This window comes from Streptomyces sp. BA2, assembly GCF_009769735.1.
Taxonomy (GTDB): Bacteria; Actinomycetota; Actinomycetes; order Streptomycetales; family Streptomycetaceae; genus Streptomyces.
In genome coordinates this window covers 1-230686 of record NZ_WSRO01000001.1, presented here as the reverse complement: position 1 = coordinate 230686, position 230686 = coordinate 1, and the positions used below count along the sequence as shown (strand labels likewise).

Below are 230686 nucleotides of genomic sequence, written 5' to 3'. Positions count from 1 at the left end.
TCAGACGACTTGGTGTCTACCCCGTTGTCCTGCTGCGTGTCGCTGGGCAGCTGCAGTCCGGGGACGGTCGACGGCGGGACGGGGGTCAGCGGCCCCCGGTACCAGCTGAGCGTGCGCTCACCCTCGGCTGTCACATAGGACAGGGGCACATACCCCCACGTTAGACGGTTCTTTACCTCAATTGCTTCCTGCGATTCATCGTTGATGGGCGGCGGCAGCCGCAACGACAGCGCGGCCTCGGGCGAAGGCTGGCCGGCGGCGTGCGCGTGGTCCGCATCGGTGCCCGGGGCCGCCAGATTCTTGACCACATCGGCGAAGTGCCCGCCCGGGTCCGGGTGGGAGGTAAACGACCAGGAACGCAGGGACACCAACCTCACCGTGTCCTTGCCCTTGGGCAGCCCATAGCTGGTCAGTTGTTCGAGGAAGCCTTCCAGCGAGACCAGATGAGCCGCGTAGTTCCCGGAGGTGCGGGGGAACCGGTTGGTCATCACAATGCTGTACGTGCCGGGGTCGGTCATGTCCAGGTTCGACGCCCTGAAGAATGACGGCTCATCACCCACATCACGCACATGCGCCAGGTGCGTCAGCTGCTCCCCGTAGGGGACCACAGCGGTGAACACGGCCGCGGGCACGTCGATCGTGCTGCAGACCCCCGCCAGAACTTGATCGACAACGGTGTCTGGTTCGATCTCCGGGCCGAGTACGTTGTAGTCCTTATCCCCCACATGCTTGTTCTGCAGATCGAGCAGCTCCTGGACCGTGAAACTCGTGTTGACGGTTCCTTCCGAGTGAGGGTCATTTGGCAGCTCACCTTCCGCGAAAAGGAGCAGCGCCATCCACGGCATGCGCTCACCGGTGAGGCCTTCTTCCAGCTCCTGTTCCCAGGGCAGGGTTGTCCGGGTCAGGCTCACATGGGCCAGACGGTTGTCGAAGTTGCCCACTGATCCGTTCGGCGGGTGCTCGGCATGAATGAAGCTGGGGTCTAAGGCGAACCGCGGGGCGTGGACCTCGAACTTCTGGGTGGCCGTGGGGAATTGATCCGTGTTGCTGAGAACTACCCCCGAGCTGTCGGCGACCTCCTGGTCGATGGTGATGGTGTACTTGCCCCCCGTGAGGGCCGGAACCTTGGAATCGGAGAACGTGAGGACGCGCGTGGAAGGAGGAGGGCTCTCTTTGGAGGGCATGGTGGGTTCTCCTGGGGTGTGTGGTGTGGGTTAGGTGGTGAGGAGGAGGGGGTTGGTGTTGTAGAGGCCGTTGTTGAGGCGGGTGGTGTAGTGGGTGAGGGGGTCGTTTGTGTGGGGGCTGTAGTCGTTGGTGGTTTGGGGGGTGGTGTTGGTGTGGGCGATTTGGCAGTTGGTGAGGGCGGTGTCGAGGTTGGTGCGGGCGGTTGTGGTTTGGGTGGTGGTGATGGTGGTGGTGATGGTGTTGATGGCTTGGTTGTTTTGGGTGGGTGGGGTGTTGGGTGGGGTGGTGTTGGTGGGGTTGAGGGGGAGGTCGCTGTCGGGTTCGACGTCTTCGAGTTGGAGGTCGGTGGCGTGGATGGTGGGCAGGGAGGGGCCGAGTTGGGCGTCGGGGATGCTGACGCGGATGCCGGTGTATTGGTCGTCGATGAGGCCGGTTCCGCTGGTGGGGGGTGTGGTGTCCAGGTTGTCGAGGGGTGTGCCCCACAGGGCCTGGGGGAGGCCTTCGGTGACCAGGTTGACTTTCCAGTCCTTGTCGTCGAGTGCGACGAGGACTCCGGTTTTTCCGTGGGCGATGGTCACGGTGTGGGTGGATTTCAGGTCTGCTCCGTTGGGTTTGCCCATGGGGCGGACGTTGAGTTTCCGGTTGGGGTCGGGTGCTTCGCCGTGGTGGGGGTCGTTGAGGGGCAGGGGGTAGTTGGTGGGGGGGTTGATGTGGAAGGTGGTGGTGGGGACCACGCAGCGGGTGGAGAAGACGAAGCCGTGGGTGGAGACGATCCAGGGGACGGGTGTTTTGCCGTTGGGGTCGGGTGGGGTGCCCGGGACGGCGAGGAGTCCGCTTTCGGCGGTGATCTGTATGCGGTGGGCGGCGTCGGGGAGTTTCTGCTCCGCGAACTCATCCCAGGTCAGCTGTTTCAGGCCGCTTTCGAGTTGCGAACCGAAGCCGACACCGATCCTGACACTAAACGGCAGCTTGATTTCGACCCGGCCGCCCACCGGCGGCAGCCACCCGTCCAGTGCCACGCCCAGCTCCACCGATACGGTGACCAGCAGCATCTTCACCCGCAGACCGACACTGAGACCCGCGGAGAAGAGAAGGAAGAAGGGACGCCACTGCACGGTCACGTCGAAGGCGAGGCTGAGCCACCCCTTGATGCTTCCGCCGGGGATGTCCTTGGAGACGTCGAACGAGTAGTCGCCGCCGATCATCATTCCGTGTGAAGAGACCATCCAGTAGAATTGCGCGTTCGCGCTCAGCCAGCTGGAAATCTTCCACTCGAGCCCGATCCTTTCATTGTCGCGAACCTGCGGCCAGTATTTGGGTGGCTGGAAGCCGACCCGGTAGCCGCCGGCGGTGAGGACGAATTCACCCCGGTGGTCCCCGCCGATGAACACATACAGATCGAGCGCGCCTCTGATCTTGGCCTTCTCGGTGATGAAGAATGAATCGTCGGTGAGTGAGGCGCCGATGGCCACCAGCTCCCCCGAGGCCTCTGCCTCAACGGCAGCCTGGAACTTCGCTATCTTCGCCACCGACATGTCCAGGGTGCCGATGAGGGCACCGCTCAGCCCGTTCTTGAAGGACAGGACAAGCAGCGCCGAGCAGGTGATGAAGTCGACGAGGACCGTCTGGACGCCGACGGCCAGCCAGTACGCGCTGTCCTGCGGCGTCACCCACTTCGTCGGCTCCTCGGTGAGCATTTCCAGCGCCCCCAGCGCGCCCTGCGGGACCTTGCCCTGGACCTGCGGGGTGAGACCGAGCAGCAGCGGGAACCGCGTCACCTCGGCCGGTCCCGGCACCCTCAGCTGGCTGTTGAAACCGAACCCCAGGCAGAAGCCGCTCAAGGTGATGACACCGGGGATCAGAGGAATCAGGCCCGCCGCCGGAGCCGGCGGCATCTGCTGTGCGCCCTGCGGCTTCTGCACCCGGACAAACACAAAGAACGAGCTGAACGACGGATTGCCGGAACTCTCTTTCGCGTGTGCATAGGCCCCCTCCGCCAGGATGCTGATCTGGGGAACGGTGACAAGAACTGCGCCTTCCACGAGCGGGTCATAGTCGGCGTTATTCTCGTAGATCAGCCCACCGCCGATCTCCATCGCACCCGACCTGAAATCAACACCCAGCCCCTGTGGCGGGTAGGCCCTGATCTGCTCCCACCCGTATTCCGCCGTCACGGTGGTGAAGCCGACACTCAGGCCCACGATCTCGATGGTGAGCCCGTTCCGCTCTTTCTGGTCGGCCGAGGCGGTACACGCCGTCCCCAACGAACCGTCCACCCACAAGAGAAGTTCGAAATCACCCTCCGTGCCCACATCGACCAACGTGATCCCCATGCGGCGGACATAGATGTGCCCAAGCGCTTCGTACACGTTCACCCATACCGGCTTCGACTTCTGCGACAAGGGCAGGAATACGCAACTGTCGAATCCGCTCCCGTGCTCACTGAAGGGAGGGGGGCTTCCCAGCTTGGGAGGGGTAAATCCCAGCTCGGCAAAGCCTGAGCTCTCCGCGAGATTGTCCTCAGGAAAGAGCGGCGGGCCACTCTTCGAAGAAGGCGGCGGATCCAGCGAGCCGTATGCAGCGAGAATATTGGAGTTGATGGTTCTCACCTGGCTCGCATCCAGTGAGCCTGTCGCCACCCCCGTCCCCGTATGCTGCACAGAGATATCCGAATCCGCGTCCACGCCGCCACCCACCAGCGGCAGGTGCGAGAGTTTGTAGCCGATATCGCGGGTCGACATCAACGCGTAAACAGGATTTTTTCCTACCTGCACTCCGCCGATCACCAGGCGGCACAGGCCGTCGCTCGACTCCCCATACACCGCATCCGGCTTCGCGGGGTCACCGACCACAGCGACGCGGGTCAACACCGGGGTCAGCGAGGCCGCAGGCATCTGGCCGTGGTCGATTTGATACTGCTCCAGCAGATCACCGACAGTGGGATCTGCTGCATCGCGGGATGCCGTGCCCTGTGGGCGGTATCCGGCCATGCCACACCTCCGGGATAACGTTGCTTTGGCCTCGACAGGCCGTAAACGAGCTAAGGGACAGCACCTGCAACCGCGGCAGCTCCTGCCGCCTTTGCCCCTTGTAGGTGGACCAGCCACGATCTGCCCTCGACCCAGTTCAAACCTCACCCTGAGGGCCTCTCGGCGGGGCAATTCCAAAGCCCCGCCGAGTAAGCCTCTGCGCTGGTGCACCTCAGGCGCTGTTCGACCGGAGGCGGCGCACTGTGCACAGCCCCACTCGCGGGCACGGGGGCAGGACCTCATCGAGGCGAAGGCAACATCGATTGCGGCGGGCCCTGGAGAGGCCGGAGCGTTGGCAGGGGCCGACGGATGAACGAGCGAGTCCCCGGTAAGAGAGGGGCGATGCCATCAGGCTGCACACAGAACTGACGATGCGTTCGAACCGGTGCCGCATGTTGTGGGCCAAGGAGCTGCCCGCGTTATTCGGAACGTTCCTCTTTCCGCGGACCCAATTGGGCGAGGGTGTGAACCAACACATGGGTCATGGCGGAAGGGGCACCGCCAGGCCCCGCCATCACAGCTCGCACCAGGAACCTGGTGGCTTCCTCCGGGGCGGGGTGTGTGGTGTGGGTTAGGTGGTGAGGAGGAGGGGGTTGGTGTTGTAGAGGCCGTTGTTGAGGCGGGTGGTGTAGTGGGTGAGGGGGTCGTTTGTGTGGGGGCTGTAGTCGTTGGTGGTTTGGGGGGTGGTGTTGGTGTGGGCGATTTGGCAGTTGGTGAGGGCGGTGTCGAGGTTGGTGCGGGCGGTTGTGGTTTGGGTGGTGGTGATGGTGGTGGTGATGGTGTTGATGGCTTGGTTGTTTTGGGTGGGTGGGGTGTTGGGTGGGGTGGTGTTGGTGGGGTTGAGGGGGAGGTCGCTGTCGGGTTCGACGTCTTCGAGTTGGAGGTCGGTGGCGTGGATGGTGGGCAGGGAGGGGCCGAGTTGGGCGTCGGGGATGCTGACGCGGATGCCGGTGTATTGGTCGTCGATGAGGCCGGTTCCGCTGGTGGGGGGTGTGGTGTCCAGGTTGTCGAGGGGTGTGCCCCACAGGGCCTGGGGGAGGCCTTCGGTGACCAGGTTGACTTTCCAGTCCTTGTCGTCGAGTGCGACGAGGACTCCGGTTTTTCCGTGGGCGATGGTCACGGTGTGGGTGGATTTCAGGTCTGCTCCGTTGGGTTTGCCCATGGGGCGGACGTTGAGTTTCCGGTTGGGGTCGGGTGCTTCGCCGTGGTGGGGGTCGTTGAGGGGCAGGGGGTAGTTGGTGGGGGGGTTGATGTGGAAGGTGGTGGTGGGGACCACGCAGCGGGTGGAGAAGACGAAGCCGTGGGTGGAGACGATCCAGGGGACGGGTGTTTTGCCGTTGGGGTCGGGTGGGGTGCCCGGGACGGCGAGGAGTCCGCTTTCGGCGGTGATCTGTATGCGGTGGGCGGCGTCGGGGAGTTTCTGCTCCGCGAACTCATCCCAGGTCAGCTGTTTCAGGCCGCTTTCGAGTTGCGAACCGAAGCCGACACCGATCGTGATGCCGAACGGCAGATCGATTTCGACCCGGCCGCCCACCGGCGGCAACCACCCCTCCAGCGACAGCCCCAGCTCCACGGAAGCCGACACCAACAACATCGTCACCCGCAGACCGACAGTCAAGCTCCCCTGGAAGTGCATGTAGAAGGGGCGCCACTGCACGGTCACATCGAAGGTGAGACTGAGCCACCCGTGGATGCTTCCGCCGGGGATGCTCTTGGCCACGTCGAACGACATGGCGCCGCCGACCATCATCCCGTGTGAAGAGACCATCCAGTAGTACTGCGCGCTCGCACTCAGCCAGCTGTTGATGCTCCAGTCGAGGCCGATCCTTTTGTGCACTTGCGGCCAGTAGTCGGGCGCATCGAAGCCCGACTGGTATCCGCCGGCGGTGAGGACGAATTCACCCCGGTGATCCCCGCCGATGAACACATACAGATCGATCGCGCCAGTGACGTTGGCGTCCTTGATGATGAAGTAGGACTGATCAGTGAGCGAGGCGCCGATGGCAATCCGCTCTCCGGTGATCTCGGCCTCCACGTCGGCCTGGATCCTCGCCACCTTCTCCGCCTGCATATCCACCAGACCGAGGAGCGCACCGGTCACCTCATCCTTGAAGGACAGCACGAGAAGAGCCCAGCAGGAAATGATGTCGCAGAGGACCGCCTGGAGACCGGCTGCTCCCCAATACGCGCCGTCCTGCGGCGTCACCCAGTTCGCCGGCCCGCTGGTGAGCGAATCCAGGGCCGCCAGCGGCCCCGTCGCCCCCTTGCCACCGGTCTGCGGGGTGAGGCCGACCAGCAGCGGGAAAGTCATCACCTCGTCCGGCCCAGGCACTCTCAGCTGGCTGTTGAAACCGAACCCGAAACAGAAACCGGTCAGGGCGATGACACCGGGAATGAGCGGGATCCCCGCCGCAGGCATGGTCTCCTCGCCCCCGCCGTCGGACGCGCTGGCCCGGACAAACACGAAGAACGAGGTGAACTCCGGCTCCTTCTTGGCCCGTGCGTAGGCCCCCATGGCCTGCAGGCTGAGCTGCGGGGCACGGACGATCACTCCGCCCTCCACCAGCGGGTCGTAGTCAGCATTGTCCTCGAATACCAGCCCTCCACCGATCTCAATCGGACCCGCGCTGAAATCGACCCCCAGCCCCTGGACCACGGTCTTCCATTTGAACTTGCCATCCAGTGGGATCCCGATGCCCAGCCCGGTGACGTCTATCTCGAGAGCGGTCGTCGCCAGGGAGGCATCCACCCATATCCACACTTCGCCCGGGCCGCCGTCGCCGGGGGCGTAGGCGAGCCCCAGACGCCGTAACGCCAGCAAGCCCACCGGATAGTTCAAATCCATCCAGGCGACCCCCGTCGCGCTGGCCGCGGCTTCGGCCGGTGGCCCAGCACTGGTCGGGTTTGTCGGGACAAACTCTGCACGCTCAGGCATCAGGGGCCCCTTTCCTTGGAAAGCTTCACTCGCGTTGCGTCATAGGTGCCCGAACAGCCCCGAGCCCCTCGCCAGGGGATCGTCAAAGTGAGAGCTACAAGTTGGATCCCTGGCGGCTGCCGTTTGGTGCGTCCGCTTGACCGCGTATCTCCGCGATGCGGATGCCAGATCAGGGTGTGCATCTGGTAGGCGGCGGCCGAGCCCCCGTCGTCGATCGGAGTACACCGGGAGAACGCCGCTAGTCATCTTCTCGGCGCTAAAGGCCCGGCTTGCAGCTGACTGTCCTGTGGGCGCTGGAGTTGGTGATGCGATGCGAGGGCGCGAGGGCTGATGGTGTCGCGTGGCACGGACAGGGAGGCAGAGACGAGCTGAGGGGGCCCGCGCGCTGTGCAGCGCACTTGTGCCCTGCCGTCCAGACCGTAGACCGGCCGTGCCACCGTCCACCCTTCACTACTGGTCGACGCCCTGACGGCCTGGACCGCTAGCACCCCCGCGGGGGGCAAAGCGGTGAAACGTAGTGCGCATGCGGAATGCGGCGGGCCTGCCAGCACGCCACCGAACCGGTTGATAAACCAGACGGCAGCCTCGCGATCACCCCGACTTCCCTATAGGCGAGGCCGAGGGAGCGTCCATGCGTGTACGGAAGGCAGCCACCGGAGTGACCGACGCGCTGCTGGTGCTTATCGAGCCGCACGCCCACCAGCATCGCGGGCCCCGCCAGCACACCCTGGCCGCGCTCGCCGCCGCCCGGCCGGGCAGCCTGGTCATTGCCCCCAACGGAGCCGCTGATCTCGCCACCTTACGCAAGGCGCAGGCCCGAGTGATCACTGGATCGGCGGGGCGTAGCGCCGCCCGGCTGCTGGCCAGCGCACGGGCAGCGTCGTATGTATCGGCTGTCGCCCAGCGGGCGTTATCCCAGCGCCGCTGGCCGAGCCGTCTGCGGCGCCTTCCCGATCAGATCACGCTCCTTGCCCGGTGTCTGACCGAGGCCGCGTGCCTGCGGACTGCTCGGCATCTCGTACGAGATCCGGGAGCCGTGGTGGTGCTCAGCGCGAGCGAAGCCCTGCACGGAGCGGCCGCGCTACTCGGCGGACAGGCCCACCTGCGTTTCGTCCACGGCAGGGTCGCTACCGAAGACGCGGCCCTTCGGATCCTTGGCCGGCTCACCCGACGAGGAGAACGTCACGTATTCGCGCTGTACCCGACCGCTGCCCTACGTGACCAGGTGGCTGCGGCCTTTCCCCGCCTGCCCGGCGCGGTGCGGACCTTCGCTGTGGACGACGGGAAGCGTCTCACTGACGCCGAGCGGGAGGCCGGCCGTGCCGCCTTCGGTATTCCTGATGCGGCCACCGCGCTGTGTCTGATTGACGGTTGGGGCCCGTACGGGGACATCGACACGGTCAGCGGCGCGCTCAAGGGCGTGCGGCAGCCGCTGCACCTGGTGGTGTGCGGTGCGCCGCCGCAGGAGGAGGTCCTTGCCCGGTGGCGGGGCCTGCCGGGATGGCGCGTCCACGCTGTTCCGGGCTCGGTCGGCGAATACGTCCTGCGGTTCGTCTACGCTGCCGCGGACGCGGCCCTCGTCGCCCAACTCCCCGGGGCGGACAAGGAGCCCCGGCCGATCATGGACGCCGTACGCCTCGGCGTCCCTCTCCTGGTATCCGAGCATGACCCGGACCTGAGTGCCCGCCTCGCGGGGCGTCCGTGGGCCTGGCTCTTTCCGGCCGGTGATCCGGACGCGCTCACCGCGGTCTTGGATCGGCTGGCCGAGGGGCCACCGGACAGGCCCGGGGAGCGGGCGCCCATCGACCTGGGCATGGTCACGGCCGACGAGCAGGCGGACTTCCTCATCCAGACCTACGTCCAACTACTGTCCCGGACACGCAGATGACCGATCCGTCCGCGGGAGGGCAGTTCCCGTCCGCGGGAGGGCAGTTCAGTGTGGCGCACCTCTTGTCCAGGAGACGCTGGCTTCTTTGGCTTCGTTGGCCAAATCTCTGTGTCGTTCTTCGGCGACGGGACGCTTCCATTTTAGGCGGTCGATCGCCCCTATGACGGATGGTCACCGCAGCAGTAATGTGCAGCCTTCGCTGTTGGACGGGTGGTGTCGCATTGGTGGGAGCAGCCGTCAGTGAATTGGGCGGTGACTGGGTACGCATGAGGGCGGGGGGAATGGGCCGGGCGCCGCGAGGCGCCCGGCCCATGAAGTCAGTCCGTGTTGGTACACGCTCGCCCGGCACCGGCGACAAGTACTTTGAAGGCTTTGGACTCCGGGTCATCAAAGGGCCCGCGAGGCATGCGTCTTTATCATGAAGCCTCTACCTGAGCGCTTCACCTCCCCCCGGGCCCCGCTGGCGAGCCCAGCGCGTACTGCGGCCACCACTGCCCCCGCCCGCGGCCCGCCCCCGCAGGTTCCGTCGGATTCGCCGGGCCGCTTGATCCACAGGTAGGCGTCGAGCGCGGGGTCGCCGGTGGCGGTGGCGGTGATGGGTGGGGTGCCCAGGGCGTGGCCCGGCGGGTTGCACCAGGACTGGTCGCCGATGGCGCAGCCGAGCGCCCTGATGACGCGATGGCCGTAGGCCAAACCCGCCGCGTTCGTCTGGTAGCTGGAGATGTTGACCGCGAATCCGTCGGAACCGGCGACCCCAGCTTGTCGCAGCGGTGCGACCAGTCGGTTCTCGTCGGGGATCCAGTCGCGGTTGCCCGTGTCGAGACAGACCCCGGTGCGAGGGCGTGCTGTGAGGCGGTCGACGGCGTAGGCGCGCAGCCCGTACCGCCGCTCCTCGGCGTCGGCCCTCGCGCAGCCCGCGATCTTCTGCGCCACGGTGTCCGGTCCGACGATGACGTACGCAGCGCGGTCACCGATGCCCGCGGCCAGCTCGTCGACCCACCGGCGCTACTGCGCCGCGCTGGCCGCCCCGCCTCCGGGTGGGAGACGCACGCGATGGATGGCCTCCCGCCGCCATACATGGCCCTCTCAACCTTTCGCCGCAACAGTCAGGGCGAACACCGCTCGATGCGGGGCCGCTGGAGTTGGACGGCGAGCGCGAACGTCGCGGGCGGGTTGGGATTGGGATTGGGATTGGTCAGCCATAGAACCGTCCCCGCGACGCAGAGATGTTCCGCAGACCGTGGGCCTGCCTGACAGAGTGGATCTGCCGAAACACCTGCGCCCTACGCCCAATCCTGCGATGCGAGGAGCGCTGCGCCGGCCCACACCGCGAGCCACACCAGCACGGGAACCGGAACCGCCACAGCCATAGCGGTCCCGCCCAACACCCCAAGCGCGACCCAAGCCGAGGCACACCACGGGCAAGAGACCAGGTCGGCGAGCCACTGCGGAGACCAGCGTGCTCGATACACTGGCACGTCCTGGTCGGGTCCTGCCCAGCCACCGGCCAGCTTGTGTCGTATCCAGAGCAGCGGCGGGAAATCGTCCTTGACCACGAGGCGGGTCAATCGGTAAGTAGCCAGAGTCATCACGAGCAGGAGCAGCGCCGTATGCATGCCTCAAGAACCCCTTCTTGCATCCGGTGAAATTCCGTCAGTAATTTCTGAGGGCCATTTAATCCCGCAGTCGCAGTCCTCAGCGCCGCCTTGAACCGGAAACGTTGAGTTGCTGTTACTCGGCCGGAGAATGGACATTATTTGGCGCCTTCGGTATCACGCCACTTGCCAGGCCCGGCTATGTGCTGATGCCCGGCCTCGGCGGAGGCGGCGGAGGCGGTGGACGTTTCCCTTTGCGGCAGCCACACATTGATCTCACCTCGTTCGAATCTGAGTCATAATCTGATCGCCAGCAGCGTCAGGTCAGCTGTTCCAGTCGCTGACGCCTACTTTTATGTCCGCCACCCGCTGCTTCCCCTCCCGCTGGATGTGCTGCAACTCGAGGCGGGGATCGCAGACCGCGGTGCGGCAACTGGCCACGTCGGCACATTCCCCCAGACGGCGTCCGCCGCCGGCACGGCCAGTGCAACGCGGACGTCATCAGCGGCCCAGGTAGGCCCACAGCGGACCGGCGCAGCGTTCGCTCACCGAGCGTCGCCCAGCGGACAGAGCCGAGCCTGCGGGATGCCTGGCCCGGACGGGACGGCCCGGACCAGGTGGTCGCGCAGGGACGGTTGGGGGGACCGCCGGCGGAGTGAGATGTGCACTAGCCAGCATCGCGCAAGGTGTCGTCCCGACCGAGGCGTGCTACCTGCCGTCCGCCGCGAGGGGTACGCCGTGCGTAGGGTCATATAACTCGTCACCGGAAAGCGCCACAACGCGCCGCGAGAACTTCAGAGGTGGTGCAGGAGATGACGTACAACGGACTTTTCAGCGCAGCGTTTTGCCTCATCGCGCAGGCGGGAGACGAAGAAGCGGCGTACTTCCTCTCAGGTGCCGAGTACACCAGGTTTGCCTGGGGTCCCGGTGGGACCCGCGAAGGGGGCCATGCGGAGGGAGGGGGCCGGACCAGTGCGCTCCTACCTTCCATCCCGCATCTTTGGCGCTGTGGCCTGGACGCTGTCTGCGTCTTCGGCCGGGATGCAACGTATTTCTTCCAGTGGAACAAGTACCTGGTCTACAGCCCTGAAGACGATGAGACGGCTGCCCCGGGGCGGGTTTCTGACATCACTCCCTTCACCCGCATTGATGCAGCCATCACCTGCACGTCGGGCGCCACCTCGCGGAAACTGGCCTACTTCTTCTCGGGTGACCGGGTCTATGCCTTTGATCCGGCCCGTCCTGGTGAAGGCGAGGACGCTTCTATTGCGGAGGCGCTCCCTTGGCTCCCGCGGTACTTCCGCCGCGGAATCGACTGTGCTGTCACCACAGCCGACGGCGCGACTGCCTACCTCTTCCGCGGTCGCTACTTCATCCAGCTCAGCTCGCGCAGCCTCACCGATCAGGAGGACATCGCCGGTGTCGGCGATGTCCTCCCCCTCAACCCCACAACCTGGCCAGGCCTGCACCACGTGGACCCCGCCCGGCGCTGGTCCACCGGGGACGAGGGCGCCCAGGTCGCCCCAGCCCCGACCCCGGCCAGCGAGCAAACGGCCGTGGTCCGGGGCGGCTTGGGATGAGACGACGCCGTAGGGCGGGGCGAGACAGTCAGTTGGAGGGGGCGTGAGGGGGCGCCTACCGGCGTGGGCTTCGCACATCAAGTCACTTTTCGGCCGTCACACTCGGACCGACTGGAGAGGGCGCGGCCCCTCCACTGGTGGGCGTCTCCGGCTGAGATGCGGCGGATTGCTGCGCCGGGGCGGCTGCGGTGTAGAAGACGGAGGATCCCTGCTTGGTGCGCTGGGCCCGGCCCTTGGCGACCAGGCCCTCGACCGTGGTGCGCACGACGGTGGTCTTGATGGTGCGGTCCGGGTGGTCCTGGGCGAGGGCGGTGGTGATCTCGGCGGCGGAGCGCGGTTCGTTCTGCCGGCCGAGGTGGTTGCCGATCAGCTGGACCAGAGTGGGCCCCGCCGCCGTCTCGGCGGGCTTCTTCGCGGCGGCCTTGCCGTTGTCCTTGTCCTTGAGCGTGTTCTTGGCTTTGGCGGCCGTGGCCTTCTTCGTTCGGGCCGTACGGGAACCGTTTGCACCTTCCCGTGGGGCAGGCACATCCTTCTTGAAGGCTGACGCCGTGTTGACGGCGACCGCCGGTGCGCCGGGGGAGCCAAGAGCTTGCTGCATGCTCAGCAAGAGGGCGTAGTCGTTCTCCAGGGCTTGCAACAGCTCCTGCAGCGCCGCTACTTCAGTCCCGATACGTTCATGTTCCTTGCGGTTGGTGTCCAGGTCTGCGGCTACCTGGGCGGCGTACCGGGCCCGCACTCCGGCAGTTTCCGGCCGAACATCTGACATAACCGTGACCTTTCGTCAGTGCACGCGGTGGTGAGGGTCGCGAGACATGATCACACTGAGTGTTTATGAGGGGCGTGCCTTGTTAGTGAACCTTGAGATCTGACTGGCCAGCCTGTGACAGTAGTAACTCATGTCCAGCGTGGTAGGGAAGAGTACGCGCTGATGACCCACAGGCGGGTGCACTGGGGGCGGGTTTGACCCGGCAACACGCATTAGCGAGATGACTCCGAAGCTGTTCGAGCGGCCTCTCTCGATCGACACCAAACATTTCTGTGTCTTGTTCAGCAGGGCGGTCATGCAGCCGTAGTTGGGTCGAACGCCCCCGGGAGGCACCGTGCCATTTCCGACGTACCCAAACGCAAGGTGTCGGCGTGAAAGAGCCCGTTGGGCTGCTGTGGTTGCAGCACAGAGGAAAACAAGCCCTGGCTTCGGCGCCTACACATCGAGGACTGCGCGCAATGCCTGGTCGACGCGTGCCATCGTTTCGGGGGCTACGGTGCCGATGTGCTGCGCGCCTTCGAACTGGGCCGTTCGCAGTTGCTGGAGGTTGACCGCTACCGCGGTACACGGCAGCGGCTCACCGATGACAACGGACATGGCGGTATCCGGGAACCGGCCGGGAGGGTGCAGCACGACCGTGAGGGCCGTACCGAACATGGCCTCCAGACCATCAAGGGCCACGAGCAGGACGTCGCGGCCATCCGCGAGCGTCCAGATGTCACCACGCCTCACAGGAGGTCGCCCTCGCCTGCCAGATCGTCACCGAGACCGAGCGCGGAGAGCTGCTGCGCGGCGTCGAGTACCGACTGGCGGCGTGCAGCGCGCACGATATAGGCGTTCAACGACATGCCGACCGCCGCGGCAGCGGCGCGGATTGAAGGATCAAGGTCATCGGGGATGCGTAATGTCATGACGGCCATGCCACCAAACTTAGCCACCGAAATGCAGTGGCGTGCATCAGTTGTGCCTCCTGTGAGGCCGGGGCGGGCGCTCAGCCTTCGGCGATCCGGCGGGGCAACGCGCCGCCAGACCACCGGATGCGCACCGCGCTTCGCAATGTGAGCCTGGACGCGGGGGCTACAGAGAAAGGCGTTGCAATGTCAGTCATTGACAAGCTCAAGCAAATGCTCAAAGGCCACGAGGGCCCGGCCGGGCAGGGAATCGACAAGGCGGGCGACTTCGTCGACGAAAAGACCCAGGGCAAGTACTCCCGCCAGGTCGACACCGTCCAGGACAAGCTCAAGGACCAGTTAGGCCAGGATCAGGACAAGCCCCCGCAGTCGTAGCGCCGGGGGCTGATTGCAGTAACTGGTGCTGCGGCCGCAGTGCTGCTGGCCGCTCTGCCCCATGCCCCGGCCCCGCAAGGGACGCCGGTGGTGAATCCACGGTCTGCGGATGGCGGCCTGTGCGACCCCCCCTGGAGTTGTACAGGCCGCCGTCGTATTCAGGGTGGGTTCGGTGTCGTTTCGTGGGGTGGGTTTTGGGCGAGGTCTCGAAGCGGATGCGCGGTCCGAGCGGGCGGGCCTTCCGGAGGGCTGTCTGCGTTGCGGAGGCAGGCCCCGCTGGGGGGGCGGCGTGATTCGGCACTCGGTGCTGCCTGGAGGCGACGAGTTACGGGGCGGGACTTCTGCCCGCTCAGCTGGCAGGAGCAGAACCCGCGGACAGGCCGGTTGGTCGCCGATCACGAAAGACTCGCCCGCCTCGATGGTGTGAATGACCTCTCGAGTCTTCCGATATTTTGACCCGCCTCCAAGTGCTCCAGGCCCGTTTGCGGAACCGAAAGAAGCAGGCGCCCCTCACCCCCTCAGCCGGGTCTCGGCCTCAAAAGGACGCGCGATGGATGAGCGCGAAGACCTGCCGATTTCCAGAGGGCGCGATGACCGTAGGCGCGTCGAGAATCAAGTGATGGATCACGCAGTCGTGCCCTGCCATCATGTGAACGCTTCACGGTCAAGCCGCCCGTGTAGGCGCTCTCCACGTCCGTCATCGCCACGCCGAGATGCTCACCGAGGTAGTAATACCGGTGAGAGCTGACGCCCACCGGCTTCTCAGGACACCTTCTCAGTAGGGACCGTCGAATCCACTCTTGCGGGCGACGATAAGCATGGTTGCCTACTCCACGAGGGTATGCAGCAGGACCAGTAAGTCACGCTGAGTCCGCATTGAGGCCCCGGGCCGCGAGTTGAGACGTCAGGAATCTCGCTCAACCGTCCCTGGGCCTCACCTGTTACGCATATCTCCTGTCGCCCGACCAGTTACCGCTCTGAAGATTGCTATTCAAGGAGCCACCATGAACGATCGCCCCAAGCCCTCCAGTTCCCCCCGAGCTGCCGACGGACGATGCAAAGGCCCATTAGGTGGCCGGGAGAGCGCGGATGACTGTCAGGACGCCGCTCGCTTCGAGATCGGCCGCCACTACCAACCCCCGCTGCCGGTCTGTCCGGTGCACCTCGGTCCAGCGCTCCTCATGGCGGCCGACGTGCTGTGGCCGCCGCGCATCATCCTGGTCCGCTGAACGCGCACCTCGACTCGGCGCCCGCCGTCTTCGCGGAGGTATTCACTTGCTGCGTTCCGCACAACCTGTGAACGATCAAAATCGCCATCGTTCACAAGTGTGCGGTCTCGCATGCCGTGGACGTGTGCGGTCGCACCTCGATGAGGGCGTGAATATCCGCAGGGAGTTGTTCGCGGGTGTCGGCGACGGGCATCGCGTGCGCGATCGCGTCGATGGTCCACGGCTGCTCGCTCATCGCTGCCCTCTCGGTGCTGGTGCTCGCTGAGTTCGCGGAACTGAATCCAGATGAGTTCACGGATTACGCTTGGAGGGTAGCGCCTGGGTGGGTGGGTGTCCCGGCAACAATGCAGGTCAGGGGCCGCGCCGGGCCTGTCTCCGTTCACCCCTGTCGACGTTTGCTCCGGTCACGGTGACACCGCAAGCGGGATGCCCTGGCCGTCGACGATGAGGTGGTGCTTGCTGCCCGGCCGGGCGCGGTCGACCGGGCTGGGCCCCCTTTTTGGGCCCCGTCGGGTGGCCCGCACCGCGACCAGTCCAGCTTGTCCATCGACCGCAGCTCTTTCAACAATGCGGTGTGCAGGCGGTCCCATACGCCGGCTTCGTTTCAGGCGGCCAGGCGTCTCCAGCAGGTCGTGCCCGATCTGAAGCCCAACTCCTGGTGCAGGTACTCCCATTGGATGCCGTTATGCAGGACGAAGAGGATCCGCACAACACTTGCCGGTCCGATACCCGAGGCCCGCCCTCGACCAGCTCCGGAGCAGGCTCACGCAGCAACGGGTCAATGAGCGAACGCAGTTCGTCCGACACGATCCACGGTCGCGGCTGACGGTTCCCCACTCAGACAGAGCCAGTTGGGCCCGCTGGTCGAGGTCACCTTGCCGATAGCTTCGCAATCGGCGCGAAGCTATCTGAGATTCGATGCGGCCCATCGCGCGACCCTCCGTACGGCGGGAACTGGAGCAGCACCTCAGGACGCGGTCCAGCGCGCCGCCCAGCGTGCACCCGCTTGCTGTCCTCCTCGCACCCGTTGGGCCATGTCGGGTTACCGAGATGCTGTGGGTGTTACCCACCGAACGTGCGCTCTGAGCTCGCACATCGGGCCACCGAGGAACGCCCGACCCGCCTCTGCGGGTGGTTCGTCGAAACCCTTGGGGCCGGCAGCCGTTGGGCACGGTACGGAACCGCGCGGACCGCAGAGGGCATCGACCTGCTCCCGCGTGGCACCACTGGGTCCGGCAGGCCCATCTCTCTTCCGCCTGGTGCGTGCGACGACCACGTACGCGTCGAGCCCGAGCACACCCCGGAGCAGTCGTGACGATTACCCGCCACCGTGAGCAGTCCATCGAGGCGGTCACCATTCAGTGGCTCGGCGGCAGCGCCGTCGACGTCATCGCATGGACCGGCTCCGGGAACAGCATGACCTTCGACGCGGAGCGGGGTACGGGTGCTCCCGACATGAGTGCCGCCGTGTACGACGAGCTGGACTCAGCTCGGGGGGCCGGCTGCAAGGGCCAGCACATCGTGGGTGGAGCGAAGGGCGAACTGTGCTCCGGCGCGGGGGATGGCCCCGCCGAGACGTACGAGGCGGTGAGTCCGCCGCAGAGCACACAGCCCTGCGCGCGCCGCCGACCCGTCTTACCCGACGACGTCAAAGTGATCGCCGGACTTGCCCGCGGTCATGCCCTCGGCCAGGTCTGCGACGACCTCAGCAAGTGCCCACGTGCCAGGCACTGCAGCCGTCGTCAACTCACCCATCGCCTCAGTCCCACCGGCCACCCGCAGCCCTCCCTCGTCGACTACCTCTACCGGTACGCACATCTCCGCGGTCCTGTCACCGAAACGCGGCCACAGATCGGCCGGCCTGCTCACTCTCTCGACGCCCGCACGCGTGGCCTCTTCGCCGGTGAGACAGGGGAAGGGATGCGGGTCAGTTCCGACATCGCCACGTCCCACTGGCGGCATGCCCTGCTGGAAGCACGCTCGCATACACATGCGGTTGACCTCGGCTGGGACATAGGGCTCCTCGGCCACGCTCAACCACCCAAGAGGGCCCAGGCCCTCGCATGATCCGCGACATTATCCACGCAGCCAGCCTCGTTGCCTTCCTTTCCACCGCCTGGGCCGCCGCGCTCAGTGCGGTCCTCGCCCTCGGTGTGGTCCTCACCATCGCTGGGACTCTCCACGCCTACCGCAGGAGTGGCAATTGACATCCTCCTTCGTCCTAGAGGGCGGGCATCCCCGCCCGCCTACCCGCCGGAGGTGACCGGCTCTGACCAGGTGCCTCAATCTGGACAGCTACGTTCTCACCGGGCAACGCGGTCTGTTGCACGTCACGGAGCCGGTTGATCATCCGCACCCGGTCAGCTTCCACGTCGGAACGGTGAGCGGTCAACAGCGCGAGGTCGGCCGCCAGCTGGACGGGCACGTCGATGGCAGCGAAGTCCCGGCGGCGGGTAGTTTCCGCAATGACGTAGGCATCACGGGCGTCGGTCTTGGCCTTGCCACGGTAGGCCCCGGCCATCCGGCGGACCGTGCGGCCGGAAACGTAACCGGCCCAGACCTGGGCGCGTTGCTCGCTCACTGCCCCTACTCGTTGCGCACGGCATGCCGTCGGCCCGAGGGACACCTTCGCTGTCATCCCCGTAATCAGCGACCGCACGAAGCGCGCGCATCTCAATCAACAGCCAGGGCGCCCCGGAGAGCCGGGGCGGCCGCTCCTTGGAAGCCACTGATGGCAAGACCACATCGGCCACGCCCGATCCTCCCGGACCGCACAACAATTTACGGAGACCAGAGATGAGCAGACTCGCCCGCACCTTGTGCAGCCTCCATGCTGCGCTCTTCGTGCTGCTCGCGTTCTGCGCTGTGCAGCAGTTCCGATACGGCGACGTATGGGCCGCGTTCGTGTTCGCCGCGGCCTCGATCGTCCCCGTGCTTGCCGTTGCGCGTGAGACTGAGCTCGCCGTCATGCGTGAGACCGAGCTCGCCAACGGGCAGCGGGCCGTGGTCAACCGCCTCGAGCGCGCAACCCGCCGCAGATGGAGCGTCGAGGATGCCGCAGCCCTCGCTCGCGTCGAACTCGCCGCCGCCTGCTGCGAGCGCTGGTGGACATCCGCCGGCCAGAGCCACGAGACCACCTGCCGCACCTACGATCACCGGAGTGCTGCCTAATGTGAATTGAATTCAAGCGGTAAGACGCAATTGTGGCCGGGCTTCGTAAGGTCTGCAGTCACGGAAGATTGCGTCCACGACGTCGCGCCAGGGAAAACAGGGTCGAGTGATTCCGATTTCCCCCGCTTCTCCTGTTCATACCGGCTGCTGAATTCCTCGTAACCTCATTGATCTCCTCCAGTCGGCTCTCATTGTGGATTTCCGACCGCTTGCGCATTACCGATCTCCTCGGCATGTGCATCCATATCAATGGAATGCGCCCGCTGACGGAGACGATGTACAAAAACTTTCAGACACTTCGGCCCCCACCGGCCTCCGCAAGGCACCTGGACCACGCTCCGCCGTCGCGTCAGAGGTATCCCGCCTGCCCGCGCGTACCTGGGGGAAACTGACACACGGTTCAGGGAACAACGTGCCGATATGGAAACCGTCCCACGTGACGTGGTACGCCATGCCCGTTGTCAGGGCATGGCCTGGACCCGGGCGGGTGAGCGTCAACTAGCACGGGGGAGGGGGAGCGGGGCGGCGCCTACTTCGTGTCAGCTGTGCCGTGTGCCGTGTGCCGTGTGCCGTGTGCCGTGTGCCGTACCGCAATCGTGCCAGCGCGGGGGCCCGGGGGGACGCGACACGGGGGCGTGCGCCACCTAGGGCTGCAACGGCGTGCCTACTCCAGTGCGTTGCAATGGGCGACCAGCTCGGTTTCCTGCCCTTCGGCACAGAGCGAACGGCGTCTTCGTGCCGTCGAGCCACCCGCCTTCGTTGAGCTGGCGCACCACTGCGCTCAGCAGTGCGGCAGTCGTCTCGTCGGGCCAGAGGGAGGGTGCTCGCCAGAACTGCTGCCAGCTTGGCCCATGGCCATGCGCCTCTTGATAGGCATCGATCCATTGAAGAGCTTGCTCACGCCATGCAGGGTCACTGGATAACCGCATGGCGTGCCCCTGTACCGCTTTGGTTGTCGTCCACCATCTGCGTCCACGGCCGGGACTCAGCGTCTTCGTCAGGATCTCTAGCCCTCGCTCAGCTGTGATGTCCGGGCAGAGCGGGCAGTCCACCGCGGCCGCGATGGAAGCCTGCACCCGGGCGGCACGATTCTGGCGGGCGGCCTGACGCGCTTTCGTCCCTGTCTTGCTCACAGAATGCAGCTTTGCGGACTCAGCTTTCGACCTCAAGGCGGCACACGGTCCGCACGCGACCGGGCTGGTGGCACGATCGTTGCTGCCTGTTGTGAAACGCGGGCAATGAGCCATGAGCCATGGAGCATTGGGGCATGAGCCATGAGCCATGAGCCATGAGCCATGAGCCATGAGCCAGGGGGCTCGGCAACGGCGGGGGCCGCCGTTCTTGCGGCTAAACCGGATTCCCGAGCACGGCTGATGAGGTCCGCACTCACGAACGCCCCGCCGTTCGTGAGTGCAGAACCCGGGCTACTCCGCGTTGCGCAAAGGGATCGGTCTTGGCGCCCCACGTCCCATAGTCCACGATCCGGCTTGACCATATTGCGCAGCCGCCGCAGAAACAGTCGGATGGCTGAGGGCGTTATTCCACCCCGGATGCCACGAATTCAACCGGACGCTCACACGAATGAATCCCAGAGCTTCTTCGAACTGAGGGAGGTGTAAATCCCAGGCGTGCCCTGGGAGGCGCATTCCTCTCCGCCTCTACTGACGATGCCGATCTGGATTGGCTCCTCCCGGCCCGGGACCTTCCGGAGAAGAGGTCCACCGCTATCCCCCGAACATGATGCCTTGCCCATGGATCCGGCGCATATGTCAGTTTTTGCATTGAACTGGTCAGAGCCGTAACTCGTTTTGCATTCAGCTTGCGAAAGGATAGGTATTGTAACCTGCCGCAATCGATCGGGAGAATGCTCTAGAATGTCATCGGTCATTCCCCAGCCGGCGGCGACGGCCTGGGCGCCGGGACGGATCAACGCATCAGTGCCTGGAGTTGGCAGTTGGACGGTGGTGATGCCCTTAACAGGCTTGTCAAGTTCGATGAGCGCCATGTCATATCCAGGCCGCGTGGAAATTTCTTCTTGGTCGTAACTGGGATGAACTTGAAAGCTGACCGCCTGGCGTACCTGCCCCTGCTTGGAGTCAGAGAGAACGGTACGCCCCACGGCCACCCTGACATCCTCGGGTTCGAGGTGCGCTACACAGTGCGCTGCGGTCAGGATCACGTCCGGCTGGTAGAGCGTTCCTGCGCAGAACTGCTTTTTGAGTGCGCCGCCCGGGGTCTGCTTGTTAAGCAGAGCAGCCATGAAGGGGTATGCGTCGTTTGGTACCTGAGAACCGCCAACGATAGGGGAGATTATCCGGGGGCGTTCCGGGGAGGGGTTACTCGATTTTCCAGCAGGCTGAGATGCTGAAGCGCTGTCAGTGCTGACAGCGCTGGAGGCAGGAGCAGTTAATCCGAGGGTCGCAGCAACCGCAGCGGCTGTCGCGCCGAGGCTTGCCCATTTGTTTTTCATGTACATCCTTTTCTGATGCTCTGGACGGCGAGATCGGTCCCGCGACACCAACTCATCATCCATGCGTCAGACGCGTGACAAGATCAGCCCCGAGGGTTATGTCGCCATACGCCTCAAGGCTTACCTGAAACCGCTAAGTACTACCTGAGAGTCTCAAGATTCCCGTCAGTCATTCCCCGCTTCGGCCCTAACCCGGCCTCCGGGCGGGGCACTTGAGTGCCTGCAGTGAATTGCCTCGCCTCTGAACTCAGTTGATCCAGAATGATGTTGCTTGCGGACCGCGGCTTCCTCTTGTCTCTTCGCTTGTCTCCCCGTCCTTGAGGGCGGGGAGCAGGTGGAGGGGAGGTCGAACTCGCCGCCCTTGGCACCGTCGAGCCAGCATTCCCATACGTGCTCGGTGACGATGAAGGGGGCGCTGCCCGGGCCCTCGTTGTCCCGGATGGCGACGTAGCCGTTGCCCAGCAGAGCGACTTCCAGGCAGCCGCCGCCGCTGTTGGAGGCGGATGCCTTCTTCCAGGGGGCGTCGTCCGTTAGGTCGACGGATGACAGATGCCTTGTGGCGCCCCAGGCCCTCGTCAGGATCCCGTTGAGGGGCCACGGTGCGGCGGCCGTCTTCGCCGGTGTAGCCCTGAGCAGTTCGGTGATCATCGAGGACCACCATCGGGTGTCAGGGCCGAGCGTGGTACCCAGGACACAGGATGCTGTGAGCCACGTCGGCTGGCATGTGCTTGTCGCCCGCGGCAGCGCGGGATTCGGCGGCAAGGGTGGGTAGGCCAGGAGGGGCACCCGACAGCCCTGAAGGCAGCGGTGCCCCCCGTGTCACCTGGCGATCCGGGGAAACGAATCGTCCCCTGCGGGCGGAACCTGTGTCGAATGGCCGCCGGAGGGGCTTCGATTACTTGTCGCGGATAGTCGTCATAGGGGCGTGCTGCTCCTGCGACGCCATCTATGGCGCCGCTACCACCAAGCGTCAACCTTCCGTGCACCGCTGCAAGTTGCCGCGTCTCCCGGGTTCAACGAGTGAGGGTTACTGGAAGGAGCAGCCCGGGTTGGGGACGTCTTCTGACAAGGGCTTTCCGATCGGGTTGATGTACGTAACGTCAAGAACGACCGGCGTGGTTCCGCGATTCTGCCCGATGTGTACGTACCCGGGGCCGCTGGATTCTGTGATGTGGTCACCGACATGGTATGTGCCATCCGACTTGCAGGTGGAGTCGAAGTGACTCAACGTCCCCTCCTTGACGGTTCCCGACACTTGGCCATCGTGGTAGTGCCAACCAGTGCTTCCCCCGGGCTGGATTGTGATCTCGGCCCGCACGATCTCATATGTGGGTGAGGTCTCCTTCGAGATGATCTTGGCCGCAACGCCGTTGGAGGGCGTGGCTTGTGCGGTGCCAACTGTCAGGGCGAGGCCTGCGATGGCGGCTGTTATGAGTCCAGCGAATCTCTTGGCGTGCATCAGTACTCCATCAGCGTCTTGAATTGGTCGGGCTTGAGATGCCAACGCTGCGGCTCTCCGCAGGCCACTGGCACGGGACTGACTGGATCACTCAGCGCCCACCGGATGGGACGTAGACGCAACGTGGGCATTCCGTCTCGGTCATCGAGCGCACGAACGCGCCTGCCTCCCGTGACTGGTCTCTATATCTGGCACGGCGTAAGAGCGCGCGCCTGGGTATGTGGTTGCGGACGAGTCGACCAAGAATGTGCAAAATGGGTCACAGTGCCTGAAGGCAGGTGAAAGCGGGATGTCTTTCCGTTGGTTAACAACAGCGGAGTCGGCCCACGCGCTGCGATATCACCCTGCCCGTGGCGCCCCGCCTGCCTGGCCATGACAGGCATCGGCACTGCCCCGGCACAAGCAACGCATTGAAGATTCTTGAAGGCGCACGCCACTTGATCGCTCACGTAGCGGCGGCCTTGGTCTCCACCTGCGTGCAGTCCAGAGCGCGCATTCACATTGTCGGGACCAAGGCCGCCCGGGTGAGTCTGCTGCATCACGATCTCCGGCAGGGCGCGTTCGCCGAAAGGTCACGCTTCCGAGGCCGGTTCTAACCGTGCTTGTCCGCCCGGCGCCACGGTTGTCGAACAGAAAGACGTCGGTCCTTCGACCTCACTGAGGACGCCCGGGCCGCCTGGCCCGGCGCCGCGCCGCCCGCCACCGCTGATGAACGGGATCGCGGGTTCCGGCCGCCACTGGGGTGCTCAGCGCCGCGTGCACCTCCGGCGCGAGCGCGCCGAACGCTCGTGGCCCGAAAAGCCCCCTCCACGCCGACCGTACGCACCCCTGTATCTTGGTCGCATTCCCCATGTAAAGGATATCTCTGTGCGAATCCGACATGCGACGTCTGCGTTAGTCGCCACATCCGCCGCGCTCCTGCTCTTCGGTGCCGCTGCCGTGCCCTCCGTCGCCCAGCCGCAGGCCCCGGCCGCCGTGCCTTCTGCCGTTCACGGACTTACCCCGCTGACCGACCTATTCGCCGAGCGGCTGCTGATCGCCGACAAGGTGGCCGCTGCCAAGTACGGATCCGGCCGGCCGATCGACGATCCCGCGCGAGAGCAGAAGATTCTCGATGACGTCGCCGCCCGAGCCCTCGCACTCGGGCTGGCTCCCGACGCAGCGGTCGCCGTCTTCCGGGACCAGATGGAAGCGAACAAGCTGGTGCAGCGCGGGCTGTACACGCGCTGGGACGAGCATCCCGACGAGCGCCCCGCCCAACGGCCGGACCTCGACAAGGAGGTCCGCCCGGCGCTCGATCGCATCACCACGCAGATACTCACCACTCTGGTGGCGACACAGGACGTGCGCAACTCGCCGTCGTGCGAGCTGCGGCTGTACGGTGCGGCCGCCAGGTCGGCCTACGACCATAAGCTGGATGTCCTGCATTTGAAGGGGCTGGAGCGGGCGTTGCCCTCGGCGTGCACAGGTCCCTAGCCCACACCTGACTGCTCATACAGCTCGCCGTCACGAGTTCGCCGCGAATACGAGCCGAACACCCTCGTGCTATCCGCGTGCGCGCCGGCAGCTACTTCCTGACAGGGGATGCAGCGAGCCGATCGCACCAGGTACGGTACGCGGTCACCTGGTGGACGCCGTAGAACGTCCAGGTGAGCCCCCGGGGCATGGCTGGCCTCGGGGGCTCGGGACATGAGGGAGGCCCGCCACGTCAGTGGCGCGGCCCCTGCTTCCGATCACGCCAGGCCTTGCCCATGCCGCCGTCGTCCGCCTTGGCATCGTCGAACTCGACCCGCTCTTTGCGGACGGTGTCGGAGACCTCTTCAGTTTCGGTGACCTTCTCGACCTCCAGGCGCACACGTTCGACCGCCACGGCTTCCTTGCGTACGACCGGCTTTTCAGCGTGCAAGGTCACTTCCGTCTGGGCGTCGCCGATATCGGCGTTGACGTCCTCCCCTTCCGCGATGGGCTCACGGACGACGCGGACTTCCTCATGGGAGACGGGCACGGATCTGGTCACGTCCTCGGTGACGACCACTTTGCGGAGTCGGGCGTGGCCCACTTCCTCCTCTCTGGTGCCCACGTGCAGACGCTCCTCGGAGCGCACCATCTCGTGAGCCTCGCTGTCGGCAGCGGGTCCCGAGCGGGTGGCGAACTCACGCGCCTCGTGTCCTTGCCCCGCGCCAGCCGCGCCGACGATGCCTTCAGTTTCCCTAGCTGTCTGCTCGTCAGCACTCCAGGTGCTCCTGACCGACGCCGTGTCGAGGTTTCCGGCCGTGCCACGAGTGGCTTCGGCAGTGCTGTCCAGGCCGTAGTGAGCGTAGAGCTGATGCTCCAGAGTGGGCTCGAGGCCTTGGCCGACGTCCGCGGTCGACGCACCCTTCACGGCCTCTTTGGTGGCCATCACGTGCAAAGCGTCCTGTTGAAGGCGTGCTCCGTCGAGTGGCACGAAGCTCTCCTTCGTTCCGAACAGGCCGGTCTTGACCGTCACCCATCCGGCATGACCGCTGTGGGCGTCGAGATACACCCGCTCGACGCTGCCGATCTTCTCGCCGTTTCGGTCATAGGCCGTCAGGCCCTTGAGCATTTCCGGGTTGGTTAAGCCTGCGTCATCCTGTGTCATGGGTCATCACTCCCTCAATCAGCGCGCGACGGGCGGGAGACGCCACGGGCGGCGCACGCTGGCTTCCATAGCGCTCCGCGCGGGTCTACGGCGCAAGGCGAGGAGCCGCACAATGAGTGACCGCCCATGGGGGAAAGCCCTTCGCCCTGGCGGCCGAGGGCCGATTCGACCGCTCTCCAGCCCCCCTCGCCCGTAGGGCCATTCGAGTGAATGACTGGAGTCTGCAATGGGTGGCGCCGGGTCAGCGTCTCTCGACGCCGGAGACAGTGAGCTGCGCCGGAGCCCGCGAAGCCCACCCCCGCCACTGACAGCGTCGGTGTCGGCCGCTCAGCACTGTCTGGCGCCGCCGACGGCATCTCACTCCGGCCTTGCACTCACCCGACACACGCTGACGCCCTGTCAGCTGGCACCAACTCGGAGATCGCGCCTATGAAGGAGCTCCGCCCCGGCGTGTGTCCGCCGCCGTGCGCAGCGCTGTTCCGCCGCTGCCGCGCGCAGCTCCGGATAGCCGGCCAGGAACGCTTGCCTCAGTCTTCAGGATCCGCGCTGGCCGGGTTGAAGACCAGCTCGAACAGACATGAGGCGGGCGGCGTTCTTCTCTCTGGCGAGCGGTGTCCGCACGGGGTGCAGGCGTACGTTCGTTCTGAGGGGGCAGGTGCGTGCTTGGCTCTCGCGCCGCCTTGCGCACAGTCCATCGCGGTGTAGCCGTCGCCCTCGCTACCGCCCGACAAGATCGCCAACAGAGTCACGGCATTAGGGCTCCTGCGTGTCTCAGTCGGTGGGGTGACCGGCGGCAAGGTCCGCTTAAGGTGTGTCGTCGGATAAGTCCGTGAAGACTGTCTTAGGGTGATTCCGTGAGGACAGAGACGCGACTCTGCAACGACTTACCACCCTCCCGCGTCCTGGGAAGCCGACAGGACATGTTCCAGTTTCCGCTTCCGCGCAGTACGGGTCCTGGGCCTCTCCGTCACTACTTCCAGCACCTGGAAGACGTGTTCAGCCGAGAGGAGCCCCGCCGCCACGCGTATAAGTACGTGTGCTGGCTGCTTTCCCAACCCATGCCGCTGGGTAGCGAGGACGGCCGCAATCGGTTGTTGACCACCGCTCGGTGGGACGAGGACAAGGTACGGGACCGGGTGCGCGACCTGGTGGTCGGGCACCTGGCCACCAGGGACACCTCATTGGTCATCGCCGAAGAGGGCTTCATCAAGAAGGGAAGCAGTTCGGCCGGCGTGAGCCGTCAGTACTGCACGACGTCTCGCCGTGTCGAGAACTGCCAGATCGGTGTGTTCTTACTGAGCAAGGATGCCCTGGGGAACACCATGGCGATCGACCGGGAACTGCTGATACCGCCCCCGTGGGCGGACAGCCTCGCAGCTCGCCGACAGGCTGGCATCCCCGACAAGCGCCAATGCCTCTCCCGCGAGGAAACCGCCCTCGTCATGATCAGCCGGGCGCTCGACAGCGGGGTGCCCGCACGCTGGGTGATGGCCGATACGCCCTACTACGGCGACAGCGTGGAGTTCCGCAGCGCTCTGGAACGCCGACGTATGCCCTATGCACTGGCCAGCAATCACAACGGGCCCTTGGTATGGCAGCAGACCGTCCCTGACGGCTACATCCGCTGGCAGTTCGCACGCCGCGAGGGAGGCTCGTACCTGTGCTATGCCCCGGCTCGCACCGCTCTCGGCGAGTGCGCCGAAGCTGCGGCCTCCGCCGGCTATGCCGTGCGGGCCCACTTCGCCTCCGCGCGGGAAGAGGCAGGACTTGACCGCTACTCCGCCCGCAAATGGCGGGCCTGGTACCGGCACATGACGCTTGCCATGTTCGCGCACGCCGTGCTGCGCATCACCGCCAACCCTCCTGCCCTCCCCCTGCCGAACTAAGGAGATCACGTGCGTTCCCGCCAACTGAATGTAGAAGGTGTCGTCGAGTTCATCCCGAAGATCCATGAGGATCAACGGGGATCCTTCGTTTCCCCCTTCACCGGGGAAGCGCTCGCTGCGCACGTCGGCCGGGAGTCCTTTCCCGCCGCGCAGCTCAGCTACAGCACCTCACAGCGCGGCACGGTGCGAGGAGTTCACTTCACGCAGTGCCCGCCTGGCATGGCCAAGTTCGTGTGCTGTCTGAGCGGTGAGTTACAAGACTTCGTCGTGGACTTGCGCACGGGATCTCCCACCTTCGGACGCTGCGACACCACTGTGCTGAGCGGCACGACGATGCGGGCGCTGTACATCCCGCCCGGTGTGGGCCACGGCTTCGCTGCGCTCTGCGATGGCACCGTCATGTCGTACATGATGTCCGGCACCTACGCACCCACCTATGAACTCGCGCTGTCCCCGCTCGACCCCGACCTGGCGCTGCCGCTCCCGGACGGGGTCGATCTGTTGTTGTCGGAGCGGGATCGCCTGGCCCCTACCCTGAAGGAGCTCGACGAGCGCGGCCTGCTCCCCGATTACGACGTAGCGCGCCGCATCGACGCTGCCCGATGAGAGGTGCCTTGGCACCGGGCACGGCCAGCCAGCGCAGATCCGACCGGCCCGATCCAGCGTCCCCCGCGCAGCGACCGTGTCGCTCGGCCACTTGAGGTGAGCCAGCACGCCCAGCAGGCTGCTGAAGATGTAGGGGTTCTGGCCCCGGCCCGGATGGGCCGGGACCAGACTCGTTGGCATGCAGGGGAACGACGCCCGCGGCCCGAGGAGCCCGATGCGTGCGAAGTCCGCCGGGAGTTGATCCCGCAGCGGACTGCAGCACTCGCATGACCCCCGCCGCGTATTCACCGCCGTGCGCCGGGGTGTCGTCGCGCTGCCAGCGCCGGAACAGGTCGTAAGTCGCCCGGACCCACACCGGAACCAGCGGCCAAACCCCAGCCAGCCGCGTCAACTCACGGTCGGGATGGCGTGTCGGACATGAGCTTGGCGAGCCGTTTCTGCGCGGGTCTTTGCTGCTTTGACTCGTGCGCCAGAACGGCGGAACCCTGTGCGGGCACCACTCATGTGTGTTCCCGAACAGGGTCCGATGTGCCGATCGGTATGCGCGCTCAGGTGAGCCATGCGTCCGGGGCCGCCCCGCCGTGGCCGACCGGCGGGAACAACTTCTCGAGTCGGGCGGTTTCCTCGTCCGACAGGGGCGAGTCCAGCGCCTGCAGCGCGTCCTTGATGTGGGCGCAGGTGCGCGGACCGATGACCGTGGAGGTCACCCCGGGCCGGGACATCACCCAGGCGAGGCCGACCTGCGCCGGATCACGTCCGAACTCCGCGCACATCTGCTCATACTCCTCGATCGTGCTGCGCATCGTGCCAAGCGCCGCCGCGGCCCGCCCCTGCCCCGACTTGACCGCGCAACCCTCGGCGCTCTTCCGCAGGACGCCGCTGAGCAGGCCGCCGTGCAGAGGGGACCAGGGCAGCACGGCCACCCCGTATGCGCGCGCCGCGGGCAGCAGTTCCAGCTCCGGGTAGCGCACCGCGAGGTTGTACAGGCACTGTTCGGACACCACACCCAGGAAGTGCCGTGCCCGCGCCGCCTCCTGGGCCGTGGCGAGGTCCCAGCCCGCGAAGTTGGACGAGCCGACGTAGCGCACCTTTCCCTGCTGAACCAGGAGTTCCATGGCCTGCCAGACCTCATCCCAGCCGACGTCCCGGTCCACGTGGTGCATCTGGTACAGGTCGATCCAGTCGGTGCCGAGTCGGCGCAGTGACGCCTCGCAGGCTGAGACGATATGCCGTGCTGACAGTCCCTGTTCGTTGAGGCCGTCGCTCATGGGGTTGCCCACCTTGGTGGCCAGCACCACCTCATCGCGCAGAGACGGGCGGGACGCCAGCCACCTGCCGATGACGTCTTCGGTGTAGCCCTTGTACTCGCGCCAGCCGTACATGTTCGCGGTGTCCACGAAGTTGATTCCGCTGTCGACCGCGTAGTCCAACAGCTCTCGCGCCTCGGGCTCCACCACTCGGCCACCGAAGTTCACCGTGCCGAGACAGATGCGGCTGACCCGCAGCCCGGTACGGCCCAGCCTGGTGTAGAGCTGATTTTCGCTGCTGGCAGCGCTCATCGAAGGCCTCCGGAGGACAGAGAACGCAGACAGGCCAGCATGCTGCGAGCCTGCATATTGAGGTAATGACTGTGCTGGGTCAGTTCTTCGAGCTGTCCCAGCGTCAACCATCGGAACCCCGGGGGCTCCGGTAGCCTCTCGGTCTCCACCACGAGATGCCTGTTTCCGGTGTGATAGAAGCGCCCGCCCTCGTCGGACAGTGCGGTGTCGAACCGGATGGAGTCAGCTGGGGCATTCTGCACCAGATCGAAGAAGGGCGGCCGTTCCTCGGGCGGCAGATGGGTGCATTCATCCGGAGTGCACTGCACCGTGGGCGCCAGCTCGGCGGCGTCCCTGAGCCCGGGCTCCGCCCGCAGCTGCATCAGAACATGCAGCACACCGCCTACCCGGGTGACGGCAAACGCCAGCAATCCCAGGGCTTTGTCCCGGAACATGGGCTGACACCACTGGGCGACCTCCCGGCCCACTGCTTCCACCCGAACGCCGATCACCTCGAACTGCCGGCCGGACTGATGGCTGAGGCGACCGCCGGAGAACTCCCACTCGGCGAGTTCGTCCAGACGGACAGTGCGTACGAGCATCTCCTCGTGCGTCCTCGCCTCGGTGATCCAGCTCAGGACGTCCACCAGCGGATGCAGCGCAGAGTTGTCCGACGCCATGGGGAGTGCCGACGGTGCCGCGAATTCGCCGTCGTCCCCGGGGAGGTGACCGCTCTCCAGGGGGAGGCAGGCGAGCACGGAACGGGTGTCCATGTTCACCAGATCCTCGACGGCCAGCAGCCGGTGCAACTGGCCGAGCGTGAGCCACATGAACCCGTCCTGGGCTTCGACGGGCTCTGCAGTTTCCACGATCATGTTCCGGTTCCGTTTGCGCAGGAACCTCGCGCCCTGCTCGGACTGGCGTACGTCGGCGATGACCCGCCGCCGCGCCGGATCCTGGAAGAACTCCAGGTACGGCACACGCCGACCGCCGTGGACACCCGTGTAATTGCTCCTGGTCGCCTGGACCGTGGGGGAGAGCTGAATGCCGTTGCGGTTACCCGGCTCTGCCTTGAGCTGTGCGAGGAAGTGCGGGATCCCGTCGATGTCCCTCATCAGGAAACCCAGAATTCCGGTTTCCGGCTGATTGATAATGGGCTGCCCCCACGGTTCGGCGGGACCAGGAGGCGTCACCTGGAGGCCCTCGACAGAGAAGAATCTGCCGCTTTCATGAACGATGGAACCCGAATTCCTGTCGTAATGCCAGCCGTTCAGGCGGTCGAGTGGCACCGCTTCGGTGACGGTGAAGACGCGTTCGCGTGTGTCCTTCAGCGCGTGATCGAATCCCGTCAGGTCCGGCACCGTGCGGGCCGACTCGACGAGTCTGCGTGCCAACGTCTGGCGGCATTGCGCCGTGGGAACAGGGGCGGACTGCGCGGCAGGCAGGGTGATCATCGGTACTCCAGTCTCGGCCGCTGAATGAGCCGGTCACACCAGGCATGGGGTCGTGCGGAAGTGCGTGAACCGTTGATGACGCTGTCAGCCGTCCCAACCACCGTCAATTCAGGGGAAGAAGAGACCATCGCAACTGCGGAAACTGCTCCCGGATTCGCAATGTGGCGCCTAGTTCCGCACCTACGGGCGGAAGTCAGGCACGGACACACGGCGATATCCACTGGCCCTGGCCGATCGTTTTGCCAAGGTCATCTGGGCGCCAGCCAATCGCGAGCTGTCGCGCCCCCCAGGTCCTGCTGCGACGTCCTGTGGGCGTGTAGTCCTCGTACCACTTGAGCGTTCCGCGCTTGCGGCGCCTCGGAATGTGGACCCTGGAAAGCCGAACCCCTCGCGCAGGCACACCAGTTGGTTCTAGGACTTTCGAATGCCACGAACCCATCAGTATGGGGAACCTGGGCGTCGCTCGAGCAGAGCGTGATGGAGACCATGCCGAGGCCAGCAATTTCGATGCATGAGTCCTTTCACCTCTGGAGATGCCGACCGTTTCCACCTTCGAATAAGTGTCGTCAACTTCATCCCGCTTCCTGTGCTCCTTCGGAGCTAGGATCCCTGAGGAGGGCGATCACGGGGTGATTGCCTGGCCTTGTTCTGCCCAGTCGGCATCGAAACAGCCAGCCGCCTGCGCCCATTACACAAGACGAGAAGGATTGAAACCTGTGAGAGGCATCATCCTTGCTGGAGGGACTGGTTCACGCCTATTACCGGCGACTCTCGGGGTCAGTAAACAGCTGATGCCGGTCTACGACAAGCCGATGATCTACTACCCCCTCTCGACACTGCTGCTGGCGGGCATGTCGGAGATCCTGGTGATTACCACACCGGACGACGAGGCGTCCTTCCAGAAGACGCTTGGGGACGGAAGCCGTTTCGGGATCAACCTCCAGTATGCCGTGCAGAAATCACCTGACGGTCTGGCGCAGGCTTTCAGCATCGCTGCCGACTTTATCGGTGACCAGCCGGTGGCGCTGATCCTTGGGGACAATCTCTTCTACGGCCCAGGCATGGGCTCGAAACTGCGTGCCCATGCCAATCCAGACGGCGCCGTAATTTTCGGCCAGTGGGTGGACGATCCCACGGCTTACGGCGTGGTCGAGTTCGACTCCGAGGGAAGAGTCCTGTCCTTGGAGGAGAAACCGCAACAGCCCAAGAGCCACTACGCGGTGCCGGGCCTGTACTTCTATGACGCCGACGTCGTCCACGAGGCTGCGCAGCTGAGTCCCTCGGCACGCGGAGAGCTGGAGATCACCGACCTGAACCGGCGCTACCTCGAGCAAGGGCGGCTCCGTGTAGAGATCATGCCGCGCGGAACGGCCTGGCTGGACACAGGAACCTTCGGCTCCCTGAGTGACGCCTCCAATTTCATCCGAACCATCGAGGCGCGGCAGGGGCTCTCCGTTGGCTGCCCTGAGGAGATTGCCTGGCGCGTGGGACTCCTCTCCGCTGACGAGTTGCGCAAGGTTGCCCAGCCTCTAGTGAAGAGCGGCTACGGAGAATATCTGGAAGGGCTACTGAGGACCTGATGAACTCGGGTTCGCGCGCCGTCAGCATGACGTACGGCACGGGCATTTCGCACAACACCTGCATGGGATGGAAATGAGATACCTGATCACCGGAGGCGCTGGGTTCATCGGCGCCAATTTCGTCCATTACCTCGTGGAACATACAGACGCCCATGTCACCGTGCTGGACAAGTTCACGTACGCAGCCAGTGCAGCTTCCCTCGCCGACCTGCCGGGGAACCGTCTCACGGTGGTGAGAGGGGACATCTGCGACGAGGGGCTTGTCGACTCGCTCACACGTAGCTGCCATGCCGTGGTGCACTTCGCGGCTGAATCCCACAACGACAACTCGCTGGAGGACCCTTCGCCGTTCGTGCGAAGCAACTTAGTGGGGACTTACACGCTGCTCGAGGCTGTACGCCGCCACGCTGTCCGTTTCCACCATGTCTCTACGGACGAGGTTTTCGGTGACCTCGACCTGGACGACTCCACACGTTTCACCGAACAGACCCCGTACAACCCCTCCAGCCCGTATTCGTCCACGAAAGCCGGATCCGACCTGCTCGTGCGGGCCTGGGTGAGATCGTTTGGCGTGACTGCCACACTGAGCAACTGCTCCAACAACTACGGGCCGTTCCAGCACGTGGAGAAGTTCATTCCGCGCCAGATCACCAATCTCATCGATGGCGTGCCGCCCCGGCTTTACGGCTCGGGCCGAAACGTCCGCGACTGGATCCACACGGGGGACCACTCCCGCGCCGTCATGGCGATCCTGGAAAAGGGTGTGTCCGGCGAGACTTACCTGATCGGTGCGGACGGAGAGCAGGACAACCTCTCGGTCGTGCGCGAGTTGCTACGGATCTTCGGGCGCTCGGAGGACTGGTTCGAGCACGTCGCGGACCGGCCCGGCCATGACCTGCGCTATGCCATCGACTCCTCGAAGCTGCGCAGGGAGCTCGGCTGGGAGCCCGGCCATCACGATTTCCGGGAAGGCCTGGAAGACACGGTGCGGTGGTACCGGGAGCACGAGGAGTGGTGGCGCCCCCAGAAGGCGGCGGCCGAGGCACGGTACCGGAGCCAGGAGGTCGCCCGATGAGCGGGGTATCGGTGACAGGAACCAGTATTGACGGGCTCATCCTCCTTGAGCTGCCGGTGTCCGGCGACATCCGTGGGGGGATCGAGGAGAAGTGGCAGCGGGAGAAGATGGTGGCTCTCGGGCTGCCGGATTTCCGACCGGTCCAACAGCACATGACCTTCAACGACAGCGTCGGCGTCACCCGTGGCGTGCACGCCGAGCCCTGGGACAAGCTCGTCTGCGTCTCCGGGGCGGGACGCGTCTTCGGCGCCTGGGTGGATCTGCGCCCCGGGCCTGGCTTCGGACAGGTCTTCACCACCGAGCTCACCTCCGAGCGCGCAATCTACGTTCCCCGCGGCGTCGGCAACGCCTTCCAGATCCTGGAGGCCGGCACCGCCTATTCGTGTCTGGTCAACGAGCACTGGTCGGCCGAGGCGAAGGAACAGGGCACGTTCGTGAACCTCGGTGACCCACAGTTGGGCATTTCCTGGCGCATTCCCCTCGAGCAGGCAGTCATCTCTGAGGCGGACCGCGAGCACCCAGCCCTGCGCGCCGTCGCGCCGATGGCGCCATGGCGCACGCTGGTATTGGGCGCTGGCGGGCTGCTCGGGCGTGCACTGCGCAAGGAGTTCGCCGGCCAGGACTCGGTGTGCTTCTTGGGGCGGGACGAGTGCGACATCGCGGATCGTGCCGCGGTGGGAGCGCTCGACCTCACCGGGGTCGGCGCGGTGATCAACGCGGCCGCGTACACGGATGTCGACGCCGCCGAGACCCCGGAGGGCAGGCAGGCGGCGTGGGCCGTCAACGTGACGGGCGTGGCCGCGCTGGCGGCGCGATGCGAGGAGGCAGGGGCGACCTTCGTTCATGTCTCCAGCGAGTACGTCTTCGACGGGACGGGCGTTGGCCCCTACGCGGAGGAGGCAGCGCTGTGCCCGCTGGGTGTGTACGGGCAGACCAAGGCCGCCGGTGAGGCCGCGGTCTCGGCGATCGAACGGCACTACATCGTGCGTACCAGCTGGGTGGTGGGCGACGGGCCCAACTTCGTGTCCTCGATGGCCGACCTGGCCCGTCGGGGCGTCTCTCCCAAGGTGGTTTCTGATCAGGTCGGGCGGCTCACCTCCTCGTCGACCCTCGCGGCCGCTATCCGGCACCTCCTCAAGTCCCGCCCCGCCTATGGGATCTACAACGTCACGGGCGCCGGTGAGCCGCTGAGCTGGGCGGCCATCGCCGAGCTGGTTTTCGCGCGGCTGGGGCGGGACTGTCGGGACGTGGCCCATATCAGTGCCGAGGAGTACGGGCGAGGGCAGCAGATGGCCCCGCGGCCGGAGAACTCGGTCCTGGACCTCACCAAGATCTCGGACTGCGGGTTCGAACCGCCTGCTCACACCCTCGCCATTACAGCGGTCCTCGACGGCCCCGTCACCGAGCACGCCCGGCTTGCCCTGCCCACTGGTGAGAGCCGTCCGCTCCCGGCACCGGAAGGCGCCTGGGTGCTGATCGTGGCCGACGGATGCACATCGGAGCGGGAGGTGACCCCGGTGCTCCAGCAGCTCGCTGCCGGCCGGGACCTGCCGATCGTGATGGCGGTCATTGGTGATCGCGACCGCTGGCTTCGGCTGGGGCAGGTGTATGGCGACGTGCTCAGCATCCGCGAGGGCTTCGCGGACCTCGCGGCGATGCACGCCTACCTTTCCTCGGTCCCGGCACCGGCCGCCGTCTTCGAGCTCACCGGCTCGAGCAAACTGTTCAAGCGACAGCTCGGCGAGAACCTCCCGTTCTACCTCACGCCCGGCGGCTACTACGACGTCAGGATCCCCGAGGAGGAGCCCGCCGGCTACCTCGACCAAGCCGGCCCCGATGTGTGCCAGGCATTGCTACGCGCCTTCACCGCCTCCGGGGCGGGCTCGCAGCGGGAGGCCGCGGACGTAGTGCGGCTGGGGAGGAACATCCTCGAGGTCTCGGCAGGCAAGAACCGGTTGGTGGCCAAGACGGCCATGGCCTGCTGGCGCAAGCTGCGGGACGCCGCCGCGACCCAGGTCCTCGACTCCAAATACGGCAGTAGCTGGGGCGAGGAAGTCTCGGTCCTACCGGCCTCCGAATTCAAGGTGAGGTCGGTGCTGACAACCAACCGGCACGCGGATCGCTTCGTCGACCGCTGTACGCTGCCCGCCATCCACACCCGGCGCTACTCGCAGGCCGAGTGCAGCTACGGGCAGATTCTGACGTACGGTGACAAATTCCTGCCGGACACATTCCGAAAGCCTAAGCGTCGCCAGGCCAACAACCGGCTCGACGATCTCTCCCCGGAATTCGCCCGCGCGATCGTGCCAACCACCGTCCAACGCGCACGGGGTGCCTACCTGTATGTGGATACGGAGTTCCCCGATCACTTCGGCCACCTCACCACGGATGTACTTGGCAGGCTCTCCGCCTACCCGGAGCTGCGCCAGGAGGTCCCCGGGCTGGGCATCGTCCTGAGCTCCGAGGGCCCCGCGTGGGTGCTGGAGATCCTGGACGCCCTCGACATCCCGGCCGAACGCAGGTTGCTGATCCAGCCCGGCGAGACCTGGCGGGTGGACGAGCTGTGGACCCGCACCCCGGCCATGAGCCACCCGCTCTGGATCCTCCCGTCGTTCGGCGACTTCTGGATGGAGCTGAAAGAGCGGCTGGTGGGTGACCACGTGCCGACGGGGCGTCCGGTGTTCTCCACGCGCGTGCCGGGGGGAAGACGTTCGTGCACGCGCATCGCCGAGGTGGAGCGCCTGTTCGAGAAGACTGGATTCGAGATCCTCCTCCCCGACAAGCTCTCCTTCACCCAGCAGGTGCGCCGGTTCGCCGCCGCGCCCGCCGTGGCCGGGTTCGGCGGCAGCAACACGTTCCAGATGATGTTCTCGCCGCCTGGCCAGCGGATCGTGGTGACCGGGGATTCCTACACGGCCCGGAATGAATACTTCATCGCCGCCGTGAGTGCCAGCCCGATCCACTACTCGTATCACGACTCGGAGATCCAGCATCCGAAGAACGGCTGGAGCGTGAGGGCGTTCCATTCCAACTTCGGCTTCGACCTGGATGCTGATCCTCAGTTGCTCCAGGTGCTGCGCGATAGTTGACCACCGATGCGGGTCCGGGACGCCTCGCGAAGCGCGCTGTGTCCGGGCACCCCTCTGGAGGGCACCGTCGGTCGGTGAGGGGCTCTCATCGTGTTGGTCACGGGGTCGGGCGCATGCGCCCGACCCCGTGACAGGCCCCGGCTACCGGTCGCTGCGCGGGTGAGCTCGCTCCGGCGTCCGAGGATCAGGGATGGATAGTTTCGCTGTCGTTGTCGCTCCAGATGGCGCGGGTGAGTACACCACCAGTTGGCGAAGTCAGCGTCGATGAACAGCTCGTTCAGCCGGTTTGGTGGACCGGCCGGTGTGGTGGACCGGCCGGTCTGGGGTGGGCTGCTTAGCTGTCGACGGTGAAGGTGATGGGGGTCGGTTCGGTGTAGCCGATGTCGTTGGCGCCCACGAACTGCACGACGTGCGTGCCCGGGTCCCAGGGCAGGCCGCGGTGGGAGACTGGTCCGGGCCGCACATTGACCCCTTCGGCGAGGGTTTCGATGCTCAGCCGGTTCTCGCCCAGGGCCCAGGCCCAGTAGGCGGCGACCACGGGGTTGGAGCCCAGGGCGTTGCGGTGCATGTCCTGCACGATCATGCCGGCGGCCCCGGGGGCATGGCCGTTGAACTTCACGGTCTTGGCCGTGTGCGCACCCTGCGGCGGAGCGTCAATCGTCGGCGCCGGCGCCGACGCTGCCACACCGTTAACCCGCCAGATGCGGGAGGCTGTCTGGTTATTGTCGGCTTCGGTGATGTAGGCGTTGCCTCGCGGGTCCAGCCTCACCGCAGTAAGGAATTTGACGTCAGGAAAGACGGCCGCCCGCTGCTGGGGCCCACCGTTCAACGGCACCCGCCACATCACGCCAGCCCAACCCACGACGTAGGCGTTCTGGCCGGCCCAGTCCAGCGTCAGGGCCATAGGGCCTCCGAGAACAGTGGTGCCCACCTGCACCGGAACCGCCAGTTCATCACTGTCCCAGGTGGGCAAGGGCACCCGCCACAGCACACCGGCCCGGTTGACGACGTAGGCGTTCTGGCTGTCCCCGTCCAGCACCACGCCGCAGGTATCGCCCAGGTTGGTGGCCACCTGCTTCTTCGTCCCATCACGCAAGGACACCCGCCACAGCACACCATCAAGATTGATGACATAGGCGTGATCGCCTGACCAGGACACCGTTAGGGCTTGCGGGCCTTGGCTCTGCGTAGTGGTCAGGCCGGTGGCCAGCAGCTCCGGGTCTTCCCCGTCCAGTGGCACTCGCCACAACTGCCCGGACTTCCCGTCCTGGGTGGCGTCATTGACGACGTAGGCGTTGCCCTTCCCGTCCAACGCCAGGCCGTTGGTGGAGCTTGGACTTTCGACATTCAGGCCGGAGGCGATCAGCTCGGGCGGCTCGGGCGGCTCGTTCTCCCCCCCGACCGACGGCTGGGACAGCTTGAACAGGTTTCCGTCCCAGGTGCTGACGTAGGCGTCATTTTTTGCGTCGAACGCGATGGACCCCGCCAAGGGCGGGTCGGTGATGGCCTGGTAGCAGTCCTGGGACGCGCAGATGATCGTGGGCGGGTACGCGTCAGCATTGTCCGCCTGCCGTACCTCGCGCCCTGCCGTCGCCTTCGTGTCGGAATTCGTCATCGTCCAGCCTCCAGTAGTAGGGCTCATTGCCCGTGAGTAGTGAGCGAGAACCACGCACCGCATGGCCCCCGTGTTGGCGAGGACCATGTGCCGTGCGTTCGCTGGGAAGTCGGCCGGTCGGCCGTTCCTCGATGAGCCGCGTGCGGTAATCGGACACGGCTGCCCGATCGACATCCCGCTCTCGTTCTAGTCACCCGCGCCACTTGCCCCCTCGGCCTCTCAGCCCCCGAAACTTAAGGGGGACGCTCCCATCACCCGGTCGGCTCCTCGCACCCCCCACCACCCGGCCTGTATGGCGGGCTGGGTCCAGGCCGATGCCGTATGTCCCGACCGCGATTGGCCCGAAAGCCGGCGAAAGGAGTGGGCCGGTCGTCATCGATTTCGCCGTCTGCCGGGCGCGCTTGGCCCGAGGCTGGAGCCCGGCACCAAGGCCCCCGGAAGCTTCCCACGAGGAAATGGGGGACACGCTCGGAGGCCGATGCGCGGGAGGCCTGGGGCACTCGCGGGGAGACGGATCCGTAAGGTCCACCTGCGCGACCATCTCCGTCGCAGGGTCATCAGCATGACCAGTGCCGAACCTCCTGACCCGCGGCCTTCCGGCCGCGGGTCGCCGTGCGGCGACTTCACCAGCCGCTGCGCCCTGGGCAGTGGCAGTTGCGATCAGGCCGACGGCGAGGCCGAGGAAAGCTTCGTGGATGTCGTCGCGTCGTTGTCAGCGGATGCGTAGGCGTCGTAATCCGTGCAGCCCAGGAAATGTGCGCTCGACGACATAGCGGAAGATACCCAGACGGGTGCCGTGCGGATGGCCCAGCTCCGTGATCACCGGCCGGATCCCGCGCTGCCGGCAGACGGCGGTACTTGTCGTGGTCGTAGCCGCGGTCGGCCACGAACCTGCCCGGTTTGTCTGCGAGCCCTTAGCCCTGCGGTCAAGGCAAGCAGGGCTGCGAAGGGTTGGAGATGCCCGCAGCAGCTCACCCTCACGATTCTGGCGGTGACCGGTGCCGCCGAGGGCCGCAGCGGGCGGGCTTGAGAGCGCATCTGGTGGTCGCCAGATTTCCCCGATTGGCGAATCTGTCGATTCAAGGTGACGCTGGGAGCTGAGTTTTCCGCTTCGAGGGGGTCGTTTCCCCGAGACCGCCCGAAGTAACTTCCCTGGAGAAGAATATGAACATACCGTTACGGCGCCTTGTCTTGGCGTTCGCCCTTTGTTTCTCTCTGATAGTCGGTGCGACCGCCTGCAGCGGCGGCACCGAAAGCCGCAGCACTGCGGCTGATGTCAACGGTGTCGCCGCCCCGCACCCCAGACCCACCACCGAGGAGCGAAAGCTCGCCAAGACCCGTTTCGTGGTGGATGCGGGTCTTGCCGCGGGTGCTACATATGAGTGGATCGTGAAGCCCTTCAAGGAAGGCAAGTTCAAGAAGCACCACCACGGTCGCACGATGGCCCTGGTCAAGGCCGGCCTCGGCGGGGCGTTCGCATATAACCGACTCAAGGCGGCGGAGCGCAATGCGCAAGCAGACCCCGCTCTTTCCAAGGCCCTTGCGCCGCTCACCGCAGGTATCGATGGTTTGAAAAATTTGCCGCATGATTTCCACAAGCGAGACTCCGCCGACAAGACGGTGAACAGCTACCAGGACGTCATCCGCAAGGTGAAGAACGCCGGATCGAGTGCCGGTGCCCATGTCGACGACAAGGTGCCGTCCTCCGAGGAATTGATGAGTTCCCGCTAGTCACATTGGCCCCGTTCCGCGGCCAGCGAAACGGGTTGATCCGTCCTTATCTCAATGCTCTGGGCATGTGTGCCCGGCCCGGACGGAACGCGCGATTCACCCGTTCGGCGCGCAACTGCGGCCCACAACCGCCCTCGTCTGGAAGGTGGTTGATGTACCAGATGCGCGCCGCACACGTGGCAACGGAGAACGGCCCACCACGGGCGGGCGTGGCATCCCAGGCCACCCTCATCCGCCCGACCGTGGTGGGCCCACTGCCTCCCGCTCGCCCACGGCCGCCTGTACGCCGCCTCCGCCTCGTGGGGCCGCTTCCTCGACGTGCACGAACTGTCTCCGTGCGCCGCGAGGTTGCCGCCCTCAAGGCGTGACCGGCGCCTGGACGCGAAAGAGCCCGAGGGAGCGATCGGCAAACGCCGGGTCTCCTTTGCATCCCGGCGCGGCGCGCCCACCCCGGTGGGGCCCCTACTGCATGCGCCCATACGCCCTGGCGCTGCCTGACGAGGACAACCCGCGCATCAATCCGGAGTGCCCGGATGGTTGGCCGCGCCATATCGCGCCCGTTTCCAGTATTGCCCCCACCTACGCGCCACCATCGATTGGCAGCCGCAGAAGTGCTCGGATTCCGTCGACCGGTAGATGGGCTCTGCCTGCGTCGAGCTTCTGTGCGTCTCGGTCAAGTGAACGGCGTCCAGGAATGATGAAGATCCTGGAATTCTGAAAAGAATTCTCTTTATGTGAACGACGGGGGAGTGGAAGATTACTGCCGTAGAGTGCGGTCTCCGTAGAACGGGGGAGTCCTGGTGCGTCTTTCCGGGGAATCCAGCTGAGCGTTACGCGGCTGAACATGGCTGACGCAACACCGCGCTCATAGAAGGCAGTTGACTGCCGAACGGTGACTTGCCCATCCGGGCCCCTCTCCCTGTTTCGCATTCTCCCCTTAGTCCTCTGTATGTCCGCGAGTGGCACATCGAGTCTTCTCCATGTGCGCTGGAGGTCCTACTGCTCTAGCGTTATCGCTATCCCGCGGAGAGCGCTGGCTCTCCTTTCCGAAAAGCGGAGTTCAATGCTCAAGGAGCTCGACCGGTGGCTTGGATCACGCCAAAATTACCCGACGAAATTCATCGCGGAAGCCGTCAAGGGAATTGCCCAAGTCGACTTCATGCCCAGCGTCCTGTGCGGCCTCTTCTTCACCGCCGCGCTCTTCGCCTCGGGCTGGGAGTACGGCCTGTATGGTCTGCTCGGCACCGCGGTCTCCACGGCCGCCGCCTACGCCCTCGGCGCCGACCGGAGCCGCATCGCGGCAGGCTTGGAGGGCTTCAACGGTTGCCTGGTGGCGACCGGTTACGCGGTCTTCCTCGGGGCCGATCACCTCTCCACGGTCCTGCTGGCCATCGGCGGCTGTGTGACGGTCGTCATGGTGACCGCCGCCCTGGCCGGCATCCTCGCCACCTGGAACATCCCGACCTTCACCCTCCCGTTCTGCATCATGGCCAGCGCGATGACGGTCGCCGCACCGAGCTTCGAGCGAGTCTGGCACCAGGGGCTCGGGCTTTCCCAACTGCCCGAGGCGAGCAGGGAAGCGACGAACCTGGCCTGGGACGACCTCTGGCACGCCTTCTTCGCGAACGTCGGCCAGGTCTTCTTCATGCCGCAGTGGTACGTCGGCCTGCTCTTCCTCCTCGGCATCTTCGCGGCCAGTTGGGTCGCGGGCGTAATGGCTTGCGTCGGCAGCCTCGTCGGGATTTTCACCGCGTGGGCGCTCGGGGCCCCGGCCGCCGGGGTGCACCAGGGGCTGATGGGCTACAACGCGGTCCTCGTGGCCATGGCCCTGTGCGGGGTGTTCATCCAGGTCAGCGGATGGAGCATCACATACGCGGTGATCGGTGCAGCGGCCGCCACCGGCCTTACGGCCGCCATGACCAACTTCTTCGACCCATTCGGCGGCCACACCTTCACCTGGCCGTTCGTGCTCACCGCGCTGGCATTCGTCGCCGCCGTCCCCGCTCTGGACCGGCTGCGCAGGACCTGACGGCTCAGCGCGGACGTCCAGGATCACGAAAGCGAGAGACCCCCATGAACGAAGAGAGACCCTCATGAACCTTGCCCCGCGCGAGATCGACAAGCTGTACGTGTACATCGTGGCCGACCTGGCAAAAAAGCGCCGCGAGCGCGGGCTGAAGCTGAACTTCAGCGAGGCCGTGGCACTGATCAGCGAGGCCATCCTCGAGGGTGCCCGCGACGGCAGGACCGTCGCGGAGTGTATGGAGCTCGGAAAGACCATCGTCAGCGGCAGTGAAGTCATGGCCGGCGTACGGGACATGGCCGCGCTGATACAGATCGAGGCCACCTTCCCCGACGGAACCAAGCTCGTCTCCTGTCACGACCCCGTGGGTGCCTGAGAGGTGGCCGCGACCACCCCGAAGGCACCCGCGACCACCCCGAAGGCACCCGAGGTGACGTCTACCCGTGTGCTCGTCACCGGGCACGAGTGCGGCCCCGGGGCTCCCGGCTTCCACGCGGTGGCCGGCGGACGCGCGGTGCGTGCGGCGGTCAGCGAGGCGCTGGCGACGGCCGAAGGCCCGGTGTGCGTCGTGCCGATGACCCTGGGGCGCGATCCGCACCTGGTCGCCGACACGGCACGGGCGCTGCGCTGGCTGGCCCGGGGCGAGGGCGCCGGTCGGATCGTCCTGGCCGAACCCTTCGGCACGAAAGGCCACTTGGTCGGATGGCTGCGCGCGGCCCTGCGCCCGTACGCGCAACCGGGCACAGCGGTGCTCCTGACCGCTCCGGCAGCCGACCCCTTCGATGATGCCGACCTGTTCCGGGTGGCCCGTCTGGTTCGCCAGTACGGCCAGCACCGCTGGGTGGAGGTTGCCTTCCACGGCGGCGACCCGGACGTGGCCGAGGGCATCGACCGCTGCCGGCGGCTCGGAGCGAGCCAAGTGGTGCTGATTCCGGCCGCGTTCGGAGCCCCGGAAGCCGAGTCCGCGGCGCCGGCCGATCAAGGAGGCCTGATGGACCACGGGGCTCTCCTCGCCCCTTCCGCCATCGCGGGAGTCCTCGAGGCCCGGATCGCCGCCGCGCTGCGCCGCCTCGCCCACGGGGACAACGGCATCGGCGCCGGTCTGGACGCCGAGCACGGCCACGGCTACGCGCACACCCACGAGCCGGGCGAGCACAGCCATAGCCACGCGTCAGCACACCACGCGCACAGCCAGCACAGTCAGCCCAGCCACACCCATCCCCGCCCCAACCCCTGAAGGGAACGCCTGCCATGACAGTTGGCGCCTACTACCTGTACGGCGACGAGCCGATCGAGATCAACGCGGGCCGCGCGAAGGCGTCCGTCACCGTCAGCAACACGGGTGATCGTGCGATCCAGGTCGGCTCGCACTATCACTTCTTCGAGGCCAACCGGGCCCTGGACTTCGACCGCAACGCCACCCTGGGGAAACACCTGGACATTCCCGCGGGCACCTCGGTGCGGTTCGAACCGGGCGCGACCCGCGAGGTGGAGCTGACCGCGTACGCGGGCCACCAGCGCCTGGTCGGCTTCAGCAACCTCACCGACGGCGGCATCACCGCCGAAGACACCCGCACCAGGGCACTGGCACGGGCCGTGGAGCGCGGCTTCAAGGGCGCCCGCAAGGAAGGCGAGAACTGATGGCCACGCTCACCCGCAAGCACTACGCCGACCTGTTCGGTCCCACCGTCGGTGACCGTTTCCATCTCGCCGACACGAACCTGGTCGTCGAGGTGTCAAAGGACTACAACGAGGGCCACTACGGCGATGAGGCGCTCTACGGCGGCGGCAAGACCGTCCGCGACGGCATGGCCCAGGACCCCTCGGCCACCGGTGCGATCGCCCTCGACACGGTGATCACCAACGTCGTGGTGATCGACCCACTCCTCGGCGTCGTCAAGGGCGACCTGGGCATCAAGAACGGCCGGATCGCGGGCATCGGCAAGTCCGGCAACCCGCACACCCAGGCCGGGGTCGACCCGCGCCTGGTCATCGGCCCGGGCACCGAGGTGATCGCGGGCGAGCATCAGATCGCCACGGCGGGCGGCATCGACACCCACATCCACTTCATATCCCCGCAGCAGGCGCTGTCCGCCCTGTCCAACGGCATCACCACCATGGTCGGCGGCGGCACCGGGCCCGCGGACGGCACCAATGGTGTCACCAGCACCCCCGGCGCCTGGAACCTCGCCCGGATGCTCCAGGCCGTGGAGGCACTCCCGGTCAACACCGGGCTGCTCGGCAAGGGCAACGGCTCTCTGCCCGGCGCGCTCGTCGAGCAGATAGAAGCCGGTGCCTGTGGTCTGAAGGTCCACGAGGACTGGGGAGCCACCCCGGCCGCTCTCGACTGCGCACTGACCGTCGCCGACGCGTACGACATCCAGGTCGCCGTGCACACCGACAGCCTCAACGAGGGCGGCTACTTCGAGGACACCCGCTCCGCGATCAACGGCCGCACCATCCACACCTTCCACAGCGAGGGCGCGGGCGGCGGTCACGCACCCGACATCCTGCGGGTCACGGGCGAGCCCAACGTCCTGCCCTCCTCGACCAACCCGACGCTGCCCTACACCATCAACTCGGTCGACGAACTGCTCGACATGGTGATGGTCTGCCACCACCTGTCCCGCGAGATCCCCGAGGACGTCTCCTTCGCCGACTCCCGGGTGCGCGCCGAGACGATCGCCGCCGAGACGGTCCTGCACGACGAGGGAATCATCTCGATCTTCTCCTCCGACTCGCAGGCCATGGGACGCATCGGCGAGTCCTTCACCCGGGCATTCCAGACCGCGCACCACTGCAAGGACCAGCGCGGGAAACTCGACAGTGACATCATGCGCAACGACAACTTCCGGGTCCTTCGCTACCTCGCCAAGATCACGATCAACCCGGCGATCGCGGCCGGCCTGGCCGACCACATCGGCTCGCTCGAGACCGGCAAGCTGGCCGACGTCGTACTGTGGCCGATCGGCTCCTTCGCCGCCAAACCCCGCCTCGTAATCAAGGGCGGCCTGATCAACTGGGCGCAGATGGGCGACCCCAACGCCTCACTGCCCACCCCTCAGCCGGTGTATTACCGCCCGATGTTCGGCGCCCACGGCAAGGCCACGCAGGCGACCCGGGTCACCTTCATGTCGCAGGCCGGCATCGACGCGGGCGTCCCCGAGAAGCTCGGCCTGGACTCGACAGTCCTGCCGGTGCGCAACTGCCGCTCGGTCGGCAAGCAGCACATGGTCCTCAACGACCGGGTCCCGAAGATCGAGGTCGACCCGGAGACGTACAAAGTCACGATCGACGGCGAGGTCGCCACCATCGAACCGGCCCAGTCGCTGCCGCTGACCCAGCTCTTCTACCTGGCATGAGCGCGACGGCACAGAACCTCGACGCCCTGCTGGTCAGCCTCCAGCTGACCGACTCGGCCTTCCCCAGCGGGTTCTACACCCTCTCGCACGGACTCGAAGGCTACGCCCAGGCCAAGGCGGTCACCCCGGACACCGTCCCGGCCCTCCTCGCCGACCTGCTGCGCCACTCGGTCGGCCCGGCTGATGCCACCGCCCTCGCGGTGGCGCACCGGGCCGCCCGTGCGGACGACTGGTGCCGGGTCGTGGAGACCGACCAGCGCCTGAACTGCGCCAAGCTCAACCGCGAGATGCGCCTCGCCTCCACCCGCACCGGCCGCCAACTGCTCGACATCGCACGCGAATCGGTGGGCGGCGGCGAACTGGAACGCTACGCGGAACTGGTGGCCGTCAAGAAGGCCCCCGGCACCCAGGCGGTGGCCGCGGGCATCACCTACGCCGCAGCCGGTGTCCCGGTCGAACAGGCCGTCGCCAGCGACCTGTTCGCGTTCGCGGCGAGCTTCGTGGGAGCGGCGCTCCGGCTGAGGCTGACCGACCACCGCAGGGCACAGGTCATCCTGCGCACAACGGCCTCGGTCATCGCCGAGGTCACCACGGCCGCGGTGCACCGGGACCTGGCCGACCTCGGCGGCTGCGTACCGGCGACGGACATCATGTCGGCCCGGCACGAGCGCGCCGAGGCACGGCTGTTCGCCTCCTGATCAGACACCTTTCCCCACCGGACCGACGAGAGAAGAGACGGACTAGCCCATGACGAACAACGTGCTGCGCGTAGGCATCGGCGGACCGGTCGGCTCCGGCAAGACCGCACTGATCGAGGCGCTGGTCCCGGTACTGATCGAACGCGGCCACCGGCCCGCGGTCATCACCAACGACATCTATACGCAGGAGGACGCCCACCATGTGCGCCGCACCCTGGCCGGGGTCCTGCAGCCAGAGCGCGTGGTGGGGGTGGAGACGGGGGCGTGCCCGCACACCGCGGTGCGCGACGACCCGACGATGAACCTGGCCGCCGGGGCCGAACTCCTGGAGGCCTTCCCCGACATCGACACCCTCCTCTTCGAGTCCGGCGGCGACAACCTCACCCTGACCTTCAGCCCGGTCCTCGTCGACCTCTTCCTCTTCGTCCTCGACACGGCCGAGGGCGAGAAGATGCCCCGCAAGCGCGGCCCCGGCATCACCGAGTCGGACCTGCTCGTCATCAACAAGATCGACATCGCGCAGTACGTGCGCTGCGACCTCGCCGTGATGGAGTCCGACGCCCACCGGGTGCGCGATGGCCGGCCGGTCGCCCTCACCAACTGCCTCACCGGCGAAGGCCTCGACGCGATCGCTGACCTGCTCACCACCTACCGCAGGCTTCCCGCGTGAGCGTCGTGAGCGCCGTGAGCGCCAAGCCGCAGTCCGGTGCAGGGCCAAAAGCCGGGGCCCGCACGGCCCCGCGGCTCTCCCCGGAGCACTACGAGCCCGCCCGTGTCCCTCCCGAAGTGCTGCGCCACGCCGGCCGCCCCGACACCCTCGGGGTTGGACGACCCGGCAAGATCGGCCTGCTCGAGCTGGGCTTCGAGAAGGTCGCCGGCCGCACCGAACTGGTCACCCACTACCAGAAGTCACCGCTGCAGATCATGCGGCCGCTGTACTTCGACCCGCACCGGCCCGACCTGGCCATCACGTTCCTGATGGCGACCGGCGGCGGCATCATCCAGGCCGACCGGCTGCGCATGGACGTGCACTGTGGCCCGGACACCGCGGTCCACCTCACCACTCAGGCGGCCACCAAGGTCTACCGGATGGAGCACGACTACGCCGTCCAGCAGGTCAACCTCACGGCGGGCCCCGGCGCGTACGTCGAGTACCTGCCCGAGATGACCATCCCGTACAAAGACTCACGCTTCTACCAGCGCACCGTTGTGACTGTCGAACCCACGGCGACCGTGCTCGCCTCGGAGACCCTGATGGCCGGACGCCTCGCCCGCGGCGAGCGCCACGCCTACGACATCTTCGCCAGCGACCTCGAAATCCGGCGCTCCGACGGCCAGTTGGTGGCACTGGACGCTGTACGCCTCGATCCCACGACGTCCGGTGTCACCGGCCCCGCGGTGCTCGCCGGCCACGACCTGATGGCCGGCTTCTTCACCGTCAGCCCGCTCGCCCCGGCCACCGAGATCGCCGACGCCCTGCACGCTGCGCTCGCTGACAGCCAACTGCTCTACGGCGTGAGCGTGCTGCCACAGGACAGCGGGGCCTGGCTGCGCGTCCTGGGCAACGACCCGATCGCCATCACCGCGGCGACCGCGCGTGCCTGGGACGCCGTACGACGGCTGCTGACCGACACCCCCGCACCCAAGCTGCGCAAGGCCTGAGATCGACCAGAGGAGGTCAACACCGTCATGTCGTCCGCGTTCGATACGGGCAACACGGCCTGGCTGATGGTCAGCACGGCCATGGTCCTGCTGATGACCCCCGGCCTCGCCTTCTTCTACGGCGGCATGGTCAAGACCAGTCACGTCCTGGTCATGCTCAAGATGAGCTTCGCCTGTCTGGCACTGGTCACCGTGCTGTGGATGGCCGTCGGCTACTCCCTGGCCTTCGGGCCCGACGCGGGCGCGGGCCTCATCGGCAACCTCGACCACGCCTTCATGCGCGGGGTGAGTCTGACCTCGTTGCACGGGTCGATCCCCACCACGATCTTCGCCTGCTTCCAGATGTCGTTCGCGATCATCACGGTCGCGCTGATCAGCGGCTCGATCGCGGGCCGCGCCACCATGCGCGGCTGGCTGGTCTTCGTCGTCGTATGGGCACTGTTCGTCTACATCCCGCTCGCCCACTGGGTGTTCGCGCCCGACGGCTGGATCGCCGAGCATCTTGGGGCGCTCGACTTCGCCGGCGGACTGCCCGTCGAGATCAACTCCGGTGCGGCCGGGCTCGCCTGCGCCATGGTGCTGCGCAAGCGCAAGGACTTCGAACGACAGCCGATCACCCCGCACAACCTGCCGCTCGTCGTCATCGGGCTCGCGCTGCTCTGGTTCGGGTGGTTCGGATTCAACGCCGGGTCGGCGCTGCAGGACGAAGGCGCGGCTCCGATGGCGTTCCTCAACACTCAACTCGCCGCCTGCGCCGCGATGATCAGCTGGCCGATCGTCGAGCGCCTCCAGCACGGCAAGGTCGAGATGCTCGGCGTCGCCTCGGCGTCGGTGGCCGGCATGGTTGCCATCACCCCGTCCTGCGGTGAGGTCTCACCGGTCGGGGCCGTGGTCATCGGCTTCGTCGCGGGCCTCGTCTGCGCCCTCGCGATCAACTTCAAGTACAAGATCCACGTCGATGACACCCTCGACGTGGTTGGAGTGCACGGCTTCGGCGGCATCGTCGGCGTCCTTGGCATCGGCTTCTTCGCCACAGCTGCCATGAGCGGCAAGAAGGGCCTCTTCTACGGCGGCGGCCCCGACCAGCTCTGGCGCCAAGCCGTCGCCGTCGTCGCCACCATCGCCTTCTCTTTCTGCGTGACCTGGCTGATCGCCACGGTGATCAACAAAACCATCGGCTTCCGGACGGCGGAGGAGTACGAGGCCGTGCCCGGCAAGGAAGAGGAGATCGCCTACGACCAGGCCACCATCGAGGAGATCCGCTCCCGGCTCACCCCGGCCGGTCCTTCGGCCACCGCGACCGACACCCCGCATGCCGCGGAACTGCTCTCGGAAGTCACCACCCTGCTGCAACGACGGGAGCGGGAGAAATGAGCGGCACCCACGTCGTGAGCCACGAAGCCGCGCCAGCCGTCTTCGACTCCGGCAACACCGCCTGGACGATGACGAGCGCCGCCATGGTGCTCCTGATGGCCCCCGGCATCGCCTTCTTCTACGGCGGCATGGTCAAGACCGGCCAGGTGGTCGCCATGCTCAAGATGTGCTTCGTCTGCGTCACCGTCGTCACCATCATCTGGTTCACCGTCGGCCACTCCCTCGCCTTCGGCGATGACGTCAATGGCCTCGGCATGATCGGCGACCTGGACCACACCTTTATGCGGGGCATCGGGGTGACGACAGCCACCGGCTCGGTGCCGACAGTAATCTTCTCCGTCTTCCACATGTCCTTCGCCATCGTCACCGTCGCGCTGGTCAGCGGATCGGTGGCGGGCCGGGCCAGCATGAAGGGCTGGATCACCTTCGTCATCGCCTGGATCCTGCTCGTCTACATCCCCATGGCGCACTGGGTGTTCTCACCCGACGGCTGGGTCACCAATCAGGTCCAGGCGGTCGACTTCTCCGGTGGCACCGTCGTCGAACTGAGCTCCGGCGCGGCCGGCCTCGGCCTTGCGGTCGCCGCGGGCCGGCGCAAGGACTTCGAACGGGAGACGATCAGGCCGCACAACGTGCCGCTCGCCGTCATCGGCGTCTCGCTGATGTGGTTCGGCTGGTTCGGCTTCAACACCGCCTCCTCACTGACCGTCCCGGGCGGTGCGGCGAACGGCTTCCTCAACTCCCAGCTCGCCGCCGGAGCCGCGATGCTCGGCTGGGCCATCACGGTCTGGTGGCGCAACCGTTCGGTCAGCCTGCTCGACATGTGCATGGGCGCGGTCACCGGTCTGGTCGCGATGACCCCGGCGGCCGGTGACGTCTCCGCCGTCTGGGCCACGGTCATCGGCTTCTTGGCCGGGCTCACCTGCGCCTTCGCGATCAGCTGGAAATACCGGCTCGGCGTTGACGACACCCTGGACGTGGTCGGCATCCACGGCTGGGGCGGCCTGTTCGGCATGGTGATGGTCGGGCTGGCCGGCACCGGCGTGCTGAGCGGCCAGAAGGGCCTCTTCTACGGCGGCTCCTGGACCCTGCTCGGCCGTCAGCTGGTGGCCGTGGTGGTCCTGGGGCTCTTCTCCTTCGTCATGACTGCCCTCATCGGCAAGGTCATCGACCTGACGATCGGACTGAGGCAGGAGGGCGGAGCGGTCGAGGAGGAGCGGGTCTACGCGTCCGGTGTGGCGGCCCAGCTCTCCGCGGTCGCGGCGTCCGGGCGTGACGGTCTCGGTGATCCGGAGCGGGACGACGAGGCGAGCGCGGTGCTCGACCAGCTCCGAGAGCTGCTTGCGCAGGGGGCTGGCGCTGCCTCTCGTGACGCATCTGCCGCAGACGAGACCTCGCGCAAGGGCCAAGCGCAGCGGACGTGACGGGGCTTCGTACGGCATGCTCCCAGCCCCGGACCACGCGCGAGCGCCCCACGCCCTCCCTCACCGCGCGTCGGCACGACGAAGCCCTCACCAGCAACCTGATCTGCGGCGGCTGCAAGCTCGCCGACTACGTCAACACCGACGCTGGATGTCCGGCCCACACTCACTGCGACCGCACGCCCTCTGACGTCTCACACGACTAACCGGATAATGCAGTGGAATCCTGGGGCGAGGGGAGTCGGAGAAGGGATCACATAGAAGCAGACGTAGATGAGTGTTGATCCCGATGCAGCTGGTGCCGGCGGGGCAGCTTCTGGTGCGGCTCTCTTCAGTGCACGACGGGCAATTACTTGATCACGTCGTCGAGCTGCGAGAGGGGCAGCCTCTTAGAGGCGCCGGCCAGCGAGATACCGCAACGTCGATGTGACACTCCAAGAATGAACGGAGCACTGAAATGCAACTGACCATTAGCGATTTACTGGCGGAACTTTTGGACGTGGACCCTAGCCAGCAATGCGCCACGACATACCCTGCCAGCACCGATACAAATTTGGAGTATGAACTATGGCTGAAGGAGATCGACGTTCGGCAAGGTTCCCTCGTGTTCGTGGGGCGACGCTTTGATGCTGGGTACTTTGATGTTCTAACGGTCGGTGATGTAGTAAACAAGTATTTAATACCATCCCGGAATATTGATCAGGGGGGTACGCCTTGCAGTTTAGATCTAAATTACAAGGGAAAGTATCCTGCTCTATTCCAAATGACCAGCGTCTCTTCCGTCTGGAAGGGGGCGGAGACATTCACTCTACTCAATACCGACGGCTCATTGAGTAGCTCGTGAACCCATCTCCGAGTTGTTGCTGAACCGGCGGCACTTCTGTCTCTATGGCAAGGCCGGGGGAAAATCGTGGCGGGGTGACATCCCGCGGGGCCGGGGCCTTGGAGTTTGCCCCGGCTCGGCCCGCCTTGGTCGGGCCGGAGGATGGCGGGACCTGAAATCAGCTGTCGGACCCTTCGATGTGCTGTGCGTACCGATGGGCCGCAAGTGGGTCCGGACCACCCAGCGGTACTGCAACCCTCGGCATCGACATCACCGTCACCGTAGCCATCGAGCCGCAGGGAACCGCCGCCGGAGAAGGTCAGCGCCGATTCGGCCCACCCGGACCGGGACACCCGTCTGCCCGTCTGGAATCCGGGACGCCGGCCCGGTCGGTGACGCGGCCCCCCGCGCAGTCCGCGGATGCGGGAGTGGCATCCGCAGGGGCGTCAGGCGAGTGATGTCAGATGGTTTCAGCTGGTCAGAGAGGCGACCAAGGGGGTGCGCGCCGGTCGAGTATTTGATGCTCGCCCCTTTCTGACCGTCCTGGTCACCGCCGCCGGTGTCTTCGACACCCAGGCCGGCGTGAGCCCGCTGTCTCGCATAGCCGCTGCCTACGGGCGGGTGCGCGGCGCGTGGTTGACGCCGGCTACCGCTGCCGTCGTCGCCCTCGATCACGGCGCCCGTCCCGGCACTGACGTCCACCACGCCCAACGCCCGCCGGCCGCCCGGGGATCACGATCATCCCGCGACGCTGGACTATCGAGTGCAGCATCGGCTGACTCATGCACCGTCGGGGACTCGCCCGTGACTACGGGACCCACCGGCACCGCTCCGAATCCATGATCAACCTCGCGGTGATCGACCTCATGGCCCGCCTCCTCACCGGCGAAACCAAATTTTGGGCTGGCTCGGAGAGACGAGGGGGGAGTGCACCCTGACAGACATAGAAGGTCTTCACAGAAGACCCTCACTGAAGAAGAGCTCTCGAAAATTGTTTTTGGGTCTGCTGAACCGCGTCGGGAGCTGCCATATGGCGACGTAACGGAGGTGGACGTCCATGATGAGAGATTCTCAGGCCTACGGCGCCGAAGGGGCTCAGAAAACCCGCACGGGCATGTTTCTCAGGCTCCCTGACTCAAAGAAGGTGGAATGCCCCTTTATTGACGACTCCAATCCACTCATAAGTAAAAGTCGGAATCCGGGGAACTTGAACGAAGTGCAGGTAACTCCTCCGAACGTCAACATGATGAGACATCATCAGTACCCGGACAGTAATCTGCGCGCATGTTGGAATAGGACGATTGAGGTGTGCTACCAGGATAATGAAATCCAGCCCGGTGATAATCTTAAAGAGTCCCTTCAGGCCATGATAGATTTCGTCGAGAAACATTCCGACCGGTGGGCCAAAGGATTAACGGATGGAGCCAAAGTAATCGAAGTATTGACGAAGATGAAGAACAAAGAGGTTTATCACGATGGAAATGCTGCGCGCGATTCCGACCTCATTGAAGCACTGTGGGAGATAGTTACCTGGCCCCCTGCCAACATCATCGTAGGCCCCAAAGCGTACGCCAAAGGGGATGCATCGAAAGTGGGGCGCACTGACGACCCGTCGGACGGTAACGAGGAGGGTCTTGTCAATAAGCTGGACAATGATGAAGCCAAGAGGGCAATCAGGGGAATTTATAATTCCGGTAAAGCTCTTTTGCAAGGTACGTTTGAGCGCACAGGATTAGATAAGGTGGAGGATTATTATAGGGATCTAAAAGTGCTGCTAGCGGAAGGGGTAAAGAACCCGAAATTTCAAGACGTGAAGAATAGCGATTGGATAATGGTTGTGAAGCCGGGGGAGCTTTACGTACCGGACGCTGAGGCGGCGAAGATAAAGTCGGGTGGTGACCCACCCTCGGATAAAAAATGGTTCAAGAACGAAACCCCGTGCCTTCTTTTCAGGGTGGAGGGGACGAGGAGTAGATGGGACCCGAAGCTGCCGTCCTTTTTGGGAGCTCAATCTGTGCCATCCCGAGACCGGAATCCTGCAGAGGCCGACGCTGATTCGATTACCATTGACGGGCAAGAGGTAAGCCTCTATATCACTTACACGGCAGATGACGGGAGTGCGGCAGTCTACCGGGAGGGCAGTGCCGACAATATTCACATGGGTGCGCTTCTCGCGTACATCGGCGAGCAATGGTCGGGTCTCGCTGTCCCTGACTTCCTGGGGAGCTTGAATCTGCAGCGTCTTACGGTTCAAACCGTAAACGCCCCTGGCATACTTGATTGGTGGCGGTTTTCTTTAGCGGTGGAAACGACACTGAACAGTGTTCCCGTAGAGATGGTTTTCTCTGTGGATCACGAAGCTGATTATGGCTACAGCTTCGAGGCGTTCCTCATCTTTTGGAATGGCGACGAACCTACCTACTTCAGGGGAGACTATTCCACGAGCGGTGGGGTGTGGGAAATCGATGCCTCGATGAACACGGGCACCCCGGTGTCCCTCACCCAGCTGGCCAAGTCCCTCGGTATCCCTGTCGGGGACATACCCGATGGCCTCGATTCCCTCGTGCCGGAGATCAGCGAAGCTTCTTTCCTCTACCGCTCCGGTACTGATGGGATAATTTCTGTGACCGCCCAAACGAAATGGCTTGAGGCTGTCCTTGCCAGAATCACGTCCGCCAACGTGGCAGGCTGGGTGGCAATGGGCGGGGTGCGGATCCAGGCCGCCTTGTCGCAATTGCCGCTGGTAGGCGGCGGAGTGTCCGACAGTGAAGACCTAGTAGTAGACACAATCGGCCTCGCATGGGCCAGCAGCGGACTTACTGCGAATCAAATCACTGAAGTCAACAGAGAAATATTCCGCATCAGTCCGACGCTACCTCAGTTCCCTGACCCTCCCAACGGGACCGAATTCAGCGGCTCGCTTCCCCTCGTCATCGCAGCCCTCAGGTTGCCTGGTCCGCAGCCACGAACACTCGCGCTCCCCCTCTGACATGGCAACCCTGCTGAACCTATTTCATCCTGCACCGCATCCGTGAAAGGACCCGGCATGGCAGAGCCCCTTGTCATTGGGGTGTTGATCTCACTCGGCACCCCAACGACAAGGGGCTCTGCTGATTCCGTATCCTTCCATGCTCGATGTCCCGTGCGAGTTCGTCGAACACGTCGCCGGGTGAGATGGTCGACGACTTCATCCAGCACTGAGCCTCGGTCATTCCGGTCAGTTCCGGTACGCGGGCGATCTCGATGGTTATGCGTCAGCCCTTCGGCATGGGCGGCGTCTTCTTGCCGTAGATCCATTCATTGATGTAAGCGGTAAAGTCTTTTCCGCTCACCTTGTTCACGACATTGATGTAGTCCTGGGTGCTCGCGTTCTTGTGCCGGAATTTTTCGAAGAATGCCTTCTCGACCTTCTGGAATGTCGCTTCACCCATGGCGTGATTCAGACCGTAAAGCATCACGACACCGGCAGAGTTGGTGGCACCGAGGACCTCGCCGGGATCTTTGAGCCGGCCGGGCGGCCCGGCCTCCGCACGCTTTTCCTGGTCGAACTCGTAGGCACGTTCCATGCTCTCCTTGAGGGGCTCGATCTTCTTCTCATCCTGGTAGCGGAACCCGTAGTAGGAGGCATGCCCTTCGCTGATCCACATGTCGTCCCAGCTCTTGGGCGAGACAGCGTTGCCGAAGTATTGGTGGACCATTTCGTGGACCATGACCGGGGTATCGCCTGGCTCGTGCAGTTGCCCGTAGGTCGACAGGGTCGCCGTCTCCAGGGCTGCCCCGTACGGCCCTTGCGGAACGAGCGCCCCGTAGGTCTCGTACGGGTAGGCGCTTCCGATCCTCTTTTGGAGCCACGCAAGCTGACTGCCAATCTGGGCCACTTGCGGTGTGATCTCTTTGGCTTCGTCCTTGGGTACGTAACTGCGCAGCGGAAGCCCGCCGGGTCCGGTCCCGGTGATCTCCGTGTACGGACCGACGGCCGCTTGAACGACATGGGTGGGGATTGGGTCGCGCGTGCCGTAGACGTACGTGGTGCGGTCGCCCTTGGACGTGGTCTGGCGCAGGGTGCCGTTGGCCACGGCTGTCAGGTGCTTCGGGACGGTGATGCGGAAGGTCACGCGCGCCTTGTCGCTTGGGTGATCGTTCATGGGGAAGAACAGGTGAGCCCGGTCGGGCTGGCCGAGCAGGGCGAAGCCTTCCTTTCCCTTCTTCTTGAAGTCATACCAGCCGGAGATGGAACGTTCCTGCCCCGGGATGGCCGGGGAGGGGGGCGCGGCCGAGCGGTCGGCGACGTAGGCGATATTGACGCGGAACGCTTTGCCACTGGACAGGGTGCGCTCGGGTTTGACGATGAGCTTCTCACCCTGAGTTCGGAAGGCAGCGGATCTGCCGTTGACCGTGACCGTCTTGATTTTCATGCCGGCCGCGTCGAGGCTGAACTCGGACAGAGCTTGTTCGGCCACGGCGTCCACGCGTGCGGAAGCCGTCATCTTGGGCGTGCCCGGCCGGTAGTCATATCCCACGTCGTAGGACTGGACGTCGTAGCCCCCGTTGCCAACGTAAGGGAACAGCCGGTCTCCTATGCTCTGGGCACCTGGCTTTGCCCCGCCGCTTTCCGCGGCCGCTCCCGCTCCAGAAGCTGCGACAGCCAGCACTGTCGCCATGGCGACAAGAGAGTAACGGCTGGCCTCTCCTGCTCCCGTCCGAAGCCCCGTAAGCATCCTCATATACGCTCTTCCTTTTCCGTTCTGCACGTTGCCCGCCACTGCCGGAGATGGGCGCGGCGAAGATGTAGGTGGCGCCAGCGGCCGTTCCCGGCCCCCGCCCGTGCAACGTCCCATGGGCGCCCATCCAACGGATTTCAACTGAGCATCAGGAACATCAGGGAAGGGGGGCGTAGGGCCTTCGCTAACCCCGCTACCGGACAACGTGCGATTCACAGCCCCGCACAGGGGGCGGCCGTCCTGGAGACGCGTCGATGCCGCAACCCTGTTGGGTCCGGCTTCCTCGTCTGCCCCTGGCCGCACATAGCGGCCAGGGACGACGCCGGCTAAGCCGCTGTCTCCATCGGCTCGGCGAGGAGTTCGCGGCGCAGGTCGGTGAGAATGCGACGGAACACGGCGGCAGGCAGGGATGTCGTGGGTGATTCGACGGTGCCGTCGACGTGGTGGGCCAGGGTGAGCCCGGCGGTGGACCTCAGGGCGTGCTGAAGGCCCGGGGACTGCATGATCCTGGCCCGGATGGCGTTATGCGATCAGCTGGTGGTGCGGCTGCGAGCCGTACTCGAGGGTCTGGCCGTTCCAGTACACGCCGCCGCGGCCGGCCTGGTCACCCAGGCGTTTGGCGTCTCAGCCGCTGCTGTTGAACGCACGCTCGCGGCGGGCACCGCCCGGCTCGAACTTGATGCCCTGGATGAATCCCTCGAGGGAGGCGTACACCGTCTGGTTCAGCACGAACGGTGAGAGCCCGAAGTTTGACAGGGCCAGGCCCCGCCAGTCGGCGGAGGAACTGGAGATGTTGAACGCTCGCTCCTGCCGGTCGGTCATGGCTGGCGCCCTTCCTTCAGGCCCGACGGGGCCCGTGTGGTGGGGAATTGCGGGTCTTGGCCCTACGCGCTCGTGGAGGCGGGCAGCCGGTGGCCTTGTGCCGTTGGTGCTGCGCGCGCCGAGTGCGTCCGTTCCGGCGCGGCGGTAGTGGATGGCCTCACACCGAGGCAGGCCAAGGCGGCCACGGTGAGCTGGCGCCAGCAGTAGGGCGGGCCCCCGTGCCCCAGCCCGTCGGCAGGGGCGAGCAAGAGGCCGACCGAAGATGAGCACCCGCGCTGTAGAGCCCCTCGTCGTTGGAGTGTTGACCCCACTCGACATCGGCGGCCAAGGCTGGCGGGCCCCGGATTTTATGGTGTTCGTGGACGCGGTGGCTTCCCCAGAGGCCGTCACCCCGCTGCACATCCGGGCCGCCGCCCCCAACCTCGGCCGACTGATCAACCCCGGATTCACGGCCACCAACTGGACGATCTCCCCTGTGCCCCCGTGACGACAGGGGCTCTCCCGCCCTGAGCCCGCGCCGATCAGACAACATCCTCGGCAGACTTCCAGGCCGCCCATTGCCACCGGGAAGTCGTGGGTGGTGGTGGCGAACACGGCGAGCACGAACCCGGCGCTGGCCACGACTCCCGCAAGGATGACGGTGGCGAGGTTGTAGTGGTCGGGGGAGTGGGCGCCGTAGCCGTTGGACGCGAAGCCGGCCTCGCTGACGGAGACGATGGTGGATGTGCCGTTCTGGTCCACGGCGGTGAAGCCGGCTCTGCCGTGACCGGTCAACCAGATCAGCGGCGCCCGCCCCGAACAGGCCTCCCACGCCCTGGCTGCCCAGGTAGGCAGGCAACAGCCCGACATCGGTCTTGCGGATGGCGACCATGGCTGCGGTGATGGCGGGGTTGATGTGGCAGCCGGGGACCGGGCCGCTCAGGTACGCCGCCGCCAGCAGGCTGAGGCCGAATGCGAGCGCGACGCCGAGTACGCCGGCGCGGTCGGCGTCGAGGACTGCGGTTCCCACGCCACCGGTGATCAGGATCGCGGTGCCGAGGGCTTCGGCGAGGAAGATGCGTAAGGGGGGCACTAATTTCTCCTGGTCAGGGTTGCAGGTCGTGATCACCTGATTACCCGACCGCGGGCACGAGCCTCACAGCGACACTCGTCGGCAGAGCCGTCCGGGGGGCCACCCATCACCGGGCTGGGGGAACGGCACAGCCCAGTCGGCCGGCAGGTTGGCGGCTCGAGGCTGAGCTGGTGGAGGGCGGTGCCTGCTGGGGCGAAGGCTCCCGGCCTGCGGGTTTGCAGGACGGGAGACCGTTGGTTCTGCTGGGGTACCACATGACGCGGGCTCCGCCGTTGCCGCCGGAACTTCCCTGGCTGCTGCCGAATCCTGCGGTGTTGTCAAAAATCCCGTAGGGGGTACGGGGGTCCACCGGAGGCGCCGCCGCTATTTCGCAGAAGGCCCGTCCTGGGACGACCCCATCCCACGTCCGCCAGTGAGGTGAGGGTGAAACCGCGGTATCCGTCCAGGGCGGCGGCGTCGCACTGCGCCCGGTAGCGGTCCAGGCCTCCGGCGTAGGCCAGGAACACCCGGGGCTTGCCCGGCACGTTCGCCCCTGTGTACCAGGAGGCGACGGCCGGGTAGAGCGTCAGACCGGCCAGGTCGGCGACGTGGGCGCACCACCGCTCCTCGGCGGCCGCGGTGGCGTCGATCTCGGTCAGGCCGCCCTCTCGCAGGTGCGCGATGCAGTCGGTGATCCACTCCACGTGCTGCTCGATGGCCACCACCGCGTTGCTGAGCACGGACGGACTCAGCGGGCCGATCACGGTGAAGAGGTTGGGGAAGCCGGACGACAGGAGGCCCAGATGGTTGCGAGGGCCATCGGCCCACTTCTCTTGGAGTGTTGTGCCGTTCTTGCCGACGATGTCGATGGCGATCTGCGATCCGGTCATGGCGTCGAAACCGGTGGCGAAGACGATCACGTCGACGGCGTGGTTCCGCTCCGAGGTTCTGATGCCGCTTCGCGTGATTTCCACGATCGGGGTCTTGGTGAGGTCCACGAGGGTGACGTGCGGTTTGTTGTACGTGGCGTAGTAGCCGCTGTCCAGGCAGGGACGTTTGGTGCCGTAGGGCAGGCCGCGCGGTGACAGGGTCTCGGCCGTCGCGGGGTCGGTGACGATGGTGCGGATCTTGGAGCGGACGAACTCGGCGACGGTCTCGTTGGCGGCCGGGTCGAGGAGGATGTCGTTGTACGTTCGCAGCAGGCCGCTGAGCAGGCCGGACTCCCAGGCCGCCGCGTAGGTGGCGGTGCGCTCGGCGTCGTCGGCCTCCAGGGCGGACCGGGTGGGCGGTTCGAAGACGGTGCCGCCCCTGGACTGCCGCTGGGCGATTCGGAACTGGGGGTAGTGTGCCTTCAGTTCGGCGTTCTCCTCGGCGGACAGCGGACGGTTGTGGGCGGGAAGCGCGTACACCGGGGTGCGCTGGAAGACGGTGACGGTGGCGGCCTGCTCGGCGAGGAGCGGAATGGCCTGCACGCCGGAGCAGCCGGTGCCGATCACCGCGACCCGCCTGCCGGTGAGGTCGACGCCCTCGCGAGGCCAGTCGGCGGTGTGCAGGGCCTGGCCCTCGAAGGCGGCGGCGCCGGGGATGTCAGGCTCCTTGACGGCCGACATGCAGCCGGTGGCCAGGATGACGAACCGGGCGGTGAGCATCTCCCCGGTATCGGTGGTGACCTGCCAGAGGTGGTCGTCCTCGTCGTACACCGTGCGGGTCACGCGGGTGCGCAGCGTGATGTCCGCGCGCAGCCCGAAGCGGTCTGCGACGTGGTGGAGGTAGCGCAGCAGCTCCGGCTGCGTCGCGTACCGCTCACTCCACTGCCACTCCTGGTCCAATTCAGGCGAGAAGGAGTAGGAGTACGACGTGCTCTCGATGTCGCAGCGCGCGCCGGGATAGCGGTTGCGGTGCCACGTCCCGCCGATGTCGTCGCACGCCTCGAAGACGCGGACCGACAGGCCCAGTTCGCGCAGGCGGTACAGCTGGTACAGGCCGGAGAAGCCCGCCCCGACCACGACGGCGTCGAGCTGCGGACCGGTGGCCGGGGCCGGGGACGGGGACGGCGACGGGGGGATGCTGGGCATGCCGTTCTCCTGACGGGTGCTGGGGTGCTGGGCTGGGGAGCCTGGGCCCCGCGGGTGCATGGCACGCCGCCGGGCGGGGGCGTCAACTCGCAGTCGGGCGTGGGACGGTGTGCCCGGGGCGGGCGGCGCGGGCCGCGAGGGGGATCACGGCGAGCGCGAGCACTCCGCCGCAGACGGCCAACAGGCGGTAGCCGCCGCCCGCCACGACAAGGCCGGACACCATGCCGCCCGTGGCTCCGGCGAGGGACATCCCCACGTCGACAAGACCTTGCGTGGATGCACGTGCCTCGGCGGGCGCCGCCTCCGTGACCATCGCGGTGCCGCTGACGAGTGCCATGTTCCAGCCGATGCCGAGCAGCACAAGCGCGGCGCCGAGCAGGGCGGTTCCTGCCGCTCCGGCGGGCGGTGCGAGGGCGGCCAGGAGACCGGCGGCGAGCAATACGCCTCCCGAGGACACGGCCACCGGCAGGCTTCCGACCCGGTCCACCGCAAGACCGGTCAGGGGAGAGGGCAGGAACATGGCGCCCACGTGCAGGCCGATCACGACCCCGGCCATCTGTGTGCTGTGTCCGTGGTGGACCAGGTGCACCGGGGTCATCGTCATGATGGCGATCATCACGAGCTGCCCGCTGATCATCACGGCCGCTCCGGTGACGACCCCCATTGCGATGCGGCGGACGCGCGGCTCGCCCGCCTGTGGCCCGGCGGCGTCCTGGTGTTGCCTGCGGGCGAGCAGCAGCGGGTCGGGGCGCAGCCCGAGGGCGACGACGAGGGCGGCGGCCGTGTAGGCGACGGCGGCCAGCAGGAAGGGGCCGGTGAGGCGGGGCAGTCCGAGGGAATCGGCCAGGGTTCCGGTGGGGCCGACCAGGGCGGGCCCGGCCACCGCGCCGAGCGTGGTGGCCAGGAGCACGGTGCCGGTGGCGCGACCGCGCTTCTCGGGCGGCGCGAGGTCGGTTCCGGCGTACCGGGCGAGCAGGCCGGTGACCGTGCCGGCGCCGTACACGAAGAGGGCGAACAGGAGCAGGGGTACGGTGCGGGACCAGGCGGCGGCGATCACGCTGATGCTGCCCAGGGCGGCGGCCGTGTGCCCGAGGGCGAGCCCGGGGCGGCGTCCCCACCGCTCGGAGATCCGGCCGATGAGCAGCGCGCCGAGAGCTCCTCCCGCGGTGAACAGGGCCACGGGCAGTCCGGCGAGGCCGGTGGAGCCGAGGAGGTCCTGTGCGAGCAGCGCGCCGACGGTGATGCCCGCCGCCATTCCGGCGCCGCCCAGGGCCTGCGAGGCGACGAGCACGGTCAGGATGCGGCGTTGCACCTGGGGCCCGGTGAACTGCGGGGTGCGGGCCGCCGAGGTCACGCGGTGGGCCCGTCGGAGGGTTCCAGGGAGGAGATCTCAGCCAGGCTCATGTCCATCTCCTGGTGGAGGAAGCGGACGATGGTCCAGTGCGGGAGGGCGTCCTCGTCGAACGGGCCGAACGCGGCGGTGTAGAGCGGAATCCAGCGCAGGGCCTCCTCCGCCGCGGTCCGGCGTCCCTCGTCGGCCCTGCCGCCGCCCTGGTAGTCGGTGTAGGCGATGCTGCGGTGGTGGATGAAGTGCCCGCCGGGCAGGCGCTGTTCGCACAGCTCCTGGTATTCGCGGGTCTGCAGGATGAGGAAGTGCCAGATCTCGTCGATGTCCTGCTCCACCGGCAGGAACAGTCCGCCGAGGCGGTCGGGGTGGCGGGAGACCAGGTACAGATAGCGCAGACACTCGCGCACCTGGTGCTCGACATGCGTGCGGTGGTGTTGCGTCTTCGCGGTGAAATACCCGACGACCTCCCCGTGCAGCGCGCTGCCCAGGAGGTCTTCGGCGGTGGGGGCGGGATCTGCTGGCGTGGTCAAGGGGTGGGGTCCTGTTCGGGCGTGAGGGGACGGCGGAGGCGGAGGCGGACAGGAGGGGGCCGGCCGGTCCGGTGGGGGCGGCGGGGATGTGGCCTGTACGGCACCGGTCAGGAGGCACGCGTCAGCCAGACGTACTTGCCGGAGCGGCCGATCGGCAGGTTGGTCCGGTGCTCCAGGGTGCAGGGGCGGCCGGTGAGTTCACTGACGAGGCCTTCGAGGCGCGCGGTCCGCGCCGCGTCGAGCGGGGTGCCGTCGAAGGTCGAGTAGCGCAGGGTGGTGTCGCCGGACGTCTCGGACAGGCGCAGTTGGGCGAGGAAGACGCGGTCGGACGCGTCGTGGACGCGGGCGTCGAGGTCGGCCTGGGCGACGGGTCCGCCCGGCGCGTCGAGCAGTTCCTTCTCCCGGCCGCAGAAGGCCGCGATGCGCTCGGGGTCGGCGGAGCCGTCGTCGGTGCGCACGCAGTCGCCGGAGCGATAGCGCACGAGCGGCATGAAGGGGTTGCGCAGGCTGGTGACGATGAGGCAGTGGATGCCGCTGCCGGGGGTGACGGGGATGAGCTCGACGCTCATGTCGTCCAGGTGCGGCCGGTAGCGGCCGGTGTGGGGGTCGCTGGAGTAGAGGTAGCCCAGTTCGGTGCTGCCGAAGAGGTCGACGATGGGGCAGTCGAAGTGCCGGTGCAGCAGGGCGCGTACGTTCAGCGGGGTGTACTCGTAGGCGTGGACGATGCTGGCCGGCTGCGGGAACTCGTCCCACAGCCCCCAGGCGTCGACCTTCTGGACGAGGTGGGCGAGGTGGTACCCCGAGCAGTCCAGATGGTAGGTGCCGGTGGGGTGGGCCTCGCTGATTCCATGGATCTCGGCGAGCATGCGGCGGACCTCTGCTCCGTCCCAGTCGGCCGGGTCGAGGGTGCGGTTGAGGTAGAGCGTACGGTCGTCGAGCCAGCGCTCTCCCGGGGTGGCGCCCGGCTTCTTGGCGTTGACGCGGGCGACGTGCTCGGTGGCGAGCACGGTGGTCAGGGAGATGCGCTTGGCGCCCGCCTCCCAGGTGGCGCGCAGGTCGGGGTGTTCGCTCCACAGCCGGTAGTAGGAGCGGAGCAGGAAGTAGGGCGGCCGGATCAGCTGCATCCTGGCGTGGTTGGTGCCGGTCGACAGGACGTACTCCGCGTCGCCCGATTCCAGCGCCGCGGCGAGGCCGGGCGTCATCCAGTTGTCCGGGAAGCCACGGGCGATCTCGGTTTTCTCCAGGATGGGGAAGTCTCCCTGGGCGATGGACGCGCGGTAGAGGGGGATGTCCCGGACCCGGTCGATGACGTGTGGGCTGGGCAGCGGGCTCATGAGTTCTCCGTGGAGGGTGGCGGGTGGGGGCCGCCGCCGAGAGGGGACGGCGGCGGCCCCGGCGTGGCTGGGCGTGGGTCAGGAGATACAGCCGCTCTTGCCGGCGACGCTGATGCATCCGGCCTTCGGGGTGGCGCTGATGCAGCCGTCCTTGGCGCCCTGCGCCGAGTTGGCGGCCACCCACTTCGACCAGTTGGTGTCCTGGGTCATCTGCTTGATGAGCTTGTCCATGACGGACCTCCTCGAGTGCCTGGGATATGCGGTACGGGCAACGAAATGGATCTTCGTCGGACCACCGACCGAAGGTAAATACAAGGTCAAGCGCATGTCAATGGATAGTCAAGGCGGGTGGCTCGAAATGGATGCTCGTACCACGCGACCGAATCGGGACACGGCGAAGCAGCCATCGCGAGTGCCTCCCACACGGCCCCTCTCCTGCAACTTCGAGTTCAGCAGTGCGGTACTCCTGCGATCAGTCACGTCCCCCGTCGGATCGTTCTGCCGGATCGACGTGGCCTGACCCCCCGCCCGCGTCGCCCGCCCGCGCCGACCGCGCCGGCCGGGTGGACGGCCCTTGGGCAACACCCACGGCGCCGGGCAGCCGCGCGCTGGCCTGCGCGGCGGCGTCCCGGGCCGAAGCCGCGGCACTCACGCTCCCGCCCGGACCGGAGGTCAGGCGGACGGGCTCGATCCCGGCGTCGTTGTGCCGGGCCGCCCAACTCCCCAGCGTGGACCGGCAGGCGTGGTCGAGGTGGTGCAGGCCGGTGAGGTCCAGCTCGATCGGACGGTCCTTCGGCAGAGCCTCCAGCGTCTCCAGGATGCGCGGCAGCCGCAGGAAGGTGGCGCACCCCGTCAGGGCCACCGCCAGTCGGCCGCCGGTCAGTTCGCGTACGTCGACCTGGATGCGCGAGGTGTCCCAGGCCAACTTGGCCATCGCCATCACCAGGCCCAGCAGGACACCTTCGAAGAGGTTGGCCACCACGATCGCGACGGCGGTGGCACCCAGGATCACCGCTTCGCCTCGGTCCAGGCGCACGAGCTGGCGGATCTCTTTGACCGGAATGAGCTTGCAGCCCGCGTGCACGAGGACGCCCGCCAGGGCCGCGAGGGGGATGAAGCCGAGCGCCACGGGCAGCAGCGCCGCGAACAGCAGCAGCCAGGCGCCGTGCAGGATGCGTGAGAGCGCCGTGCGCGCGCCCGCCTGTACGTTGGCGGAGCTGCGTACGATCACGGCCGTCATGGGCAGTGCGCCGAGCATCCCGCACACGCTGTTGCCGACCCCCTGGGCCACCAACTCCTTGTCGTAGTGGGTCCGGGGGCCGCTGTGCATCCGGTCCACGGCCGCCGCGCTGAAGAGGGACTCGGCGGAGGCGATGAGCGTGAGGGCGACGACGGTCCCGATGACGGTCAGCCCGCCCAGCGCGGCCACATCATCCAGGCCCGGAACCTGAATGGTGTCCAACAGCCCGCGTACCGTCACGTTCACCACGTCCAGCCGGAACGCGGCGACCGTGCCGGTGGCGAGCGCGACGGCGGCCAGCGGCGCGGGCACCAGCCGCGCCCGCGCGGGCAGCCTGGGCCACAGAACGAGCACGGCGACGGTGCCCAGGCCCACGGCGGCGGAGGTCAGCGCACCGCCGTCCCGCAACACGTGGACGAGTAGGCCGGGCGCGTTGAGGACCTTGTCGAGGCCGGAGCGTGGCTGCTGCATCCCGGCCATGGTGTACAGCTGGCCGAAGATCAGAACGAGCCCGATGCCGGCCAGCATGCCCTGGACGACGGAGACGGAGATCGCGCGGAACCAGCGTCCGCAGCGCAACAGACCGAGCACGATCTGGAGCACGCCCGTGAGCAGCACGATCGCGCCGAGCATCCCGAGGCCGAATGTCTGCACCGCCTCGAAGACGAGCACGGTCAGTCCGGCCGCAGGGCCACTGACCTGCAGGGTGCTGCCGGGCAAGAAGCCCACGACCAGCCCGCCGACGATGCCGGTGACCAGACCGAGTTCGGCCGGGACGCCGGACGCCACGGCCACCCCGATGCACAGGGGCAGGGCCACGAGGAAGACGACGAGCGAGGCGAGCGCATCCTGGCGCAGGATGCCCGGTCTGCGTAACTCGCCGAAGGTGGCGCGCAGGTAGGAGTGAGTCGAAGGCATGAGTGAAGGTTCCTTTGTCGGCGTGAAGGAACGGGGCCAGTACGGGCAGGTCCACTGATGCCCAGGGAGCCGTCAATGGGGCGCTCAGTCAGGTCCGGTACGCCCGGACGGTGTGCGTGGCCCGGGGTGCAGGACTGTGCGGCACGGGCCGGCACACAGTGAGGGCCGTACGCCGCCCGGAGTGCCGCGTGAATGGGGCCGGTTGGCTGATGCCGGGGTGATCGCGAGCGCGATGGAGACCCCGCGGTCTTCCGTCGTGCGCGAGGGCAAGGCCATGTACGGCCCTGGCCGTGTCTGCCGTCGTGTGGAGACGAGCGGTGACTTCATGATGGCCTCCTGCTCCGGAGCGGCGTCGGGCGTCGGGCCTCGGGCGTCGGCGCGGTGTGGCCGGGACGGGTCGGTGAAGCACAGCACTGCGAAACTTGGGGCAAGGGAAAATCCGGGACGCGGTGCGACACGTCTCGATGGCGCCTACTTTGCCATCGCATTACCTGTAAACGACAGATTGAATTCTGGCCAAGGTTTGGGTAATAACCGTCGCTGACCTGCGTTTTGGTGAGCACGCAACAGGTTAAGACAGGATGCGTGACATTCTCCAGAACGGCTGGTTCTGGATTCCTCGAACGGCGTACGTATACCGGCGCCGTAGTAAGCGCGTCGGCGGTGCCGGCCCCATATGCAGGGCCGGGCGCGGGCGTTGATCTGGGATTGCGCTCCCGCCAGGTGCGGGGTGGACAGGCTGTCCGTGACGACGCAGATGCCCCTCGCGGGCGCGGGGTTGGCTGCTTCGATCTCCTGAGGATCTTTAGTGAACCGCGGCGCCGCGGTGGGCCGGCGCTGAGCCCAAGGCCTCCTCGCCGCCCTGCTGAGCGGCCCTTCTCGGCATAGTGTGTCGGGCCATGACCATGCTCATCATTGGCGCCAGCGGATTCCTCGGCAAAGAACTGGTACGCCAGGCGACAGCTTCCGGGCACGCCGTTGCCGCGACCTTCGTGAGGAACCCCGGTCGCCTCTCCGGGGCCAAGTGGCTGCCGCTTGACCTCCGTAACCGCGAAGAGATCGTCTCGGTGCTCGACGAAGTGGATCCAGGAGTTGTGATCAACGCGGCTTACCGGAAGGCCGACTGGGCGACAACCGCTGAGGGCGCCATCCGAGTAGCGATGGCCGCGGCCGACCGGGGAGCACGGCTGGTTCACGTATCCAGCGACGTGGTCTTCTCCGGGGCCCAGATCTACTACGGCGAAGCCGCTACACCGGATCCGATCAGTCCATATGGCGCCGCAAAGGCGGCTGCCGAGACCGCGATCCGCCTGCTGGCCCCCGCAGCCGTCATCGCCCGCACGTCGCTGATCATCGGCGATGGGAATTCCGAGCACGAGACGTTGGTGCATGAGTTGTCCGAAGGGCGCCGTGACGGGGCCCTGTTCACCGACGATGTCCGTTGCCCTGTGCATGTGGCGGACCTCGCCGCGGCGATCTTGGAACTCGCGTCCTCCGATCACGCCGGAATCCGTCACGTCGCAGGTCCAGACGCGGTCAGTCGTCACGAACTCGGCCTCCTGATCGCTCACCGTGATGGCCTAGACCCGGCCACTCTGCCTGCGGGGCGACGGGCAGACACAGGCGTCCCTGGGCCACTGGACGTGCGTCTGGACAGCAGCGAAACCCAGCACAGTCTCCGCACCAGGGTGCGCGGGGCTCGCGAATTCCTGTCAGGTGATCGTCGCCACTGAATGTGTGACTGATCCTCCGAGAACTCAGCGTCTGCCGCCCTGAGGCGCCGGCTGGCGTCCAGCCCGATCGCGCCGCACCGCGTCACGCCGTCGATGAAGTCTTGCAGCCGCAGCAGAGAGCCCGGTAGGCGCCCTGGACGGCGAATCCACCGAGCGAAAAGCCGGGTAAGGCGTTCGGAACCTTGATGCTGAGGTCAGCTGATCACGTCGTGAGGGTTCCTCTTCGACAAACATCATAAATATGTACGACCTGTTGGAAACCGCGTGTCCGTCGCCCGCCCCCACGGGCTGTCCGTCTTGCATGGCAGAAACAGCAGGAAGGGCCCATGGGCGCGACGAATGGAGATGGAAAATGCGCGACATCAGTCGCAGGGGAATGCTCGGCCTCGGAGTCGGCACTGCCGCCGCTTTGGGACTCGCTGGCTGCGGTACAGGCGGTGGCAGTGAATTATCCCGTCCCGCAGGGCGGGAGGAGGACGGACAGGTCGGCGACAAACACTCGGTGAAGCCGATCGGTGACGGTTCGACCGCGTACACGGGGAGGCAGCCGCATCAGCCGGTCGAACCCGTCCCCTTACAGCCGGGTGAGACGCCCCCGCAGTTCGTGATCTTTTCCTGGGACGGTGCGGGCGAGGTCGGCAACGGTCTCTTCCCGCGTTTCCTGAAGCTGGCCGAGGAACACGACGCGAAGATGACGTTCTTCCTCTCGGGGCTCTATCTCCTTCCCGAGTACAAGAAGCCGCTCTACAAGCCGCCGAACAACGCGGTCGGCGCCTCCGACATCGGATATCTCACCGACGGTCACATCAAGGAGACGCTGAAGTATGTCCGGCAGGCCTGGCTCGAAGGCCACGAGATCGGCACGCACTTCAACGGTCACTTCTGCACCGGAACCGGAAGCGTCGCCAAATGGACGCCCGCACAATGGCGGAGCGAAATCGATCAGGCTACCTCCTTCGTCAAGGAATGGCGCACGAACACCGGCTGGACCGATCTGCCGTCGCTGCCTTTCGATTACGACAAGGAACTCGTCGGCGGCCGCACCCCCTGCCTCCTCGGCCGGAACAATCTGCTGCCCGTCGCCCGCGAGCGGGGCTGGCGCTACGACGCCTCGTCCCCCGGCGGCCGTCAGCGCTGGCCGGAGAAACACCTCGGAGTGTGGGATCTACCGCTCCAGCAGATCCCGTTCCCCGGGCACCGCTTCGAGATTCTGTCGATGGACTACAACGTCATGGTCAACCAGTCGAAGTACTCGACGCGGGCACCCTCGTACAACTACCCCGGCTGGCGCACTCAGGCGACCCAGTCGTATCTCGCCGGTTTCCGGCGCGCGTACGAGACGAACCGTGCCCCCTTCTTCATCGGCAACCACTTCGAGGAGTGGAACGGCGGTATCTACATGGACGCTGTCGAGGAAGCCCTCAAAGGAATGGCCGGGCAGAAGGACGTACGCCTCGTCTCCTTCCGGCAGTTCGTCGACTGGCTCGATGTCCAGGACCCGGCCGTTCTCGCCCGGCTGCGCCGACTTGAGGTGGGACAGCGGCCGGCCGATGGATGGTAGGCATTCGGAGAGGCTCGCAGCTGTCGGCGCCAGGCCCACGAGCGGCCACTGCGGCTCTCCGGTCGGCGGAGTTTCCTGCGAGGCGAACTCAAGCTGGAACTCTCTCAGGAGAAGACGCTGATCACTCACGCCCGTACCCGGGCAGCGAGGTTCCGTGGCTACGAGGGCACGGTCCAGCACAACGACACGAAGAAGACCGGCCGTTACCGACGGGGCAACGGTCAAAGCCAAACGCGCGCCCTACCTCGCTTCGCGGAAAGCCCGCGAAGCGAAAGGACCTAGGCTGCACCGCCTGCCCAACCTGCCCGCGATGCCTGCCACGAGCGCACCCATGAAGCACAAGCGGCCAGAACTTTCACGCCGTGACCACTGGAGAGCCGGATGATCGGGAAACCATCAAGTCCGGTTCGGCGGGAGGCCGCGAGGATAGGAACCTGCTTCCGCGGACACCTCGCCTTGCGGCCGACCCAACCGCCTGGCTCGGCGGGCGCCGACGCCTGCACCGCCGCTACGAACACAAGGCTGATGGCTTCCCGGCCTCACCGCGATCGCGGCCACACTTATCAGCTGTCGCTGACTCCCCAAATGAACTGACCTGTTAAGAGGGATGCGAGACAGAGCGGTTCCACGGCCGTGCTGCCCCGGCCGCCGGCCCTGCCGAAACTGAGGCGGACTTCTGATCCAGGTTGCGCAGATCGAGGTCGGCGGCAACCAGCACGGGTGCACTACCAGTGCCTCAAGCCCGGCCTCGTCACTTCGGCCTCCCTCCTGCCCGAGACGCGAGGCCACCGACCTCGTCCGCGACCGCGTGCAGGTGCTGCGCGGCCACGGACACGGCCTGGGCCTCACCATCGCCCTCGGCAAGGCTCGGGTCATCGGCGCCCGCCTCACCCTGACGGACGCCGCCCCCAACGGAGCCATCGCGACCCTCGAACTGCCCCGCCAGGAGCGCTGGGCTTCTTGGCCGTGGCCTGTGGCCGATGCGATGCCGTGTCAGCATTGGCGCTCTGAGACCGCTTCGTACGTGTGTGGGTCACCTGCGGGGCGCAGCGTGCCCACGGCGGACGTGCAGTCTGCGACCGTGTGGGCCGATCGTGACCAGAACTCCTGCTGGTTGGTGTCATTCCATCGGCGTTCCGCGTGGAACCTGTCCTCGTTGTAGCTGTAGACGCGGACACTCACGGAATAGGGGTCGTCTCCGCGGAAGCTGTTCCACACCCACTGGTAGCCGTAGTTCTCCTGGCACTTTGTGGAGTAGAACTGTTTGACGGACGCGATGGTCGTCCCGCCGCGCTTGATGTGTCCTGTCGCACCGACCTGGACCGCGTCGTTACAGACTCCGGCAGCCTGCGCTGCCTTGCTGGCCGGATTACCGTCGGGCGAGGGGGTGTCCGTCCGCCCCGCCCTGGCCTGCGTGGCACCGTTCGCACTGTCGGCGGAGGCGGCTCCTGCTGACAGCAGGACCAGTGCACACATCGCGGCGGCGAGTGGCGCTTTAGTGAACCGAGTGGGTCGCATAGTGTTTTCCCTTCATGCGTGCAATACGTTAGATCTGCCGCCTGCTAACAAGCTGCCTGATTCCCTGGCGTTTCAAGCACTCGCCAGCATGACGCCTCCTGGAAGTTGGAAGCCGGAATTCCAAACGGGCAAGTACTGCAGCCCGAACGTCACAAGGAAGCGGAAGCGTCGCCAGGCCGAGCCTGCACCGCTGTGCTCGTTCTAGATCTCATCGGAACACATTCCCCTCTGTCGTTTCGCGGGTGTCGTTTTGTGGGGGTGTGGTTGAGGCGGGGGAGTGGTAGGGGCTATCCGGGGTGGGTCGGGATGGTGTGAGGACAGGTTCGTGTGGGTGCAGGCCTGCTGGTCTGGGGGTGTGTCGTGCTCGTTGAGAGTGCCTCGGTGTTTCCGCGGGGAAGCGGAACGCCCGGTATGACGGCGACGTGGGCTCCACGAACAGACCCTCCCCTGACGATCAACAACAAGTTGGTGAGGGCCCCCGCTCAAGCTGACGATGTGCCCCGCACCGGGAACTGTCGCGACGCCATTCAAACGGCACGCGGACGTAACCTCACCATCAAGCGGGAGGGCATCAACCGTGCGCATGCCCGGCTCCGGTTCCCCGTCGAGCCTGCTTTTGCCTGCCTCAAGCAATGGCGGATCCTCCGCCGAGCTCGCTCGCCGATCGCGGCCGGGGACCGGTAGCCAACCAGGACCGCGCTCGCCGTGATCGCCAGCATCACCACGACATGACGCATGGGGCGTGACCCGCGGGGATCGGGTATCCGTGCTCACCACTCCCGCAGCCCCCCCTGAAACAGCCCGAGGGGAAGACGCATCCGCGCGATATCTAAGTAGGACGACGGCTCCTCAGCGAGGCCACGCGTCCCCTTCTGATGGGAAGAAGGCGCCCGCTTCTTGAAGGTGCATGACACCGAAGGGACCGCGAGGCACTGAACAGGAAGGAATCTTTCAATGGCACGTGACATCGTATTCGATGGGGTGACAACTTCAACATCCACCTCAGTCGGGCGGCGGTCCTGGAACTCCAAAAGGAAACCGAATCGAAACTCTCCGAATTCAATAGCTGGCTGGAGGCGGCCGCACAGCCATTCCCGGACATAAATAGCGTCCTCGGTAGCATTAAGTGGGGTGTGGTCGGAGCGGCTTCCGAAATCATTGGAACTTCGAATGCGGATGCGACAGGACGGGTCAAGGTTGAGGGAACCCTGCCCACGGGACGTATCACCGGATGGGCTCCCGACGACCACTACTCAGGCTGAATATGCCGTCGGAAAAGGACCTCATTCAGAGGAACCTCGTCGGCGGTCCGGATGGCGCACGCGTTCGCCCTTGCGGGTCCGGCCGGCGACAGGGCCGCCTAGATCGCGCCCGCCCCATGACGATGCCCCGCAACCTAATCCCCGACCGGCGGTTAGCCAGCTATTTGGCTAGCTGCGTGCTGGACTCCCAGACCATCAAAACCTCCGCCAACGTGCACCTCGCCGACCAGGGCACCGACGCCGGGAAACGGATCATCAGCCGCAAGCGTCGCCTCGGCTGCGACACCGTGGGGCTGCTGCTGACCGTGCGGGTCACCGCGGCCAGCGTGTCCGGCACCGCGGCGGGCGGTGACGCTGCTGTCCCGCATCGCCTCCGCCCACCCGCGGGTGGCCAAGGCATGGGTGGACGCCGGCTACCGCACCACCGCCATCGACAAGGGTGCAGGCGATGTTGGTGAAGGCCAGGCAGTGAGTGGCTTGCCGCTCGTGGCGTCGGTGGGGTCGGCGGCAGCCGGTGAGCTGTTGCCTTGGGCCAGCTTCAGGCGCCGGACCCCGACGCATCGGTGAATTGGGCGAGGCGGGCCAGGGCTTCCTCGATTCTGGGGCTGTCGCCCGTGATGAGGTAGTCCTGAGTGAGCCCGGAGAGGGCCGCGGAGATGAGGGTGGCATCGATGCGTGCTGCCTGGGCTTCCTGGCCGTATGCCGTGAGCTGGTCAGTGATGAAGCCGATCCAGTCTTCGATCATGCGCGGGTGATGGCCGCTGATACGTCGGCTCGATAGCAGCCCGAAGATCTCGTAGTTGAGGCGGAGGAGCGGCAGTGCTTCCGGCCTGGTCTGCCAGTGCCAGAAGGCGAGCATGGCCGCGCCCGGCGAGCTCGGCGGCGCCTGGGACGTCCATGTCTGCAACGCCCTCCGTTCCTGTTGGTCAAGGTGGTCGAGGACGGCGGCGAGCAGGCCGCTCTTGTCTTTGAAGTGGTAGGTGAGCACGTAGGTGCTCTGTCCCAGTGCCTTGGCCAGCGGGCGCAGGGAGAGGCTGGCGATGCCGTGCTCGGTCAGGTGGGCGACGGCGGCATCCAGGAGTTCCGTACGGCGGTGGTCGGGGGCCTGGGGCATCGGGGGCCTTCTCTCTTCGTTTGCTCGGGACACCAGTATAGATTACGGTCGTTATTCATAACGACCGTCATCCATGTCCCGGGAGATTCCATGACACCTTCTTCGTCCCTGCGCGTATTCCTCGGCCGACACCGGCGGGCCGTCATCGCCGTACCGACAGCTCTGACGGTTCTCATCGCCGGCTGCTGGGCAGCGACGACAGTCCTCAGCCTCCCCTCCCCCTTCTCCCTCATCCGCCTGGCGGACACCCCGCCCTCGCAACAAGGCGCTCTCTTCCCGGCCCGCAACGTAGACGCGTCCACCAAACCGGCACCCGCGCAGAAGGCACTGCAAGCCCTGCCTGCCACCGTGGCGTGGAAGGACGGGCGCAAGGACACCCGGCAATTCCTGACGGACACCCACACCAACGCCTTCTTAGTCCTTCGCGACGGCCAGCTGACCCACGAGTGGTACCGCGACGGTGTCGACGCCCAGACCCGCCACGCCTCCTGGTCCACCGCCAAGTCTGTGATCTCCCTGCTGATCGGACAGTCCATCGCTGAAGGACGCCTGCACGAGGACGACCTCCTGGTGGACTTGCTGCCCGAACTCAAGAAGGGCGACGCCTACGACCGCATCAGCGTGCGGCACCTGCTGGACATGAGCAGCGGCATCGACGTGAGCGAGGAATACAGCCGCATACCCCTGTCCGGCACCCCCAGGATGTACCTCACTACCGACCTGCCGAACTTCATCAAGGACAACCGCACCCTGCGCTTCACCCCGGGCAGCGCCAGCGACTACCGCAGCGTGGACACCCAGCTCCTGGGCCAGATCCTGCACCGGGTGGAGGGCAAATCTGTGGCGGCGCTGCTCCAGGAGCGCCTCTGGCAGCCGATGGGCGCCGAAGCCGATGCCACCTGGAACCTGGACAGCGAGGGCGGCGTGGAGAAGTCCTTCTGCTGCCTGAACGCCACCGCTCGTGACTTCGCCAAGATAGGACAGCTCGTCCTCGACAACGGCCGGGCCGGCGACCGCCAGGTCGTCTCCAAGGCCTGGATCGACCGCCTGAGCGCCCCCGCGGCGACCATGGCCGACGGGTGGGGCTACTCCGCCCAGTGGTGGCATCCCAGCGGCGCAACGGGCGACTTCAGCGCGGTGGGCATCCACGGCCAGTACATCTACGTCAATCCGGCCAAGCGCACCGTGATCGTGAAACTCAGCGACCACGGCACACAGCAAGACGAGCAGGAAACCATCGACGCCATGCGGGACCTCTCCCAAAACTTGCACCACTGAAGCCCGTCCCCACCGGTCGGCCTGGCGCCGGGCAAGGGTGGGCTGTGAGGCCGCCGCTTCCCCGCCCTTAGATCCTCCAGGAGCGCAGCGCCTCGGCGACTGCGTAGACGTTCACACCGGTGTCCCGGACCTTCCGGATGAGATCTGACAGGGCACCATAGGGCGGGTCGATGCCTGCACCGGACTGGTCCATGTACTGGGCGGTGACGAACGCCGCGTAAAGAGCGTTACGGCGGGGGAGCGGCTCCAGTCGCACGATCGTGTGCAGGAGCGCGGCCGCACGCCAGGCGGCGTCGGGGTCCGATGCCTCAAGCGTCGGCATGCGGGTCTTGTGCCGCGCGACAGCGGCCACCAGTGCGGAGTAGTCGGTCACCGTCACGTCTTCGCCCCCGAGGGCGGCCTCCTGAACGTCGAGAAGCCAGGAGACGTCGATGTTCAGTTCCATCAGGCGGCTGCGGCCCCATCGCCACGCCGGGTTGGCGGGACCTCCTCGGGGAACGCTTCGTCGAACTCACCGCGGAGCTTGTCCGCCCAGGCGATGGCGCCGGCGACGAAGAGCTTGCGTTGCATCTCGCGAACGCCCAGATCGTGAAGATACTGCTTGAGGCTCTTGCCCTCGGCGGCGGCGGACGCCCGGACGCCTTCCATCTCGTCCTCGGAGAAAGACACATTCAGTGATGGCATGCCCTGCATGGTACCTGTTAGGTGCCATGTGCGCCAGGCCACCTCGCAGGCACTGTTGAACGCCTGGTCAGGGATGCTGCGGACGGGCGGCGGCAGGGCAGGAGCTCTTGCGCAGCGGCGCGGCGCACTGGCTGGGCGCTACGTGAGGGCGGCGGACAGAACTGCGCAGCCGGTGTGGGCCGGGCGCAGCGTTTTCCCGGACTGCGGCTTTGAAGGTTCTCCAAGGCTGCGGCTCCCGCCCCGCTGTCCCACGAACCGACTCCGGCCCTCCCTGCCGCCGCAGCCCGCCACATGGCTGGCGGGCCCACCCGTATTCACCTCGGTTTCTTACGCGTCAGGGTGCAGCTCTTGCAGTCCAGCCGCAGTCCGCGGACGTCGTAGATCAGCTCACACCACCGCTCGGACTTCGTGTCGACGCGTTCGCCGGAGGCTTCTGGATAGGCCACAGCCACGCCGTAGGCGAAGGCTTCGTCCTGGCCGGCCGTGGACGCAGGAGCACGATCTCCGAACGCCTGCTCGTCGCCGACGGTGCGGATGTGGGTAAGGCCCTTTGGCGGTAGCAGGCGTGCAGCGCCGTCGTTCGGCCGGTGTTGTTGCGGGGCCGACGTCTCCTGCGCCTCGCAGCGCTGCCGGTGGCGTCCCGTCGACAGTGCCGGACTGCCCTTTACCTGGGTGACACAAATCCGCGCGCTGCTGGATGCGCGGTCAAGATCGGCTGGATGAGGTCCCCTCCAAGGCTGGGGGTGTACGCGGCTCTCGCGTACACGGGCTGGGCAGAGGTGGTTCTTAGTGAATGCTGATCGGGCACGCGCTGCCGTAGCGGGGAAGCGGCCGCGGGGCGGCTGGGTCCGGGGCAGGTCGGTGTGCGTTTCGGCTGCGGTGCTGGCCGTGGTCGGGCTGGGCGGCTGGCTGGGACTGCCCGACGGCGACAACGAAACCGGCCGGGCGTCCAGGGCGGCGGCCGTCGCGGATCGCCTCAACCTGCCGTGGCCGCAGGAGGGGCAGACGAGCATCGCGGTGGCGGGCGTCGGCAGCCTGGGCAGCCGAGGCGGGCATAAGCCGGTGCCGATCGCCAGCGTCACCAAGGTGATGACGGCGTACGTGATCCTCAAGGACCATCCGCTCAAGGACGGGGAGAGCGGGCCGGGGATCACCGTGGACGAGACCGCCGCGCAGGAGTCCGGCTCGCTCAGCGAGTCGACCGTCCGGCTCACCGAGGGGCAGCGCCTGAGCCAGCACGAGCTCCTGGAGTTGCTGCTGCTTCCGTCCGCCAACAACGTCGCCCGGCTGCTGGCGCGCTGGGACGCGGGAAGCGAGGAGGCGTTCGTCGGGAAGATGAACCGAGCCGCGGCGGAACTGTCGATGACCGACACGACGTACACCGGGGCCAGCGGCATCGAATCCACCACCCGGAGCACGGCCGACGACCAGCTCAAGCTCGCCCGCCAGGCCATGAAGCAGCCGGTGCTGCGCACGGTGGTGGCCAAGCGCAGTGCCAAGGTGCCCGGTGTGAGCGGTCCGGTCACCAACACCAACCGGCTGCTGGACAAGCCCGGAGTGATCGGGCTCAAGACCGGTTCGAGTACTCCCGCCGGCGGCAACCTCATGTGGGCCGCCGAAGCAGTTCATGGTGCCAAGCGTCATCTCGTGCTCGGTGTCGTCCTGGGCCAGCGCGCCAACACCACGCCCGCTGAGGGCCTGGCGGCGGCCCTGGACAACAGCGGTGAGCTGATCGACGCGATACAGAAGAGCCTTCCCGCCGCCCTTGGCTCCACCGCAGGGCAATCATGACCACGCTGCGCGCCCACCGGGGTACCGACGCCGCGCCTGGCCCCGCGCCTTCGGACGACGAGGAAACCGGAACGGACCGGAACAGCGGCCGGCGGAGGAGCCGGTGGCACAGCAGGATCCTGAACGGCGGCACGGGCCGGTGGCGGCGCGGGCGGCTGATCGCCGTGGCGGCCGTACTGTCGGCACTGCTCATGCTCGCGCATTCTCGGATCCCCAACGCCTTCGGCAACGTGGGGAGCCTGGTCGAGACCTTCCTGCCCTGGCTGTGGGTGAGCGTGCCCGCGCTGCTGGTCCTGGCGCTGGCGCGGCGGTCCGCGATCGCCACGGTTGCGGTACTGCTCCCGGCCCTCGCATGGTGCTCCCTGTTCGCCGGCACACTCACCGACAAACGCTCCGGCGGCGGCGATGTGACCGTGGTCAGCCACAACGTCCACGACGAGAACCCCGACCCGCAAGGCACCGCCCGCGCCCTCAGCTCCTCGGGCGCCGACCTGATCGCCCTTGAGGAACTGACCCCGAGCTCCACCTCGGTCTATGAGCGCGTACTGGCCGCCGCCTACCCCCATCACGTGGCGCAGGGCTCGATCGGACTGTGGAGCAAGTACCCGCTGCATGATGTGAAACCGCTCGCGATCATGCCGTGGACCCGCGCCCTGCGGGCCACCGTCGACACCCCCAAGGGGCCCCTCGCCGTGTACGCCGCCCACCTCGCCTCGGTACGGGCACATCCGAGCACAGGCTTCGCCACCACCTGGCGTGACAAGACCGCCGGCAAGCTCGCCGCTGCCGTACGGGCCGAGCCACTGCCCCGCGTCCTGGTGGTGGGCGACTTCAACGGCACGACCGACGACAGGGCACTGCGCCCCCTCACCGCACAGCTGAAGTCCGCCCAGGCGACGGCAGGCGACGGGTTCGGGTTCAGCTGGCCCGCCGCGTTCCCGGTGGCCCGGATCGACCAGATCCTCAGCCGGGGCGTCACCCCGACGGCGTCCTGGACCCTGCCGCGCACCGGAAGCGACCACCTGCCCGTCGCCGCCTCCTTGCGATGGTGAGCGCGGGCAACCCGATACCGTCTTGCATAACCCGACGACAACCCTCAGGTGACGACACCATGCCACAGCACGACAGCAACCCGACAGGAAGTCACAGCGGGGGCCACGACGCCCCCCTACACTTACTGCTGGTCGAGGACGACGAAGCGATCCGCAGATCCGTCGGCATGGCCCTGGAACGCTACGGATACCGGGTGTCGGCGGCGCCCGACGGACTGACCGGCCTGGAGATGTTCCGTGAGGGCAAGCCCGACCTGCTGCTGCTCGATGTCATGCTGCCGCAGCTCGACGGCATCGGAGTGTGCTACAAGGTCCGTGAAACGAGCCAGGCCCCCATCTTGATGATGTCCGCGCGTGGGGACGCACTGGACGTGGTGGCCGGTCTCGAGGCGGGCGCCGACGACTACGTCGTCAAACCCGTCGACACCCCCGTTCTGGTGGCGCGCATCCGTACCCTGATGCGCAGAGCCGCCTATACCGCGCCCACCGACCCAGCCACTCAGCAACCGGCCGCCGACGACAACGTGCTGACCTTCCGAGATCTCCGGATCGACACCCGTGGGCTGGAAGTGCGCGCGGACGGACAGCCCCTCGCGCTCACCCCCACCGAACTGCGGCTGCTCCTTGAGTTCGTGTCCGCGCCCGGCATCGTCCTGGAACGGCAGACGCTGCTGCGCAAGGTATGGGACTACGGCTGGGAGGGTGACAGCCGGGTCGTCGACTTGGCGGTGCAGCGGCTGCGCAGGAAGATCGGCGCCGATCACATCGAGACCGTTCGCGGTTTCGGCTACAAGTTCCGGCGCTGAGATGACAGACCCGAGTGGCCCCGCCCCCACGACCAGCTCCCCGCCCGATCTGCCCGCTCAGACCGGCGCAGCCGGCGGCATCCGGATCGGACGCGGGCTGCGGCGCCTGGCCGACCCGAGATCCCTGCACTGGAGGATCACCGCTACGGTCGCCGCCGTGGCCTGCGCGATGGCGCTGGGCATCGGCATCCTGGTGCACCGGAGTAGCGAAACCCGCATGATGAGCATCGGCCGCGACAAGGCACTGACTGCACTGGAATCGGCCGAAGTCCACACGCGCGACGACCCGTCCGTGCGCGACGACCTGTCGGAGTTAGGTATCTATGTCGGCGAAGAGCTGCCGGACCCACTGAGGGAATTGCTTGCCTCTCGGCCCGGCCCCGTGACCTGGTACGACAACCGCGAACCGGAAAGAGACCCCGACATGTGGGCGGCGACCCGTGTCGAGGGGACCGAGCTGGCCGTCTCGGTCCCAATGATCATGGATGTGCTCAGCCTCAAGGCACTGGACCGGCACATGACATACGCCGCCGTCGCCATGCTCACCCTGGTCGTCCCTCTGACTGTCCTGTCCGCCGAGCTGGTGCTGCGCCGCCTGCGCCGCGTGGCGGGCACCGCCCGTCGCATTCGCCACGGCGAGCTCGACGCGCGCACCGCGAGCCGCCGCCACGACGAGATCGGCGAGATCTCCTCGGCCGTCGACCTCATGGCCGACGCTCTCCAGGAACGCCTGCACGATGAGCAGCGCTTCACCGCCGACGTCGCCCATGAACTGCGCACCCCCCTGGCCGGCCTCGTCACTTCGGCCTCCCTGCTGCCCGAGAGCGAGGCCACCGACCTCGTCCGCGACCGCGTGCAGGTGCTGCGCGCGCTGGTCGAGGACCTCCTGGAGATCTCCCGCCTCGATGCGGGAGCCGAACAGGCCAACGCCCAACAGGTGCCCCTGGGCGAGCTGGTGACGGAGTGCGTACGGCGCACCGGCCTCGACACACGGATCACCGTCATCGGGCACCCCCTCGCTGAGACCGACCCGCGCCGACTCGACCGCATCGTCACCAACCTGGTCCTCAACGCTCACCGCCACGGCGGCCCCCCGGTGGAGATCACCGTGGACACGACGACCATCGTCGTACGCGACCACGGCCCCGGATTTCCCCCGGGTCTCCTCGCCCACGGCCCACAGCGCTTTCGCACCGGCGCCGCCGAACGCGGCCACGGACACGGCCTGGGCCTCACCATCGCCCTCGGCCAGGCTCGGGTCATCGGCGCCCGCCTCACCCTGACGAACGCCGCCCCCAACGGAGCCATCGCGACCCTCGAACTGCCCCACTAGGAGCGCTGGCCCGCGGCCCAGTCCCCAGCTGTGCTGTCAGCCGGAGGGTGCACTGTTCGGCGGATCGAGGGAGGGAGCTCACTCTGGAGAGTGACGCAGCTGGATCTTGCAGAACCGGTTCAGCGAGGGTGAGGCGCTGCGCTGCCTCTTGCGAAGGAACCACGACGTGCCGAGATCAAGCCTGTTCTTCTCTCTGCTGGTTGTCCCACTGCTGACCCTGGGCGGGACCCCTGCCGCACCGGCCGCCGCCGCAGCTGCACCAGGCCACCCGCCGGCCGGTTGTCCACGAGTCGAGGTGGATGCCGATGCCAATACTGGATGGGTACAGACCGCGCACGTGTCTCTGCGTATTCGGGAGCACCCCACGACCCGCAGCCGCGTACTGGGCTCCCTGCCGCCCTGTACCGTCATCGCCGTCGACCGCAGCCAAGCGGGCCAGAGAGTCGGCAACACCCGTACCTGGTACGGGTTGGAGGGGCAACGAGGCTGGGTCAGCGGCGCCTACACACACACCCTGCGCCCGGTACTCACCGGTTGAGACGGGGTGGGTCTGGTGGGTATGCGGGGTGAGTCGTCCGGGTGCCGGGCGGGCCTGATGTAGGGGACACCTGCAGGGAGTTGATCTGAGCGGAGTGTGTTCGCGATCCTGGCCGAGCACAGGGAGGCTCTGTTCCCGGCGGGGAGGTCTACGGACATGTATCCCTCATCCCACGGGCGCCTGAGCCATCCGCTACAGGTGCTGTCCACGGTGGTGATACCACAGATCCCACTTCCGCCGCCGGCTGTATGGATCCTGTGTGGCCGCCGCCGGCGGGGCCAGCGAAGTCCCGGGCGGCCACGAGACCGCCGGAACAGAATCCGGGGAACGAGCCGCGAACGCGGTCGGCACCCTGGCCCTGGTCGCAGGCCAAGACGTCGAGCCCGCCGACGAACCGACGGCAGCGACGGACCCTGGAGCACCGCCCCGGACGGCGCCCTGCCCACCGACGAGCCCAAGGCCCCGGCACATCCACAAGACCACTCACCAACGGGTGGATGTTTCGGCGGCCGCCGACCAGGCTTCGGCGGCGGCACGAGCGCCGCCAACACGGCCCATTCAGTGTCGGGCAGATCCGTCGGATACCCGAGCCACGGCACGGCCATCTCGGCCTTCACCCACGCGAGGACTACCAACTCACCTGCCTTGAACGGGGCTTCTCAGACGCACCAATCCCAACGTGAACCGGCCGGACTGGACCATGTCCTGTAGGTGTCCCTCCACGCTGGCGTCGGAGCGAAAGCCCAAGTAGGAGATGTACAGGCACGCGTACCTCTCACGTCGGCAGGCGGCTCGCCACTGTTCGGAGGCCAGATACTCCATACACTCGCCCCCCGGCATGGAGAGAGTGACCCAGCCGTCTTCGGACAGGCGGAAGTGGGTCTTGCCCCGGAGCCGACGGGTCAGGGAGCCGGGGGTGGGGTCCAGTCCGAGCGCGGTTGCCACGCGAGGCATGATGCTGCCGCTCTCCCGCGGGCCGCAGTGAGCCAGCAGGGCGTACGAGCGCACCCCCTGTCCTGGCACCATCGCGGTCCAGCCCGCCATGGCTATGTCTCCGAAGCCGCTGACCAGACTGGTGATCTTGACGGTGTCCATGGCGTCAGGCCTTCCTCTGGACAGCAGCCCTGAGAGCAGGCCAAAGGGCGAAGATGTGCCGGGTGAGGGGCCCGGTGGTCATGCCGATTTGGCGTACACCAGCCGCAGCGAGGCCTGGTGGCCTTCGGGCAGTGGGTCGGCGGCCATGCCATGCCCTCACAAGGTCGTGCCTGGAGGGAGGGGACCACTCAGCAGTCAGTTGGCCGGGCGTCTGCCTCCTCGCCCGTTCCTTCAGGGCGGGGTCCAGTTGACGACTGTGTGGTGCCGCCCCGGGGGCACCTCCTGGCGGGCAGCGCCGTAGCGGCGGAGTTTGTCGATCTGCGGGCGCTCTCAGTCGCAGTGGTCAGGCGGGAGGGCACTCGTTGGCACAGGTCAGCCACCTGCGGGTGGTTGCCCTCGCTTCGTCCGCCTGTTCCGGCGTGACAAGACCTTCCACGTCCGGGAGACGCCCCAGGAGGTCGTGTATCTGTTTGCGCTCGTCCGCGCTGACGACCCAGACCGACGACGTTGAGGAACCGTCATCATGCCAGTCCAGCACACTCAGCGTGTGGCGCCGATCGGTCATCATGTCTCTCCTCTTCTTCGCACTGGCTCTGTCGCCGGACCCGACATCAATGACGCGGAACGCAGGTCCGCGCGCATTCGACCCGCCAGAGAGTTTCAGAGCCTTGCGACGGTGGTGGCCTGTGGACCCCTCGGGCTGGAGACGGTCTCGAACTCAACCCTCTCTCCATCCTCCAGGGAGCGATAACCGTCTCCCTGGATGGCCGAGTAGTGAACGAACACATCGGGTTCTCCGGCGTCCGGCCGGATGAACCCGAACCCTTTCTGGGCGTTGAACCATTTGACGGTCCCTTTGGCCATGGCCCCTCCTGAGGCTGAGGCGGCGCCCCACTGGTTACCTGTGGGGTGTCGGTAGGCTGCACTGCGGTAAAGAGCGACTCATCGTCCGCAAGTACTGATGCCTCTCTATATGTTCTTGCCCGGCGATCTGCCCTCGCGGCAGGGGGACGATTCAATGTCTTGGTACTCATGCGGTGTCACTGGTCAGGTCAGGGACCGATCTGATTTCAGCGGGTCGGCGGAGGGGCGGGCAGGGGCCTTACGAAGACCGGTGGCGATGCTGGGACGTCTGGCAGAGCCAGGGTGCCGATCGCGACACTGCCGAGAGCGGCTCTGCTTTCCGGTGCGCGCCCGGTGCAGATCTTCGCCCCGCGCACTCCCCGCACAGTTCTACTGCGGTCCGTGTTGGGTGGCGTGCTGGGGTGCTCGGCCCCGCCTACCCCGTACCGCATGACCCAACGGTCAGGGGTTTACGACGGATTTGATCCAGGAATCCTTGGCAGACACGTTGGTGTACACGGTGGGGTCCACGCCCGTTGTGCCTCCGCTGCCGGAGGTAGCACCGACCAGCGTCCACCCGCCCTTGGTCTTCACCAGAGCAGGGCCGCCGGAGTCCATGTTGGCCGGCCCGCGGCCGTTGACAGAGGCGATGCAAAGCTCCTTGCCCGGCACGAGCCCGGAATCCGCACAGGTCCTGTCCGCCAGTCGCTTGGTGTCGAGTTCCCTCAGATCCTTCGGCCAGCAAGAGGCCGCATTCTTGCTGCAGGTCAGCCCCCACCCAAGGATGCGCATGCCGGTTCCCGGCTTGGGGGCATGGGAGGCGATCTGGACGGGCGTGGCGCGAGCGGGTTTCTTCAGCTGCAACAGAGCGATGTCGCCGCCGTAGGCCCCGTCGGGGTGCGCCACGGCGCGTTTCACCCCGATCAGTTCACCGCCCTTGTCCACCTGGGGAGAACCGATCCTCACCTTCCACGCACTGACCTTGCCACCGCGCACGCAGTGTCCGGCCGTGACCATCCACTGCTTGGCGATGAGAGCGGCACCGCATACATGCCCGTCCGGGCGTGGGGAATCGGGCCGCTGCAATGACCCCATGAAGGGGTACGCCTCCGAGGCCTTGTCGCCGTTGACGATGGCATGCGCCGCCGGGGCCGCAGGGAAGGCTATTGCCGCTGATGCCAGAAGAGCGAACAGAGTCCCGCGCTTGATCAACATGAGGTCAGCCTGCGCACCGTTTGCATCCGCCGTATGCACATAGGCGATCACCTGCGTATCAACCCAGCTTCGATCACCCGTGCAACCTGCTGGTCCCGCTGCCCGCCCAACCGCTCACTCAGCATCCGCGGCCAGGCGTCAGCGCCGCCTGATTGAGCAGAGCTGAGAACTCTCCGCGGCGGCGCCATTGCAGCAGGTCCGGTGCGTCCGCAGCTCTGCTGCAGTCCCAACTCGCCTACATCGCACCGGACTTTGGCGGATGTGTATTCGCTGCCGCGATCCGAGTGTGTGCAATGCGTCCGGACACGAGAGCGGCCCTTGTCCGGCCTCGTCAACGAGTGCCGACGACGACGGTAGACGGTCCGGAGGACGCGTTCGCGCATGAGGCGGGCGACGCGTTTGCGGTTCACGCGCCGTCCCAGGCACAAGCGCGCGATCGCACCCCGTTTGGACTCCGCGGCGTGCCGCAGAGCAGCTGCTCTCCGGGCTTACCCGATTGTAGGAGTTGGAGGCTGAACAGGACGGCTCGTACTCGCGAACACGCCCCCTCTTCGCGCTCCTCGCTGCCATGATCGCCAGCGTCGGCCTCGCTGGTCGAGGCGGATCGCGCTGAGGATGGTCTTGGTGACCTTTTCGCTGCCGTCGCAGAGGGCGGCTTATAGGTGTGTCCCGCGTTGTTTTCCCTCGCCCTACATCAGCCCGGCCCATCAGTCGGGTGCCCGAGTGTCACCTGTCTTCGCTGGCAGGAAGCGGCGGCCTGCCGGTGAGGGGGACCGGGCTCAGGCCGGCGAGGCTGACGCCTGCCTCAGCCCCACCGGCGTTCGGGCAGCCCAGCTTCGCGAGCTTGGCCAGGAGCTGCGCCTCGTGCCTGAACGGTGTGCCTGCCGCCGTATCCCACGGCAGCAGGCCGCGGACCCTGAAGCTCCGTACGATCGCATGGGTACGCAACTCGCCTGCCGAGGCGGCCAGTTCCAGCGCAACCAGCAGGCGCAGCGGCGCGTCCGCGTCCCCGAAACGGCTGGCTCGAGGGGCAGCGGCCTACCCGCCGAAACGGCGGTTCCCTACCGTGTCTTGGCCCTTCTCGGACAGGCCCTGCGGAAAGGACGGCCCGGTGGGGCCCTTGCTCATCGGTCCGGGGTGCCGAAGGCCGCCTATATGACCGCTGTGGGCGGCGGCTGGGGCGAGCTGTCTCATCCGGTCGTGGGGAAGGCCTGTTCGGTCCAGATGGTCTTGCCGGATGGGGTGTAGCGCGTTCCCCACCTCTGGACGAGCTGCGCGACGATGAACAGGCCGCGCCCGCCTTCGTCGTCCTCGCCGCTGTGGCGCAGGTGCGGTGAGGTGTGGCCCCTGTCCGCGACCTCGCACAGCAGGGTGCGGTCACGGATGAGGCGTACTTGGATCGGTCCTTCGGCGTAGCGGACCGCGTTGGTCACCAGCTCGCTGACGACGAGTTCGGTCGCGAACGTCAGCTCCTGCAGTTCCCATTGGTGAAGCTGCTGGGTGGCCAGGTCCCGGGCGCGGCGCACGGCGACGGGTTCCGCGGGCAGTTCCCATTCGGTGACCTGCGAGGCGTCGAGTTCGCGGGTACGGACGAGCAGCAGGGCGGTGTCGTCGGCCGTCGAGCCGCTCGGCAGGAGTTCGGCCACGGCCCGGTCGCAGAGTTCTTCGAGCGACGCGTGCCGGTCGCTGAGTACCCGTGCCAAGGTGTCGAGTCCGTGGTCGATGTCGCGGTCGCGCGCCTCGACCAGGCCGTCGGTGAAGAGAGCAAGGAGGCTGCCCACCGGCAGCTCGATCTCCATCGACTCGAACGGCAGGCCGCCCAGGCCCAGGGGCGGCCCGGCCGGCAGGTCGGGAAAGGTGGGCCGGCCGTCCGCGGCGACGACCGCCGGCGGCAGGTGACCGGCCCTGGCCATGACGCAGCGCCGGGAGACCGGGTCGTAGACCGCGTAGAGACAGGTCGCCCCGGTGGTCACATCGGCGTAGGTCCCATCCGGTGTTCCCAGCTCGCTGCGCTGCTCCTCGGCCGGCTGCGCCACCAGGTCGTCGAGCCGCGAAAGGAGCTCGACGGGATCCATGTCCATCTGGGCGAACGCGCGTACGGTCGTGCGCAGTCGCCCCATGGTGGCGGCCGCCTGCAGACCGTGGCCGACCACGTCGCCGACCACGAGCCCGACCCGGGTGCCGGACAGGGGGATGACGTCGAACCAGTCACCGCCGACCCCTGTCTCGTCGTCCGTGGGCAGGTAGCGGTGGGCCAGCTCGACCGCTGACTGCTCGGGCACGTGCTGCGGCAGCAACTGGCGCTGGAGGGCGAGCGAGGCGGTGCGCTCACGGGTGAAGCGGCGGGCGTTGTCGATGGATACAGCCGTACGGGCGACCAACTCGTCGGCAAGTGCCACTTCGCCGCCGTCGAAGGTGGCCGGACCGGCGCCGTCGCGGTGGAAGGTGACGAGTCCCAGGGTGCTGTTTTCGGCCCGCAGCGGCACGACCAGGACCGTGTCGTCGAGCACGAGCCCGCCCGAGGAGAGGCTGCGATACTGCGGCGAACCAGGCGGGTACTCCACGGGGGACGGGTACTCCGCGGGGGACGGGTACTCCGCGGGGGTAGAGGGAGCAGCGCGCTCGGGGTCGGCTGGGCTGTCGGACGCGTCGGGCCCGCAGCGAGGAGGCCGCTCTCCCGGCTTTACCCGCTCGGCTTCCTCGGCGGGGCAGCGGGCGACCCGCACCAGAGACGTCGCCGCCGCGCGGCTCGTGGCCGGAACCTCGCCTTTCAGCACCCCTTGCGCAAGGTCGACCGTCACCGTGGCGGCGAACTCCGGTACCGCCACCTCGGTGATCCTCTCGGCGGTGACCCGTACGTCGAGGGCGGTGCCGATTCCGCGGCCTGCTTCGACGAGCAGGGCAAGACGTCGTTTGGCCTTGTAGCGTTCGGAGATGTCGAACGCGTCCTCGCAGACTCCGAAGACGTGTCCGTCGGCGTCCTGGAGCCGGTAGTAGGCGCAGGACCAGAGGTGGTCCGTTTCCGGGTCGCTGGGGGGCTTGCCTTGGAAGTGCAGGTCCAGAAAGGGCTGCCCGGTGTCCAGGACGTGACGCATGACCGCGTCGAGCGTGGGCGGGTGCCCCGTGGTCACGAATTTTCCGTCGGAGTACAGCTCATCGGCCCGACGGCCCCGGAACTCGGCGAACGGGCGTCCGATCTGCCGTTCGTACGCCGTGTTGCACCAGGTCAGGCGCAGATCGGTGTCGTAGATGCCCAGGCCGACGGGCGACTGGGTGGCCAGGCCCTGTAACAGGGCCAGCCCGGATTCCCACTGCCGCAGGTCCTTCAGCTCCGTCGCGACGAGGACGTGCGCGGCCGTGCCGTCGCCGGGCAGCGGACACACCGCGGTGGCGACGATCAGCTCATGCCCGTCCCGGTGCCGTGCGGCGCGGATCTCATTTCCCCGTAACTCGGCTGGCAGAGAGAGGGGAGAGGGCACCGGGTCGGGTAACAGGAAGGTGGCTAAGGACCGGCCGATGATCTCCGGCGGCCGGTAACCGAGGAGCCGCTCCGCCGCGGGGCTCCATCCGATGACCGTGCCCTGGGCGTCGAGGACCGCCGTGGCCGCCCTGGTGACGTCGAGCGGGCCACGAAAGTCCGCATTCTGCTCCGCGTTCCATGCCGTCATGACGCCACATCAGCCCCGTTCATCCCCTACAGAATCCGCCGTCCCCGTGCCCGGCACAACTTCTGTACACCCATTCCACGGACGGCGGGGCAGCGTCGCCGCCCTGAGGCTCGACGGCCGAATTGGCCTTTCTCGACGGACGCGCCCGCGGCATGGATGGCGCGGGCGAACTCTGCGCCTGCAGCGGCAGCGTTCTCCACGGCGGGGCGGATCGCCTTCATGCCACGCAGTTGCGCAGGGCCGCGCGAGTCAAACGGCCACAACACTGACCGGAAGACGCGAAGCCCCTCAACGCTGTGGCCGGTGTGCCGTGCCTGATAGGCACGGCGCACGCGGCGGTGATTAACAGGCTGTGTGGTCCTTGGATGGCCGGACGGGGAGCTGGTGTCCCTTTTCCTGTGCCGGCTTACAACGGCTGAACGGGTTGAGGGTGACTCGGGCCGTTGCTGTCGATCCGGTGTAGCTGGGGGTGTCGGCGAAGGTCGCTGTGTAGCCATGCCCGAGCAGGTTCAGGGCGAGCCTGGCGTTGCTGAACGGGGTGCCGGTGATGGTGGCCGCGCAGGAGGCCACACCGTTGGCGTCGGTGGCAGCACTGCACAAGGTCGTGGTGCGCCGTGCGTTGGTGAAGGTGATGGTCTGTCCCGAAACGGGACTGCCCTTGCTCGTGAGCGTTGCGGACAGCCCCGTCACCCGCAAGGTGTCACCCGCGAGACGGAGAGAGGCCCGGCCGGCTGTCAACGCGGTCGGCTCCGCCGCATCCGAAATGTTTGTCAACGAAAAGGAAGCGGGATCAGTGACGCCGGGGACGCTGGCGGTGACCGTGTATGAACCAGCGGTGCCGTTCGCGGTGAACATTGGCGCCGCTGCCAGCCCCTGGGCATCGGTGGTCGCGGTTACGGTCGTCGCATCATCCGGGAACGTCCCTGAGGGACCCGAGTCCGGCGCGGTGAAGGTGACTGGCACACCAGAGACCGCTCGCTCCTCGGAATCAGTAACGGCTGCGTTCAGGGCAGTGGGGAAGGGCTCGGTCACCGGGGCGGCCTGTGGCGTACCGCTGGATGCCGCGACCTCCGCTGGAGCGGAGGGGGTGTAGGTGATGATGAGGGCGGGGACGCCGGTGGTATCGGTCTTCACAGTTGCACCCGAATCGACCGGTGCAAAGGATGATCCGGCGCCTCCTCCGCCCCTGCCGTACAGGGACGGGGTGTTGGAGCCACCGCCACCACCGAAGAAGCCACCGCCACCGGCGCCAGCACCTGCGGAGGAGGCGCCGCCACCGGTTGCAGTGCCGTCGCCTCCGTCGCCGGCGGTGTCACCACCGGTGCCGCCTCCGCCGCCGGCAGCGCCGCCGCCTCCGCCGCCGTTGCCGCCGCCTCCGCCGCCTCCGCCGCCGGCTCCGCCGGCGATGTCGAAGCCATCGTCACCGCCGTTGCCGCCCCTGCCGTTGCCGCCACCGCTGCCGCCGAGGCCTCCGTCCGATGCCGTGCCGTCGCCTCCGGCGGTACCAGTGCCGCCTTCGCCGCCGCCGCCGCCTCCGATGCCGAAGCCTCCACCGGCGCCGCCTGAGCCACCCCCGCTGCCCCAGCCGCCGCCGTCTCCGGCGTCGCCGCCGGCACCGGCACCGTGGCCGCCGTCTCCCTGGCCGGCGAGGTAGCCGCTGCCGCCACCGCCACCGGCGGCGGCGATGAGGCGGGGTTCGTCACCGGTGCCGTATAGGGGGGTGCAGTTGGCGGTGTCGGTGGCATCGCAGGTCTGCAGAGTGGTGGCGCCGCCGCCACCGCCGCCATAGAGGCTGGGGAATCTGGTGCCGGCGTCGCCGCCTCCGTTGAAGCCGCCGATGTTGGCACTTCCCGCGCCGCCGACTTCGACGTGGAGGGTCTGACGCGGTGTCACGGGCACGATGGCACCACTGATGGCAGCGCCGAGTCCTCCCGCACTCTTGCCATTGGGGGGAGTGCCGCCGGCTGCGCCGGGGGCACCGGTGGCGTCCACGGTCAGGGAGTACACGTTGTCAGGGACGGTGAACGTTTGGTCGCTGCCGGTGTATAAGAACGTCTGTGTGTACGGGGCCCGACGAGGTTTGCCCATCGGTGCGTGTGGTACTGCCTGGCCTGTGCCTAATCGGGCCGCTGAGGTATCCGGCGTCGCCTGGATCCTGCCTGCGCTCCCTGCGGGCGCGGAGACCATCTGAACGGCGCGCACGCTGGGCTTGACCGCTGCTGTGTGCAGTGCCAGAGCCGGCGTCGCAGCAAACGGCACGGTGACCGCTCCGCACACCGCCACAGTCATCGCCGTACGCTTTCGACCGGCTCTTGATAGGCCTGCTAACACACGCCATCCAGCCACTGTTCGGTATCGAGCGCTGGCTTGGGGACGTTTCGGTTGATTTTCCAGGCGGGCGCGATCGGTGGGAATGCCGACGGACATCTTCGGTACACCTCATTCTTCGTACGGGCGGTGCCCGAACGCTGGATGACCGATGCGCACACAGGCATGGCGCGCCCGGGCACACCGGGCACACACGCTGGGCCGCCGCCGCACGAACTGGTCCATGCCGCATCGCGTCCCGCATGCATGACCGACCGGTGCTCTCCAATAGACACCGCAACAAATGGAACAAACGAGACCATCTAATGTGATCCTCGGTGTTTCTCCCGGGGTTTCCGCCCGCCCCGCACCACACAACCCCCGATCAGCCCAACACCCTGGAGCCACCACACGGCGCTCGGGGCATACAGCCGCGTGCTGTATGCCACTGCGGGTCTGGCCACGGACGTCGTAGTACATCCACTGCGTCGAGGCGGTCCCGTCCGATCCGGAAACCGTCTTCGTCGTGCGGCTGGCCGATGCGTTGCACACCACGGTGGCCGAACTCGGGGGTGCCGCCTACGGGTTGGCACCCGGGGTCGCCCGTGCCGGACGGGGCACACAGCTCGTGGCCCTTGGCGAGACGGGGTCACGGCCCCACCTCGGGCGCCGTGGCGTCAGGCGGCCAAGGGCCTGCAGGGTGTTGGTCGTGGGCATGGTGCGGGTCCGTCACCTACCCCAGGAGGCTCGGATGCTGGCCGGACTCGCGCGCCGTGCAGGCCCGGCCGCTCGCTAAGGGCTGACCTTCGTGGAGGTCGTGGCGAGATCTACCGCCGTCCAGGCCATCGCGATGGCCCCGTCAAGGATGGCCCGGTCCGCGCTCGGAGTGAGGCACGCCGCGGCGAACTCGGGCTGGTGGTTGACCGCCGGTGCGCAGTCCAGGCCGAGCATGGGGTGGATGGCGGGCACGACATGGGAGACGTCGCCCATGTCGGTGGCGGCTCCGACCGCCGGGCCGCCGGACACGTCCGGGAAGGTCCGGCCGAGGGCTTCGGCGTTGGCCCGGTACATGGCCAGCAGCCCGGGGTCGGGGCGCAGGTCGGCGTAGTCGGGTCCCGCCGGGACGGTGGTCAGTTCGCATCCGGTGGCGTGTGCCCCGGCCTCGAAGCAGCGCTGCACCCGCGCTTTGAGCGGCGCGAGCGCCTCCACGGTGTCCGAGCGGACGATCCATCGGCCGCGGCTGGTGTCCGGGATGACGTTCGCCGCGCTGCCGGCCTCGGTGACGATGCCCTGGATGCGGTCCGCGCTCGCGGTCTGTTGGCGCAGCAGTCCGATGGCCACCTGAGCGACGGTCATGGCGTCGGCGGCGTTGACGCCGCGCTCGGGGTAGGCGCCGGCGTGGGCGGGTGCCCCCTGGTAGGAGACGTCGAACATGGAGATGGCTGATCCCGGCATCGCGTCCATCTCGGCGGCGGCGGGATGCACCATCATGGCGGCGTCGAGGCCGTCGAAGGCTCCGCGTTCGAGCATCAGCACCTTGCCGCCGCCTCCCTCCTCTGCCGGCGTCCCGAGCACGGTGACCGTGAGGCCGAGGTCGTCGGCCAGGCCGGCGAGACCGAGTCCGGCGCCCACTGCGGCGGCCGCGATGATGTTGTGCCCGCAGGCGTGGCCCATGGTTGGCAGGGCGTCGTACTCCGCGCAGATCGCGATGTGTTGTCGCCCGGAGCCGATGGTGGCGCGGATGGCGGTGGGCAGGCCGTAGCAGCCGTGCTCGACGGCGAACCCGGCTGCGCTCAGTTGTTCAGCGACCCAGGCGCTGGCACGCACCTCCTCGAAGGCCAGCTCGGGATGGGCGTGGATCCGGTGGGACAGCCCTACCAGGCCGCGTTCGGCCTTCCTGATCCGGCGCTCGATCTCCTTCTTGGGTGACATCGGTGTGGCCTTCACGAGGCGGGGCGGGCAGCGATGTGGAGCGAGGCGGGACGGGTGGCGGCGTCGTAGGCTGCGGCCGCGCCCGTGGCGCCCATTCCGCTGTCACCGGCTGGTTCGTAAAGGCGTTCGGGGCCACCGCCCTGCCACTGGTTGACCCAGACGACACCGGCGGGGATCTGGGCGGCAGCGGCAACGTGGGCGGGATCGTCGGTGTAGACCGTCGCGGCGAGACCGAAGCGGGATCCGGAGGCACGCTCCAGCCCTTCTTCGAAGGACGAGACGACAACGACAGGGGCCAGCGGCCCGAACGTCTCCTCGGTCATGACGAGCATCGACTCATCGACGCCGGTCAGCACCGTGGCCGGGTAGAAGAAGCCCTTGCCGTCCGGCTCGACTCCGCCCGCCCGGATCGTCGCACCCCGCTCGACCGCATCCGCGACGTGCCGCCGGACGATCTCGCGCTGCCCCTCGTCGACGAGGGGGCCCATCATGACGCCCTCGTCGCGGCCATCGCCCATGGTGAAGGTTCCGGCCGCCTCGACCAGGGCCTCGACGAACTCGCCGGCGATGTCCTGGTGGACGTAGACGCGTTCCATGGAGGTGCAGATCTGCCCGGTGTTGATGAAGGCACCGAAGGCGACGGCTGCCGCTGTCGCCTTCGGGTCGACCCCCGCGTCGACGACGACGGGGTCCTTGCCGCCGAGTTCGAGCACCGCCCGGTGCAGCAGCCTGCCGGTGGCGGCTGCGACCTTCCGGCCGGCGTCGACAGATCCGGTGAAGTGCACGAGCTGGATCTGCTCGTGCTCGGCCAGCGGCGCTCCGGCACGCGCGTCGCCGAGTATCAGGTTCACCACGCCTGGCGGCAGGTTCAGCAACTCGAAGAGCCGCACGGTCGATAGCGGGGAGCGTTCCGAGGGCTTGACGACCACGGTGTTGCCGGCCGCGAGCAGCGGGCCGAGCGCGCCGAGCACCAGGGGGACCGGGAAGTTCCAGGGCGTGATCACCGCCGTCGCGCCCAACGGGTGGCGCAGGATTGTGGTCGCCCCGCCGTCGTGCTGCGCGAGGTCCTCCTCGAAGCCGTACGACAGTGCCTGGGCGGCCGATGCCTTGAGCCCGGCCACCGCACCGTCGATGAACGCGCGGCCGATACCGATCGGCTTGCCCATCTCCCGGCATTCGAGTGCTGCCAGTTCATCGGCATGCTCGGCGATGACGTCGGCCCAGGCCGAGATCCGCGCCACTCTCTGGGCCACGGGCAGCGCCGCCCAGGCGGGCTGCGCCCGTACGGCGGCTGCCACGGCGCGGTCGACGTCGGCCTTGGAGCCGCCGGGAGCGCGGGCGATGACGTCCTCGGTGGCGGGATTGACGACATCGAGCAGTGCGTCACCCAGGGAGTCATCCCAGACGCCGCCGATCAGGTTCTGCAAGGTCTTCATCGGGAGGATCTCCTTCGTGCACGGGCACCGGACACGGGTTGCAGCCGCGGCCCGTTGGAGTCAGTCGGCAAGCGTGGGTGGGTCAGCCGAGACGGTCGGCCATGAGCTCACCGGCCATGATCGTGGCCAGGTTGGTGTTCGCCCGGGGAACCGAGGGAAAGACCGAGGCGTCGACCACGCGCAGGCCGTCGACGCCAAGGACACGGCACTCGCTGTCGACGACCGTGTCGGCGGCGTCGGCCGCGCCCATGCGGCAGGTGCTGGTGCCGTGCTGGGCGTCCACGACCGTGGCCAGCAGGTAGTCGTCCAGTTCGCTGTCGCTGTCAAGGACGCAGAACAGGGCTTCGTTCTCCCCCTGGAGTGAGCCTTCGGTGATCTCGGCGGTTTCGGGCCGACTCGCAAGGTCGACCAGTTCGCGCAGACCGGCGCGCATGCGGGCCAGGTCACGTTCGTCGGAGAGCATCCGCTGGAGCACCAGTGGCTGGTCCGACGGGTCGGTCGAGGCCAGCGTCAGCTCGCCCCGGGAGTAGTTCTGGTTCAGCCAGACCCCGAAGGCTCCGGCACTGGTGCCGGTCGACGCGCTCGCCATGGCCAGCACGTTCTGGTTGAGCGACACGAACATCAGGTCGTTCTTGGGGGCACCGGCTGCGCTGGTCCACCGGACGCAGACATTCGTATGCCGGTCGTGCGGCGTCTTGACGGCCGCCGCATCCGTCAGCGGGAGCGACACCAGTGTCATCGGGTGGTCCTGCATCCCGTGGCCTACCGGAAGGTCGTGGCGCGTATGGATGCCGAGCCGGCGCAGGTGGTGTGCGGGGCCGATGCCCGAACGCATGAGAATCGCCGGCGAGTGGATGACACCGGCGCTGAGGATGACCGTGTCGGCGTGCTCAGTCACCGTTCTCCCGGCCACGATCAGCTGAGCCCCCACCGCCCGGTTCCCGGCGAAGAGTACGCGGTCCACCAGGGCATCGCCCTGAACAGTGAGGGTGTTGAGGCCACGCGCGTGTTCCAGGTACGCGTCGTTGACCGACACCCGTCGGCCCTCGCGCGAGTTGATCGGGTAGGGCGAGACTCCGGTCGCACCCGGGGCGTTGACATCTGCGGCCCAGTCGAACCCGGCGGCGAGGGCCGACCGGCACAGGGCGGAGTCGACGCCGCCCCATGCGCTCTGCGGCGTCCGGTAGATCGGCGTAGGACCGCCACGACCGTGGTACGGCTCGTCACCGAACTGTTCGTCATCCTCCAGCTGTGCGAAGTAGGGCAGAACGTCCTGTGGCGACCAGCCCAGGCACCCGAGGGCCGCCCAGTCCTCGAAGTCCGCCATCGGAGGGCGGATCGCGATCTGTCCGTTGATCGATGAGCTGCCGCCGACCCCCCGGCCGCGCCAGTACGGCGCCTGCTGCTGTTTGTCCGTGCGTGAAGAGTTCAGCCCCGTCCACACGAGGCCTTCGGCCGCGGTGGGGTCCATCAGTGCGACCACGGGGTTGGGTGAGCGCCACGCTTCGTGCGTCTGCGCCGAACGGTAGTCGGGGCCGGCCTCCAGCAGCAGTACCCGCTTGCCTTTCGCCGCGGAGCGCACAGCAAGCGTGGCCCCCGCGGATCCTGCCCCTACTACGATGAGATCCCAGCCGCTGCTCGTCATGTCACGTCTCCCGCCGTAGGGATCAGCCGTGACCTCGCTACCGACCGCAAGGCCCTGAGCTGGCACTCCTGGTACTATGAGCCCCACCGTAAGTTCAGTCAAGACTGAACGTTCAAACCATACTGAGTTTCGGGAGGCGTCGTGTCCCAAGCGGCCGAGGACAGCGACTTCGGCGCGCAGGACGCGCTCGTCGAGGAATTCGGCATTCACGTCGGCCGCGCCATGGGCTGGCCTCCCATGGCCGGACGAGCCGCGGGCCTGCTGATGCTGAGCGACGAGCCGCTGACCTTGACCCAACTCCAGCACGACCTCGATGCGAGCAAGGGGTCCGTCTCGGAGATGACGCGCCTCCTCATCGCCAATGGCGCCGTCGAGCGATACAAGGAGCCGGGGCAGCGGCACTTCGTCTACCGCTGGCGCGACGACGCCTGGGTCGGCTGCCTCCAGCACATCGTCGCTTCCACGACCCAACTGCGAGACTTCGCCGAACACGTGCAGGAGCGCGCCGCCCAAATGCCGCAGGTGCAACGCGAGCGGCTGCGCGACATGCGTGAGTACTACGTCTTCATGGTGGGCAACCTCGAGTCACTGCTGGCGGAGTACACCCGTACTCGGGAGGCCTGACCTCGACAGCCAAGCACGTAACAGTGCCCGCGCCCGCCCCGGTTGGGCCAGAGTGGCCCCCTGGCTACGGTGAGGCCGCCCGGCTCCTTCGGATCCCGCAAACCCGCTCCGCCGGTTCCCGGTCTGGAGATTCGTCGAAGACCAGCCAGGTCCGGGTCAGCACCAGCACGTCGAAGTCGCCACCGACCAGCGAGAAGTGCTCGGCGTAAGGGACCTCTGCCCGTAGCTCGGAGACCGAGCGCCACGCGTTCTGGTCGACCGTGAGCAGGACGCAGGCGCGGGCGCCCAGGCCGACACGCTGCGGCTTCAGCTGTGCCGTGAAACCGGAAGGCACGCCCTTCACGAGGGCGGCGATAACCGCTCGATCGGTCGGATCACCGTCGAGCACGCCTGGCAGATCACCAACGTTGGAAGCAACTGACCGCTGGACCCACCGCCGCGATCGCCTTACCGACACCTACTGAGCCCTCGCCAGTCTCGTCTGCGACCGCACCGCCAAGCCTGAAAGCGGCCGTCGGCAGGGCGCACACGCCTCACCCGCTATCACGTCAACTCGTAAGCCCGCGGGCACCTTTGCTGCTGACAGCTCACTGCGCGGGTGCCATGGCCACCGCATACTGCCACAGTTGACCATCACCGGTGATGACATAGGCGTGGCCGTCTTCACTCAGCGCCACGCCGTAGGCAGTCGAGTTGGCGCCAATCGTTTCCTTGGTGCCATCTGCATTCACCCGATACAGAAGAGCGTCGAAGTCGGCCGCGGAGACGTAGAAGGCGCCTTCTGCGTCCAACGCCACGCCTGTGGCGAAGCCGAGGCCGGTGGCCAGTGGGGCCTCGTAGTGGCCAGTCGTCAGATCCACCCGGTACAGATTGCCGATGGTGGTGGTGACATAGGCCTGGTCCTTGTCCAGGGCCACACCCCAGGCGTCGCCGCTGAGGCCGGTAGCCACCGGCTTCGGACGCATGCCATTCAGCGGTACCCGCCACAGCACGCCACCGTCGCTGGTGACGTAGGCATGGGCGCCTCCGTCCCACGCCACGCCGTTGACGTGGGCGGGGATGACGAGCGGGAATTCCGGCACCGTCCCGTTCGGGTTTACGTGGTAGAGGCTGCCCTCTTTGCTCAGGACGTAGAGGGAGCCGCCCGTGCCAGGTTCCAGACCACAGGGTGCGCAGGGCGTGGGGATCATGGTGGCGAATGGTGCGGTGTCACCTGTGTCCAGGTCCACCTTGGCCAGGGCATTGCCCAAAGCGCTGGTGGCGTAGGCGGTCCCGCCGACCACCGCCACACTACTGCCCGCACCGAGGTTCGTAACGTAGAAGCGTGTCGGATCGTCCGGATCAGAACCGGTCATGGCCCAGTCTCCTCGGGGAGTTCCACGCGGAATTCGGTCTCCAGGTCCTATGTCGCTCAGGGCGCGTTGGCACTCCGCTTGCGGTGAGCGAAATTCTTTCCACCGCAGTTTTCGCCGGTGAGAAGGGTATGGACGGCGGCACAGCGGAAATCGCCGGCTACGCCGAACGGGTACCGGAAGTATCCGTACGGGTCGTGTGATCCAACGGCATCACCCGGTAGGAGGGCTTGGGCACACGACGTTGTTGGCTGGCACCAACAGATGTGTGCTGGTCCATCCCGTGAGCTAGCTGGAAGGCCCTCGGTATGCGGCAGCATGACTGGACCACCCCTCTGCCATTGAAGTGCTGGAGGAGACGGAGCGTTCCTGTTCTGCGTGATCAGCGTGTGCTGAGCGAGTCGCCGGTCCAGTTGTGGGCGACGTCCACCACGAGGTGGCCATCCAGCGTCTGCACCCGGAACGGCAACCGCGCCCGGACGCCGAGCCCGAACTGCGTCTGCCCCTCGAAAGTGCCCCCGAATTTGGCATCACGGAAGGTGCGGTAGTTATCGGGGTTCACACCTGGCAGTGAGTCATCCGGATTGGCGGAATAGGTGGGTTCGCCGGTGTTGATGTCGTAGGCGGGAGCGTGGGTCACGATTTTTAGGATGGCTCCACCTGAGACGGGTATGGGGCGTCCCGATCCTTCTTGGTATAGGCGGTCAACGTACCTGACTAAGTAGCCGAGACTGCCGCGGTCGACGCCGGGAACGTCAATGACCATCCGGTCAAAACACTTGTGCCGAGCAATTCTCACGTTCGTCAGCGGCTTCGTAGTGTCCGGCGAATGGGTTTTGGTGTAACTACCCCATCCGACGGGGCAGGCTGCGCTGGTGCCGGCCAGTGCTGCATGGGCGGGCCTTGCATGGGCGGGCAGGGCCGCCGCCGTACCTGTGGCGAGGCTTGCGAGTGCCAGCGTCGTGGCCCACGCCCTTCCGAGACGTATCATCCTGTCCTCCTAAAGGCTTAGTCATCCTTTATGCCCGATATATGGAGGAGTGAACCAAGTGGCGGAATGAGTACACTTGGCCACTTGTAGTGAAGGAAGGCCTCTGGGTGGCGGCACCGTCCTACGCGCCGACACTGCCTGCGGAACCGCGTCAAGGTGCGCAGAGCGTCCCGGGCGGGTCTCACATGGTCGCGCGGTGTGCGCGTGCTCCAAAGAGGGGCTGCGGTGGGATCGCGGTGGGGGTGTGGTCGCCGTTGGAATGCTCTGAGTCCCGCGCCGGATGTCACCTCCCCTGCGATGTTGCGGATCGTCGCCGCGGACACCGCGATCCGCCCCCGCAAGCAGGTCGGCAGGCGTCCAGCGTGCCGACCGGCCACTGCGGCCCGCTGTCCAATCGCCGCATACAAACGCCGGTGGCATCCAAGTCGAGGGGTCCTAGTCGGACTTGCCCCGGTCGGACTTCGCCGTGACGGCGATCAACGCCCGCGAATCACCGAGATGATTGCCATAGGCCTGCCGCCCGGCCGCACTCCACATCGGCAGCCCGCAGTGGTCGGTCAGCCGGTGATGGAGAAGAAGATCGTGTCCTGCGTGTACCAGTCCCGGTCTTCTCCAGCGGCCAGAAGCCGAATATTTGGTGTGCTGATTCGCTGACCTGCGGCGACGCTGGGGTGGCGTCGATGACCTGGGTGGAAGCCTCTCAGCGTTCATCGACGCTTCGTAGGAGTTCTGGCTGTCATGTGCCCTGGGTGTGCCCTCGAGTAGCGTGGCGCAACTGCGCTCCCGCCTCTCGTGGGAGAAGAGGGGCCGGGGCGCTGTCGTACAAGGGCGACGGCAGAGGCACGGGGCCGCCCCCACCGCTGCCCGATCTCAGCAGGAGGACTGCATGCCGGAGCGGTACGCCCTGGACGGGCACGACGGAGCGCAGGCCCACAGTTTGAGGAGTACAGATGTCCACCGCGCACGAACGTGAATGTGCCGAGGGAGCGGTCTTCGTACAGGCGGGCGCCGCACAGAGCGCACGCCCAGCCGTTCACCTGGTAGCCGTCCAGCGTTGCAGGGTCCGGCAATATCTCGTTCGCGGCGGTCATAGTTGGGCCCGCTTCCGGACGCAGTGCTGGCACATGCACGGAGGGAACGCGTTCCGTGTTGGTAGCACCACGCCCATGGAATCCACGCGACGCGTCCCCGAGTCGGACGTGATCGTGCGATCGTGCCCTCCCGGTCGACCGTGTAGACCCGCAGCGTCATGCCGCCGGAGCTTCTGGTGCCCACTGCAGTGGCATCGTCCGGGGCCGTACTTTCAGCCATGACGCCTGCCTGGATCAGGTGGCCGTGCCTCGGGCCGTTCGTGTGGTCACCGGGGCTTCTTGATCTCGCCATGATCTTGTGGGACCGGCGTCGCTTCGACCCCCTGCCGGTAATCTCACGGTGGGATGGTTTTCCCATCCCGTCAGCGATACCGGGGGCCACCGTGTCGACCACACTGGAACCAATCGAGCTGCCCGATTGGGCATGGGCGCGAGCCGAGGTCAGGCAGGCCCTGCGGGCCCGGGACATGGGCGCTGTGTTTCGGCACGTGCAGCAGTACACGGGCGCGAGCCAGTCCAGGATCGCCGCTGCGGCAGGCATGACTCAGGCCCGCGTAAACGAGATCATCAACCGGCGTCGTGAGGTAACCCGCCTCGATGTGTACGAGCGCATCGTCGATGGTCTTCATATGCCTGACGACGCCCGCCATCTACTCGGCCTCGCAGCGGGAGCAGCGGGCTGGCGGCGCTGCTTTCGACCTCGCAGCGTTCCCCGAGGTGGTACGCGTGTACGCAACGCAGAACTCGGCAGGCGAAGAGATCCAGCAACAGGCCCGTGAGGCACAAGAGGTAGATGTGCTGGCTGCGCGCGGGCTCGGCTTGATCGGGCTGAACGACGCCTTCTCCGTAGTTGCCTCGTGCGTGAGCAAGGCGGCAAGGGCCTTCGAATTCGGGTCGCTCTGCTCGATCCGGACAGCGACGCTGTCACGCGGCGGGCGGCCGAGATCGGGGAGTCCGAGTCGCTGTCCGGCGGAGTCCGTCTGACGGAAGCCAGGCTGCGGGAGCTCGCCGACGTCAGCGACGTGCAGATGTACCGGTACCGCATGTTGCCCACCTGGCGGCTCATCCGCATTGATTCCCCTCCTGTTCGTTGGTGCCTTCGACGCGGGATGGGAGGGTCATGAGTCACGACAGCGACGTACAAGGTCATGGAGACACCGCACGGGCCTCTGTTCCGGGGGTTTCGCAGGATGTTCGAGGCGGTCCAGCGTCCTGCCGGCCAAGGCCTGGTGGATGCCGACTCGCTGTCTGGCTGGTCACCAGGATGATCGCGCCGATGGGAGGCACCCGCACTTCGAACTCGACCGCGGCCCCCTGCGACGGCAGGGCCGCAGGCTCGACGACGTCGATAACCAACTCCGGTTCGGCAACTACCTGTTCAGGATGCTCGTCACCGCGGCCGACGGCGGCACGGGTGGGAAGAGACGGACGGAGTGGCCGTGCGCAGGGCCTGGTGCGACGTTGATGGTTGTAGGAGTGTACCCAGCCCTCGACGCTTACTCGGGCGAGGCCAGCGTCTCGAACGGCGCCACGTGATGGAGGAACTCCTCGCGCAGGGTGCAGTGAAAGCATTCGATCTTTCCCTTGGCGGTGGGAACCGGTTACCACCGGCAGTCAGACGGGAATCCCCTCCCATTAGGGCGGTGAGATTATCAAGGTTGTCTGCGCAGGGGACGAGGACCGACGGGTAGGACTCGCGAGCTGAGAGCGGAGCTTGTTGTGGGCCTGGTGTCCGGTCTCGGACCGCATCCTGCTGGCCAGCACGGCTATTGCCTGGGCTGACTTGGTGTCGGCGGACAGCGCCCGATAGGCGGCCAGAATGTTCGCCAGGGCCGTCGCGTCGATGACGTTGGATTTCTTGCGTGCGACCGAGTGCCTGTCGTGATAGCCAGCCACCGCCAGCGGGTTGATCGCGAACACCTGGCGCCCTGAGGCCAGCAGGCAGGCCACCAATAGCCCGCGGGCCGTTTCGATCGCCACTGGAAGGGGGTGTCCGGCGTGCCCCCGTGCTCGGTCAGCAGCCTGGTGAGCTCGTCGAATCCGGTAGCGTCGTCACCGGTATCAATGCGTCGTCTCTCCACCAACTTCAGCCCTCCGACTCAGGCAGCAACGGCTCGATTAGCGACCCCAGTTCACCGGGCGCGGACCAAGGTCAGCCTAACGAGTGAAGTTGTCGATCTATCGGCGATGATGCGAGCGATTGGGGAATGGCGTTGACGTGAATGATCCGTTAGTTCTTGCCAAGGTATTAGGGCGCCGACTATTTCCGCGAAGGCGAGTTGTCAACTGCAGAAGTGTCAGGTACGCGTGGTTGCGTGAGAAATCGCGTAAGATCTCACAAGGGCCAATGCGTCGCACCGTCTGTGTGACCGATGACTCCTGTGAGTGCTGAGATGGGGGCTGAGACCTTCGTTTCGAGTGACGGTGGATCAGCTGGCCAGCATATGCCGGTAGTTAAGAGGTATCCCGATGGCGGCGGTCTGACTGCGGAGCAGCGGGCGTACCGGGAACGGGTTCGATTCGAGGCCGCGGAGATGTTCGAGAGCGGGATGGAGCCGCCGGTGGTGGCCCGGTGGCTTCGGGTATCGCGGAAGTCGGCTTATGCCTGGTACGCGCTTTGGTGGGAGTGCGGTCCGGACGCGCTGCGTTCGAAGGGCCCATGTGCACTTCGGTGACGCGCCGGCCGTCAGGGGCACGCGTACCAGGGAGGTTCCCGCTGTCCGCGGTCACGCCCAGCGCAAGGTCCACGCAAGCGGCCCGCCAGGGAGGATTCCGACGAGCCGGTTGCCGGGCTGGCGCGGGGCGGGGGTGGAGCCGATGTCGCGGGCGTTGTTTGTCGGAGTAGCAACGGGCGGGTGAGCGCAGGGCAGCGAACGCCTGGGCCTGGAGGGCGACCCCTCGGAGCCGCATGGGGAAATTGCTGGCGGGAGGGCGAGCGAACGCGGCCCTCTGTTGATTCCTGGGATGAAGGGGCAGGGTCGCCGGGGTGCTGTGGGAACGCACGATGTGGCTTTAGCTTGTGCGGGGACGTGTGGGACCAGATGGCAGGCCCAGGCTCGGGGGTTTGCGGCGAGGTGGGACGCCGGGAGCTGGCGGACTCGTGCCGTCGGCGGGTGGAGGTGTGGCTGCATCCGTCAACCGGGCCTGGCTTGCCACTTCCGGGTCGCCTGTGAACTGCGCAATTGCTTCAACTCCTTGGAGTTGACGGCGGCATGGGCCAGGCCGCCGTCAGGGTCCTGCGGTACCGCTTCCTGCGCGTCCCCGCTGCCCTGGCTTGCGGCCAGCGACGACGCCTCAAGACCCCATGCATGGCCTGGTGTCGGCAGCCTGCCGTGCTGCCGGAAGGGGCTGCTCAGCCTGGCCGTGCCTGCCTGCCGATTGGTTCGGGGAGGAGGTGGTCTCCCGGGCCGGCCTGTGGGTTGGTAGGCCGGGACACCACTGGTCCTTAGCGGGGTTACCAGGTGATGCGGGCGGCGCCGTTGCCTCCGGGGTTGTTCGGGGTGCCGCCGAATCCGATGGTGCTGTCGTAAAGCTCGTGTAAGGGGTGCGGGGGTCGCCGTCGACGCGGGGTTTGAAGAGGGCGCCAGCAGGATGAAGTTGGTCCCTGGGCGCCGCCTCCTCCGCCACTGCCACTGGAGTCGCCGCTGCAGCCGCCGGAGCCGCCGCCTCCGAAGTCTTTGCCGCCTCCACCGCCTCCACCGCCTCCGGCGTCGCCAGCGGAGCCCATGCCGCCGGCTTGCCCAGGGTTGTCGCCGGAGCCGCCGGCGCCGCCCCCACTGTTGCTGGCGCCGCTGTTGTGGGTGGTCGTGTCGCCGCCGGTACCCACGCTGGTACCGTCAGCGTCAGCCCAACACCCGTCCCGGCCAAGAGTGGTGAGTAGGGACGGGGACTGGTGCGGTGGCTCACGCTCCGTTTCCAGTCCCGACCCTACATACGGGCCACCAGACATCACCCGATCAGCGGCCCCTCTGAAGATCCTTGCTGCGGCGGGCTCGTCTGTGGGTGCTACGACCAGCTGATGCGAGCAGCGCCGTTGCCTCCCGGTGTACCGGCGCCGCCGACGACGCCGCCAGCGCCACCGACACCGCCGAATCCTGCGCTGCCGTCAAGTTCTGCGTAAGGGGTGCGGGGGTCTCCGTCGGCGCAGGGTTTGAAGACGGCTCCGTCGGGATACTGGCTCGGTCCTTGGGCGCCGCCGCCACCGCCGCCGCCGCAGCTGGTGCCACTGTAGCCGCCGCCACCACCACCCCCGAAGCCGCCGAAGCCGGAGCCGCCACCGCCACCGCCACCGCCACCGGACCAGCCGCCGCCGGCGCCGCCAGCTTGCCCGGCGGCACCGCCGGCGCCCCCCTGGCCGCCATGGCGGCCATCTCCCCCGGCGCCGCTGCTGTGGGTGGTGGTGTCGCCGCCCCAGCCGCTGGATCCGGGACCGTAACCACGCCCTATAGTGCCGTCGGTTCCGGCGCCGCCCCCGCCGCCCCCGCCGGCGCCGGCGGCCAAGCCTGCGCCGCCCCCGCCGCCGCCGCCCCCGCCCCCAGCGATGAGGTTGGAGGCGCTGCCGTGGGAGGGGTAGTAGTAGGTGCAGTCGCCTGGGGCGCCGATGTGGACGCCGCTGGGGCCTGGTGACGCGGGGATGGTCGCCTTGATGTAGGCGCCGGCTCCGCCGTTGCCGCCGTTGCCACCCTTGCCAGCATTGCCGCCATTGCCGCCGCCGTTGGCACCTCCTCCGCCGGGTCCCCAGAGTTCGAGCATGATCTGCGTGGCGTTGTCGGGGATGGTGAATCTGGGGGCGCCGGGGTCGGTGCAGAGGGCCCCGCCGCTGCCCGTGCCACTGCCGGTGCTGGGGGTAGCGGTGCACCAGATGGTTCCGGTGTCGGTTCTGTCACGGGTGCCCAGGGTTGCTTTGTCTTGGACGTTGCCGGATGTTCCGTCGAGGGTGGGGGCGGCCCAGGTGAGGCCGTTGGTGAAGTCGGCGGGGAGGCCGGCCCAGCCGGTCCAGCGGTTTCCTTGTGCGTTGGTTGTGGCGTTGATGTTGAGGGCTGTGGGTTTTCCGTTGCTGTCTTGGAAGTCGGGCTCGGGGGTGTGGGTAGTGAAGTCGATGAGGTAGCACTGGTTGTTGCCGAAGAACCAGATCTTCTTGTTGGCGGTGAGGAAGGCGGCGTCGACTTTGGGGAGGGGGAAGACCATGGATTTGTTGTAGGTGGACCCGAATACTGAGGAGATGGGTATGGGGTCGGTGACGGCGTCGGTTTTGGGTGTGTGGTCGGTGTAGGAGCCTGTTGCTTCGAGGGTGTAGTAGATGCAGGTGGTGCCGTTGAACAGGTAGATGTGTTTGGTGTCTACGCAGAGGGTGCCGTCGACGGTGTTCCAGGGGATGGCCCAGTGGCCGAACAGGCCGGGGTCTGCTGACGAGGTCCCTACGAGTTTTCCCTGGTGTTGGGGGTCGGGTGTGTCGCCGAACCAGGGCCGTTTGGTGCCGGACCATTCGTAGCGGTCGTAGGTGTTGGCTGCGGTGTTGAGGCAGTACAGGCTCGGTGCGCGGTGGCCGTTGCCGTCAAAGGGGGTTTGCACTGCCGGCGCTGAGAACGCCGCATTGTAAGTAGTCATCATGGTGGTGCTTCCTTCCGGGCCGGGGTGGGGCATCGGGTGGGGTGTGCCTCCAGGGCGCTTCGGGTTGCAGGGCCGGCTATCGGTCCAAACCTGCGTGAACAGCGGGAGAGGTAATGCGGTTGGCTTGAGACCCCGATCACTGCGACCGCGTTCTCGTCTCGCCCGTCGCAAACTCCTACGCGCTTCGTCGTAAATTCCTATTGCTGGTATAGGTGCGTCACCCGCCGGTTTCCCTCGCCTCCATGACAGCTGCTCCGTCGTTCGTAGTCGCCTGTGACACCGGCTGCGCTGAAACCGGGCGCGTTAAAGGGGCTGGTGTCGGAGGGGTTTTCTTTCAACTTATGTGTCGATGTATGCTGTCTTGAGGCGGTCGTGCCACGGGTCCAGGTACGCGCCGGTCTCGCGGCGCAGGTACGCCTCGATCGGGTGCACGTCGTAGCCGAGCTCCTGGGCGTAGGCGACGGTGTGCGTCTGGTACCGGGCCGGGCCGGTCGGCCGGGTGCCGTCCGGGGTGAACGGTGAGGGCCGGCACGGATCCAGCTCGATGTGGGACAGGTCGACCAGCCAGGAGCCGGGGATCTTCGGGTTGAACGTCGGGGTGTGGAAGTGGTCCGGGGCGGACAGGCCAACGACCAGGCGGGCCGCGGCGGCCAGGAACGCGGTGTTGAGGTCCAGGCCGACCGCGAAGGGCAGCGTGCACTCCTCATCGCTGGTGACGATGCGCAGGCCAAGGCAAGCGTGGAAGCGTTCATCGAGAGCCTCGGGATGCGCCCACTGGACGTCGGCGGCCTGAAAATGGCGCACTGGCTGGAAGGAGCGGGCGTGGTCACTGTGGGCCTCGCCAACCACGGGGTGGGAAACTTGGACTTCGCCCTCAGCGTCACCGAGCTTCCCGCCTGAGCAAACGCTCGACGGACTACCGAAAAAGGAGCGCCCGCCGCCGCATCACGGCGACGGGCCTCCTGGTGATGTCGAGCCTGCTGTCCATATCGAGGTGAAGTCTCCCGGGTTCGTGCAGCGGGCTTTATCCCCTGCGAGAACTCCGCGACCCGCACGTCCGCACCGAGCAACAGACTGGAACGCCCGCTACGCGATCCGCTCCGGAGTTGAGGGCACGCCACGGACACGGCATGCGCCGTTCAACCGCCTCCTCGGCCATTCTCTGGGGTCCGATCTCGTGTGGTGTGACGTTGTCTGATCCTCTTCGTTGGTCTCTGGGACGACGGTTTTCTGGGGGTGTGGTGCTTGTGGTGGGCCGTCGCGTGAGGTGCACGACAGGGGAAGTGGATGGACGCGTTCTTGGTCCGCATGCCGTCGGGAAGCCGGTACTGGACAGTCATTGACGACCAGTTGCAAGTGATGCCGGTCGCGGACCGGTACCTGCGGGATCTCAGGTTCGGCCGAAGCCGCGCCGAGCTGACCACGAAGTCGTACGCCGGGGCCATCGCGTTGTACATGCGGTGGTGCCTGCGCATGGGTCGCGACTGGTCGACAGCGGCGGGCGACTTGGGGCTGTTCATCGTCTGGCTCAAGTACAGCTCCGGCGGGGCCTCGCAGGTCGTAGTGGCAGGGCCCGGGGTGGACCAGGTCCGCCGGGAGCGCCGGATCAACGGGGTGCTGACCGGAGTACGCGGTTTCTGGCGCATGCGGTGGCGGCGAAGGAGGCGCCTGGATGGGTCCTCGGGCCGCTCTTCGAGATCGCCAGCACGCAGGATCTACCGCTGGAGGCCCAGGGCGAGGACGCTGGGGTCGGCTATCGGCTCGGCGCCCGGCACCGGCTGCAGGAGCCCGAGATCGAGGTGAACCGGGCCAGTGACGAGGAGATTGTCGCGCTGCTGCATGCCTGCCGTTCGGCACGCGACCGGCTGATCGTTCTCCTGCTGGCCCGGGTGGGGCTGCGCGTCGGGCAGCTGGCGGGCCTGCGTCGCTGCGATGCCCATCTGATGGTGGACTCCCGCGTTCTGGGCTGCGATGTCGAGGGGCCGCACCTGCACGTCGTGCGGCGCCAGAACACCAACACCGCGTGGTCCAAGCGGCGTTCTTCGATCTGGTTCCCGGTCGACTTCCTCGTGGTCCAGGCATTCGACCAGTACGTCTACGAGCGTCATGAGTTCCTGGGCAACGACGGCAGCGACTTTCTGCTGGTGAACCTCTTCCGCCCGCCGCTGGGCTCGCCGGTCACCCCGGATGCGGTGGGTTAGCTGGTCGAACGGCTTGCCCGGAGAGCGAGCTTGGAGCGGCACCTCACCCCGCACATGCTCCGGTGGGCGTTCGGCAGCAACGTCGCCGACGCCGGGGGCTCGCTCGACGAAGTACAGCGGCTCCTCGGTCAGAAGGACCCGCGCTCACCCCGCCCCTACCTCAGCCCTGACGTCCGGCGGCTGCGGGCCGCGGTCGGCCGGGTTCCCAGCCCGCGCGAGAACGGCCAGGAGGACCGATGAGCCTGGCGGCAGCGCCTTACCGGGCGCGCCGACGCATCGACATCTCGTGCCGATCCGGTGATGGCGGCTGTTGCCGAGGACTTCCTGACGAGCATCTGCTGGGATCCCGCGGCCAGGACCATCGTCTTTCCCCAGCAGCATCCCCAACTCGGCTGGCGGCCCTGCCGGATTCAGGGATGCGGCGAAGCCATCACGGCCAGTACCAGGCTGTGCTCGCCCTGCGGCTTGCGCTGGAAGCGCGACGGCCGTCCCTTGGAGGAGTACGCGAGCTCGGCCACGAAGGACCCGCGGGCCGACCGACTCCAGGTCGGCACCGTTCTCTGTCACGTCCCTGGATGCCGGCGGATCTGGCGGAGCTCGGTCCCGCAACTGTGCACCACGCACGAAGGGCAACAGCAGCGCCGACGGCTCTCGCTCGAGGAGTTCATCCGCCAGCCCGGCATCCGGCCGCTCCCGGCCTACGGCCCTTGCGAAGTGATCGCCTGCGGACGCCAGCGACAGGGCATCAACTCGACCTACTGCAGCGCACACGCCGCCCGGCTGAGTGCACTGCGACGCAAGGGCCTCCTCCTCGACGAAGACCACTGGCGCCGCACGGAACCGCCGGTCTCCTCGAAGGACATCGTCAGCCTCCGGGGCCTGCCGGACCTGGTGACCGCGGAGCTGTTGTTCGGACTGCAGGAACGGACCCGCAGCGGCCGCCGCACCGCCTTCTGGGTCTTTCGCCCTGTCTGCACCGCCCTGCTGGCCACCAGCGCGGCCTCCCTCCTCGACCTCGACGCCGCACCACTTGGCCGCGGCAGTCGCGATCTCGTCCACGGTTTCACCAAGGCAGTGGACCTGGTCGGGCTGTCGGCGGAGACGGAACGGCACAAGGACACCTGGGACTGCCGGGCCTTCGGCTGCAGCGGCCTCCTCCGCTTCGCCCGCATCAGCCAGCCCTGGCTGCGCGAGGCGATGAAACGCTGGGCCTACGACGACCTTCCTCGACGACGCGGTGACAACCCGGGCGGCACCGTCCAGGACGTCATCAACTCGATGATCCAGTTCTCCGACAGCCTCCGGATCCAACGGCCGGACGACGGAGCAACCCCAACTGGTCTGTCCCGCCTGGACATCACCGCTTTCACCAATCGTCTGGCCTACCTCCAAGAGCAAGAGAAGATCACTGCAAACCGTCGGCTGACGATCAGCCGCCACGTCCGTCGCTGCCTCAACCGGATGCGGGCCCTGGCTCTGACCCGGCCGCACGAGCCGCTGCACGGCCTTCCGGACGACGTTGTCCTGCGCGAGGAAGACATCCCGGACGAGCCCGAGGACGCCGAAGCCGGCCGGGACCTGCCCGACGAGGTGATGCGGGTCGTCGTCGCTGAACTCCCCAAGCTCGACGACCGCTCCAGCCCAGAGATCCGCACCGCTATCGAGATCCTCATCGACACCGGCCGCCGCCCCGGCGAGGTCTGCAAGCTGCCCTGGGACTGCCTCGCCCGTGATGACGACGGCCAGCCGGTCTTGATCTACTCCAACCACAAGGGCCATCGCCTGAGCCGACGCCTCCCCATCGCCCAGGAGACATCCGAGCTGATCCTCCGACAGCAGCAACGAGTACGCGAACGCTTCCCTCACACCCCACAGAAGGAGCTCAAACTGCTGCCCAGCGCCGTCATCAGCAAGGAAGGCCGCAGGCCGATCACCGCCGGATGGCTCAGTGACCGACACCGCACATGGGCGGACGCGATGCCCGACATCGTGATCCCGATTCCCGGCAAGGACGGCAAGCCCACGTTGGTGCCGTTCGACAAGGACAAGATCTTCCTCTATGCCTACCGGCACAGCTATGCCCAATGGCATGCCGACGCCGGTGTCCCAGTCGATGTGCTCAAAGAGCTCATGTCACACCAGCAGTTGTCAACCACACAGGGGTACTACCGGGTCAGCGAAGAACGACGGCGAGAGGCCGTCGACCGTGTCACGGCCATGCAGTTCGACCGCCACGGCAACCGCATCTGGCGCAAGGCACAAGCCCTCCTCGACTCCGAGCGAGCCCGCCGGGCCATCGGCGAAGTCGCCGTTCCCTATGGCCTCTGCACCGAACCAGCCAACGTCGCCGCGGGCGGCAAGGACTGCCCGGTCCGATTCCGCTGCGTCGGCTGCGGCCACTTCCGCACCGACGCCTCCTACCTCCCCGACCTCGAGGCATACCTCAGCGACCTCCTACGGAACCGCGAACGTCTCGCCTCGGCCCTCGACGCCGACGACTGGGCGAAAGCCGAAGCGGTGCCGTCCGATGAGGAGATCACCCGGGTCCGACGCCTCATCCGCCGGGTCAAGACCGACCTCGACGACCTGCTGCCGGAGGAACGAGCCGAGCTCGACGAGGCCATCGCGTTCGACCGCCGAGGCCGACGCCCGGTTCACATCGGCATGCCCCAAGTCCGCCAGCCTCGCCCCGACTTCCAGCCAGGACACAGCTCATGACCTCTTCCCTGCAGGACGGGCGCCAGGCCGCCACTTCCCGCCGCCGCGAACGCGCTCGCACCGCCCTGCGTGAAGTACTCGCCGCCGGCGAACCCGTCAGCATCTCCGGCATCGCCCGGCGAGCCGGCCTGGACCGCAGCTTCTTCTATCGCCACAGCGACCTGCTCCAGGAGATCCAAGCCGCGGAGACGCAGACGCAGGCCGTCGACGGGCACGGCGTCACCTCGGCGTCGCTGCAAGCGGATCTCGCGAACGCCAACGATCGCAACAGTCGCCTCACCGCCCGGATCCGCCAGCTCGAGGAGGCCTTGTCACGGGCCCTGGGCGAGCGGGTCTGGCAGGAATCCGGGCTCGGCGCCCCGACCGACATCCACGCACTTCAAGAGCGGATCACCCAGCTTGAACAGCACAATGCGGACCTGACCGCCGAACTGTCCGAACGAGAAGAAGACCTCGTCGCGGCCCGAGCAGCCAACCGCCAGCTCATGGCCACCCTCAACGCGAGTTCGTGAAGTCCCGCACAGCGCACATCGCCCGATTCAGCGATTGCACCACACCTGTCGCACTGCCATCCTCAACCCGTCAGAACGCCCACCTGCACAAACATGGGCAGCCGACCATCTGCGGCACTCGGGTCCCCCAGAGAACGGCCAGCTTTATCACTGCCTGAAGAACCACGAGTTGTTCGATGAAGTGACAGCGTTCCCTCGCTCGCATGCCGCTGCGGCTTGACTTTTAGCTTCGTGAGGCGTCTGGCTCGTCCTCTCGCCTCACACACCCAACTCCGCCTCGCCCGGCCCCTCGCCGAAGACCTCCGCAAACCCTGGGAGCGGCCCCCACGCCAAGGGCGCCTCACACCCGCACGCGTCCGTCGAGGATTTCGCTGTCTCCACGGGAAATCCCCTCAGCCGGCCAGCGCACCGAAACCCACCATCGCAGGTCCCGGCCGACCAACCGGCATGAAGAACAGGCACCGTGCACACGTGCACCCCGTCGGGAAACAGGGCAAGCCGGACCCAACGCCTGACCTCATCACCAGCACGACTGGATAAACGGCAAGCTTAGTGTCCATTGGCTGGTTCGGGGAGGAGGTCCCTCGGCCTGCGGGTGCGCAGGCCGAGGGGTGGTGGGTCCTGCCGGGATCACCAGGTGATGCGGGCGGCGCCGTTGCCGCCCACACCACCATTGCTGCCAGGGTTGTCGAGACCTTGGTCGCCTGCGCCGCCTGTGCCGCCTGTGCCGCCCTCGCCTACGCCTGCGCAGAACTGGGTGTAGGGCGTTCGGGGGGAGCCGTCCGCACATGGTTTGAGGACAGCCCCATCAGCCATGCTCAGACCCTGGGAACCTCCGCCGCCTCCGCCACCGCTGCCGCTGCCCGTTCCGGCGCTTCCGCCTCCACCGCCCCCACCATCAGTGCGAAGGAGGCCGGCGCCAGCGCCACCTCCGCCGCCACCTCCGCCGCCAGCGGCACCACGGCCACCCGAGCCCTGGCTTCCGCCCGCGCCGTTGCCGCCGCTGCCGCCGTTACCGCCTCCTCCGGCGAAGCGGCCACTGGCACTGCCGCCGCTGCCACCGTCGCCGCCACCACCGCTACCCCCGTCGCCGGCTGAGCCGCTCTGGTAGCCGTAGTCACCGCCGCCGCCACCGCCGCCGGCACCACCACCGGCAGCGATGAGGCTTGAGCCGTAGAAGGTGCACGTTCCTGGAGTGCCGAGGTGGAGGGTGAGTGAACTGGGAGCAGGGGAAATGACCTTCCGTATGTAGGCGCCGCAGCCACCGTCCCCTCCAGTACCTCCTGGATGGCCATACGCGTATCCGTAGCCGGCACCGCCGCTGCCTCCGTTACCCCCAGGTCCCCAGAGTTCGAGGGTGATGGTGGTGACGTCGGTGGGGACGGAGAAGTCGTTGCCGTTGTCGTTGTTGTTGGGGTCGGTGTAGAGGGCGAGGTTGGCGGTTTTGGCGCTGGGGATGACAGGGGCCCAGTTGGTGCCGGTGACGAGGTGGGCGCTGTCTTGGACGTTGCCGGATGTTCCGTCGAGGATGGGGGCGGCCCAGGTGAGGCCGTTCTTGAGGTCGTTGGGGAGGTTGCTCCATTGGTTGCTGATGGGTTGGGCGCCGGAGGTGAAGCCGTCCTCGGGCTTGTGGGTGGTGGCGTCGATGAGGTAGCACCAGTTGTCGCCGAAGAACCAGATCTTCTTTTTCTTGTCCGCGGTGAAGAAGGCGGCCTCGACTTTGTTGAGGGCGAAGGCTCCCCCGTAGCCGAATAATTCGGAGATGGGCATGGGGTTGGTGACGTCGTCTGTTTCTGGTGTGCGGTCCGTGAAGGATCCTGTTGCTTCGAGGGTGTAGTAGATGCAGTTGGTGCCGTTGAACAGGTAGACGTGGCTGGTGTCTACGCAGAGGGTGCCGTCGACGGTGTTCCAGGGGATGGCCCAGTGGCCGAACAGGCCGGGGTCTGCTGACGAGGTCCCTACGATTTTTCCCTGGCCGTCGGGTGTGTCGCCGAACCAGGGGCGTTTGGTGCCGGACCATTCGTAGCGGTCGTAGGTGTTGGCTGCGGTGTTGAGGCAGTACAAGCTCGGTACGCGGTAGCCTTTGCCGTCAAACGGGGTATTGATCCCCGGCGCTGAGAACGCCGCACTATAGGATTTCATGTCCTAGCCTATTCGAGGTTGGCGGGGTACCGGGCGGGCGGCGTTTCACCCCTTGTCATGGCAGGCCAGGCTGCCAGAACTGCTGCCCTCACCCGCGCCTGCTTTCAGGAGCCGCACCGGTCGGCGCTGTCCCCTTGTTTCATTTCTCGCTCCGGTATAGGTGCGGTCCGCGTTGTTTGCCCTCGCCTTGCTTGGTCCGCGCCGACCAGGTACTCCGCGCCCTCCACGGCCTCTGACCTGGAGCCGCACATGGCCCTGGAAGGGCCCGGCTGAGCCGCGCAGGAGGCCGCCGAGGCCTCCTGCCGCTGGGGAGCACCCCTTATCGCGCTTACTGAGCTTTTCGCCCTGTGGGGGTGTGTTTGATCCCTGGTCAGGTTGCGCGCCAGTTGAGGGTGGCTTCGCCGGTGAGGCGGCGGGCTATGAGGTCGATCATCGCGAGGTGGATCATGGCTTCGGACCAGTGTGGGTGGGTTTCGTAGTCGCGGGCGAGTCTGCGGTGGTGCATGAGCCAGCCGGTGCTCCGCGCGATGGTCCAGCGTCTGGGTATGACCGTGAACCCCTTGATGCCCGGCGGGCGTTGGACGGGGTGGACGTCGATGCCCAGGCGGGCGCCGTGGTCGATGGCGGTGGTCCGGTAGCCGGCGCCCACCCACGCCTTGCGTATCTGCGGGTGGGGGGGCGGCGATGCGGGTGAGCAAGGTGACACCGGCCGCGGTGTCGGAGACGCTCGCGGCGGTGACCAGCACGGTCAGCAGCGGCGGTGACCAGCACGGTCAGCAGCGGCCCGACCCTGACCAGGGCCCCGTCACCGTCCACCGCCTCGATCAGCACCGACGACAGCTGCGGCAGCAGGTCCTTCAGCTCGACATCACAGGCAACCAGCCTGCCGCACCGGGACAACCGGACCGACTGCAACGAGACAGTCGATCAACGGCTACGAAATTCTTGGGAGACCCGTTGATTGGACAGTCCCCACCAGGCCGCAGTCACAACCCAGAGTCTCGACCAAACCCGGAACGGTTCAACCCCAGTTCGAGGCTAATCACCTGGTACAACGCTTGCCGTTGAGTTCGAAGGTTGCCGGGGGTGCGGGTGTTGGTTTGGTGGAGTAGTAGTAGGTGAGGATGCTGACGGTAACAGTGCTTCGGGGGTTGATGCCAACACCTTTGTTTTCCGTGACAGTCATGTTCCTGCCGGTCGTTGGGGAGACGACATAGCCATCCGGATTGCGGACGATGCCCCTTTCTTCACCGAAGGTGAACTTTAGATTCCAGCGACCGGGGATCGCTGAATTACCGGTATTAGTGATGTCGATCATGACAAGATAAAAATAGTAGCCGAGCACGGGCTTGTGGTACTGGGCCTGCTTGGTGGTAACTCGGCATGTAGGGGCGACGACCGTCCAGGTGAAGGTCGCTGATCCGGTGGCGCCTGCGGTGTGGGTGGCGGTGACGGTGACGGTGGAGGTGGCGACGGTGGTGGGGGCGCCGGAGATCAGCCCGGTGCCGGGGTTGATGGACAGGCCGGTCGGCAGGCCGCTGGCGCTGTAGGTGAGCGTCTGCTCGGGGTCGGAGTCCGAGGCCTGGATCTGCAGGTTGACCGGCGTACCTGCCACGGAAGTCTGGTTACCCGGATTGGTGACCGCCACGGAGGCATCGCTAGTGGTGACGCTGGAGATGTCGAAGATGTGCAGGGCGGGGCTGCTTGGTTCCAGCGGGCCCCCCGGGGGCAGGGCGAGGGAAGCGAGACTCTTACCCGGGGTGAGGGCGACGGTCTGCGAAAAGATGCTGGTCGGGTAGGAGGTCTCTGGCCCGTTCCGGCGGTCGGTGCTGATAGCCAGGGCTCCGTCGCTCGGCGGGGTGGTGGACAACCAGTCGGGCGAGCTGAGGGTGTAGCTCTGGGCGGAGCCGTCGGTGTAGGTGATGGTTCCGGTTCCTGTTGCCGCCCCGTTGCTGGCCGACAGCAGGAATCCTAGCTTGTCGGCGGTTCCGGACAGGGAGATGGTCTGTCCCTGGGCCACTGTGTTGTCGCTGGCGCCCACGGGTACGTCCGGGAAGGTGAACCGCATCCCGGATGAGTTGATGGCCGCCCCGCGCGCGGCGCCAGCGGCCGTCAATGCCTCCTGGGAATAGCTGTTTCCGTGGCGGTCAAAGTTGGCCACTGAGGGGTCGCTGTCTGGGCTGATGCCGACGTTGTCGTAGCAGGCGCCCAGGCTCGCGCAGGAGTCCGCCGCAGTCGCTGTCGGCGGCTGCGTGGCAACCACGGCGCTGCCGGTGAGCATTACCGCAGCAAGGGCCAGCCGTGTGCCGTGTTTCAGATGCCGGAAGCGTGGCCAAGCATTCAAGCTGCATCCTTCTAATCGGTTCCCGCGCTTACGAATCTTCACCGTGTTGCTTCTCTCGTTGAGTGGGTGGGCGTCTTCAACTGGTCAGGTTGTGGTCCGGGGAAAGGTCTGAACGCATCAGCGTGTACGAAGTTATGTACCGTGGGGTTCGTTGTGCAGTGCCTAGTTCTGGTATAGGTGCATTCCTTGTTGTCTTCCCTCGCCGGTACGGCGGCTCTGTGCCACCGTCGAGCCGGGGCGCCCGCCGAGCTGAGCAGATGGCCGCCGAGGCCGCCCCCCTATGGTTGTGAACGTAAGTTGGAGCTCTGGTCCACTACGTGTGGTTCGGGCACGGCAGGGATACACGCTGAGTTTGGGTGTGACGAGCAAGCGAAGGCGGTGTACCGGGATGTTGGGATCTACCTTTCGATGCTGGGTATCGGAGGGGTCATTGGTGTTGCAGGTGTTTGCTGAGTTCGGAGACGGCCCTACTCGCAGTGCGAAAGCCCGCAAGAACTACTCCGGCACGAGCCCGCTCTCGAGGGCTTCTGGCAGGAGCCACACCGGCCGGGCCCGCGACGTTGCGTCATCTGGGACCCGTGGCGTCGTGTGATGAGTTCGTCGGTGTGCTGTTCCCGTACCTCAGCCCGGTGCTAGTGGAGGATGCCTCTCACGGGCAGGACGGTCCGTCCACACCGTGGCCAGAACGCAGGATGACAGCGTGTCGTGTCCGGACTGTGCGGCCGGGGCCCGCGGGGTGCACAGCACGTACGAACGGTGCCTGGCCGACGGCCCCGTCGGGGGCCGACTGGTGCTGATCCGGCTCACAATCTGCCGTCTGTACCGCGAGAACGCGCGATGCCTGCGTCGTACCTTCGTCGAACAAGTCGACGGCCTGACGGTCCGATTGGGACGAACCCCCGTGTGGTGCGGTTGATGGAGGGCTCTTGCCTCATTGGTACAGGGGCGAGCCCTAGAGATCATCTGGGCCTTCGAGTCCTAGCGGCAGACGGGGCGCCCTGTGCTCAGAATCCTTCAACACGAGTCAAGGGATGAGGCATGGACAGATGTTGGTTCGTCACACGCAACCGGATTCGGTCCGAGACAGGCAATCTGGCATCACCGTGCCAAATCTCTGCACCGATGCTGTTCTCTAGTCGTGGCCTGAGCCGATCGTGTGGATTACCTCTTGATACATCACGAGCGATCCAGCTCTGTAGAGGGCCGAGGCCCACGCGACCCGCACTTGACCTCGAACGACATGGGGTTCCTGACAGTGTCCGCTGGCCGGTTCGGGGAGGAGGAGGTTTTCCGGCCTGTGGGTTGCAGGCCGGGCAACCGTTGGTCTTGCTGGGGTTACCAGGTGATGCGGGCGGCGCCGTTGCCTCCGGGGTTGCCTGGGGTGCCGCCGAATCCGATGGTGCTGTCGGAAAAGCTCGTGTAGGGGGTGCGGGGGTCTCCGTCGGCGCAGGGTTTGAAGAGGGCTCCTGTGGGATAGTTGCTGGGCCCTTGAGCGCCGCCCCCGCCCCCGCCCCCGCCCCCACAGTTGCCGGCGCCGCCGCCGGTGCCACCACTGCCGAAACCGCCGAAGCCGGCGCCGCCGCCTCCACCGCCTCCGCCGCCGAACATGCCGACCAAGCGTGGGGAGCCGCCACCATTTTGTCCGGCGCCGCCAGCGCTGCCGCCTCCGCCGCCGCCTGGGGCGGTGCCCTGGGTTCCGGAGCCTCCTGTGCTGCTGCCGTTGCCTCCGAAGCCTCCTGTGCCGTTGTTTGTGTTGCTCCCTGAGGCGCCGGTGCCGCTGTCGCCGGTGCCGCCGTTGCCGCCTCCGCCGCTGCCTCCGGTGCCGCCTTCGCAGCCTTCCCTGACTCCGATGCCGCTGCCGCCGTTGCCGCCTGCGCCGCCTCCGCCGCCGGCGTAGAGGTTTTGGTCGGGGCAGGAGGTGTAGTCACCAGGGGCACCGACATGGACGGAGAGTTGGGAAGGGGCAGGCTTGATGACGTTTCTGATGTAGGCGCCGGCACCCCCGTTGGCACTGCTGCCGCCGCCTCCGGGCCCCCAGAGTTCGACGGTGACCTGTGTGGCGATGGTGGGGATGTTGCACTGCTGGTCGCTGGGGGTGGTGTAGGTCCGCATGCGGGCGGTTTTGGTGCTGGGGGTGACGGGGCACCAGGTGGTGTCGGTGTCGAGGTGTGCGCTGTCTTGGACGTTGCCGGATGTTCCGTCGAGGGTGGGGGCGGCCCAGGTGAGGCCGTTGGTGAAGTCGGCGGGGAGGCCGGCCCAGCCGGTCCAATGGTTTCCTTGTGCGTTGGTTGTGGCGTTGATGTTGAGGGCTGTGGGTTTTCCGTTGCTGTCTTGGAAGTCGGGCTCGGGGGTGTGGGTGGTGAAGTCGATGAGGTAGCACTGGTTGTTGCCGAAGAACCAGATCTTCTTGTTGGCGGTGAGGAAGGCGGCGTCGACTTTGGGGAGGGGGAAGACCATGGATTTGTTGTAGGTGGACCCGAATACTGAGGAGATGGGTATGGGGTCGGTGACGGCGTCGGTTTTGGGTGTGTGGTCGGTGTAGGAGCCTGTTGCTTCGAGGGTGTAGTAGATGCAGGTGGTGCCGTTGAACAGGTAGATGTGTTTGGTGTCTACGCAGAGGGTGCCGTCGACGGTGTTCCAGGGGATGGCCCAGTGGCCGAACAGGCCGGGGTCTGCTGAGGTCCCTACGAGTTTTCCCTGGTCGTCGGGTGTGTCGCCGAACCAGGGCCGTTTGGTGCCAGCCCATTCGTAGCGGTCGTAGGTGTTGGCTGCGGTGTTGAGGCAGTACAGGCTCGGTGCGCGGTGGCCGTTGCCGTCAAAGGGGGTTTGCACTGCCGGCGCTGAGAACGCCGCATTATAGGATTTCATGTTCTGGCCTATTTCGGTCGAGGTTGGCGGGGTGCCGGGCGGGCGGTGTTTCACCCCTTGTCATGGCAGGCCGGGCTGCCAGGCAACTAAACGAACCAGGCTCTCACCCGCGCCTGCCTTCAGGGGACGCACCGGGCGGCGCTGTCCCCCTACTTCGTTTCTCGCTCCGGTATAGGTGCGGCCCGCGCTGTTTGCCCTCGTCTTGCTTGGTCAGCGTCGGCCAGGAATGAAACCGGGCATGGTTGGGTCCGACATCCCCTCTGCTGCCCCTGCTCCCATGCCTGTTGTGCATGGGGTCGGCGGTGGTCGGCAGGTGACTTCGGGGAGAGAGCGGGATTGTTGGGTGCTTCGCATCCACGGGGTCTGCGCCCTCGTCAGCGAGAGGGGGCGAGAGCATGGCGGCACATATAAGGATCAAGTGGCTCGCTCGGTCCACTCCTTGGTAGGCCGCGCACAGGACCACATGACACTAGTGGAGCGCAGTGAAATGACAGGAACAACCCGTGATGACTTGCTGCCAACGCTAACTGTGGACAACTTAATAGATAAGCTCTCTTCGTTGCTCTTATCGCAGCCAGACGGCCCATGCGTCGCAAATAACGCCATGACCAAGGAAAGGCAGTGGGTGAAATCCATCGTTCCCTTGGTTATTCCTTTATATTCGTGGGCGGCGGCGCTGTTGGCGTGAACTGGAGTACGGCCCTGCAGGCGAAGCAGGCCCTTGAGGTGCTAAAAGGGTACTCAGCTCAAGGTCATGGAAGTTACGCCTGCCGCTTATCCTACGATGACCACAACTTCCAGTTATATAGAGTTGTCGATGTTTATGGACAACCGAAGAACGCCGCCGACTATTTGACGCTAATCACTACCGATGGTTATGAATATCCCTGAGTGAACCGTTTTTATCCTGTCTCGCAGGGGTGAAACGGTCTCGTCAGTGGGATCGCGTGACGAGGCGAGTCTCCTGGTCGCCGCGCCATTGTTCTTCACGCACCGCGCGGCGGCCGGACGCTTCTTCCGCTTTCCTCTCTGTGAGTGGGGGATGGGGTAGCGGTGTTTGGTCAGCAGTGGGTTTGATATTCCAGGCCGTGTTTGTACGCGGGTCGGTGCGCGGATATCCGTGATCGTGTCGACTGTCATGAGTTGACTGCCGGAATGCCTAGCGTAGGCCGTCCCTTGCTGTCATGGAGTTGCCTCTTCTGGTGCGCGGGGTCTGGGGGCCCTGGTGTCCTGGGCGGTCTCGGCACAGTGATCGGAAGCGGCGCAGGACAGTGGCTGTTGGATCTGTTCCAGCTCTATCTGCAGTGATCCGCACGAGGCGAAGCCCTTGCCTCCCATGCCGCGGATGGATCTGTTCCTTAGGCCCTGTCTCTCGGATCATGTGCGGAGCCAGATGGTGAGTGCTGCGAGGGTGAGGGTGCCGAGGGGCCTTGACCCCTGGTGTCGGACACACGAGACACTGGGTCCTGAGGATCTGAGAACGGACATCTCGTGGTCATGAAGAACTACCCGCCGGAGTTCAAGACGGACGCGGCCGCGCTGTACGAGTCGCGGCCCGATGCGACGATCACGTCGGTCGCCGCGGATCTGGGGATCAATCCGGAGACCTTGCGGAACTGGGTGAGGGCTGCCGGAGCAAGCCGTCCGCGGGGACGCCGGACGCCGGAACTGGCCCAGCCGCCGGCCCCGCTGGAGGCGGAGAATGCGGCTCTGCGGAAGAAAGTCCGCGAGCTCGAGGAGGAACGCGAAATCCTGCGGAAGGCGGCGAAGTATTTAGCCGGGGAGACGCGCTGGTGAACCGCTTCCAGTGCGTCGCCGGCCTTCAGCGCCGCTACGGCGTGAAGCGGCTCTGCAACGTCCTTGGCGTCAGACGCTCGAGCTTCTACTACTGGCGCCGGACAGCCGCCGACTGGGCCGTCCGGCAGGCGGCCGCCCGGATACGGGCGGTGCACCAGGAATCGGACGGCACTTACGGAGCCCCGAGGATTACCGCCGAGCTCCGCGAGACGAACGGTGAGGCGGTCAATCACAAGCGGGTCGCCAGGATCAGGCGGGAGTCCGGGATCGAAGGGGTTCGACTGCGCCGCCGGCACCGCACCACCGTCCCCGATCCAACCGCAGCCAAGGCTCCGGACCTGATCCGCCGCGACTTCGCCGCGGGCAAGCCGAACACGAAGTACGTCGGCGACATCACCTACCGGCCCATCGACGGCGGGAAGTTCTGCTACCTGGCGACCGTCATCGACCTCGCCTCGCGCCGTCTGGCCGGCTGGGCGATCGCCGACCACATCCGCGCGGATCTCGTGACCGACGCCCTGGCCGCGGCCGTCCGCACCCGCGGAAGTCTCGCGGGATCGATCATGCACACCGGCCACGGAGCCCAGTACACGAGCAGTGCCTTCGTCGAAGCCTGCAGGTCAGCAGGGGTTCGACGAAGCATGAGCGCGGTCGGCTCCAGCGCGGATGACGCACTCGCCGAGTCCTTCAACGCGCCCTAAAGGGGACGAAAGAGCTGGCCCAACGAGCGCGAGGCCCGACTCGACGCATTCAGATGGCTCCACCGCTACAACACCCGGCGCCGACACTCCCACCTCGGACAACGATCACCGATCGCCTTCGAGAACGCCTTCCACCTCACACCAACTACGCTGACACCAGCGGCATAACCCGTCTCCAGGATTCGGGGTCAAGGCCCCTGCTCAGCCTGGCCGTGCCTGCCTGCCGATTGGTTTGGGGAGGAGGTGGTTTCCCGGCCTGTGGGTTGGCAGGCCGGGAAACCGTTGGTCTGGCTGGGGTTACCAGGTGATGCGGGCGGCGCCGTTGCCTCCGGGGCTGCCCTTGCCTCCGTTCGGCTTGCCGCCGTAGCCTCCGAATCCCGTGCTGTCGTTGAATGCCATGTAAGGGATACGGGCGTCGGACCCTTCGGCGGCTTCCTTAAAGACGGCCCCGGTCGGATAATTGCTCGGGCCCTGGCTGCCGCCCCCGCCGCCGGCACCACCGTGGTTACCACCGCTGCCACCGTTCTGGCCGTCGCCACTACCCGCGTTGCTGGCGAGGGCGCCCCCGCCGCAGCTGCCGCCGAGGCCGCCAGCGCCGCCGCCAGCGCCGCCACCCCCGCCGCCGCCGGGGTTGCCGCCCTCGGCGACGCCGCCGAGGGTGCCGCCACCCCCACCCGTTCCGCCGTTGGGGCTACCATCGCCGCTACCCCCGTCGCCGCCTCCGCCGGCGCCCCCGTTGCCGCCGCCCCAGCCACCGTCGCTGCTTGCTGCTCCTCCTCCGCCGCCTCCTCCGCCGCTGCCGGCCACCAGGAGGTAGGAGTAGCTGGTGCGGTCGCCTGGGGCGCCGATGTAAACGGCGCTGGCGCCTACCGGGAGGTTGTACTTGATGTAGGCGCCGGCTCCGCCGTTGCCGCCGTTGCCGCCGTTGCCGCCGGCGCCGCCGTCGCCTCCGTTGCCTCCGGGGCCCCAGAGTTCGAGGGTGGCCTGCTCTACGCCGGGGGGGATGGTGAAGGGCTGCCTGCCGGGTTTGGTGAGGAGGATGAGGGTGGCGGTTTTGGTGCTAGGGATGACGGGGCACCAGTTGATGCCGGTGTCGAGGTATGCGCGGTCTTGGATGTCGCCGTTGGTGTCGAGGACGGGGACGGCCCAGGTGAGGCCGTTTTTGAGGTCATCGGGGAGGGAGGGCCATGCGTCGTTGATGTTGAGGGCTACGGGGTTTCCGTGGTCGCGGAAGCCGTCCTCGGGGATGTGGGTGGTGGCGTCGATGAGGTAGCACTGGTTGCCGCCGAAGAACCAGATCTTTTTCTTGTTGGCGGTGAGGAAGAGGAAGGCGGCGTCGATTTTGTTGAGGGGGAAGGCTCCCCCGTAGCCGAATACTGAGGAGATGGGCATGGGGTCGGTGACGGCGTCTGTTTCTGGTGTGCGGTCGGGGGACGTGCCTGTTGCTTCGAGGGTGTAGTAGATGCAGTCGGTGCCGTTGAACAGGTAGACGTGGCTGGGGTCCACGCAGAGGGTGCCGTCGACGGTGTCCCAGGGGATGGCCCAGTGGCCGAACAGGCCGGGGTCTGCTGACGAGGTCCCTACGAGCTTTCCCTGGCTGTCGGGTGTGTCGCCGGACCAGGGGCGTTTGGTGCCGGACCATTCGTAGCGGTCGTAGGTGTTGGCTGCGGTGTTGAGGCAGTACAGGCTCGGTGCGCGGTGGCCGTTGCCGTCAAAGGGGGTTTGCACTGCCAGCGCTGAGAACGCCGCATTGTAGGTAGTCATCATGGTGGTGCTTCCTTCCGGGCCGGGGTGGGCATTAAGCGGGTGTGCCTTCAGGGCGCTTCGGGTTGCAGGACCGCCCATCGGCCAAAACCTGTGTGAACAGCGTGGGAGATGTAATGCGTTGGGCTTGAGACCCCGATCACTGCGGCCGTGTTCTCGTCTCGCCCGTCGCAAATTCCTACATCTGATATAGGTGCGCCACCCGCCGGTTGCCCTCGCCTCCAGGGCAGCCGCTCCGTCGTTCGTATTCGCATGGTCAGCGGCTGCGCCTGGCGGGTCCTGTCGCTTTGGCTTTGGCGTCCCCCAATCCACGGTCCGTCGCTGCTTCCTGATCCGGTCCAGGGCCGGGGTGTGGGCGCCCACATGTGGCCCGGACCCGGAAATGGCAGGGGCAACGACCTGATCAGCAGTGGGACGTTCTCCCAGGACTAGATCATCTTCAGGGCGCGTTGAAGGAATGCGGTCAGCGACAGGATTTCCAGAACCCGACTGGCGCGTCCGTCTCGTTTTCCCGCGACACCGTGGCCGGGTCGGCCGCTGTTTTACCTGTCAGTCGTATCGGCGAATTCGATCGTTCACGATGCGCCGGGACCGGCTGCGTGACGGGATCGCACCGGACCCGCTTCCGCTGCCCTATTGGTGTTGTAGGGCTGGTTGTGCCATTCCAGGAAGATGTAATTACCTCTTGCCCCTGTATTCAGATCTTTGTTGTAATAGTTCCATCCGGCGGGGGGACTTGCATGTGAATTGTCCGTCACTTCGACCTGAAGCTGGTCTACGGGCTGGCCCTGGCTCGGATCGGTGGTTTGAGCCGCGTAAATCCATTCCCCGCCGGCTCCCTTGTTGAGGTCTGTGCCCGGATTGCACCAGTTATATCCTGCCGGCGGATAGGGGGTTTGGTCATGCTTCAGCCCTACGACGCAAAAGCTCGTGAGCGGGTCATATCTGCTGTCTTTCCTGTAGGCAAAGTACAGGTGGTCGCCGCGGGTGCCGCTGTTGAGGTCATGGGGCTCTTTGGTGTATCCCGCCGGAGGCTGGGCGTCCTGCCCGTCCAGGATGATGACGTCAGTGATCCTTTCCGACGCCCGAACTGCGTTGAGCTGGACGTTACTCTGCCACCTCGATGCGCCGTACGCACAATAGACCCAGACACCGGAATCAACCTTGACCTTGGCGCCGATCTTTTTGGGCGTCCCATTTGTGGCGGCATCAAAGTCTGCCCAGACATTGAACGGAATAGTTATTTCTCCCGTGCCGGGATCCTGAGTGGGGTCGCCGGCGTTCACGCTCCCATAGCACCAGCCCGAATGCCCCCACCAGGTCAATTCATCTTGGCTGTTGTAATCGATAAGCTTCGTGTTGTCCAGCACGTGCCCGGGGTCAAGCCAGACTGTGTTTCCGGTGTCATCGACCGGTTTAATATGAATTACCACCTCGACCATTTGCCTCCACGCATAGAACGTGACCGGCTGGGGGCTGCTGCACGTCAGCGAGAAATCTGATACGGCTACCCACGACATCTGTAAATTCCTCTCATGGCTCAAACAGGATTTCCGGCGATGGGGCAGAGGCCCCACGCCTGCGCGGGACACCTGGAGGCGCCGTTCACACCTCGAGGCGAGCGCTGTAAATCCTTCTATGTCCTCCCCGGCCCGCCCCGCCCTCCAACTTTCCCCAACGCTGCGTTGCAGGGACGGCACGGTTCTCAGCCTGGATTCTGTCGGGGTTCTCGGAGGTTCCCGGGGCGGCAGCATGGTCCATGGGCATGCTCGGGCAGTTTCAATGACCGAGGCAGCTGTCGAGGCGAGGTCAGGCGAACCTTGTCCGTCTTGCTCTGTCCAGACGCAGACCGTCGTGAGCGGTGATCAATCCAACGCCGGCGGAAACTAGTGTGATGCGCCGGAAACGAGAGGCGTAAGTGGCTAGGTAGTTTCGGAGTTGGGTGGTGCGATCTTCGTGAGGTAGTCGGCGAGGGAGTTGAGGATCTCGTGAGCGGTTTTCGTCCAGGTGAACGGCCTGGGGTCCTGGTTCCAGTGCTCGATCCGTGCGGTGATGTCGTTCTCCAGGGCCTTGACGGAGGTGTGGACGCCACGGCGGATGAGGTTGTCGGTCAGCAGGCCAAACCACCGCTCCACCTGGTTCATCCAGGAGGAGCCGGTGGTGGTGAAGTGGACGTGGAAGCGGGGGTGTTTACCGAGCCACGTCCTGATCTCGGCGGTGTTGTGGGTGGCGTAGTTGTCACACACCAGGTGCACGTCGAGGCCGGCGGGAACCGCCTTGTCGATCCTGATCAGGAACTTCTTGAACTCGATGGCCCGGTGGCGGCGGTGCAGTTGCGATATGACGGTGCCATCAGCGATGTTGAAGGCGGCGAACAGGCTGGTGATGCCGTGCCGGTAGTAGTCGTGGGTGCGCCGCTGGGGCATGCCGGGCATCATCGGCAGCACCGGCTGGGAGCGGTCCAGCGCCTGGATCTGGGACTTCTCATCGACACACAGCACCACCGCTTTCTCAGGCGGGTGGTGGTACAGACCGACGACATCGACGACCTTGGCGACGAACTGCGGGTCGGTGGAGAGCTTGAAGGCGTCCTGGAGGTACGGCTTGAGGTCGAACTTCTTCCAGATCCGCCCGATGGTCGACTTGGACAGCCCGGTGCGGGCCGCATCGAGGGACCGCGACCAGTGGGTGTCTTTGGCCGGCGTGGATTCCAGCGTCGCGACGACGACGTCCTCGACCTGGTCGAGCAGGATGGACGGCGGCCGCCCCGACCTCGGCTCGTCCATCAGCCCCTCCAGCCGTCGCTCGATGAACCGGGCCCGCCAGCGGTTCACCGAACGGTGGCTGACGCCGAGTTCAGCAGCGACCTGCCTGTTCGTCCCCCACGGCGCACCACAGCACGATCTTCGCGGGAAGTGCCAGGAACTGCGCGGTCTTCGCCCGCCTCGCCCAGCGCGTCAGCTGGGCCCGCTCCTCCTCGCTGAGCACCAGCTCGGCCTTGCGCCGGCCCGGACGCGGCGTGTCCGTCAGCCCCGCCAGCCGCCGGGATGCGAACCGTGAACGCCACTTGCGGGCCGTATCCGCCGCCACACCGAGCTTTTCCGCGACTCTCACGGTCGCCAGCCCCTCCGAGCACGCCAGCACAATCCGGGCCCGTTCAGCCAGACGAGGCCCCTCAGCACCGCCTGCCCAACGCGTCAGCTCGGCCAACTCATCAGCAGACAACACGACTTCAACAGCACGCGGCCCTGACGACATGAAAACACCCTAGCCACTTACCCTCTCATTTCCGGCGCATCACACTAGTGTCATGTGGTCCTGTGCGGGCCTACCAAGGAGTGGACCGAGCAAGCCACTTCATCCTGTATGTGCCGCCATGTTCTCGCCCTCTCTCGCTGACGAGCGCGCAGACCCCGTGGATGCGAAACACCCAACAACCCCGCCCCCTCCGCGAAGTCACCTGCCGACCACCGCCGGCCCCAGACACAACAGGCATGGGAGCAGGGGCAGCAGAGGGGATGTCGGACCCAACCATGCCCGGTTTCATTCCTGGCCGACGCTGACCAAGCAAGACGAGGGCAAACAGCGCGGGCCGCACCTATACCGGAGCGAGAAACGAAGTAGGGGGACAGCGCCGCCCGGTGCGTCCCCTGAAGGCAGGCGCGGGTGAGAGCCTGGTTCGTTTAGTTGCCTGGCAGCCCGGCCTGCCATGACAAGGGGTGAAACACCGCCCGCCCGGCACCCCGCCAACCTCGACCGAAATAGGCCAGGACATGAAATCCTATAATGCGGCGTTCTCAGCGCCGGCAGTGCAAACCCCCTTTGACGGCAACGGCCACCGCGCACCGAGCCTGTACTGCCTCAACACCGCAGCCAACACCTACGACCGCTACGAATGGTCCGGCACCAAACGGCCCTGGTTCGGCGACACACCCGACCCCCAACACCAGGGAAAACTCGTAGGGACCTCGTCAGCAGACCCCGGCCTGTTCGGCCACTGGGCCATCCCCTGGAACACCGTCGACGGCACCCTCTGCGTAGACACCAAACACATCTACCTGTTCAACGGCACCACCTGCATCTACTACACCCTCGAAGCAACAGGCTCCTACACCGACCACACACCCAAAACCGACGCCGTCACCGACCCCATACCCATCTCCTCAGTATTCGGCTACGGGGGAGCCTTCGCCCTCAACAAAGTCGACGCCGCCTTCTTCACCGCGGACACGAGAAAGAAGATCTGGTTCTTCGGCGACAACTGGTGCTACCTCATCGACGCCACCACCCACATGCCCGAGGACGGCTTCACCTCGGCCTCACCTGGGCCGCACCCACCCTCGACGGAACATCCGGCAACGTCCAAGACAAAGCACACCTCGACACCGACACCACCTGGTGCCCCGTCACCCCCAGCACCAAAACCGCCCGCATGCGGACCTACACCACCCCCAGCGACCAGCAGTGCAACATCCCCACCATCGCCACACAGGTCACCGTCGAACTCTGGGGACCCGGAGGCAGCGGCAGCAGCAGTGCCAACGGCGGAGCCGGCGCCTACATCAGAAACATCATCAAGCCTGCCCCTTCCCAACTCTCCGTCCATGTCGGTGCCCCTGGCGACTACACCTCCTGCCCCGACCAAAACCTCTACGCAGGCGGAGGAGGCGGCGCAGGCGGCAACGGATGCAACGTCACAGGAGGCGGTGGAACAGGCGGCACAGGCGGCAGCGGTGGAGGCGGCGCCGGTGCAGCTGGCGGAGCTGGCACCGGCGCCGGAGAATTCAACGGAAGCAACGGCACAGGAGGCTCCGGAGGAAACGGCAGCAGCGCAGAAGGCTCCGGAGGCAGCGGCGGCGGCATCGGAGGCGCAGGCGGCAGCCCAGGCGGCGGCCCAGGGCAAAATGGCCAAACCAACCGACGTTCCCCCCGCTCGTTCGGCGGTGGTGGCGGTGGTGGTGGCGGTGCCGGCTTCGGAGGCTTCGGCAGCGGTGGCACCGGCGGCGGCTCTGGCTACTATGCCAGTGGAGGAGGGGGTGGGGGCGGCGCTCAAGGGCCCAGCAACTATCCCACAGGAGCCCTCTTCAAACCCTGCGCCGACGGCGACCCCCGCACCCCCTACACGAGCTTTTCCGACAGCACCATCGGATTCGGCGGCACCCCAGGCAACCCCGGAGGCAACGGCGCCGCCCGCATCACCTGGTAACTCCCGCTAAGGACCAGCGGTTGCCCGGCCTACCAACCCACAGGCCGGCCCGGGAGACCACCTCCTCCCCAAACCGGCCAGCGGACACTGAGCTCTTTCAGCGTTGCCTCTCCAGGGTGAGGACGGCGGCGGCGATGGCGGTCATGCGGTGGGGACTGCAGCGGGCTCGGCGGAAGATGCGCCGGGACTTCAGTCGTGCGACGCTTCGTTCGACTGGGGCTCGTGCCGCCGACAGAGTCCGGTTGATCGTCCGCTGGGTCGGGCTGAGGTCCTGGTGGGGAAGGCGTCTGATCGGTGTGGTCACCCAGGAGCCTGCGCCGATGTAGGCACGGTCGGCGAGGACGGGCACGCCTTGGCGTTCGCAGATCCGGATGATGCGGTGGGTGCGGGCTGCGGTCAGGTCGTGGGTTCGGCTGGGCAGAGCGGGCGGGATCTACAGCAGGTTGCCCGCGGGATCGGCGATGACCTGCATGTTCACGCCGTGGCGGCGGTGCTTGTGGGAGAAGTCGGCCCGGCTGTCGCCGACCCGGTCGCACTCGGCGAGTGTTCCGTCGAGCAGGACGTGACCGGGATCGGCTTCCCGCAGGACTCGCAGTAGGCCGGGCACCTGGCGGGAGGGGCGGCCGACGACGGCGGTGACGTAGGCGTGGGCGGTGCCGACGGATATGGCGAAGCCGGCGACAATGTGCGTGGGTGAGGCAGGATAGGGGACCAACGAGGCTCCTGCGCTGATGAGTTGAGACGTCGAACACCTCTCTCAACGGCACAGGAGCCGCGTGCCTTGCGGGACGCCGACCGGTCACCCCATCAGTGGCCACTCTGAAAGAGCTCACTATGTCGCGCTCTCCGGCTATCGCAGACTCAGCCCCCGCTACGAGCGCCAACGCTCCAACTACCTGGCCTTCTTGGGCCTGGCAGTCGTCCTGTGCGGCTACAAGCGACTACTCCGCCTGACCGCATAGGACACGGTCTTACTGGCTCTAACAAAAGCTGCTGATCATGAGACTGTCGGCCCGTCTGTACGTAGGTGTGGGTATGGGAATCCGTCAGTCGCGGCCATGGATCGTGTCGGACGAACTATGGTCGCTGATCGAGCCGTTGCTGCCGAAGCCAGGTCCGAAGAAGGTAGAGGGCAGACCGCGGGTGCCGGACCGGCAGGCGTTGTGCGGGATCTTGTTCGTGCTCTACACCGGCATCCAATGGGAGTACCTGCCGCAGGAGTTGGGATTCGGCTCGGGCATGACCTGCTGGCGGCGACTGGCCGCCTGGAACGAGGCCGGCGTCTGGGACCAACTGCACGTCGCGCTGCTGAAGAAGCTGCGGTCGGCCGACCAGCTGGACTGGTCGCGGGCGGTGATCGATTCCTCGCACGTCCGGGCCGCTCGGCGAGGCCCAAAAGTGGGCCCAGCCCGGTCGACCGTGCGCGGCCGGGCAGCAAGCACCACGTTCTCACCGACGGGCAGGGCATCCCGCTCGCGGTGTCACTGACCGGCGGGAACCGCAACGACATCACCCAACTTCTGCCTCTGCTCGACAAGATCCCGGCCGTGGCCGGACTCGTCGGCCGGCCACGGCGTCGGCCGGACATGCTCTTCGCCGACCGCGGCTACGACCATGACAAGTACCGACGCCTGCTGCGAGCCCGCGGCATCCGCCCAGCGATCGCCGAACGCGGCCAGCCGCACGGCACCGGCCTGGGCATCTTCCGCTGGGTCGTGGAACGGACGATCTCCTGGCTGCACGGCTTCCGCCGCCTACGCATCCGCTGGGAACGACGCGACGACATTCACGAAGCCTTCCTCGGCCTCGCCGCCTGCCTCATCACACACCGCCACGTCCAACGCCTTTGTTAGCACCTCTTAGATGGTCGGGTGTGCGGTCGGACTTGTAAGGGTGAATGTGTGCATCACCTGGGCGGTCGACGGGGTTCCTTTGGGAAGGTCCTTTTGCGACGGCCCGTTCGGCAGTGAAATGCGCGCCCCGCCGCCCAGGCCGCCCCGGTTAGGGCCAGCGTATGGCCGCACTCGACGCCAAACTCGAAGCCGAGACGCGCGCCTACCGCCAGCAGACCGTCGATCAGCAAGCCCGTATGCACAACGCACATGACAGGCAAGCCGGGATGTACCTCGCCCGCCTCCACCAGCTCATCGACGAAGAGCACGTCATAGCGCGTAATCACCAAGTGATCCTGACAGCCCCGCCGCCTCCGGCGTCAGGTGCGCCCCGCCCCCAACCCTTCGGAGGGCTGCCGCCCGCGCCCCCTGCTGCGGTGAGAGCGGTCGGGAGGCCAGCGAAGTTGTCTGTCCCCGTGCCGCGGTTCACTCGATCGACAATGGTGTAGCCCTCCCAATAGAGGGACTCCCCTTGACCTCCGCCTGCTCCTCCACCGCCTCCCGATCGGGAGTCTGCTGCGCGGCCGCCCGCTAGGCCGCCAGGCGCGACATAGTGGCGACGTGCCGGGGTATAGCCAAAACCGCCATAACCGGCGTTACCGCCATTGGCGAAAGCGCCTTCGCTGCCAGAGCTGCCCTCACCACCACCGCTACCACCATCGGGGCCGTCTCCGCTCCGTCCGTTGCGGCCGTTGCCGTCGCCACCGTCACCTCCTTTTCCACTGTGGTAACCGCCGTCACCGCCCCAGCCGCCTTCGCCTCCGCTACCAGCAACAAGCTTGAGCGTCTCGATGTCGCCATCATAGAGAATCGTTGCCCCGTGCCCTTTGTATGCGGTATCCGGAATGCCTACATAGAAGAAAATCCTTTGGTCGGGGGAAACGCCATAGTTCCTTTGGTAGAGATAAGTACCAACTCCGCCGTTGCCGCCGGTACCGCCACTGCCGGCGTTGTTGCAGCCCGAGAAACCACCGGCTCCGCCAGGGCCCCAGAGTTCTACAGTTAAACTCGTCACCCCAGGCGGCACTAACCATTCATGCTGGCCAGGCTCGGTCCAAGACTGTGAAGGCATGAAAAGTCCTGTATTCCTGCGTGATGTTGCCCAAAGGCACCTTGTGACGCTTATATGTCGTTTCTTGTATGTCCCCCCCTCGCCGGAGCGCGTTGCGGCGGCTTGGCAGGCCCCGGGACGTGTCCTGTCACGGGGCGTCCCAGCCCGCAGTCCTGCCCCCAAGCGCGTGGTGTGTAGCAGTGATCTTTAAGGGCACTGAACTGCTTTGGTCTGGTGTTTCGTCTTTGGAGTGGGACTCGGGGCGGCTGAAGCGGTTTCTTGACCAGCTCATCGGTGCCTTCACCCGAAGTTGAGCGGTGCGGAGGTACCCGCGGGCTCGGCGGGTGGTGATGCAGCGTGTCCGGAGGCATTGGTTGGTCGCGTTCCTGAACTCGAATGCATTGCGCGCGGTCAGCTTGATCACGCGGTTGATTCCCTCCACCGCCGGGATCACCAGGTGATGCGGACGGCGCCGTCGCCCCCGGGCTACCGGGGCTCCCGGAGACGCCGCCATCGCCACCACCAGTGCCACCAGTGCCTCCGTGTGCTGTGCCTCCACGAGGATTGCCAGCGGGGATGGCACCGTTACCGGCGTGGAAGAGGGTGTTCCCCGTGCTGGATGACGGTTTGCTCTGCCCCTGACTGCCTCCGTCTCCGCCTCCAGCCCCGTTTTCACTAGCCTCATATCCAGTTGTGTCGCGGCCTCCGCCGCCCCCTCCCTTGGATCTTGAGCCCCCGTTGCCACCGACCGGGTCACTGGGAAGAGAGGTTCTTCACTAGCTTGTACGTGGAGGCCTCGCACCGCCGGGGTCAGATCATCGCCCCGGCGCTGTCGATCCTGCCCGCTGAGCGTGAGGCGCCGGGGGCCAGAACGCACGCGTCCTCCCGGCCCCTCATGACGATCGCTGCTTCGAGACGGCGAACCTGCGGGACTCTTTGACCTGGCCGTCCACGGTGCCCTGGTCGGCCGTGCACCCGGCCGCCCTGCACTGGCAGGCTCTGTCTCAGGGCGAACCCCCCCACGTGATCAGTACAGCCCCCCAGCTGTACGCCGGCACCGGCGTAGGCCCTCTCAACCCCTACGCGTAATCCCGGCCATCGAGACGAAAGGCGCTGGTGGTGGCGGAGCAGTGGAAGCCAGCGCCCGGGGAAGAAGAGCTGAGCGACACCAGGAGGCGCGACGGAATGCGCATGTTGAGGCCACGCTTCCAGTCGTCTCGAGTGTTCAACCCGGCTCTCGATGCGCGCTCTCAGCTTTTCGCGCGCGAGGCTGCGTTGTACGGGCCTCCCGAGATGGAGCTGGCCCCATCCAAAGGCTGGTCGTCGGCATTCCTGCGGGCGTTGTGGGCGGCCTGGTGATCTGAGCCGCGGATGTGACCGAGAAGATCGCCGGTGGTCGATGGGCTCCTTCGCAACGGCGCCATCGGATCACCCCGCTTGTCAAGGCTTCACTAGCGCCAGCAGCGCGGGCCGCAGACCCGAATCAAGATCCACGGCTCGCATGGTTGTCTTGGGCAGCAGGGTAGTGCTGATGCGGGTGAACCCGCCTCGTCGAGGGCCTTCACCCAGACGTGTTCTTGGAACAATCGGCGGCGCATCGCGTGTGTTTCGCCTTACGGGGTCTTGGCTGCCACGATGTCGGGTCGGGCGGGTAGGCGTGCGGATATCGCGGGCTTCTTGACCCGCACAACGATGGAACGTGCCTGGAAGCCGACGGGATGCTCTCGCGGCCTCCTGACCCTTATTCCGGTCGGCCATGCTGTCCCTCACCGGACGTGTAGGTGGTCCGGGGCATCCTGGCAATGAGGTGGCTCCCCACGGTCAGCCCGTTACGACATAACAAGTTCACCCCGCGCTTGGCCTGACCTGCCGGTGTGTCAGCATTGGCGCTCTGAGACTGCCTCGTATGTGTGCGGGTCACCTGCGGGGCGCAGCGTGCCCACGGCGGACCACATGCTCGATCGCCGTGAGCCCTCCCACGACCTGGGCACCGACTGCTTCACCCGACGCCATTCCCCCGACCACCGGGCCGCCCATCACCTCGCCAGGCTCCGCGACCTCGGCTACCAGGCCAGCGTCGAACTTCCGCAGTCTGACGATCAACTGCGGAAGTTTTCATCTCAGAGTCGCCCTACTTCAGGACGAGGTGGAGGGTGCTGTCCGGCTTGATCTTGTAGTAGGCCACGGTGCGTCCGTCCTTCAGCTCTTGGCCCTCGAAGATCAGGCGCTGCTGGTCCACCGGGATGCCTTCCTTGTCCTGGATCTTGGCCTTGACGGTTTCGATTGTGTCCTTCCTTCTGGTCTCGATCACGATGGTCTTCCCCGTCAGCGTCTTGACGAAGATCTGGAAGGGCGGCTTCTTCGGCGGAGCGCCCACGCCGCTGCCGCTCAGGACGACGCAGCCGTTGTTACCGGGGCTGCCGGCGTTGTCGAGGACCCCGCCGTTGCCACCCTGTCCGGTGCCGACTGGGCAGGCCTTCGGTACCTGTGCGCCGGGTGCGCCTCCGGCGGTGCTGGTAACGTCTCTGGCGCTGTCCGGGGCTCCGGGGCTCCCGGAGTGGAGTTTGGGTTTGCTGCTCTGGCAGAGGGCGGCGCTGCCACCCGTTCCTCCAAAACCTCCTTGGCCGGAGCCTTGGCCGCCTGCGCCGCCGTTGGCCTGAGCCAGGTTGGTTTTGCCGTTAGCGCTCTGGGAGGTATCCCCGTTCTCACCATTCTGGTCGCCCAGACCGCCGGTACCGCCTGCTGCAACGTGGATGCTTAGGGTGTCGCCAGGGTGAACCTGCAGGGTGCAGTGCACGGTGGCGCCGCCGCCTCCGCCGCCTCCGAAGTAGCCAAGCACGCCTCCAGCGCCTCCGCCGCCTCCGCCGGCGCCGGTGACGGATGTGGTGATACGGGTGACACCGGCTGGCACAGTGAAGCTGTAGGTACCCGGCACGCTGTAGGACACCTTGCCGGTCAGCATGGCGAAGCGGGAGTCGCCCGGCGTGTGGGACGGCACCTTGGCCGCATGGGCAGGAGTCATCCCGGACGCCGGCAGCAGGACGCCGACCGTGGCCGCGACTCCGGCCATCACCTGCCGGGCACGCAAGCCTGAAAAACATAAGACAGAGAGCATGAGCATTCCCTAAAAGGCCAGGACAGACCCTGTGTCCGCCCGCTGTAAAGCTAGATGGTGCTCACGCCCCGAAGCCGTAAGAAAACGGAACTCTCACTCTCGCGGCCCTGTCTCACATGGGTGGCTCGAGGGATGTCAAACGAGTGGTGCAACTGGGGAAGTTGGGGTTACTGACGAGCTGCCGGCAGCGGTGTCGAAGGTGATGCCAGGCTCCACGGCCGTGCTGACGGTTCCCCACAACCAGACGGGTCTGATGCATGATCGGGTGGCATCTGAACTGGCTTGCCCTGTGGGGCGGGTGGGAAGGGTGTCGCTGCGCCCAAGCCTTGTTCGGAAGAGTTCCGTGACGATGCCGTGCGGTCGCGAGGAACCGTGGCCCGGGCGTGACGATCGAGCAGGTGGCCGCCGACTTCGGTGTTCACGCGATGACACTGTGGAAGTGGCTGCGCCGGGTGGACATCGATGACGGGGCAAAACCCGGAACGACCGGCCAGGAGAGCGCAGAACTCCGGGATGCACGACGGCGGATCATGCTGCTGGAGCAGGAGAGCGAGGTTCTGCGCTGGGCCGCGGCCTATCTGTCGCAGACACATCTGCCGGGAAAGGGATCTACCCGCTCGTGAAGGAGCTGGACGCAGGCGGGGTGCCAGTCACGTTCACGTTCCGGGCCCTGAAGCTCTCCCGACAGCCCTACTAGCGTGGGCTCGAACGACGGGTGGTAGATGCCGAGTTCGAGCACGCCGCTCGCGCGAATGCGCTGTTCGACGCCCACCGTGAGGAACCGGAGTTCGGATACCGACTTCTGGCCGACGGAGCACGAGGCGTCGGGGCCGGCATGGCGGGCCGTGGCGGATTTGCCGGGACAACCGTTGGTGGAGCGTGTTCGGGAAGAAACGCGGCAGGACCAAGAAGGCTGGCCCGCCAGTCCACGACGACCTCGTCCGCTGAGCTGGCTGTAGTCCCAATGTCGTCAACAGTCCAGGCCGCCCTCATTCTGGAGACGCACGGCTGAAAGTCCTTAAATGGACTGTTCGCCGGCCGGTGGTGTGCACCGAGGGCTTCAAGAATCTGCTGTGAAGTTGGCGGCCCACTCGCCGATCGAGGCTGGGGGCCGGGTAGCCGGTCAGGACTGTACTCGGTGTGATGGCCTGCATCACCATGACGTGAGGCTTGGGGCGTGAGGCACGGGGATTGGGTATCTGTGCTCACTGCTCCCGCAGCCTCGCCCTGAAACAGTCCGAGGGGAAGACGTATCCGTGCGACATAGAGCTGGGCAGGTCGTCGGCCCCTGAGGGAGGTCAGGAATCTCCTTCTGATGGGAAGAAGGTACTCGCTTCTTGAAGGTGCATGGCGCCGGCTGGATCACGAGGCACTGAAACAGGAAGGAATTTTTGCAATGGCACGTGACATCGTATTCGATCAATCGGGTAACAACTTCAATATTCACCTTAGCCGGGCGGCGGTCCAGGAACTCCAATCCGCGCCCTCCGATTTCAATCGTGGTCTGGCTGCGGCTGCGGAGCAATTCCCGGACATTGAAAAAGTCATCGGTACCATTGAGTGGGGTTTGCGAGGAGCGGCTTCCGGCATCATTAGCACTTCCAATGGTGATCAGACAGGGCGGGTCAGGGTTGCGGGAACCCTCCCCAAGGGACAGATCACCGCATGGAGTTCCGACGACTGATACTCGGGCTGAATATGCCATCTATCGGGCCTCGTCGAAGCCGCGAGGTCCCCGGATCGCTGACCCGGGGATGGGCAATGATGCGTGGATTAATCCTCACGGCAGTGGTGTGACTCGAATCGTTCGACGGCTGTAATGAGCCCGTACCGCCCGCTGTCTCTCTGCGGGATGTGGCGGCCGTAACATGGCGCAACTGTCTGGACGCAGGAGGCGGTCATGGCACTGTTTTCCATCGGGATCGACCCGGAAACCGGCGGGGGTAACCGGTCGGCGGTTTGGGTGGATCAGCCCGATGGCACGTGGGCGGAGCCTGAGCTGGTGCTTCAGGGGTGGTCGGCTGACGCGGCCGCCCTGGAGCGCTGCGTGGGCGACAGTTGCGGCCCGACACCGAAGCCGTCATCCGCTTTCCGGCACGGATGGTGGGACAGATCAGGGAGGCGTGCGACGTTGTCGAACGTTCCCGGCTTTGACGAACTCCTCGACAGCGCCCAGCACCGGGACCTGCACCTGGAGATGCGCGACACCTACGGCGTCCGGGGAGAGGGCGACAGTCTGCGAAAAGTTGCTGAGGGGGTAGGAGGTCTCCGGCCCGTTCCGGCGGTCGGAACTGACAGCCACGGCTCCGCCGCTCGGCGGGGTGCTGGACAACCAGTCGGGCGAGCTGAGCGTGTAACTCTCAGCGGAGCCATCGGTGTAGGTAACGGTTCCGGTTCCTGTTGCCGCCTCGTTACTGGCCGACAGCAAGAATCCCAGCTTGCCGGCGGCCCCGGGCAGGCCGATGGTCTGTAAGAGTCTCGCTTCGGTCACCCTGCCCCCGGGGGACCGCTGGAACCAAGCAGCCCCACTCTGCATGTCTTTGCCATCTCCGCCGTCACTACTGGAGACACGGTGACGGTCACCAATCCGGGTGGCCAGACTTCTGTGGCAGGTACGCCGGTCAATCTGCAGATTCAGGCCTCGGGCTCCGCCCCGCAGACTCTCACCTACAGCGCCCGCGGCCTGCCGGCCGGTCTGTCCATCAACTCCGGCACCGGGCTGATCTCGGGCAAGCCCACTACCGTCGGCGCCTCCACCGTCACCGTCGCTGCCACCGACACCGCAGGTGCCACCGGATCAGTCACCTTCACCTGGGCCGTCGTTGCTCCTGTTTGCCGAGTTACCTACAAGCAGGCCCAATACCACAAGCCCGTGCTCGGCTACCGATTCTATCTGGTCATGATCGACATCACTAACACCGGTAATGCAGCGATCCCAGGTCGCTGGAACCTGAAGTTCACCTTCAATGAAGAAAGGGGCATCGTCCGCAATCCGAATGGCTATGTCGTCTCCCCAACGACAGGCCGGAACATGACCGTCACTGAAGACAAAGGCGTTGGCATCAGTTCCAATAGCACTGTTAACGTCAGCATCCTCACCTACTACCCCACCACACCGACATCCACACCCCCCGCCGCAAGCTTCGAACTCAACGGAAAGCGTTGCGCCAGCTGAACAGCCCTGAATTTGGGTCGCACGGAGGGTGTCGTTGTTCGGGCTGGGGACGTAGCGCTGGAGATTGCTCCGCCGAGCTCCCACGGCGGGAACATGACGGTGGGCCAGGACGAGCTGGGGGAGAGGGCGCCTCGCGCGGATCACCGAGGCGTTCGCCAATGCAGAATCTGCGGCGAGAATCGCCGGATCCAGGCCCACGCCAGCCCACGGGCAGCTCGATATCTGCGACCGGTGCCACCGCGGACCGCTCGGGGAGTGCGTCGTTTGGGGCCGAAGGTGTCACGGCCGCCATGTCAGTCCTCGTGACGACACCTTCCGCCGCGACCTACCGCACACCAACGATGCCCGGACGGCTCTCTCAGCGAAACCGAACTCGATATGACCCACCAAACTGATCCCCTCGAACAGAGCAGTAATGGGAAGCGGGCCGGCGGTTCGCCGGCCCTGTTTCCACCCGGCATTGTGAGCTGCTCGGCGTCGAGGCTGGCGCCATGTGACCTGGGCGTCTGGCGGTGCAGGACGACGGGATGCCAGGTTGTACGCGCCCTTCAGGATGACGGGTGCGATGTGATGTGCGACTTGAGGACTATCCAGATCGGCACTTCAGTCTGATGATGAGCGAGGATCTCGGAATTTAGAGTGTGATTGTGTCACATCATCCGAGGAAGAAAGTATATGTACATGGGTGTCAAGTTAGTCGTCGCTGCGAGCGTCATAGGAGTGTGTGTGGCCGGAGCGTTCGCAACGGCGGTGGTGAACGGTCCTTTCGGTACGATAGACTCGTCCTTCAACAGGCCTGCGCATGAGGAGTACGAGTTCGAGACGGGTGCCGAGGCTAAGAAAGCCCGCCCCACATTCCAGGACTGGCTTCCGGATAATGCATCCTCTATCACGTACGCGTTGAAGAGGCCCAGTGGCGCGCAGTTAGTAAAGGCCACAGTGAAGGATGGAAAGCTCCCCGCCGGATGCAACTCGGGAACGGACCTGCATGCACCCGCCCCGAAGATTGAGGCAGCGTGGTTCCCCAAGGGCATAGCCGACAAGGCCGTTGCCCGCTGTGATCTGTACTACGCATACACCGACGGCTCCACGCTGTATGCCTGGCAGAATACAGATCAACACGACGCCGAGAAGTAGCCGATCTCACGGTACAAGCCGAAGCGCATGCAGTCCTTGTCTCAGAGTCTGAACTGCAACGGCCACTGCTGTCCCTTCCGCGCAACACGCGAAGCAAGAGAGCGCGGGCCGTCGGCCAGCGGACCGCGCCGCAGCAGTGACCACACGCTTTCCACTGGGTTGAGTTCCGGTGCGTAGGACGGCAGCTGCACGATGGTGAGCCAGTCGTGTGTGTCGGTGTACTGGCGCGTCCCGGCGGCCCGGTGGGTGTTCGGCGCGACTTGCTGCCGCCGCAATGGTTGGCATTCCTGGCATCAACCTGGTCTTCGGTGAGGCGCGCTGGATCGGGTGGAGAGTGGCAAGGATGGCGAGGCGGGCGCCGTCTATCTGGCCAACCTGCGCGCCATCGTGGTCGGTTGAGAGCGACAAGCATGCGGACCCCCGGACCGCGGTGAGTTCCGTCAGCCCTCGGTGCAGGAGAGGGGGGCACCGGACAGGACGGCGGCCATGCCAGCGACCCCGCCCTTCGCCGAGTTCTTGATGCCGCGCTGGGTGGCCTCCTCGAGGCCGAGCGTGGTGACTTGCGCCAGTTCCCCTTAACTGTCGGGGACGGGGCGCGCCAATGAGCGCGCGACGGTATGTGTGACCCGCGAGGACAGGGCGGGGCCCTCAGCTGCAAGCAGTCGCACCCCAGGGTTCGGCTCTTGGGCCGCAGTGTCTTTGCGGAAGAAGCCAGCTGCGCCGGCGGCCAGCGCGCGGGCGACGTTGTCGTCCGTCCCGAAGCCGGTCCGCATGGCCACGACCGGGGGGCGTCGAGCTCCCGCAGTGTCGTCAGCACCTTCAGCCCGCTGACGTCGGGCATATATGTGTCAACGAGTGCAACCTGTGGCCGGTGTCGTGCTGCCTGGTTGGCCGCTTCGAGTCCGCCGCCTGTCGCGGACGCTCGGATGTCGTCCGTGCTCTCGAGGATCTTGATGCCGCCCTGGGCCGCGTCCCGCGAAGTGGTGGAGAGATGCGGAGTTGAGAACTCGACCCGTCAGTGCCGCGGTGGGGCTGAAGCGTCGCCATGGCCGGGCATCAACCGCGGCGAGCCGCGTTGGGGAGTAGGCCAGGTGCTCGAGTTGCGGGTCGCCGGGTACCGCCTCCGGAGCCGAGCAGTCCGGCTCTGGACATCACTCGGTCGAGCATGACCCCGCCCCTGTGTACCTGATCCGACTCTTCAGCCCCCTTAGGTCATGAGGTGCCCTAGCTGTGCTGCTCTGTGCGTTTGGGGATGCGGCGGTCTGGGGTTGGCTCTCGGAGCGATGTGTCCCCAGGGCGTGCGAAGGGCTCCCGGAGTGCTGTCCGACAGTGTGCTTGCTTCCCATTTCACAGTTAATGAGGCCTTGCGGGATCACCCTCGTCGCAGGCTGCGGATGCCGCATCGGAACCGAATTCCCGGTGGACACCCAGGAGTTGCGTAGGTGGGGGCCTGTGCCTCTTCGGAGAGTGGGGGCCGAACATGAGTGGTGACTTGAGAGCTGGCTGCGTGAGGGCGATGTGCTCGTTGAGGTGGGGGCCAACGTGAGTGTGTTCGCAGTCCTCGGATGGAACGGCCGCAACGGCCGGGGCCGCTGGCCGCTGTAAAGGTGAACGGCCGTGCCGGCCGGTTGGTCACGGTTCCGTCGGGGAGCGTGGAGTCCAGCTGGTGAGCGGTGTCCACACCGGGCCGCTGGAGCCGCGGTCCGCGATGATCGGCGTGCTGCTGAGGATGGGGCCGGCGTCTTCCGTGATAACGGTGTGGCGTTCACGGTCGGTGAGCAGGTGATCGTAAGTGCTGAAAGGGTTGGCGAACCAGGTGAGTTCACGGGCCGGTCGGCCGTGCTCCGGTAATCGCCACACAGCTAACGACCTCGTGCACAGTAAGCCGTGACGTGTCGAGGGCTGCGGCCGTGGTCGACGATTCACGCTCGAGGACGGCTGGACAGAGTGGCGGTCTGCTGGTGCGAGAGGAGCCCGGCAACGGCTTGGACGATGTCGCTCATGTGCTCACGGCGGCCGTGGTGACGGGCGAGGGCTCGCCAGTTCTTCAGGTGGGCGATGCCGTGCTCGACACGGATGCGTCGGGAGGAGTGCGCCTTGCGCTGTTCCTCGTGCATTGCCTCGTGCTAGGGGGAGCGTTCTTCTTGAACTTGCGGTGAGGCGGCGTCACCACGCGCCCGCCGGTCTGTGCACCCATGCCCTGGTAGCCGGCATCCGCGAGGATCTCCATGAACGGGCCGTCGGCCAGGAGTCTCACCAGCCCGAGCTGGCGGGCCTGGGTGATGTCCGGGCAACTGCCCGGACGGACCGGACTGCAGAACAGCAACCGCCCCTCGTCGTCCGTGAAGGCCATGGACTTCACGGCGTTCTGCTTGGTCTTGCCGGAGACGAACTTGTCCCGGTCCTTACGGCCCACGGCCGGACGTCGCACACGGATCTCCGTGCCGTCGATGATGCCGGTCTGATCGCTGGCTCCCAAGTGCTCGATGACCTCGGCGAGGGTGCGCAGTCGGACACCTGACGCGATGGTGCAGCCTCGCCGGGCCAACAGCGGCCTCACCTCGCCGATGGCGCGGGTGATGGTGGAACGGTCCACGCTGAACCAGCAGGCCAGCACGTCATGAGTGGTGCATGCCGCAGGTTCACCAAGGTCGCCAGCAGCCGGTCGACGAAGACGAGCTGATGCTTCGCCCCGGCGCCCCCCGCCCGCTTGCGCTGACGAGCGGTGAGCCGAGCCTGATGCTGATCGTGCCACAACGGCCCTACCTTGGCGACAAGTTCAGCGATCACATCCGGCGACAGCCCGGTGACCCGATACTCCGCAACGATCAACTCACGTGCCCCGACCCCCATCATGAACAGTTCAACGAGACGCCTGGGCACCAAGCCACGGCCTACTGTGCACGAGGTCGTTAGGGGCATTGATCAACTCCGCGTCATGGGTTGTCATGTGCTGCTTTCCTATGCTGTGGAGTGAGATCAGAGCGTAGATGCGAACACCTCGGTCATTCGGACCGAGCAACTCGAAACGCGGGGTCTCTTTGTCGTAAAGGGTGATGGAATCATGGTTAGTGTGGCGAACCATCTCAACCCGAATGTAATCGAGGTAGCCGACGCTCAGGGGGACGCTTATCGCCTGGTGGGGCTACGGCCTCGGCGATGCTGGCCACCAGGCGAGATCGCCCGCGTTTCGATACAGCTCCGGGAGCGTCAGCATTGTTAGCTTTGTAATGGTAAGCAGGCGCATGGTCTGCTTTGGAGATTAGGGAACATTATGACGTCTTTCCTTCGTTTGTTAGGATTCCGAAATCGGCAGGTCGTGGCCGGGGTCACGGCCGTGGCCGGTGTCCTGTTACTGATGGCCGGAGCCACCCCCACCCATGCGGCCAATGGGTCATTCGGCACGCCGGGCAACCACAACTTCACTGTGCCGGCCGGTGTCACCCGTCTCACCGTATCTGTTACTGAAGGGGGCGGCGCTGGTGGCGGGTTGCCCAGCAGTCCCGGCAACAATGGCTGCGTCGCATTGATCGGCAGTGGCGTGGGTAGTCCGCCGCAGAGGGCGCCCTTCCAGATCTTCGTCAAGACGCTGACCGGGAAGACCATCACCCTCGACGTCGAGAGCGACGAGTTGGTCGAAAACGTTAAGGCCAAGATCCAGGACAAGGAAGGCATCCCGCCGAACCAGCAGCGTCTGATCTTCGAGGGCAAGTGGCTGGAGGACGGGCGAACCCTGGCCTACTACGGGATCGAGCCGGACAGCACCCTCCACCTCTTGGACTAGCCGCAGCCGTTGCCGGGATGCTGTCGCATTGAGCTGGGCCCGCAGCTGCGGAAAGGTCCGAGAAGCTTCGGTGCGCTGGCAGGGGGCCCCGCGCCTGGTCGGCCCGGGCGTTCCCGGAGCAGCTTGAAGAAGCGGCGGGGCTCACCCCATAGGCCCAACCCGGTTGGCCTGAACAGAAACTGATTGATGTGATGCTGACAGCTCCTGTGCGGACTCCTCTGCACAGGGCCATTTTTCAGGAGGTTCCACATGCATCGGACGCATCAAGTAACTATTCTTATTGCTGCGACTCTGGCGTTATTTGCCTCAACTGCTGCGGCTACGGCGAGCACTGCCACCACCGCAACACTGCCGGTCAAGGCCCTTGACGTGGTGACATGCAAAGTCGATTCGACCGTCAAGTTCTCACCTGGCCTTACTCTTCAACCTCAGAGCCACACCATCACCTATGACGTAAAGTATAAGAATTGCACGACAGCAACAGGCAGATCGATCCCTGCTGCAGGTTCCCACCACGGCGAGTTCGTCGGTCCGCGAAGCTGTCTTGAGGTCCCTCCCCCCAATCCCAGCATGGACATCACCGTGCAATGGGAAGATTGGGCCAACAGCCCTTACAGCCAAATCAATGACGCTTACGCGCAGGGTGTGGATGCTGGTGGCCAAACAGTACACACCGTCAGCGGAGTGGTGGCGGACGGCCAGTTCAAGGGAGCCGATTTCAAGGAAGTAATCGCTCAAACCACCAACCCACTCGACTGTCTCGCCCCTGGCGGCGTGGAGGAACAAGTGGGCCACGGACTAGTCACGTTCACGACAGCCGGTCTGACCTGACCTTCGACGCCGGCTGCGGACAGTGCGTTGAACTTGATCCGGTTGGGTCAGATCGACGTGGCCGCGGGCGAGCAACTGCGCGGGATCGCAGTCGGTGTGGGCCAGCCGGTCCAGAGCGGTATGCCAGGGGGAGGGTAGACCCCGAACCCCAGGGCAGGGGAGATGCCGGGCAGTTGGTCACCGAGCACGCAGAGGCTGTGGATGTGCTCGACGGTGGCGTTGTCCGTCCGGACACTGCGCCGACTACCTCACCCAAATCAACCCGACGTCCACTGAAGCCTCAAAGAGACTTGAGCACCAGATTTCTGGCGCCTGACACTAGCGGTCTGGGTGAGTCAGGCCAACGTCAGTGACCGCGATGGCCCTGCCGTGCTGCTGGCCCGGTGCGCGGGCAAGTCTCCCCGGCTGCAGCTTGTGTGGGCCGACCAGGGCTGTCGCGGATGGGACTTCCTGGCCACGTTCCATCAGCGTCTTGTCGGCGATGGCGTGCATGAGGCGCCCGCAGAGCCGGAGGTGGTGGGGCGGCTGCGAGGGCGGACTCGACCTGGTGGCCTACGCCTGCCCGACAGATGACTCCGTCGCGGTGGACCTAGTGGCAGACCTCGACCGGTTCGCCAGCGGCGAGGACGGCTGTGCCAGCGCGGGTCCTGGGCAGGGCGGCAGGTGCGGGTTCGGGACCGGCTGGGCGGGTGCCGTAGCGCGCGGTCATGTATGCGATACCTTCCGGCCGCAGCCGGGACGGGACCGTGGTGATCAGGTGCCCCTCGAGGAGGAAGTGGACGCTGCGGTGGTTGCCCAGACCGTCAGCGCCCTGCCGGCCAGGGCCTGGTGGATGCCTACTCGCTGTCTTGCCGGTCACCAGGGTGATCTCGTCGCTGGGGGCACCCGCACTTCGAACTCGACCGCGTTTCCCCAGCCAGTGGCCGGTGCTGCGGACCCTGATCAGTCGTCCGCTGCGTGATGCCTGGGAGGCCGCCTTCGCCGAGCTGGCCACGGCCCGGGGTGCGACGGCGCGTGTACCTGACCGACCTGCACCGCCGTCTGCTGAGAGATGTGCTCGCGATCGGCACGCCGTACCCTCTGGTGATCACCGGTGGCTACGCTGTCCAGGCCCACGGCCTGGTCGAGCGCCTGAGCCCTTTATCCCGCCCAGCTGTTTCGCAGTGGATCGAGGTTCAGAGCAGAAAGGTGCCACCGCCTTGCAGGGCGGTGGCACCTTTCTGCTATTGGGGCGTCAGACCGCCCAATCCACTGAAGGGCCGACGCGAGGGCCGCGGCGCCCACCCCCCTGGTGTCCGTGGCGGGTACTGCGACGTAGGGGGTGGAGGTGGGTCAGGTTTGGGGAGTGGTGAAGGTGATGGGGGTGGGGGCGGAGTATCCGAGGTTGTTGTGGGTGACGAATTGGATGGTGTGCTGGCCCGGGTCCCAGGGCAGGCCCCGGTCTGAGGCCGGAGCGTGCGAGGCTTCGGGTGTGGCTACGTGCAGGGCGTCCTCGCCCAGCGCCCAGGCCCAGTAGCCGTCCTTGGCCACGATCTGGGAGCCGATGTTGGTGCCGTCGGGCTTCTGCGCAATGATCGCCGTAGCTGTGGTGGTGTGGGGCGGAGCTGAATCCAGGGGAGCCGCGCCCTTGAACTTGATGTACGGCCCGGCCTGCGCATCGGGGAGGGGAGCTGCGATCGTGGGTGCGCCGATCGGCGCCGACTTCGCCGCCTCGGCAATCTCGTACAACGTGCCATCGCCGCTGAGGACCCAGGCGCTGCGATTCCCGTCGATCGCTACCGCTTGGGGGTTGGGCAGGCCATCAGCGACAGGGAAGGCGGGGGCGTCCGGCTGGGTGCCATCCGTGCTGACGCCGACCAGTGCGCCCGCGGTGCTCTCGGTGATGTATGCGTTGCCATCCGCGTCCAGCGCCAGGTTGGTGGGTTTTTGAAGGGTGGTGGTGAGCGTCTCGTGTTGACCATCGCTCAGTCCGACCTTGTACAGATTGCCGTTGACGGCGTTGGTGACGTACGCGTACGTCTCCCTGCCGTCAGTACCGTCCCGGCCCAAGGCCACCCCCCAGACGTCGCCAAGGCCGCTGACCACCTTCTCCTTGGGCTCGCCGCCCAGCGGAATCCGCCACAGGTCCCCGGCGTTGTTTACGACGTAGGCGTTGCCCTTGTCGTCCAGCGCCACGTCGTGGACGCCGGCCAGGCCCGTGGCGACCGGATCGCTGTCCACCACACCCTTCGGGCTCACCCGGTGTAGGGACTGGCCGTTATAGCTGAGGACGTAGACGTAGCCGTCGAGGCCCACGGCCACACCACGGGAGCGGCCAACGCTGGCGAATGGCCCCCCACCGTTGCTGCCATCCTTCAGATTCACCTTGAACACACGGCTGTCGCCATAGCCAACGACGTAGGCGTAGCCACTGCCGTCCAGTGCCACGCCGTTGCCGCTGGTGAGGCCGGTCCTGATCTGTGATGCCCACCTCTTCGTCATCGTCTCGTCTCCTTTCGTCGCGTTCGTCGGCGGCCGATGGTGTCGTTCTGTGTTCTTGTATGTCGGAACGGCGCGCTTGCCCTCGGCGGACATGCCAGAGACTGAGTACAGGCGTCCGTCGCGGTCTGCCGGGCCAGGATGACGCTCGTGCGCCTCGCCCTTCGCGTCCATCTGTCATCTCGATGACGGCACCGGGGCTCGGGCCCTGGCCTGGTGGAGAGAGAATGCCGGTACCCAGGTGATCGCGGCTACGGTTGGACCGCCGGTGGCTGCAGACCGGGCGAGTGGGTAGCCCTCACGCTTGGGTCCCGGGGTACGGACCTGGTCTGGGAGGGGTTCCAGCGCAGGTTCTTACCTTGTTCCTTAACCTCTAGTCAGGCCGTCTCGTCACTCTTTGGAGCGAGCGCGGGGCACTAAAGGGTGTTGCACAAGGCTGTATTTGAGCAGGTCAGGGTATGTGAGCGCAGTCTTCTGGTCATGATGCGACCGCGAGGTTGGACGGCGTGGTGGAGGCCGTCGCCGTGTTGCCGGCAGTCGCGGAGGATCTTGTAGTTTTTCATCCGGCCGATCACATGCTTCACCCGCGCGCGGGCCGTGCGGTGCGCGGCGTTGTCTGTCCTACCTTTCTAAGCGGGCCTCAACTGGTCATTCGTGAGACCGGTGGGCTCAAGGGGCTTCGGGTATAGCTCGTTTCCCTGTCGTTCGATGGCTTTGGAAACTTGGCTGCCCGGAGGCCCGCGGGCTCCTTCCGCCGGCCGGCCAACGAAAGCCTGTTGCCCAGGCGTTGACTGCGATGCCTCTCAGCTCCACCGCGATGCGCTGTCGTCACTTTCCGTTGACGGCCGCTCAAATGCGGCGCGTGGCGGGCGATGCGCTCGGCGAGGTGGGTGCCCGTAAGGACCACTTCGTGGTGCTCGCCGCTCTCGGCGAGTTCGGCCCCGCGAGTCAGGCGGCTCTCTCCGGCCGCACCCGGATTTGCAAGAGTGACCTTGTTGCCGTCCTCAACGACCTTGCGGACGGCGGCTGGGTCCGCCGTGCCCCCGACCCCGCCGACAAGCGCCGCAACGTCATCACCATCACCGACAGCGGCGAGCGCCGCCTCGCCGAACTCGACCGCGTCCTCGACGGTGTCAACGAGCGCATCGTGGCCGCACTCGGACACGACGAGCGCACGCAGTTGTTCGCCCTGTTCGCCCGTATTAACGCTCATTTCGACAACCCGCCGGGCCCCGCCTGATCGGGGTCGGTCGTGACACGGTGACAGCCGCGCGGTGTGAGTGAATTGTGACGTCCTTCTTGGCCCGTGCGGCCTTGTCCCGTCCTCCCTTCTGCGCCTTGATCGTGCACATCTCGGCAGGCGCGGTCCTTAACCGTGGGTTCAGGCCAAGAGTGGGGGTGGGGGGGGCCGATGGCCGAGCAAAGCGAATTTCGGCGGCTCTTCGGCCTAGTGAGCTTGTCCACTGAGGCGTTTCAGGGAAGGGAACCGGTAGCGGCTGCCCGCGATGCCGCCCGCCCGTTCCTGACCGAGGTCCAGGCGTGGCACGAAGCCCCGATCTCCGCGCGCCTGATGGCCAGGGGGCGGGGCCGTCATTGGCAAGCGCTCCCTACCTCCTCATCAAACGTCCCCCCCTGACGAACGGAAAAGGCACCCGCGGCAGCCGCCATCATCGCCGCCGCCGCGGCCCGTTCCGGGAGCTGCGGGTCGGGGCCGGCGCGCAGGAGTACCAACTGGTGGTAGAGCGGCGCCGTCGCTGCGATCAGCAGGCTCCGTGCGTCCGTGTCCTGTTGGGGGAGTTCGCCGCGTTCGATGGCGCGCTCGACGAGGATCTCGCACTGGGCGTAACGGTCCGCCCACAGCTGTGTCTGGGCCCGCGCGGCTTGTTCGGAGTGGAACGAGGCGGCCATCAGGGCGACAGCGAATGACGGCCGTACGACCAGGGACTCCTGGATCTCCTGGTTGAGGGCCGTCAGATCGCCGCGCAGGGAGCCGGTGTCCGGTGGCTGCCAGTCGATCTCGCCTGCGGCGTCGATGACGTCGACGAGCAGGCCGCCCACGTCGCGCCAGCGCCGGTAGACCGTGGTGCGGTGCACTCCCGCGCGGGTCGCGACACCCTCCATCGTCAGTCCTTCGTGACCGTTCTCGGCGAGTTCGGCGCGCACCGCGTCGAGAACCTGGGCGCGGATGCGGGCGGTGCGACCGCCCGGACGGCGGTCCGGCGTCGTGGCCGTCGGGTCTGTCATCGGGAATCCAGTATCCGGTTGATCAACGGGCGGGGCTGTGTCAGCATCTTAACGCAACAGATGTCGTACTAGTAGCTCCGACCTCCCGACCGATCCGACCTCCCGACCGAGAGGAACCGCCTTCCAGATGCCGCCTGTTCCCGCCGACCCCACCGTGCTCCACCCGATGCCGGAGCACCCTCGCGTCGTCCTGCTCAAGCCGCTGGTGAAGTCGCCGCTGATCGAGGTCGGCGACTACTCGTACTACGACGATCCGGACGACCCGACCGCATTCGAGACGCGCAACGTGCTGTACCACTACGGGCCCGAGCGGCTCGTCATCGGCAAGTACTGCGCGCTGGGCACGGGCACGCGGTTCGTCATGAACGGCGCCAACCACCGTATGGACGGCCCGTCCACGTTCCCCTTCCCCACCATGGGTGGCTCCTGGGCCGAGCACTTCGACCTGATCACCGGCCTGCCGAGCCGGGGCGACACCGTCGTCGGCAACGACGTCTGGTTCGGGCACGGCGCCACGGCCATGCCCGGCGTACGGATCGGCCACGGCGCGATCATCGCCTCCGGCGCCGTGGTCACAGACGACGTACCCGACTACGGCATCGTTGGCGGCAACCCGGCCCGGCTCATCCGCACCCGCTACGACGCCGAGGACATCGCCCGGCTCCTCGCCGTCGCCTGGTGGGACTGGCCCGCGGAGCACATCACCGAGCACGTACGGACGATCATGTCGGGGACGGTCGCCGAGCTGGAGGAGGCTGCCGCGCGGACAGACCGGCCCTGAGAGTCCTGAGCCCTGACACCGCGTCCTGGTCAGACCGCCCGCTCCCGTCCCGCGCCAGAAACGAGTGATCGCTCATGTCCCGTCGCCGCGCCCATGTCGCGATGGTCGGCGTCCCCATCGTCAGCCATGTCCTGCCCAGCCTCGCGCTCATCCGCGAGCTGGTGGCCCGCGGGCACCGCGTCACCTACGCCAACGGCCCGTTCATGGCCGACCGGGTCGAGTCCGCCGGCGCGGAGCTGGTGCCCTGCACCTCCGCGTTGCCCGTCGCCGACAACGACTGGCCTGCCGACCCCATCGCCGCGGCGAGCCTCTTCCTCGACGACGCCGTCCAGGCGCTCCCGCAACTGCGCGCCGCCTACGACGACGATCCGGCCGACCTGTACCTCTACGACATCGGCGCCTATGCCGCACGCGCCCTCGCCGAAGCGCAGGGCCGCCCCCTCCTTCAGCTGTCCCCGACGTTCGTCGGCTGGGACGGATACGAGGAAGAAGTCGCGGCGCAGCTGCGGAAGTTGCCGGGAGCCGACGCGTACCGGGAGAGGTTCGCGCGGTGGCTCGCGGAGTGCGGGGCGACGACCACGGACGTGGACGCCTTCTCCGGGCCCCCGGACCGGGCCCTCGCCCTGATCCCGCGGGCGATGCAGCCGCACGCCGATCGAGTCGACACCGACACGGTGACCTTCGTCGGCCCCTGCTTCGACACCCGGGCGGACACGGACGGCTGGACCCGCCCGGCGGCGACCGCGGACCACGTACTGCTGATCTCGCTCGGCTCGGCGTACACGCGTCAGCCCGCGTTCTACCGCCAGTGCATCGCCGCCTTCGGGGACCTGCCCGGCTGGCACGTCGTGCTCCAGATCGGCAAGTACACCGACCCCGGGGAACTCGGCGCCATCCCGCCCAACGTCGAGGTGCACTCCTGGGCCCCGCAGCGGGAGATCCTGGAACAGGCCGACGCTTTCGTCACCCACGCCGGGATGGGCGGCTGCGGCGAAGGGATCCTGGCAGGCGTGCCCATGATCGCCGTACCGCAGGGAGCCGAGCAGTTCATGAACGCCGACCGGCTCGTGGAACTCGGCGTCGCCCGCCGTGTGGACACCGCTGACGCCACCCCCGAGACTCTTCGCGCGGCGCTGAACGACCTGGTCACGGATCCGGAACGCGTCGACCGGTCCAAGCAGTTGCAGGCCGCCGCCCGGGCCGAGGGCGGCACCCAACGCGCCGCCGACCTCATCGAGGACATGCTCTCTCGACCATGACGACTAGGTTTGTCGGCAAGGCAGTTGAAAGGGCGGGGTTCGCTGCCGAAGGTGCTGGTCATGTCGTAGAGGAGTAGAGGAGGAGACCGAGGGTGAACTGGACACTTGGCGAGGAGTTCGAGACGACCGAGGGCATGGTGCGATGGAAGGCCCTCGGCAGCGGCGACCCCGTCGTGCTGGTGCACGGCACCCCGTACTCCTCCCTTCTCTGGCGGCACATCGCGCCGGCACTCGCCCGTACCCGCACCGTCTTCGTCTTCGACCATCTCGGCTTCGGCCAGTCGGACCAGCGCGAGGGCCAGGACCTCAGCCTGGCCGCGCACGCGAGGAACTTCGCCCGGCTCCTCGACCACTGGGAGCTGTCCCACCCCAGCGTCGTCGCCCACGACATCGGCGGGGCCGTGGCACTGCGGACGCTGCTGCTGGAGAAGAGGAGCTACCGGGACCTGACCCTCTTCGACGCGGTGAGCGGCGGTGAGTGGGAGCGAGGGCTCTTCCAGCTCATCCTGGGGCACGCGGACGTCTTCCAGCAGCTACCGGACTACGCTCACGAAGCGCTGGTAGCCAGCCACCTGCGGCACGCCACACACGTCGGCTTCCGGCCCGGAGTCCTCGACGCGTTCCTCGCACCGTGGCGGGGGGCCGCGGGGCAGGCGGCGTTCTACCGCCAGTACAGCCAGATCAGGCAGTCGGACACCGCCGCGTACGAGCACCTACTCGGCGACATGTCGCTGCCGGTACGCCTCATCTGGGGCCGCGAGGACCGCATCCTTCCCCCGAAGTACGCCACCTGGCTGCACGAGCGCATCCCACACGCGGAGTTGCACTGGATCGAGGGGGCGGGCCACCTCCTCCAGGAAGACGCACCGGGCCAACTGTCGACGCTTCTCACCGCCGGCTTCGGTACTACTCCGGCACCGGAGTAAGCCCCCTCAACCCTTACGCGTAGCCTTGGTCAGCTCTCGCCTGCGGCAGCTTGTTCCTTAACCTATCCCCGGCGTCTCGTCACTCTTTGCAGTGATTGCAAGGCATGAGGCTGGTCTTCCTCGCAGTTCGGAACTCTGCGACTGAGTACGTGAGTTCGTCAGGAGGGCCCTGGGATGAGTGTGCTGCCGCAGGTCGACCGGACGCCTTCTTCGAACTCACCGACGCGTTGTTGTGCGCGGACGACCCGACCCGGACACCTGAAAGCGTCTTTCTGGCCGGTAGAACCGCTCCCCTGACGATCCTTGCTCTTGCGGCGGAAGCTGGCCTCTCGCGCAACGCGTTCACCCAGCCGCCCGCCAACTTGCAAGAACGGCCCTCAAACGGGAGGACATCTACCTGACCACCGGGCACCGCTTCGACTGAGTCGAGTTCGACCGCCGCATGCGTGTCCACTCACGCGGGGACGCTCGACCCGATAGCCCACAAGAACGGCCGACAGCTAGTAGAACGGCTCGGCCTCGTCGCGCCCGACGTCAGCAGCGTCCCCTGTCCGCGTGTCCGCAGGCACGATGTTCACTTGTTCACACACTTTCATGCACTCGCGCGTGCACACATTCCAACTCGCATGAATGCTCTCGCTCACGCCTTTACGCGCTTGTGCGCTCGCCCGCCCCTTCGCTCTTTCCCGGGTTCGTTCTCGCGCCCCGTCACTTCCACACGTCAACATGCAGATTCTCTTGCGTTCACCCTCGCGTCCCTTCGTGCGTAAACGCATGCACACGCTCACGCTCGCACGCCCTCGTCCACGCCTACTCTCTTTCAAATGCTCACTGGCTCACGCTGGAGTGCGTGCGGACATGCAAACACGCAGACACGCCCACACACGTGCCTACCTACCTCTCTGCACTAGTACTCCAGCAGCGTTTCGCTATCTGGCCTGGTCAGAGGCGTCGTCGGGAGTGTAGTTGGCTGATGGTAAGTCAGGGGCGGTGTTGGCGGACTGCCCCTCCAACGAGTGGCACCGGGAACTGTCTGAACGGTGATGAGGGCAGCCTCCCTGTGTGATCGACGACCTTTCCGACGCGACCTGGGACCGTGAACTCAACGACCTCTTCCTGCGCATCGGCCACCGTTTCGGCCGCGCCGACCTGCGACGCCGTATGCGTGACTACGTCCGCGCGCTGCTCGGCCCGGTCGGTCGCAAGAACGGCTGGCAACTGGCCGAACACGCCGGCCACCACACCCCCGACGGCCTCCAGCGGCTGCTGAACGGGGCAACCTGGGATGCCGACGATGTCCGTGATGACCTGCAGATATACGTCGCCGAGAAGCTCGGTGAGGACGCCGGGGTGCTCATTCTCGACGACACCGGCTTCGTCAAGAAAGGAATCACCTCCGCAGGCGTGCAAAGGCAGTACTCCGGCACCGCCGGCCGCACCGAAAACTGCCAGATCGGCGTCTTCGCCGCCTATGCCACCACCCGCGGCCGAGCCCTGGTCGACCGAGAGCTGTATCTCCCCATGTCCTGGACGGACGACCGCCAACGCTGCCGCGCCGCCAAGATTCCCGACGAACGGACCTTCGCCACCAAGGGCGAGCTGGCCAGAGCCATCGTGCTCCGCGCACTCGCCTCGCCACTGCCCATCGCCTGGGTCACCGCCGATTCCGCATACGGCCAGGAATCGCGCTTTCGCCGCATGCTCGAAGAAGTCGCCATCGGCTATGCCCTGGCCGTCCCAAAGTCCCAGCACGTGCACCGCTTTGGCCGCATCGACCATCTCTTCACGCAAGCACCGGACGTGGCATGGGAAAAGCGCTCGTGCGGCGACGGCGCCAAGGGCCCACGCGTTTACCACTGGGCAGCCGTCCGACTCCCCCCAATCGAGGACTTCGACGGCGAGACGCCCACACATCAGCGATGGGCATTGGCCCGTCGCAGTGTCACCAGGCCCGATGAGATCGCCTACTACCTCGGCTATGCACCGGCGGGCACGGACGTCGACCAGCTGGTGCGGGTCGCCGGGCGGCGGTGGGCCATTGAGGAATGCTTCCAGGCCGCAAAGAACGAATGCGGCCTGGACCAGTACGAAGTCCGCCGCTACGTCGGCTGGATGCGGCACACAACCCTGGCCATGCTCGCCCACGCCTTTCTCGCAGCAACGGCAGCCCAGGCGGCCTCAAAAGGGGTGCAGAAACGGTTCCGGCACCCTCGTTCCGCTCACCGTGGCAGAAGTCCGCAGACTCCTGGCAGCTCGCCCCACCCCAAGGCCAGGCCGGCCGCTTCGCCTTCACGCGGTGAGCTGGTCGCGATGGCGGCGCAGACGCCAGGCCGTCGCCCGCTACTGCCACTACCGGCGACGAACCCACTCGTTGGAGGGGCAGTCCGCCAACACCGCCCCTGACTTACCATCAGCCAACTACACTCCCGACGACGCCTCTGACCAGGCCAGATAGCGAAACGCTGCTGGAGTACTAGGCGGTGTTTCTCGGATCTCCGGACGTGGGTGGGGTGTTGGGTTCAGGCTGGGTGTATGGGCCGTGGGGATTTAACGAATGCGGAGTGGGACCGCCTGAAGTCGTTCCTGCCTCGTGGTGGTGCGCGTGGAGGTCGGTGGAGTGATCATCGGCGGGTGATCAACGGCGTGCTGTACCGGGTGCGGACGGGTGTGCAGTGGCGTGATCTGCCGGAGCGGTTCGGTCCGTGGGAGACGGTCTACAAACGTCATCGCCGCTGGTCGACGGACGGAACGTGGGCGATGCTGCTGTCTCGCGTCCAGGCCGCCGAGGATGCTGAGGGCCGGATTGACTGGGACGTCTCGGTGGACTCCACCTCCGCGGGCTCACCAGCATGCTGCCGGCGCGAGGAAAGCCCCGCCTGCCGCGCCCCCTCAGGGGGGCCGTGAACCCACATCGAGCGCCGGAGTGGTGGACAGCCAGAGCGTCAAGGCCACCGAACTGGGCAGTTGGCATGGGTACGACGGCGGCAAGAAGGTGCTGGGCATCAAGCGCCACCTCCTCGTCGGCACGCTTGGTCTGGTTCTGGCGGTCAGTGTCAGCCCCGCGAACGTCAGCGACCGCGACAGCGCCACCGTGCTGCTGGCCCGGTACGGCGTCAAGTTCCCGCAATGCACCACCGCGCGTGGTACCGATGTTCGCGGTGGTTCCGCGCCGTTGGGGTGATCGAGCTACCGGCGGCTCTCCAAGGACTACGAGTGCCTGGCCGCCAGCCAGGAGAACGCAATCTACCTGGCCACGGTCATGCTGCTACTCCACCGCACAACGGCAAGAACTCTGCCCTGAACGGGGCTTCTCAGACACCCACTACTGATCTTTGATTACGGGCTTGACGCGTGTGAGGCGAGTTCGAGGCTGGCTCCGGCCAGGAACGTGGTGAGGAGTTCGGGGTGGCGCTGGATGTAGCGCAGGGCGCTCTTCGCGGCCCGGTGAAGTTCGTCAATCGAATGGAAGGCCCGGTTCGCGATCTTTTGTTTGGCGTGTGCCCAGAGCAGCTCGACGGGGTTCAACTCCGGTGCATAAGAAGGCCGCTGGATGGTGGTGAGCCAGTCCTGCTGCTGTGCGTACTGCTTCACATGCTCGCTGATGTGGCTGGAGTAATTGTCCCAGATGATGGTGATCGGGCTGTTCAGGCGGCAGTGCAGCAGGGCGAGGAAGCGGGGGAGTCCTTCTTGGTTTAGCCGCCGGATGGCTTGATCGCGTAGACGAGCTGCGGTTCCTCGCCGTGCCGATATCCGATCCAGGCGGCCATGTTGAGCTTGTCGTTGTGTTTGCCGGACAGCCGCAGCACCGGCGTCTGGCCGATCTTGCCCTAGATGCGGCGGACCGGCCCGTTCAGCCACGCCCCGGCCTCGTCCTCGAAGCAGATCCACCCTCCTAAGGCTGTGACCTGCGCGGATGGGAATCCGCCAGCCACGTCTCCGTACGCTATGCGGCAATCGCTTCCTCATCACGTTCCGCGGCCCGTACCTTCGGCACCTGCTACGACCAGCCAAGACGGTCCAGCAGGCGCCAAACCACCGAGATCTCGTACCGCACCGTGAACGGCTCCTCGATCAGCGCCCCGACCCGGGCCAGTGTCCACCGCTGGTCCTCCCAGCCGAACGCCATCGGGCCCGTCTTCAGCAGATCATCAAGTTCCCGTTCCGGTTCGCTGCTCAGATACGCGTTGTTGCCCGTCTCCTTGGACCGCAGTGCCTCCGCCCGCCCTCGTGCCAGGACCGGTGGCACAGACCGGCCGCCTGCCGGGTCACCCCGAGCACCTACGCGACCCTGACCGGCCGCATCCCTTGTTCGAACAGATCCGCCGCCTGCATGCGCCGCCGCTCCAGCTCAACTGGAGTCAACGACCTGCGAGTTCGAGTCCCCATACATCGGTTATGCCGTGCAGTCACCGATCGACAAAGGGCACGTCAAGGATCAGTACAGGGCGGAGCTGGTATAAGGCGGCTTCAGGCCGCGCTACCTCCGTATCGGTGAAGGCGGAAGAACCCAGTAGGTGTTCGGAATGCCGACGCGGCTCGGACTGGCTGCCGTGCTGGATATCGTCCGGGTTGCGTACCGCTACCTGTCAGCGGCTCAGGGGGTCTGGGCGCTTGCTGCTCATCGCGCACGTGAAAAAGACTCCAGGCCGAGGGCAAGTGACAGCGCACACACCTATAAAGGGAGGCCAGGCGGCGCTAGCTTGGCCGAAGGAATTTTAACAAAGCGTGCATCTTTTTAATTCGATGCTTCCGCTGGACGCCGGGAGAGGGAACATGCCACCAACTGCGATCAACTTAGAACTGCCGGCACGCGATCCGAAGGGAGGGAAAAAGAGTTACCGTCCGAGAGCCTTCGCCGACTCCTGGACTGGCGCGGTGATCGAAAAAGACGGAGTCACGACACGGGCCTTTGACGGGACCAAAGATACTCGCCACCATGTCATCCCTTATGAGAATTTGAAGATGTTATGGAACGCAGGAGTTAATACCCTCACGCTGGCGTCAAGTACCCCAACGGGAGGCCTTAAGGGATACCTGGAGTCAGTTCTCGATAATTTATCCAGCATATCCTCGGTCGGCTGGATAACTTCCGCCGAAGAGTCTGACGCACGCAAAATGGCCGAGGACATTTTAAGCGGCTCGTACTATCAAGATTCGACACTTGCTCCTGTCTCTACGACGGCTCTCGACCTACTGCAGCGTGTCCATACATGGGCTGCGGGAAATCTTTTCATCGGCCCGACGGCCGACGGAGGAGCAGTGGGCAGCCGTTACGACGACCCAAGCACGGCCGCTGTTAAGCGCGTGGCAGGCGGAGCAACCCCCGTGAAGTGGGAAGCAAGCTCTCAGGACATTCTCGGGGAGGTGCGGTACGACTTGGCTGACCATGCGCAGCGCGCCCTGCAGAAAATCGTGGCTTCCGGCTCACTCGCGCCCGATCTGCGGCAGGCATTCAACAAGTACACAGACCTGTTTGATCAAGGAGGCGTTGTCCCGACGGATACCATTCCTGAGGCGGGTGGGAGCTACCAGCCCTCCGCATGGCGCGCTTTGCCGTGGAATAACACAAAGACCCCTGCCACATCCACTGGCGGCAAGGATGCACAGTGGGTTGAATTGAGGCATACTGGAGATACATACAATGGCTTTCCTCCAGTCTTGAAAAAAGTGCCGTACTATGCAATCAGGAACAGCGCCCTTCCCGATCCGACTGCCATCATGCTCCCACCAGTAATGCGCCCCGTTATCGGCCATGCTGACCTGCCGGATTCCATCACGTTCGACGACGGGGTCACTGTAGATCTGGTTGAAGTTTTCAATGATGACGCAGGCGCGGTCAATCTCATGGCCGATGCCAGCAATGTTGACATGGGTTCATTGCTTCGGTACCTCACCAGCGCCCTGGGTATCGACAGCGGAGAGATCCCTGATTTCATCGAGCATCTCACTCTCTCCAACCTCCATATCGATATCCTTCAGACTCGCGTAGCGCCCTCGTGGGAAATGCAGACGGTCTGGGATATTCAGATCTCCACATTATTGAATGCATTTGGGGCAGGAGTAAATCTGCGGGTTGCGTTCCGGAAGGAGCTTCCTGGCGGAGACTTCTCAGTATCTGCCAGCGCTGGACTCGCCACTGCGGACGACAACGAGGGGACCGTACTCTGGTTTGACGGGGCACTCGAAGAAGTTGACGGTGCGTGGGGACTAAGCGCCGTGATGGACGCAACTGAATCCCCTGTTTCCCTCATTGACTTCGCTAAGGTATTCGGCATCGAGATCGACCCGCCGAGTGAATCCGGCTTTCAGGCTCTTATCCCCAGCTTAAGCGAAGCGTCATTTCTATACCGCGCCGGAGATGCGGGGATCCTTCTGTCGGTGGTCCAACTGGAAACTTTAGAAGCTGTCATCGCCCGCGTCCCCGCATCTCCGAACGATCTGTGGGCAGTCCAATGTGCTGCATCGGTGCCCGGAGCCTCTCTGTCACAATTACCTCTGGTCGGAGGGGGAGTGTCTCTGGAGGCAGATCTGGCCATCGAATACGTCGGTCTTGCCTGGGTCAGCGCCGGCATGACGCGATCCCAGATACGGCAGATCAATCAATCTATTCTTGAGAACAGCCAGGGAGGTCACCCTTTACCGTTGTTTCCTGATCCTCCCGACGAGGCCCCGCAATTCTCATCGCACTCCAATATGCCGATGCTCACCGCAGGTTTAACAGTCCCTCCAGGAAGCCACCGCAAATCTTGGGCGCTCCCTTTGGGCTGAGCCGGGGCTGATCACACCACCTGGTACTACAGCCGAAGGTCTTGAGGTTCGGTGATCGGCGGGATCGGTCTGTGGTGGGCCCAGTCCCGGAGATGGTGGGGCAGGGGGTCGTCGCGGCGGCGATAGTGGCTGACCAGGGCGCGGGTCTGGTGCAGGCGTCGCCAGAACTCGCAGTCGATGACCGTTTCGGTGGTGTGGCGGGAGTTGTGGTGTGCAGCGGCCAGGCAAGCTGGCCGTCCTTGCCCCGGGGGTTGGGGTGCGGTGCGCGCCGCGGGATCAGCCAGTGCTCGTGGTCCTCGGCCGGATCTTCGCCCTTGACGTTCACGGCGAAGGCCGCCCCGTCGATTCTCGGAGTCTTTGCGACGGCGGTGGGCCCTGCGTTGGTCGACGGTGGCCGCATCCGCCAGGTGTGCCAGGTCCAGGTGCTTGCTGGAGGGGGCGTCGAACACCTCAATCGCATGGTCGTGGTGCGGGACGTAGCGGATGTGGACCTTCGTGCCCGGGTCCGCCGCCGCCGTTCATCCCCTGGCCCACGTGGTACCGGTTACGCCAGTGCACCCCGCTCGTGGTGAACGGCAGCGGAACTGTCTCATCGATGTGGCTCTTGCGCGCTCCGGGGCGCAGCTGAGTCGGGGGAGCTTGGGAATACCGGGGCAGCGAGGTGACGCGCACCTGCTCGGCGCACCTGTCCAGGTTCTCCACCGAGCCCTTCAAGTCCGGCCGGTAGGGCGGGGGAAGCTCCTCCACGACTTGGAGTGTCTGAGAGTGGCCTACCGGTTCGGGGATGATCTCTCCGGCCGGTGGGCTCGCAGGCCCGGGAGCCCCATGGCCTGCTGTACCTCTGGCTCACCGGACGGCTGCTGCCCGCCCAGGCCTGAAACACGCCACCCGAGACAGAACCCCTGCCCGCCGCCTCCCCGGCAGGAGGAACGATTGCGGACGGATTGTTCATCCCAGGGGCCGCTTGGTGGGTGACAGCCATCATGAGCATCCTCGTGTTCCTGCTGGCTGTCGTTCCGGTCGCGCCGAGCAGGCGAAGGCATATTCTCTGGCGTACTGGGCTGTTGAGTTCTACCTTTCGATGCTGCTATCGGAGGGATCACTGGTGTTTCGGGTGCTTGCTGAGTTCGGTGAGGACCCCCCATCCGCTACGCCATTGCGAAAGCCCGCAAGAACTACGCCGGCACGAGCCCGCTCTCGCGGGCCTCCGCAAGAGCCACACCGGCCGGGCCCGCGACGTCAGCAGTAACCGTCTCGCGGACGCCCTGCAAACCCAAGCCTTTGCGCGCTGCGGGCCCTTATAGCCCCGCTCTGCGCCAGGTCGGTCACGCCACGCCCACACAGCCCGCACGTGATGTCGAACGGCATCGGGTGTGTGACAGGTCCACTGGCCGGTTCGGGGAGGAGGCGGTCTCCCGGCCTGCGGGTTCGCGGGCCGGGAGACAGGTGGATCTGCTGGGGCTACCAGGTGATGCGGACGCCGCCGTTGCCTGCGGGGCTGTTTGGGGTGCCGCCGGTGGCGATGCCAGGGGCAGGGCTGCCGGTGGGGGCGGGGGTAGCGCCGCGCACACCGGTGTCGGAGGATTCGGAATGGGCTTGTGCGGGATGCAGGCTTGGTCCCTGGTGAGAGCGGACAGCGCAAGATGGGTCTCGCAAGATTTTCGGGCTCTGTCGCTGATTTGGGGGCAGTGACTGCGGCCACGGCTTGGGCATCACCTGGGTATGGACGGGGTCGTGAGCGTTGCTGATCTTCTCTTCCCCGGTGCGGCTGTTGAGGCCGAGCGGTTGTCGCTCACCGAGGACGAAGTGCTCGTGGCCGCTCGGGCCAGGGGGCATGGGGCTGTCTGTCCGGAGTGCGGCTGGAGATCGTCCCGGGTGCGCTGCTATTACGAGCGGCGTCTCGCGGGCCGGCCTGTTGCCGGGCGGCGCCTACAAATCAGGCTGCGGGCCCGTCGGTTCACTTGCGAGAACACCGCATGCTCGCATCGGACGTTCGCCGAGCAGATACCGGCGCTGACCCGCCGTGACGGTGCTACTCACAGACATCGCGTTATTCCTGGGCGGTCGGCCTGGTGCTCGGCTGGCCGACCGGATGCTCATGGTGACGTGCAAGGACACGATGCTCCGGTTGATCAGGGCCTTGCCTGAGCCGGAGCATGGTCCCGTCCAAGTCCTGGGCGTCGACGACCCTGCGCCGCAGGTGGAAGTACGCGGCGGGCCTGGTCGACATGACCACCCACCGTCCCGTCGACCGTGCTCGCCAACCTGAGAGCCGACACCTTCGCGTCCTGGCTCAGGCGCCACCCGGAAGTGAAGATGATCTGCCGCGATCGCGCCGGGTCCTTCCGTGACGGAGCCTGCGCCGGAGCACCGCAGGCAAAGCAGGTGGCCGATATGTGGCACGTGCTCCACAACCTGGCCGAGGCCGTGGAGCGCATTGTCGGCCGGCATCGTGCTGCGCTATGCGAACCCTTGGCGACGGCAGCCGATGCGGCACCCGCTGGTGGAACATTGCCTGCTGAAGTCGACATCCATGGTCGGCCGCGCCTTCTGGTGTCGCGGACCCGCGAGCGGTATCAGCAGATCCACGAGCGGATTCAGCGCGGCGACAGCCTGCGCGCGATCGATCGCGAACGAGATTGCGGGCATGGACCTCGGAGCCAAGGATCTGACGCGCGGCGGTGCGCGCCCGCCGCAGGAGGGCGGAGGCATCCTGGGTGAGCTGGGAGGGCAGCACATACCGGTCGCGTGCCGCGCGGACTTCCCGCCAGATCCGGGTCGAGTCGTGGGCGAGCATGGTCGCGATGATGATGTAGGCGACAGCCACACCAGCAGCCACCGGCAGGATGTCTCTAAGGAAATCGGCTATGCGACTGACCATGTAGTGCCAGGCACCGGTGTTGCTGGCGTACTCGGCCGATGCGGTCTGCTCCGCGCTCCTGTTCAGCACCCACCACAGGCCCGTTCCCGCGCCCAGCGGAACGCCGCCACGGATCAGATAGGGCACCGCATCCCACACGGCAGACGGCGCCGGCAGCGCGGGATCGCCGTGGCTCTGCAGATCCGAAGGCGAGGTCTTGTACAAGAACTTCCGCACGTGGGAGGGAAGCTTGGGGTCGACCACAGGCGCTGTATCGCGGGACCTGAGCAACGCCTCAGCGTCCTGCATCGAGTCTCGTACCCTCCGCGTCATGCTGCGCATTGTGCCCCTGTCGGATAAGGGCCGCGCCACCAGACCAACGCCCGGTGCCAGCGGCCGGAGTTCTACTGCTCGCCCGGCGCCACTCCCGAGCGCTGTGTGGCGGTCACGATGACGAACTGTGCAGTGGCGTGGACCGCCTTGGACCGGCCTTGGTCACCTCTGTGGGGTGGGGCTGACCTGTTGGAGGAGGTGGTGGATGAGCTGTTCAGTCTCGATCTCCATGGGCAGTTGCAGTGACCGGTTGACCTGGTCCAGGCGGGCGATCGCCGTGTTCAGACCGCTGCGGTTGCCGGCGGCGGCTTCGATCTGGAACCAGTCGCGATAGAGGAGTTCGGCAGTTTGATCGACTTCCAGTCCGGTGGCGGTTGCCCGGCGGGCGAGGGTGAGGTCCTGGTGGGGGCTGGGGGACAGGCGGTAGGTGGCCACGATGTGCGCGACGCTGACGATGCGCATCACCATTTCCTGTTGCAGCGGTTCGCTCCAGGGCAGCGGGTGCGCGCCGAAGGGGCGTCCGCGGACCTGGTCTAGGGCTTTCTCCAACTGGGCTAGCCCGGCGGGCCCGTGGGGGAGTGCGGCTTCGACGGCGTGCTGGAGGCGATGCCAGTCGCAGCAGATCTTGTCGGAGAGGGTGTACGGGTCGGACTTCACCGCGCGGCGCGGCACATAGGGGTTGCCGTCCTCGTCATGGCCGAGGCTTCGGCGCAGCCCGCCCAGGCGCGCGTTGAGGGTGTCGGTCGACCAGGGACTGCCCGGGTCCATATCCGCGCACAGGGTGTCGGCGCTGCGTCCGGGTTTCAGGTGCAGTAGCGCGGCCAGTTGTGCCTCGCGGGTGCCGTGCCGGGAGGCTGTGACGCCGGAGATGGTGACCGGCCCCAGAACGCGGATGAAGGGCACGCCGGGGTCCGCGTGGGCGGCGGGGACGCGCGGTGCCGGGCCATGAGGGTCGGGTCCTGGTGTGGTGGCCCCCTCGCCGGCAGCCTCCAGCGGGGAGAGGGAGCCTGGGTCGGCTGCGTGTTCACCGCCGCCGGGTGCGGCCGGGTGCACCGCTTCAGGGGCCGTTGGGACCGGCAGGCTGATGGCAGCGGGGGAGGGGGAAGCCGCCAGCAGCGCCGGGAAGACGCCCAGGTCCTCACCGTCCTTGGTGGTGCTCTGCCCGTCGTCGCTTCCCGGTGCTGGCTCGGCGGCTGGGACACGATGGACGGGCCCGGGGGCGGGGATATGGGCGGCTGCGCCGGCCTCGTCCAACTGATGGTCGGCGGCGGCCTTCTGGGCCGCATGCGTGGTCTGGGATTCGGAGGGCACATACTTCCAGGCGCCATCAGCGGGATGAGGGTCCTGGCCAGACACGGCCAGCGCGGCGGTGATGTCATCGACGGCCTGGCGCTGAAGGCGCTGCAGGGTGACGTCGGCCCCCAGGATGTCGATGCGCTGGCGCTGGTCGCTCGCCGCGTCGATCACCTCGGTCTGCTCGAAGAGCAGGTTGGCGGATGAGGCTGGGGCGAGCAGCGCCACCTGCAGCACGCCGGACGCCTTGTCGAGAGTCTCGGCGATCTGCCAGGCACTGTCGGCCGTGAGTTCGGACGCGCACAGGATGAGGTGGGGCGTGCGGGATTCCTCCCGCTCCTGGTGGGCCTCCAGGAGCCGCTCGGCGAAGTCGCGTGCGGCGTGGGCGCTTTCGCGCATGTACGCGATCCGGGAGGTGGGCAGGAGATGGTTCAGGCCCTCACCGAAGCCGACCACCACGACCTCCACATCGGTGGCCCAGGGGCTCATGCCCAGCTCCAGGGCCATGGAGATAAGGACCTCCTCGACCTGCTCCTGCTCGCCGTCCAAGAGGATGGCGCCGGCGTGCGGCAGATTCAGCAGCACCAGGTGACCCGACTCGTCCGCACCGACCGTCACCATCCCCGGGTATGGGGCCACGATGTGTGCTGCCTCTGGCTCATCAAGGAGCTCGACGGTGTCCTCGCACACCCACCAGCCGCCGGCACCCGCAGTGAATGGGGTGGCAGGGGCGGCGTGCAGGTCTTCGGGCAGGACCTGCACGCCGGTGCTGGTGAGGCGCGCGCCGCGCAATGCGGGCAGCGGCTGCCCCTCGCGGGCGGCGTGATCGGCCAACGTACGCAAAGCCCGGTCCAGGCGCAGCGGGCCCGCAGGATCGGCGGCCTGCGCCATCTGCGCCTCGGCCGGGGAGACCTCCTCCGGCATGGCGATGAGCTCGCCGGGCTTGGCGCGACGGCGCTGCAAAATGCGGCGGATGGACAGCGCCAGCGTCACCGCGGCTGCCAGCGACACCAGGACCCCGGCCAAGCGGGTGGTCAGCAGGCTCGGTGATTCCTCGGCACCGGCCTCAGCTGGGCGCTGGGTGGACGGTGCAGGGCTCGATGGCGCACTCGGGGCGGCCGAGGGGGTATCGCCGTCCCGGCCAGATGCCGGAGTCGACGGATGCTGGCCCGTGCGCTCCGGGGCAGGGGAGGGAGTGGGCTTGGCCGATTCGGTGGGCCTGTCGGCACCGCCCGCACTCCCGCTGCCGCCTCTTTCACCGTCCTTCTTCCCGTCCTGGTCCTGGCCGGTGTCCTCCTGGGGGCCGTCCTTCTCTTCACCGGACGGGTCACCGGGGGCGTCGGGCCGGTCTTCTTGGTGCGGGTCGCCGGGGGCGTCGGCCGCAGGGATGGTGATCTGCTGGCCCGAGTAGATCAGGTTGGGGTCGCTCACGCGAGGCGTATCGCCCGGCTGATCCTTGTTCCTGCTCGCCTCATACAGCTGGGGCCAGCGCCCGGCGTCACCGGTCTCGTCCTTGGCGATGCGGGACAGGGACTCACCGGCCCGCACGGTGTGCGTGCGTTCCTGGCGCGGCTCGCTGTCATCGGCTGTGGTGATCGGCTGTTCGCTGGCGGCGAGTTGCACCTGCGGCGCGGGCATCTCCGGTGTGTCCGAAGCGGGTTCGGCCTGCATCAGCCGGGCATCGGCGGGCAGCCGCACCGACAGGCCTGACGGCAGCAGTGCCGTGTGGGGCAGATGCGGGTTGAGGGTACGGATCTCGTGGGCGCGAGACCCCGAGCCGAGATACTCCACGGCCAAATCCCATACGGTTTCGCCGGTCTCACCCACCACATGCACCGGTCCGGCGGGATCCGGGGCACGGGAGGCCGCACGCCCGGCGTCTTCGGCATCGCCTGTCTCGTCGGTGTGCACGGTGGGCTGGACGGGCGCCGTGGCGGCGAGCGCCGGAGCCGGTGCCGCCATCGCCGTCCCGGCGGGCAGCACCAGCAGCCCGCCCAGGAGGAACCCGGCCAGCCGCTGCGGCGCACCCAGCACACGCCGCCTGCGCGCCGGGCGACGCCGCCGCACCAGGCCGGGCAGTTCCGCGAGCACACCCAGCGCGAACCACGCCCACAGCGCCCAGGCCACCAGGGTCAACACGGTCAGCAGCACGTGCCCGTCGTCGGGGGACAACAGCGCGTCGCTGAGGTCCGAACCGCTGGGGGCGCCGCCGGGCAGGGTACCGGCGGCGGCCAGGATCCAGGGCACCCCCACCAGCAGCAGCGCGAGCGCGGTGAGACTGCCCGCTGCGCGCAACAGGCGCCGGGCGAGAGCCGGGTGGCCGGGGGAGGGTTGGGACATTCTCAGGCTCCGGGGTCGGTACGTTCGAGCGTGACGTCGGCGTGCGCGGTCACCTGCATGCTGGAGTAGCCGAATCCGCCCAGCAGCAGTGTCTGGTAGGTGTCCTTCACGGTGATGTCGATGCTCTGCCCGTCCTCGGCGACCGTCACGGTGCCCTGCACACCGGCATCGGCCAGGAAATCCTGCGCGGTCGCGACGGCCTTCTGCGGGTCGGCGCGGGTGCCCTCACCGGTGATCGCATCGGGGCCGTTGACCTCCTGGCCCGCGCTGCGGGCCGCCTCGGCCGCGATGTCCTCGGCATCGGCGGAGGCCATCAAAAGACGGCCGCCGTCCACGAGTAGCGCCAACAGGCCGATCATGACGATGGCGAAGCCGAGGAAGTACAGCGTCACCGAACCCTGCTCCCGCCGGGCACCGCAGCGGGCGCACACCAGTTCCCTGATACTCACTGATCGCCCCCCTCGCCGGTCCGGTCGACGTAGCGGTCAACTGCGCTGTGCCGGGTCGCTGTGAGCGTTTTGGCGCCAGGCAGGCCCGGGACGGCCAGCTTCGCCAGCGGGATCGTGCAGTCCACGCGGACCGTGACGGTCCCCGGCTGGCCGGGCTGGCTGGGAAAGCCACTGGTATCAACGACGATGTCGGAGCTCGTGCAGGTGCGCTGGGCCTGTCCCAGGGATTTCAACGCGGCCTGCCGGCCGCGGGCCTGAGCCGTGTCGGGGTCATCCGATTCGCTGGCCGCGCGGGCAGCGGCGGCCGCCGTGTTCGCCGCGGTGCTGTCGCCCAGCCCGGCCAGCCCGAACGCGGCGATGATGCCCAGGATCGGCACCACCACCGTCAGACACAGCACCGCCTCCAGCGTGTAGGACCCCCGCTCTCCGCCGCCGCGTGCACGCCCTGCCCGTGCCAGGGCGGCGCACACCGCTCCGGCAACGCGCGACACCCCGAAAAGCCCCGGAATCTGCTTCCCTCTCATTGGTTCTTCTCCACGGTGTCCTCGGCGCTGCGCTCGATCCGCAAGTCCCAGGGCAAAAAGTTCATGACCCGGCCGGTGACCGTCACCCGCACCCGATCCTCCGTCGATCCCGCGGTGCTGACCTGCGCCTGCTGCACCACCCCGACCTGGGCGAGCCAGGACTGAGCACGCTGCGCACCCTGGCCGGGGGAGGACTGGAACTGAGCGCCGCTCTGCGCGCCCTTGCGAGCGGCGGTATGGGCGGCGGTGCTGGCCAGGAAGAACACCCCCAACTGCAGGACGATGCAGGAGATGACCAGCAGGATGGGCGCGATGATCAGAAACTCCAAGGTGGCGATGCCGCCATCCCCGCGGCGGCCGCGTCCAGCGTCCAGGCGGCTGCGCCACCACCGCCGCATCCGGTGTCTCATGCGCCGACAGCGGCCTTGAACCGGTCGATCAGCGTCTCGGAGGTGCCCTTGAACACGGTGCCGAACGCGACGGCCACCCCCAGCACGACGGCCCCCAGGATCAGCTTCTCCAAGGTCTCCATCCCGGCATCCCGGCGGGCGCCGGACATCTTCTCCACCCGCGTCAGCCAGGCGGTGTGCAGCCGGATGACGGCCTGGTCAAGAGCGATGAGCCTCATGATCTGTGTCCCCTCGTCTCCACCACGCACCTCAGCGTCGCGGTTGTTGATCGTCAAATGTTGGTCAGTGCGCTGAACGCCGGGTAGGCGAACATGATCAGTACGACCGTGAACAAGATCGTGCCGGGTACCACCAGACGCTCCGAGGCTGAGTTGGCCTCCGCCTCGCGGTCGGTCAGCAGCCGCTGGCGCAGCAGCAGTGCCTGGGTCGCCAGGGTCTTCTGGATGGAGGCACCGGCCCCGGCCAGTGAGAACGACTCGGCAGGGGCGGCCAGTTCGGGAATGGCCAGCTGCTCTCCGAGTTGCTTGAGCGCTTCCCACTGCGGGATCCCCGCGAGTTCGGCGCGCTTGAGGGCGGCGCTGATCCGGGTCAGGATCCAGTGGTCGCCGACCTCGGCGGTGCGCTGCACCGCCGCCTCCGGGCCCACATTGGCTCCCCGCTCCAACTGCGCGCGCTCGAGGAACGAGGCGATCGCATAGCGGACCTCCAGACGGGCTGTCTTTGCCTGGCGCCGCACATTGGCATCAGCGTCGAACCAGATGTAAGCGGCGAAGACGACGGATGCCAACAGCGGCGGCGCGTACGACAGCCCAAAGCCCGCCAAGCTGAGCAGCAGCCCGCCGACTTGCACCATCACCAGGGCCAGCAGCGAGCCCAGCACCTTCGTACCGACGTGGTGAGCCACCGACCTGTTCAGCAGCTCCAAGTCGGCGCGCGGCACCGACAGCCGGTGTCCGTGCGAGGCCAGGATCTGCTCCCCAGCTCGCTCCCACACCGATCCCTCCGCCCGGCGACGTCGCCTACTCAATTCCGCGGAGGTCGAGGTGGTGGAGTGGCCGAACCCCGGGGTGGTGTTCTCCAGCCGGTCCAGGACCGCGTCCATGTCGGGTCGGGATGGCAGCAGTTCCCGCACCAGCAGAAACAGCCCACCACCCACCACCGCACCGCACGCGAGTGCTCCGGGCGAGATCACAGCGCGGCCCCCTTCACCTTCTGCTTCTTGTTCTTCACAGCCACGCCCAACGCACTGGGCGTGCCGTTACTGAGCCCGGCAGCCGACGGCAGCGCGGCCAGCAGACGCGGCGCAGGCCGCGACCGGGCGAGCGCGCGCATCCCCACCAGCGCGCCACCGAACATCGCCCCCAGCACCAACATCACCAACTGCCCGGTAGCGGTGCGGTAGATCCCGCCCCACGACGGGTTGGTCAGGATGTACACCGCGATCGCCAACGAGATGATCGACACCCAGCGGGTTCCGGTGCGGACCTGGGCGCGCTTGGCGTCGAGGCTGCGCAGGGAGATCGCTTCCTGCTCGGTGAGTGAAGCCATCGACTGCAGGGCCCGACTCAGGCCCGGCCCGTGGTCCTGGGCGTGAGTGAGGAAAAGCATCACGATGTTGTCGACCGCGCCGTCGGCGAACGCATCAGCGAACTGTCGGTAGGCCTGCGAAGGGTTGGCGCCCACCCGCAGCCGTGCGGCCAGCAGCCGCACCTGCGGACGGATCACCTGTGGGGCCCGGGTCGCCGAAGCGGTGATCGCGCTGTCCAGGGTGCCGCCGGACTCGTGCACCCCGGCCAGCTGCTGCATCCACTCCGCCAGAGCCTCCAGGCGCACGATCTCGCGGCTGCTGGTCCCCGCCGGATTCCAGATCCAGGGAATCCCCAGCACGACCACCCCCGCCAGCAGCCCGTGCACCGGACGAGCCCAGACCAGCCAGGCGCCGACAGCGGCCAGCGCGGCGGCGATCACAATGAACCGATACCGCCGGGCCCAGGCGTCGGGGAGCGAGGCCTGCGCGGCCTGCCACCGCACCACCCACCGCGACGGCGGCCGGCCCGCCGCTACCGGCGCCCGGATCGCGCCGCGCACGCCGACCAGCAGCCCGCCCACGATCAACGCGCCGCACAGCGCGGCGAGCAGACTCCACTGATCACTGCTCATGCCGCAGACTCCGTTCCGCCCACCAGATCCAGCGGCGTAGACCAGGCCCCGTACTGGGGCACGGTCAGCCAGCGCCGGTCGAACCCGGCCAGACCCTCCAACTCGGTGATGCACGAGGGCGCCAGCTGCGGCACCCCACGCGGATCAGAACCATTCGGGGCGAAGATCTCCTGAATGGAAGGGTGGCCGCCCTCGCCGGGCTGCACCTCCAGCACATGCGAGATGAACCGGTGGCGCCGCCCGCCCACCCTCGTCTGGTTGATCTGCTTCAGATAGACGATGAAGTTGATGGAGGTGCCCACCAGTTCGTGGACGTCGTCGCGGTGCATGCCCCGGCACAAGGTGACCAGGCGGGGCAGGACCAGCGTGGGGTAGGCGGCATGCAGGGTGCACATGGATCCGGCCCCGCCCGCGCTCATCGCCTGCAGCATCGCGATCGCCTCCCGGTCGCGGACCTCGCCGACGATGACGCGCGTGGACAGCATGCGCAGCGCGTGCGGGAACATGTCCTCCACGCTGATCTGCCCGACCGGATGCCCGTCGACGAGCTCGCCGTTGGACTCGCGGGACTCCATCGCCAGGAACTGCGCGCCGCCCTGGTGCTGGTCCAAGAACAGCTCGCGATCGGATTCGAGAGTGACCACGCGTTCTTCCGCGGGGATCTTCTGCGCCAGGGCCCGCAGCAGGGACGTCTTGCCGGTGCCCATGTCCCCGGCGAACAGGACGTTCTTCTTCGCCAGGACCAGGGCGTGCAAGAACGCGGACAGCGCGGGGGAGAGGGTTCCCCACTCCCGGAGCTGCTCCAGGCTGGAGGTCAGCACACGGTGGCGGCGCACGCCCAGGAACGGCACCGGGGTCAGGGTGGTGGCCTCGGCGCGCGAGCCGTCCGGCAGCCGGAAGCTGACCATCGGCGAGGAAGCCGACAATCGCCGTTCCCTGTGCCCGGAGTTGGAAGCCAGCCGGTTGATCAGTGCGATCAGTTCTTCGTCGTTCTGCGCGACCGGGGGGACCTTGAGGGTGGGCCGGTTGAAGTAGTCGACCTGGACGTCGTCGCCCAGGACCACGATGTTCTCCACGTCCGGGTCATCCAGGTACTTCTGCAGTGGCCCGGCGTGGAACAGCGCGTCGTAGACCGCCTGGCAGAGCGTCTCCACCTGTGCGGGGCTCAGCGCCTTGCCGCGGGGGGCCTGGTTGACCGCCCACCGCGAGACCCGCTCGGCCACCAGCGAGCGTGCCCGCTCCCGGCGCGCAGACTCGTTGGGCAGCGGGTCCTGGTCGTCGGCGGCGACGATGTCGTCACTGACCGCATCCCGCAGGTCGGCGATGTCCTGCGGCGACGCGGGAAGCGCTCCTTGCTCGCTGACCTCCACCGCCGTGGGGGACGCCAAGGCCACCGCCGAGCGACGCGTGTGCGCCACCGCGCCCGCCGCGCCCGGAGCTGCGGGCCGCAGGGCCTGGCTCAGCACATCCTGCAGTTTCGCCGGTGCCCCGTTGACGGGCTGCTCGCCGTACCCGTCAGCCATGAGCGCTCACCCCCAGGCGCGGATCCTGGGGCGGGCCAGGGGAAGCCTGCCTGCTCGAGGAGAGCCGTTGCAGCACCCCGGCGACCACCGGCGAGCTCACCGGAGCCGCGGGCATGTCCAGTGCTCGGCGCCGGGTGTTCACCTCCACTCCGATGGCCTGCATTGTCTTACGGGCCTGCTTGACCAAGCCGAGCTTCATCAGCTTCGGTGGACGCTGCGAACCGTGCGTAAAGAGCGTGCCCGCTGTCGCATCCCACGGCAGCATGTCCACCACGGGCACGGCGAAGCGCCGCGCAATCGCATCGGTACGCAACCCGCCTGCCGCCATGGACAGTTCCTGGATGACCAGCAGCCGCAACGCATCGGCGCCACTGCCCTGCCGCTCCAGCTCGCCCTGCAACAGCCGGGCCACCGGCAACGTCTGTGCCACCGACGTCAGTGAGTTGCGCACCACCAGCAGCACCACATCGGCCCGGTGGGCCAGCACCGCCGGGAAGAGTCTCGGATGCAGTCCGCCGCCGTCGACGACGGCCTGCCCGGAATCGACCACCACGTCATAGCCGGCGTGCTGGTCCATCGCCTGCAACAGCAGCGACAGCGGCTCCCACGTCCCGGCCAGCGCGGCCGCCTGCGTCGGATCGGTCAGCCCCGGCAGCAGCAGCCGGTTGCCCTCCACGTCCAGCGGCCGCAGGTGTGCCTCGAAGGCCTCGGCCAGCTGGTTTTGCAGGTGGGCCTGCGCCAGATGCCACAGACCTACCTCCCCGCCCCACGCGCCTTGTCGGTAGCCGGAGCGAATCGAGGCTTGCTTCGCGGCTGCCTCCACCAGCAGCGAAGGCCGGGCACTGGACAGGGCCAAAGCCAGCGAGGACACGGTGACACCGCACCCGTGCCCACCGACCAGCACCATCACGGACATCGCGACCTCAGCTTCCGGCCTTCAACACGATCGCCACTCGGCCCGCGCTGGCGTCCGAGGCGACCACGCCGCTGGTCGCGTCCGGCACGGCGACCTGCACGACGATATCGCCGCTGCTGGCGGGCGCACCGATCTTCACCACACGGCCGGTCACCTCGGCGAGTTCCGGCTCCTTGCCCACAACCTCGCCCTCCTTGGGACGGGTCACCAGGCTGACCGTGGCGCCGGGCCGCAGCGCGTCGACCGGCGCCATGCCCCGCTTCACCTCGACGGCGACTAGCGCTTCACCGGCCCGCAGTCCGCCCTTGCCGGCCAGTTGCCGCGACGTGAGCAGCGTCCCCTGGGACAGCGCAGCCGCGGTCCGCTGCCCCACGATCGTGTCCTTCTTCGCGGCCGCCACCGGCTTGAGCCCGGGATCCTCCGGCAGCGCGACCACGCGCAGATCCTCAGCCGTGATCTTCTGTCCGGCGGGCACGTCCCGGGCCAGCGCCAGCACATCGGAGCGCTCCCCGGAGGCGTTCAACAGCCCGGCGAACCCGATCGCCCCAGCCAGCACCATCACCGCGCCGATCACCATGTAGGACCGGCGTCGTCGGCGCGGCGGCTCCGGGTCGATGATGTCGAGATCCGGGCGCATCACGTCCCCGGCCGGCGGGGCGGGCACCGTCGCTCTGTTCTTCGTACCGCTCTTCAACACGTGCTTGCCATCCCGCCTAGTCGAGGACTCTCATCTCGCCCACGGACACCTCAAAGTCGCTCTCGCGCACTTCGGTGAACGCACCCTGCTCCCCGCCGCCCCCGGTGACCTGCCAGTCCACCGCCCACGTCGCGGTCGCGGTGCCCTTGAACTTGCCGCCCGCCTGCTCCTTGGACGACGTGCGGTAGAAGTGGCCGCAGTCGGGGGACTTGGCCATGCCGTAGGAGGCCTTGTACTTCGTGCCAGCGCCCTGGCAGGTGACCGACTTCCCGTCACCCATCGACCACCGGATCGAGGACACCTTCGCCGTCGCCGACACCGTCACCCCCGCCAACGTCGCGGAGGCGGAGTTGGGCCCGAACGTGGTGGGGGAGGGCTCCACCCACATCCACATCGGCACACCCACCGTGTACTTGCCCGCAGCCCGCGGGCTGGCGATCTTCGGACCGGTCAGCAGCATCTTGTCCACGGCCTCCCGCGCCAGCTGCTCCGGATCGACGTCGATGGCCGGTGCTTCAGCGGCCCAGAAAACCTGCGGCAGAGCACCCAGGGCACCCGCGCCAATGGCGGCACCCCCCTGCCCGAGACACATCTTGGTGTAGATGGCTCCGGCGCCCTTGTGGCCCTTCCAAACGGGGTCGCTCTTGGGCGGCTGCGGGTCCAACCGTTCTACCGCGCATACCTGAGGACGCGGCTTGCCCTTGCCTCGACTCTTGCCGTTCCCCTCGCCCTGTGCCGTAGGGCGGCCGCTGCTCTGGCCGTGGCCGCCTCCACCCCCGGGCACCTGACGGCACGCGGTGACGAACTTGCTGGTTCCCGGGCAGTTTCCGCCCACAACAGGGCCTGGATCTGCCTGCGCTACACCAGGCAGTACGACCCCGGCCACGGCGGCGACGGTGAGTAATATGCCAGACCGCTTCAGCAGACCTTGTTGCCGTGGGGCGTGAGCTTTGTGATCATCCACCGGTTCTTCCCCCATCGCTCTGCGTCGGCTGTGGTCTCGTAGCGCAGTTCTTGCTCGGTGGGGAACGGTTGGACCTTCCCGGTCGACTCCTTGATCGTCTGCCACTTGGAGATGTCAAGACAGTCCGTGATCCGGGCGGTGGGCACCTCCCGGTTCAGATCCATCGAGACCTTGATGTCCGAGTGAGTGGGCGCGCCCTTGGTGGCCGTCCCGGCCTGCTCCATACTCAGGAGGTCTCCGAGGGCTCCGCCAAGGGCCTCCTTGGTGGCGTACTTCTTCAGGTCGGTTCCCTTGTGGTCGCCCTTGGCGTAGGCCTTGACCTGCTCTTCCCACATGCGGTCGTAGACCTCAAGCACCGCCTGCTTCTCCTTGGCCCGCGGGCCCGCGCTCTTGGTGGGCTTGTCCTTGGCAGGCTTGCTGGGCGGGCGTGCGGTCCTCTTGGTATCCGTGTTGGAGTCGCTGCTGCAGGCGGTGAGCGTGCCAGCGACGCACAGGACGAGGAGCAGCGCCACTGCCTGCTTCTTTTTCCTGCTGCGAATGCCGGAATATGACTGCTGGTTAGCTGCTCGGGTCACTGTCTCTCCCAGTGCGGCGCGATGCTGAGCCGGTGAGCTCCCAAGGGCTAAAACCAATGCGTTTGGGGAGGCCACAGGTGGCGCTAGCTGCGGTGATGAGTCTGCGTAGCGGTCAGACTACGACGCAGGGTGCTCACAGGTCACGCTCATCTCCCCATGAGGGTAGGGGAGTTGGCGGATATTCGGTCACAGCACGTTACCCGGGGTGCCAAGCGGCAAAGCTGCAGCAGTGACGGCTGATGTAGAGGGTCAGGCCCCATCGATGCAATGGCAAACATTGGCCTGGGCGGCGAATCCGGAACGTGGCGCGCCGCGTTGGCCTGTTACGGGTGCCCCATCGGCGATACAGAACGGCAGGGCAGGGCGTATCGCTCGGTGAAAGGGCGGCGGATATGAAGGTGGGGTACTTGGTGTGTGCGCCGGTGCTTTGGCGCCTGCCAAGGTGATCGTGGCGTGGGGGAGGGAGAACGATCAATGCCCTTGAGGTAGTCAGAATTCCACCTGTTCAGGGGGAGGGTGGGTGAAGGAGCTCGCGCGTGATGGATGCGGTGAGAGTCCGACCGCGTCGGTATGACGGCCTGAGCCTCGGGCTCAGGCCGACCAAGAGCGGGGCACCTGCGCGGTCCCTCCTTGCTGATGAGGTCGGGAACCTGTGCCGTGGGTCGGTAGCCGCAGGGCGGCCATCGCGAACGTGGAGCGGGCCCGGCGGTGGAGGAAGCGGAAGCTCGTGTCGCTGGCTCCGGCGTTCTATGTGGCCGACTGCGTGCGCTTGCGGTCCACCCGGGTGGCATCCGGGGCACCGCACCAATTCGCGAGCAATGCGACGGCTACTCCTTTGGGTTGGGCGCGAAAGATGGCGTGAACCCGATGTGTGTGAGGCGGCAGGGCCAGCGCTATGGATTTCGACGGCGGACCCCTCGCGTCGATCAATACCGTCGGAGGAGCACGCAGTGGGAGGCGTTCAAAGGAGAGCCCTTCGGGCGTGGCGCAATGCCGTGCGTATAGAGTGCACCGTCTTCGTCAAGTCGTGCTCTGGCACGACAGGCTGCAGGCCACGCGATTCTCGATCTCTGCGTGGGCCCCAGGCGAGGGCGGGGCCACCCACACCGTTGCGGGAACACCTCTCAACTTGCCTTGGCCTAAAGCTCCGGCAGCCTCTAGCAACGGGCCGAATCGAGATCTCTGAGCCATCACACCGAACGCCGGTGCAGGTAGTGGAAGATCCGGGAATCGGCGTCCCCCACGGGCAGCCCGAGGGCCGTGCTCCTAGCCTTCGGTGAGGGGTTGTCAGCCGTTACATCGTGAGCGGCGGTGCGGGCCACAGCATCGGTTATGCGTTCCACCGCGCCAATCGCCCGCAGAGCCGCCAGCGGAGAGTCGTCGGCCAACTTGACCAGTGCCTCCTCGACGTTTGCGATGAGGCCGGCGAGTTCGGTCGGCAGGGGCACAGCGCGCGCAGCGACCCCCTCGACGTGCTGGAGCCAGTCCTCGAGCGGGCCCGCGGTGTCGTACCGGTAGGGCGCCCTCTCGTCCACCTGTGTCCAGTCGATCGGGTAGAGATGCTCACCACGTCACCCGCAGGCGCACGAGCCCCTCATCTGCATGGCCAGCGGAGCTCCCAGGGTGCCGTCGTACACCCACCAGTCTGTGGTCTTGTGGATGTTGGCACCGCTTCCGAAGTCGAAGTACACGGGCCCGGGCTCAATCTCGTCGTCGAGCACCACGCCCGGCCGTCCGGCGTGCGACTTTCCGAACTCGTCGAGCATCCAATCCACGGCCTTTCCTCCTTCACCCCGGTGCTCATCGTCGGCGCTTCTGGCCGACGGTGGCTCTTCAGCTATCGTTCCGCAACTTGGCCCGGTTTGAGAGGTGTTCGGGGGATGTCAGCTCAACACTCACACCTTGCAGCAGTGGTGGTCGGAGATGGCGAAGCGTCTGGAGAGGGGCGGTGGCGCAGCGTTCGAGGTGATGGGTTTCCGAGGGGGGATCTTGGATACCGAAAGGCGCTGATGGGCCGCGCGCGGGGAGCACGCACATGCCTGCAGTCCCTTCACGCGGGGCACGGGACGATCCCCGCACACACGGGGATGGACCCAGTCCGCACATGGGGGGGGATGGCGACGTTGAACTGCTCCCCGCGTATGCGGGGATGGACCTTTGACACTGAATGCACCAGCTAGCCACGGTGGTCCGCGCTTGAGCCAGGTGTACCAAGTCGGCGGATCCTTCCTGCGAGGTGATCACGAGCTGCGGAGACTGGGCTTCGAGGCTGTGCTCAAGCTCGGGGGCGATGGCGCGCTGCGACTGGTCGCCCCCGATGAGATGCCGGTTGTCGAGCAGCGCTTCGCAGTCCTGATCGGCGACGTCCTCGTACGGCCGTCGGCACGAGCGGCAGTACACCTCAAGGGCGTCAACGCGGGTGTCCTGTCCGGTGGTGAAGGAGCCGCGGAAGTCGGCGAGTTCGCTAGCCGGTCCTCGATCTTGATCTCTGCGGCGACGATCCACACGTGTGCGTAGGACTCCTCCTGCTCCTCGGCGACGTCGGCCGGCGCGGCGTCCTCCTGTGGCGGGGCGAAGAGGTCGGCGAAGGGTTCGTATTCCAGTTGATCTCGGACTACTGGAGTCGAGGTCGGCACTGTGCGGGTCCTCCCGGCGGCGATGCAGCAGATCGGGGCCGAGCGTCAGCGCCTGACCTGCCCTGTAGACGTAGTCACCGTGCGAAGTGTTAAAACCGCGTCCAATACAAGTGTCGGCTCCGGTCCCGCTCGCTACTGCGGGGACGGAGCCGACATTCGGTGTGGCGGGTGGGGGCTATGCCCAGCCGTGCTCGGTCAGCCCGCGGTGGTCTTGCAGGTAGCCGAGGAGGCCTTCCTTCGGGTACTCGATGATGTCGTCGGGCAGTTCGTGGACGCTGAACCACTCCAGGCCGAGGCACTTCGCGGGTTCCCGGTTAACGGGCTCCCCGCTCCACTCGGTGGCCACGAAGAAGAAGCCGATGCGCTCCATGGCATCGTTCTGCCGGTGGTGCACGACATGGACCAAGCGCAGATGGTCCGGGTCGACCTCCACGCCGGTCTCTTCCAGCAGCTCGCGCGCGGCCCCGGCGGTCAGGGTCTCGTCCCGGTCGAGCTTGCCCGAGGGCATGTGCCATAGGCCTTTCCCGTAGGGGCCGCCGCGCTGGGAGAAGAGCAGTTTGTCGCCGTCGCGCAGGATGACGTGGGTGTCGATGACGGGGTGTGCCAGTTCCGGATTCATGGTCCCTGGGGGGTTGGCGAGGTCGGTGAGACTGCCGACGGTACCGAGCGTTCGGGGAGAGCGTCGGCGATTCTCGCCGAGACCTCCGATGGCGTGGCGTGACTGCTGTCGAGGACCAGTACATTCACGTTCGCGGCCGTGAGGGTCTGGGCGGCCTCGGTGTAGAGGTCGACTTCCCGGCCGGGTGCGGTGGGGTCCAGGTGGAAGCGGTGGCGGACTCCGCGCCGGGCTATCCGCTGGGCGATCAGACCGGGCGACGCGGTCAGGATCACGGCCAGGTCGGGCATCAGGATGCCCGCGTTCAGGTCGAGAAGGAACTGCAGCGGCACCCCGTCGAGCTGCTGTAAGACCAGCGTTGAGGCGACGTAGCGGTCACAGATGACCGTGTCGCCGGCGTCGAGGGACGGATCGATCTCATGCTCGATGTGCGCGTACCGGTCGGCCATGACCAGGCACGCCAGTGCGTATCCGTGGATGGTGTTGGCGTGCTCGCGGGTGAAGGCGCCGAGCTTGCTGGTGGAGGGCTCCACCGTCTTGCGGACGGCCATCCCGCGATCGGTCATCTCCTGGTGCAGGGCCTCGATGGTGGTCGACTTCCCGACGCCGCTTGGTCCGTCGAGGGTGATGAACAGGCCGCGCGTCATGCCGCATCCACCTGTGGTGCCTGAACGCGCTCGTGCTGCTCGCGGGTGAGCGTGGCCAGGGTGGAGCGGACCTTGGTGAGGGGCACGTCCCCGAACTGGATGCCGACGGAGAAATTGAACTCGTCGCGTTGACGCATCGACTCGTCGGCCCCGTCGTCGGTCAGGTCGACGTCGCCGTACGCGAGAAGCGCGTCGGGCTCGTGGCCGGCCTCGGTGAGGGTCTGCCACACGGGCGTTCCGGGGTAGGGGCGGAACTCGAAGACGGACGCCCGCAGGTCGCCGGGGTTGCGGTCGGCGATCTCCCACAGGTTCCGGATGTGCTGCACGGTCGCGTCCAGGTCCGCGCGGGTCTCGCCGGGGAAGCCGAGGATGAAGTACCCCTTGACGCCGATGCCGTGGCGCATGAGGCGGTGGGCGACGCGTTCGGTCATCTCGGCGTTGATGCGCTTGTCCATGGCCTTGAGGATGCGGTCGCTGCCGGACTCGATACCGAGTGCGACTTCGCGCAGTCCGTTGTCGACCAGGACGTCCAAGTCATTGTCGGAGAGGCGGTCCAGGACGTTGATGCGGCCGGTGGCGTCCCACACGTAGCGCTCACCGATTCGCTGTTCTGCGAACGCCTTCATGTGCTCGTGGATGACATCGCGGACGCCGAGGAACAGATCGTCTACGAACCGGAAGCAGGTGACGCCGTACTCGTCGTGGAGCTCGTCCAGCTCTCCGATGATGTTCTGGGGGCTGCGGACACGGATCTTGACGTCCTTGTTGGCGCTCCATGCGGCCCCGCAGAATGCGCAGTTGTAGGGGCAGCCGCGGCTACCGACGATGTTCGCTTCCACGTGCCCCGTGCGGGCCGCGTTCCGGAGTAACGCAGTGTTGCGGTTCAGCGCGAGGCGCCGGTCCGTCTCCGTCGGCGCAGCCTGGTAGGGGTCCTGCGGCAGGAATGCGCGGTTGACGTACGGCAGGGTGTTGATGTTCGGGCCGAGCATCTCGGCCGTCTGCTTCTTGTCGGCCATCAGGCCGGCTGCCCGAGTCCCGAGCAGTCGGTCGCGCCACACCACGCCGGGCAGTTCGCGGCGGCGTTGCTCGTCGTGCAGCAGGGCGACGACCCGCAGTTCTCCTTCGCCGAGGACCAGCGCCCGCAGGTTGGCCATGCGCGGATCGGCCAGGACGCGGTCCGGCATGGCCTTGGCGTGGTGTCCGCCGACCATCAGCGCGATGCCGGGATTGACCAGTGCCGCGATGCGGGCAGACATCTCGTAGGTGGGGGCCAGGAGGTTCATGGCCGCCCACCGCGGCCACGCCTCGTTGACGATCCTTGCCGTCTCCGTGATGCCGAGCCCATGCGCCTCGGCGTCCAGGACACCCACGTTGAAGCCGGCCCGCTGTGCGTACGTGGCGATGTAGGCCATGCCAAGCACCGGCAGGGTGTAGTCATTGGTGCGCGGCCGTTGGTCGTAGTCGCGCAGCGGCGCGTTCACGAACAGTGCGTCGAGCGTGTGGGCCGGATCGGCGCCCGAGATCAGCGGTAGCTGAGGCATTGATCCTCCTGGTCATGGGGCGTGGGAGCCCCAGGTGAGGGTGGAGAGGGTCAGGGTGTGCAGGGCGGTGCCCTCGGCTCCGGCCATGGCGGTCCACTTCGGGCCGAATGACTTGTCCTTCTTGCCGGGCCAGGCGTGATCGGGTGCGATCTGCGCGGCCCAGGTGCGTACGGCGAGGTCGTCGTGCGGGTAGATGCTGAAGTCGCCGGCGTAGTCGGCCGCCGCGGCGGCTGCGGTCCACGGGCCGATCCGGGGGACGCTGGTCAGCGCGGCCACCAGGTCACTGGCTTCCATCCGCTGCCAGTGCAAGAAGTGCCGCTCGTAATGGGTCGCAGCCGCCTGGAGGATGGGGCGGTGGAACTTGGCGCCCGCGTCGGCGAACTGCTTCTCATCGAGCGCCAGGACCTGCTCCGCGTCGGGGGCGACGGCCAGTTCACCGTGCGGGGTGTCGATGGTGGTGCCGTAGGTCTTGCACCACGCCCGGTACAGCTTGCGGGCCTGCCCGGCGCGTACGACCTGCCGCAGGACGGCGGTGGTGATCGCGTCCCACAGCCACGGGTTGGCCAGCCGCTGCGTCGGACCGAGGCCATCGAGACCGGACTTGAGTGCGGCGGGGACGGTGCCGGGCAGCCGGACGGGGTCGGTAGTGACGATGGTCGGTTTGACGTCCTCGGTTCCGTGGACGCAGGTCATGTGCAGGCCGTCGCGGTCCCACGAGAGGACCCAGACCCCGGAGGCGGTGCGTACGGCGCGTGCGCGTCCTCCGGCTTCGGTCTCGATCCAGGCGGGGTGATCGGTCGTCAGGACGCCGGTCATGGGGTGCTCCTCGTGTGGTGCGGTTGGTGCGCCGTAGCCTCTCGCGTCACGGGGGTGCGGCGCGCGCGGCCACGGGAAAGCGGCCGGGATCAGTTGATGAGCCCGCGCAGGAAGAGGTAGGTGCGCATCAGCCGGTACTCACCCACCGTCGCGGGCCGGGATTCGGCGGCCTGTCTGCCCGGCTCAGACGGGGTCGGCCACGTGTCATGCGAGGGCATCAACTCGGCGACAGCGTTCGAAATGCTTTTGCGGCGGGGGCCGCGGACGAACAGCGTCACGGTCTCCGGCTCCATCACGGCTTGGTGCACCATCGGGTGACCCAGGGTGTAGGAGCTGCCGGGGCGTTCGATGGTCACGATGCCCGGCTCCAGGTCGCCCCTGCTGAACGGTCCGTCGCACCCGTCGGTGCGGCGGCGTACGACGTGCACGTAGCCGCCGGTGAGGATGCGCGTGGCGAAGTCGTAGCAGTGGTCGTGCGGGACACGCTGGTTGTCCGACGGGGGTTCATGTTCATGCGGATCTCGAAGCCGCAGTCGGGTGCCTGGTAGAGGGAGAGCCGGTTCAGGAGCAGGGTGATGCGGCTGTTCGCCAGCCGGTCAGCGTCGTCCGGGATCTGATCGACCAGCCGGGTCAGGAGCTTGCGGTCCTCGGCAAGGCGGTTCAGGACGTCGCGGCTGATCTGCTGCACGTCACGGAGGTTCGGGATGTCCAGCGAAGGAACATCGTCCAGCCAGTTCACAGAGCAGCTCCTGTCCCGGCGTCCAGGACGCGTTCGAGGGTCCGGAGCGCTCGTTGAGCCACATCAGCGTGCTCGGAGAGGCTCAACGGCCCGGCCGGCCCCGCTTCGTACTGCCTGACGGCGAGAACCTGCGCGCCGCTGGGGCTGCTCTTCACCCCGCACAGGGTGCCCGCATGCGCTGCGAACACCTGCTCGGGGCCGAAGCTGCGCACGTACTGGGGATTGCACGCCTGGACGTCCTCGGGTTTCTGGTACATCTCCAGATCGAGGGTGCCCATGAGCGTCAGGACGACGGAGGTGGAAGCAATCGGCCACGCCGTCATCACGGAGCCGTGGGCCAGGCGGAGATAGAGGCCGCGGCCGTCGTGGGCCGGGAGCGGCAGGTAGGCGAAGCCGTGCGCGAGGAAGGCGCGTGAGGGTGCGCAGGGCATGCCGTGCTCCATCAGGCTCAGGAGCCTGGCGGCCAGGGGAGTGAGCCAGCCGGTGGCGTCGGCCACTGGAATTTCCGGAATCTCGCCCGGGTCTCGCCCTTGGTCGAGCAGCCGGTCGACGAAGGCGGGGAGTACGGCGTCCACAAGGTGCCCCTTCGGAAGTCGGATAGGAAGAAGGCCCGGCGCCGGGCCGTCGGGGGATGCGAAACCCGGCGCCGGGGGTGTATGCCGCTCGATGAGCAGGGCCGGAGCATCCGGCTCACCGAGCGGCCATCTTGGGGGTGTCCGGCTAGGCGGCCGGAACGAAGTCGTTCAGGTACACGACTCTGAACGCCCGCAGGGTGCGCACGAGTTGGGACGCCAGGAACCACCGCAGGTCGGGGTGTCCGTAGGGAACGGGGACGTTGTCGCCTGCCAGGACCCGGATGCCGGATGGCGAGTACATGTGCGGAGTGCCGATGACGCCGTACAGGGGTGCGCTCTGTGCCAGCAGCGCGACGTGACCGTGCTCTGCGAGGTAGGGGAACCGCTTCGCGGCGATGCGTGCGTGCCGTCGGCAGAGCGGGGGCTGAGCGGTCCGGATCGGGGTGCTCGCCGCGGGAATGCCGTCCTTCTTGCTTTCCAGGAACAGGATCCCGTCGGGGGTCCTGGCATTGGTGACGCACACCTGGCACTTGAGTAGGAGCATGGTTTCGCGCTGCCGGGCCGGGTGGACCAGATGCCACTTCGGCTCGCCGGTCGGCAGCCGGTCAGCTCCGATCGACTGCGAAACCCGAGCCCAGAGGGTGCCGCGCACGTCGCGGTCCTGGCGCGTTTCATCCCAGTAGGCAAGGCGCGAGTGGCCCTCGCTGTCGAAGGAGGCGCGCAGGGCGAGGAAGGAGTCAGCCTCTTCCCCTTCGCGAGCGGTGATGTAGGGAACCAAGCGGCTGTTGTTCTTCATGGTGGGCATGAGGCTGCTCCCGTCAGGCCGAGAGGGCGGTGCGGAGCGACTATCGAGCCATCCGGCAGCAGCTCGCCAGTGTCGTCGAAGAGCAGGACGCCGTTGCACAACCGCGTACAACCCACGACGTCGTATCGCGTCACCGGCCGGGCGGCGTCGCGATCCGGCTGGGTGGCCGTGGGGCAGGGGGGCTTGTGCTGGCACATGTGCGTTGCGTTTCCTCTCAGACGTGTGGAGGCTGGAGCCCTGCTCGGTGTCTTACTGAGCCGCGGGGGAGCGGAATGGGTAGAACACCGAGCAGGGCGTCTGGGGGGCGGGCGCAGTGTCTGCGCGGCGGGTCTTGTCGCGAGCGATGGCGGCATCGCTGTAGCCGTAGAACCGCCCGAGTACGTCCTCATCACTGAGCCAAGGGTGTCTTTCTCCCCACTCGACGACGCCGTGAGCATTCGGGTCGGTCGACCAGTTCACGCGCGGATCAGGAAATCCGTGCCGGCCCAGGAGGACGTCACGGACCCGGAGCGCGATGCAGAAGCAGGACACGGGGTAGTAGCCGCCGCGGCGCGTGCCGCCGACCGGTACCGCCAGGAAGGGCATGCGCAGCGTGCGCAAGGCCAGGCTCTTCTCCAGGAGCCACGTGTCGGCGAGCCGCTGCTCGTAGTACTCGAAGTCGTACGCCTTTCGCGGGGCCTGTATCACGACGACTCTCACAGGTGGATGCTGGCCGATCGAAGGGTCATGCATCGTCGGCTCCCTCGATGGCGCAGTCCTCGATCAGCCTTTCGAGCATGAAGGCCAAGCGCCGGGCGAGGCCGACAGCGTCCTGATAGTCGGCCGGCAGACGTTCATCCCAGACGAGGCGCCCTCGCTCGATAAGCCCACTCAACTTCGGGTCAGCGACAGCGATGTCACAGAGCCGCTTCAGGTGGCCGCGAAGCCGCTCGAGCAGCGCCGCGATAGTGGCCGCGGTCGGTGGCTGGCTACCAATCGCTGCGTCGAGGTCGTCGAAGATCACTTCCAGGTTGAGAGGTGTCCAGGCAACGAGTCGATCCCGAACTAACCGCAACTGGTCACTGCGGAGAGGCGGGTTCCACTGTCCGTCGCGCTGGGCGGGCTTCGGGTCGGCTATGGCGGCATTCACCACGGATGCACCGCATGCACCGGCCGCAGTGGATTGCGGGTTGGCCATGGTGGTGCTCACCGACCTCTCGCAGTGGTCGGCACTGGCGGGAACGCGGCCTGCACCGTCTTGCCCGCCCCGTCCTCGTGCACCGCGTACGTGAGCTTCGCGCCGAAGTACTGGACCTGCCACAGACCGGGCCTGCGACGTTCGGGCTCGGTCGGCCGCTTCAGGACCTCGCAGTACCCCGGAAAAGTCGGATTGCCGTCCGCCACCTCGATCAGGAGTTGCCCCGTGCCGATCAAGGCGAGACTCGTCCTGGCCGGAACGGTGCGGCCGTGGCGGACAGCGTTGTCGACGAGTACAGCGGCCACACGCGCAGCCATCTTAATTTCTCCGGGCCAACGCACCATGGCGAGGAGCGTGCGGGTATGCAGCCGTGCATTCCCGGCCGCCATTACCGCGAGGTCGTTTGTGCTCCAGCCGCTGGCCGCGCTCAGTCCAAGGGACTTGGACCGCTGCCACATCGGGGTATCGGTCACGAAGGGGTGCGCAGCAGCGTGCAGCGTGGTGGTTGCATGGTTCGACTGCATGCCGGGCGCAGCGCCAAGGCTCTTGACGGTGTCGCCAGTGAAGGAGTTCATGTGGGGCGCTCCCGCTCGTGGTGTGGCTGGCTAAAAGAGCGAACCGCCAAAACTCCGCTGCCGACATGGGGCCGGAGGCTTCGGCCCAGTCAAAGCGATCAAAGATCAGTTACGTCGTTCTCTGATGAGTTGCTTCGTGCCACTTCCCTGACATGCAGGGGGAGTTGGGTACTACGTTGGTATGAATGACCTCACGCGGCTGCGCTGGGTGACAGGTCGATCAAACTGATCAAAGATCATTTCCGTTGGCGGGGGCGCACTATGGCGCGCGAGAAGAACGAACGACTGACCGCGCTACTTGAAGAAGCTCGCTGGTCACGGGTGCAAGCCGCGAGCGCATACAACCGTGTGGCTGCTGAGACGCTCGGCGACGATGTGCGAGAAAACTCCAAGATCGGGCCATCCCACGTGAGCATGTGGGTAGGGGGCACTAAGGCGACTGGAGTCGCACCCATAGTCTTGTGCCAGGCACTGTCCCGTCGCTTGAAGCGTGAAGTCACGCCGCAAGAAGCCGGGTTCGCAGTTCCCGATGCGCCAGCGCAGCGGGCGCTGGATTGGAGCGTCGATCCGCTGATCGCGCTGAACGCCTTGGGGAGTGGTGTGGACGCGAAGCGGCGACGGCTACTCGCGGGCGGGGTCTACTCCGCCATGTCTCTGATATTGCCTGACGAAACGTGGTGGCGGGCCATGGCACAGCCACCCGAGGAACGCTCCTTGGCGGGCAAGAGAGTCGGCCGCGGTGACGTGGAAACAGTGCAGGAGCTGACGCTCGCGTTCTCCCGGATGGACCAGAAACGCGGTGGTGGCCACGGGCGAAGTGCCCTCGACGAGTATCTCCACCTAGAGATTCCGCGCTTCCTCAACGGGCGCTTCCCTGATGATTCGACGCGGCGCGCAATGTTCGCAGCCTCGGCCGAGCTCGCATACCTGTCCGGCTGGATGAGCTTTGACAACGGCGAGCATGCGGCAGCACTGCAACGCTTCAACACGGCGCTGAAGCTTGCCGCCCGCGCCGGTGATGCCCCGCTCAGCGGGCACATCATGCGGGCCATGGCACACCAGGCGCTCGACATGGGACTGCGGGGCAAAGCGCTACAGCTCGCTCAGGCGTCGGTACATGGGGAGCGGTACGTCTCCGCGACCCCGCGAGAGCGGGCGCTGCTCGGCGTGGTTCACGCTCGCGCCCTCGCGGCGAACAAGCGCAACAAGGAGGCAGTACAGGCGCTCGTACGGGCTGAGGACGACTTGACGATGGCGCGTGAAGGGATTCGGGAGCCGGATCGCACCTTCTTCTTCGGTGAGGCCTCCCTGGCCCATGAGACGGCGTGCACTCTTCGTGATCTCGGGGACCCCAAGCGGGCGGTCAAGGAGTTCCAGCGATCTGTCCGGACCCGAGGAGCGCAGTTTCGTCGCACCCACGCGGTCACACTTGGATATATGGGGGCTACACAGATCAAGCAGGGCAGTGTTGAGGAGGCCTGCGCGACCTGGACCAACGTCCTGGAGGCGATGGAGGACGGCATTTACTCGGGCCGGGCTCGCGGAACAGTAGACGACATGCGCCGTCTCCTCTCGCCCTATCGCGCGCGTGGGATTCCCGCCGTTGGAGTTCTCAATGCCCGCGCGACTGCGTACCTGACCAACGTAGATTGATCACTGTGGGTTGAGGCATAGCGGGAGGGCATGAGCATGATGTTGGAGATCGAGCCCATCGGGGAAGTCGTCGAGGGCCGAACCGAGGTGGCCGACGACTACTGGGGCGGCGTCGAGTCTGTGATCCAGCTCGACGAGGCCAAGTTCCCCTCCGACTCTGTGCAGGGCCTGGAGGAGTTTTCCCACTTGGTGGTGGTGTGGCACTTCAACCTGGCGTCACCAGCTGATGTCGAGTACCACGCGCGTAGCCCACGCGGGAACCCCCTGTGGCCAGCCACAGGCACCTTCGCGCACCGCAACCACAGGCGCCCCAATCAGCTTGCCCAGAGCGTTCCGCGGCTGCTGGCGATCGATGGACTGCGGCTGCGCGTGACCGATCTGGACGCAGTAGTCGGGTCTACGATTTACGATCTGTCGCCGTACTTCCAGACGATGGGTCCGCGCGGCACCGTGCGGGAACCAACGTGGCCGGGCGAAATGCTCGCCGACTACTGGTCCGCCAAGTCGTGATCAGACTGTTCGGCTGCGCCCCCTTCGTGTGACGCTGCCGCATCGTCCCTACCAAACCGCGTCGTATTGCGGGCATGAGCAACGGCGGCGAGGGCCGGGCCGCCGAACTCTGGGACCTTGTCGAGCGGGTCGCGTGCCCCGACCCCGTGCGTCGGTCGTAGACGCTGTCTGCGGTGGGGGAGCCGTCGGCCCACCGTCCGGCCTTGTTGCGTTCGGCGAGCGGAACTCCCCGCTCGGCCATGTCGGCGTTCGCTCCAGCTCGCCACGAGTGCGAGGACACTTGTTTGCCGTCGATGTACGGCACGCCCGCCCGTTCGGCCAGGAGCTGGAAGCGCTCGTCGAGCGAACCCGGCCGTACCCGGGTGCCGCGCCTGCGGGTCGGTTGGATTGAGGCAGCACGGTGAAATCGACGAGGCCCTCGCGGCGCAGCTGGTTCAAGAGCTCCGAGACGTACCGGTGTCTGGCTGTGGGGCGCGGCGGTTCATGGAGTTGAGCGATGGTGGCGATTCGGTGCTGGGAGAGCGAGTCAAGCAGCTGTTGCCGCAGCGCTTCGCAGGGTGGGGTGTGAAAATGTTGCCGTTCTGCTTGAGGAGCAGGAAGGGGGTCACTGGTAGTCCCTGTTCTTGGTGAGGGCGTCGGCTCGGGTCGTTGCTGGTGTCATGTCGCGCAGGAATGTTCGAAGGCGTTGGAGTTGGGCGTCGGCGGATGCGGTGAGTTGGTCTTGGGGTTGGGCTTGGGCGTTGTGGTCGGCGGCCCGTTCCAGGGCGTGGACTTGGCTGGGGCGGTGCTGTTCGGTGAAGACGTCCTCGAGGAGGGGGCCGATGGTGCAGCCGTTGATGGTGAATGAGGTGTAGAGGTCGTACTGGTCGAGGGCGGCGACCTGCGCGGGGCTGGGCCTCTCGCCCTACTCGTCGGTGATCGGTGTGATGGCGGCCTTGGAGCCGCGGGTGGTGGAGAGGGTGGAGGCGTTTTGCACCAGGGATTGCCTGACCGAGATGGGTAGGCGGGCCAGGAGTTGGGTCAGCGCATGTAGCTGGATCTTGTATTTGCGGAAGTCCTCGAACATGGCGGCGATGGAGTCGCCTCCGGCGCCTGCCAGGATGATGAGTTCGTCGAGGTAGCCGCGGAAGGGCCCCCGCTGCTCTGCGGCGGTGTCTGCGCGGAAGCGGCCGGCGCGCAGCAGATCACGGTTGAGGAGCGCGACCAAGAGGCGATCGGTGGGTCCGTTGCCTCCGGTGCTGACCCAATGGACCAAACGAGATGGGGAGTGCGCGGCTGGTTCGAGCTGCGGTGATGTATATGCGTGACGGCCGGCCTACGACCCATGACTCCCCGTGCCCACACTGTTTCCTCCTTTCCCACACTGGAATTGGTACGTATCTGGTCACAACACGTCGCTGATGTCGATAAGTTGGCACGCCTCTGACTCAACCGCCCGATATCCAGGGCCGGTAGACGCCTGCAGAGGCGAACGGCGCCTCGGGGTGCAGCAGGGCGTGGAGGGCCGGGGGGGGGGGGGGCTCGCGGTCGCTGGCTTGGTCACTGGTAGTCCCTTGTCTTGGTGAGAGCGACAGGGCGCGCGTGGGTGGCGAGATGGTCGTGCAGGAAGGCACGGACCCGATCCAATTGATCCGCCGCGGAGGCGGTCAGCTGGCTGAGGGGACGGGCCTGGGCATTGCGGTCGGCGGCCTGTTCCAGGGCGGCGACGTGACCGGGCCGGTACTGCTCGGCGAACAACTCATCCAGATGCGGACCTTGGACCAGCACCGGGCCGACCAAGCGACCGTCGATGGTGAATGAGCTGTAGTGGTCGAACTGGTCGAGATGGGCGACTTGGGCGGCGCTGGGCCGCTCCCCCCACTCCTCGGTGACGGGGCTGACCGCCGCCCTGGAGCCTCGGGTAGTCGACAGCGTGGAGGCGTTCTGCACCAGCGATTGACGCACCGGGAGGGGGAGCCGGGCGAGGAGCTGGGTCAGCGCATGCAGCCGGATCTTGAACTTGCGGAAGTCCTCGAACATGCTCGCGATGGAGTCGGCGCCGGAGGTGGCCAGGGTGATGAGCTCATCCAAGTAGCCGCGGAAGGGCACCCGCTGGTCCTCGGCGATGTCGACCCGGGAGCGCCCGGCCCGCAGCAGATCGCGGTTGAGGAGCGCGACCAGCAGCCGGTCGGTGGGGCCGTTGCCCGCCGTGCTCACCCACACGATCATCCGGCGGTCCATGGCGGCGCGGATGTTGTAGACCCCTTGGGGCTGGCCGAGGAAGGCGCGGGTGATGGGGTTGGCCGCCAGGCGGGTGAGCGGGTTGAGCAGCACGTTGAAGGAGTCGGGCGGGAAGGTGGGGAAGGTGGTCTGCCACCAGGCGCGGGAGTCCGCGTCCAGGACCGGTTCGGTGGCGGCCAGTGCACTGCTGCGGAAGCCGGGATCAGTTAGCAGCGATCGGACGTGGAAGAGCGTGGCCTGGTCCTGGCCGCGTCCGTTTCGGCAGGCCAGCTCGTTGAGTGCGGTCAGCACGGTCAGTGCCTGGGTAAAGATCGCGATCGCCCGCGGCGCATTCGCATCATCCCAGCCGAAGGCGGTGGCAAACGCGTCTACGACGTCCTCGACGACTTCATGGGCGGCCTGGCGCGGCTGATGCATGCCGATCGGATTCCACGCGCTGATCAGCGGGTCGGAGCCGCGGCCCGTCGCTCGGAGGTCGATCCGCGCGATCCGGTCCATGATCGGCTGGTGGGCGAGGAAGGGCGCCACGCGCCGCCAGGAGTCGTGGTGGGGGTCGACGAACAGCAGCCCGCCACCGGCGTGCGCGTAGCCGACCGCTTGGGCGGCCGCCCGTTCCGTCTTGCCGCCGCCGGCCTTGCCCACGCCGATCTCAAAGAGAGTCTGCTCGGCGTGAGTGGCCACCAGACGCCGACGCCCGTCGGGCTCGCGATACCAGCCCTGCAACAGCAGATCGGGGTTGCCGTGGACGAAGGTCGGCAGATCAACGGGCAGCAGCGGCACCCGGCACCAGACGGTGGGCGGCTTGAGCAGCCCCAACAGCTCCTCCAACCCTACCCAGTTCACGGCCGGAGGCATGCACTGCCCGGTGCGCCACCGCAGATCGAAGCGTGCCCGGTGCGGCCACCGGTCGGCGCCCAGCCGCCAGGGCCCGATGCGCAGTCCACGCATCGCCCACCGGGCGGAGCCGCCGAAGACATCGAGCCCGGCCTGGACGCGCGCCAGGCGCGCCTGGGCGCGGCCCTCGACGCTCGAGGCGCAGCGCGCCAGGATCTGCACCCGCACCAGATGGGCGTCCTCGGCGAGTTTGCCCAGCGTCTTGTCCCGGTCCACCCGCACCGGCGGGGCCGTCATCACCATGCCCCGGCGCCCCAGCTGCGCTGAGCCGCCGCGTTGAGAGGTGAGCAGCTGCTGGAGCTGCCCGACGAACGAGTCATCGGCACTGCGGTTCATCCACCGAGTGGTGCGCTCCGCTTCCCGCTGCTCGCCCCGGCGCGCCTGCTGCATCAGCTTCCAACGCCGTGCGCGCAGCGCCCATTTGGGGGCGCGCTGCAGGTCAATGCAGATTTCGGCGAGGTCGCCCAGGTCGGCACGCAGGTCGGCGACCGCGTCGACCAGCGGCTGCAGCGGATCGGGCTGCAGTGGCACCTCCCTCAGGGAAGCGACCGGGTTGCCGCGCAGGATGAACTCGGCGCGCACCTCATGCGGCCGCGGCGTGTCCCGCAGGGCCTTGGCCTTGGCTACGCGCACGCTGGGACCGAACGGCGTGGTGGTCAGCAGGCGCTCCGCCCCGGCGGGCCCTTCGAGCCGGTAGGAGAAGGGGGCATGGCCATCGGAGCGCAGCCGGATCCGTACCGCCTTGCTGCGGCGCGGCGCCCACCAGGGCAGCGACGTGCTGGCGCGCGTCAGTTCCACTCCCCGGCGGAAGATCTCTTCGTGACTGGGGTCGAAGTGGGGGGCGGGGGTGAACTCCAGAGCCATGCGTTCCTGGGAGGCCTTCGCGGCCAGGTGGCGCACCAGGTACTCCCCTCCGATGCCTGCGGCCGCCAGGACCACGGCGAGCAGATACCAGTGGTCGGCCACCCATAGCAGTGCGGCCGCCAGATCCCGGGCGACTGAGGGGATGAGGGAAGCGGTAAGGGCGCTCAGGAGGGGTTCAGGGGCAGAGCTGTCCACGGTGCGCCTCCTCTCGGACGGTGGAAGTACAGGTCGCTGATGCGGCCGTCGGTGTAGGTGCCCCCGCGGTCGGCCGCGGCCCACACCAGATGCACCACCGCCCGCCCGCTGCTGGTCTTGGCGTCCTTGTCTTGCCGGGCGATGGCGGCCTGGATACGCAAGCGGCTGAACGCGGGCGCCACCTGCTGTGCCGGACGCCTGCCGAAGATCTCGGGGAACCGGTCACGTCCCACGCCGGTGGCGTCCGCGTACAACAACAGCGCGCCCTTCTTACGCAGCTGCCGCTCCTGCGCGGCCGGCAGGTCCGCAGGCCAGGCCTTCTCCAAGAGCTGCTGAACCTGCCGGTCCGCTGCGCGTCCCTCACCACGCGGCGGCGGGGGAGTGGACGAGACGGACGGCTGGGGCGCCGGGGTGTCCTGGGAAGGCTGCTTGGGAAGACGCGGCTGCGGTGGCTCCTGCGAGTGCGGCGCCGATCCGGCGGCCACGTCGGAGGAAGCGGTGCTCTGGCCGCCGAACAGGAGGAGATATCCGCAGACGGCCAGGGCCAGGCTGCAGGCCAGCAACAGCCACGGCCCACGCGCAGCAGGCCGTGAACCGGTCATCTTGGGTGTCATAGGACTCTGGCCCCTCCCGCGAAGCCGAACATGGCATCCACGGGGTCCAGGCGGACCTTGGTGCCAGGCCGGGCGGCGTTGACCATCTGTCCATTCCCCACATAGATGCCGACGTGATAGATCGTCGAATCCACGCCCGGCACATAGCCAAAGAAGACCAAGTCACCGGGCCTGAGTGCGCCTTTGGACGTGATGCGCTGCCCCCGGTCGGCCTGCGCGGAGGCGACGCGGGGCAGCGTGATCCCCACTTGCGCGAACGCGTACTGGGTCAGCCCCGAGCAGTCGAAGCCCTTGATGCCGACGCCACTCTTGCCACTGGGCGAGCAGCACACCCCCGTACTGCGCCCCTTGGCGTTGCCGCCGCCCCACGAGTAGGGCGTCCCGCGCTGGGCCAGGGCCGCTTGCAGAACCTTCTTTGCCTTGCCTGAGACTCCTCCCAGGTCCACGCCTTTGGCTGTCCCGCTCGCGGCGGCCCGGTACTGCTTGATCCAGTTGCTGACGTTGGCCACGTACTCCTGGGAGCGGTTGTACTGAAAGATCGCCGCCTTGAGCTGGCTGGTCTTGGACAGGTCGCGGCCGTTGCCGCACAGGTAGACGGCCGCGCCCAGGGCGGCATCGAAGGCGTTGTGCGGGTCGCGTTCCTTGTCGCTGTTGGCGTCGCGGCCGTTGGATTCCCAGGTGGAGGGCAGGAATTGAAAGGGCCCCACGGCCCGCTCGCCGGTCGCGGTGCCGTCCCACTTCCCGCCGTCGGTGTCGGGGAAGGTGGTGGTGTTGCCGCCTTGGCCGGAGCCGTTGAGGAGCACGCCCAGGATCCGCGGTTGGTGGATGTCGCCGTTCTTGGCGATCGTGCGCCCGGCAGCATGATGGGACTCCACCTTCGCGATGCCCGCCAGGATCGGCCACGACATGCCCCTGCACTTGGGCACGTGACGGCCGATCAGCTGGGACGCCTTCTTGTACGCGGCGAGCATGGTGGGCGGGATGTCGGCGGCGCTGCCGCCCTCGACGAATCCGATGTCAGTCTCCTCTTCCTGGTTGGCCAGTTGCGCGGAGGCAGAGAGCACGCTGGCGAAGGGGGCGGCGCAGCTGGCGGCGGCCAGCAGCACGGTCAGCAGGCAGCCCCATTTCATCCGCCGTCGTGGCTGCGGCCGGACTCGAGGCGGACTCATCCGTCCTCCCCGCCCGCGTCGGGGTTGGCTCGGTTGCGGCGCAGCTCTTCTTCACGCGCACGGCGTTCTTCGGCGAAGCGGCGGCGCAGTTCTTCAGGGCTCGCCCGGCGCTGTTCGGTGAGGCGGCGGCGCAGCTCGGCCGGATCGGACGGTGCACTGCGGCGCATCTGGGCCGGGTCGATCCGCGGCCTCCACTGTGTGGATGGGTCAGAACCGGGCTCCGCCGGCCGTGGCGTGGGTGGCGGCGAGGCGGGTTTCCTGCTGCTCAGCTGGTAGCGCATGGGCCCGCCCGGTCCCAGGTTGAGGTCGCTGGCGTGGCGCTCGGGGGCCCGGCCCGAGGTGGGCGCGAAGCCGCTGGCCGGCCCCGGTCCGCTGTCGGGCGGCGGGGCATCCCCGCGGCTCCGCCCGGTTGTGGAATCGGGGGCGGAGCTGGCACGAGCCGTGGAGCGCGGGGGCGTGGCCGCGCGGGGGGAACCGCCGGATGCGGGCCGCAGCACGCGGCCGGAGGAGGAGCTCCCGCCGCCGGGTCCTCCGCCGCCGGGTCCACCGCCGACGGGGGCGTCCGGCTCGTCGCGGTATTTTTTGAAACGTATGTCCGAGCGGACTGTGTTGCGCCACACCGCGACCTGTTTCTTGGCGTCTTGGGTGTGTTCGGAGGCGCCCTGGCGGGCTCGCCGGGTGGTGGTGGGCAGGCCGAGGGTGGCGCCGTAGGCGATGCGGCCGCCGCGGTGCAGGATGCGGTAGCCGCGCAGCCTGACGGCGCGGTTGTGGGCCCGTGTGGAGAGCAGGGTGCGGTCGCTGTTCTGGTCATGCAGGACCTCTCCCGTTTTCCGGTCGACGATCTGGCCGTCCCGGTTGCGGTAGCGGTCGGGGGGGCCGTCGCGGCGCGGGCCGCGCGACCCGCCGGGCCCTGCCGGCCCGCCGTCGGCGCCGTCCGCGTGCGGTCCGCTGCCCGGGGCATCGCCCTCGGCGGTGGGTTTGCGCATCCGTTCCAGGGCCTTGTCGCCCGGTCGCTTGCCGACCAGCAGCCCCCACGCGCCGCGGGCGCCGAGGCCGGCGCCGGTGGCGGCCAGCGCGAAGGGTGCCAGGCCGCGCGAGGCCTCGGCCCCTGCATCGGACAGCAGTCGTCCGGTGTCCACCGGCATGCCGGTGCCGTCGGCCATCGCGGCCAGCGAACGCATGATGCGCTGACGGGTACCGAGCCGGCCATATCCGCCTGCCATCGCGCGCAGGCCGAACCCGCCACCCATCCCCATGCCGGCGTTGCCGTGGACGGCCAGCGCGGCGCCGATCTCGGAGGTGTCGCCGGGCAGGTGCGTGCCGCCGATCTTCGCGTAGCGCATCCGCACCGCCATCCGCTGCCCGGCCGAGGAGATCCCGGCCAGCAGCCTGCGGTGGAAGGCGAGACCGGCCAACGCCAGCGCGACCAGCGCCAAAAGCCGTTCGGCCGGGACGTCGGGGCCATCGGTGAGGACCACATCGATCCCGATGGCGTAGGAGGGAAGGAACGTGCAGATCGCGAACATGCCGGCCACCGAAATGCCCAGCAGCGCCAGCCACTTCCACACGGCCTGGCGGGAGGGGCCCGGCAGCATTGCCCACACCAGCATCACCGAGCCGACGGCGGCCGCGCCGGCGTCCGCGGCCTGCATGCCCAGCAGCACGAACGCCGCAGACAGCGGGATCGCGGAGATCAGCAGCGCGGCCACGAACAGCATCAGCACACCTGCGGTGCGCCAACCGGTGGGTTCCTTGGCGTACTCGGCCGCCGCCTTGCCCACCGGCCCGGCCTTCTCCAGCTCCTTGAGGAACGCGGCGAACTGCTGGTCTTGGGAGTCCAGGACCGGGGTGGCGGTGTCCAGCAGTGCCTCGCCGGGCGTGAGGGGGATCGGCTTCAGCGGCGGCTCATCGAGGCCGGGGTTTTTCAATCGCCCCTTCACGCAGTACTTGTGAGCGGGGCCTTTGATCTTGTCGCATGCGTCTTCGGCCCGCTGACGAGCTGCCTCGCTTGCTGCGGAGGTGGGCTTGTAGCCGCCGGAGACCCACTTGAGGTGCAGGGCGTAGGCCTTGCGGTCCGAGGCCTTGGCCGGGTCGAGGATCCGCCCGTACTGCACGAGCATGTAGCCCTTGACGACCGTCACGTTGGTCAGCGCGTCCTGAATGGGCTTGGCCACCGCCGCGGAGTGCGCCTTCTTGTTCTCCTGCTGGTAGCACTTCTCCAGCGCCGGACCTGACAGGCCTGCGCCGCAGGGGCCCGCTTCCCCGCTGGCGATTTTGCCGCCCCAGTCGTAGGAGTCCACGGTCATCCGAGCGACCTCCGAGGCGGATCGCTCGCTCTGGGCCAGCGGCCCGTCCTGCCCCAGGAGGTAGTCGGGGCGTACGAACGCGGAGGCCGCAAAGGCGGCGATGACCAGAGTGAGGACGATTTCCCCGAGGCCTTTGCCGGCCTTCCCGCGCACGAGCAGGATGCCGCCGAAGATGAAGGCCCAACTCAGCAACAGCCCCTTGAGGCCCAGGGTGTCGACGACGATGTCGTTGTAGGTGTCGGAGAGCTTTTGCGCCGGATCGGCCAGCATCTTGATCAGCGGGAAGCGCAGCGCGAACTCGATGGCCCAGCACGACAGGCCCACCACCAGACGCAGCAGTGTGAACAGGCCGTTCATGATGAACGCATAGGCGTTGGTGCGCACCGAGAAGATGGAGCCGCCCTGGGCCGACAGTTCGTAGCCATTGATCGGCACGCCTTCGGAGCTGTCCACGTTCAGCGGGCCCATCATGTCTCCGCCGCCGTCGGCCGCGTAGGCGACGTGCGCGTTGACGATGAGGAACACCACGGCCAGCCCCAAGGCGTGGGTCAGGGTGCGCAGCCGGCCGTGCGTAAAGCGCCAGAGGTTCACGGGAGTTCAGCACCTTCCCGCACGACGCCGCAGGAGTGCCAGGGTGAGCAGGCCGACGGCGGGCGGCACCAGCACCCAGACGTTCGTCTCCCGCGACGGCGGGGGCGGGGGCGTGGCCGTCGGCGGGGTGGTGGTGCGCAGGCAGTACGCCTTGGCCGGGCCGACGATCAGCGCGCAGGCATCCTTGCGGCTGTCACCGGCCGAGCGGGCTGTATCGGTGGGGCTGAAGCCTGCGGTCGGATTGACGGCGCTCAGCACGGCCAGCAGCAGGCAGGCCAGTGTCAGGGCGCTGGCGGCGTGCCGCATCGCCGTGCGCCGTTGGGTGCGCGGCCGGTTCGGGCGGGTCATCGGCGTCACAGGGCCTCCTCGCGTGCGGCGGCCGGCTGCGGGCCTTTGGCCGGGGCGTCCTTGGTCAGGTCCGGCCGACCGGGCGTAGGGGTGGTTGGGCGCCGGCCGGGGGTGGTGGTGATGTGCGAGCTGATGCGCGCCACGGCGGGGATGGTGACCTTGATGCGGCCGGTGTTCTGCCGGGGCCCTGTCAGCAGAACCTCACCGGCGCGGTCCTTGTGGCCCACGGGGGACAGGCCCGAGGTGACCATCCGCACCAGTTCGCTGTCAGTCGAGTCGAGGCCGATGAAGTCCAGGCCGCGGCGGGCGCGTTCGCGTTCGGTGGTCCGTGCCAGGGCCCGGTAGGCCATCAGTCCGCGATCGGGCCCGAGTTCCTTGGCGTCGTGGGCGCCGGCGATGAGTCCGGCGCCGTGTTTGCGGCCGTCGTGGAGGATCTCGTGGACCAGGGCGGTGCCCTCGGCGGAGGAGGTCAGCCAGTACAGCTCGTCCAGCGCGACCGCGCAGAACCGCTCGGGCATCGAGAAGGCGGCCTGGCGGGCTATGGCCGCGATCAGGTAGAGCACCGCCCGTCCGATCAAGGCTTCCAGGGGCTGCTGGTGCAGGATTTCGGCGTGCTCGAAGGCCTGCTTGGGCGGCAGTTTGAGGCCGGTGGTGGTGATGACGATGAAGTCGGAGGCGCCGGTGCCATCCAGGCTCACCGGCGGCAGGCAGGGGTCGAACACCATCGCGGCCAGGGGGTTCTGCTCGACCAGGCGCAGCAGCCCGGCCAGGGTGGCCGCGGCATCCTGCCGCTTGCCGCCCTCGGCGGCGGCCATCTGGCGCAAGACGTCGATGACACCGCTCATCGACGGCTCGGGCAGGGCGCCGGCCTGCTCGATGGCGTGGTGCAGGACCTCGCCGGAGGTGGTCATGGGCCCGATGCCCAGCTGCAGGGTGAGGTAGCTCAGCGCGTAGTGGCGGCCCTCGGCGCCGGGGAACAGGCGCAGCGGGTCGATGGACAGCGCGGCCCGGGCGGCGTCGATGATCTGGCAGCGGCCTGGCGCGGCGGCCTCGGCGAAGGAAGCCCATTCGCGGACGGGGGTGCGGTCGATGCAGATGGCGCGGCCACCGCGGTCGACGACGGACAGGCTGATCAGCTTGAGCATGACGCTCTTTCCGGCGCCCAGGTCACCAACTACGCCCAGGGAGGCCGAAGCGTCCTGCTTGGGGACGTCAGCGATATTGATCAGGACGGGGCGGGTGGTGCCGCAGTCCAGATCCAGGCCGAGCAGCATCCCGGTCGGGTCGCCGACCTCGCAGTGGGTGAACGCCCCCGAGAGGGCCCAGTCCTCGCTGACCTGGTGCTGGGTGAACTCTTTCAGCCGGTGTGCCCGTACGGCGCCGGGCAGCCCCAAGGTGAACAGATCCGCCTGCATCCCGGCCGGGCGCACCGCCCGGTAGTCCGCGCCCGCCAGCAGCTTTTCCAGGGCGCGGGCCCGCGCGTCACACAGCTGAGCCGTCGGCCCCCACACCGTCAGCGCTGTGATGGCCTGGACCTCTACTTCCACGCTGGTGCGTGAGAGCCGGGTGTCCAGCTCGCCCAGGTCGCGGGCGGCATCGGGGAGGGAGGCGGGCATGCCAGTTGGGCGTGCGTCGTACTGGTCGGCCTGGTCGACCAGCTCGGTCTTCTTGCGCTGCACCTGAGCCCGCGCCTTCTCCGCGGACACCAGCGTCAGGTCGATAGTGAAGTCGACAGGAAAGTCCAGCACTTCGAGCTGCGCGAACAGGTCGGCGGCCTCCAGGGAGATGGCGGGCGGGCACTCGGCCAAAGCCAGATGCGCCTGATAGCCGATGCCGCCGTCGCTTTCGACCTGCAGCCACCGCCGCCGCAGCGGAGACGCCGACCGGGTCTTCCACCACCGCGCCCGGCCGGCACCGCGGCCGCGCGCCTCGCCGATGTCCTCCTGGTCCTCGTTGGCGGCGGGCTCGGCGGGCGCGATGCCGCCTTCCTCGAGGCGGACCTGCCCGAGGTCGGCGTAGCTGGGGGAGTGCAGCACCCCGCCGTGGACCCGCCCGCCGTACAGATCACTGAGTGCTGCCTCGCCCAGCAGCGGCTCGGCCAGGCCGCGGTGCACCGCGTGCTGAATCATCCACACGATCTCCGCCGGACGCGCCGGACGATACGAGGCGCCGCCGGCCAGCTGCGCCTCCACCTGCCCGGCCTGCTCCCGGGCGGAGGTGACCTCGGCGCGGGTGACGGGGGCGGCGCGCATGCCGAAGGTGTCGGCGACCTCCGCCCACAGCGCGCCCGCCGCCTTGACGCCTTGGTGCTCGGACTCCAGCGGGACGGCCAGCCACCACGAGCGCTGGTGCATCTCCTGGCCCTGGAGAAGGTCCAGGGCGGCATCGAGGTGTTCCATCCACGGGCGGGCGGCGGGTGTGAGTCCGTCGCCGCTGTGCTCGTCCTCCAGGCCGTCGGCCATCTTCCAGGCGATCTCTGCCGGGTCGACCTGTGCGCACAGCCCGAACAGGCGCGGGGCGCCGGACAGGGAGCGCACCAAGTGCGTGATTTTGCCCAGGAGTTCGTCGCGGACGGACAGGGGCACGTAGGTGCCCGGCACGGTCTCCTGGCTGCGGCCCTCGGCATCCGGGCCGGGATGCAACCGGTAGAGGGCCCATACGTGGCCGTGGGTGGACCACAGCAGATGCCCGGCGATATGCCGGATGGGAACACGCATCACTGTCCCCCTTTCTGGTTCTGTGCACGGAGTTGGGCTTGCGCCAGCAGCGCTGTGGCCCGCGTCCCCTCTGGAGCGGGGGCGGCAGCTGCCGGGGCGTGCCTGGGCGGGCGTGAGCGCGCAGGCGGCACGGGCCGTGTGCGCGAACGCCGCGCAGCCTGCTGGGGCGGCGCTGGCGCCGGGGCGGCATCAGTGGCGGGGGTGAGGTCTTCGAGGGTGAAGCCGCCGCCCAGACGACGGGCCCGCGGATCACGCGCAGCACGCTGGCCGATCCGGCCCCCGGCGGGCTGCACCGCAAGTGCCACCATGCCCATCGCGGCCGACACCGGGTGACGACCGCCGATCTTGGGCCTGCGCAGCAGCCAGATCCCCACCACCCACGCTGCGACCGGGATGGGACCCAGCACGCTCCACACGGAGATCGTCTTGACCAGGATGAAGCCGCCCACGACGGCCAGGGCGATCTGCGCCGCGTTATAGGGGCCCAGCGGCAGACGCCAGTCGGCGAGCTTGCCCACCACCCAGGGATGCCGCCGCGCGGCCGTGTAGAAGCGCGCCGTACGGGGCGCGGCGGCCGCGCTCACAAGCGCCCCTCCGGGCCAGGCCCGGGACGGTCAAGGGCAGGTGCGCCGTTGGCCGGGTTCTTCACCTCGTCCTCGAACATCTTCGCCAGGTCGTTGCGCGAGCCGTACAGGCCCAGCGCGATCACCATGAGGATCAGCGCGCCGATGCCCGCCTTCAGCGAGAACCGCTGCACCATGATCACTACGACGATGATGATGAGCGCGGCCTGCAGGCCCGTGGTGCCCCAGTCCTTGGCGGTCCCGATCCAGGAGTCGCCCAGCTCGGCCAGCTCCCCGGCCATCACCACGGGATTGAGCGAGTTCATCGGCCCGCACCGCCCGTCGTGCCCGACACCAGGGCAGCGATCTCCCAGCGGCCGTCACGGGCCGACAAGGTGAGCTCGTAGGCCAGTGGCCACCGGCCCGCAGCGTCGCGCGCCTCGACCTGGGCCAGGACATGGACCGTGGTCCCGTCACCGGGTACCTGCTCGGCGGCTGCGGACTGCTCGCGCGCGGTGGCCTCCTGCACCTCGACCGAAGCGGCGGCCGCGGGCGAGATGGCCGTCAGCTCTACACCAGGCGCCAGGTAGCGGCTCACCTCGCCGCGCCCGGCCAGATACGCGGTCAGGAACTCCCCGGCCGTGGTGGCCAGCGGGCCCTCTTCGACCGTGACTTCGTAGGGCGAGTCAGGGAACTTGTGCCGGGCGGGGGCAGTGACGAGCGCCGGCGCCGCGGTGACGGCGAACGAGGACCCGCTGGACGAGGCGATCGCTGGCACGGCGAAGTAACGCACCGCGTCCGCGTACTGCGCAGCCACCGTCACCGACCACCGACCGTCCTTGCCCGGTGTACTGCGCACCGCAGTCACCCGCCGCGGCACGGGCGCCTCTTCGTCGCGGGCGGGCAGGAGGATGCCAGGGGCCATCGCCTGCACACGTCGCGCGGCCGCGCTGCTGGCGTCGTCGCTGCTGCGCAGCCACGCGTCGACGAACTCGGCGACGTAGCCCGAGGGATCGGCCACCGTCACGCTCTGCTGGCTGCGCTGCGGCTTGGGTGCGGAGGAGGCCGCGACGGTGGCGGAGGGCTGGCCGACGGCAATGGCCAGCGCGAGGGGACCGGTAGCAAGCGCGGCCCATGCTCCGGCGCGACCGAGTTGCACACGCCGCCGCATCTGGGAAAGCGCAATACCCGCGGCCACCGGATGCTTGTCGGCACGGGGCGGGGCTGGGGATCGGAACATGCCAAAACTCCCGGAGGGCTCAGGGGGTTGATGCCTTGAGGCAACCCCCCGGCGCCGACCGGCTTGCCGACCACACCGGCCCGACCACGGTGAAGAACAGGTCACGAATGAGTGGTCGGGGTGGTGGTAGCCCCTACCACCACCCCGACCAGCCGACACCCGGCCGCCGCGAGCGGTGGCGAGGGGTGCGCATCGCCGTGGAGCAGGCGTCCCGGGACGGCGATCGGCCGCATCCGCTGCGCGCATCGCCGCTCTGCGCAGACGGTGGACGCAGCCCATCGCTGGCAGTGCGCAACCGCGTCATGAGAACTCGGCGCTGTCGGCGATGGCCGGTTGCGGGGTAGCCGTCGTATGGCCCACCGGTGAGTGCGCAGCCCGCTGGCCATCGCAGGACAGAACGAGTGCGTACCCGGCAGCCGACTTCATCGGCGTCGGCTGCGCAATGCTGTGACCTGCGGTGGTCGGGCCAGGCGGAGTGTGGTCGGGGTGATGACGGCACCCTGTGGTCGCCATCTACCACCACCAGTTCACAGGGCGATGGCCCCGTGCGTGGCCACTGCACATCGCCGCTCTAACTGCCCCCGATCCGCGGGCAGCCCGGCGGTGATGGCTGTGCAGTGCACTGTTCATCGCGGTGCGGAGCGGAACCACCTCGAAGGCCCGTCGCGGAGTGCGCAGTCAGGCGATGACGGAGCCAGCGATGTGCAGTCGGTCCCCGCCGCCGTTCGTCCTCCGCGATGCGGGCGGCTCGCGGCCCTGCAGCGGATGGTCGGGCCGACCACCGTGTCCGGCTGTGGTTGTGACTTCTTTGTGATGGTGGTCGGGGCTTGGTGGTCGGGGGACTGGTCGGGACGGCCGGGTTCTCTCCTTCTATGAACCACAACACCTGCTCTTGTGAGCCGTCGTGGCCGGGCAGCGCGGCAGGACCGTGCCGCCGACGGCTCGACGCCAAGACGCCCGAGGCCGTGGCAGGGGCGCGGCGATGACGGGCTATGGGGCCGGGATCCGGCGTGGGGAGATGGCGGGTGATCGCTTCACGCAGATCGCCAACGCCTTCTTTCGCGATCCGCGGATCTCGTTCAAAGCGAAGGGGATCTTCGGTCTGATCTCGACGCACCGCGACGGATGGCGCGTGACGATGGCCGAACTCGCCCGCAGCGGCCCCGAGGGCCCCAGCGCGGTGCGGACCGGTCTTGAGGAACTGGAGAGGTTCGGCTACCTCACGCGGGAACGCGAGCGGCGCGCGGACGGCACCCTGGGCGATGTCATCTACGCAATCACCGACGTTCCGGCCCATCTGTACGACCTGTTGGGCGACAACGCCCCCGCCTCCGACTTCACGCAACGCAGCAGGTCACAACCTGAATCAGGTTTTCCAACACTGGATCATCCAACGTTGGCTGAACGCCCCACTAAGAACACCAAGAACAAGAAGACCAGAGAGCAGAACACCAACTCCGTCCGTCCCTCCGTCCCTAACGCGCGTGCGCGCGAACTCGACGCACCGGATCAGGAGCGGACCCGAAGAGCCAAGACGAAGAGCCGAGCTCCCGCCACGGCCGGCGAGCGCCTGCTGTTGTCGATCGGGGCAGAGCACCCCGATCTGCTGCTGACCGGACAGGTGCTCACCGATCAGGGACACGCCGTCCAGGACCTGCTGCAGGCGGGCTGGACGCCGGAGCAGCTGCGCCACGTCATCGCCGACCGGCCACTGCCGAAGCCGCTGCACCACACGGTGGGTGCGATCATCGCCGCCCGCCTGCGCACTGCACAGGCCACCCCCGAGCCGGGCCCCGCTGCCGCGCATTCGCCCACTGATCCCGCACCGCTGGACGCCGCGGGCCGGACCGTCGCCGATGCGCTCTCCCACCGGGCGCTGGTCGAATGCGCCGGCTGCGGCAGCCCCAGCCGCGCCGCGGGCCAGGACCTCTGCCCGGCCTGCCTCAACTGGCCCGTATGCACCGCGTGCACCGGACCCACACCGCGTCGCGCCGATCCCGCCGGGGACGGCCGCTGCTCCTTGTGCACCCCCTGACCTCCAAAGGGCCGCGACCGGCCACCGTCTACCGGATCGAGGAACCGATGTTGCTCCCGCCGCCCCACCTCGCACCGACCTCGCACCTGTCGCCCGGCATGAGGCGAGCGCCGTCCTGTGAGCGCACGCCGTGGGGCTGGCTGCGCTTCAGTCCGGCCGCCCCCGACGGGGCACCGCAGCATCTGCTGCAGATCGGCATCCGCACTCCCGACCCCTCGCTACGTGCCCGGTGTGCGCAGCGCTGGCTCACCCGCCGCCCGCCGCTTCGCCTCTACTTCGACCACGGCGGATCGGTCACCGCGCTCACGCTGATGACCGCGCTCGTCGCTTTGCTGGGCATGAGCTGGGCCATCGATCACGGCCTCCCCGCGGTGATCGGTCTGCCGCTGGCCATCCTGCTGCCGCTGCTCGTGGACCACCTGCCCGCCCGCCTCGACACACGCGCCCGCGCCTATGCCCGCATCATCGACACCGGACCTGGACTGGACTACCTGCAGCGGCTGACCGCCCAACACGCCCGCCTGGTCCGCGCCCACAGCTCCCGCCCTGGCCCCGAGCTCGGCTGCGCGGCTGAGCTCGGCCACCGGACGCTGTGGGAGATCGCCGTGATCATCACGGCCCCTGACCGCAGCCCTGACATCACCTGCCGGTGGCTGGCGCTGGAGAGCCTGATGGACCACCTCGCCCGCGAGGCCGACGACATCAAACACCAGCGAGCCCTCGACGGGCCGGCCGCAGCCGACGACGACTCCCCGCCGGCGTATCGAGCTCCCGGCCACCCCTGACACCGCGGCAGCAGTCCCCTCACCTTGCCCGGGACCGGCACCAGCCGCACCACCGCTGCAACACGCCTTCGAAGGAGACAGACATGGCCGAAGAGATCTATTTCCTGTTCGCCCACGAGCCGTACTTCCCGCCGCACGGCCTGCGGGAGGTCAACGGCACCATCGTCGCGGCCGCCACGCTGCTGCACCCCCATGTACGCCAGCCCGACGGCGCCCGCATGCACCGCCTCCTGCACAACGGGCAGCGCACCGACGGGGAGATCGTGCCGCTCGCGACCCTCACCCACGAACTCGACGGCGGCGACCGATGGAGTGAGACCGCCCACTGGGAGGGAGTGATCAGCGACCTGCTCACCCTGGCCCGCTTCGGCTCGTGCGACTCGCTAGGCCTGGCACTGCCCGCCCTGGAGCGGGCGTTGATGTGCAGCGGCCCCAACACTCGCGTGATCAACTACAACCCGGCTACCGGACAGCGCGAGACCCACGGCCCCCAACAGCGCGCGGCCGTCCTGGCCACGCTCACCAAGAACCTGCACACGACACAAGACGGCCGAGAACTCTGGCCCGGAGCGGGCCTCCTGCCAGCAATTCCCTAGCCGCGACCCATCCACTCACGCGACAGCAGCCGTCAGGCGGCGGAGCAGCGGCTCAAGGGCGGTGCACGGGGCGGGTCATGGAGGCAAAGACGGGGGAGTCGGCGAAGGGCTGCTGTTCGCCGACCTTCCGGTACCCCCAGGCCTCGTACACGGCCTGGACGGCACCGTTCCCGGCGGCGGGGTTGACCAGGAGAGTGACACGTTGCTCGGTGCGCAGGGTGAGCCACTCCTCGTGGATCTGCCACGCGACGCCGCGGCCGCGCCAGGGTTTGCGGACCACGATCTCGTTGAGCGCCACGGTGCGGTGGCCGTCCTCGTCGGTGTAGCCCTGAGGCAGTTCCGTGATCATCGAGGACCACCAGCGGGTGTCGGGGCCGAGCGTGGTGCCAAAGGCGAACCCGACCGGTTCGTCCTCCTCGTAGCCGACCACCGACGTCCAACCGGGGCGCGATGCATAGGCGGACAGCCGCTCGTCGAACCGGTCGACGTCGTAGAAGGGGGTGGTGAGTTGGAAGTCGCGGTGCCGGACCTCCGCGTGGATGTCGAGGAGCGTCTGCCGGATGTCGGGCAGACGCCCGGCGGTGTAGTGCCGGATCTCGACGGTCACGGATGGCCTCCCTGGGTGCTGGTGAACTGGTCCGTCCACTGGGACGTGCGCAGCGCTCCAGGGGCGGTAGCCGAAAGTTCACGGGTGAACGTCGCAAATAGCCGACGGGTGCGCCCGCTCAGTGAATCACCGCTGGCGGAGGGCAGTACAGAGGCCGCAGTGGAGCAGGCCTGCTCCACGTCGTGTTGGTGGAGTTGGGCGAGCGCAAGGTGGGCGCCGTAGTAGAGCCGGTTGCGCGTGTACTCGGGGCGCAGGCACGACAGGGTGCGATGGAGGTGAGCCTCGGCCTGTTCGTGTTCTCCGATTCTGGCCATCGTCAGGGCGCTCAGACCCGAAAGCTCGGACTGATCGTAGAAGCCGGCCCACGTCGGACGGGGGCGGGCAGGATCGGCACGGTGGTAGGCCCGGGTGGCGACATCGAGGTTGCGCAGGGCGCTCCGGCGCTCTCCTGCATTGGCCTGGACTCCAGCAAGGCGGGCGGCGGCCAGGCTACGGAGCAGCGGGTCGCGGCGGCACACTGAGGTGGCGCGTCCCGCTTCGGCGGCAGCGATCGCGTCCCGGTGGCGTTGTTGCTGCAGGGCCAGAGCGGAGGCGTGCCCCCACAGGCGAAGATGCATCTCGGGGCTGCCAGCGAGACCGGACAGTGTCATCGCCCGGTACAAGTGCTGCTGTGCGCGGGCTGGTTCGCGGGAGTCGATGGCCGCCCACACGGCGGTGCCGGTGAACGCCGCGGCCAGGTAGTAGAGCCGGGCCCTTCCACGGCGCGACAGGCCAGGTTCCCCATGGGCTCCTCGAGGCGCTTGGCAGTCCTGTCCCCGAAACGGTTGTCCTGCCCTCCACCTGGCTCCCTCATGCGGACTAGCAGGCCGGTCCATGGACGGAGGCTCGAAACAAGGCGACGAGCACCTTCAAGTCGGGGGTATCAAGACGGGCTCTGAGAGGTCGTTTTCAGCTGGTTTGCGCCGCCTCATGTATCTCTTAACTCGTCCTGGGTCTCACGCGTGTCGATTTCCGGCACGCCTCCGCTAGACGGAGAGGGCATCAGCGCACGTCTTGGGATGAGACAGGCTTTGCAGGATGAGACCGGCAAGTCGGGCCTCACAGGCGGCCCATGGAGCACCTTCACCCTTGCTGCCCCTCAAGTCGCGCCCCGTCACAGGTACATGTTGGGATCAAATAGGCTTCATAGGTTAAAACGACCTCTGAGAGGTCGTTTTCATCTGTAGTGCGGTGTTATCTCTAGTTTTGCGTCCACCGATGATCTGGTGCTGGTGAGTCTGCAGTGAGGGCCGTGGCTGGCGAGGCGGACGGTGTGGTGGCTGGGGCGAGAGCCTGCTTCCGCCTGTCTCATTCCAGGACGCCCGCTTCTGTTCCGTGCTTCCACGAGGCCGGACGCACGCCTGGGCGCACGCCCTCGATCGGCGGTACGTCCAGGTCATGACCAGCCGTCGTCCCTATCCCAGTGATCTGTCCGATGCCCGTTGGGAGTTGATCGAGCCGGTGCTGTCCGCCTGGCGCTTTGAACGCCGCGGCCGGGCCCTGGACTTCGGACGGCCGCCGCGGCATGACCTGCGCGAGATCATGAACGCGATCTTGTATGTAGACCGCACCGGCTGTCAGTGGGCCTATCTCCCGCACGACTTCCCGCCGCATCAGACGATCTACGGCTACTTCGCGAAATGGCAGACCGACGGCATCTTCGCCCAGTTCAACGGGCTGCTGCGGGAGTTGGTGCGCCAGCAGGAAGGCCGCGACAAGCACCCGTCGGCCTGCGTGATCGACGCGCAGAGCGTGAAGACCTCCACCTCCGTGCCCGTCAGGACGCAGGGCATCGATGCGGGCAAGAAGATCGTGGGGCGCAAGCGCAGCATCATCACCGACACGCTTGGCCTGCTGCTGGCGGTGCTGGTCACCGCGGCCGGCGTCCAGGACTCCACGGCCGGCACCCAGCTCCTCAGCCAGGCCGCTGCCGTCCACCCCGGCCTGCGCAAGGTCTGGGTCGACGGGGGCTACCGCAAACACTTCATCGACCACGCCGCCACCCTCGGCATAGACCTCGAAATCATCCAACGCACCCCCGGGACCAGGGGATTCACCCCGATCCCCAAGCGGTGGACGGTCGAGCGGACCTACGGCTGGCTCATGCTGCACCGCCGCCTGGCCCGTGACTACGAGACCCTCCCGCACCGTTCCGAAGCCATGATCCACCTCGCCATGACCGACCTCATGGCCCGCCGACTCACCGGTGAGGGCATCATCTCCTGGCGTGACCCGACATCACCGGATCAAAACCACATCACGGGATGAAACACCGGGAGAAAACGACCTCTGAAAGCGACACAGGCCGGTCGCGCCCTCTGGCCCGGAGCGGGTCTCCTGCCGGCCATAGACCACGCGTGACGCAAACCCCCTCGTAGCTGGCTCGGAACTGCGCTCACTGGTTCGCCCCGATCTTGACTTCGATATGGGCCCAGACGCGTTTACCCCAGGGGAGACGGGTGCTGCCCCAGTCCTCGGTGAGCGCGTCCACCAGCAGCAGGCCTCGGCCGCGCAGGTCGTCGGCGTGCGGGGGGTGCATGGAGGGGAGGTCCCGGGACTTGTCGACCACAGCGAGCACCAGGTGTCCCGGGAGCGGGTGCTGGACGATGACGCGAATGCAGGGGCCGCATGCGTGACGCACAGCGTTGGTGACCAGTTCAGAGATCACCACCTGTGCTGTATCGGAGTATTCCTCGACACCCCACGCTTCGTAGGCGGTGCGGACCAGACGCCGGGCCTCGGCGGCGGTCTCCGGGGCGTTGGTCAGCGTGAGGTTGTAGCCCGGGTGCTCTGTCTGTCTGGCTGCTGCCATGGTCATGATCACACCTTGGTCAGGGGAGCAGTGGCGCGAAGGCTCATCTCCCACCGAGGCAGGCGACGAGCCACGCGAGAGCCGACCGGCCTGCAGGTGAGCCGAGTTGGCCTGACGACCAGTCAACGATCGCTCTGCGTTGTGGAACCATGGCGCATGCGGCACGCGCATACGGATACCCGCCGAGCGGGTACGGGTAGCCGCGCGGAGCCACAGGGGCTCTTAGCGTGGGGGTACGCCATGGATTTCCAGACGGGCCCGGTACGGGAGGCTTCCCGGTCCGGGGACTACGGGCGAGTCATCGAACTTGTTCGTATCGAACGACGGATGACTCAGACTGCCTTGGGTCAAGCTCTCGGCCTGAGCCAGTCCGCGGTCTCCCGCCTGGAGAAGAAGGGCCAAGGCGCCTACAGCACAGACACCCTCGCGGCGGCAGCGGCGCACCTGGAGATCCCACCGGCATCGGTCGGGCTCGCAGACAGCCGGCCGTCGGAGCCACGGAACGACGGTGAGGACGTGAACCGACGACGCTTCATTGGCGGAGCGGTGGCCGCTGCGGTGGCTCCCACTCTGGCCGTACTTCCTGAGACGGCTGACGCGAGCGGCGGCCAGGCCGCCGCTCTGCGTCTGTCCACCACGGCCTACCGCAGACTCGATGGCACCACGCCCAGCCGGGACCTGTCGGAGGCCGTGCAATCCCATATGCGTCTGATCCAGAGCATCACACGAGCCGCGACCGGTGACGGGGACCGGGGACGCTTGGCCGCCGTTGGCAGCGAGGCAGCGAGCTTCGCCGGGTGGCTGGCGTGGGACAAGGGAGACAACGGGTCGGCCCGTTCCTGGTACGGGGCAGCAGTCAAGGCAGCACGCTCGGCAGGAAACCCGCTGCTGGGCGCCTATCAGGCCGGGAGCCTCGCCCAGTTCGAGGCCCACGCTGGAAACAGCGTGGAGGCCCTCAACCTGACGCGACGCGCGCGCCGGTCCTTGGGGGACTCCCTCCCGGCCGTCGCCGATGCGTGGCTCTTCAGCGTCGAAGCCCTCGCGCACGCCGTGGCTGGTGATCGTCGCTCTGCCGACATGGCCCTAACGATGGCTCGTGCGGGTGCCGAGAGCGTGCCCGAGGAGGCGCCCCCGTGGCCGTGGGTATTCACCTTCACTCCGACCAAGGTCTCCGCCGCGAAGGTGGCCTGCGGTGCCCGGCTCGGCCTCGCCGACTGGGTGCTGTCCGAGGACATCGAAGCTCTCTCCACCGGGCACGAGAAGCAACGCGCGCTCCTGGTGCTCGACATCGCGGCCGGTCACCTCGCTGCCGGACGCGTTGACGCTGCGTTCGCACTCGCTTCGCAGGCAGTGAGAACAGGGCTTCGCTACCGTTCCGGCCGGATCGTGGAAAGGGCGCGCGCCGTACGCCGGTCGCTGACGACCAGCTCACCACCCAAGATGGTGCGTGAGTTCGACGAGCGGCTCCACGGCGTCTATCTGTAGGAGTTCAGCCATGAGGGTAGGAATCACCGGTCACCGCGGACTGAGTAAGGATATTGAGCAGCGGGTGCAATCGCTCCTGGCCGACGAGGTCAGCGAGTACGACGCGGGGGAGTTGGTGGCACTCTCCTGCATCGCAGACGGCCCCGATGCATGGTTCGCCGAAGCTGCCTTGTCCGCCGGCGGACAGCTGGAGGTCATCGTCCCGGCTGCCGAATACCGGGCGAGCCTGCCTGAGTGGCACCACGCCACGTATGACGCGCTGATGTCCCGCGCCGCCGACGTGCACGAGACCGGCATGACCGCCTCGGACTCCGAGGCACATATGACCGGCTCGGAAATCCTCGTCGGGCTCGCCGACGAACTGATCGCGGTGTGGGACGAGAAGCCGGCGTGGGGGCACGGTGGCACAGCGGACGTCGTCGCCTACGCCAAACGGACCGGTGTCCCCGTGCGGGTCGTGTGGCCCAAGGGCGCCAGCCGGTAGGGCATCAGCAGAGCACAGCGGCGCCCCCCGTTGGGGCAGACCCAGCGGGCTCATTGCGAGGTTTTGCGACTTTCCGAGCACCCCTGCTGGATCATTCCGGACGGTCGCGTTGCTGTTGTTGGTATGCCGCCCAGTCCTCAGGCGGGTACGTGGCCTGGGGTGCGGCGAGAGCCACGTCGATCGCGAGCCCGAAGTCTCCGTCGAAGAACTCACTGAGATCGCGGATCATCTCCAGCGCCCCCACGGTGGCGTCACTGAGCGGACGTGCCATGCGGTCGACGCCGGAGGGGACACCGACTGGCTTCATGCGCGCCAGCCCCACCGCGTGGTCGGCCCGTGCGTCCAAGCCCAGCGAGATGTATCCAGTGGCCAGAGCGACATGCTTGAGCGCGTCGTGCACGCCGCTGGTGAGCTCACCGATTCCGTGCAGTGTCTGCCCGGGGCTGCCCGCGCTGCTGTCTCCATACCGTGGCCCGTGCTGCTGCTCCAGACGCTTCTGCTCGCCAGCAAGCAGCTTCAGCACCTCGTTCAGCACACGCCCGACGCGGCCGAGTTCAGTCAAGTCATGAATCATCCGATGCGCCCCTCCCGTCAACGGATCTGACTCTACGGGCGGTTGCGGCTCCCCCGTGAGCAACAGCGCACAACAGGCCCGTTGTAGTGACGGCTGGCGAATCCCACAACTTGCCGTCTTGCCGGGGACGCCTCATCTCCACGAGGCCAGCAGCTCGCGCAGGCAGTGTGGCGGGGCCCTTGCGTGCCATGGGTGGAATGCCAGTTACAGCCTGACGAGCAATGGAGATCAGTTTCTACTGACGTGTGCAGCCATATGCCGCCCGAAGCGGCTCTGCTGTTGGCGACATCGCCTGGGGTCTCTGGAGAACGGACTGGCGCCTCGTGCACGAACCTCAGGAGTCAGGGGGCCGGCGTGTGCAGGCGGACGCGTCGCACTCCGATCGGGCGCACTCCCGAAAGGGTCCTGAGCCTCAGCCAGGCTGGTCGAGCTTGGTGTGATTGTCCTTCATCGGCGACCCGGTGCCCGAGAGTGGCATCTGTGTGGAGGAGATCAAACCGGAACTCCTCACGCAGCAGGCCCTGTTCCCGTTCTCAGACCGGCCTGACGTTCTCGTCCCCAGGGAGCGGAGCAGCTGGCGGCACCTGACGGTGCCCACGACGTGTACCTCATCGGCTTATCAGGTGGCGCCGACGCGCCGTAGAGCAAGGGCATCATCTAGGTGGTCGTCGCTCACCCTGCTGAGGTGGCTGGCGAGCTCGTGGTTGCCGCGCTCGGCTTCCTCGACCTGTAGTGCGCGGGCGGCCCCGGCGTCTGCCAGGGCGGTTGCCGCCAGGCCCCCGGGGTGGCTGTCGGGCTGGCGGTGTCACAGATCTTGCACGAGTCCCGGCCGGTGTTGGGTATGCCGCAGGCTACGCATCTGAACCTCCTCATGACAGGTCCTTTCGGTGGGTCCCGGTTGTGGCGGTCAGAGATCGCTCCAGGGACGTTGTGCGGCGTCTCCGGTGAGCGGCGTCCATACGGCGGCGGTGGGGCCGTGTTCTTCGAGGTCTTCCAGGACGGCGGCTCCGAGGGGGACGTGGCGGGCGAGTTCGGCGACGGCGGGGTGGACCTCGGCCATGGACCGCAGATCGGCTGTCCGGTTGGCCAGCATGCGGCGGCTGGCGTTGGTGAGGATGAAAAGGACGCGAGGGAAGACGGGATACCAGCGCATCCAAACAGGGCCGTCCAGTGAGGGGACGGGTTTGCGGCGGCCGATGAGGGCTGGCTGGTACAGCCTGAAGCGGGCGTACTCGATCAGTTTGCTGGCCATGCGTTCGCTGCTCATCGTGGAGCGGTCTACCTCGATGAAAGCTCGCAGCTTGGTGCGGCCGCCGTCCGGGCGGGTGAGGGTGTAGTGCATGAGGGCGTCCGCGATGAGGCGCTCGCCTTCGCCGAGGTTGTGAGTGACCTCGGGGGTCCAGTCCCAGGGGCCGTGCTCGTGGCCTCGCAGGCGGGCGTCTGCGGCAAAGGCCAGATGGGCACGCAAGACGGCGAGCGTATGAGGAATCTTCAACGACGCAGCCGCAGGCGAGGCGAGGGAGTAGGGCGGCCGTCCTCGCAGCATTGGCAGGTCCCGGGTCAGGCGCGAACCTTCCTGCGTGAGGTACCAGGCTTTGATGCGTGAGCGGTTCGCGTGCGGCAGCCCCAGGCAGTCGACGAATCCCTCGGACCGCAGCCGGTTCAGAACACGGGACAGCAACTGCCGTGCACCACCGGGCCGGAGCATCTGGCACAGCTGGCCGGTGGTGGCGATGCGGTGCTGGGCAAGGGCTGCCAGCACTTGGTTACGCAGGGGTTCAACGAGGCTGGGGGCCAGGCTCGTGGCGGGAGTATTCAGTGCGGGGCGGATCACGCGATTCCCTTCCCTGTGTGGCTGGGCCGGGAAATTCGACGTGGGCCCGCGTACAACACTCCTCATATGTGCTCCTTGCGTGGTCCGTGGCGGGTCTGTCAGGCCCTCTTGGTTGCTCATGATGAAACCAGCGGGGCTCGACCAGACCCCCGACCACAAGGCCCCGACCACTGTCACGAAATCGAAACGCATTAGTGGTCGGGACGGTGGTCGGGGTAAAACGGCGCGAGACAGTTCGCTGAGGGGCCCTGAGACCCGGCAAGCATGGCTGCCGCCACTCATGTGCGGACAGGGCGCCAGGAGAGGTTCAGAGATGGCCGGTCCGCAGCAGCCGTGGCTGCTGCGGGGCACGGTGGCGAGCCGGGCCATGCCGGCCATCGTGCGACACCCGGCCCGCAAGGGACCAACTCCCAAAACCGGCGGCCGCGTTCATGAGGCCAGTGCGCGGAAGTGCGCTCACCGCCGGGTACTACTTTCTGGACCGTTGGGCGGCCTGATCGAGGATGCGCCGGCGCGTCCACCGCCGGCGCCCGTTCTGGCGTCCGGCATTCTCGGCAACCCCGTCCGTAGTCTTCAACAGCGGAAGGTTCCCCTGGGACAGGCTGCTGGAGAACGAGCCGACGCTCTTGTACCCCAGCAGCGCGGCCGCCTGGCTCGCCCCCAGGAGCTCGTCGGGATCGCCGTCAACGGAAACCTCGGGCAGGGGCGGCGCCTCCTTGGCTCCGGACCGCCTTCCGCGGCCGGGCCGGGTGGCCATCCACTCCTGCAGGGTCCGCACCTTCCACAGCTGCCGGCGGTAGGGGTTCTCGGCCGTGCCCTTCTCTTCGACGACGTCCGGTTCGGGGAAGTAACCGGGGTGGTCGCGCACGAAGGTGGTGACCTGGTTGGAGTTCTTGTAACCGAGATACCTCGAGGCCTCCGCCGCGTTCAGCAACGTCTCCGGGGCGAGAGAGGGCGGTGAGTGTTCAGCGAGCCGTGCCGGCGCCCGGTGGGCGAACCACTCGGTGACCTCCGCGTGGTCCCACAGGCGCGCGCGTCCGCGCTTGCCGACAGGCTCGGGGAACGGCTTGCCGGCCGCGTTCTCCGCGCGCCCCGTGTAGAGGCCGGTGACCCTCGCGGACGTCAGACCCTGTTCAGCCGCGATCTCGGCAGCGTCGGCCAGGCGAGGCTCACGGCGCGAGGCCATGGAAGAACCGTCCGTCCTGTCAGTAGGGAGCCGGCCACCCCGACCCACAAAGCAAATAATGGCAGGAGCTTCGGTTGGAGGTCCAGCCCGCAGCGCCCGCGGCGGCAAGGCTTTCCTGGCGGCCTTGCCAGCGGCTCGAGGCCTACTCCTCGGGGATCAAGCAGACACCGCGGCGTGCGGCGGCCTCTGCCACCTCCGTGTACGCCATGGCGGCCGACGTCATCTCCCATTCGACCAGTGCCAGCAGCAGGATCACCTCGTCACGATCCTGCGAGGCATCACAGGGGATACCGGCCCTCTCCGCGGCGAACATCAGGTCCGCGGTGGCCAACCCGTCAAGACGTGCTGCCACATCCCGGCGCAGATCCCGAAGACCCTGCTGGTACAGCTCGTTCGCCTCGCTCAGGAGCAACACCAGGTCCTCGCCCTGGCTGGCCGGTGCCGCCGCAGCGAGGTCGAGGATGCGCTGGGTCGTCGTCATCATCATTGAGTATCCCTCCCCGGTGGGGGAGAGCGCCGGCTGGTTAAGCCCGAGGCTGTCGTGAGTGTTCGCCGCAGAGAGTCCGACGCGTAGGGGCAGTCCGTTCGCGTCGGACAGGATGTGCATCTTGGAACCCGGCTTGCCCCGGTCCACGGGCGATGGACCTGCAAGTTCGCCCCTCTTTTGGCGCGGACGTGAGCGGAGTCGAGCACTGCCCGGGAGAGGTCGACCAGGCCCTGGCTGTCAAGCAGTTCGAGCACCTTCTGTGCAGCCGGCCCCAGACACCCGCACGCGACCAGATCAGGAACCGGCGGTGCACCGTGGACTTCGACGCCCCGATGCGCGGCGGCAGGGCACGCCGGGCGCAGCCGCTGACCAGGACGTAGATGATGGCCGCGAACACCGCCTCGTCATCGATGTTGGCCACCCCTCCGTCCTGCGGCCGCACCCGCGCCGGCGGCAGCAAAGGCCTGGCGATCTCCCAAAGTCCGTCCGGAACGATCCACCCCCACCGTCCACTCCCCATGCCCAGCTCAACTGCCAACTGACCATGTAGGCCACGGTGTTAGACCGCGTCCCATCTGGTGAGGCGGAGGCGGTCGGGAGCCAGCTATTCGGAAGCGCCGCGCTGCATCGGGGCGGTGCTCGAACTGGCGGCAGCACGCCCGGTGACGGCAGGGGGGACACCCGCGGGCGGCTCCCCTCACGCCGGCGTGGCGCCGCCAGCACCCGTGCTTGGCTCGGCCGTTTCAATGGAGCCTCGCTCTTCTCGCAGTGCGTGCAGCAACTGCGTGGCCTGGTAATGGGCCTCGGGCGTGGCGCCCAGGGCTCGCAGACCCGCCCGCCGCGCGCCCTCTAGATCTCCGCGATGCCGCCGCAGGCTGCCCAGATTGGCCCAGGCCATCCCCGCCTGTTCTCGGTTATCTGATTCGATCGCCACCTGCCACACCGCCTCTGCGCCCTGCGGATCGTCGAGTTCCACCAGCACCCCCCCTAGATTCACGGCCGCGTACGGTGTGATCGCCGAACCTGTGGCCATCGCGCGCCGGTACCAATCCCGTGCTGTGCGCAGTTCGTTTGCCCGCCGGTACGACAGAGCGATCTCGTACATCGCATAGGGTCCGTGGTCAGGGTGTTGTGAGGTAACCACCACGTGCCACAGGTCGCGCGCCGCCTCGATGTCGCCGTCCTTCGCTAGCAGTACCCCTAGCCGCAGCGCCGCCAGGGGGGCAAGCTGCGGCTCTCCCTCGTCAACAGCCTGGCGTAGTCGGCTGACGCGTTCCCTCTCGTCGAGCAGCGCCAGCAGGGCGCTCAGCGCGGCGGGCAGGATGTCCGGGTCGCCCAGGACGAGCACTTGTTCCAGCACGAGTCTCGCCTGCGAGAGTTCCAGCTGTCGGCTCAGGCCCAGTGCCTGATGAGCCGCCTGGTCGCCGAAGCTCCGATGCCAAGCCTCCCTGACACCGTCATGGTCCCCGCGTTGCAACATCGTCCCGGCCCGGTAGAAGGCGACCATGCGGTCGATCAACTCGTCGCCCGTCAGGGGTATGGAGTCCCACAGTTCCTCGGCCTCAGCCGGCTGGCCCTGGGCTGCCAGCAGCGCGCCCAGGTTCGCGCTCGCCTCCGCCATCACCACGCGGGTGGGTGAGGTGCATGCGGCCTCCCACGCGGCACGGGCGCCCGCTGTGTCGTTCCGATGCAGGCGGACGATGCCCAGGGCCGCCGACGCGTCGAGAGCGGCGAGCCGGTGCTCGGAGGCGATGGCGGTCTGCAAGGCCTCTTCGGCTGCGTCCAGGTCTCTGCGTTTCAGTGCGAGCCGGCCAAGGCGGGCATGGGCCTGGGCGCTCACCCTCGCGTCGCCCGTGGCTGCGGCTTGTTCGTATGCGGCGAGTGCGCCGGCCGGGTCGCTGTGCTCGATCAGCTGCCCCAGCTCCAGGTTCGCGGCCGCCCGCACGGGAGATGAGGGGTGCCCTGCTGCCCGGAAGGCCTCTCGGGCACCGAGCCGGTCGTCGAGGGCAGTCAGCACTGTCCCGAGATTGAACAGGGACACGGCGGTCGAGGTCCTCACCGTAGCGGTCGCGGCGGGTGCGGAGCCGAGCACGATGGCCTTCTCCAGTGCGGCACGCGCCTGCGTGTATTGCTTGTCCGCGAGGAGGAGTTCGCCGAGGCGCGCTGCCGCAGCCGCGGACACAGCACACCCGTCGGTCTGCGCGACGGTAGCCCATTCCTCGGCCGTGCCGCCGTGCCGTTCGCACAGGTGCGCCAAGGCCAAAGCGGCCTGCGGCGAATGGGCCGGATCGCCGCATTGGGCCGCACGATTCCAAGCAGCCCGCGCGATCTCCAGGTTCTTGTCCGTCGTGATGCGGCCAAGCAGCAGGCCGGCACCGGCGGCCACATGCGGGTCTTCGCTCTCCAGCGCGGCCGCCAGCACTGTCTCCGCGGTGTGTTGCTGACCCGCTGCCAACAGCCCTGCGGCCCGTCGAAGCGGCTCCGGCTGCCCACCCGACGGGCGCTGCGGGGCTCGCAGGTTAGTGATATCGACGAGAGCAGTCTCCACAATACGTATCACCCTGGCGTCCCCGATGCCATGAGCCAGCGCGAGGGCGCGGTCGCCGTAGTCACGGGCCCGCTGGGGTCGCCCGGCCAGTTGCTCCGCCTGCGCCAGCTGCGTGAGAACCGCGGTCATGTCGCGGTCGGCGCCGATCTGCAGATCGATGACGTAGGCCGATTGGTAGAGGTCGATCGCTTCGGCCGCCTCGTGCAACAACAGCTGGTGCACGTTTGCCATCTCGCCCAGCACGTCGGCCTCAGCCGCCCGGTCGGCACGCTGTCGGATGATCTTCAGCTGCCGTTCGTGGTACTCGATCGCAGCTGCGTGCTGTCCTGTGTTGGCGTACGCCATCGCGAGCAGGCCAAGAACCACGACGGCTTCGGCGGAATCGTCCGCACCGACGGTGGCGTGTTCCCAGTGCGCGATGGCCTGCTGGAGGTCGCCCAGGTCCGCATGATCGCGACCGAGTGCCGCCAGCGTGGACTTATACGCGGTGAAACCGACCATTACCTCAAAGATGCCCTCCGCGTCCTCGCCGGGCCTCGGGCCGGTGGGCCGGCGAGAGGTCTGGCTCTCGAGGTCCGGGGTGTCCTCGAACACGGTCCGCAGCGCGTCACCATGCGCTGCCAGTGCCCGGTCCGGCCTCCCCGATTCCCGGTACAGGTCACCGAGCGCGTGCAGCGCCGTCCACCGCTGTAGGGAGTCGCCGGCCTGCTTGGCCAGGCGCGCCCTTTCCTCTGCCGCAGCCAGTGCCTCTTCCGCGTTGCCCAGGGCGTGAGTGGCCTCGGCCAACGCGCCGAGCAGGGCCAATTCCTTGTTGAACGCGTTGGTCACCCGAGCGGCATCCAGGGCCTGGTCCAGCAGCCGCATCGCCTCCTGCGGCTCGTCGAGCCACAAGTGAATGCGGGCGAGTTGCTCAAGGGAATCGATGCGGTCGTCTTGGTTGAGGGAGCTGTCCCACCGGGCGATCCGGCTCTTCAGGTTTTCCAGGTACTCGGAGACTGTCGTGCCGAGATCGAGAAGTGATTCGTTCACTGTGCCCAACGAATCGAGGGAGGAGCCGAGCTCCGCGAATATCCGCGCTGCCTCCCGTGCACTCCGATGTCCCTCCTCGAGCTGGTTCAACTTTCGCTGGCAGCGCCCCAGAGTGCGCAGCCCCAGTGCCTGACCGCGCCGGTCACCGACATCGCGGAAGATCGCAAGCGCTGAACGCAGGTGTTGCAGGGCCCATTTGGGCAGCCCCAGTTCGAGGCATGCGCGGGCTAACCCTTCACGGTCCTGCGCTTCGGCATGGGCATTGCCGTGCGCCAGACTGACGGCGAGGGCCTGATTAAAGTGGGCTGCGGCGTTGCCGGGGCTGCCGAGTTTCAGACAGGCAGCCCCCAGGTGATGGGCGAGTGCCCCCAGGGTACCCGGGTCGTCCTGACGGCTCGCGGCGGCGCACGCTGCCGACAGCCTCACCTCTTGTTCGTGTGCCGGCACCCGCACCATCCAGTAGGGAAGCGCAGTCATCGGGTAAGCGGCGCACAGGTGATCGGTGTCTATCCCGGGGTGCTCGGCGAGCCACACGTGAGCGTGGAGTACCTGTCCCCAGATCCTGTCGAACATCTCCAGGCCACTCTCCGTGACCTCGTCTCCCGGCTCTGCGGTGTCCAGCCGCCGCAACTTGCGAAGAAAAGCCCTGGCGTGGGCCAGGGACGCCAGATGTTCGAGGTTCGTCACTTTCCCTCCCGCAACAGCGCCTTCGCGTGGAGGACGAGCAGGGCGTGCATGGTGAACCAGCCGTCGCCGCTCGGCTCCAGCAGGCCGCGGGCGACAAGCACCCGAATCGCCGGCACGGCGTCGTCGACGCCCCACACGTCCGCCATCGCCTCGACGTCGAACGCCGCCGGCTGTGATGCGAAAGCGCCGAGGAAGGCGAAGCGAAGCCGGGTCTGCCGATCCAGCCGGTCGGTACTCATGCGCAGCAACGCCCGCACAGTGGGGATCGTGTGGTTGTCCGCGGCCCGGTCGACCGGTGCCCCGGCCGCGAGCAGCGCCGAGCCCTCCCGGAGTTGGGCCAGCATGTCACCGATGCCCCAGCCGTTGGCCCAATCCTCACTCAGCATTTGCCCGGCCACCCGCACTGCCAGCGGGAGCCGCTCCAGCGTCCCTACGAGCGCCCGCGACTCGTCCCGGTGGTGATGCACGACCTCCGGGGCCAGTCGCCGGAGCAGTTCCAGGGCGGCTTCCTCAGACAGAAGGCCCAGCGGGTAGATGTCGGCCGGTCTCGCAGCCAGGGCATGAGCGACCTGGGGGAGCCTGGTAGTGATCAGGATGGCGCAGCCGGGACCCCCCACGTTGAAGGGAACAACGTGCGCCGGGTTCCATACATCGTCCACGATCAGCAGCACCCGCCGGTCCCGGAGCGCGCTTCTCAGGATTGAGGTCAACTCTCCGCTGGTGGCGCCGAGTTCCGGCCGGGGGAGCCCCAGCCGCCGGATCCACGAAGCGAGTGCGGCCGTGACGTGGGAGCCGTCCGGAACAGAAGCCCACAGCACACCGTCCGGGAAGGCGCTTTCGATGAAGGTCCGGTCCACGGCGAGCTGCGCGGCGACCGTGGTCTTGCCCACTCCAGGCCAGCCCCGGACCGCGGTGAGGAGCTGGGGCCCCCTTCCCGCAGTGGTCAGACGCTCTCTGAGTTCACCCATCTCCCTGTCCCGGCCCACGAAGTGGACCGACATTGACGGGACACCCTCCGGATGGGCGGCCTCGCTGGCAGCAGGGCGCGACGCCCCCTGCTCCTGTGTGGTCCGCTGCGACGCAATCTCCAGTGCGGCGTGCCTGGCCCGCCAGCGGTGAAGGTACTCGTCCTGGTCCTCATGCCACAGGCGCGAGGCCACCGGGCCGTCCTCGGGCATGGGGCGCGGGTGGGTCTCGCTGCGGCATGCGGTGAGGATGGCGCGGACGCGCTCCCACGAAGGAGCCTTCTTAGTACGGGCGTTGAAGAGAGCACTGATCGTCGGCTCACTGAGCTGCAGCCGCTGGGCCAGCTGCCGCTGAGTGAGCCCGGCGCGTTCTCGTTCGGCTTTGAGCGCGGCACAGAACTCCACGAGCCATCGTCGGTCCCCGTCCCCCATGTGTCACCTAGCCGTTTCAGTGCTTCAGTGCTTCAGCGAAAAGCGGCCAAACCCCCTAGGTGGCCTGCAATGTTTCGGATGGTATTCAGATACTTCGGCGTGTCGCCAGATGCCGTCCTCGCTGCCTTTTGCTGGTTCGTACAGCCGCACCACGAGAAGGGAGCCTTCGATGGCGATCTCGCGCCGTCTCGCCCATGCCGTTTCGGGACTGCTGGGACTTGCCACTACGGCGGGAACCACGCTGACCACCTGGACCGCACTGATCGCGATCGGGGACCCACTGGCCATGTTCACCATCGCGCTGACACTCGGCCTGATCTCCGGTACCACCACCGCACTGGGCGCCGCCTCGGCCCTCTGCGGCCCAATCGCCTCCGCCCAGCCCGACGACCCCCATCCCGGGACCCCGCCGTGACCAACCACAGCGACGAACATCCCGCCGACAAGCACGCAGGCGCTGGGGCTCGAAGTACCGGCTTCGGTGAGGGTCGTGCCTCGTTTGGCGACCCTCGCTGATGGGCTTGAGACCTTCGCTGTCGTGGGTGTTGCCAGCTGAGATGCCGACGACCAGGGGCAGTCCGCTCGCGTCCAGCTGTGCATCTTGGAACCCGGCTTGCCCCGGTTGCACGGGGGGGCTCGGACCCGCGTGTTCGCCCCCTGTTTGGCCCTGACATGCGCGGTGTCGAGGACAACGCGGGTGGCATCGATGAGCCTGGCATTGTCGAGCCGGTGCAACACGCCTTCATGAAGGCGGCACCCCAGACGCCGGCTCTCGACCAGACCAGGAGCCTGCGGTGAGCGGTCGACTCCGATATGCCGAAGCAGGGTGGCAGTTGGCGCCAGGCGCAACCGCAGCCTAGAACGTAGATGACGACAGCGAACAGTGTCTCATCAGGGGTGTCCTGCGTTCCGCCGCCCTGCGGTCGCACCCTCGACGGCGGGATCCGCGGCTTCGCGATCTCCCACAGCCCGTCCGGAACAATCCAACTCCACGTCCCCCGCCCCATGACCGGGACCAACGAGCGGTCACCACGTAGGACACGGTCTAAGGCGCTGGTCGTTCCGAGGTTCCTTGGGGTTGGGCTGGCAGAGGCGGGGGTGTCCGCCGTGCCGTCGCTGTCGAGGTTGGAGCGCAGCAACCGGGCGTGTGCGTGGGGGCGAGCGAACCGGTGCCGCGCGGGGGCGGGCGGGGGGAGGGGTCAGCGGCTGATGGGAAAGGGGAGTGGCGTCAGCGGCTGCGATGGAAGAGCCGCGATAGGACCAGCGGGAGGCTTGCTTCTGCCACCAGGCCGGTGGGCTGGCCGGTCGCCCGGTGGTCGGGCGGGACGCGGCGGCGGGCTGAGGCGCCGGGGGTGTGGTGACCGGGCGGGCGGCGAGCGGACTGGGCAGGCTGGTCTCGGTGTAGGCGATGCGCCTGCGCAGGCTGATGCCGAGGTCGTCGATGCTTAGGTAGATGGAGTTGTCCCTGATCTCGGTGATGCGCCCCTTGACCATGACGTTGATTCCGTCGACGAGCGACTCGGTGGCGTTGCTGGCCAGGTCCCGCCAGGCGGTGCAGATGTAGGGAATGGGGACCCCGTCGTGCCACTTCTGGGTGGCGGTGTCCCACTGGGAGGGGGTCTCGGTGAGGCGGAACCGGCAGACGGCGATGCCGTTTTGGGTGAAGCGGACTTCGACGTCACCGGTGATGGTGCCGGTCACGTGCGTGACGGACGGAGCCATGCGAACACTTCCCAATCAAAATAACAGTGTGTCTTGGAGGGGGTGGTCAACCCCCTGTTGCTGTTTCCGCTGCCGGTGCGGTATGGCGGGTGAGGCGCCGGATGAGGGTCCTCTAGCCGGTCGGTTCCGGCAGGGCCGTCGGCGGGGCGAGGCTGTCGAACACCGTGGCGTCCTCGATCTCCACCTGGATTGGAACCGTGCCGTCGGCGCGCACGAACTGCTCGTGGGTGGTGTCCAGATGAACGGATACCCGTGCCTTCCGGAGGTCGGCGTCCAGGTAGGCGAACACGAGGATGCCCGCGATCTCGATGCACGGGAGGCCTTCGTCGTCGGGGCTCTCCTGCGGGTGGAAGACCGCCGAACTGTTCGCCTCCGCGCAGGACTCGGCGTCCGTGAGGCTGGGGCAGAGGCTGAGGGGGGCGCGCACGTGACGGGAGATGCCGGCGGGGTACAGAGTGTAGCCTGCGTCGCCGCGGATTTTCTCCGGGCCGTAGTAGAGGCCCACAACTGCCTGGTCGTCGGCCGGAGGCCGGTACGGGACACCATCCGTGCCCCCCACATCGTCCCAGGAACTGCGTACTTCCTGTGCGAGCGAGGCCAGGGCGGAGGCCTCGTCGGACCAGAGAGTCACGTCATCGGTGTGTCGGTCCCACTGGCGCAGCACCCAGGCCCGGCCGGCTGTCTGCGCGGTGAGGCCCTCGGGGGCGGCGAAGGTGAAGCGGTTCAGCCACCCTGCGACGATGTCGACGGTGTCTGAATCCGGCCATTCACCGGAACACTCATGGAGTCTGTCCATCAGGTCGGCCAGGTCGAGGATGGCCCTGCCTGCGGCCGTGGAGGGGTCCGGTTTGATCAGCATGGCATTTCCTTCCGTTCGGCACGGGGCGGTCAGGTCCCGTCCATCAGGGCGTTCAAGAGGTCCATCAGGTGTTGCTGGTCGGGAGTGAGGGTCGCGGTGCGCAGCACGCGTTTGCGCAGGACGGGCGCGTCGAGGGTGATGCCGGAGGGCACATCGGGCCGGCCGGGCGGCCAGACCAGCTGGTAGTTCCGGGTGTGGATCATCCAGGCCTCGTACCGGTCGGCGGGGCTGCCGCTGCGGGCGGTGTGACCCTCGTCCGGGGTGTGGGGCGGGCATCGGCAGGCGGGATCGGTGCAGGGCCGTGCGGCTGGGTGGTTGGCCAGGATGGGGCTGCGGCGGTAGTGCGTGGCGGTTCCGTTCAGCATCGGGCAGTGGTCCGCGGTATAGGGCAGGCATTCGGGGTGCAGCGCCGGTTCCGGGGAGCAGCCCTTGAGAACGTCGGCCGGGCGGACGAGCAGGAAGCACCGTTCGTCCAGCGGGTGTTCGCAGATCTGGCACAGGCGGCGGAGGAAGGCGGCGCTGGCTTCGTCGGCGTCGAGGACACCGAAGGCCGCGCGGCCGTCGTGGATCAGCGTCACGTACGGCACCACCAGTCCGCCCGCCAGAGGCCGGTGGGCACAGCGTTGGGGTATTGCGTGCATGGGGCAGTTCCTTCGGATCGCGGACCTCCGGCCAAGAGCGCTTCCCAGCGGGCGGAGCGGCAGTCGGCGGCCTCGTGCAGGCGCCGGTGCGACCTCGTCCATGGTGAGGCTCATGCTGGGTCGCCTCTCTGTGACGCCAGGGGGAACCGGCTGGGCACGGGCGTGCCCAGCCAGGGCTTGCGGGGAGGGTTCGGTCAGGTGGCGGTGCGGGGCCGGTGACGGGCGACCGCCTGGTTCTCCACCTCAGACAGCCGGTAGCTGCCGTTGTCGTCCTGGCCGAGCGCTTCGAGGAGCAGCAGGTAGCGGGCCTGCCGCACGGTGAGGCTCGACCACGTCTTGGGCTCGCGGATGTCGTACTCGCAGGCAGCGGCGACGTGCGCGAATAGCGCGCCGACGACGCGCGCCCTGGGCAGCTGCATCGCTGTTGCCGTCAGATCCGCGTGCTCGGGCTCCTTGATACCCAGGAAGCGGGCGACGGTCTCGGATTCGTGCTTGTCGGTCCAGGAGCTGTAGAAGTACGGCAGGGTGAGCACGATCTCCAGCGCGAAGACGCGGGCCGCATCCGGCAGGGCCTTCTGGCGCACGAGTCGGGTGACGAAGTCCTGACGGGGGCCAGCGGCGGCCTTCCAGGCCCGGTTGCAGGCGATGACCTTGCCGCGCTCCTCCGCCCGGCGCTCGTCTTCCTGCGTCCTGGGCTTCTTCGGCTGTGGGCGGACCTTGTGCCCGTGCGCGGCCGGGTCGGAGCAGTGCCACACGGGCTGGTGCTCGTCGTCGAGCCGGGCACTGTGACCGGGGCAGTTCTTGTGGTTGTCCTCTGCGAGCGGATTGCCCAGCCCGGTGGTCAGCTCGGCCAGCGGCTTGGACGTGTCCTTGTGCCCGTACCCCGGCTGCCCCAGCAGCGGGATGTCCGCCGTCTTGAGGTCGTCCTCGGCCTTGGTCCGCGCGTCGTTGTCGGCCTGCTCGGCCTTGAGCAGTGCCATCTCCTGGTCCCAGTGGCCGCGCCCGCCGGTGCCCTCCTCGTGGTCGCGCTCCAGCGCTCGCAGCAGACGGCGCTCTGCGCCCAGCACGTGCTCGACCTCGGCGAGTTGGGCGGTCTGCTCCAGGTCCATGCCTCCGGCCGTTGCCCGGCGAAGGGTGGCATCGTCGAGCTTCTGCGCTGCCTTGGCCTGCTTGGCTGCGTTGCGGCCGACACCGAGAGCCCTGGTGGCCTGGAGTCGTTCGATGTCGCTCATGTCGATCAGGGACAGCTCCTGCGACTTCAGGATGTCGCGCTCGCTCATCCCTCGCGGTGCTTGTTCTCGACCAGGGACAAGAACCGGGTCCAGCCGTCCTTGCCAACCAGGTCTTCCCGCACGTGTGCCTTGATTCTGCGTACAGGGCGGCCATCCAGTACGGCGGTGTCGTTGGCGATCTTCAGTGCTTGTGCGCGCCGCCAGCCCTTGAAAGCGCCGTAGGTGCCGTCGTGCCGGGGCCGGACACTGATGGTCTCCTCGACGCCGATCTCCTTGACGGAGGCGATCAGCTCCTCGTCCGGTTCTGTGTCGGTTTCGCGGGCGTTCTGCTCGTCACGCACCACCTGCGCCGGTTCGAGCAGGACGATCTGCGGCGCGTCTTCGTCCTCGTGCGTGGCGGATTCGATGGGCTGGGTCGAGACGGCTGGGGCCATGGGGCTCTCCTTCTCCTTGTCTGTTCGGCGAATTGGGGCGGTTGGGGCGTCGACCCCTCGCTTCAAAAGTAATAATAGTGTGTTTATGGGTGAGGGCTAGATGCCCTCTGACCTGCGCAAGCGTGGCTTCTTGGGGTGTGGCTGGGGTGCTCCGTACGGCGGTCTCAGCTGACGAGTACCGGCCTCAGCTCAGTTCGTACACGATGCGCCAGCACGGACCCGACCAGATCGTGAGCCTCAGGTTCCTCACCTGCTCAAGCAAGGCGTTGTCCCACCCGGCGCTGACTTGGAGACAGGGCACCGCCCGGTACGTGTTGGGTCCCGAGCTGCTCGTAGCCCGCTCCGAGAACGATGTGCTCGTGGTCGCCAACCGTGAACAACTGCACCCGCACGTCGGCAGAGTTGCTTTACGGCCAGGTGTGCTCTCGGCGGGGCGGTAGCGGGAAGGCGCGCCCGGGGGCCGTCCGCACACAGTGTTCGCAGTGCCGTGACGCGGTTGGCGGTGCACTCGCCCCACTGGCACCCGAAGCGCTCGCGTGGCCCGCAGATCGGGCATCGCAACAGCGAGATCCCGTGCAGCCCGCACGGCTCAAAGCGCTTGCGGGCGGGTAGCAACTCCAGGGCGGGGCGGGGGCGTTCGATGCGGGCGACGTCGGCAGTCGGGAACGGCCCATCGCCATCGCGTATCCAGCGGGGCGCCAGCTGGGCGTACCGTTCCGGCGTGGAGTAGTACGGCTGACCGGCCGGGCTGAACACCACTATCCGTACCAGCGCAGGATGCGGCGCTCGGTGGCGGCCGGCCCCCTCTGGGCGGCGTCGAGCTCCTCGACGGCTTCGATCGCGGCCCTCGGGTTGGCGGTCAGCTCGCGTACCGCGCCCTCGGCGGCCGTGGTGGTGGCGTGGCTGCTGAGCGCGTACCCGTGGAGCTGGTCCACGACTTGGTGGCGTCCGTCGAGCTCGGTAGCGGCGGACCGGGCGGACGGCTGCGACTGGCTGCGGCGTCGGGGCATGGCGGAACTCCACCTGTGCAAGGGGCGGGAGGCGGCGGCACAGGCCGGCCGGGTGGCGGTCAGCTCCTGGGCAGCGGCCTGTAGGCGGAGAAGACGTAGTGGCCCAGCTCGCGCAGCTTGTCGGCGGTGTCGTCCACGGCCGCGGGGTCGTGGTCGGCCTGGCGGGTGTACGCCTCGATCTCGCTGTTCCAGGCGAATCCCTGGGCGGCAAGGGATTGTTCGGTGACGGGCGTGAGGTCATCAGAGGACTGCGGAGCGGCAACGAGTCCGTGAGCAGGGTCGGGCACGACGAGGAACACCGGGCTCCTTCCGCGCGAGCCGCCCTGGTCGAGGGCGGCCCCACAATCAGGGCGGATGGGGGTCAGCGGGTGACGGTGATGGTGCAGTCGGCGTCCAGGACGGAGAGCGCGGCACGGATGGACGCGCGGGTCTCCGCGCTTGGGACCGAGTAGGGGAAGTCCAGGGCGAGCACCGCGTCGTCCAGGTCGCAGTCGGTCATCGGCAGCGCGTATCCGCTGCGGTAGAGGGCGACGGCGGTCGCGGTGGCGACACGGACGCGGTTATAGGCGATGGCCTCCCCAGTCGTGACGTCGGTGCCGAGCGCTTCGCGCGCGGTGGGCGGCAGTTCCGCGATCCTGGCGGCGAACCGGCGGGCGGGAATGCGGAGACGTGCCGGTCGCAGAGCACGGCGCAGCATTCGCAGCATGGCAACTCCTGGGGCTGGAGGGGAAAGGGGCCGTCACCTGGTGAAGGAAGGGGGGAGGTGAGGGTGCCTCCCGGCTCACCACCTATAATAGTGTGAGCCGGGTTTGTGTGAACCCTCGTCTGACCAGCCGGTCGGCGTTGTTGCCGAGGTCTTTCAGTGTCGGTGGGCCGACGGCGTGGCGCCCGGTCCGAGGTCCGGCGGAACGCAGTAGTCGACATCCCGTTCCGGGGAGACAGGGCCGCCGGTGTCGGCGTCGGTGCAGTAGGCGTCGAAGATCTCACCTGAGGTGAGGGGGTCGAGCTCACCCGTGCGCAACCGCCATCCGTACACCCGGTCCGGGGAGCCCGGGGCGGAGCACCGCATGACCAGCCCGCCGGGACTCCGGGTCGCCAGACCGAGGGCCAGAACGGTGGTGAACTCGAGGGCCTCAGCCTCGTTGGGCTGGCACGTGCCGTCCGGGCCCGTGTCCGCGTGGAGGACGGCGACCAGGGTTTCCGGTGCCGCCGAGACGCTGCAGACGAGGTGCCGCTTGCCCGGCAGGGCGGTCTCGAGGGTGCGGGCCAGCAGGCCGGATGCCCGGGCGAAGGCCGTTCGGCCGATGTCCTCGCCGCAGGAGGCGCAGGATCCGAGCCGGGCCAGGAGTGTGGTCGCGCATTCCCAGGTGGCCTGACGGACGGCTTCGTCGATCAGGGTCGGGATCAGGTCGGCCAGGGGCTGGCCGTCGTACTGGATGGCCGGGCCCTTGGTGGCGAGTTGCATGGTGAAGCGGGCGCGACTGGACGGGCTGTCGGGGTCGAGACCGGTGTCGGTGCAGAAGTCGACGTAGTCCTGCGGGTCGAAGAGGACAACTGCGGTGGGGGTGCCCTGGGTGCCGCGGCTGCTGAGTAGGTCGTCGAATGCTTTCAGATAGGTCTCGAAGTCAGTGAAGGTGAAGGTGCGATAGTCCCGCATGACCAGGAAGTCGTGCTCGTCGGCGAGCAGGCCGATGGTGCCGACGACTTCGCGGCACAGCACGCGCCGGATGGTGTCGCGGTCGGTGTGCGCAGTGTTGCCCGCAGCGCGCGATAGACGCTGGGGTGACTGGGGTGCGTGGGTCACGGTGCGCGCCTTTCTCGTGGGTGAGTGGAACGGCGTTGGAGTAGTGCTGGTGGGACTCGAACCCACGACCTCAGGACTTATAAGATCCGCGCTCTACCAACTGAGCTACAGCACCTCGGTGTGCGGTTGTGAGGGCCGCGTCCCTCGGCCTGGTCGGGCAGGGCGTGGCCTCGCTCCGGGGGCCGGGCTGAGAGGGCCGTCTCGGCCGCCAGGTCTGTCGGGGGAGTGTCTGCGGAGGCGGGGCAGGAACCAGGGGGAACCCACCCCTAACCTGCGCTTCTCACTCCCGTGATGCCTGGACCGCACGCGGTCAGCATGGAATTCACAGAGCCGGGTCGCCCGGACGCTTCGGCCTGCACCCCCTCACCGGAGGAGCCGACGAGCACGGTGACACTGTCGACCTGGAGGGGGCGTGCTCGTCGGGAGGCCTCGTGTCGTGCTGCTAGAGGATCCGGTTGCGCCGGTACTGCTCCTCGATCCGGGCACCGGGGAGTGTGCTGGCCAGGGTTTTGGTGACGGCGCGGCGGTTGCCCTCCTATGCCTTCTGCTGGGCGGCGAGTTCGGCGGCCTGCTGCGCGGCCTCAGTGTGCAGCGGAAGCAGCCGCCGAGTGATCTCGCGTGCCACGTGGTACGTGGTGCTGGCCGTGTCTTCGATCACGGCGCGGTCATCTTGGTCTCGTATGGCAGCGCGGCGTAGATCTTCAGACGTTCGGGTGGCGGTCGTCGGGCTGGTAGAGGCGCAGGGCGCGGCCGTCGCCGTCGATGATGAGCCGTCGCAAGCCGCGCTCGTAGTCGGTGAGTTCGACCGCCCGGCAGCGCCTACCTAACTCCCGCACCACTGCGTGGGTGAACGCGTCGAACTGCATCTGGGTGGTCAACTCGCGTGTCATGCAATCCTGTTCGCTACTTCGGAGGGCGGGCTGGCGTGCTCGGCGCGGGGGTTCCCCGCGCCTGGTCGCAGAATTTCGCGTCACGGCGGGCGTCCTCGGCGGTGTAGCCGGTGTCGCACGACGGACGGCACGGCTGGCCTGCGGGCGCGCCGCACGTCTCGCATTGGTCGTCGAAGTCCTTGGGGTGCCACGGCCGCAGCGGGCCGGTCATGCGGGGAAGTCCCGGATGTGGGCGACGATTGCCCGTGCGGACATGACCGGAGTCCGGTGCATCGGCTCGGCACACTGGGCCTGCCAGATGCTCGCGGGCCGGGCTGGGGTGATCTGGTTGCTGGTGGCCGGGCTGATGCTCCATTTGCGGCCGTGGGCCTCGGTGGCGGTGTAGGTCAAGAACTCGGGTTTGTCTTGAGGCCGTTGTCTGTCCAGGAGAGGCCGGTAGTCGTCAGGGTGCGGCCCAACTGGTCGCAGCGCTCGCGGGTGATGTGACCGAAGGTGGCCAATGCGCGGTCCCTTCTGCGGGAAGGTGGCGACCGTGAGGCGGTCAGGTGCGGCCGGAGGGCTGGGGCTGGCGGTAGCAGTACAGGAGAACTCCTCGGGCATCGCGGCCCCTTCCGTCGGTCCTGGACGCGGGAGGGGGCGGTCAGTACAGGCCGCCGACGACTTCGGCGATGGCCTGGCCGATCGCGGGGAGGTCGGCGGTGGAGGTGAAGGGCAGGTGGGCGCTGTCGCCCTGGGCGTCGTTACGGATGTAGAGGTGCCCGGCCTCGCAGACACCGATCGTGAACGGGACGCGGTCGCCGCTGCACAGGTGACCGGTCGTCCCCAGGGGCCGGACACGGCTCCCCACTGATCCCCCAGGAACTCAAGGGAGGCGCGTGCGACGTCGAAGGGTGTGTGGGGGTGCTGCTCGGGTTGCTGGTAGAAGCTCGTTTCCATGGGGCGGTGCGTTCCTCTCTGGCTGCTGCGCGGTCTGTGGGTACGCGTAGCCGGATGTCTTTCGGCGTGCTGTCTGCTCGGGAGACGCGATGCGCGAGACGGGTTGGTGGCTTGTCAGGTTCGGCTGGATGGCTGGGGCTTGTGGTAGCGATACAGGAAACGCGCGGCCCACTCGCGGCTGGCGAATCCGGGGATGCCGCCATCGCTGCCCGGGTGGTTGCCCGGGTACTCGACAACTCATTTGCAGCACTCCGCCACTGCAAATACTAGTGTCGTTTGATCGTTTGTGAACCTACTCCTGACCTGCGGCTTCCTCGGCCTCGGTGCGGCGGTTCGGTGCCAGTTGGCGCTGACCAGGGCCCGGGAGGCGGTCCCGCGTGCAGATACGCTGCTGGGCGCGCAGTGAGGCAATCTCCTCCTGGCCGCGGCGGGAGTGCTCATACCCCACGGGCGGCTGGGCGGGTATGTCGCCGTGGTTCCTTGGGCCGGAGTGTTGGCGGGCGGGTCAGGCACGGGAGTCCTCCTCACCGGTGTCGGAGCGGCAGGACTGGGGCGTCGTAGACCTCGCGCTCTACGGCGGGGACGTCGGGGCACGGAATGACGGCAAGCTGGAGGTCGGCCGTGTCCATGGGGCGCAGCCAACCGTCGTGTACGGTCCAGCCGCAGGCGCGGGGATTGGGTTCGGCGGCCGTGGTGGCGACCAGGACCGCGCTGCGCACGGTGCTGCCCTCCAGGGCGAACACCAGCAGCATGCGTAGGGCGCAGAACTCCTCTTCATCCAGCACGGCCATGCGGAGAGGGCCGGTGTTGACAGAAAGGTCGGCCAGAGCCCGGGCATGGGTGTCGTCGGCCCGCTGGGCCAAGAGGTTGATCGTGTGCTCACCGTCGCCGAGCTCCAGGACTAGGGCGGCAAGCGCGTCCAGGGTGCGGTTCATGGCGGCAGCTATGGAGGCATCCTCGGGGCGAGTGAGGTCCGGGCGTGCGGGCATAGGGGGGATCCTTCCGGGACGGCGCGGTGAGCACTGGATGTCGGGTGGGATGGGGGCGGTGAGCACCGAAGGCCGGCCGCACTGCCCGCATGGGACAGCAGGCGTCTTCCGCGCGACGCGGGCTGCTCCACAGCCGCGTCGCGCAGCCACTGCGCGGCAGGATCGGGGCGGGCCTGTTCCGTGCTCCCTGAGCGGGTGGCAACGCGCGCTCCGCGCTCTGGAGGAGTTGGCCCGTGCGGGCCGGGCTCGGGGAAGTTCCCGGCCCGCACGGGGGTCTGTCAGCTGAGGCTGCCGGTCTCGGGGCTCAGCGGGTGCGGAGCTGGAGCAGGCGCCGGTGGGCCTTGCTCTTGACCTCGTCGTCGGCGCCTTCGAGTACGGCCGTGGCGCGTGCGATTTCCTCGGTCATGGACTTCGGCGGGCGCCTGGGGGTGAGGTGGTCGAGGTAGCCGGTGATGGCACGCTCGGCCGCGTAGGCGGTCCGTCCGACGCGTTCGCTCTCGGTGCGGAACACGTCGTTGAGGGCGTCCAACCGGGCGGCGTGGTTGGTCTGCTTCCTCTTGGACGCGTCGTCGTCGAGGGGCCACAGGTCTGCGATCACCTGGTGGAAGTCGGCGACTGCGATGTCTGTGCGGGCCAGTGCAGTCTCTTCGTCGGCGAACTGCTCGAAGTACTGGGAGGAGAGACCCAGGGTGCGGCGGGCTTCCTTGATCTGGCTGGTGGCTCCTGCGGTGTGCCGGACGGCCCAGCGGGTGACGGCATCGCGGACGGCGAACCGCTCGGTGTTGGCGCAGACAGGACGCCACGGGGTGACGACGCACTGGAACTGGCCGTTGCCAGAGTGGTCGTTCATGACGGCGATGTACGGGACCACGATGTCGTTGATGCCGTCGGCGTCCACGGTGACCGACTCCGGGAGGCGGATGGAGACGAACACGCGCTTCCCGCCGCGCAGGAGTCCGGCGGACTCCCACACCACGTCATAGCGGCTCACCAGTTCCTGAAGGAACACGAACCCCGCCCGGTTCTGAATCGGCGTGTACCGGGAGCCGACTGCGCCGAGGGCGGCGCCGGTGTCCGTGCGAACGGTGTGCTGCTGGTCAGCGTGCTCGCGCGTCTCGCCCTGCCACTCGTACAGAGCGGGCACCGTGGTGACCTCGAAGTCGAGTCCGGACAGGCGAAGGACCTCGTCGATGTCCGTGGTGCCGCCGGGGATGATCCGGCCGAGGCCGTGCCAGGCAGGAGACGACGCGTACAGGGAGATGGTGCCGTCCGACTGCTCGTCGAGTCCGTGATTGGCGATGATCTGCTCGATCTGCCCATCGGCGTTGCGGGAGACGGTGAACGTCTCGCCCCGGTCCCAGCCGGTAAGCACCTCGTAGCGGTCGGTGCCAATCATTCGGATCTCGCCCCGGTTCACACGGGCCTGGAAGGCGCGCTCTCGTTCACGGACGGCTTCGACCTGTGCGGTCTTCTCGGCAGCGAACGCGGTGTTCACGTCGGTGATAGTCACGATTCCCCTTCGGTGTTGGCTTCTGCGGTGTCGGGGGTAGCGCCACCACCCCCGAACAACTTCAATAATAGTGTGGTTTGGGAATGGGTGAACCCACCCCTGAGCTGGCGGTTTTCGTACGTCGGCACTGCTGCCCTCCCGGATGGGGGGCGGTGGGCTTGACTGCCGGCTCAGGCTGGGCAGGGGCGGTGAGCGTCGCTTCCCCCTGGACGCCGGGGCGCTCGTGCCGCTGCGCTCTCGGTCACGATCACTGGCGCCGCGGCTCGGCTGAATGACCTGCGGCTCGCCGCCCCGCACCGTCGACAGAGAGCGCGGACGCCGGGACGGCGAGCTGTCGGAAAGCGAGTCTGGCCGGAGTGGCCGCGCCCCGTCGTAGAGAGGAAACAGGGCACGGCGGCTCGGTGTTGCTCGTGCTAGGGCTTCGGCGGGTTGTGGCTCACCTCGGTCATGCCCGGACCGCCCCGCCCTTCGCTTCCGTGGCGCTGCCCGAGCCCGTCAGGACTTCATGGACCAGGGCGTCAAGGGCCTTGTCGATGCGCCGCATGACCCTCCTATCCATGCGGCAGCAGCTTTCCTCGTTGATCCGCTCGAAGACCGCTTTCCTGGCCGGGCTCGGGGGAGTGACGCCCGGCATGACTCCGGCATCGATCGCCTCCCGCCTGAAGGCGTCCCAGACGGGGCACCACTCGTTCGTGTCCGCCAGATCGTCAAGTTCCTCGACCGTGGCAGGCAGGACGGCGAGGATGCACTGAGCCTGTTCACGGTATTCGGCGCAGTTCTCGGCGATCCACTTCACCAGCGGATCCCCGGAGGTCTTGAGAGCGTCCCAGGCGTCCGCCTGGACATCTGCGCGCGTGTTGTAGGCCTTCTGAACCTCCTCGCTGTAGGCGCTGGCCTGGCGCCGCCCGTCCTCGCCGAAGCTGTACCGCTCCGGGTATTCTTGTCAGCCGCAGCCACGGCAGCTTCCTGAGTCGACCTGGCCGCTTCAAAGCTCTCGATGTACTTCTGTACCTCCGGCAGCATCTGCCGGGCTCCCTGCTTTGCCATTGGTCGCTTCCCCTTCGACGTTGGTTTCTGCGGGGTCCGGGGCGGGGCCACCACCCCGAACAACGTAAATAATAGTGTGTTTCAGGGGTGGGTAAACCCACCCTGACCTGCGCACTTACGCCGACGGCGCGCGGAACTCGGGAAGCGGCGTCAGGCTCTGCCGCCGTAGTCCCTGACAGCGGGCACCGGTATGCCATCGATCACCTCGCACAGGTCGTAGCGAACGGCGTGAGCCGCTCCCACCAGTCCGGCCTGCGCCTTGATCGCCTGTACCCAGTAGACGCCGTGACGCCGTGTCAGGCTCCCGTGATACCTGACCCTCTGCCACAGGACCGGTCCGGCGTCCTGCGGGTCAAGGATCCGAGCTACTGAGAGCGCAAGCTGATTCGCCACCCGCTCAGACAGCGCAGTTCCACGAACGCGCGGTCAACGGTCGCCCGGTCGATCGAACATCGGCCATGGCAGGGCCGGTGTGGCCGGTGCGCACACCCATGGCCCAACCCAACTCGAAGAACGACCGGACCACGTCCAGCTGTTCGGGAGACACCCTCAGAGCGTCCGGGTCCCTCTCGCTGCGAGCCATTTCCCGCAGTGCGTAACAGGCTTGCTCCTTCTCGGCGTCCGTGAGCGGGGCTCCGAATTCCTGGGCCTGCTCTGCAATCCGCGTGCTCTCCATAGCGTCCCTTCTCCTTCCAGCGATGGCGGGTGGAAGGGGCGGCCTAATCGGGGCGCCCCCGCACGGATTACTTCAGGAAGCCGTTCGACCGGAGGAATTCGGCCGTGACCAGTGCGATTCCGTGGGGCTTGTAGATCTGCGGGAATCGCCGCAACTCAACCTCCATGCGCCCCGACTTGTCAGGCTCGATGAATTCCTGAACCAGACGGTAAGGCTCCTCACCCGTCGGCATTTCCAGCACGACCGGACCGGCGGCCTTGGTCTCGAACCGAATTCCCGTGTAGTTCCGGTCGGAGTTGTGAACAATCTTCACCCCTGCTCGCGCGCACAGCAGGGGCAGGAAGTTCGCGATCGTGCGGGCCTGAACTGCAAGCCCGGTCATGGGAGCCTCCGCGCCGCGCACCCCGCGCACGATTCCGTCAGTGATCGTAAGTTCCACGTCTTTCCCCTTCGTTGGTCCCTTGCGGTTTCGTGGAGTCGCCTCCCAGGACTTCAAATAATAGTGTGTATCTCGCTCGGTTAGAACCCCCGTTGCGCTACGGATTGCGCTGCGTGTTGCGTCAAAATGTTGCGGTAGAGGTTGCGTTGCATGTTGCGCGACCCAAGTCCGGGGCCCTGCGTCACTCCAGGTCACCCCAACAACCAGGCCTGGTACGCCTGCTGACAACCCCTCTGCTGCCCCTGCTCCCGCGCCCGTTGGATGATGAAGGGTGGGCGGGTGCGGTCGGCGTGGCGGCTTCGGGGATTGGGAGTGGGGTTTGTTGAGTGTTGCGCGTCGATGGGGTCTCCGCGCTTGGGCCGCTGGGCTCTTCGGGGTTGTGGCGGGGCTGTGTTGGGGCGTGGGCCGCACGGGAGCGTATGGCCGCCTTCCGCCCGCTGTTGAAGGGAGCGGCGTTCAGCGGTGGGTGCGGCACCGCGTGTGGGTGTCACCTGGGTGCTGCAGTTGTTGGCGGGAGTGTTGGCTGTGTTATTGCTGGTGAGGTGGTTCCTGCTCGCTGGTGGTGACATTTTGATGCGGCCTGTGCGGTGTCATTGACGTGCATTGTCGCTGGACAGTGACGTGCGATGCCTGTGGCCTCGTGGGGGAGTTAGGCGATGTAGCCGGCGATGAGAACGAGGGTCCCGCCGAGGCCGGCGAGGATGAAGGAGAGCTGGACGTGGCGGTGCTTCTTCCAGGCGATCTTGCTCATGTTGATGAGCTGGTTGCTGAGGATTGGCAGCATGTCCTGTTGTTCGAGCTTCTGGGTGAGGGCTGTCGGTTCCCAGAACTGCAGGTGCCGAAGTAGATGAAGTTGTTGGGTGCTTCGGCTTGTAGCTGCTTTCGGCTGCGTAGACGGGGGGCGACGACGGTGATTGCGCACAGGGCGCCGGCCATGATGAGGAAGATGCCCGCCCACAGCGGTGCGCGTACGCGGAGGCCGGTGAGGTTGTCGAAAAGGTGGCCTTTGCTGGAGAGCGCAACGATGCCAGCGAGGGTGGCTGACTCCAGGGTGAGTGCGAAAGATGCTTTGGCGTCGACCCGTGCTGTCCATTCACCAAGTGCCTGGTGGATTCGCCATGCGGTGTCGCGCGGGTCTTGGGCAGTCACGGCTTCGACCACCAGGAGGACTTGTAGATGGTGATGGTTTCGCCGCCGACCTCGCGGGTGTAGGGGCCTTCCCACATGAGGCGCTTGTCGTCGCCGCTGCTGTACTTCGTGTGCTCGGCGATCTTTTTGAAGACAGCTTCTGTGACGTACGTACGGTAGTTGCCGTTTCTAATGTCGCTGAGCTTGGCGGGGCAACGTTGGGTGCTCGACCGATGGATCACGAAGGGTCGTTGCTGCCTCGCACCCGCCGCCGCGGACGACGAGGGCGGTACCTGTGTCGATCCGACGCAGTGCTTGATTTCGAAGCCCTTGCTCTTGATGGAGGACAGGTTCGCCTCCACTCTGG

Annotated in this window: 184 protein-coding genes, 1 tRNA gene and 20 pseudogenes (1 of these 205 cut by a window edge); 72 read left to right on the top strand and 133 right to left on the bottom strand. The window is 67.0% G+C overall.

Features of this window, described 5'->3' with window-relative positions:
• The 3 genes from E5671_RS00965 to E5671_RS00955 all read right to left on the bottom strand — a co-directional run.
• Window positions 1–1184: the 5' portion of a hypothetical protein gene (locus tag E5671_RS00965; RefSeq protein WP_160501930.1), read on the bottom strand. It extends 1174 nt beyond the left edge of the window; the window shows 1184 of its 2358 coding nt (coding positions 1–1184); it begins with the start codon at window positions 1182–1184; its stop codon lies beyond the left edge, outside the window.
• 30 nt (window positions 1185–1214) lie between these two features.
• On the bottom strand, window positions 1215–4175 hold the full coding sequence (locus tag E5671_RS00960) for a DUF6603 domain-containing protein (RefSeq protein ID WP_160501929.1): 2961 nt from the start codon (window positions 4173–4175) through the stop codon (window positions 1215–1217).
• Window positions 4176–4785: 610 nt separating this feature from the next.
• The gene (locus tag E5671_RS00955) at window positions 4786–7149 is read right to left on the bottom strand and encodes a DUF6603 domain-containing protein (protein ID WP_160501928.1); all 2364 of its coding nucleotides are present in this window, start codon (window positions 7147–7149) and stop codon (window positions 4786–4788) included.
• A gap of 631 nt (window positions 7150–7780) precedes the next feature.
• On the opposite strand from E5671_RS00955, the gene E5671_RS00950 reads away from it, so the two are divergent.
• Window positions 7781–9037, top strand: a complete 1257-nt coding sequence (locus tag E5671_RS00950) for a hypothetical protein (protein ID WP_160501927.1) — start codon at window positions 7781–7783, stop codon at window positions 9035–9037.
• 387 nt (window positions 9038–9424) lie between these two features.
• Here E5671_RS00950 and E5671_RS00945 read toward each other — a convergent pair whose 3' ends face one another.
• Together E5671_RS00945 and E5671_RS47630 are read right to left on the bottom strand one after the other, a co-directional pair.
• Entirely contained in the window at window positions 9425–9988 is a 564-nt protein-coding gene (locus E5671_RS00945) for a glycoside hydrolase family 6 protein (protein ID WP_336605637.1), read from the bottom strand.
• A 332-nt stretch (window positions 9989–10320) separates the two neighbouring features.
• Window positions 10321–10626, bottom strand: a complete 306-nt coding sequence (locus E5671_RS47630) for a DUF1360 domain-containing protein (RefSeq protein WP_443032549.1) — start codon at window positions 10624–10626, stop codon at window positions 10321–10323.
• An 818-nt stretch (window positions 10627–11444) separates the two neighbouring features.
• Here E5671_RS47630 and E5671_RS00935 point away from each other — a divergent pair.
• Window positions 11445–12212, top strand: a complete 768-nt coding sequence (locus E5671_RS00935; RefSeq protein ID WP_160501925.1) for a hypothetical protein — start codon at window positions 11445–11447, stop codon at window positions 12210–12212.
• 82 nt (window positions 12213–12294) lie between these two features.
• Here E5671_RS00935 and E5671_RS00930 read toward each other — a convergent pair whose 3' ends face one another.
• From E5671_RS00930 to E5671_RS00920, 3 genes are all read right to left on the bottom strand, one after another.
• A complete protein-coding gene (locus E5671_RS00930) occupies window positions 12295–12978 on the bottom strand; it encodes a BlaI/MecI/CopY family transcriptional regulator (protein WP_160501924.1) in 684 nt (227 codons plus the stop codon).
• 435 nt (window positions 12979–13413) lie between these two features.
• The gene (locus E5671_RS00925; protein ID WP_160501923.1) at window positions 13414–13710 is read right to left on the bottom strand and encodes a hypothetical protein; all 297 of its coding nucleotides are present in this window, start codon (window positions 13708–13710) and stop codon (window positions 13414–13416) included.
• Window positions 13707–13898, bottom strand: coding sequence for a toxin-antitoxin system HicB family antitoxin (locus E5671_RS00920; RefSeq protein ID WP_237329979.1), 192 nt, complete (start codon window positions 13896–13898; stop codon window positions 13707–13709). The genes E5671_RS00925 and E5671_RS00920 overlap by 4 nt, the downstream gene beginning before the upstream one ends.
• 177 nt (window positions 13899–14075) lie before the next feature.
• Between E5671_RS00920 and E5671_RS00915 the strand changes: the two genes are divergently transcribed.
• Window positions 14076–14264, top strand: a complete 189-nt coding sequence (locus tag E5671_RS00915; RefSeq protein WP_160501922.1) for an antitoxin — start codon at window positions 14076–14078, stop codon at window positions 14262–14264.
• Window positions 14265–15584: 1320 nt separating this feature from the next.
• Here the strand turns inward: E5671_RS00915 and E5671_RS00910 are convergent.
• The gene (locus E5671_RS00910; protein ID WP_160501921.1) at window positions 15585–15728 is read right to left on the bottom strand and encodes a hypothetical protein; all 144 of its coding nucleotides are present in this window, start codon (window positions 15726–15728) and stop codon (window positions 15585–15587) included.
• Between the two features lie 1076 nt (window positions 15729–16804).
• Between E5671_RS00910 and E5671_RS00905 the strand changes: the two genes are divergently transcribed.
• Complete coding sequence (locus E5671_RS00905) at window positions 16805–17560, top strand: hypothetical protein (RefSeq protein ID WP_160501920.1); 756 nt, start codon at window positions 16805–16807, stop codon at window positions 17558–17560.
• Window positions 17561–17801: 241 nt separating this feature from the next.
• Here E5671_RS00905 and E5671_RS00900 read toward each other — a convergent pair.
• A pseudogene (locus E5671_RS00900) lies at window positions 17802–18047 on the bottom strand (IS110 family transposase); the annotation flags it as partial.
• Between the two features lie 242 nt (window positions 18048–18289).
• On the opposite strand from E5671_RS00900, the gene E5671_RS00895 reads away from it, so the two are divergent.
• The gene (locus E5671_RS00895) at window positions 18290–18664 is read left to right on the top strand and encodes a hypothetical protein (protein WP_160501919.1); all 375 of its coding nucleotides are present in this window, start codon (window positions 18290–18292) and stop codon (window positions 18662–18664) included.
• Window positions 18665–20237: 1573 nt separating this feature from the next.
• Here the strand turns inward: E5671_RS00895 and E5671_RS00890 are convergent.
• From E5671_RS00890 to E5671_RS00880, 3 genes are all read right to left on the bottom strand, one after another.
• Entirely contained in the window at window positions 20238–21134 is an 897-nt protein-coding gene (locus E5671_RS00890) for a S1 family peptidase (RefSeq protein ID WP_272902795.1), read from the bottom strand.
• Between the two features lie 165 nt (window positions 21135–21299).
• Window positions 21300–21782 carry a DUF397 domain-containing protein gene (locus E5671_RS00885; RefSeq protein ID WP_160501918.1) on the bottom strand — a complete coding sequence of 161 codons (483 nt, stop codon included), beginning with the start codon at window positions 21780–21782 and terminating at the stop codon, window positions 21300–21302.
• A 379-nt stretch (window positions 21783–22161) separates the two neighbouring features.
• Window positions 22162–22593: a cupin domain-containing protein gene (locus E5671_RS00880; RefSeq protein ID WP_160501917.1), complete on the bottom strand. Its 432-nt coding sequence runs from the start codon at window positions 22591–22593 to the stop codon at window positions 22162–22164.
• Window positions 22594–23460: 867 nt separating this feature from the next.
• Here E5671_RS00880 and E5671_RS00875 point away from each other — a divergent pair.
• Window positions 23461–24069 carry a chorismate mutase gene (locus E5671_RS00875; protein ID WP_336605613.1) on the top strand — a complete coding sequence of 203 codons (609 nt, stop codon included), beginning with the start codon at window positions 23461–23463 and terminating at the stop codon, window positions 24067–24069.
• A gap of 232 nt (window positions 24070–24301) precedes the next feature.
• Here E5671_RS00875 and E5671_RS00870 read toward each other — a convergent pair whose 3' ends face one another.
• The gene (locus E5671_RS00870; protein WP_160501915.1) at window positions 24302–25213 is read right to left on the bottom strand and encodes a DUF2382 domain-containing protein; all 912 of its coding nucleotides are present in this window, start codon (window positions 25211–25213) and stop codon (window positions 24302–24304) included.
• A 920-nt stretch (window positions 25214–26133) separates the two neighbouring features.
• Here E5671_RS00870 and E5671_RS00865 point away from each other — a divergent pair.
• Together E5671_RS00865 and E5671_RS00860 are read left to right on the top strand one after the other, a co-directional pair.
• On the top strand, window positions 26134–27099 hold the full coding sequence (locus E5671_RS00865) for an IS701 family transposase (RefSeq protein WP_443032535.1): 966 nt from the start codon (window positions 26134–26136) through the stop codon (window positions 27097–27099).
• A 9-nt stretch (window positions 27100–27108) separates the two neighbouring features.
• Entirely contained in the window at window positions 27109–27705 is a 597-nt protein-coding gene (locus tag E5671_RS00860; protein WP_160501913.1) for a dTDP-4-dehydrorhamnose 3,5-epimerase family protein, read from the top strand.
• A 548-nt stretch (window positions 27706–28253) separates the two neighbouring features.
• Here E5671_RS00860 and E5671_RS00855 read toward each other — a convergent pair.
• Window positions 28254–29264, bottom strand: a complete 1011-nt coding sequence (locus tag E5671_RS00855) for an aldo/keto reductase (protein ID WP_160501912.1) — start codon at window positions 29262–29264, stop codon at window positions 28254–28256.
• Window positions 29261–30697: an NDP-hexose 2,3-dehydratase family protein gene (locus tag E5671_RS00850; protein WP_160501911.1), complete on the bottom strand. Its 1437-nt coding sequence runs from the start codon at window positions 30695–30697 to the stop codon at window positions 29261–29263. The genes E5671_RS00855 and E5671_RS00850 overlap by 4 nt, the downstream gene beginning before the upstream one ends.
• A 716-nt stretch (window positions 30698–31413) precedes the next feature.
• Here E5671_RS00850 and rfbA point away from each other — a divergent pair.
• The 3 genes from rfbA (at window position 31414) to E5671_RS00835 (ending at window position 36441) form a co-directional block, all read left to right on the top strand.
• Complete coding sequence (gene rfbA / locus E5671_RS00845; RefSeq protein WP_160501910.1) at window positions 31414–32277, top strand: glucose-1-phosphate thymidylyltransferase RfbA; 864 nt, start codon at window positions 31414–31416, stop codon at window positions 32275–32277.
• 73 nt (window positions 32278–32350) lie between these two features.
• Window positions 32351–33352: a dTDP-glucose 4,6-dehydratase gene (gene rfbB, locus E5671_RS00840; RefSeq protein ID WP_202120923.1), complete on the top strand. Its 1002-nt coding sequence runs from the start codon at window positions 32351–32353 to the stop codon at window positions 33350–33352.
• Window positions 33349–36441 carry a sugar nucleotide-binding protein gene (locus E5671_RS00835; RefSeq protein WP_160501908.1) on the top strand — a complete coding sequence of 1031 codons (3093 nt, stop codon included), beginning with the start codon at window positions 33349–33351 and terminating at the stop codon, window positions 36439–36441. The genes rfbB and E5671_RS00835 overlap by 4 nt, the downstream gene beginning before the upstream one ends.
• A gap of 334 nt (window positions 36442–36775) precedes the next feature.
• Here the strand turns inward: E5671_RS00835 and E5671_RS00830 are convergent, their stop codons facing one another.
• Window positions 36776–38056, bottom strand: a complete 1281-nt coding sequence (locus E5671_RS00830; RefSeq protein WP_160501907.1) for a hypothetical protein — start codon at window positions 38054–38056, stop codon at window positions 36776–36778.
• 562 nt (window positions 38057–38618) lie between these two features.
• On the opposite strand from E5671_RS00830, the gene E5671_RS00825 reads away from it, so the two are divergent.
• The 13 genes from E5671_RS00825 (at window position 38619) to E5671_RS00765 (ending at window position 54139) form a co-directional block, all read left to right on the top strand.
• Entirely contained in the window at window positions 38619–38783 is a 165-nt protein-coding gene (locus E5671_RS00825; protein WP_160501906.1) for a hypothetical protein, read from the top strand.
• A 437-nt stretch (window positions 38784–39220) separates the two neighbouring features.
• Complete coding sequence (locus E5671_RS00820; RefSeq protein ID WP_160501905.1) at window positions 39221–39787, top strand: hypothetical protein; 567 nt, start codon at window positions 39221–39223, stop codon at window positions 39785–39787.
• 1063 nt (window positions 39788–40850) lie between these two features.
• On the top strand, window positions 40851–41816 hold the full coding sequence (locus tag E5671_RS00815; RefSeq protein ID WP_160501904.1) for an urea transporter: 966 nt from the start codon (window positions 40851–40853) through the stop codon (window positions 41814–41816).
• 64 nt (window positions 41817–41880) lie between these two features.
• The gene (locus E5671_RS00810) at window positions 41881–42186 is read left to right on the top strand and encodes an urease subunit gamma (RefSeq protein WP_160501903.1); all 306 of its coding nucleotides are present in this window, start codon (window positions 41881–41883) and stop codon (window positions 42184–42186) included.
• A 3-nt stretch (window positions 42187–42189) separates the two neighbouring features.
• Entirely contained in the window at window positions 42190–43047 is an 858-nt protein-coding gene (locus tag E5671_RS00805; RefSeq protein WP_160501902.1) for a sirohydrochlorin chelatase, read from the top strand.
• Window positions 43048–43061: 14 nt separating this feature from the next.
• A complete protein-coding gene (locus E5671_RS00800; protein ID WP_160501901.1) occupies window positions 43062–43451 on the top strand; it encodes an urease subunit beta in 390 nt (129 codons plus the stop codon).
• Window positions 43451–45172, top strand: a complete 1722-nt coding sequence (gene ureC / locus E5671_RS00795; RefSeq protein ID WP_160501900.1) for an urease subunit alpha — start codon at window positions 43451–43453, stop codon at window positions 45170–45172. The genes E5671_RS00800 and ureC overlap by 1 nt, the downstream gene beginning before the upstream one ends.
• Entirely contained in the window at window positions 45169–45870 is a 702-nt protein-coding gene (locus E5671_RS00790) for an urease accessory protein UreF (RefSeq protein ID WP_160501899.1), read from the top strand. The genes ureC and E5671_RS00790 overlap by 4 nt, the downstream gene beginning before the upstream one ends.
• A 49-nt stretch (window positions 45871–45919) precedes the next feature.
• Complete coding sequence (ureG, locus tag E5671_RS00785; RefSeq protein ID WP_160501898.1) at window positions 45920–46540, top strand: urease accessory protein UreG; 621 nt, start codon at window positions 45920–45922, stop codon at window positions 46538–46540.
• A 5-nt stretch (window positions 46541–46545) separates the two neighbouring features.
• On the top strand, window positions 46546–47532 hold the full coding sequence (locus tag E5671_RS00780; RefSeq protein ID WP_336605636.1) for an urease accessory protein UreD: 987 nt from the start codon (window positions 46546–46548) through the stop codon (window positions 47530–47532).
• A 27-nt stretch (window positions 47533–47559) separates the two neighbouring features.
• Window positions 47560–48906: an ammonium transporter gene (locus E5671_RS00775; protein ID WP_160501897.1), complete on the top strand. Its 1347-nt coding sequence runs from the start codon at window positions 47560–47562 to the stop codon at window positions 48904–48906.
• Window positions 48903–50330, top strand: a complete 1428-nt coding sequence (locus tag E5671_RS00770; RefSeq protein ID WP_160501896.1) for an ammonium transporter — start codon at window positions 48903–48905, stop codon at window positions 50328–50330. The genes E5671_RS00775 and E5671_RS00770 overlap by 4 nt, the downstream gene beginning before the upstream one ends.
• Window positions 50331–52207: 1877 nt before the next feature.
• Entirely contained in the window at window positions 52208–54139 is a 1932-nt protein-coding gene (locus E5671_RS00765) for a hypothetical protein (RefSeq protein ID WP_160501895.1), read from the top strand.
• Window positions 54140–54404: 265 nt separating this feature from the next.
• Here the strand turns inward: E5671_RS00765 and E5671_RS00760 are convergent, their stop codons facing one another.
• The 10 genes and pseudogenes from E5671_RS00760 to E5671_RS00725 form a co-directional block, all read right to left on the bottom strand.
• Window positions 54405–55811, bottom strand: a complete 1407-nt coding sequence (locus E5671_RS00760; RefSeq protein ID WP_160501894.1) for a M1 family metallopeptidase — start codon at window positions 55809–55811, stop codon at window positions 54405–54407.
• 386 nt (window positions 55812–56197) lie between these two features.
• On the bottom strand, window positions 56198–56374 hold the full coding sequence (locus E5671_RS45210) for a hypothetical protein (RefSeq protein WP_202120922.1): 177 nt from the start codon (window positions 56372–56374) through the stop codon (window positions 56198–56200).
• A gap of 121 nt (window positions 56375–56495) precedes the next feature.
• Window positions 56496–56693 carry a hypothetical protein gene (locus E5671_RS45205; protein ID WP_202120921.1) on the bottom strand — a complete coding sequence of 66 codons (198 nt, stop codon included), beginning with the start codon at window positions 56691–56693 and terminating at the stop codon, window positions 56496–56498.
• An 826-nt stretch (window positions 56694–57519) separates the two neighbouring features.
• Window positions 57520–57702, bottom strand: a pseudogene (locus tag E5671_RS47625) (aquaporin); the annotation flags it as partial.
• 380 nt (window positions 57703–58082) lie between these two features.
• Window positions 58083–59819 (bottom strand): flavin-containing monooxygenase, encoded by a 1737-nt coding sequence (locus tag E5671_RS00745; RefSeq protein ID WP_160501893.1) that lies wholly within the window; start codon window positions 59817–59819, stop codon window positions 58083–58085.
• Window positions 59820–59901: 82 nt separating this feature from the next.
• Complete coding sequence (locus E5671_RS00740) at window positions 59902–61173, bottom strand: MFS transporter (RefSeq protein WP_336605612.1); 1272 nt, start codon at window positions 61171–61173, stop codon at window positions 59902–59904.
• The gene (locus E5671_RS00735) at window positions 61170–61697 is read right to left on the bottom strand and encodes a hypothetical protein (protein ID WP_160501892.1); all 528 of its coding nucleotides are present in this window, start codon (window positions 61695–61697) and stop codon (window positions 61170–61172) included. The genes E5671_RS00740 and E5671_RS00735 overlap by 4 nt, the downstream gene beginning before the upstream one ends.
• Before the next feature lie 107 nt (window positions 61698–61804).
• Complete coding sequence (locus E5671_RS00730; protein ID WP_160501891.1) at window positions 61805–63031, bottom strand: hypothetical protein; 1227 nt, start codon at window positions 63029–63031, stop codon at window positions 61805–61807.
• A 78-nt stretch (window positions 63032–63109) separates the two neighbouring features.
• A complete protein-coding gene (locus E5671_RS45195) occupies window positions 63110–63262 on the bottom strand; it encodes a hypothetical protein (RefSeq protein ID WP_202120919.1) in 153 nt (50 codons plus the stop codon).
• Between the two features lie 241 nt (window positions 63263–63503).
• Complete coding sequence (locus E5671_RS00725; RefSeq protein WP_160501890.1) at window positions 63504–65189, bottom strand: SulP family inorganic anion transporter; 1686 nt, start codon at window positions 65187–65189, stop codon at window positions 63504–63506.
• Between the two features lie 899 nt (window positions 65190–66088).
• Between E5671_RS00725 and E5671_RS00720 the strand changes: the two genes are divergently transcribed.
• Together E5671_RS00720 and E5671_RS00715 are read left to right on the top strand one after the other, a co-directional pair.
• Window positions 66089–66922 carry an SDR family oxidoreductase gene (locus E5671_RS00720; RefSeq protein ID WP_160501889.1) on the top strand — a complete coding sequence of 278 codons (834 nt, stop codon included), beginning with the start codon at window positions 66089–66091 and terminating at the stop codon, window positions 66920–66922.
• A gap of 352 nt (window positions 66923–67274) precedes the next feature.
• A complete protein-coding gene (locus E5671_RS00715) occupies window positions 67275–68483 on the top strand; it encodes a hypothetical protein (protein ID WP_160501888.1) in 1209 nt (402 codons plus the stop codon).
• Window positions 68484–69476: 993 nt separating this feature from the next.
• Here E5671_RS00715 and E5671_RS00710 read toward each other — a convergent pair.
• Together E5671_RS00710 and E5671_RS00705 are read right to left on the bottom strand one after the other, a co-directional pair.
• Window positions 69477–69959: a hypothetical protein gene (locus E5671_RS00710; RefSeq protein ID WP_160501887.1), complete on the bottom strand. Its 483-nt coding sequence runs from the start codon at window positions 69957–69959 to the stop codon at window positions 69477–69479.
• A gap of 1842 nt (window positions 69960–71801) precedes the next feature.
• Window positions 71802–72377: a TetR/AcrR family transcriptional regulator gene (locus E5671_RS00705; protein WP_160501886.1), complete on the bottom strand. Its 576-nt coding sequence runs from the start codon at window positions 72375–72377 to the stop codon at window positions 71802–71804.
• Window positions 72378–72467: 90 nt separating this feature from the next.
• Here E5671_RS00705 and E5671_RS00700 point away from each other — a divergent pair, with 90 nt between their 5' ends.
• Entirely contained in the window at window positions 72468–73655 is a 1188-nt protein-coding gene (locus E5671_RS00700) for a serine hydrolase domain-containing protein (RefSeq protein ID WP_160501885.1), read from the top strand.
• Window positions 73656–73722: 67 nt separating this feature from the next.
• Here the strand turns inward: E5671_RS00700 and E5671_RS00695 are convergent, their stop codons facing one another.
• From E5671_RS00695 to E5671_RS46840, 3 genes are all read right to left on the bottom strand, one after another.
• Window positions 73723–74100, bottom strand: a complete 378-nt coding sequence (locus E5671_RS00695; RefSeq protein WP_202120917.1) for a toxin Doc — start codon at window positions 74098–74100, stop codon at window positions 73723–73725.
• Complete coding sequence (locus E5671_RS00690) at window positions 74100–74339, bottom strand: hypothetical protein (protein ID WP_160501884.1); 240 nt, start codon at window positions 74337–74339, stop codon at window positions 74100–74102. Before E5671_RS00690 ends, E5671_RS00695 begins: the two co-directional genes overlap by 1 nt.
• A gap of 314 nt (window positions 74340–74653) precedes the next feature.
• Window positions 74654–74785: a hypothetical protein gene (locus E5671_RS46840; RefSeq protein WP_272902794.1), complete on the bottom strand. Its 132-nt coding sequence runs from the start codon at window positions 74783–74785 to the stop codon at window positions 74654–74656.
• A gap of 442 nt (window positions 74786–75227) precedes the next feature.
• On the opposite strand from E5671_RS46840, the gene E5671_RS00680 reads away from it, so the two are divergent.
• From E5671_RS00680 to E5671_RS00660, 5 genes are all read left to right on the top strand, one after another.
• A complete protein-coding gene (locus tag E5671_RS00680; RefSeq protein ID WP_443032533.1) occupies window positions 75228–76130 on the top strand; it encodes a D-alanyl-D-alanine carboxypeptidase family protein in 903 nt (300 codons plus the stop codon).
• Window positions 76127–77182, top strand: coding sequence for an endonuclease/exonuclease/phosphatase family protein (locus tag E5671_RS00675; protein ID WP_160501882.1), 1056 nt, complete (start codon window positions 76127–76129; stop codon window positions 77180–77182). The genes E5671_RS00680 and E5671_RS00675 overlap by 4 nt, the downstream gene beginning before the upstream one ends.
• Before the next feature lie 59 nt (window positions 77183–77241).
• Window positions 77242–77988, top strand: a complete 747-nt coding sequence (gene cseB, locus E5671_RS00670; RefSeq protein ID WP_160501881.1) for a two-component system response regulator CseB — start codon at window positions 77242–77244, stop codon at window positions 77986–77988.
• Window position 77989: 1 nt separating this feature from the next.
• Window positions 77990–79321, top strand: a complete 1332-nt coding sequence (locus E5671_RS00665) for a sensor histidine kinase (RefSeq protein ID WP_160501880.1) — start codon at window positions 77990–77992, stop codon at window positions 79319–79321.
• 337 nt (window positions 79322–79658) lie between these two features.
• Window positions 79659–79859: an SH3 domain-containing protein gene (locus tag E5671_RS00660; RefSeq protein WP_160501879.1), complete on the top strand. Its 201-nt coding sequence runs from the start codon at window positions 79659–79661 to the stop codon at window positions 79857–79859.
• Between the two features lie 636 nt (window positions 79860–80495).
• On the opposite strand, the gene E5671_RS00655 is transcribed toward E5671_RS00660, so the two are convergent.
• The 8 genes from E5671_RS00655 to E5671_RS00620 form a co-directional block, all read right to left on the bottom strand.
• The gene (locus E5671_RS00655) at window positions 80496–80954 is read right to left on the bottom strand and encodes a hypothetical protein (RefSeq protein WP_160501878.1); all 459 of its coding nucleotides are present in this window, start codon (window positions 80952–80954) and stop codon (window positions 80496–80498) included.
• Window positions 80955–81614: 660 nt separating this feature from the next.
• The gene (locus tag E5671_RS00650) at window positions 81615–81818 is read right to left on the bottom strand and encodes a cold-shock protein (RefSeq protein ID WP_160501877.1); all 204 of its coding nucleotides are present in this window, start codon (window positions 81816–81818) and stop codon (window positions 81615–81617) included.
• A gap of 441 nt (window positions 81819–82259) precedes the next feature.
• Window positions 82260–83063, bottom strand: coding sequence for a trypsin-like serine protease (locus E5671_RS00645; RefSeq protein ID WP_160501876.1), 804 nt, complete (start codon window positions 83061–83063; stop codon window positions 82260–82262).
• 1139 nt (window positions 83064–84202) lie between these two features.
• Complete coding sequence (locus E5671_RS00640; RefSeq protein ID WP_160501875.1) at window positions 84203–86680, bottom strand: SpoIIE family protein phosphatase; 2478 nt, start codon at window positions 86678–86680, stop codon at window positions 84203–84205.
• 342 nt (window positions 86681–87022) lie between these two features.
• Complete coding sequence (locus tag E5671_RS00635) at window positions 87023–88672, bottom strand: hypothetical protein (protein ID WP_160501874.1); 1650 nt, start codon at window positions 88670–88672, stop codon at window positions 87023–87025.
• Window positions 88673–89779: 1107 nt separating this feature from the next.
• Complete coding sequence (locus E5671_RS00630; protein WP_160501873.1) at window positions 89780–90919, bottom strand: amidohydrolase; 1140 nt, start codon at window positions 90917–90919, stop codon at window positions 89780–89782.
• 11 nt (window positions 90920–90930) lie between these two features.
• Entirely contained in the window at window positions 90931–92355 is a 1425-nt protein-coding gene (locus E5671_RS00625; protein ID WP_160501872.1) for an aldehyde dehydrogenase family protein, read from the bottom strand.
• Window positions 92356–92437: 82 nt separating this feature from the next.
• On the bottom strand, window positions 92438–94000 hold the full coding sequence (locus E5671_RS00620; protein WP_160501871.1) for a GMC family oxidoreductase: 1563 nt from the start codon (window positions 93998–94000) through the stop codon (window positions 92438–92440).
• A gap of 141 nt (window positions 94001–94141) precedes the next feature.
• Between E5671_RS00620 and E5671_RS00615 the strand changes: the two genes are divergently transcribed.
• Window positions 94142–94624, top strand: a complete 483-nt coding sequence (locus E5671_RS00615; protein ID WP_160501870.1) for a GbsR/MarR family transcriptional regulator — start codon at window positions 94142–94144, stop codon at window positions 94622–94624.
• A 64-nt stretch (window positions 94625–94688) separates the two neighbouring features.
• Here E5671_RS00615 and E5671_RS00610 read toward each other — a convergent pair whose 3' ends face one another.
• The 3 genes from E5671_RS00610 to E5671_RS47620 form a co-directional block, all read right to left on the bottom strand.
• Window positions 94689–95012 (bottom strand): hypothetical protein, encoded by a 324-nt coding sequence (locus E5671_RS00610; RefSeq protein WP_160501869.1) that lies wholly within the window; start codon window positions 95010–95012, stop codon window positions 94689–94691.
• Window positions 95013–95211: 199 nt separating this feature from the next.
• Complete coding sequence (locus E5671_RS00605; RefSeq protein ID WP_160501868.1) at window positions 95212–95979, bottom strand: hypothetical protein; 768 nt, start codon at window positions 95977–95979, stop codon at window positions 95212–95214.
• Between the two features lie 379 nt (window positions 95980–96358).
• Window positions 96359–96967, bottom strand: coding sequence for an AMIN-like domain-containing (lipo)protein (locus E5671_RS47620; RefSeq protein ID WP_202120916.1), 609 nt, complete (start codon window positions 96965–96967; stop codon window positions 96359–96361).
• Window positions 96968–98216: 1249 nt separating this feature from the next.
• Between E5671_RS47620 and E5671_RS47235 the strand changes: the two genes are divergently transcribed.
• Window positions 98217–98837, top strand: a complete 621-nt coding sequence (locus tag E5671_RS47235; RefSeq protein WP_336605610.1) for a helix-turn-helix domain-containing protein — start codon at window positions 98217–98219, stop codon at window positions 98835–98837.
• 856 nt (window positions 98838–99693) lie between these two features.
• On the opposite strand, the gene E5671_RS00590 is transcribed toward E5671_RS47235, so the two are convergent.
• Complete coding sequence (locus tag E5671_RS00590) at window positions 99694–100038, bottom strand: IS110 family transposase (protein WP_160501867.1); 345 nt, start codon at window positions 100036–100038, stop codon at window positions 99694–99696.
• Window positions 100039–100502: 464 nt separating this feature from the next.
• Here E5671_RS00590 and E5671_RS46835 point away from each other — a divergent pair.
• Window positions 100503–100718 (top strand): annotated as a pseudogene (locus tag E5671_RS46835) (helix-turn-helix domain-containing protein); the annotation flags it as partial.
• A 1345-nt stretch (window positions 100719–102063) separates the two neighbouring features.
• Here the strand turns inward: E5671_RS46835 and E5671_RS46830 are convergent.
• Entirely contained in the window at window positions 102064–103665 is a 1602-nt protein-coding gene (locus E5671_RS46830; RefSeq protein WP_202120915.1) for a hypothetical protein, read from the bottom strand.
• Window positions 103666–104010: 345 nt separating this feature from the next.
• A pseudogene (locus tag E5671_RS00575) lies at window positions 104011–104379 on the bottom strand (telomere-associated protein Tap); the annotation flags it as partial.
• On the opposite strand from E5671_RS00575, the pseudogene E5671_RS45780 reads away from it, so the two are divergent.
• The 6 genes and pseudogenes from E5671_RS45780 to E5671_RS45765 form a co-directional block, all read left to right on the top strand.
• Window positions 104371–104568, top strand: a pseudogene (locus E5671_RS45780) (NADP oxidoreductase); the annotation flags it as partial. The pseudogenes E5671_RS00575 and E5671_RS45780 overlap by 9 nt on opposite strands.
• 749 nt (window positions 104569–105317) lie before the next feature.
• Window positions 105318–105869: a hypothetical protein gene (locus E5671_RS45775; protein WP_237329975.1), complete on the top strand. Its 552-nt coding sequence runs from the start codon at window positions 105318–105320 to the stop codon at window positions 105867–105869.
• A 30-nt stretch (window positions 105870–105899) separates the two neighbouring features.
• Window positions 105900–106109 carry a hypothetical protein gene (locus E5671_RS45770; RefSeq protein WP_237329974.1) on the top strand — a complete coding sequence of 70 codons (210 nt, stop codon included), beginning with the start codon at window positions 105900–105902 and terminating at the stop codon, window positions 106107–106109.
• Between the two features lie 60 nt (window positions 106110–106169).
• Entirely contained in the window at window positions 106170–108587 is a 2418-nt protein-coding gene (locus E5671_RS45185; RefSeq protein WP_202120914.1) for a tyrosine-type recombinase/integrase, read from the top strand.
• The gene (locus E5671_RS00555) at window positions 108584–109099 is read left to right on the top strand and encodes a DUF6262 family protein (protein WP_160501866.1); all 516 of its coding nucleotides are present in this window, start codon (window positions 108584–108586) and stop codon (window positions 109097–109099) included. The genes E5671_RS45185 and E5671_RS00555 overlap by 4 nt, the downstream gene beginning before the upstream one ends.
• Window positions 109100–109351: 252 nt before the next feature.
• Window positions 109352–109639: pseudogene (locus tag E5671_RS45765) on the top strand (NF041680 family putative transposase); the annotation flags it as partial.
• 90 nt (window positions 109640–109729) lie between these two features.
• Here the strand turns inward: E5671_RS45765 and E5671_RS00550 are convergent.
• The 4 genes and pseudogenes from E5671_RS00550 to E5671_RS00535 form a co-directional block, all read right to left on the bottom strand.
• A complete protein-coding gene (locus E5671_RS00550) occupies window positions 109730–111163 on the bottom strand; it encodes a hypothetical protein (protein ID WP_237329973.1) in 1434 nt (477 codons plus the stop codon).
• 448 nt (window positions 111164–111611) lie between these two features.
• Window positions 111612–111996: pseudogene (locus tag E5671_RS00545) on the bottom strand (IS5 family transposase); the annotation flags it as partial.
• 287 nt (window positions 111997–112283) lie between these two features.
• Window positions 112284–113627 carry an Ig domain-containing protein gene (locus E5671_RS00540; RefSeq protein WP_336605608.1) on the bottom strand — a complete coding sequence of 448 codons (1344 nt, stop codon included), beginning with the start codon at window positions 113625–113627 and terminating at the stop codon, window positions 112284–112286.
• Between the two features lie 1293 nt (window positions 113628–114920).
• The gene (locus E5671_RS00535; RefSeq protein ID WP_160501864.1) at window positions 114921–116417 is read right to left on the bottom strand and encodes a hypothetical protein; all 1497 of its coding nucleotides are present in this window, start codon (window positions 116415–116417) and stop codon (window positions 114921–114923) included.
• Window positions 116418–117074: 657 nt separating this feature from the next.
• Between E5671_RS00535 and E5671_RS00530 the strand changes: the two genes are divergently transcribed.
• Entirely contained in the window at window positions 117075–117344 is a 270-nt protein-coding gene (locus E5671_RS00530) for a hypothetical protein (protein WP_160501863.1), read from the top strand.
• A 600-nt stretch (window positions 117345–117944) separates the two neighbouring features.
• Window positions 117945–119119, top strand: a pseudogene (locus E5671_RS00525) (IS3 family transposase).
• 129 nt (window positions 119120–119248) lie between these two features.
• Here the strand turns inward: E5671_RS00525 and E5671_RS45180 are convergent.
• The 3 genes and pseudogenes from E5671_RS45180 to E5671_RS00515 all read right to left on the bottom strand — a co-directional run bounded on the left by E5671_RS45180 (window position 119249) and on the right by E5671_RS00515 (window position 123973).
• Window positions 119249–120715, bottom strand: coding sequence for a hypothetical protein (locus tag E5671_RS45180; protein ID WP_202120912.1), 1467 nt, complete (start codon window positions 120713–120715; stop codon window positions 119249–119251).
• Window positions 120716–121290: 575 nt separating this feature from the next.
• On the bottom strand, window positions 121291–122157 hold the full coding sequence (locus tag E5671_RS00520) for a hypothetical protein (protein WP_160501862.1): 867 nt from the start codon (window positions 122155–122157) through the stop codon (window positions 121291–121293).
• 480 nt (window positions 122158–122637) lie between these two features.
• Window positions 122638–123973 (bottom strand): annotated as a pseudogene (locus E5671_RS00515) (IS630 family transposase).
• Window positions 123974–124488: 515 nt separating this feature from the next.
• Between E5671_RS00515 and E5671_RS00510 the strand changes: the two are divergent.
• Window positions 124489–125931 (top strand): hypothetical protein, encoded by a 1443-nt coding sequence (locus E5671_RS00510; protein WP_160501861.1) that lies wholly within the window; start codon window positions 124489–124491, stop codon window positions 125929–125931.
• Window positions 125932–126018: 87 nt separating this feature from the next.
• Here the strand turns inward: E5671_RS00510 and E5671_RS00505 are convergent.
• A pseudogene (locus tag E5671_RS00505) lies at window positions 126019–126606 on the bottom strand (transposase family protein); the annotation flags it as partial.
• A 157-nt stretch (window positions 126607–126763) separates the two neighbouring features.
• Here E5671_RS00505 and E5671_RS45170 point away from each other — a divergent pair.
• Window positions 126764–126883 (top strand): annotated as a pseudogene (locus tag E5671_RS45170) (IS5/IS1182 family transposase); the annotation flags it as partial.
• 73 nt (window positions 126884–126956) lie between these two features.
• A protein-coding gene (locus E5671_RS00500) for an IS5 family transposase (protein ID WP_237329972.1) occupies window positions 126957–127774 on the top strand; the annotation gives its coding sequence in 2 pieces (ribosomal slippage) (window positions 126957–127317 and window positions 127317–127774; 819 coding nt in all).
• 3221 nt (window positions 127775–130995) lie between these two features.
• Here the strand turns inward: E5671_RS00500 and E5671_RS45165 are convergent.
• Window positions 130996–131979 carry a ubiquitin-like protein gene (locus tag E5671_RS45165; protein ID WP_202120911.1) on the bottom strand — a complete coding sequence of 328 codons (984 nt, stop codon included), beginning with the start codon at window positions 131977–131979 and terminating at the stop codon, window positions 130996–130998.
• Window positions 131980–132362: 383 nt separating this feature from the next.
• On the opposite strand from E5671_RS45165, the gene E5671_RS00490 reads away from it, so the two are divergent.
• Both E5671_RS00490 and E5671_RS00485 read left to right on the top strand, forming a co-directional pair.
• On the top strand, window positions 132363–132602 hold the full coding sequence (locus E5671_RS00490; RefSeq protein WP_160501860.1) for a hypothetical protein: 240 nt from the start codon (window positions 132363–132365) through the stop codon (window positions 132600–132602).
• A 773-nt stretch (window positions 132603–133375) separates the two neighbouring features.
• Window positions 133376–133663 (top strand): hypothetical protein, encoded by a 288-nt coding sequence (locus tag E5671_RS00485; protein ID WP_160501859.1) that lies wholly within the window; start codon window positions 133376–133378, stop codon window positions 133661–133663.
• Between the two features lie 429 nt (window positions 133664–134092).
• Here the strand turns inward: E5671_RS00485 and E5671_RS00480 are convergent, their stop codons facing one another.
• The gene (locus E5671_RS00480) at window positions 134093–134470 is read right to left on the bottom strand and encodes a hypothetical protein (RefSeq protein WP_160501858.1); all 378 of its coding nucleotides are present in this window, start codon (window positions 134468–134470) and stop codon (window positions 134093–134095) included.
• An 81-nt stretch (window positions 134471–134551) separates the two neighbouring features.
• On the opposite strand from E5671_RS00480, the gene E5671_RS47230 reads away from it, so the two are divergent.
• Together E5671_RS47230 and E5671_RS00470 are read left to right on the top strand one after the other, a co-directional pair.
• Window positions 134552–135154, top strand: coding sequence for an Ig domain-containing protein (locus E5671_RS47230; RefSeq protein WP_336605607.1), 603 nt, complete (start codon window positions 134552–134554; stop codon window positions 135152–135154).
• A 681-nt stretch (window positions 135155–135835) separates the two neighbouring features.
• A complete protein-coding gene (locus E5671_RS00470; RefSeq protein WP_160501857.1) occupies window positions 135836–136291 on the top strand; it encodes a hypothetical protein in 456 nt (151 codons plus the stop codon).
• Between the two features lie 110 nt (window positions 136292–136401).
• On the opposite strand, the pseudogene E5671_RS00465 reads toward E5671_RS00470, so the two are convergent.
• The 3 genes and pseudogenes from E5671_RS00465 to E5671_RS45745 all read right to left on the bottom strand — a co-directional run.
• A pseudogene (locus E5671_RS00465) lies at window positions 136402–136536 on the bottom strand (transposase); the annotation flags it as partial.
• Window positions 136537–138213: 1677 nt separating this feature from the next.
• Entirely contained in the window at window positions 138214–138408 is a 195-nt protein-coding gene (locus E5671_RS47225; protein ID WP_336605606.1) for a hypothetical protein, read from the bottom strand.
• On the bottom strand, window positions 138339–138887 hold the full coding sequence (locus E5671_RS45745; protein ID WP_336605605.1) for a transposase family protein: 549 nt from the start codon (window positions 138885–138887) through the stop codon (window positions 138339–138341). The genes E5671_RS47225 and E5671_RS45745 overlap by 70 nt, the downstream gene beginning before the upstream one ends.
• Before the next feature lie 762 nt (window positions 138888–139649).
• On the opposite strand from E5671_RS45745, the gene E5671_RS00455 reads away from it, so the two are divergent.
• The 3 genes and pseudogenes from E5671_RS00455 to E5671_RS47615 form a co-directional block, all read left to right on the top strand.
• Window positions 139650–140075 (top strand): ubiquitin-like protein, encoded by a 426-nt coding sequence (locus tag E5671_RS00455; RefSeq protein ID WP_202120910.1) that lies wholly within the window; start codon window positions 139650–139652, stop codon window positions 140073–140075.
• A gap of 570 nt (window positions 140076–140645) precedes the next feature.
• Window positions 140646–140906: a hypothetical protein gene (locus E5671_RS00450; RefSeq protein ID WP_160501856.1), complete on the top strand. Its 261-nt coding sequence runs from the start codon at window positions 140646–140648 to the stop codon at window positions 140904–140906.
• A 1014-nt stretch (window positions 140907–141920) separates the two neighbouring features.
• Window positions 141921–142043: pseudogene (locus E5671_RS47615) on the top strand (nucleotidyl transferase AbiEii/AbiGii toxin family protein); the annotation flags it as partial.
• Between the two features lie 195 nt (window positions 142044–142238).
• Here the strand turns inward: E5671_RS47615 and E5671_RS00445 are convergent.
• Both E5671_RS00445 and E5671_RS45740 read right to left on the bottom strand, forming a co-directional pair.
• Window positions 142239–143480, bottom strand: coding sequence for a Vgb family protein (locus E5671_RS00445; RefSeq protein WP_160501855.1), 1242 nt, complete (start codon window positions 143478–143480; stop codon window positions 142239–142241).
• Between the two features lie 320 nt (window positions 143481–143800).
• Window positions 143801–144001, bottom strand: a pseudogene (locus tag E5671_RS45740) (hypothetical protein); the annotation flags it as partial.
• A 245-nt stretch (window positions 144002–144246) separates the two neighbouring features.
• Here E5671_RS45740 and E5671_RS00440 point away from each other — a divergent pair.
• The gene (locus E5671_RS00440; RefSeq protein WP_336605604.1) at window positions 144247–144624 is read left to right on the top strand and encodes a MarR family winged helix-turn-helix transcriptional regulator; all 378 of its coding nucleotides are present in this window, start codon (window positions 144247–144249) and stop codon (window positions 144622–144624) included.
• Between the two features lie 350 nt (window positions 144625–144974).
• On the opposite strand, the gene E5671_RS00435 is transcribed toward E5671_RS00440, so the two are convergent.
• Window positions 144975–145628, bottom strand: coding sequence for a TetR/AcrR family transcriptional regulator (locus E5671_RS00435; RefSeq protein ID WP_160501853.1), 654 nt, complete (start codon window positions 145626–145628; stop codon window positions 144975–144977).
• Window positions 145629–145755: 127 nt separating this feature from the next.
• Between E5671_RS00435 and E5671_RS00430 the strand changes: the two genes are divergently transcribed.
• The 6 genes and pseudogenes from E5671_RS00430 to E5671_RS00405 all read left to right on the top strand — a co-directional run bounded on the left by E5671_RS00430 (window position 145756) and on the right by E5671_RS00405 (window position 151775).
• On the top strand, window positions 145756–146409 hold the full coding sequence (locus E5671_RS00430) for a CatB-related O-acetyltransferase (protein WP_160501852.1): 654 nt from the start codon (window positions 145756–145758) through the stop codon (window positions 146407–146409).
• Window positions 146410–146483: 74 nt separating this feature from the next.
• Window positions 146484–147668 carry a macrolide family glycosyltransferase gene (locus tag E5671_RS00425; RefSeq protein ID WP_237329970.1) on the top strand — a complete coding sequence of 395 codons (1185 nt, stop codon included), beginning with the start codon at window positions 146484–146486 and terminating at the stop codon, window positions 147666–147668.
• A gap of 92 nt (window positions 147669–147760) precedes the next feature.
• On the top strand, window positions 147761–148594 hold the full coding sequence (locus E5671_RS00420) for an alpha/beta fold hydrolase (RefSeq protein WP_336605603.1): 834 nt from the start codon (window positions 147761–147763) through the stop codon (window positions 148592–148594).
• A gap of 1065 nt (window positions 148595–149659) precedes the next feature.
• A pseudogene (locus E5671_RS00415) lies at window positions 149660–150769 on the top strand (IS701 family transposase); the annotation flags it as partial.
• Between the two features lie 357 nt (window positions 150770–151126).
• Window positions 151127–151481, top strand: a pseudogene (locus E5671_RS00410) (IS5 family transposase); the annotation flags it as partial.
• A 36-nt stretch (window positions 151482–151517) separates the two neighbouring features.
• The gene (locus E5671_RS00405) at window positions 151518–151775 is read left to right on the top strand and encodes a transposase (RefSeq protein ID WP_336605634.1); all 258 of its coding nucleotides are present in this window, start codon (window positions 151518–151520) and stop codon (window positions 151773–151775) included.
• 155 nt (window positions 151776–151930) lie between these two features.
• Here the strand turns inward: E5671_RS00405 and E5671_RS00400 are convergent, their stop codons facing one another.
• Both E5671_RS00400 and E5671_RS47220 read right to left on the bottom strand, forming a co-directional pair.
• Window positions 151931–152452, bottom strand: coding sequence for a transposase (locus E5671_RS00400; RefSeq protein WP_160501849.1), 522 nt, complete (start codon window positions 152450–152452; stop codon window positions 151931–151933).
• Window positions 152453–152591: 139 nt separating this feature from the next.
• Window positions 152592–152840 carry a winged helix-turn-helix domain-containing protein gene (locus E5671_RS47220; protein ID WP_160501848.1) on the bottom strand — a complete coding sequence of 83 codons (249 nt, stop codon included), beginning with the start codon at window positions 152838–152840 and terminating at the stop codon, window positions 152592–152594.
• A gap of 479 nt (window positions 152841–153319) precedes the next feature.
• Between E5671_RS47220 and E5671_RS00390 the strand changes: the two genes are divergently transcribed.
• The 3 genes from E5671_RS00390 to E5671_RS47605 all read left to right on the top strand — a co-directional run bounded on the left by E5671_RS00390 (window position 153320) and on the right by E5671_RS47605 (window position 158083).
• Window positions 153320–155362 carry a hypothetical protein gene (locus E5671_RS00390; RefSeq protein ID WP_160501847.1) on the top strand — a complete coding sequence of 681 codons (2043 nt, stop codon included), beginning with the start codon at window positions 153320–153322 and terminating at the stop codon, window positions 155360–155362.
• A 1722-nt stretch (window positions 155363–157084) separates the two neighbouring features.
• Entirely contained in the window at window positions 157085–157510 is a 426-nt protein-coding gene (locus E5671_RS47610) for a transposase family protein (RefSeq protein WP_443032532.1), read from the top strand.
• Window positions 157511–157615: 105 nt separating this feature from the next.
• Window positions 157616–158083, top strand: a complete 468-nt coding sequence (locus E5671_RS47605; protein WP_160501845.1) for a transposase — start codon at window positions 157616–157618, stop codon at window positions 158081–158083.
• A 634-nt stretch (window positions 158084–158717) separates the two neighbouring features.
• On the opposite strand, the gene E5671_RS00375 is transcribed toward E5671_RS47605, so the two are convergent.
• The 14 genes from E5671_RS00375 to E5671_RS00310 all read right to left on the bottom strand — a co-directional run bounded on the left by E5671_RS00375 (window position 158718) and on the right by E5671_RS00310 (window position 172181).
• A complete protein-coding gene (locus tag E5671_RS00375; RefSeq protein WP_160501844.1) occupies window positions 158718–162188 on the bottom strand; it encodes a LysM peptidoglycan-binding domain-containing protein in 3471 nt (1156 codons plus the stop codon).
• Window positions 162189–162190: 2 nt separating this feature from the next.
• Complete coding sequence (locus tag E5671_RS00370) at window positions 162191–162637, bottom strand: pilus assembly protein TadG-related protein (protein WP_160501843.1); 447 nt, start codon at window positions 162635–162637, stop codon at window positions 162191–162193.
• Complete coding sequence (locus E5671_RS00365; RefSeq protein WP_237329968.1) at window positions 162634–163161, bottom strand: hypothetical protein; 528 nt, start codon at window positions 163159–163161, stop codon at window positions 162634–162636. The genes E5671_RS00370 and E5671_RS00365 overlap by 4 nt, the downstream gene beginning before the upstream one ends.
• The gene (locus tag E5671_RS00360; RefSeq protein ID WP_237329967.1) at window positions 163158–163490 is read right to left on the bottom strand and encodes a TadE family protein; all 333 of its coding nucleotides are present in this window, start codon (window positions 163488–163490) and stop codon (window positions 163158–163160) included. The genes E5671_RS00365 and E5671_RS00360 overlap by 4 nt, the downstream gene beginning before the upstream one ends.
• A 77-nt stretch (window positions 163491–163567) precedes the next feature.
• The gene (locus E5671_RS00355) at window positions 163568–163789 is read right to left on the bottom strand and encodes a hypothetical protein (protein WP_160501841.1); all 222 of its coding nucleotides are present in this window, start codon (window positions 163787–163789) and stop codon (window positions 163568–163570) included.
• Between the two features lie 53 nt (window positions 163790–163842).
• A complete protein-coding gene (locus E5671_RS00350) occupies window positions 163843–164763 on the bottom strand; it encodes a hypothetical protein (protein ID WP_160501840.1) in 921 nt (306 codons plus the stop codon).
• A complete protein-coding gene (locus E5671_RS00345; protein ID WP_160501839.1) occupies window positions 164760–165731 on the bottom strand; it encodes a type II secretion system F family protein in 972 nt (323 codons plus the stop codon). The genes E5671_RS00350 and E5671_RS00345 overlap by 4 nt, the downstream gene beginning before the upstream one ends.
• Window positions 165728–167254 carry a CpaF family protein gene (locus tag E5671_RS00340; protein ID WP_160501838.1) on the bottom strand — a complete coding sequence of 509 codons (1527 nt, stop codon included), beginning with the start codon at window positions 167252–167254 and terminating at the stop codon, window positions 165728–165730. The genes E5671_RS00345 and E5671_RS00340 overlap by 4 nt, the downstream gene beginning before the upstream one ends.
• On the bottom strand, window positions 167247–168170 hold the full coding sequence (locus E5671_RS00335) for a hypothetical protein (protein WP_237329966.1): 924 nt from the start codon (window positions 168168–168170) through the stop codon (window positions 167247–167249). Before E5671_RS00335 ends, E5671_RS00340 begins: the two co-directional genes overlap by 8 nt.
• A gap of 7 nt (window positions 168171–168177) precedes the next feature.
• Entirely contained in the window at window positions 168178–168807 is a 630-nt protein-coding gene (locus E5671_RS00330) for an SAF domain-containing protein (protein ID WP_160501837.1), read from the bottom strand.
• A 76-nt stretch (window positions 168808–168883) separates the two neighbouring features.
• Window positions 168884–169531: an ATP/GTP-binding protein gene (locus E5671_RS00325; RefSeq protein WP_160501836.1), complete on the bottom strand. Its 648-nt coding sequence runs from the start codon at window positions 169529–169531 to the stop codon at window positions 168884–168886.
• A gap of 254 nt (window positions 169532–169785) precedes the next feature.
• Complete coding sequence (locus E5671_RS00320; protein ID WP_237329965.1) at window positions 169786–170343, bottom strand: hypothetical protein; 558 nt, start codon at window positions 170341–170343, stop codon at window positions 169786–169788.
• Window positions 170344–171596: 1253 nt separating this feature from the next.
• A complete protein-coding gene (locus E5671_RS00315; protein WP_160501835.1) occupies window positions 171597–171941 on the bottom strand; it encodes a hypothetical protein in 345 nt (114 codons plus the stop codon).
• Between the two features lie 36 nt (window positions 171942–171977).
• Window positions 171978–172181: a hypothetical protein gene (locus E5671_RS00310; RefSeq protein ID WP_160501834.1), complete on the bottom strand. Its 204-nt coding sequence runs from the start codon at window positions 172179–172181 to the stop codon at window positions 171978–171980.
• Between the two features lie 421 nt (window positions 172182–172602).
• On the opposite strand from E5671_RS00310, the gene E5671_RS00305 reads away from it, so the two are divergent.
• Window positions 172603–172923, top strand: coding sequence for a hypothetical protein (locus tag E5671_RS00305; RefSeq protein WP_160501833.1), 321 nt, complete (start codon window positions 172603–172605; stop codon window positions 172921–172923).
• Between the two features lie 294 nt (window positions 172924–173217).
• On the opposite strand, the gene E5671_RS00300 is transcribed toward E5671_RS00305, so the two are convergent.
• From E5671_RS00300 to E5671_RS00245, 12 genes are all read right to left on the bottom strand, one after another.
• A complete protein-coding gene (locus tag E5671_RS00300) occupies window positions 173218–173661 on the bottom strand; it encodes an NUDIX hydrolase (protein ID WP_160501832.1) in 444 nt (147 codons plus the stop codon).
• Window positions 173658–174305: a dTMP kinase gene (tmk, locus tag E5671_RS00295; protein ID WP_160501831.1), complete on the bottom strand. Its 648-nt coding sequence runs from the start codon at window positions 174303–174305 to the stop codon at window positions 173658–173660. Before tmk ends, E5671_RS00300 begins: the two co-directional genes overlap by 4 nt.
• The gene (locus E5671_RS00290) at window positions 174302–175846 is read right to left on the bottom strand and encodes a B12-binding domain-containing radical SAM protein (protein WP_160501830.1); all 1545 of its coding nucleotides are present in this window, start codon (window positions 175844–175846) and stop codon (window positions 174302–174304) included. Before E5671_RS00290 ends, tmk begins: the two co-directional genes overlap by 4 nt.
• A gap of 12 nt (window positions 175847–175858) precedes the next feature.
• Window positions 175859–176662, bottom strand: coding sequence for a hypothetical protein (locus E5671_RS00285; protein WP_160501829.1), 804 nt, complete (start codon window positions 176660–176662; stop codon window positions 175859–175861).
• Between the two features lie 89 nt (window positions 176663–176751).
• Window positions 176752–177018 (bottom strand): hypothetical protein, encoded by a 267-nt coding sequence (locus E5671_RS00280; RefSeq protein ID WP_160501828.1) that lies wholly within the window; start codon window positions 177016–177018, stop codon window positions 176752–176754.
• Window positions 177015–177401, bottom strand: coding sequence for a hypothetical protein (locus tag E5671_RS00275; protein ID WP_160501827.1), 387 nt, complete (start codon window positions 177399–177401; stop codon window positions 177015–177017). The genes E5671_RS00280 and E5671_RS00275 overlap by 4 nt, the downstream gene beginning before the upstream one ends.
• Complete coding sequence (locus tag E5671_RS00270; RefSeq protein WP_160501826.1) at window positions 177398–177976, bottom strand: hypothetical protein; 579 nt, start codon at window positions 177974–177976, stop codon at window positions 177398–177400. The genes E5671_RS00275 and E5671_RS00270 overlap by 4 nt, the downstream gene beginning before the upstream one ends.
• A 145-nt stretch (window positions 177977–178121) precedes the next feature.
• Window positions 178122–178781 carry a hypothetical protein gene (locus E5671_RS00265; RefSeq protein WP_160501825.1) on the bottom strand — a complete coding sequence of 220 codons (660 nt, stop codon included), beginning with the start codon at window positions 178779–178781 and terminating at the stop codon, window positions 178122–178124.
• Window positions 178769–178978 (bottom strand): DUF5999 family protein, encoded by a 210-nt coding sequence (locus tag E5671_RS45730; RefSeq protein ID WP_160501824.1) that lies wholly within the window; start codon window positions 178976–178978, stop codon window positions 178769–178771. Before E5671_RS45730 ends, E5671_RS00265 begins: the two co-directional genes overlap by 13 nt.
• A gap of 52 nt (window positions 178979–179030) precedes the next feature.
• Window positions 179031–179480 carry a DUF6302 family protein gene (locus E5671_RS00255; RefSeq protein WP_160501823.1) on the bottom strand — a complete coding sequence of 150 codons (450 nt, stop codon included), beginning with the start codon at window positions 179478–179480 and terminating at the stop codon, window positions 179031–179033.
• A gap of 25 nt (window positions 179481–179505) precedes the next feature.
• On the bottom strand, window positions 179506–179970 hold the full coding sequence (locus E5671_RS00250) for a DUF6415 family natural product biosynthesis protein (protein ID WP_336605602.1): 465 nt from the start codon (window positions 179968–179970) through the stop codon (window positions 179506–179508).
• Complete coding sequence (locus E5671_RS00245) at window positions 179967–180533, bottom strand: ATP-binding protein (RefSeq protein WP_160501822.1); 567 nt, start codon at window positions 180531–180533, stop codon at window positions 179967–179969. Before E5671_RS00245 ends, E5671_RS00250 begins: the two co-directional genes overlap by 4 nt.
• A 483-nt stretch (window positions 180534–181016) precedes the next feature.
• Here E5671_RS00245 and E5671_RS00240 point away from each other — a divergent pair, with 483 nt between their 5' ends.
• Both E5671_RS00240 and E5671_RS00235 read left to right on the top strand, forming a co-directional pair.
• Window positions 181017–182186: a Tat pathway signal protein gene (locus E5671_RS00240; RefSeq protein ID WP_336605601.1), complete on the top strand. Its 1170-nt coding sequence runs from the start codon at window positions 181017–181019 to the stop codon at window positions 182184–182186.
• A gap of 36 nt (window positions 182187–182222) precedes the next feature.
• Complete coding sequence (locus E5671_RS00235; RefSeq protein WP_160502199.1) at window positions 182223–182696, top strand: TrmO family methyltransferase domain-containing protein; 474 nt, start codon at window positions 182223–182225, stop codon at window positions 182694–182696.
• 904 nt (window positions 182697–183600) lie between these two features.
• On the opposite strand, the gene E5671_RS00230 is transcribed toward E5671_RS00235, so the two are convergent.
• The 10 genes from E5671_RS00230 to E5671_RS00185 form a co-directional block, all read right to left on the bottom strand.
• A complete protein-coding gene (locus E5671_RS00230; RefSeq protein WP_160501820.1) occupies window positions 183601–183903 on the bottom strand; it encodes a hypothetical protein in 303 nt (100 codons plus the stop codon).
• Window positions 183904–184235: 332 nt separating this feature from the next.
• Window positions 184236–186869 (bottom strand): ATP/GTP-binding protein, encoded by a 2634-nt coding sequence (locus E5671_RS00225; protein WP_202120908.1) that lies wholly within the window; start codon window positions 186867–186869, stop codon window positions 184236–184238.
• Entirely contained in the window at window positions 186839–187471 is a 633-nt protein-coding gene (locus E5671_RS45155; RefSeq protein ID WP_202120907.1) for a hypothetical protein, read from the bottom strand. Before E5671_RS45155 ends, E5671_RS00225 begins: the two co-directional genes overlap by 31 nt.
• 8 nt (window positions 187472–187479) lie before the next feature.
• Entirely contained in the window at window positions 187480–188652 is a 1173-nt protein-coding gene (locus E5671_RS00215; protein ID WP_160501819.1) for a C40 family peptidase, read from the bottom strand.
• Window positions 188649–191549, bottom strand: coding sequence for a hypothetical protein (locus E5671_RS00210; RefSeq protein ID WP_336605600.1), 2901 nt, complete (start codon window positions 191547–191549; stop codon window positions 188649–188651). The genes E5671_RS00215 and E5671_RS00210 overlap by 4 nt, the downstream gene beginning before the upstream one ends.
• Window positions 191550–191555: 6 nt before the next feature.
• Complete coding sequence (locus E5671_RS00205) at window positions 191556–191906, bottom strand: hypothetical protein (RefSeq protein WP_160501818.1); 351 nt, start codon at window positions 191904–191906, stop codon at window positions 191556–191558.
• Window positions 191903–194614 carry an ATP-binding protein gene (locus E5671_RS00200; protein WP_160501817.1) on the bottom strand — a complete coding sequence of 904 codons (2712 nt, stop codon included), beginning with the start codon at window positions 194612–194614 and terminating at the stop codon, window positions 191903–191905. The genes E5671_RS00205 and E5671_RS00200 overlap by 4 nt, the downstream gene beginning before the upstream one ends.
• Complete coding sequence (locus E5671_RS45725) at window positions 194614–195198, bottom strand: hypothetical protein (RefSeq protein ID WP_336605599.1); 585 nt, start codon at window positions 195196–195198, stop codon at window positions 194614–194616. Before E5671_RS45725 ends, E5671_RS00200 begins: the two co-directional genes overlap by 1 nt.
• Complete coding sequence (locus E5671_RS00190; RefSeq protein WP_160501816.1) at window positions 195195–195503, bottom strand: hypothetical protein; 309 nt, start codon at window positions 195501–195503, stop codon at window positions 195195–195197. The genes E5671_RS45725 and E5671_RS00190 overlap by 4 nt, the downstream gene beginning before the upstream one ends.
• The gene (locus E5671_RS00185) at window positions 195500–196417 is read right to left on the bottom strand and encodes a conjugal transfer protein (RefSeq protein WP_237329963.1); all 918 of its coding nucleotides are present in this window, start codon (window positions 196415–196417) and stop codon (window positions 195500–195502) included. The genes E5671_RS00190 and E5671_RS00185 overlap by 4 nt, the downstream gene beginning before the upstream one ends.
• 982 nt (window positions 196418–197399) lie before the next feature.
• Here E5671_RS00185 and E5671_RS00180 point away from each other — a divergent pair.
• The 3 genes from E5671_RS00180 to E5671_RS00170 all read left to right on the top strand — a co-directional run bounded on the left by E5671_RS00180 (window position 197400) and on the right by E5671_RS00170 (window position 199833).
• Window positions 197400–198452: a hypothetical protein gene (locus tag E5671_RS00180; protein WP_160501815.1), complete on the top strand. Its 1053-nt coding sequence runs from the start codon at window positions 197400–197402 to the stop codon at window positions 198450–198452.
• Entirely contained in the window at window positions 198440–199237 is a 798-nt protein-coding gene (locus E5671_RS00175; RefSeq protein WP_160501814.1) for a hypothetical protein, read from the top strand. Before E5671_RS00180 ends, E5671_RS00175 begins: the two co-directional genes overlap by 13 nt.
• An 83-nt stretch (window positions 199238–199320) precedes the next feature.
• Window positions 199321–199833: a hypothetical protein gene (locus tag E5671_RS00170; protein WP_160501813.1), complete on the top strand. Its 513-nt coding sequence runs from the start codon at window positions 199321–199323 to the stop codon at window positions 199831–199833.
• 52 nt (window positions 199834–199885) lie between these two features.
• On the opposite strand, the gene E5671_RS00165 is transcribed toward E5671_RS00170, so the two are convergent.
• Entirely contained in the window at window positions 199886–200440 is a 555-nt protein-coding gene (locus tag E5671_RS00165; RefSeq protein ID WP_160501812.1) for a GNAT family N-acetyltransferase, read from the bottom strand.
• A complete protein-coding gene (locus E5671_RS00160) occupies window positions 200437–201057 on the bottom strand; it encodes a hypothetical protein (protein ID WP_160501811.1) in 621 nt (206 codons plus the stop codon). Before E5671_RS00160 ends, E5671_RS00165 begins: the two co-directional genes overlap by 4 nt.
• An 820-nt stretch (window positions 201058–201877) precedes the next feature.
• On the opposite strand from E5671_RS00160, the gene E5671_RS00155 reads away from it, so the two are divergent.
• Window positions 201878–202747, top strand: coding sequence for an IS5 family transposase (locus E5671_RS00155; protein WP_160501810.1), 870 nt, complete (start codon window positions 201878–201880; stop codon window positions 202745–202747).
• Between the two features lie 127 nt (window positions 202748–202874).
• Here E5671_RS00155 and E5671_RS00150 read toward each other — a convergent pair whose 3' ends face one another.
• Entirely contained in the window at window positions 202875–203297 is a 423-nt protein-coding gene (locus tag E5671_RS00150) for an ATP-binding protein (RefSeq protein ID WP_160501809.1), read from the bottom strand.
• Window positions 203298–203447: 150 nt separating this feature from the next.
• Between E5671_RS00150 and E5671_RS00145 the strand changes: the two genes are divergently transcribed.
• Both E5671_RS00145 and E5671_RS00140 read left to right on the top strand, forming a co-directional pair.
• Window positions 203448–204776, top strand: a complete 1329-nt coding sequence (locus E5671_RS00145; RefSeq protein WP_336605598.1) for a helix-turn-helix domain-containing protein — start codon at window positions 203448–203450, stop codon at window positions 204774–204776.
• A gap of 10 nt (window positions 204777–204786) precedes the next feature.
• Window positions 204787–205260, top strand: a complete 474-nt coding sequence (locus tag E5671_RS00140; protein ID WP_160501807.1) for a hypothetical protein — start codon at window positions 204787–204789, stop codon at window positions 205258–205260.
• Between the two features lie 91 nt (window positions 205261–205351).
• On the opposite strand, the gene E5671_RS00135 is transcribed toward E5671_RS00140, so the two are convergent.
• The 30 genes and pseudogenes from E5671_RS00135 to E5671_RS45700 all read right to left on the bottom strand — a co-directional run.
• Window positions 205352–205822: a hypothetical protein gene (locus tag E5671_RS00135; RefSeq protein ID WP_237329962.1), complete on the bottom strand. Its 471-nt coding sequence runs from the start codon at window positions 205820–205822 to the stop codon at window positions 205352–205354.
• Window positions 205823–206741: 919 nt separating this feature from the next.
• On the bottom strand, window positions 206742–207596 hold the full coding sequence (locus E5671_RS00130; protein WP_443032531.1) for a replication-relaxation family protein: 855 nt from the start codon (window positions 207594–207596) through the stop codon (window positions 206742–206744).
• Between the two features lie 541 nt (window positions 207597–208137).
• Window positions 208138–208854, bottom strand: coding sequence for a hypothetical protein (locus E5671_RS00125; RefSeq protein ID WP_160501804.1), 717 nt, complete (start codon window positions 208852–208854; stop codon window positions 208138–208140).
• A gap of 142 nt (window positions 208855–208996) precedes the next feature.
• Complete coding sequence (locus tag E5671_RS00120; protein WP_237330007.1) at window positions 208997–209335, bottom strand: hypothetical protein; 339 nt, start codon at window positions 209333–209335, stop codon at window positions 208997–208999.
• Window positions 209336–209380: 45 nt separating this feature from the next.
• Window positions 209381–209861: pseudogene (locus E5671_RS00115) on the bottom strand (IS5 family transposase); the annotation flags it as partial.
• A 177-nt stretch (window positions 209862–210038) separates the two neighbouring features.
• Window positions 210039–213605 (bottom strand): tetratricopeptide repeat protein, encoded by a 3567-nt coding sequence (locus tag E5671_RS00110; RefSeq protein ID WP_160501803.1) that lies wholly within the window; start codon window positions 213603–213605, stop codon window positions 210039–210041.
• Window positions 213602–215002, bottom strand: coding sequence for an XRE family transcriptional regulator (locus E5671_RS00105; RefSeq protein ID WP_160501802.1), 1401 nt, complete (start codon window positions 215000–215002; stop codon window positions 213602–213604). The genes E5671_RS00110 and E5671_RS00105 overlap by 4 nt, the downstream gene beginning before the upstream one ends.
• A 293-nt stretch (window positions 215003–215295) precedes the next feature.
• Window positions 215296–216009, bottom strand: a pseudogene (locus E5671_RS00100) (transposase); the annotation flags it as partial.
• Between the two features lie 19 nt (window positions 216010–216028).
• Window positions 216029–216724: a single-stranded DNA-binding protein gene (locus E5671_RS00095; protein ID WP_160501801.1), complete on the bottom strand. Its 696-nt coding sequence runs from the start codon at window positions 216722–216724 to the stop codon at window positions 216029–216031.
• A 112-nt stretch (window positions 216725–216836) separates the two neighbouring features.
• A complete protein-coding gene (locus E5671_RS00090; RefSeq protein WP_160501800.1) occupies window positions 216837–217583 on the bottom strand; it encodes a hypothetical protein in 747 nt (248 codons plus the stop codon).
• 29 nt (window positions 217584–217612) lie between these two features.
• Window positions 217613–218224: a cell envelope biogenesis protein OmpA gene (locus tag E5671_RS00085; RefSeq protein WP_202120906.1), complete on the bottom strand. Its 612-nt coding sequence runs from the start codon at window positions 218222–218224 to the stop codon at window positions 217613–217615.
• Window positions 218225–218418: 194 nt separating this feature from the next.
• Window positions 218419–219504, bottom strand: a complete 1086-nt coding sequence (locus E5671_RS00080; RefSeq protein ID WP_237329961.1) for a hypothetical protein — start codon at window positions 219502–219504, stop codon at window positions 218419–218421.
• The gene (locus tag E5671_RS45720; RefSeq protein ID WP_237329960.1) at window positions 219501–219890 is read right to left on the bottom strand and encodes a ParB N-terminal domain-containing protein; all 390 of its coding nucleotides are present in this window, start codon (window positions 219888–219890) and stop codon (window positions 219501–219503) included. Before E5671_RS45720 ends, E5671_RS00080 begins: the two co-directional genes overlap by 4 nt.
• A gap of 758 nt (window positions 219891–220648) precedes the next feature.
• On the bottom strand, window positions 220649–220900 hold the full coding sequence (locus tag E5671_RS45715; RefSeq protein ID WP_237329959.1) for a hypothetical protein: 252 nt from the start codon (window positions 220898–220900) through the stop codon (window positions 220649–220651).
• Window positions 220901–220959: 59 nt separating this feature from the next.
• Window positions 220960–221199 carry a hypothetical protein gene (locus E5671_RS00070; RefSeq protein ID WP_160501799.1) on the bottom strand — a complete coding sequence of 80 codons (240 nt, stop codon included), beginning with the start codon at window positions 221197–221199 and terminating at the stop codon, window positions 220960–220962.
• Between the two features lie 62 nt (window positions 221200–221261).
• A complete protein-coding gene (locus E5671_RS00065; protein WP_160501798.1) occupies window positions 221262–221606 on the bottom strand; it encodes a hypothetical protein in 345 nt (114 codons plus the stop codon).
• A 153-nt stretch (window positions 221607–221759) separates the two neighbouring features.
• A complete protein-coding gene (locus E5671_RS00060) occupies window positions 221760–222704 on the bottom strand; it encodes a hypothetical protein (RefSeq protein ID WP_160501797.1) in 945 nt (314 codons plus the stop codon).
• A 41-nt stretch (window positions 222705–222745) separates the two neighbouring features.
• Window positions 222746–222819, bottom strand: a tRNA-Ile gene (locus tag E5671_RS00055).
• A gap of 420 nt (window positions 222820–223239) precedes the next feature.
• A complete protein-coding gene (locus E5671_RS46825) occupies window positions 223240–223362 on the bottom strand; it encodes a hypothetical protein (protein WP_272902793.1) in 123 nt (40 codons plus the stop codon).
• Window positions 223363–223405: 43 nt separating this feature from the next.
• A complete protein-coding gene (locus tag E5671_RS45710) occupies window positions 223406–223594 on the bottom strand; it encodes a hypothetical protein (protein ID WP_237329958.1) in 189 nt (62 codons plus the stop codon).
• 207 nt (window positions 223595–223801) lie between these two features.
• The gene (locus E5671_RS45705; protein WP_237329957.1) at window positions 223802–223984 is read right to left on the bottom strand and encodes a hypothetical protein; all 183 of its coding nucleotides are present in this window, start codon (window positions 223982–223984) and stop codon (window positions 223802–223804) included.
• A gap of 250 nt (window positions 223985–224234) precedes the next feature.
• On the bottom strand, window positions 224235–224441 hold the full coding sequence (locus E5671_RS00040) for a hypothetical protein (protein WP_237329956.1): 207 nt from the start codon (window positions 224439–224441) through the stop codon (window positions 224235–224237).
• Between the two features lie 613 nt (window positions 224442–225054).
• The gene (locus E5671_RS00035; protein ID WP_202120905.1) at window positions 225055–225519 is read right to left on the bottom strand and encodes a hypothetical protein; all 465 of its coding nucleotides are present in this window, start codon (window positions 225517–225519) and stop codon (window positions 225055–225057) included.
• Between the two features lie 304 nt (window positions 225520–225823).
• Window positions 225824–227029 carry a DUF932 domain-containing protein gene (locus E5671_RS00030; protein WP_160501796.1) on the bottom strand — a complete coding sequence of 402 codons (1206 nt, stop codon included), beginning with the start codon at window positions 227027–227029 and terminating at the stop codon, window positions 225824–225826.
• Between the two features lie 445 nt (window positions 227030–227474).
• Entirely contained in the window at window positions 227475–227825 is a 351-nt protein-coding gene (locus E5671_RS00025) for a hypothetical protein (RefSeq protein ID WP_160501795.1), read from the bottom strand.
• Window positions 227826–228502: 677 nt separating this feature from the next.
• A pseudogene (locus E5671_RS47600) lies at window positions 228503–228592 on the bottom strand (hypothetical protein); the annotation flags it as partial.
• A 227-nt stretch (window positions 228593–228819) separates the two neighbouring features.
• Window positions 228820–229191: a hypothetical protein gene (locus E5671_RS00015; RefSeq protein ID WP_160501794.1), complete on the bottom strand. Its 372-nt coding sequence runs from the start codon at window positions 229189–229191 to the stop codon at window positions 228820–228822.
• Window positions 229192–229840: 649 nt separating this feature from the next.
• Window positions 229841–230113 carry a Pycsar system effector family protein gene (locus E5671_RS46820; protein WP_443032530.1) on the bottom strand — a complete coding sequence of 91 codons (273 nt, stop codon included), beginning with the start codon at window positions 230111–230113 and terminating at the stop codon, window positions 229841–229843.
• A pseudogene (locus E5671_RS47595) lies at window positions 230101–230340 on the bottom strand (hypothetical protein); the annotation flags it as partial. The gene E5671_RS46820 and the pseudogene E5671_RS47595, both read right to left, overlap by 13 nt.
• The coding region (locus E5671_RS45700) for a hypothetical protein (protein WP_237329954.1) at window positions 230337–230686 on the bottom strand (350 nt) is incomplete at its 5' end. The gene E5671_RS45700 and the pseudogene E5671_RS47595, both read right to left, overlap by 4 nt.

Coding starts and splice junctions, on each gene's coding strand:
- E5671_RS00960 (WP_160501929.1), bottom strand. CDS start 4,175: ATGGCCGGATACCGCCCACAGGGCACGGCATCCCGCGATGCAGCAGAT.
- E5671_RS00955 (WP_160501928.1), bottom strand. CDS start 7,149: ATGCCTGAGCGTGCAGAGTTTGTCCCGACAAACCCGACCAGTGCTGGG.
- E5671_RS00950 (WP_160501927.1), top strand. CDS start 7,781: ATGCGTGTACGGAAGGCAGCCACCGGAGTGACCGACGCGCTGCTGGTG.
- E5671_RS47630 (WP_443032549.1), bottom strand. CDS start 10,626: ATGACTCTGGCTACTTACCGATTGACCCGCCTCGTGGTCAAGGACGAT.
- E5671_RS00935 (WP_160501925.1), top strand. CDS start 11,445: ATGACGTACAACGGACTTTTCAGCGCAGCGTTTTGCCTCATCGCGCAG.
- E5671_RS00930 (WP_160501924.1), bottom strand. CDS start 12,978: ATGTCAGATGTTCGGCCGGAAACTGCCGGAGTGCGGGCCCGGTACGCC.
- E5671_RS00920 (WP_237329979.1), bottom strand. CDS start 13,898: ATGGCCGTCATGACATTACGCATCCCCGATGACCTTGATCCTTCAATC.
- E5671_RS00915 (WP_160501922.1), top strand. CDS start 14,076: ATGTCAGTCATTGACAAGCTCAAGCAAATGCTCAAAGGCCACGAGGGC.
- E5671_RS00910 (WP_160501921.1), bottom strand. CDS start 15,728: ATGAGCGAGCAGCCGTGGACCATCGACGCGATCGCGCACGCGATGCCC.
- E5671_RS00895 (WP_160501919.1), top strand. CDS start 18,290: ATGAGCAGACTCGCCCGCACCTTGTGCAGCCTCCATGCTGCGCTCTTC.
- E5671_RS00890 (WP_272902795.1), bottom strand. CDS start 21,134: ATGAAAAACAAATGGGCAAGCCTCGGCGCGACAGCCGCTGCGGTTGCT.
- E5671_RS00885 (WP_160501918.1), bottom strand. CDS start 21,782: ATGATCACCGAACTGCTCAGGGCTACACCGGCGAAGACGGCCGCCGCA.
- E5671_RS00880 (WP_160501917.1), bottom strand. CDS start 22,593: ATGCACGCCAAGAGATTCGCTGGACTCATAACAGCCGCCATCGCAGGC.
- E5671_RS00870 (WP_160501915.1), bottom strand. CDS start 25,213: ATGACACAGGATGACGCAGGCTTAACCAACCCGGAAATGCTCAAGGGC.
- E5671_RS00865 (WP_443032535.1), top strand. CDS start 26,134: ATGTTCCAGTTTCCGCTTCCGCGCAGTACGGGTCCTGGGCCTCTCCGT.
- E5671_RS00855 (WP_160501912.1), bottom strand. CDS start 29,264: ATGAGCGCTGCCAGCAGCGAAAATCAGCTCTACACCAGGCTGGGCCGT.
- E5671_RS00850 (WP_160501911.1), bottom strand. CDS start 30,697: ATGATCACCCTGCCTGCCGCGCAGTCCGCCCCTGTTCCCACGGCGCAA.
- rfbB (WP_202120923.1), top strand. CDS start 32,351: ATGAGATACCTGATCACCGGAGGCGCTGGGTTCATCGGCGCCAATTTC.
- E5671_RS00835 (WP_160501908.1), top strand. CDS start 33,349: ATGAGCGGGGTATCGGTGACAGGAACCAGTATTGACGGGCTCATCCTC.
- E5671_RS00830 (WP_160501907.1), bottom strand. CDS start 38,056: ATGACGAATTCCGACACGAAGGCGACGGCAGGGCGCGAGGTACGGCAG.
- E5671_RS00825 (WP_160501906.1), top strand. CDS start 38,619: ATGACCAGTGCCGAACCTCCTGACCCGCGGCCTTCCGGCCGCGGGTCG.
- E5671_RS00820 (WP_160501905.1), top strand. CDS start 39,221: ATGAACATACCGTTACGGCGCCTTGTCTTGGCGTTCGCCCTTTGTTTC.
- E5671_RS00815 (WP_160501904.1), top strand. CDS start 40,851: ATGCTCAAGGAGCTCGACCGGTGGCTTGGATCACGCCAAAATTACCCG.
- E5671_RS00810 (WP_160501903.1), top strand. CDS start 41,881: ATGAACCTTGCCCCGCGCGAGATCGACAAGCTGTACGTGTACATCGTG.
- E5671_RS00800 (WP_160501901.1), top strand. CDS start 43,062: ATGACAGTTGGCGCCTACTACCTGTACGGCGACGAGCCGATCGAGATC.
- ureC (WP_160501900.1), top strand. CDS start 43,451: ATGGCCACGCTCACCCGCAAGCACTACGCCGACCTGTTCGGTCCCACC.
- E5671_RS00790 (WP_160501899.1), top strand. CDS start 45,169: ATGAGCGCGACGGCACAGAACCTCGACGCCCTGCTGGTCAGCCTCCAG.
- ureG (WP_160501898.1), top strand. CDS start 45,920: ATGACGAACAACGTGCTGCGCGTAGGCATCGGCGGACCGGTCGGCTCC.
- E5671_RS00775 (WP_160501897.1), top strand. CDS start 47,560: ATGTCGTCCGCGTTCGATACGGGCAACACGGCCTGGCTGATGGTCAGC.
- E5671_RS00770 (WP_160501896.1), top strand. CDS start 48,903: ATGAGCGGCACCCACGTCGTGAGCCACGAAGCCGCGCCAGCCGTCTTC.
- E5671_RS00765 (WP_160501895.1), top strand. CDS start 52,208: ATGATGAGAGATTCTCAGGCCTACGGCGCCGAAGGGGCTCAGAAAACC.
- E5671_RS00760 (WP_160501894.1), bottom strand. CDS start 55,811: ATGGCGACAGTGCTGGCTGTCGCAGCTTCTGGAGCGGGAGCGGCCGCG.
- E5671_RS45210 (WP_202120922.1), bottom strand. CDS start 56,374: ATGCAGTCCCCGGGCCTTCAGCACGCCCTGAGGTCCACCGCCGGGCTC.
- E5671_RS45205 (WP_202120921.1), bottom strand. CDS start 56,693: ATGACCGACCGGCAGGAGCGAGCGTTCAACATCTCCAGTTCCTCCGCC.
- E5671_RS00745 (WP_160501893.1), bottom strand. CDS start 59,819: ATGCCCAGCATCCCCCCGTCGCCGTCCCCGTCCCCGGCCCCGGCCACC.
- E5671_RS00730 (WP_160501891.1), bottom strand. CDS start 63,031: ATGAGCCCGCTGCCCAGCCCACACGTCATCGACCGGGTCCGGGACATC.
- E5671_RS45195 (WP_202120919.1), bottom strand. CDS start 63,262: ATGGACAAGCTCATCAAGCAGATGACCCAGGACACCAACTGGTCGAAG.
- E5671_RS00725 (WP_160501890.1), bottom strand. CDS start 65,189: ATGCCTTCGACTCACTCCTACCTGCGCGCCACCTTCGGCGAGTTACGC.
- E5671_RS00720 (WP_160501889.1), top strand. CDS start 66,089: ATGACCATGCTCATCATTGGCGCCAGCGGATTCCTCGGCAAAGAACTG.
- E5671_RS00715 (WP_160501888.1), top strand. CDS start 67,275: ATGCGCGACATCAGTCGCAGGGGAATGCTCGGCCTCGGAGTCGGCACT.
- E5671_RS00710 (WP_160501887.1), bottom strand. CDS start 69,959: ATGTGTGCACTGGTCCTGCTGTCAGCAGGAGCCGCCTCCGCCGACAGT.
- E5671_RS00705 (WP_160501886.1), bottom strand. CDS start 72,377: ATGCCCCAGGCCCCCGACCACCGCCGTACGGAACTCCTGGATGCCGCC.
- E5671_RS00700 (WP_160501885.1), top strand. CDS start 72,468: ATGACACCTTCTTCGTCCCTGCGCGTATTCCTCGGCCGACACCGGCGG.
- E5671_RS00695 (WP_202120917.1), bottom strand. CDS start 74,100: ATGGAACTGAACATCGACGTCTCCTGGCTTCTCGACGTTCAGGAGGCC.
- E5671_RS00690 (WP_160501884.1), bottom strand. CDS start 74,339: ATGCCATCACTGAATGTGTCTTTCTCCGAGGACGAGATGGAAGGCGTC.
- E5671_RS00675 (WP_160501882.1), top strand. CDS start 76,127: ATGACCACGCTGCGCGCCCACCGGGGTACCGACGCCGCGCCTGGCCCC.
- cseB (WP_160501881.1), top strand. CDS start 77,242: ATGCCACAGCACGACAGCAACCCGACAGGAAGTCACAGCGGGGGCCAC.
- E5671_RS00665 (WP_160501880.1), top strand. CDS start 77,990: ATGACAGACCCGAGTGGCCCCGCCCCCACGACCAGCTCCCCGCCCGAT.
- E5671_RS00655 (WP_160501878.1), bottom strand. CDS start 80,954: ATGGACACCGTCAAGATCACCAGTCTGGTCAGCGGCTTCGGAGACATA.
- E5671_RS00650 (WP_160501877.1), bottom strand. CDS start 81,818: ATGGCCAAAGGGACCGTCAAATGGTTCAACGCCCAGAAAGGGTTCGGG.
- E5671_RS00640 (WP_160501875.1), bottom strand. CDS start 86,680: ATGACGGCATGGAACGCGGAGCAGAATGCGGACTTTCGTGGCCCGCTC.
- E5671_RS00630 (WP_160501873.1), bottom strand. CDS start 90,919: ATGTCACCCAAGAAGGAGATCGAGCGCCGGATCAGGAAGGCCGAACGC.
- E5671_RS00625 (WP_160501872.1), bottom strand. CDS start 92,355: ATGAAGACCTTGCAGAACCTGATCGGCGGCGTCTGGGATGACTCCCTG.
- E5671_RS00620 (WP_160501871.1), bottom strand. CDS start 94,000: ATGACGAGCAGCGGCTGGGATCTCATCGTAGTAGGGGCAGGATCCGCG.
- E5671_RS00605 (WP_160501868.1), bottom strand. CDS start 95,979: ATGACCGGTTCTGATCCGGACGATCCGACACGCTTCTACGTTACGAAC.
- E5671_RS47620 (WP_202120916.1), bottom strand. CDS start 96,967: ATGATACGTCTCGGAAGGGCGTGGGCCACGACGCTGGCACTCGCAAGC.
- E5671_RS47235 (WP_336605610.1), top strand. CDS start 98,217: ATGCCGCCGGAGCTTCTGGTGCCCACTGCAGTGGCATCGTCCGGGGCC.
- E5671_RS46830 (WP_202120915.1), bottom strand. CDS start 103,665: ATGACTACTTACAATGCGGCGTTCTCAGCGCCGGCAGTGCAAACCCCC.
- E5671_RS45185 (WP_202120914.1), top strand. CDS start 106,170: ATGGCGGCTGTTGCCGAGGACTTCCTGACGAGCATCTGCTGGGATCCC.
- E5671_RS00555 (WP_160501866.1), top strand. CDS start 108,584: ATGACCTCTTCCCTGCAGGACGGGCGCCAGGCCGCCACTTCCCGCCGC.
- E5671_RS45180 (WP_202120912.1), bottom strand. CDS start 120,715: ATGACTACCTACAATGCGGCGTTCTCAGCGCTGGCAGTGCAAACCCCC.
- E5671_RS00520 (WP_160501862.1), bottom strand. CDS start 122,157: ATGGTCGAGGTGGTAATTCATATTAAACCGGTCGATGACACCGGAAAC.
- E5671_RS00510 (WP_160501861.1), top strand. CDS start 124,489: ATGAAATCCTATAATGCGGCGTTCTCAGCGCCGGCAGTGCAAACCCCC.
- E5671_RS45165 (WP_202120911.1), bottom strand. CDS start 131,979: ATGCTCTCTGTCTTATGTTTTTCAGGCTTGCGTGCCCGGCAGGTGATG.
- E5671_RS00485 (WP_160501859.1), top strand. CDS start 133,376: ATGGCACGTGACATCGTATTCGATCAATCGGGTAACAACTTCAATATT.
- E5671_RS00470 (WP_160501857.1), top strand. CDS start 135,836: ATGGGTGTCAAGTTAGTCGTCGCTGCGAGCGTCATAGGAGTGTGTGTG.
- E5671_RS47225 (WP_336605606.1), bottom strand. CDS start 138,408: ATGCACGAGGAACAGCGCAAGGCGCACTCCTCCCGACGCATCCGTGTC.
- E5671_RS00455 (WP_202120910.1), top strand. CDS start 139,650: ATGGCCGGAGCCACCCCCACCCATGCGGCCAATGGGTCATTCGGCACG.
- E5671_RS00450 (WP_160501856.1), top strand. CDS start 140,646: ATGGACATCACCGTGCAATGGGAAGATTGGGCCAACAGCCCTTACAGC.
- E5671_RS00445 (WP_160501855.1), bottom strand. CDS start 143,480: ATGTCCGCCGAGGGCAAGCGCGCCGTTCCGACATACAAGAACACAGAA.
- E5671_RS00435 (WP_160501853.1), bottom strand. CDS start 145,628: ATGACAGACCCGACGGCCACGACGCCGGACCGCCGTCCGGGCGGTCGC.
- E5671_RS00430 (WP_160501852.1), top strand. CDS start 145,756: ATGCCGCCTGTTCCCGCCGACCCCACCGTGCTCCACCCGATGCCGGAG.
- E5671_RS00425 (WP_237329970.1), top strand. CDS start 146,484: ATGTCCCGTCGCCGCGCCCATGTCGCGATGGTCGGCGTCCCCATCGTC.
- E5671_RS47610 (WP_443032532.1), top strand. CDS start 157,085: ATGGACGGGGTCGTGAGCGTTGCTGATCTTCTCTTCCCCGGTGCGGCT.
- E5671_RS00375 (WP_160501844.1), bottom strand. CDS start 162,188: ATGTCCCAACCCTCCCCCGGCCACCCGGCTCTCGCCCGGCGCCTGTTG.
- E5671_RS00365 (WP_237329968.1), bottom strand. CDS start 163,161: ATGAGAGGGAAGCAGATTCCGGGGCTTTTCGGGGTGTCGCGCGTTGCC.
- E5671_RS00355 (WP_160501841.1), bottom strand. CDS start 163,789: ATGAGGCTCATCGCTCTTGACCAGGCCGTCATCCGGCTGCACACCGCC.
- E5671_RS00345 (WP_160501839.1), bottom strand. CDS start 165,731: ATGAGCAGTGATCAGTGGAGTCTGCTCGCCGCGCTGTGCGGCGCGTTG.
- E5671_RS00340 (WP_160501838.1), bottom strand. CDS start 167,254: ATGGCTGACGGGTACGGCGAGCAGCCCGTCAACGGGGCACCGGCGAAA.
- E5671_RS00335 (WP_237329966.1), bottom strand. CDS start 168,170: ATGTCCGTGATGGTGCTGGTCGGTGGGCACGGGTGCGGTGTCACCGTG.
- E5671_RS00330 (WP_160501837.1), bottom strand. CDS start 168,807: ATGCGCCCGGATCTCGACATCATCGACCCGGAGCCGCCGCGCCGACGA.
- E5671_RS00300 (WP_160501832.1), bottom strand. CDS start 173,661: ATGAATCCGGAACTGGCACACCCCGTCATCGACACCCACGTCATCCTG.
- tmk (WP_160501831.1), bottom strand. CDS start 174,305: ATGACGCGCGGCCTGTTCATCACCCTCGACGGACCAAGCGGCGTCGGG.
- E5671_RS00290 (WP_160501830.1), bottom strand. CDS start 175,846: ATGCCTCAGCTACCGCTGATCTCGGGCGCCGATCCGGCCCACACGCTC.
- E5671_RS00285 (WP_160501829.1), bottom strand. CDS start 176,662: ATGACCGGCGTCCTGACGACCGATCACCCCGCCTGGATCGAGACCGAA.
- E5671_RS00265 (WP_160501825.1), bottom strand. CDS start 178,781: ATGCCCACCATGAAGAACAACAGCCGCTTGGTTCCCTACATCACCGCT.
- E5671_RS45730 (WP_160501824.1), bottom strand. CDS start 178,978: ATGTGCCAGCACAAGCCCCCCTGCCCCACGGCCACCCAGCCGGATCGC.
- E5671_RS00245 (WP_160501822.1), bottom strand. CDS start 180,533: ATGAACTCCTTCACTGGCGACACCGTCAAGAGCCTTGGCGCTGCGCCC.
- E5671_RS00235 (WP_160502199.1), top strand. CDS start 182,223: ATGATGTTGGAGATCGAGCCCATCGGGGAAGTCGTCGAGGGCCGAACC.
- E5671_RS45155 (WP_202120907.1), bottom strand. CDS start 187,471: ATGACCGGTTCACGGCCTGCTGCGCGTGGGCCGTGGCTGTTGCTGGCC.
- E5671_RS00215 (WP_160501819.1), bottom strand. CDS start 188,652: ATGAGTCCGCCTCGAGTCCGGCCGCAGCCACGACGGCGGATGAAATGG.
- E5671_RS00200 (WP_160501817.1), bottom strand. CDS start 194,614: ATGCGTGTTCCCATCCGGCATATCGCCGGGCATCTGCTGTGGTCCACC.
- E5671_RS00190 (WP_160501816.1), bottom strand. CDS start 195,503: ATGAACTCGCTCAATCCCGTGGTGATGGCCGGGGAGCTGGCCGAGCTG.
- E5671_RS00185 (WP_237329963.1), bottom strand. CDS start 196,417: ATGTTCCGATCCCCAGCCCCGCCCCGTGCCGACAAGCATCCGGTGGCC.
- E5671_RS00180 (WP_160501815.1), top strand. CDS start 197,400: ATGACGGGCTATGGGGCCGGGATCCGGCGTGGGGAGATGGCGGGTGAT.
- E5671_RS00170 (WP_160501813.1), top strand. CDS start 199,321: ATGGCCGAAGAGATCTATTTCCTGTTCGCCCACGAGCCGTACTTCCCG.
- E5671_RS00160 (WP_160501811.1), bottom strand. CDS start 201,057: ATGCATCTTCGCCTGTGGGGGCACGCCTCCGCTCTGGCCCTGCAGCAA.
- E5671_RS00155 (WP_160501810.1), top strand. CDS start 201,878: ATGACCAGCCGTCGTCCCTATCCCAGTGATCTGTCCGATGCCCGTTGG.
- E5671_RS00150 (WP_160501809.1), bottom strand. CDS start 203,297: ATGACCATGGCAGCAGCCAGACAGACAGAGCACCCGGGCTACAACCTC.
- E5671_RS00145 (WP_336605598.1), top strand. CDS start 203,448: ATGCGGCACGCGCATACGGATACCCGCCGAGCGGGTACGGGTAGCCGC.
- E5671_RS00140 (WP_160501807.1), top strand. CDS start 204,787: ATGAGGGTAGGAATCACCGGTCACCGCGGACTGAGTAAGGATATTGAG.
- E5671_RS00125 (WP_160501804.1), bottom strand. CDS start 208,854: ATGGCCTCGCGCCGTGAGCCTCGCCTGGCCGACGCTGCCGAGATCGCG.
- E5671_RS00120 (WP_237330007.1), bottom strand. CDS start 209,335: ATGACGACGACCCAGCGCATCCTCGACCTCGCTGCGGCGGCACCGGCC.
- E5671_RS00105 (WP_160501802.1), bottom strand. CDS start 215,002: ATGGGGGACGGGGACCGACGATGGCTCGTGGAGTTCTGTGCCGCGCTC.
- E5671_RS00095 (WP_160501801.1), bottom strand. CDS start 216,724: ATGGCTCCGTCCGTCACGCACGTGACCGGCACCATCACCGGTGACGTC.
- E5671_RS00090 (WP_160501800.1), bottom strand. CDS start 217,583: ATGCTGATCAAACCGGACCCCTCCACGGCCGCAGGCAGGGCCATCCTC.
- E5671_RS00085 (WP_202120906.1), bottom strand. CDS start 218,224: ATGCACGCAATACCCCAACGCTGTGCCCACCGGCCTCTGGCGGGCGGA.
- E5671_RS00080 (WP_237329961.1), bottom strand. CDS start 219,504: ATGAGCGAGCGCGACATCCTGAAGTCGCAGGAGCTGTCCCTGATCGAC.
- E5671_RS45720 (WP_237329960.1), bottom strand. CDS start 219,890: ATGGCCCCAGCCGTCTCGACCCAGCCCATCGAATCCGCCACGCACGAG.
- E5671_RS45715 (WP_237329959.1), bottom strand. CDS start 220,900: ATGCCCCGACGCCGCAGCCAGTCGCAGCCGTCCGCCCGGTCCGCCGCT.
- E5671_RS00065 (WP_160501798.1), bottom strand. CDS start 221,606: ATGCTGCGAATGCTGCGCCGTGCTCTGCGACCGGCACGTCTCCGCATT.
- E5671_RS45710 (WP_237329958.1), bottom strand. CDS start 223,594: ATGACACGCGAGTTGACCACCCAGATGCAGTTCGACGCGTTCACCCAC.
- E5671_RS00035 (WP_202120905.1), bottom strand. CDS start 225,519: ATGCCCGCACGCCCGGACCTCACTCGCCCCGAGGATGCCTCCATAGCT.